Genomic DNA, 223949 nt, shown 5'->3' on the forward strand with positions numbered 1-223949 from the left:
CCGTCGATGTCGAGGCCGAGGCTGCTGCCGGGGGCGAACGCCACCGGGCCGAGCACGGTGAGCGTGCCGGGGGAGTTGCCCGGCCGCAGGGCGCCCGCGACCGTGACCGGGGCCGCGACGGTGCCGATGCCGCGCAGGGTGCCGGCGGCCGCGACCGTGACCGGCGAGGTCCAGAGGCCGTTGAGGGAGAGCGTGCCGGCCTGGACGGTGGTCGGGCCGGAGAAGAGACCGGAGCCGGTGAGCAGGAGCGTGCCGGGGCCGGCCTTGGTCAGGCTGGTCGGGCTCGCGGTCTCCAGGATGGCGCCGGCATAGGTCGAGGCGGCCGCACTGGAGACCGTGAGGGCGCCGTTGCCCAGGACGGCGGAGGCCGGGCCGGCGAGGTCGGTGAGCGTGAGGGCGGTGCCGCCGAGGTCGAGGGCGCCGGTGTTGGTCAGGCCGGTGAGCCCGGCGAGCGGGCCGGTGATCTGCACGAGGCCGGCGTTGGTGAGCATGCCGTTGAACTGCCCGGACAGGCGGGCGACGCCGGTGTTGGTCAGGTCGGCGGTGAGGGTGCCGTCGCTGGCGACGAGGCCGGCGTTGCTGAGGCCGCCGGAGGCGGTGAGGCTGGCGCTCTGGGCAACGGCGACGAGGCCGGCATTGGCGAGGGGGCCGGCGAGGCTGTAGCTGCCGCCCGTGGTGACGGCGAGCGTCGCGCCGGCGGCGTTGGCGAAGGGGCCGGTGCCGGCCACGGATCCAGAGACGGCGAGCAGGCCGGCATTGTTGGCGATGGGCCCGTCGATGCGGCCAGCGCTGGCGAGCACGGTGCCGGCATTGGTCAGGCCGCCGCTGATCATGCCGCTGGTGGACAGCGTGCCGGTGTTCGCGACGCCGCCGCCGATGGCGCCGGCGTTGCTCAGGACGCCGCTGTTGGTCGCGCCGCCGGCGATGGTGCCGGTGTTGAGGGCGGTGCCGGTGTTGCTCAGTCCGCCCGCGAGAGTGCCGGCGTTGACCAGGCTGCCGGTGTTGGCCGCGCCGCCGGTGATGGAGCCACTGTTGAGCGTGGTTCCTGCGTTGTTCAGCCCACCCGCGAGAGTGCCGACGTTAACTAGGCTGCCGGTGTTGGTCGCGCCGCCGCCGATGATGCCGGTGTTCAGGGCCAGACCGGCATTGGCGAGGCCGCCCGCGACGGTGCCGCTGTTGGCCAGGACGCCGAGATTGGCGACGCTGCCGGAGACGAGCCCGGCATTGAGGAAGCTCGCCGCCGAGCCGACGAGGACCGGCGCGGTGAGGCTGCCGGTGGCGGTCAGAGCCAGGGTACCGGCGCTGATGACGGTGCCGGCCGTGAATGTGTTGGAAGCCGATAGGATTGCGGTGCCAAGTCCAGTCTTGACGAGGGTGCCCGACTGACTACCGTCGGCAATCGAGCCCGCGAAGGTGGCGTTGCCGAGGTCGATCTGCAGGGCACCGAGGCCGGTGAGTGTGAGCGGGCGTGCGGTGGTAAAGCCATCGGTGAGGACCTCAAGGGTGCCGCCGCCGAGGATCAGACCGGTGCCGGCGGCGCCGAGGTTGGCGTCGCGGGAGACCGCGAGGGTACCGCCATAGACCGCGGTACCGCCTGCATAGGTGTTGGTCCCAGCGAGTTCGAGGGTGCCTAGGCCAGCCTTGATCAGACCGCCGGGCCCAAAAATGTCGCCGCCGAGGCTCGCGACATCGAACGGGTTCAGCGCCGTAGTACTCATTAGGAACACGGGAAGCCCGGTTCTGAACTGCGATGCCAAGCTTAGGCTGCCCTGCAGCGCGATCATCGGCTTCGCAAGGAGGTCAGCGCTCTCAGGCAAGATGCGCTGATAGCCTGCGAAGCCGCTGTCAGCGTCATAGATGAGATTAAAACCCCGTAGGATCGTGATCGTTGTATTAATATACGTTGCGCCCGTGTCGTTTGTCGATCTGCCCTCGGCATAAACGGGGCCAACCGGGGCGAGCGGATTGTCCGTGTCGCCGACCCTAAAGCTGTACAATGCAACCGGTGGGCTCGAGTGGCCCGGTATGTAAACGGTTACGAGAGTTCCATTCGGCATATTCTCGCCGCGCTTGATGCTACTGCCTTCTGGGATCTTAACGTAGGCGGTGTAAACGCCGGTGTCGGGCAAGATTGTCCCAGAGCCGATGGCGCCTCCCGCTCGTAGGTCGCCCGGCGTCATCTGCCACTCGATTGCGTTCCCTGACTGCGGTCCGGCCGCCAATCTCACAAATGTAGTTCCCTGCGTGTTAGCAGCGGTTAGGCCTAGCTCAATGCCATTCTGCGTAACAACATAACCACGTACGAGCTTAGATGCGTCACCGTTAGCGATCCAGTCAATATTGAGTAAGGGGTTGGCGTCGGGCGTTCCGTTTGGAAAGCCGGCTGCCTCACGCCCAAAGCCAACACCAAACATCTGAGTGGTGATCCGACCGGTCACCGGGGCGCCTTTATGGATTTCAGATGTTACTCTAAGGATCGGAACAATCGCTGACGCAAGTTTATTATTTTTGTCGTAGAAATTGACGGTCATCTCGTAAAGATCACCGTATAAATATCGGTCGCTGCTGCTATAGTTGATCATGCCTGGGCCAATCGAATTTTGACCAGGAGCAGGTTGCCAAACTGTCGAGTCCTTGCCGATAGCGATTCCGGTCGATCCTGTATCGAGCTGAAAAGGACTGGTTGTTGTGCTAGATCCAAAGCTGAGACTTATGGTGGCGCCCTGACCGTTGTCTGCAAAGACAATGGGGGAAGCAAATGGGATCGAGATGCTGGTTGATTTGTCTGAATAGAGACTCCAGGCTGCACCCTCGGCGCGAGCGGTCGCAGCCGGCGTCGAAAATGCGATCCCGGCAAGCAGCGCCGCGCGACAACGGTCAGGTACAGTAATAATCATCAATCAAGTCTTTTTAATCCGAATTCTGACTTCGCAGAAAAAATTCAGAAACGTTAATAATCCGTAAACGTGCTCGTTTTGCTGTATCAACGGCATGCATTTTGATAGAGGTTCATATGGTCTTTGGCATCGACGGGCTGATACATGGTATAGCCATAGTGGCTGCGTCAGGTGGCCGTCAGCCTGCATTATTTTTGGCTTTTCGAGGCGATTTCCTTTTGGAGTCCTCATTGCCCCGGGGCTTGCGGTCATACCTCTCCATTTCGATCACTCTTTTGTCTGGCGCCCCATCTGCGCGCCGGGCACGCCCAGCCTAATTGCCTTCGCGAGCGCCGAGCGCTTTGCGGCGTAGCCGGCGGCGACCATGGGATAGTCGTCAGGCAGGCCCAAGCGCGTGCGGTAGTCCTTCGGGGTCAGACCGTGAGACGTCAGATGCCGCTTCAGCGTCTTGTACGGCTTGCCGTCGATGAAGCTGATCAGCGCGTCGGGCTTCATCGACTTGCGGATCTCGGTGGCCGTCAGGCGAAAGCCCTCGGGGTTGGCCGCCGCCGCGGCCGGCGCCAGGTCCTGGAGCGCGACGAGGCCGTCGCGGACTGTGCGCATCAGCCCGGGCAGCGCATCTGCGGTCACGGCCTGCCGGCTGACGTAGGCCGCCACGATGCCAGCGGTGAGGCTGAGGAGGTCGTCGGGGGAATCGGACATGGGGCGCTCCTGATCAGAGGGTCGATTGCGCGGACCGAGCGGATGAGGAGCGGCCACGATCAGGCCGCGGAGGTTGCCGTGAGCGGCAGCGGGCTCCCGAAGCGCCAGCCGTCCTGGCCGCCCATGTGGATGGGGGTCATCATCGGTCCGCCGAGGCGCCGGTAGTGTACGGCCCACGCTTCCCGTCCGGGCGAGTCGTCGCGGACGAAGACGCGGCTGTGCGGCGCCCCGGGCTGGGCAGCGGGGCGAAGTCGGTCTGGCGCAACCACGTCTGCGACGCGAAGGCGTAGCCCAGCTTGCGCTGAGCGTGTGCCGCGTAGGCCCGTGCCGCGGCGATCGCCGCGAGTTGCTCGGATTCGGACAGCGCCTCGAAGAGGGCACGGGCATCCCGGGCCCGGGTCCCGACGAGGCCATCCGGCCAGACCGCGACGAGATGCTCGAATCGTACGGCGACCGGATCGAGCTGGCCGCCGGCGGCTGGTCTTCCGCCGGTCCGTGACACTGCAACTCCGAAGCTACCGCTGTCGCTGTCAAGTATTTTGAATACGGGCTCCTTGCCGCTGCTGTGAGAGAGATGCTCTTCAGCGCGGAGACCGAATGAGGCGCCGCAGCTGACGTGCTCTGAAGCACCTAAGCTTTCTGAGGTCGGAGATATGTACTCCCGGAGCGAACCGGCGAAATCAACCGGATCGCCCCAGATCAAATTAGATCTGTTCAATGCGCCATCTGTTAACGAAAGCAGCAAGCCATGAAGTCCATTGTTGTTGCCGCAGCCCTTTCGATCGCCTCGATCGGCGCAGCAAATGCGGGACCTATTATCGCCCTGGATAAGGAACTCACAACCTCCGATCAGCCCCTCGTGTCCAACGTCGCTTGGCTCAGCCGCTACGGCAAACTCTGCTATCACGGCACGAGGTGGATCCCCGCTTGCCATGCTACCAATCGGCCGGTTGGCTACATGAGAGGTCACTGGAACGCGACCCGTACTCGCTTCATTCCGGGGCGTTACTATTGAGGCTCCGGAAACCAAGTGATCCAACCTGCGCCTCATGTGAGGCGCGGTCCGGCCATGTGGCAATTGCAGCAATCGCAGCTCGTGCTTCGAGATCGCAAATTCTGCACGATCAACACACCTCAACATTACGGCCCGAAATCTGTGGTTTTTTGCAGTATTACAGTCAGATCAGGTAGCAGTATGAGCAAGGCCGCTCTTCGCACCCTTGCCGGTGCATTTGCTGGCGCAGTGGCCAGCGTGACTTTCGTGCCCATGGCCCTTGCAGCGCCAAGTGCGCCCGCCGCTGAGACATGTGACTCGGACGACCCAACCTCATGCCTGAGCCGCCATGGCGAAGCGGCTGGGAATATGTTGTTTAAGGCTTACGCCGACGCATCCAAAAAGGTCGCTCCGATGTGCTTAGAGGTGATCGGCCCGGCTATCGGCGATTGCTTGGAGCGTACTCGACGAGTCGCGGACAAGGAGCTCAATGAGACCTACGCCCGTGCGATGAAGTCGATAGGCAGCGACGATGACGCGGCCCGCAAATGGCGCGAAAGACTCAAGCTCGCACAACAGGCTTGGCTTCGATTTCGGGATGCCGACTGCGGCGATGTCATATCATTCGAGTGGATGGACGGTACAGGCGCCGGTCCAGCGGGATCAGCCTGTCTGGTCGCGCATACCATAGAGCGAGCAGCAGAACTTAAGCGGCGCTACGACCGCGAATAGATTTGTGACGCGGACTTTGGGCCCCTCCTGGCCTTAAGGTCCCCGTTTCTCGCCCTCGATGAATTTAGTTTGAGATTGATATACACCCGCGCCGGATGAATTGGCGAATACGCTAAGGCAGCACCCGCAGAATATAAAGGCGTCGACGATGAAGGCTCTCGCTCTCTCTATTGTTTTATCTGCCGGATTTCTTAGCGCGGCATACGCTGCGCCGAATGATACGGCGCCATCAGCCTCGAAAGAACCGCCGCCCTTGGCCTGTATGGATGACAATACAATAGACGCCTGTCTGAACCGTCATGGTGAGGATGCAGCGAAGGCGCTGTCGAAGGCCTACGTAGATGTTGCGGGCAAACTCGATGCTGCCTGTTCTGAGGTAATCAGCCCAGGGATGACCGCCTGCCTGGGTCGAGCCCAGGAAATCGCAGATAAGAAATTGAACGCGGCTTACGCACGCGCCATGAAGGCGATCAGCAGCGAGGATAACGGTAAGAAGTGGCAGGAGGAGCTCAGACTTGCTCAACAGACTTGGATGCGCTTCCGCGATGCCGACTGCGGCGATCTCATCACCGATGAGTGGCATGGCGGTACAGGGACTTATCCAGCTATCGCCACCTGCTTACTCGGGCATACGGAAGCGCGAACCGCGGAGCTTAAGCGGCGCTATGACCGCTGGTAAACGCTAGCGTTCTTCTCCCGGTGATAGCTCTAGTGGTTTGAGTTAAAAGAGGTTTGACAGTTTAGTCGGGTGGGCGGATCGTTAGGTGCTTCCTGATGGAGGTGCGCCATGTTGCGTGGCTCAAAGGCCGTCTCTCTCGATCTCAGCGAGCAGGAGCAAGGTGAGATCCAGCGCCTGCTGCGGCGACACGAGACCGGGCAGGCGCTGGTTTCGCGCCTGCGTATCATCCTGGCCTGTTGTTGTTGCCCCCTAAAGACCGGACAGGGTCTCCTTGGTTGATCGGGTGATGAACTCGCGCGGCGAGCGGTAGCCCAGCGCGCGATGAGGATGAAGGTCGTTATAGTGCGCCAGCCAGACAGGAAGCTGGCGCAGCACGCTCTCGGCGTCCGGTAGTACCGAGACACGCACGTAGTCGCGTTTCAAGGTTCGCACGAACGCCTCGGCCATGCCGTTGCTCTGCGGGCTCTCCAGCGGCGTCGTTTTTGGCACCAAACCAAGGTCGCGGGCGAAGCGGCGCGTGTCGCGGGCTACGTAGCAACTGCCGTTGTCAGTCAGCCACTCGATCAGGCTCGGCAATTGGTTGACCGGCCCGAAGCGGTGTTCGACGGCGGCCACCATCAGGTCGCGGACGTCCTCGCCCGTGATGCCCGCCGTGGTCGCCACGTAGCTCATTGCCTCCCGATCGTAGCAGTCGAGCGCGAAGGCGACCCGCACACGCTCACCGTTCTCTGCCGCGATCTCCAGCCCGTCCGAGCAGCGGGCATGCCACCCGGTCGGAGACCGGGCGGGGACCCGCCCAGCGCGTGTTGCGCACGGCCACCGCCACCTTGCCCTCGTGGCGGCGCGTCTCGGCTCCGCCCGCATGTCGCTGGAGCAGGAGGCCGTGCACCTTCATGACCCGGTAGACCCGCTTGGCGTTCGGCGCAGGCCGCCCATCCCGCTCGGCCTGCCGGCGCAGAAGGGCATGGACGCGCCGATAGCCGTAGGTCGGCAGATCGGCGATGAGCGCCTGGATCGCGCCGAGCAACGCGGCGTCGGGTTCAGGCGGACGGCCCCGTCGGCGCATGGGCTTCCGGACGGTGGAGGCCTGCCTGGACGAGGCGAGGTGCGGGCGCGACACGCTCAATGCTGCGGCCACCGCGCTCACCGGCCGCCCCCGGCCACGAGGTCACGCGCGAGGTCAACTTTTTGGGGGCGGCGACCCGCTCCATCGCCTCGCGCAGGATCTCGGTCTCGAGCGTCTTCTTGCCCAGGAGCCGCTGCAGCTCACGGATCTGTGGCTCAGGCATCACGAAGCTCAGAGGCTGGCACCACCTCTTCACCGGCACCGGCGGCCGTGAACGCGCCGCGCTCCATCAGCCGACGCCACGTGAACAGCTGGTTGGCGTTCAGCCCGTGGCGGGGGGCGACGAGCGAGACGGACTGACCGGGCAGATAGGTCTCCTCGACGAGGCGCGCCTTCTCCTTTGTAGTCCAGTGCCGCCGGCGCTGGACGGAGGTGGTCCTGCAAGCGTTCCCCGGTCTTCAGGTCTCGGACCGAGGTCCTGAATATCCCGTCCTTGAGCACGATGCGCATCCGGCAGGCTCGTCCGTCCGAGGCCTTCCCTTCGTGGACTAGAACGTAGGCCTCTGCCCGGAAGACGGCGTAGAGGCTGCAGAAATGACGGTTGCCCCACGCCGTCCTCATACGGACATAGGCCTCCCCGCGGCCGTAGGGCACGATCTCCAGCGTGCTCTCGACGGCGCGAATCGCTCCGGATCGGTCACGGGCGACCGGCCAGCCCGAGGGCGCCGGCCCGACCCACCTGTCGCGGCGCCCCCCTCTCGCCTTCGCCCCCCGCCATCGCGTAGGTCCAATCGTGCCCACCGCCACGCTCGACCCCGCCGACCGCCCATGCTCCCACAGTACCGCTGGCTCTGGGCCCTGACCCTTCTCCTCGCCTCCGGCGGGGCGGGCCTCCTCTACAACCTGCTCTTCGTCGGCGGGGCCTCGATGCTCGCCGGCCTGGTCTACGCCCTGGCGGTGGGCGGGACGGTGCTGGCTTTCGTGCCCGGCCTGGCACTGTCGGGCGTCCAGACGCGGCTACGCCGCCTGCCGGCGCTGGTCTACATGCTGGCCGCCGAACTGCTCTACGTGGTGCTGATCACGCTCGGCTGCGCGCTCGGCGGCCTGGTCGTCTGGACCTTCGGCCTCACCGACGACAGCCTGTCCACGGCGGTGCGGATCACGCCACGGTTCCTCGCCTACTCGCTGGCCGTGTCGGCCCTGCTGGTCTTCGTCATGCGAATGCGCGACCTGATCGGCGGCGAGGTGTTCGTGAACTTCATGATCGGCCGCTATCACAAGCCGGTGCAGGAGGAGCGGATCTTCCTGTTCCTCGACGTGGTCGGCTCCACGGCCTTCGCGGAGACCCACGGCGACCTGCGTGCCCAGGAGTATCTCAGCACCGTGTTCGCGACGCTCGCCGAGCCGGTGCGGCGCAACGCCGGCTCCACGGACGACTTCATCGGCGACCTCGCGATGATCACGTGGCCGATGAAGCGCGGCCTCAAGGACGCGCGCTGCGTGACCTGCGTGTTCGCGGTGCTCGACCGGATCGAGGCCGACGCCGCGGCCTGGCAAGCCCGGTTCGGGACGGTCCCGCGGCTCCGGGCGGCGCTGCACGGCGGTCCGGTGGTCACGGCCGAAGTCGGGGTCGACCGCCACAAGATCGCGTATTTCGGCGACGCCGTGAACGTGACGGCGCGGATCGAGGCCCTGTGCCGCCCGCTGGGTGTCGACATCCTGATCTCGCAGGATCTCCTCGACCGGCTGGACCGGCTGCCCGACGGCGTCCGCGCCCGCGCGCTGGGGACGCACGCCCTGCGCGGCCGCGGCGCGCCCCTGGCGGTCGCCACCCTCGAGCGCGGCGCGGCGCCGGACCGGCTGATCCCGGAGCAGAGGCCGGCGCCGCCGGTGCTGGACCGCGCCGAGGCCGTCGCGGAACCGCGCTAGGCTCCCCATCTCGGCCGCGTGTCGGTCGCGTCTCAGCGGCGGCGGACCCAGCGCTCCCACCAGCGCTCCCACCCGTGCTCCCAGAGGCGCCGGCCTCGCGCGCTCGCCGCGCGCCACGGGGCTGCGGCCGGGCCGGCCCAGTCGGAGGTTGCCCCGAGCGCCGCCGGCAGGGTGGCGATGAGCGCCGCCGGCCCCTCGATGTCCCAGCCGATCACGCAGCAGCCGCAGCCGGTGCTGCGCACGCGGGTGAGCCGGCCGGCATGGGCCAGCATCCAGCGCTCGGCGGCGGCGACGTCGTCCCAGTCGCCCACGTCCACGCACAGGGAGGCGCGGGCGTGGCCCGGGGCCGGCGGCCCCTCGGGCTCCGGGTCGACCCGCCCGTAGAGGGCACGCAGGGCGTCGGAATCCGGTCCGGCGTCGCCGGCGCTCACGGCGCGCCCATCTCGGCCAGCTGCCGCTTGGCGAAGGTGCAGGCCGCGAAGTCCGGGTTGATCGCGCAGGCCATGTCGAACGCCGCCCGGGCCCGGGACGCCTCGGCGGCGACGCCCTCGCCGAGGCGATAGGCTTGGCCGAGCATGGCGCAGCCCCAGGCGCCGCGCCGGTCGCAATCGAGGCGGAAGCTCCGGGCGAGGCAGGCATCCGTGTCGGCGCGCGGCGCGTCGCGGAAGGGATCCTCCGCGTAGCCGCCGTTCCGGATCCCGGCCGCCCGGTTGGTGCAGCCCGCCGGGAACCCGCCCGCGCAGGCGAGGGCGTAGAGCCGCTCCTTGTCGAGGATGTCGGCGACGTCGAGGGAGTGGTGCTCCAGGGCGAGGGCGAGATCGAAGCAGGCCGGCGCGTTCGACCACCGGGTGCAGAGCGCGTAGCAGGAAGCGGGCTCGCGCGCGCAGCGGCGCTCGGTGGGCCGGCGGGGCGCGAACGCCCACCGCCAGAGCGGGCGCTCCCGCGCGAAGGTGTCGGCCGGGCAGGTGCCGAAGCTGCGCAGCAAGGCCGGGTCCTGCCGCAGCGGCGCCGCGATCTCCGCAGCCTCGGCCTTGTTGAAGACGGGTGCGGCGGGCGCCTCGTCGGCCCGGGACGCCCCCGGTCCGAGCGAGAGGACCGGGGCCAGGGCGAAGAGCGCGGCGAGGCTGGTCCGGAGGTGCCCGGCCGGGAGGCTCCGGGCCGGGCTCATCGGCGCCGTCGCCAGCGGCGCAGCAGGCGTCGCAGGCCGAGGAGCAGGGCCACCGCGAGGACCAGAAGCCCGAGCGCCGGGTGCAGCAGGGCGGCCGCCTGGAACAGGACGAAGATCCCCAGGACGACCTTCCAGGGCTTCATCGGGGCGTCGTCGGGCTCGGCGCCCGCGTCCGGCGCGGCCTCCGCGCGGGAGGCCGGTTCCGGGGCGCCGAGGCGCGGGCGCCCCGAGGCCGGCACGCCGCTGCGGCCCGGCATCGGCGCGGCCGCGCGGGCCGCGATCTCGGCCGCCTCCCGGGCGGCGGCCGCCTCGGCCTCGGCCAGGATCGGGTCCGGCTCGGGCGCGGGGCGGGGGGCCGGCACCCACCAGCGGGCGAGGGGCACCTCGCCCCGCGCGGACCGGGCGCGGAAGTCCGGCTGCCGGGGCGCCGTCGCCGGGGCCGAATGGCGGTCCGCGAGGGCGCGGGCCTGCGCGACAAGCGGCGCGCCTGTCTCCGGCGTGACCATCCGGACGAACTGGGCGAAGCCGACCGCGGCGCGGAGCACGCCCGCCTCGCCGGCCGCGCCCCAGCGGCGCCCGGCCGGCCCGTGCCGCTCGAGCCCGTGCAGGAGGGCGCGGAAGCGGCGCAGGGTCTCGCGGGGCACGCCGACCCGCTCGTTGACGGTGAGCCCGGTCACCTCCTGGTGCCGGCCGCGGCGCATCACGCGGGTCTTGTCCGGATGGACGGTGAAGCCCTCCCCGGCAACGATGGCGTGGACGTATTTGAGCAGCGCGCCGACCTTCCCGGCGGCCTCGCCGGAGGCCGAGAAGGTCAGGTCGTCGGCGTAGCGCGTGTAGGTGAAACCGAGGCTGCCGGCGAGGCCGGCGAGCCGGGCGTCGAGCCGGGTGCAGACGAGGTTGGTGAGCGCGGGGCTCGTCGGCGCGCCCTGCGGCAGCCGGCGGGGCCCACGGGCGGCGTAGAGGCGGGCGCCGTCGATCTCGACCGCGTCCACGTCCGGCTCGGTGCAGAGCAGCGCCAGCACGGTCGCCACCGGCTCGGCGTAGCCCAGGCCCCGGAACTTCCCCTTGATCCGCCGGTAGTCGAGGCTCGGGAAGAAGTCCTTGAGGTCGAGATTGACCACGACGTCCCGCCTGACATGGGCGGCGGCGTTGGTGACGATCGAGCGGCCGGGCACGAAGCCGTGGGCCGCCGCGTGCACGGGGACGCGGGCGAGGAGCGCGTCGAGGATCCAGTACTGCGCCCGCTTCAGGCGCGGCATCGGCGCCGAGATGCGGCGCAGGCCGCCCGCCTTCTTGGGGATGGTGAAGTGCCGGTAATGGCTCACCGCGCTGAGCGCCCGGTCGTAGGCGAGGAAGCGCAGCTCGCCGAGGCCGATCCCCATGGCCTCGGCCAGCGCCTTCGGGCTCGCCAAGGGCGGGAGACCGGGGGCGGGCCCCCGCCCCGGAGCGTCCGCGTGCGCGAGGCCGGCCGAGACGCCGTCGCCGAGATGGAGGATCTCCGCCTCCCGGCGCGCGTGCCATGCCTGCGCCCGCGCGTGGCGGTCGCGGGCGTTGCGCAGCCGCGTCTCGCGCCGCCGCTCCAGCGCCGCCTTCTTGCGGCGGCGATGCATCTCCTTGAGGGCGGCCTCCGGGTCGCGCCACGCCGCCTCCCGCCGGTGCAGGTCGGCGAGGGCGCGGGCGATCTCGCCGCGGCGGCGGATCAGGTCGTCCGGCGGGTTGGGTTGCGCTTCCCCGTCCGGCCAGAAGCCGAGCCGGATCATCTCCTCGAGGATGACCTCGTCCTTCGAGCTCTCGCGGATCCGGTCGTAGAGCTGCTGGCGGGTCAGGCTGCCGGGCTGCTGGCTCATCGGCGACCTCCGGCGCAGGCAGGAGGCGTGACGGGGGACGTCGGCCGGGATGCCTTCGTCAAGTCTCGGGACTGGCCCGGTCCACTCGACGCCGGCACGACCACCGGTGCGCGTTTGGGTTCAGCGAACCCAAACCGCGAACGCGCACCGGTGGTCAGTGCCGGCCCAGTGAAGAGCGGGCCAGTGACGCTTTGCCGGGCAGGGTGCAGGGACGGCGAATCGCCGCCCGAAATGCAAGGTCCGCCCCGGCCGACGCCCCTCGTCGCGGGGAGGATAGGCCAGGCGCGCGGGCGCATCAATCGGGTCCGTCTCACGCCTGCCACCGCACCGGCTTGCCCTCGACCTGGGCGTGGACGAGGCGGCGCACGGCCAGCATGTGCTCGCAGGGGCCCCGGGTCAGCCGGTTGTGGGTGTAGAACCCGCACTGGCAGCTGCCGCCGACCATGCGGTCGTCGGAATCGAGCTCCACCGCGGGCGTCAGGCTCCGGCCGTCGTCCAGCACGGTCCCGCTCAGGCGCCGCCTGTCGCCGGCCTGCTCGACGGGCCCGAGGGTGACCAGTCCGGCCGCCAGGAACCGGTCGGCCTTGGCCTCCTGCTCGGAGGCGAAGCGCAGGGCGCCCGGCGCCAGCGGCTCCCGGGTCAGCTCCCGCAGGCGGTAGACCCGCTTGTCGAGGTCGAACATGGCGCGGCCCGCCTGCACGTAGCCGCCGAGCGCCGCCTCCACGGTCGACCGGTCGAGGCCGGTCTCGGCGGCGAGTTGCCCGGTGTCGGCGGCGTGATGGCGCCGGAGCGCCGCGAAGACCCGGGCGGCGGTGTCGGCGTCGACGTCGGCCCGGGGCGCGAGCAGGTCGAACTGCCCGGCCCGGGACCAGTCGTTGGCGGTCCAGCCCGACAGGCCGAGCGTGAAGCGCAGGCCGCCGAAATCCACCACCGCGAAGGCGGGGAGCCCGGTGCCGAGGAGGTGCAGCCGCACCGACCGGGCGAGCGGCAGGGTCCGGGCCAGGATCGCGAGCCGCCGCCGGCCCCACAGGCGGATCTCCGCGGCCGCGCCCCCGCGGTAGATCGAGCGCCGGAAGGTCAGCCGCTCGTTCCAGGGCTCGATCAGCACGCTGACCGGCCGGCCGGGCTCGAGCAGGAACCGCAGGGAGCGCGGGCCGTGGCGCTCCCGGCGCGCGGCGAGGCGGGTCAGGATCGCGTGCATGTCGACCGGGTGCAGGTCCACCACGTGGGCAGGCTGCGCCATGGCGCTCGACACCTGCAGGAAGCCCCGCATCCAGGAATCGGGCAGGTCGATCTTGTCCTCGCGATAGGCGGCCTCGCCGGAGGTCTGGACCGCGAAGCCGGTCGGGTCGATCGCCAGCTCGGTGTCGCGGTAGCTGCGGATCTTCTGGAACTCGTCGTAGAGGGCGTGGCTGTAGTCGATGTTGGTCGTGCCGCAGGCCATGTCGCCGATGCGCGCGAACGTGTCGTGGTCGCAGGACAGGCGCCCGTAGCTCGATTCGTCGAGGCTGAACGCCTCGAAGAAGATCTCGTCCGGATGGACCGTGATGACCGGGTCGAGCACGATCCAGGCGTCGAGGTTCTCCCGGTAGAGATAGTCGAAGTACCGCTTCCGCGCGTCGTAGAACGACCGCATCACCGCGTCGGAGCGGGCCGCGATGTCCCGGGACTCGGCGCGCAGCGCCTCGATCTCGGCGCGCAGGCTGTCCTTCTCGGCGAGGGCCTCGGCCAGGAGTTCCTGCTCGTGGGCCTGGAGCCACGCGAAGTAGGCGGTGCGGTCCTTCGGCTTGAAGCGCAGGTCCGACACGACGACGTGGTGCAGGGCGGAGATCGCCTCCCGGAACGGCAGGTGCCGCGCCACCGTCCCGGCGAAGTAGGTCGGCTCGCGCAGGGTGTCGGGGACGAAGCCGAGCCGGGTCGCGTCCGCGTCCGAGACGGCCCGGCTCTCGCCGAGGTAGCGATGGACGAAGTTCATCGGGCCTCTTCCGAGACGGAGACGGGTCCCCGCGCCTCCGGCGGGCGCCGGACGAGGGGCACGGCGAGATCGGGATGCGCGTCGGCGACGTCGCGCAGGGCCAGGATCGCGGCGCTGCGGTCCCGGGCCGTGCCACTCAGGGTCAGGTCGGCGAAGAGCGGCAGCAGCGCCTCGGCGCGGGCGCGGCTGCGCAGGGCCTCGGCCCGGAGGAAGGCGGCCATCCGGTCCTTGGCGACCCGGCCGCGCAGCACCTGCAGCATCACGATGCGGGCGAGGGGGATCAGCCGCGCGAAGGCCGCCTCGCTCGCCACGGCCTGCTCGGTGAGGAGTTCGGTGAGCAGGAGGTGCATCGACGGGGCGGGGTGTTCCAGGAGGCGCAGGACCTGCGCCTCCGCGTCCTCGGGCCGGAGCCGGCTGCGCAGGAGGTGGCGGGCGAGGGCCAGGACCTCCGGCTTGACGCTGTCGGTGACGACGGCGAGCGCCTCGGGCGTCCAGGCGGTCTCCGGCCACGCGTCGAACAGGCCGCGGGCGAAGGCGAGGGTGTCGGGCCAGTCGCTCTCGACCAGGAGGACGGCCTCGGCCGCCGCGGCCTGGAACCGGGCCGGGTCGGCCGCGAAGGCCGCCATCGCCCAGTCCCGCACCGATCGGTAGGGGTGGCCGCCGAGGCGGGCGATCTGGCGGACACTGAGGGCCTCGGCGCGCCGGTCGGGCAGGAGGGCGGCGCCGAGGCGGCGGGCGCCGTCCGCGCGCGCCTGCAGCAGGCGCCACAGGGTGCCGTCGTCGAGGGCGGCGCATTCCCCAGGCAGGGCCTCGCGCAGCAGGGCCACGGTGTCGGCGGCGTAGGCGTCGTCGGGCGCCGCGCGGAACAGGCTGCCGATCAGCTCCCGGGCGAGGCGGGGAGCGAGGCCCGGATCCGCCGCCGCGAGGCGCGCCACAAGGGGCCGGGCAGCCCGCCGGACGGCGCTGTCGGGCCCGCTGGCGAAGGCGACGATCCGGTCCGCGTAGAGCCCGAGCCGCGCGTCGTCGAGGCGCGCCAGCAGGACGAGGGCGGCGATCCGGATGTCCTCGGATTCCGCGCCGATCAGCGCGTCCCAGCTCTCCGGCGGCAGGCCGGCGGCCCCGGCCTCGGACTGCGCCAGGAGGGCGAGGCCGGCGGACCGGACCGCGGCGGACGGGTGGGCGATCAGGGCGGCGGCGGTCTCGGACGCGACCGGCAGGTCGCGGTCCGGCCACAGGAAGGGCAGGGCGGCGCGCAGACCCCGGATCGCGGCCGTCGCGGCCGCGTCGGGCTCCGGCGGCATCGCCCGCAGCCACGCCACCAGCCGCGCCACCAGGGGCGCCGCGAGCCCGGTGGGCAGCGCCCGCGCCCCGGCGAGGCCGGGGAGGGCCGCCTGGACGTCCGGCTCCGGGCTCGTGAGCAGCGCGGCGGCGAGGTCGGGATCCGACCAGACGATCGGCGCCCCCGCCTCGAGGCGCCGCAGGGCCAGCGCCCGCGCCTCCGGCTCCGGGCTCGCGAGCAGCGCCGCCACCAGGGCGGCGAGTTCGGCAGGCTCGGCGATCCCGGCGGCGAGACGCGCCTGGGCGGTCCGGAACGCGAAGGTCCGCACGGCGTCGTGCGGGGCGGCCAGCAGGCGCCCGATCTCGCTGGCCGTCAGGGCCGCGCAGGCCCGCGGGTCCGCGCGCAGCACCCGCAGGCCCAGCCGCGCCACCGGCTCGATCCGCCCCTCCGCGGCGAGGCGGAGCGCCAGGTCCGGCCGGGCGCTCCAGAGGTCGGGGAAGGCCTCGTCGCGCCGGTCGGGATCGACGGCGCCGGTCTCCAGGAAGGTCAGCGATCCCGTCCGCGGCCGGGCCTCCGGGGCGTGACGGTACAGGAGCTGGCTCGCGGTCCAGTTGCGGGCGAGCGGCCCCCGTGCCCGGGCCTGCCGGCCCCAGGTCCCGTCCGGCTGCCGCCCCCAGGCGGTCCAGCGCGCCGGCGGGTCGAGGTCCTCCGGCCCGAGCGCCAGCAGGAAGCCCGAAGCCAGCGACGCGAAGGCCGGGTCCCCGACGGCGCCGCGCTTGCGCAGGGCGCGCCAGATCCGCCGCTTCATGTAGGCGCGGGTGGCGGTGGACAGGCCGAGCCGCGCCTCCGGCCCCTGGCGCGCCGCGTCTACCGCGACGTAGCGCCGGAGGTCGGGGACGTAGGCGTGGCTCCGGCCGGCTTGGTACATCGCCTGCGCGGTCTCGAAGCGCTGGGCGGTCGCGCCGAACAGGGCGGCGTCGTCGGCCATCTCGGCGTGCTTGAAGAGGCGCCGCAGGCCGATCAGGTAGGGCGGCCGCGCCGGCAGCCGGAGCAGGGCGGCGCAGAGCGTCGCGTGCAAGCCGGGCGCCGCCTGCGCCCGGCGGCAGAGCGCCACCAGGGCCGGCCCGACCCGGCCCGGATCGTGCCGGGCAAGGCCGTCCAGCGCCCCGCACAACCCGTCGACGTCGCCCGCCTCGGCCGGCCGGGCGACCATGCCGGGCAGGTCCGGCTCGGCCTCCGGCGGCCGGTAGGGCCCGGTGAGCGGGGCGGTGAGTGCGAAGCGGGCGAGGTCGCGGACCACGCTGCCGGGCGCCTCGGCGGCGATCGCCGCGAGCGCCGGACCGGCCTGTGCGCCCGCCGCCCGGGCGAGCGCCCAGACCAGGGCGTAGCTCGCCCGCGCCGGGCCGAGGCCCTGCGCCAGGGCGATCAGGTCCGGGGTGGTCGCGGCCAGCCGCAACTCGCCGATGCGCCAGAGCAGGCGGTCGCGGTCACGCTCGGCCCAGCTCTCGCGCAGGCAGGCGGAGAGCCGCGCCCGCAGCACGCCATCGCGCCCGTCGGGCGTCGCCTCGGGTGCGGCGGTCTCCGGGCCGTCGACCCGCCGGTAACCGCCGTTGATCTTGGAGACGACCACGCTGTCGAACACCCGGGCGGCCGCCTCGGCGGTCACGGGCTGGGGCGTCTTGGAGCCCTCGCGCAGGGTCGCGCCGCGCCGGCCGTAACGCGTGTTGACGAAGTAGCGCTCGGGCGTCCCGAGGGCCTCGTTCTCGATCAGGTCGACGTCGTAGACCTTGTCGGAGGTGGCGTCCCGCAGGTGGAGGCGCGCCGCGCGGATGACCCTCATGCCACCGCGCCGGCCCGCGCGGCCGGGCAGGGATGCGTCGCGCGCGCGCGACGGTCGACGGGTCCTCGCATCCGGGCTCCTCGCGAAACGACCGGGACGGGCCGGCCGGCGAATCGCGGCGCCCGAAGCCGCGGCAACCTGCCCCAGCGGGACCGAGGGGGCAACCGCGCGCGCACGATTCCGTGATCGGGCCTCATCAGGCCTCTTCCGGCCCGGGATCGTCGCGCATAGCGGCGACCCAGAGGGCGGCCCGGGCGAAGGGCTCGGACTGCGCGCCCGGAGCCGCCAGGGTGGCGGAGAGGAAGGCGGAGAGCCGCGCGGCGGTGGCCGGATAGCCGGTCGCGGCGAGGCGTGCGACTAGGTCGGCCCCGCCGGCGCGGGCGCTGGCCGCGAAGGCCCGCCGCCCCGCATGGAGGGCGCTCGCCAGGAGCGCGGCCGCCTCGTCGAGGAGCGTGGCCGGCCCCAGGTCCGGCGCCGGCGGGATCGGGTGGCCGGCGCCGTCGGGGGCGGCGAGGTCGGGCACGACGAGCCGGTCGACCGACACCGACCAGGGATCGCAGACCAGGGCGCCGTCCGCGATCCGCACCGGGCCGGCGACCTGCCGCACGGGTCCCCAGCGCCCCGCGCAGGCGCCCGCGAGGGCGTCCAGGGCGTGCGGCGCGGCGGGGTCGTAGGCGCGGGCGAGATGCAGCGTGCCGCCCGCCCCCGGCAGCGCGACGGCGGCCTGCCACATCTGGGCGCCGGGCGCCCAGGCCTGTCCCAGGACCACCTCGACGGGGAAGACGTGGAAGGCCTCCAGCCGGTCGCGCGGGCGCAGGAAGACGGGCGGCCGGTCGGCGAGGCGGCGCAGGATCGACGGGACGTCCCGCGCCGCCAGGGGGGCCGGCAGGGCCACCAGGGCGTCCCGCGGCAGCAGCGCCGTGCGGCCCCGCGCGCCCTGGCCGAGGGCGAGGAGCCCGTCGGCCCGGCGCCGCGCGACGCTGGTCAGGATCTGGCCCTGGCCGGTGCCCGAGACGGACAGGCCCGGGCTCAGGAGGCGCCCGGGCAGGCCGGCCGCGATATCCGCCTCGGCCTCGCCCGGCGCGAACGCGCGCTCCAGCGCCAAGAGCGCGCCGGTATCGGTGTCGGCCAGCGCCACCCGGGCGGTGGCGCCGCGCCCGCGGGCGAGGAGCCGGGCGCCCAGGGAGACGAGGCGGGTCTTGCCCATGGCGGTCTCGTAGGGCTGGCCGAGGCCGAGGGCGGCCTCCCCGCCCCGGACGCGGCCGAGGAGCTCCGTGGCGAGCGCCAGGACGACGGCCGCGTCGTAGGCGGCGTGGCGCCCGGCATAGGCCGCGACCTGCCCGTCGAGATCCGCCTCCGCCAGCAGGAGCTGCGTGGCGCCCCACCTCTCGGCCGCCCGCCGGAGCCGGACGAGGGCCGCGCCGTGCGCCTCCGGTCCGGACACGACCCCGGCCTCCAGCAGGCCGGCGACCACCCGGTCGGCGGCCTCCGCGAGGTCCGTCTCCGCCGGCTTCGCCTCCGCTCCGGCCAGGGCCGCGCCGCCCAGGCGGATCTCGGCGGCGCCCGCGGCCTCCCGGAAGGCGCGGATCGCCAGGGCGACGTGGGCGCAGCCGCCCCCGGCCGCGCAGTCGCAGCGGGCGTAGCCGACAGCGTCGGGCACGAGGAAGCGCACGGTCGCGGTCGGGAGCCGCGCGGCCGGGACGGCGCCCCGCTCCAGCCCGACCGTGATCCCACCCGCCAGGAGGCGCCGCAGCTCCGCCGCCGCCGCGCCGCCGAGCCCCGCCTCGAAGGCCGCGCCGTCGAGGGTGCCGGGATCCCAGGCGACCGGCGCCGCGGCCGGCACCGCCGCACCCTCGGGATCTCCATCGCCGGCCCCATCGCCGGTCCCGTCGGCCGGCCCGTCCGCGACCGGGGCGGCCCGGTAGGCGACGACGAGGGCGACCCGGTGCCGGCACATCCCGCTCGCCGGGCAGGTGCAGCTGGCCTCGCCGGGAGGCCGGCCGGGGCCGAGCCGCGTGACCGTGCCGTCGGCGAAGCGCGCCTCGACGGTGCCGTCCCCGGCCTCCGCGAGGTCCGGCCCCTGGCCGGCGGCCACCTCGCGCAGCGCCCGCTTCACCAGCCCGGCATTAGCGAGCTGGATCAGGCCGTCATCCGTGAGCGCGCGGAGGTCGGGGCGGGCCATCGGCGCCGCTCAGGCCCGGATCGCGGCGGCGAGCCAGCCGGCGAGCTCGCCGGGCGTCATCGCGCCGATCTCGGCGCCGGCCGCTACGAGCCGCTGGGCCATCGCCCGGTCGTAGGCGGGCCGCGCCTCCGAATCGAGGGCCGCGAGGCCCAGCACGCGGGTCCGCTGGCCGGAGAGCGCCCGCACCTGCTCGACCAGGGCGGCCTCGCTCGCGCCCTCGTAGAAGTCGGAGACCAGGACCACGATCGCCCGCTCCGGCGCGGTGATCAGGCCGGCCGCGTAGCGCACGGCGCCCCCGATATCGGTGCCGCCGCCGAGCTGGACCTTCATGAGCAGCTCGCAGGCGTCGTCGCAGTCGCGGGTCAGGTCCACCACCGCCGTGTCGAAGGCGACCAAGTGGGTGCGGATGCCGGGGAGCTTCCACAGGCAGGCGGCCATCACCGAGGCGTGGATCACCGAATCGAGCATCGACCCGCTCTGGTCGACGAGCAGGATCACCTGCCAGGGCCGCATCTGCCGCCGGTTCCGGGCGAAGAAGTGCAGCCGCTCGACGGTGATCCGCCGGCTCTCGGGATCGTAGTGGCGCAGGTTGTCGCGGATCGTCCGGTTCAGGTCGAGGTCGCGGGCGCCGGGCAGGCGGGTGTGGCGCCGCCGGTCGAGCACCCCCGAGAACGCCACCGCGAGGTCCCGCGCCAGCCGCTCCATCAGCTGCCGCACCACCTCCTGCACGAGCCTGCGGGCCATCACCAGCACGTCGGGCGCCATCAGGTGCTTGGTGCGCAGGACCGCCTTCAGCAGCGTCTCGTTCGGCTCGACCCGGGACAACACCTCGGGGTTCGTGACCACGTCGTCGATGGCGTAGAGCTCGATCGCGTCGCGCTCCAGCCGCTCGATCGTCTCGCGGGGGAAGAGCGTGTGGACCGCGTTGATCCAGCCCGGCACCGTCAGGGTCGAGCCCTCGCGGCCGCCCTGGCGGCGCTCCCCCCGCGACGCGCCCTCGGCGTCGCGGCCGTAGAGCCAGTCGAGCGCCTGATCCATGGCGGCCGCATCGCCCGAGAGGGCGCAGCCGGCCCCCGCGCAGGCGGAATCCGCCGCCTCGCCCAGGATGAGCCGCCAGCGCGTGACCGGGTCGAGGCTCACCGCAGCCGCGTCCCGGCGAGGAGGCTCGGTCCGCGCAGGAGCTCGCTCGCCGTCACCGGCGCGAGCTCGCCGAAGGTGCGCTGGCCCGGATCCGACCGGCTGCTCCAGGGCGAGCCGAGGGTCAGGTCGCCGAGGGTCTGCTCCCGGTCCTCGAACTCCACCGCGCCGGTGAACAGGCCCTCCGAGAAAGTCAGCGACGCCTGGCCGGCCGCGCCGCCCGGGAAGGTCACGGCGCGCTCGATCCACCACACCACCCCGGCATCCTGGGGCGCCCCGAGGGGCCAGCCCCGGGCGGCCATGCCGCGCAGGCGGTTGGCCTCCACGACGGTCCCGGCGAAGCGGCTCGTGGTCGATGCGGCGGCCTCGGCCTCCGTGAAGGCGTAGGTCTCGCGGGCGAGCTGCGGGAAGGGCTGGACGATCTCGTAGTCGCCGAACAGCGCCCCCCAGGCCGCCAGCGCCCCGGCGTCGAGTTGCAGGGGATGGACGAGGCCGATCAGGCCCGGGGCCGCCCCGGTCAGGTCGAGGTCGAGCGGCGCGTCGTCGGCATCCGTGAAGGTCAGGTCCTCGGCCACCCGGAAGGTCAGGCCCGGACCGGTCCGCGGGTCGGCATCCGCGAAGGTGGCCCAGACGAGGCGCTGGGCGAGGTGGCGCACGAGCGGGTGCGCGGCGAAGCAGGGGCCGAACACCGTCGGCTGGACCCGGCGGGCGCCGGCGAGCATCGCCTCCAGGCGGGCCACCTGCAGGCTCGCCACGGCCCGCGCGTCCTTCTTCAGGGCGCCCCAGCGGGCCACCGCCGCCGCGGCCTTCCCGGCCTCGTCGGCCTTGGCGGGCTTGGGCAGGTCCTTGAGCCTCTGGCCGGCGGCGTCCCGGACCCAGGGCTTGAGGGTCTCGTCGAACCCGACCCGGAACCCGCGGGGGCCGAAATCGAGGTCGAGGCCGCCGCGCTCGTCGAGGTCGAGGTCGGGGGCGAGCCGGTCGGCCAGCTCCTCGGGGGTGAGGCCGCGGGCCTCGGCGAGCTGGGCGATCTTCTGCCGGGCCTTCTCCTGGAGCCCCTTGAACTTCAGCTTCTCGGCGATGCCGTTGAGGTTCATCAGCGCGACGTCGGTGCCGATGTCGACCAGCACGTCGAGTCCGGTGACCGCGCGGGCGTGGGCGGCCTCGCCGGGCCAGCGGCGGATCAGGCGGGTCAGGTCGCGGGCGGTGGCGTCGGTACCGAACCAGCCCAGCGCGCGCAGGGCCCAGCCGTCCTTGGAGGGCGTCCCGGCGGCGATCCAGGCGGAGAACAGGTCCCACGCGAAGGCCGCGAGGCTCGCCTCGGTGCAGACCTCGCGGACCATCGGCACGCCGGCGTAGACGGCGTCCGGGTTGGTGAAGGACAGCATCTCGCACAGGGTAAGGATCGCCGCGTCCGGCAGGGCGGTCCCGTCCCGCAGACGCGGCCGGGTCAGCATGGACGGCACGACCCAGGCGGGCGGCTTGCCGACCTTGGCGGGGACGCGGGCGAGGGGATCGCGGTCGAGCACCTGCGCGACCGCCTCGGTCACGTCCGGTGCCTGGTCCGCGTAGCGCGCGACCACGGAAGCGATGATGGCGCGGCCGTCCGCCTGGTCCTGAGCCAGCACGCGCAGGGCGTGCTCGCCGGCGTCGCGCAGCGCCCCGGGCCGGCCCACGGCGTCGGGCAAGAGGCGGGTGAGGGCGGTCTCGGGATGGCGGCGCAGCCAGGCCAGGGCCGGCTCGCGGGCCTTCTTGAGCTTCGTGAGGGCGCGGGCGGCGGGCCCGGCGAGGCGGGCATCGTCCACCGCCAGGACCGCCGGCAGGAGCCCGACCGGATCGGCCTCGACCAGCCCGACGAGGCCCGGCATCGCCCGCTCGCCGAACCGCGACAGCATCGCCCACACGATCTCCGGCCACTGCGAGACGTGGAAGCATCCCGCGACGACGCGCGACTGGGCCCAGAGGGCGAGCGCCAGGGGCTCGGGCTGCCGCTCCAGGCTGCCGACCAGCTGGCGATAGGGCGAGTTCGCCCAGTAATGGCAGGCCTCGTCGATCTGGGCGACGCGGCCGGCGACCCAGGCGATCAGGGCCGGCGGATCGTCGCGCGGCGGCTCGGAGAGCGGGGGCGGGATCCGGCTCCAGCCCTGCGTTGGATGGGAAAGCTCGGCGGCCGCCACGAAGGCCCGCAGCGCCTCCGGGCCGTCGAGGGTGACGGCGTTCCGCGCGCGCCAGTAGCTCGGCGCGACCTCGGGCACTGCGTGGGCGAACGGCGTCGGCAGCGGCGCGAGGGCGAGGACGAGGTCGTCCCGGGTCCGGGCCTTGGCCCGCCAGGGCGGGTCGCGCAGCACCCGCGGCCAGGCGGCGGGCTCCGCGAGGGGCACCGCGCGGGCTTCCGCCAGGGCGTCGAGGATGCCGGCCCCGCGCCCGCCCGACGCCGCGAGCCAGCCGCGGACCCGGTCGAGCCCGTGGGCGTCGAGCGCCCGGTTCACCCGGGCGCGCAGGGCGGGCTCGGACCGGCCGCCCGCGAGGGCCGCGAGGCAGCGGGGCAGGATCGCGGCGGGATCGGCCTCCAGCGCCGCGTCGAGGGCGGCCGCGACGGGCTTCTCGTGGAGGTGGGGCAGCAGGGCCGGGAGCGCCCCGGCCTCGCCCGTCGACAGGATCGCCAGGGCGACCGTGCGACGCTGCTCGTCAAGGGCGTAGTGCAGCAGCCAGTCGAGGGCCGGCAGGGCCGGCTGCCCGGCGGCGCGGGCCACCGCCAGCAGGGTCGCGGCCGCCTCGGCCGCGTCGAGGGCGCAGTAGACGAAGTAGAGGTGGTAGCTGCGCTTGGCGCGCCAGCGCGCGACCGCTTCCGGCGGCGCGTCAGCCAGCAGCGGCAGGTAGGCCGTATCGGCCGTGACGTCTATCCCCGCCGACGCGGCGGCCTCGACCACCGCGACGGGCTGGAGCGGGTGCGGGGCGGCCCGGTCGTCGGCCAGGATGAACGCGAAGGCGCAGGCCGCCGGCCAGTCGTGGTCCTCGGCGATCCGGGCGTTCAGGAGCGCGACCGCGGCGTCGTAATCGGCCTCCGGGGCGTGCACGAGGGCGGCCCGCAGGGCGAGGTGGAGCGGCTCGGCCCAGGACAGGCGCTGGTAGGCGCGAGGCGTCTTCGGGGTCGGGCGGCGGCGATCGGCCAGCCGGGCGACGGTCTCCGTCCCGCCCTCGGCCACGGCGTAGCGCAGGACCGCCTCCAGTGCCCCTCGAAGGACGGCGTCGCCGGTGGCGGCCCGGGACGGATTCCCCTGTCGGCGCGCCTCCGCGGCGTCGACGATCGCGTCCAGCCAGGCGGCAAGGCCGTCCCGGTCCGGCGGCGCTCCGGCGAGGCGCGCGGCCTCGGCATCGCCGAGCGCGGCCGCCAACGGCGCCGCGATCGCCCGCCAGGCCTCCGCCGCGTCCGGGCGCGGACCGGGGCACAGGCGGGTCGGCAGCGGCACCGCCGCGAAGACCGCGGCCGGGGCGGGGGGCGGGACGTGCTCCGGCGGAGCCTCGGCCGGCGGCGGGGCGGCCGCCGGCTCCGCGGCTCGCTCCGCGGCTGGCTCGACAAGCGTCTCGCCGACCGGCCCGGACGCCTGCACCGGGGCGGGCTTCCGGGCGGCGGCGGTCGGTGCCGGGGCGGGCGCCGGGGCGGGCGCCGCGCCGTCGGCGCGGACGTAGCCCTTGGCGGTCTTCTCGCGGACGAGCTTGTCCTTCTCCTTCACGGCCGCGGCCGCGTCGGCGCAGGTCTTGTCCTTGCTCTGGCCCTGGGTGCCGAGGCGCCCGAAGCGGACGGTGAGCGTCGGGCCGGAGACGCCGACCTCCCAGAACTTGGCCGCGCTGCCCTCGACCAGCTCGTAGCGTTCCATGGCCTGTCTCCCTCTCACGCGTCGCCGGCGGCGGCGAGCAGGCTCGGCGTCCGCAGGACCTCGCTCGCGGTCACCGGGTCGAGGTCGCCGAACCGGTGGGCCGCCGCGGCGCGCCAGCCGGTGTCGGACAGGGTCAGGGTCCGCAGCGTCTGGATCCCGTCGCCCTCCGGGCCGGGCCGGTGCCAGAACCCGTCCTCGAATCGGAGGACCGCGACGAGGCGGGTGCCGTCGGGCAGCGCGACCGGACGCTGCACCGCATGGACGTGCTCGCTCCCCGTGTCGGTCGACCAGCCCTGGGGCCGCAGCCCCCGCAGGCGGCGGCCGCCCACCCGGACCCCGTCGAAGCGGTGGGTCTCGGCGGCGCCCCGCTCGGCCTCGGTGAACGCGAAGGTCTCGCGGGCGATCTGTGGGAACGGCTGGGCGATCTCGTAATCGGCGAACAGGCCGCTCCAGGCGGTCCGTTCCTCCGGGTCGAGGTGGAGGGGGTGGGCGAGGCCGACCACACCCTCGGCCGCCGCGACGTCGAGGGCGAGGGCGTCGTCCGCGGCGTCGGTCGGCGAGAGATCCTCCGCGAGGCGGAAGACGTGCCCCGGCGGCGTCGCGGGCGCGGCGTCCGGGTAGAGGCCCCAGACGAGCCGCCCGGCGAGGTGGCGGATCAGCGGGTGGGCGGCGAAGAACGGCCAGAACACCCCGGGGGCGACGCGGCGCTGGGACGCCAGCATGGCCTCGAGCCGGGTGATCTGCAGGCCGGCCGCGGCCTCCGCGTCCTTGCGCAGGGCCGCCCAGTGCCGGGACGCCGCCTTGGCGGATTCGGGATCGTCCGCCTTGGTCGGGCGGGGTAGGGCGGCGAGCCGCCGGCCCTCGGCGTCGCGCAGGACAGGCTTCAGGGTCTCGTCGAAGCCGACCCGGAACCGGCGCTCCCCGAAGGACAGGTCGAGCCCGCCGCGCGCGTCGAGGCCGAGATCGGGGGAGAGCCGGTCGGCGAGGTCGACCTCGTCGAGGCCGCGGGCCTCGGCGGCGTCGACGATGGCGGCGCGGGCGGCCTCGCGCAGCTGCAGCAGCGGGCTCTTCTCGGCGATGGCGCTGAGGTTCATCAGCGCCACGTCGGTGCCGATCCCGGCGAGCACGGCGATGCCGGCCTTGCCACGCGGCTTGAGGCTGGCCTGCCCCCAGGCGCGGATCTGCCGGGTGAGGTCGCGGGCGGCGTGGTCGCCCCCGATCAGGGCGAGCGCCAGCATCGCCCACTCTCCCGTCGCCTTGGCGCCGGCGGCGATCCAGGACTGGAACAGCGCGACCGCGAAGGCGTCGAGGCTCTCCGGCGTGCAGGCGGCGCGGACCTGCGCGACGCCCGCGTAGGGCGCGAGCGGGTCGGAGAAGGCGAGCATCTCGCACAGGGCGGCGACGGCGGCGTCGGGCAGGGCGCCGCCGCTCCGCAGGACCGGGCGGGTCAGGGCGGCGGGGACCACCCAGTCGGGGAGCTTCGGCGGCTTGGACGGCACCTGCTCCAGCGGGTCGCTGTCGACGCCGGCGGCCACCGCTTCGGGCACGCCGGGATCCCGCTCCGCGTAGGCCGCGACGGCGGCGTCGAGGGCGGCGCGCCCCGCGGGTTCGGCGGCGAGGAAGCGCAGGGCCGCGTCGGCCGCGTCGCGGTCCGGGCCGGCGGGCCCGAGGGTCTCTGGCAGGAGCCGCAGCGCGGCGGTGCGGGGATGGGCGCGCAGCCACGCCGCCGCGGCCGGCCGGAGCTTGCGGGTGCGGTGGAAGGCCCGGGCGGCGACCGGGGCGAGGTCGGCGGCGTCCACCGGCTCGACCTCCGGCAGGAGCTGCGCCGGATCCGCCGCGACGAGGCGGACGAGGCCGGGCACGGCCCGCGCGCCGAAGCGCGACAGCATCACCGCGATGGTGCGCCGCCACGCGACGTAGTGGGCGCGCTGCGGCCCGGTCTTCTCCCACAGCATCAGCGCCAGGGGCTCGGGCTGCCACCCGACCATCCGGAACCAGGGCCCGTAGTTGAAGTAGAAGAAGCCGGTGAACGCGTCGCGGTCCAGGTCGAGCCGGCGGTCGAGCCAGGCCAGGGCGGTGACCGGATCCGCGTCGGCGGCGGGCACGGGCTCGGCCGGCGGCGGGATCGGCATGTCGTAGAGGGCCTCCGCCTCGGTGGCGCGGATCCGCGCCGCGAGGTCCGTCATGGACTCCACCAGCGTCCCGGCCTCGAAGTAGAAGGTGCTGCGGTCGAGGGCCTCGTCGGGGTCGAAGCCGTGCGCGAAGGGCGTCGGGATCGGCGCCACCGCCCGTTCCGACCGGGCGCGCGCGGTCCCGCGCCGCCGCCAGGGCGGGTCCCGGAGCACCGGGGGCAGGGCCTCCGGCGCCGCCTGCGGCGCGCTTCCGGCGGCGAGCAGCCGGTCCAGGCGCCCCGCGCCCCGGCCGCCCTCGGCCGCCGCCCAGGCGCGGGCGGTCTCGTGCCCGTGGCGCGCGGCGAGGGTCACGGCCCTGGGGCCGTAGGCGGGCTCCCCCTTGCCCTGGAGCGCGCCCAGATAGGCCCGCAGCATCCAGTCGGGGAAGGCCGCGTCGGCGGCGTCGAGGGCGTCGCGGACCAGCTTGGTGCCCACGAAGGGCAGGAGCGCGTCGAGGGCGTCGGCGGCGCGGGTCTCCAGCAGGGCCCGGGCGACGATCGTGCGCTCGGGGCCGACCGCCCCCTCCAGCAGCCAGACGAGGCCGGGGGTGGCCGGCTCGCCGGCCGCGTCGGCGACGGCGATCACCGTCGCGGCGGCCTCCTCGGCCCCGACATCGCAGGTCGCCAGCGTCGCCCGGTGATACGGCGCGGCGTACCAGGGCGCGGCCTGCGCGGGCGGCAGGTCGACGATCAGCGGCAGCGCGACGTGGGAATTGCCGTAGGCCTTGGGATCGGGCGGGTCGCAGCGCGCCAGCACCGCGCGGGCGGAGAGGGCGTGGTCGGCGCCGGGCCGGTCGTCCGCGAAGATCACCGCGAGCCAGCGGGCGAGGGTGGGCTCCGGGTCCGAAGCGGCGAGCCGAAGGGCCGCGTCCAGGGCCTCCGCGTACGCCGCCTCGGGGGCGGCGACCAGGGCCGCCCGGAGACCCAAGGTGGTGGGGATGTCCCAGGCCGAGACCGGGAGCGAGCCGTAGCGGCCGGAGGGACGGGGCCGCAGCCGGTCGAGCAGGGCTACGAGCGTCCCCCCGGTGCCGGAGCGGGCCACGAGCCAGCGGGCGAGATGCGTGAACGCCGCCCGGGCCGCCGGCCCCTGCGGTCCGGGCTTGGCGCCCCAGGGGCGCTGGCTCAGCGCCGGGCAGGCCGCCTCGAGTTGCTCCAGCCAGGCGCGGACCTCGTCCGGGTCGAGGGCCGGCGGCGCCCCGTTGAGCCGGGCGGCGAGGGCCTCGGCCGGCGCGCGCGCCTCGTCCGGGGCGGCCTCCAGCAGCGAGCGGATCCGCGCCGCGAAGGCGGCCCAGTCGGCGGCGGCGTCGAGGGGCGCGCCGGGCCGGCTGCGGGTGGGCAGGGGCGTACCGGTGAAGATCGGGACGCGGCGCGCCTCCGCGCCGGCGGCGGGGGCGGGCGACGTCCCGGCGGCCCCGGTCTCGGCGGACCGGACCTCGGCGGATCGGGCCTCGGCGGATCGGGCCTCGGCGACCTGAGCTTCGGCCGCCGGGGATGCGGCGGCGTTGCCCGTCGCCGCGGCGCCCGCTCCGGAGGCCGGATCTGGTCCGGCCCGCGCGGCCTCACCCGCCGGGCGATAGCCCTTGCCGGTCTTCTCCCGTACCAGCCGGTCGAGTTCGACCTGGGCCGCCTGCGCGCTCGGAAAGCTCTTCGTCTTGGACTGCCCCTGCGTGCCGATCCGGCCGAATCTCACGATGAGAACGCTGTCCTCGGCTCCGGCCTCCCAGAACTTCGCCGATGTTCCCGCTGTCAGCTCGTAACGCTGCATGCAGTCCTCTCCCCGTGGCGCGGCGGTAAAATTTTCCTTGTCGCGGCTCAGGTCAACCCGTGGCGGGCGAGCCGCGCGGCGACCCGCGCCTCGCGGGCCAGGGCCTCGGCCTGATCGGCCGGGCGGGCGCGCTGGCGCATCCAGGCCAGGGCCTCGACCTCGGCCCGGGCCTCGCCGAGGCCGCTCCGGCGCAGGATCGCGACGGCGATGCGCTCGCGCTCCCGGGGCGGGAACCACGCGAAGGCCATCCGCAGGGACGGCAGCGCGCGCAGGAAGTCGTCGTCGCCCCAGGCGGCCACCAGACCCTCGACGGAGGCGAGGGTCGCGTCGGCGGCGATCTCCTCGCGGGCGAGGGCGAACAGGCCGGCGAGGAAGTCGCCGAGCGTCGCGGGCAGGCCGAAGCGGCGCAGCCAGGCCAGGGCGGCCTCCGGGTCCGATCCGGCCGCGCCGCAGGCGACCCGGAAGCCGAGCGCCGCCCCCGCGAGGGCCGGCGGCGTCTCCGGATCGGCGAGTCGGCGGCCGAGCATGGCGGAGAACGGGGCGCGCAGGTCGTCGAGGCCCGGGATCTCCGCGCCGACCTCGCGGAACAGGTCGCGGCAGGCGAGGACCAGCGGGATCGCGCCGAGCCCCGCGCGGGGGTCCCGGACGGCCTCGACGACGAAGAGCGCCCGGGCCGCCAGGACGGCGCAGAGGCGGGCCAGGGCCGGCCGCGCCGGCGCGAAGGCGTCGCCGAACCGGTACAGCCGCACGATCCCGGCCCCGGCGGCGCCCAGGGCGGCAGCGTCGTGCGCCGCCGCGATGCCCGCGCTCAGGCGGGCGAGCAGTTCGCCCTCCAGGGTGAGGCCGGCGAACAGCGCGTCGGACAGGGCTCCGGCGAGAATTCCGAGGGAATCGGGCGCCGCCTCGACCCGGGCGGTGATCCGGGCGGAGGCGGCCATCTCCAGAGTCCCGCCCCAGAGCGAGGCCTCGATCAGGGCGCCGAGCCAGTGCGGGTGGCGCACGAGCGTGAAGCGCTCCCGCGGCAGGCCGGGCCCGGCGCGGTCCGGGCCCTCGCGGGCGATCCCCGGCAACCCGAGCAGGACCAGCCGGTGGAGCAGGTTCGCCCGCGCCCGGTCACCGGGCTCGGCCCAGTCGAGGTCGACGCTGCGGCGGGCCAGCCCCGGCTCCAGGTCGGCGGCGCGCAGGCGCTCGGCGACGTCGGCCACGAGGGGCGGCTGCCGGGTGCCGGGGGCGAGGCGTCCCTCGCGCGGGCCGGTGAGCGCCCGCAGCATCGCGGCGAGCGCCGGGTGGCCGGGCGCGGCGCGGCCGGCCGCCCAGGCGGGCGGGCGGTCGAGGGCGTCCTTCACCAGGGCCGCGAGGGCCGCGTCGATCAGGTCGGCGCGCAGGATCGCGGGATGGGCGCGCAGCCGGGCGAGGGCCTCGGCGTGGACCCGCCAGGCGACGCGGTCGGCGGTGGAGACGACCTGCCCGGCCTCGCGCAGGGCCGCGGTGATCGCCGTCATCGCCCAGTCGGCCGCGGGGGCGAGGCCCGACTCGGCCACGCGCTCGTAGTAGCCCGGCGCCGGCATGCCGGCCGCGTAGCCCGAGAACCGGTCGAGCCGGAGATAGGCGTAGGGCACCACGTAGCTGCCGGTGCGCAGGTCCGGCTCCGGCGGCGCCGGCTCGGGCCGGGTCCCGTCCGCGCGCGCGGCGTGGCGCCGGACGGCGTCCGCGTGCCAGCCGCCGCAGACGAGGACGACCGGCCGGTCGCCGGCCGCCCGCAGGGCGTGGGCCGCGTAGGCGCCCATGAAGCGCTCGCGGGCCTCCTCGGCGGGATCGTCCGTGCCGGGCGGGCGCAGCAGGGCGAAGTAGCGGTCGAGCCGGGCCGGCAGCTCCGCCTCGGGCGCCGCCTCGGCGAGGACGTCCCAGAGGGCATCCTGGTCGGCGACGCCGAGGGCGGCGGCCAGCGCCCGCTCGGCCGCCTCGGCACGCGCCCCGTGCGGGTCGGCGTAGCGGTTGGCGCGGCGCCCGAAGGCCGGGTCCCAGGCCGGCAGGTCGCAGAACAGCGTCTCGGCACCCACCGCCCGGCCCGCCTCCAGGGCCTGCCATTCCGGCGAGAAGGCGCAGAACGGCGTGTAGGAGGCGGCGCTGCCCGCCGCGTCGGCCCGGAACGAGAAGATCGCCACCGGCAGGTCGTGACCGAGGGCGAGGTCGGGCAGGTGCGGGTTGAAGTCGACCGGCCCCTCGATCAGCACGCAGGCTGGCCGCAGCGCCGCGATCGTGCGCCGGACGAGCCCGGCGCAGGCCGGGGAATGGTGGCGCACGCCGATGACGGTCAGGCGGCCGGGATCCGGCGCGGGACCGCTCGTTGCGGGGTTCATTGCGGGGTGAGGAGGTGCCGCGCCGCGTAGAACTCCCGCCACGCTGCGCCGGAGCGGCGGCTGACGCGCTGGTCGAGGTAGCGGCGCAGGCGGGCGAGGTCCTCGGCGTCGTCCTTGGCGGCGGTGCCGGCGAGGCAGGCGACGATGTCCTCCGGCCGGCCGGCATCGCCGCGCAGGAAATGGCCCTTCACGCCGATGGCGTGGGCGACGCTGACCGCCTCCGCGGTGCTCATCACGGACGAGAGCCGCTCCATGCCGGTGCCCTCGGTGTCCACGGCCTCGCGCAGCTCCCGGAAGCAGGTCACGAGGAGTTCGAGCACCTCCGGATCCGGGGCGCGGGGCACGCCGGAGCGGGCCAGCAGGGCGGTGGCCTCGCGCTGCACCAGGGCGAGCTCGGCGTCGAGATCGGCGATCGGGAAGACGGTCTCGAAGCCGAACCGGCGCTTGAGGGCCGCCGACATCTCGTTGACGCCCCGGTCGCGGGTATTGGCCGTGGCGATCAGGTTGAACCCCTCCCGGGCGTAGACCATCCCGTCCGCGCCGGTGAGTTCGGGCACCGCGAGCACCCGGTCGGACAGGACCGAGAGCAGGCTGTCCTGCACCTCCAGCGGGCAGCGGGTCAGCTCCTCGAAGCGGACGATCCGCCCCTCGCTGAGGCCGGTATGGAGGGCGCCCGGCACCAGGGCGCGCGGGCTCGGCCCCTCGGCGACGAGCAGCGCGTAGTTCCAGCCGTAGCGGATCTGGTCCTCGGTCAGCGACGCGCCACCCTGGATCGTCAGGGTCGAGCGCCCGCTGATCGCGGCCGCGAGGAGTTCCGAGAGCAGGCTCTTGGCGGTCCCGGGCTCGCCGATCAGCAGCAGGGCGCGGGAGGTCGCCAGGGTGACCATGGCCCGCTCCACGAGCGCCGGGGCGCAGACCACCTTGGCGGGCGTCGCGCCGTCGCCGCAGATGAAGCGCCGGACGGCCTGGAGCGAGAGCTGCCAGCCCGGCGGCCGCGGCGCCGGATCCTCGGCGCGCAGGCGCGCGAGTTCCGCGGCGTGGACGTCCTCGGCCGGGGGTCTCTGACGCGCCTCGCGATCACCGCCCGCCCGCACCGCCTTCGCCATGCACCCGTCCCCTGCCGTCGCGCCGACCCTGTCGGCGACTCCTGCGATCGGCAGAGCATGCCCCGGCACGCGCGGGTTTCTCAAGCGTCTCCGCGCATCTCCAAGCATCGGCCACCGGGCCGGGGATCCGGCACCGCCCGGGGCGCGACGGATCGGGCGTAGTCCCGAAGAAAGCCTACATCGACACCAAGCACAGCATCAGGATCGCGATCTCGAAGACGATCCAGCTGCCGAAGACGACGACCAGCTCCCAGTCGGTTCTCTCTCTGGTCTTGGCCAAAGCGTACATGTTCGACCTCCTCGCGGAGCCCGATAGGCCGCAAGCGAATTCAGTCACCACGATGGAATGCAACGCGTCCGAATATTCGAACAGATTCTGCGACGGAATGCAATTGTGCCGGGCGGCTCAATTCCGTACATAAATCAATACATTGCCTCGCGGGACGGGCTCGCGCCCCGTCTTCGATGCAGAAATATCGCATCGCAGCAAGTATTGTCCCGCAACCCCGGCGCCCGCGCCGGTCCGGTCGCGGCGGCGTGAACGGGATCCGGCCGGCCGCGTTGCCCCGGTACGCCCGGAGAGGCGGCCTGGGGAAACGCTTGCAGGATTCGCACATGAAGACGCTGATCAGCCTGACCGTCGCCGGCCTCCTGGCGACAGGCGCGGCCGCCACGGCCGCGGAGAATACCGGGACCCGCATGCAGGGTTCGCCCAACGCGGCCGGCTACACGGGCCAGGGCGCGACGGGCCAGGGCGCGACGGGCAAAGGCGAGACGACGGGCACGACGACCGGATCTCCGGGCTCGGAGATGCCGAAGCAGGACGGCCGGATGAAGGGGCCGCCGAACGCGGCCGGATTCCAGCCCGGCGGCAGCGATGGCGGCTCGGCCGGAGCCTCCGGCCGTCGCTGATCCGGCCCTGCCCGGGGCCGCTGCCCGGCGGTCTCCAGGCCGGGGACCCGGCGTCGTGATTGATGCCGAGGCCCCGGCCGCGATAGGCCTGGACGGCGGCCGGACGGGCCGCGCAACCCGGAAGGTCCCATGAAACACGGCGCGCGCAACGACATCCCCGCCACGGTGACGGCGATCAAGCGCGGGGACGTGATGGCCCAGGTCGAGGTGGAACTGGTCGGCACCGCCTACCGCATGGCCTCGGTCATGACGGTCGACTCGCTGGAGGAGCTGGGCCTCAAGGAAGGCGACACCGTCCACGTGCTCGCCAAGGCGGTGAACGTGCTGCTGGTGAAGCCGTAGCGGCCTGCGCGGCCGGCATACCGCCGTCATCCCGTTGTCATCCCGTCGTCATCCGGCCGGCCTAGGGCGGCGCCTCCCGCCCACCCGACCGGCTGCGCTCACCCGATGGATTGGTTCGACCTGCCCGAAGACCCCCAGCCGCCGTCGGCCGCCGACGAGAGCCGGATGCGGCTCTACATCGCCGTGGGGCTGATCGGCATCGGCGCCCTCGGCATGGTCGGCGGGATGCTGCACATCCTCCCCGCCTGACGACCGTCCCGCCCGGCGACGGGCGCGGCCGCGGCGCGGGCGCCGTCAGGCGGCGCGATCCGCCACCGGCTCCGCCGTGGGCGCGGCGCGGTCGGCCGGACCGGCGCGCCCGAACCGCGCGTAGAGCGCCGGCAGCACCACCAGGGTCAGCAGGGTCGCGCTGATCAGGCCGCCGATCACCACGGTCGCCAGCGGCCGCTGCACCTCGGCCCCGGTGCCGGTGGCGAGCGCCATCGGCACGAAACCCAGGGAGGCGACCAGCGCGGTCATCGCCACCGGCCGCAGCCGGGTGAGGGCGCCCTCGCGGATCGCCGCCCGCAGCGGCCGGCCCGCGGCGACGAGCTGCTTGATGAAGGTCAGCATCACGAGGCCGTTGAGCACCGCCACCCCCGAGAGCGCGATGAACCCGACCGCGGCCGGCACCGAGAGCGGCATCCCCCGCAGCCACAGGGCCGCGATGCCGCCGGTGAGCGCCAGCGGCACCGCGCTGAACACCAGGAGCGCGTCACGCGCGCTGCCCAGCGCCGAGGTGAGCAGCAGGAAGATCAGGAAGAAGCACACCGGCACCACCACGGTGAGCCGCGCCTGAGCCGAGGCGAGGTTCTCGAACTGGCCGCCCCAGGTGACGTACGAGCCCGCCGGCAGGGTCACCTGCGCGGCGACCTTCGCCTGCGCCTCCGCCACCAGCGAGCCGATGTCGCGCCCGCGGACATTGGCGGTGACCACGACCCGGCGCCGGCCGTTCTCGCGGCTGATCTGGTTCGGCCCCTCGCTCACCGAGAACTGCGCCACCTGCCGCAGGAGCACGGAGGCGGCCTTGCCGTTCGCGCCCGGGGGCAGGGGGACCGGCAGGTTCTCCAGGGCCTCCCGGTCCTCGCGGACCTGATCGGTCAGGCGCACGACGATCGGCACGCGCCGGTCGCCCTCGAACACGACCCCGGCGTCCCGGCCCCCCATGGCGGCGCCGATCACGTCCTGGATCGCCCCGGTGCTGAGGCCGAGCCGGGCCGCCTCGGTCCGGTCGATCCTGATCTCGAAGACCGGCAGGCCGGTGATCTGCTCGACCTTCACGTCGTCGGCGCCCGGGATCCCGCGCAGGATCGCGGCGATCCTGTTGGCGATCTCCAGCATCGGCTCGAAGGCGTCGCCGAACACCTTCACGGCGAGGTCGCCCCGTGTCCCGGCGAGCAGCTCGTTGAAGCGCAGCTGGATCGGCTGGGAGAACTCGTAGACGTTGCCGGCGAGCTCGCTCAAGGACGCCTCGATCCGCTCCTGCAGTTCGGCCTTCGACAGGCCCGGGTCGGGCCAGTCCGCCTGCGGCTTGAGCATCACGAAGGTGTCGGAGGAATTCGGCGGCATCGGGTCGGTGGCGACCTCGGCGGTACCGGTCTTCGAGAACACGTAGGCGACCTGCGGGAACTTGGCGATCGCCCGCTCCACCTTGAGCTGCATCGCCTGCGACTGGGTGAGAGAGGTGGACGGGATCCGTGTGGCGTTGAGGGCGATGCTCTTCTCGTCGAGCTGCGGGATGAACTCGGTCCCGAGCCGGGTGGCGAGCAGCCCTGCGCCCGCGAGGAGGAGCAGCGCCGCCCCGACGAACGGGGCGGGCGCCCGGATCGCCGCCGCGAGGACGGGCCGGTAGAGCGCCTTCAGGCCCCGGACGAGAGGGTTCTCGGCCTCGGTGACCCGGCCGGTCAGCGCGATGGCGATCAGGGCCGGCACGAAGGTCAGCGACAGCACGAAGGCCGCCGCCAGGGCGAGGATGACGGTCAGCGCCATCGGCTGGAACATCTTGCCCTCGACCCCCGTGAAGGTCAGGAGCGGGACGTAGACCAGCATGATGATCGCCTGCCCGTAGAGGGACGGCGCGATCATCTCCTCGGCCGAGTCCCGCACCGTCTCCAGGCGCTCCTCCAGCACGAGCGGCCGCCCGAGGGCGTGCTGCCGCTCGGCGAGGTGGCGCAGCGCGTTCTCGGTGATGATCACCGCCCCGTCGACGATGAGCCCGAAATCCAGCGCCCCGAGGCTCATCAGGTTCGCCGAGATCCTCCCCTCGACCATGCCGGTCACGGTCATCAGCATGGCGGCCGGGATGACCAGCGCGGCGATCAGCGCCGCCCGGATGTTGCCGAGCAGCAGGAACAGGACGACGATCACGAGGGCCGCGCCCTCGGCGAGGTTCCTGCCCACCGTGCGGATCGTGGCCTCGACGAGCTGCGTCCGGTCGAGGACGGTCTGGACGACGATGCCGGGGGGCAGGGCCCGCCGGATCTGGTCCATGCGGGCATCGACGGCGGCCGCCACCGTGCGGCTGTTCTCGCCGATCCGCATCAGGGCGGTGCCGATGACGGTCTCCTGCCCGTTCTCGCTCGCCGAGCCGGTGCGCAGGTCGCGCCCGATCCGCACCGTGGCGACGTCGCGGATCCGCACCGGCACGCCGCCGCGGCTCGCCACGACGACGTCGGCGATCGCCTCCGGGCTCTCCAGGCGGCCGGCGGCGCGCACGACGTAGCTCTCGCCGTTATCCTCCAGGTAGCGGGCGCCCTGGTTGGCGTTGTTGGCCTGGAGCGCCCGGGCGACGTCCGCGAAGGACAGGTCGAGGGCGGTGAGCTTCGTGGGGTCCGGCTGGACGTGGTACTGCTTCTCGAAGCCGCCGATCCCGTCGACGCCGGCGACGCCCGGGACGGACTTGATCTGCGGCCGCACGATCCAGTCCTGCACCGTGCGCAGGTAGGCGACCTGCTCCAGTTCCGTCCTGAGCGCCTGGCCCTCCGGGGTCCGGTAGCTCCCGTCCGGCTGCCAGCCCGGCCGGCCCGCCGGCACGGCCGCGCGCTCAGGCAGCGGCGCGTACTGGACCGACCACATGTAGATCTCGCCGAGCCCCGTGGAGATCGGGCCCATCCGCGGCTCGACCCCGGAGGGCAGGTCCTCCCGCACCTGGGCGATACGCTCGGCGACCTGCTGGCGGGCGAAGTAGATGTCGAGGGACTCGGCGAAGACCGCGGTGATCTGCGAGAAGCCGTTGCGCGAGAGCGAGCGGGTGTACTCGAGGCCCTTGATGCCCGCGAGCGCCGTCTCGACCGGGTAGGTGACCTGCCGCTCGACGTCGGCCGGCGACAGGGACGGGGCCAGGGTGTTGATCTGGACCTGGTTGTTGGTGATGTCGGGCACGGCGTCGATGGGCAGCCGCGTGAGCGCGGCGGCGCCGAAGGCCGAGGCCAGCAGCACGAGGAGCAGCACCAGCCAGCGCTGGCGGACCGAGACGGCGAGGATGCGGCTGATCATCGTCCGTCTCCTCAGTGGGCGTGGCCGGCGTCGGCCTTGCCGAGCTCGGCCTTCAGCAGGAACGCGTTGCCGACCGCGATCTCGGCGCCGGGCTCGAGCCCGGCGGTGACCTCGTAGGCCTCGTCGTCGGAGCGGCCGAGGGTGACCGGCCGCTTCTCGAACCCCTCGGCCGTGCGCGCGAAGACGACGCTCCGGCCCTCGACGGTCTGGACCGCCGCCTTGGGGATCCGGACCGGGACCGAATCCTGCGCGATCTCGACCTCGGCGGTCACGAAGGTGCCGGGCCGCCACGCGAAGTCGGGGTTCGGCAGGGCGACCACCACCCGGGCCGAGCGCGTGTCGGGGTTGAGGAAGGGGCTGACGAAGATCACGCGGCCCTCCGCCCGGCGCTCCGTCTCGCCCGTCCGGCCGGGCGTGACCGTCACGCGGGCGCCTTCCCGGACCTGGGCGAGGTCCACGGTCGGCACCGACAGCTCGATCCAGACCGTGGAGAGGTCCGCCACCGTGTAGAGGTCGGCCGGATCGCCCTCCTTGCCGACCGCCGTGCCGACATCGACCTTGCGCTCGACGATGCGGCCGGCGAGCGGCGACCGCAGGGGATAGCGGCGCAGCGTCGACTGGTTCGGCGTCGCCTCGTCGCGCTTCTGGGCGGCCGCCACCTCGGCGGCGTCGAGGCCGAGCGCCGACAGCTTCTGGCGGGCGAGGTCGACCCGGAGCCGGTTCTCCAGATAGGCGGCCCGGGCGGTCTCGAACGCGGCCTCGGAGGCGCTGCGCGAGGCGAGCAGCTTCTGCTGGCGCTCGAAGTTGATCGTCTGCAGCTCGGCCTGGACCTGGGCGGTGAGGTACTCGCTCTTGGCGTCGGCGACCTCGCGGCTGTCGAGGATGGCGACGACCTCGTTCGCCTGCACGGCGTCGCCGAGGCGCTTGCGCATCTCGGCCACGGTCCCGACCACCCGGGCCGGGACCCGGGCGATCCGGTCGGTGTCGGGCGTGATCGTGCCGGGGACGAGGAGGTGGCGCGCCAGCGTGCCGCCCTCCACTCTGCGCGTGACGATGTCCTGGCCGGCGACCTGATCGGGCCGCATCCGGATCGTGCCCGCCTCGTGAGGCTCGTCGGCGCCGTGCGCGTCGCCGTGCTCGTTGCCGTGCGCGTGGTCGTGGTCGTGGCCGGCGTGATCGTCGCCCGCGTGCGGGTCGGGCGCGGCTTTGGGCCGGTCCGGTGCGGCCGCCGCGTAGCGCTGATCGTGGTCGTCGGCCGGGGCTCGGGCGAGCCCGACGGACGCGAGGGTCTGCCGGAGACGGTCGGGCAGGGTCGGGGCGCCGGGGGCGGCGGCGCCGAGGGCGAAGCCGGCGGCCAGGAGTGCCGCGGCGGCGGCCACGGACAGGATGATGCGCATGGGGAAGCTGCTCGGCCGGGAGGGCGGGGTGCCGCGCGCGGCGGTCCCGGAGGGTCCCGTTCAGGTGTCGCGTGGGGGTGAACCCGGAGCCGGTTCGGCAGCCGGGCGGAGCGCCGCCCGCGGGCGGCGTCAGCTCACGCGCGCGGAGGCCGCGGCAGGCGGTCGGGACTGACGGAGGGGCGGCCCTGGGCGAGGGCGCCCGGCAGCACCCGGCCCGGAGCGGCCGGAGGCGCGATCTCGGTCGCCTCCAGGCGGGCCGCCTGATGGCAGCCGCAATGGAGGTGCTCCGAGAGGCCGGGATCGACGGTCGCGGGCGCCGCCGGCGCGTCGAGGGCCGGGTCCTGGCCCCGGTCGTGGTGGCCGCCCGCGTGGAAGGCGAGATCCGCCGCGAGGCCGACGCCCGGAGCGGCGACGGTCAGCGCCAGGACGAGCGCGAGCGCGCGGGCGGCGAGCGCCCACCAGCCCCGCGCCCCGGCCGGGCGCCTATGCCGAACCCCGAAGGTCATCGCGGCCCTTATGATCCATCCGAGGCCGGGGGCACAAGGTCCGGGGTGCCGGCCCCGGACCCCTCAGGCCGCCAGCTTGAGGACCCACTGGTAGAAGTCGGCCCAGGTCTCGGCCTGGGCCGGCGGCTCCGCGGCCGGGGACCGGTCGGGCTCGGCCGCGGCCCGGTCGCGGACGTCCCGGGGGGCGCAGCCGAACTCCGCGCGGAAGGCCTGGGTGAAATGCGCGGGGCTCTCGAAGCGCCAGCGATACGCCACCTCGGAGATGCGGGCGAAGCGCCCGTCGCCGGTGGCGAGGTCGCGGTAGGCGCGGGCGAGCCGGCGCTGCCGGACGTAGCCGGAGACCCCCCCGAGGGGGACGAACAGCCGGTAGAGGGCGCTCCGCGAGACGCCGAACCGCCGCCCGATCGTCTCGGCGGACAGGTCCGCGGAGGCCAGCTCGGCCTCGATGAAGCGCCGGATCGCGACGAGCAGAGGCGCCCGCTCGGGCGGCTGCGTGCCCCCTCCGTCCTCCGGCAGGCCCAGGGTCGCCGCGCCGAGCAGCGCGGCGGTGGCCTCGGCCGCCGCCGCGGCCTCCGGCTCCGAGAACCCGGTCGCGTGCGCGCTCAGGGAGTGCAGGTGGTCGCTGAGCATCCGGCCGAACGGGGTCGCGCCCCGGATCACCGAGCCGTGCAGGGCGTCGAGGCCGCTCTGCCGGGATCCGAAGAGCGGGCGCGGCAGCACCACCGTGATGGCTTCGTAGTCCGTGGAGGCGGCGGAGAGCGGCTGCGACAGGTCGAACAGGCAGATGTCGCCGGGGGCGCAGTCCCGCTCCCGGCCGCCGATCGTGACCCGGGACTGCCCGGAGACGCGCATGTGGGCGACGATGTGGTCGACGCCCATCCGGGCGGTCAGGGCCCGCGCGCGCACGAACCGGAGCCCGGAGGCGCGGGCGCTGCAGACGATCGCGGTGCCGAGGTGACGGACCCGGGACTGCCCGCGGAAATCGGGTAGGTCCTCCCGGCGGATCGTGAAATCCCAGAACGGCGCGACGGCGTCGCGCCAGTCGTCGGCCTGACGATGACCCGGGCTCTCGCCCCTGAGCTGCAGGATCGGTTTCGGTCGCATCGCCCGTGTTAGTCCTGACCGGGCGCGGCCCGGTCACGCCGACAATATGGCGATTCTGTCTGCCCAGAAAAGTGGCACTCCGTTCCAATCACCGGACTCCGCGCCGTGCCCCGTCCCGGCGCGGTCGGCGAGAGGCCGGCAAGGGGCCGGCAAGGGGCCGGCAGGGGGCCGTGAAACAGAACGTCCCGCAGGCCGGGTGGCCGCGGGACGGTGAGTTGCACGGTTGTGAGGATCGAGGGCTTCGACCCTTATGGTTAACCGGCGGTTACCGGCCGCTCGGGGCCGCGCCGCTGCCGGTGGCGCCGTTGCCGGTGCTGTTGTCGCCCGCGGGGGCGCCGGGAGACGAGGTGTTGCCGTTGGGCGTGCTCTGCGCGGCGGCCATCCCGGCGCTGCCGGCAACGAGGGCGAGGGCGAGCAGGGCGGACTGAACGGTGCGGCTGGTCATGGCTCTCCTTGGATCCCGAGCGGGGTCTCGACGCGGGTCGTCGCCGTGCCGGCTTGTGCCGGCGTCGGCTGGAGAACCGCACCCCGGCGGCGCCCGTTCCCGCCGGGGCCGGGCCGGCGCGAATCGGCCGCAGCCGCCCGCGGCCGCGCGTCGGGAACACCCGCGAATCCCGCGAGCTTGTCCGAGGGTCGAGACCGGGAGCGTGGCGTGAAGGTGTTCCGGATCATGCAGGCGGCCACGGGCGCGATTCTCTGGAGCGGCGCGGCGCTCGATCCCCTGGCGGCCCTCGACGCGATGGCGCGCGCCGCCGGCTTCCGCGACCGCACGCGGATCCCGAACCACCTGCGGGCCGGCGGCCTCCACGTCGAGGAACTGCAGGCCTGATCCCGCCGCGCCGGCGGATGAGTCCGGAGGGAGACCATGACCAAGCTGTTCATCGCGCAGGTGTGCGACGCGGGCGGCGAGCGGCCGCTCGTGACGGTCCGGGCTGAGGCCGAGGGCGAGGCGCGCCTGTTCCTGGCGGCCGCCTATCCGGACGCCGAGATCGCCCACGTCGCCGAGCCCGGCGACTGGACGAGCGACGCCGATACCGGATCCCGGGCCGGGGACATCCGCGAGCATCCCGGCGTCGCGTGGCAGGCCCCGTCCAGCCTGGCGGACTGAGGCGCGTCCGCCGGGCCGCGGTGCCCGTCCCGGCCGCCGGGGCCGGTGCGCACCGGGAGAACTTGGGGAGAACCTGGGAATAGCCTGGGGAGAATCCGGCGGTGCCGACAATTCAAGCGATCCCGTTCACGCGTCCCTAGGGCTCCGCACCGACGGTGGTGCATGCGTTCCGCCGATCCGACACCGCGCCTGTTCGCGGCCGCGGCCGCCCTCACCGGCACCGGGATCCTGATGTGCCGGACCGAGCCGTCCTGGGACGGGATCCTGATCGGCCTGTTCTGCCTCGGGCTCTGGGCCCTCGGCACCTTCGGCACCCTCGCGGCACGGCCTGGCCGACCGGTGCGTTCCGCGCCGCGGATGCGGCCCATCGTGCTGGAGGCGGTCGTCGTCGAGACGCCCCGGTTCCCGCCGGAGCTGCTGCCCGCGCCCCGGCCCCCCGCGGCCCGGGACCGTGCCCTGGCGGGCCCCTCCCGCCTGCCGGAGCTCCCGTCGCACCGGCAGCGCGTGGTCGAGCGCTACACCCGCAGGCGCGGTTGAGCGCGGTGAGGTGGCCGACCACACCGCGAGGGCGTCGCGACGGCCGACCGGCGCGACGCCCTCGTGGGCGATCCGGAGACGATCCCGGACGCCGACGACGCGGTGGGCGAGGCGGCCTGACGGAGCCAGGACGGCGTCCGACCGCCGGGCGATGCCCGTCCGCGCGGGATGTTGGGGGCGAGCGCGAGAGGCACCGCGCGGGATCGCCCGCGGGCCGGACCGATCTGGTATGGATCGCGCTCGACGCGTCGTACCGAGAGAGGCCGGCGCCCGGGATCCTGCTGCGCCACGCCCGTTCCGGCGGCGCGCGGGCCCCGTGACCGGACGGGAGATCGCCACATGGCCACGCCCGAGACCCAGGCGCCCTACCGGCTGCAGTGCATGATCCACCGGGAAAGCGCCGGCGGCATCATCATCCACGACGAGCAGATTCCCGGGCCCCTCGTGGAGGCGGCGGTCGCCGCCGCCAAGGCCCGCTTCGCGGAGCTGCGCGCCGGCCGCGCGGGCTCGGCGGCCCTGCGGGATTCCGCCGGGCGGGTGGTCTGGTCGGCCCGGCAGGACGCCGCGACGCCCGGCACCGGGGGATCGGCAGCCCGGTAGGCTTCGGACCGACGCGCCGTCAGGTGAGGTGGCGCGGCTCCAGATCGATCACGGGGCCGCCCACGTCGAAGAACTCGTCCTCGTACGGGAGCGCCTCGTCCAGCTCCTCGGCCTCGCGCCGCCCGAACGGGATGACCGCGGACAGGATCCCGAGGCAGAGCGCGCCGGCGACGAAGGCAATCAGGATCGCGATGCTCATGACGGAACACTCGGGCGTCGCCGGCGGCGGAGTCGGGCCACCGCGAGACTAAGGCCCGGCTCGCGCACGCCGCAACCGAAATCACCGCCCGTTCGCTCCGGATCGCCCAGCCCGCACGGCGGGCGCGGCCGCAGCGCGCGGCACGGGCTCGCCCCGCGATCTCCGGAAGACCGGGAGGCCGCCCCCGGTCGCGGAGCGCGTCCGGGCGATCCGGGACGGGCCTCACCGCGGCGTCGAAACCTGATCCTGCTGCCGGTCGACCGCGTCGCGGACGCCGCGGCCGGCCATGAGGATCTCGGTCATGAACGCCGCGATCGCCGCCACGGTGCAGACCAGCGCCGCTCCGAAGCAGGCGAACAGGACGGACGCGGTCGCCGCGTCGCGCAGCGCGCCGACGAACAGCGTGAGCACGGCCAGACCGATCAGGCCGCCCGCCAGCGAGGCCAGGACCACCGCCACGTCCAGCACGAAGGAGCGCCGCCGCAGGAAGGTCAGCCGGCGGGCGAGGCGGCCGGCCTCGGCTTCCGTCGCCCGGGCGGCCTCCGCCGAGAGGCTGTCGACCTTGTCGGAGATCCGGCCGAGGCGGGTCGAGAACACGTTGAGCAGCGTCGCCAGCGCCGAGAGCAGGAAGGCGGGCGCGAGCGCCACCTGGATGATGTGGGCGATGCTGTCGGGCTCGGTCGCGCTGAGGGAGAAGCCGAACATCGGCGGGCTACGCGGGCGGACGCGTCGCGCCCCGCCTCCGCCGGCCGCCGGGACGGACGGCGGCGCGGCTCCGGACCGGGCGGATCACCACAGGAGGCCCTCCGCCTGCAGCCCGGCCACGAGCAGGCACAGCGCCGAGAGGAACGCCACCGCGAGATACGGGGCCGGCGTGTCGGTCATCGAGGCCTCCCGGCCGGCGCGGGGCCGGCATCCCCGATCCCGGTCCGGGCCCGGAGGGCCGGCATCGAAGGCAGCGCTACGGGGTGCATGCGCGTCTCCTGAAATCTCCACCGACGACGAGGCCGGCAGATAGGGCCTGCGGCGCGCCGGAAAAGCCGCGGCCGCCGCGCCGCCCCGGCGCGGCGGCGCCTTCTCCACAGGCCGGGAGACCGGCGCCGCGCCGCCGCCGATCCCCCGCGAGATCTGCCGGTTCCGAGGAGATCGATCCGGCCGCGGCCGCGCGCCAAGACCCGGCGATGCGCGATCAAGACTCGGGCCAGTCGGGCGGCCGGTTTCATCTGTGCAGATCCGCGGCCGGACGCGCGAGTGGTGCCCGCACAGCGGCGCGATGGCGTCCGAAAGCCCCGCAATACGGGACGGGATCGCGCGAGATCTGCGGCGCCATCCGCACCCGCGCGCCCGGGGATGCGCGGGCACCACCCGTAAATTAATGTTAACCGCTCGCGGGATCGCGATCGGGCTTGCGGGCCGCCGACCGGTAGGATTTATTAAACCTCGAAGCTTCCTGGTTGGTCCTGGGAACGTTCACCGACAAACTGAAGCCCCGTCCGCTCGAGCGCGACGGGGCATTTTGTTTCTGGAAACATTCGGATACCGAAGTTCTTCTCGGGCTAGACCAGTCGATTTCGCGATGTGCTCCAGCGCACCCGGCTGTTTCGGGGTCAAAGACCCGATTCCGAGCTGTTGCAGCGATGCACTATCGCCCAGGCACGTCCTGGCGTTCTGTCCGCCCCGCACACATCCCGCCCAACGGGAGACAGAGGACCAGATGATCAAGAAGCTTCTGCTCGCGAGCGCCGCCACGGCTCTCCTGACCGGCGCCGCCTCGGCCGCCGACCTGCCGCGCCGCGCCGCCCCGCCGCCGGTGTTCACCCCCGTCCCGGTCTTCACCTGGACCGGCGCCTACTTCGGTATCAACGCCGGCTACGCCTTCGACGCCAGCAGCAACAACACCAACAGCTTCGGCGTGCCCGCCCCCTACGGCAACGGCACCACCGCCTTCTTCAGCCAGCGCAACCAGGAAGGCTTCACCGGCGGTGGTCAGATCGGCTACAACTTCCAGTTCACCCCCGGCTCCGGCATCGTCGTCGGTGTCGAGGCCGACGCCCAGTACCTCGACTTCGGCCGCAGCCGGAACAACGCCTTCCTCGTCGGTCCGCTGGCCCCCGGCTACTACGTCACCGACCCGCGCGGCCTCTCCAGCCTCGACTTCTTCGGCACCGTCCGCGGCCGCATCGGCTACGCCTTCGACCGCGTCCTCGTGTACGGCACCGGCGGCTTCGCCTACGGCTCGGGCAGCGCCGACCGCTCCTTCGGCGGCTTCGCCGGCAACGACAGCTTCCGCACCGGCTACGCGGTCGGCGGCGGCATCGAGTACGCCCTGCCCACCGACTCGTTCCTGAACTTCTTCCGTTCGAACGCCGTGACGCTCAAGGTCGAAGGCCTGTACGTCAACCTCGACCGCAACACCCGCAACCAGGGTGCGTTCGTCATCAACGCCGCCAACAACTTCCCGGTGGTGTACAACAACATCGGCCGCCGCGACGACGAGTTCGCCGTCATCCGCGCCGGCCTGAACTACAAGTTCGGCTCGTACTAAGATCCACCCGCGATAGCGCCCCCCGCGCCGCGGGGGGCTGCGTCCCGCTCACTGGGACGGCGCGCGGGCCTCTGGACAGGCCGCATCCCCTCTCGACCTGAGCATCCCCAGCCCGATCAAACTGGCCGCTTGAGCCGAGGAGCGTCCCGGGAGCCATTCCCGGGACGTCTTGCGTCGGGGGCGAGGGCCCGCCGCGGCGCGCCTCAGGCGTGGACCGCGTGCTCGAGCTGCGCCTTCGACATCCGCGACCGGCCGGGCACGTTCTGCGCCCGGGCCTTGCGCATCAGCGCGGCCTTGGTCGTCTCCGCCTTGCCGGACGCGTTGGCGGCAGACTTACCGGTCGTCTTGCCTTTTCCGGACGCCTTAGTGGACTTGCCGTCCTCGCGCGCCGCGGCGGCCTTCTCGGCGGCGGCCTTCGGCTGCTTCGAGAACTGCTTGCCCTTCCGGGTATCGGCGCGCTTCTTGGCCGTGCTGGCGGCGTATTCCGTGTCGGTCAGGCTCTCGCGGGCCTTCTTGGGCAGGTAGCGCTCGCCGGTCTTGCCGCTCTCTTTGCCAGACTTCGTGCCCCACTCCTCGTCGGTCCATTGCTGGAGATGGTTGTCGGCCGACTTCTTGCCGGCGTAGCCGCCGCCCTCCTTCTTGTATTCGGCGGTCGCGATCTGCGCCTTGCGCGCCGACCACTGGCCGGGCTTCCCGCCCTTCTCGGACTTCGTGACCTGCGTCTTGACCTTGTCCCACAGTTTCGGGTCGGTCTTCTTGGCGGTTCCTGACATCGGCGCCTCGTGAAAAAGATTTGGCAGACAACACGGGCCCCGCGGCCGTGTTCCTGCGGCGCGTTCGCCCGACCCGCACCCTCCCGCATCTCCACCCGCGCAGCGTCCGCCGTCGTGGCCGGGGCCGCCGGATACGCCGGCCGCCTGACGGGTTGGCCCTCAGGGGATCAGGCCCATCGCGAGGGATGCAGCATGGCGGACACGCCGGACGACACCCAGGCCGAGCGGATGCCGCACGGCGAGCCGGAGCGCGTGGGCCTGGCCGACAGCCCCCGCGACACCGCAACCGGCACGGTCAGGCCGCAGGACGGCCCGATGGAGCGGGCCGGCACCGAGAAGGAGGAGGCGCGCCAGGGCGGGACCAGCCTCGGCGCGGAGCGCGGCCGGCCGGGCGGAGGCCGGGGCTGAGCGCCGCCATCGAGACAGCACGCGAGAGAGGAAGACGCAGCATGCAGATCCGGCACAAGCCCCTGCGCGAGCAGGTGATCGTCATCACCGGCGCCACCAGCGGGATCGGCCTCGCCACGGCCCGGGCGGCCGCCCGCCGCGGCGCCCGCGTCGTGCTGGCGGCCCGGAACGGCGCCGCCCTCGACGACATCGTCCGCGACATCCAGGAGCGCGGCGGCGAGGCCCGGGCCGTCGTGATCGACGTGTCCCGCCGCGAGGATGTCGAGGCGCTGGCCGCAGAGACCGTGCGCGCCTACGGCGGCTTCGACACCTGGGTCAACAATGCCGGTCTCTCGATCTTCGGCCGCCTCGAGGAGGTTTCGGACGAAGACCATCGCCGGCTGTTCGACGTCAATTTCTGGGGGATCGTCTACGGCTCGACGGTGGCGCTGCAGCACCTGAAGCGGACCGGCGGCGCGCTGATCAACCTGGGCTCCGTCGCCTCCGACCTCGCCTTGCCGATCCAGGGCATGTACTCCGCCTCCAAGCACGCGATCAAAGGCTTCACGGACGCGCTCCGGATGGAGCTCCAAGAGGAGGGCGCCCCGGTCTCGGTGACGCTCATCAAGCCGGCCTCGATCGACACGCCGTTCCCGGAGCATGCCCGGAACTACATGGCGCAGGCGCCCAAGCTGCCGCCGCCGGTCTACGACCCTGCCGACGTCGCCGACGCGATCCTGTACGCCGCGGAGCACGGGCCCCGCGACCTCTACGTCGGCGGCGGCGGCAAGCTGATGAGCGCGCTGCGCAAGCGGGTCCCCGCGGCGACCGACTGGATGGGCGCCCAGGTGATGTCGCGGAGCCAGACGGCGGGCGCGGCCGGCAAGCGGCGGGACGGCGCCCTCCACGCGGCCGGCCGCGACGGGGCCGTGCGGGGCGGCTCGCCCCACCACGTCATGCGCAGCGCCTACACCCGGGCCTCGATCAACCCGGTCCTGACCGGGATCCTGCTGGCGGGGGCCACCGCGGCCGCGGCCTCGCTGCTCGGCCGCGCCGACCGCCGCTAGAGCCCCGCCGCGGCGCCCGCCCCCGCGCGGGCGCCGGCCGGACTGTTTGTTTCTAGACGATGATGGCGGAGGTCAGCCGACATTCAGGCCCGATGACCATTCTGACCAAGTCTTGCGCCGGGCCGAACCGGCGCGGAACCGAACAGAAGGTCTGATGATGATGCACGTGAAGATGATCGCGGCCGCCGCGGCTGTCGTCGGCGGTCTCGGCCTGGCCTCCGCCGGCGCGGCGCCCCTGGCGCCCGCCGGCGCCGATACGCTCACCGGCCCCGCCGCGGTCAGCACCGTGGCGTTCGGCTGCGGCCCTGGCTGGGCGCCCGGCCCGTACGGGCGCTGCCGGCCGATCTACCGGCGGCCGCGCTTCTACGGCCCGCGCTGCTTCTTCCGTCCGACCCCGTGGGGACCGCGGCGCGTCTGCCGCTAAGGTCGCGCAGGCACGCGTCCCGACGCGCGGGTCCGGCGCCGAACCGTGGCCCGACCCGCGGGTTGATCCAGGGGCAGGTCTCGTCTCCGAGGAGGCGGGGCCTGCCCCTTTCCCGTTGGCGGTGATGCGGGCCGGCGGCGCCGGGGATGCCACGACCGGGACCGCGGACGGTCCCGCTCCGGTTGGACATGGCCATGGCCCAGGATCAGAGCGGCGGCGCGAACCCCTCGGCGGCGGAACGGGCGGCGGCCGAGCGCGTCGCTCGCAAGCGCCTCGGTCCGGACGGCTGCCCGGAACCGGCACCCGACCGGCGATCGCCGTCCGGACAGGACCGCGGGAGCGAGGCCGCGGCGCCGGACCGCCGGGCGCCTCCGGGGCGGCCGGTCGCGACGCGCCACCGGCCCGAGAGGCTTCCCGAGTAGCGCCCCGAGTAGCGCCCCGAGTAGCGCCCCGAGTAGCGCCCCGAACATTCGCGTGCCCGGACGCGGGAATAAAGCCCGCCGCCGCCCGGTTCCCGATTGTGTGGCACAAGGCTGCAGGCAGGAGCACGAGGGCAGGGACCCCATGGCTTCGCAGGCTCTCGACGGGGCGGGCCCGGCCCGGCCGCCGACATGACGACCCTGGCGCGCGCGCGCTTCAGTCAGCTCGTTCTCCCGCGCCTGGACGAGGGCTACCGGCTCGCGCACTGGCTAACCGGCAACGCCACCGACGCCGAGGACGTGATGCAGGAGGCGTGTCTGCGCGCCTACCGGGCGATCGAGGGGTTCGCCGAGGGCAATGCCCGGGCGTGGTTCCTGACCATCGTCCGCAACACCGGCTATTCCTGGCTGCAGCGGCACCGGCCGCGGGCGGTGGTCTTCGCCGACGACCTCGCCCCCGAGGCCCGCGCCGAGCTGGAGATCGGGGGCGCCCTGACCGAGGTCCCGGAGACGCCCGAGGCGACCCTCATCGCCCGCGACGACGCGGGGCAGCTCGCCCGGGCGGTCGAGGCCCTGCCGGTGGCCTTCCGCGAGGCGCTGGTCCTGCGCGAGTACCACGGCCTCAGCTACCGGGAGATCGCCACGGTGACGGGGGTCCCGATCGGGACCGTGATGTCGCGCCTCGGCCGCGCGCGGCAGCACCTGCTTGCACGGCTCGCGAAGGACGGGCGATGACCGACGACGAGACCCTCCTGCTCCTCAGCGCCTACGCGGACGGCGAGCTGTCGCCCGGCGAAGTCCTGGCCATGGAGCGCCGTCTTGCGGCGGATCCCGACGCGCGGGCCCTGGCGGAGCGCCTCCGCGACCTCTCGGCCACCCTGCGCGGGCCCCTCGCGGGGCCGCCCGCCCCGGAATCCCTGCGGGCGCGCGTGATCGAGCAGATCGGCTTCACCGACCCGCCCCCGTCGCGCGGCCGCCTCGGAGGCCCGCTCGGGACCCGGCTCGGGTCCTGGGTCGGGACCTGGGTCGAGGCCTGGCTCGAATCCTGGCGCAGATCCCGGCAGGCGCTGGCCGCGACGCTGCTCGTCGGCCTCGTCGGCGGGGCCGCGCTCGGCGGCGGGATCGCCTATCTCGACCGCCCCGACGGCGCCCCGGATACCGGCGCGGCCGTGCTCGCCGGCCATCTCCGCGGCCTCGCGGCGCCCCAGCCCTTCGACGTCGCCTCCTCGGACCGGCACGTGGTGAAGCCCTGGTTCAACGGCCGGACCCCCCTCGCGCCCGAGGCCCCCGACCTGTCCGACAAGGGCTTCCCGCTGGTCGGCGGCCGGGTCGACATCGTCGGCGGAACCCCCGTGCCGACCCTGGTCTATCGCCGTGACAGGCACGTCATCAGCGTCACGGTGGTCCCCGCCGCCGACGGCCCCGGCGCCGGCGAGGAGCGGCGCGACGGGTCCACGATCGAGCGCTGGCGCCTCGGCGACCTCACCTACTGGGCGGTCTCGGACCTCAACCGGCGCGACCTGCGCGCCTTCGCCGACCTGTTTCAGTCCCGGACCGGGGGCCCGCCGGGATGAGGCGGGAATAAGGGACGCCAGTTTCGGGTTATTACTGATATCGTGATGTCGATCCGGCGAGGATCCCAGCGTGATCAGTCAATCCCACCTGCACACCCGCAGAGCCGAAACGATATCCGGGATCGGCTCCGCCCAGGAGCGGCGGGTTCAGGCCGGCGGCACCCCGGTCTTCCCGGACCCGACCCTCGTGGAGGCGGCGCTCCATCTCCTGGCGGAGCATCTCGAGCAGGGGCTGGCGGTGACCGACCGGTACGGGCGGGCCCATTTCCTGAACCGCGCGGCGCAGGCCTTCGTCGCGCGCGGACTCCTGTGCCTGGAGCACGGCGGCCTGCGCGGCGCGACGCCCGAGGACAGCGCGGCGCTGCGCCGGGTCATCGCCCGCTGCGCCGCGGGCCATCGCGGCGGCTCGGTGCGATTGGAGGGCGCGGGCGGGACGCTCCTGGTCGCCGCCTCGGCGATTCCCGGGACGCTCGGCCCGATCGGCGAGGGCGCGGTTCTCCTGCGTCTCACTGACCCCGGGACCCCGCGCCTGCCGGATCCCGGCATTCTCCAGGACCAGTTCGGCTTCACGCCCGCGGAGGCGGCCCTGGCCGTCGACATCCTGGCCGGGAACGACCTCGCGGCGAGCGCGACGCGCCGCCGGATCACCCGGAACACGGCGCGCGTGCACCTGCGCCACCTGTTCGAGAAGACGGGGACGCGCCGCCAGGCCGAGCTGGTGCGCCTGCTCCTGCTCTGCCCGCAGCCGATCGCGGACGCCTAGCGCGCTCCGGCAAAAATATTCGCGCCGCGCGCCACCCTTAATCCGAACGGAGGATGCGCATAGTCCGCATTAAAGCGACGCTGATCCGGCCGATCGTGGACAAACCACGGATCTTTCGGCGCAACGGAGGCTGGATCATGATCCTCTCGTTCCTGAAATCTGTCCGGAAGAGCCGCATCGCGGCGCGAAATATTCGCATTCTCTCGGCCCTCGACGACGAGATGCTGAGCGACATCGGCCTCGACAGGCGCACACTCCGCACGTTCTGCGAGAACGGCTGCGCGCACGTGCCGCCGCCGCCGAGCCAGGCCGAGACGCCCCGGGCCCTGATGATACCCGGTGGGCTCGGGATCGCCTTCCGCTGAACGCCCGCCGCACCGCCCGCTGCACCGCCTCGGGCCCGGCCGGACCGCTCAGATCTCGACGCAGATCTTGCCGAAGTGGCGGTTGCTCTCTTGGTGGCGGAACGCCGCGACGAGGTCGTCGAGGGGGAAGCGGCGGTCGATGACCGGCCGCAGCCCGCAGGCGTCGATGCCGCGGATCATCTCGATCTGATGGCGCCGGCTGCCGACCAGCACACCCTGCAGCCGGATCTGCTTCAGGAGCGCCGGCACCAGCGGCAGCTCGCCCGCGACCCCCGAGAGGATGCCGATCACCGAGACGTGGCCGGCGACCCGCGCGGCGGCCATGGACTGCTCCAGCGTCGCCGGGCCGCCGACGTCGAGGACGTGGTCGACACCGCGCCCGTCGGTCAGGCGCCGGGCGGTCTCGCCCCAGGCCGGGTTGGTGCGGTAGTTGATGACGTGGTCGGCGCCGAGACCGCGCAGGCGCTCCAGCTTGGCGTCGCTGGAGGAGGTGGCGATCACCGTGGCCCCCGCCGCCTTGGCAAATTGCAGGCCGAACAGCGACACGCCGCCGGTGCCCTGCACCAGCACCACGTCGCCGCTCTTCAGGCCGGCATCGGCGTGCAGCGCCCGCCACGCGGTGAGCGCGGCGGTGGTCAGCGTCGCCGCCTCGGCGTGGTCCCAGCCCCGCGGGGCGCGGGTGAAGGCGGTGGCGGGCGCGGTGACGCCCCCGCGGGCGTAGCCGTCGACCCCGTCGCCCGGCACGGTGGCGAAGCCCTCGACGCGCGGCGCGCCCTCCAGCCAGGTCGGGAAGAACGTGCTGACCACCCGGTCGCCCACGGCGAACTCGGTCACGCCCGGCCCCACGGCCTCGACCTCTCCGGCCCCGTCGGACATCGGGATGCGCGGCTCGCTCGGGCCCCACATCCCGCTGACCACCGCGTAGTCGTGGTAGTTGAGGGAGCTCGCCCGCAGGCGGACGGTGATCGCGCCGGGCCCGGGCTCCGGCACGGGCCGCTCGCCGAAGGTCACCGCGTCGAAGCCGCCGCCGGGCTGGACGATCACGGCCCGGGCTGTCGATCCAGTCATGGTGCACCTGTCGCTCCGCGGCCTCGGCCGCCGGGAGGCGGACACTGGCAGGCCCGGCGCGCCGCGTCGAGACGACGGGGCCGGGCCGTCCGCCGCGGGGCGGGGAGGGCGGCCCGCGCCGCGCGCCCGCAACCCCGTCCCGCCCGCGCCGCCCTTGCCGCTGCGCCGCGCCGGCGCCAAGGTCGCGGATCGCATCCCGTCCGTGGAGGGAGGACAGACCGTGTCGACCGAGCGCGTCGTTCTGACCGAAAGCATAGCGCCGACAGCGTCCAGGATCTTCACCCAGGCCGGGATCGGCGCCATCCGGCAGCTGTCGCGCGCGGTCAGCCCCGGGGACGCCGGCGAACTGGCCGACGTCACCGTCCTCGGCATCCGCTCGCGCACGCAGGTCACCGCCGCGCTTCTCGACGCCCTGCCCGACCTCGCCGCCATCGGCTGCTTCAGCGTCGGGACCAACCAGGTCGACCTCGAGACGGCGCGCGCCCGCGGCCTGCCCGTGTTCAACGCGCCGTTCTCGAACACGCGCAGCGTCGCCGAACTGACGATCGGCGAGATCGTGATGCTGCTCCGGCGCATCGTGCCGCGCTCGGTCGCAGCCCATGAAGGCGGCTGGGACAAGTCGGCCACCGGCGCCTTCGAGGTGCGCGGCAAGACGCTCGGCATCGTCGGTTACGGCAATATCGGCGCGCAGCTCTCGAACCTCGCCGAGGCGATGGGCATGCGCGTCATCTTCTACGACCTCACCGACAAGCTGCGCCACGGGAACACCGAGCCGGCCGAGAGCTTCGAGGCCCTGCTCGCCTTGAGCGATGTGGTCAGCCTGCACGTCCCGGAGACGCCGCTGACCCACGGGCTGATGGGCGCGGAGCGGATCCGCGCGATGAAGCCGGGCGCCTACCTGATCAACAACAGTCGCGGCACGGTCGTGGACCTGGACGCCCTGGCGGCGGCTCTGCGCGACGGTCACCTCGCCGGGGCCGCGATCGACGTCTTCCCGGTGGAGCCGACCTCCAACGCCGAGCGCTTCGTCTCGCCCCTGCAGGGGCTGCCGAACGTGATCCTCACCCCCCATGTCGGCGGCTCGACCGAGGAGGCCCAGGACCGCATCGGCGCGGAGGTGGCCCGCAAGCTGGTCGACTACGTCCAGACCGGCTCGACGCTCGGCGCCGTGAACTTCCCGCAGGTCCAGCTGCCGCCGCGCCTGTCGGGCGCGCGGTTCCTCCACGTGCACCGGAACGTGCCCGGCGTGCTCGGGCAGATCAACGCGATCTTCTCGGGCCGGTCGCTCAACATCGACGCGCAGTACCTGCAGACGGACGGCGAGTTCGGCTACGTCGTGGTGGACGCGTCCGTGCCGCCGGGCGAGGCGGACGCGGTGCTCCGCGCGCTGCGGGCCATCGACGGCACGGTGCGGACGCGGCATCTCCGGCCGGCGGCGTAGGGGTTCCGCGCCGCGCCGGACGTCGGCGGCAGGACGCGACCGGCCCCCTCTCCTGCACAGGAGAGGGGGCCGGCGCGCGATCCTGGACGCGCGGATCGTCACGCCCGCAGGCAAGGGTTCAGCGCGGACACGACGCCCCGCGTCCGCCGGCCGGCGACGCGCCGGTCACGGTCGCGGCAGGGTGTGCAGCGCCCGCAGGAAGGCGTCGACCTCCGCGCGGGTGTTGTAGAAGGCCAGCGAGGCCCGCACCGACTGGTCGACCCCGAACCGGCGCAGGGCCGGCAGGGCGCAGTGATGGCCCGAGCGCACCGCGATGCCGTGCGCGTCGAGGTGGTGGGCCACCGCCGCGTTCGTCTGCCCCTCGATCACGAAGGACATCACGCTCGCCTTCTCCCGGGCCGTGCCGATCAGGCGCAGGCCCTTCACGTCGGCGAGCCCACCCTGCGCATACGCCAGGAGATCGTGCTCGTAGGCGGCGATCGCCGGCATGCCGATGCCCGCGAGGTAGTCGAGCGCCGCTCCGAGACCGACCGCCCCGGCGATGTCGGGCGTGCCCGCCTCGAACTTCTCGGGCGCGCCCTTGTAGACGGTCTTCGCGAAGGTGACGTCCTCGATCATGTGGCCGCCGCCCTGCCAGGGCGGCATCGCCTCTAGCAGGTGGGTCTTGCCGTAGAGCGCGCCGATGCCCGTCGGCCCGAACACCTTGTGGCCGGAGAAGACCAGGAAGTCCGCGTCGAGGGACTGCACGTCCAGCGGCATGTGCGGCGCGGATTGCGCCGCGTCGACCAGCACCGGCACCCCGTAGGCGTGGGCGAGCTGGATGATCTCCCGCACCGGGTTCACGGTGCCGAGGGCGTTGGCCACCTGCGTCACCGAGACGATCTTGGTCCGGCCGGAGAGCAACGCCGCGTACTGCTCGAAGATGATCTCGCCCCGATCGTTGACCGGGATCACCCGGAGCGTCGCCCCGGTCTGCTGCGCCAGCAGCTGCCAGGGCACGATGTTGGCGTGGTGCTCGATGGTCGAGACGATGATCTCGTCGCCCGGGCCGACATTGGCCCGGCCGTACGAGTTCGCCACGAGGTTGATCGCCTCCGTGGTGCCCCGCAGGAAGACGATGTCGTCCTTCGACGGCGCGTTGAGGAAGCGGCGCACCGCCGCGCGGCCGCCCTCGAACAGGTCGGTGGCGCGCGCCGCCAGGGTGTGGGCGGCCCGGTGGATGTTCGAGTTGTGCCGGGCGTAGAACTCCGAGGTCGCGTCGATCACCCCTTGCGGCTTGTGGGTGGTGGCGGCGTTGTCGAGCCAGACCAGCGGGTGGCCGTTGACGCTCTGGTGCAGGGCCGGGAAGTCCCGGCGGACATGCTCCACGTCGAAGGGCGCCGCCACCGGGCTCGACCCCTGCGCGGCCAAGCGCGGCGCCGGGCCCGGGTCGCAGGCCGGCTCCACCCGGGGGCTCGCCGGCGCCCTGCGGGCCGGCCCGGGGCCGAGGTTCAGGAAGTAGTAGTCGGACGGCGGTGCCTCGGGCGCCCGGGACAGATGGCCGGTCCGGGCGAAGCGCTCCTGCGCCGCATCGCGGCCGACTTTCGACGGATCGGCCGGTACGAGAGCCGGGGCGAGGGCGTGCGCGAAGGCGTTGGCGCGGGGATGGTCCGCGGCGATCTGCCGGTGCAGCTCCGGACCACCGGGCAGGGCGGCCGCCAGCGCCGGGGCACCGGCGAAGGAGAAGTCCGGCAGGGCGGAGCGCGGGCTCGCCGGGTGGACCGGCGGGATCGCCCCGACATCGGCGAGGGCCGGGCTCGCGGGTGCGAGGTTCGGCACGGTCGGGCCGGAGAGGCCCGGCAGGCCGACCGGCTGCGCCCCGAAGGAGCGCGCCGCCAGCGCGGAGGCGTCGGGCGGCAGGCCGGCGGGCTGGCCGCCCGCTGGGGCGGAAGGGACGCCCGGGGGCGCACTCGGCAGCGGCGCGCCGCCCGGGCCCTGGGGCAGGCTCTCGAGGGCCTGCGGGACCTGGGGGCCGGCGGGGAGCGCCGGCGCGAAGGGCCGGCTCGCGGCCTGACCCTGGCCGTAGATCTCCCGGGCGAGGCGTCCGACGAGATCCGCGTGGGCCAGCTCGCCCGGGCTCGCCCCGGGCAGCCCGAGGGCGACAGCCTCAGGCGTAGTCATGGTAGTTGCCCAGCAGCACGTTATCGAGGCGGGCGATCGCGTCCTCGACCAGCACGGCGGCCGAGAAGTAGCGGGTCACGAGGTGCGAGGCGATCGAGTGGTCGTTGGTGCCCATGTAGCGCACCGACAGGCCGGGCTCGATCTCGCCGGTCACGCCCGATTTCTGCAGGCCGACCACGCCCTGCTCGCCCTCGCCGACGCGCAGCAGCAGGATCGAGGTGGTCTCGGCCCCGGTCACCGGGTCGAGGTCGATCGGCAGCTTGTCGCTCGGCACCAGCGGCACGCCGCGCCACGTGATGAACGGCGCGCCGAACAGGTGGACGACGACCGGCGGCACGCCGCGGCGGGTCGCCTCCCGGCCGAAGGCCGCGATGGCGCGGGGATGGGCCACGAAGAAGGCGGGCTTCTTCCAGACCAGGGTCAGCAGCTCGTCGAGGTCGTCCGGGGTGGGCGGGCCGCCGCGGGTGGGGATGCGCTGGCGCGGGCCGACCTCGCCGAGAAGGCCGAACTGCGCGTTGTTCAGGAGCTCCCACTCCTCGCGCTCCTTCACGGCGTCGACCGTGAGGCGGATCTGCTCGCGGAGCTGGTCGATCTCGTTGGAGTAGAGATCGGTGACGCGGGTATGGGTGTTGAGGATCGTCTGGATGGTCGAGAGGTGGTACTCGCGCGGATCGACCTCGTAGTCCACGAAGGTCGTCGGCAGGCGCGGCTCGCCGGTATGGACCGCCAGCAGCTCGATCCCCTGCTCGCCGTAGGAGTTGGTGTGACCTTTGAGGCGGTCGCGCTCCTCGCGGTACTGCGCGATCTTGGCGCGGATCTCCTCGCTCTCCACCGCGGCGGCGTCGAGGGTCAGGAGGGTCACGGCCGACAGGGCCTTCACGGCCGGGGCGGGCGCGCGCTCACCGGCGAGGCCCGCATCGCCGAAATAGTCGCCCTTCGTGGCGAGCCCCTGGCGCAGGCGACCCTTGTAGGGGCCCGACAGGGTCAGCTCGACGGTGCCGTCGGCCACCACCGTGAGGCTGCGGCCGGCGGAGCCCTCCTCGTGGATCACCGTTCCGGCCTTGTGCCGGCTCTCGGTGAACTTGGCCGCCAGCGCCGCCAGCTCGGCATCGCCCAGCCGGCTGAACAGCGGCACGGCCCGCAGGGAGGCGGGACGGATCACCTTGCCGTCCCCCTTGTCCTCGGCGACGAGATCGATCCGGCCGGGGCGGGCCAGTACGACGGCGCGGCGGTTGACGCGGTAGACCCCGCCCGCCACGTCCACGAAGGGCAGGAGCCGGAGCAGCCAGCGCGGCGTGTTGGCCGCGTTCTGGACCGCGGTGACGGTCGCCGTCGCAAGATTGCGTGCCGCCGTGGCGCTCACGCTCAGACCCGGTCCGCTCATCGTTCGTCCTCACTCCATCCAGGATTTCAGGCGCGCCGCGCCGATCCGCGCGGCGGCGGTGCGCCCCGCAGCCTGTGCGGGGCGGACGCAAGTCGTTCCGATCAGAACGCGACGACGATCGCGACTTGAGCGGCCGCACCGTCAATCAAATCATGTATTCTCTAGCAGTCCGACAGCCATCGTCGAACGCTCGGCCGGGCCGACTTCATCGTTGTTCCGGTAATGTCTGGATAAAGTCTGATTCGCCCAAGGGTCAACGGAATGATGTCCCCATTTTTCGTCGATTCGTAGAAATGGATCCCGTGGTATGCACGACGAACAGGACACGACCGTCCTCAGACAGGCAGGTCAGAGAACTTAATTCTACAGATTCGCGCCCGGCGGCGGCGCCCGGACGACTTTGTTGTCAGGAAAAATCTTTCGCGCGTCTCAGATGCCGTCCCCGTAGCCGAAGGACTGGTCCATGCTGAGCGCCGGCTCCTCGTCGACGGGCAGGCGCGAGACGACCCGGGCCGGCACGCCCGCCACGGTCGTGTGGGGCGGCACGTCCTGCAGCACCACCGCGGCGGCCGCGACCTTGGCGCCCGCCCCGACGCGGATGTTGCCCAGCACCTTGGCGCCGACGCTGAGCAGCACTCCGCGCTCGATCTTGGGATGCCGGTCGCCGCTCTCCTTTCCGTTGCCCCCGAGCGTCACCGACTGGAGGATCGAGACGTCGTCGGCGATCACCGTGGTCTCGCCGATCACCACGCCGGTGGCGTGGTCGATGAACACCCCCGAGCCGATCCTGGCCGCCGGGTGGATGTCGCAGCCGAACACCTCGGAGATCCGGCTCTGGACGTGCAGCGCCAGGGTCGCCCGGCCCCGGTGCCAGAGCCAGTGGCCGACCCGGTACGCCTCGAGCGCGGCGAGTCCCTTGTAGAACAGGAACGGGTCGAGGTAGCGGCGGCAGGTCGGGTCGCGCTCGCGGATCGCCACGAGGTCGCGCACCGCGTGGGCGCCGGCCTGCGGGTCGGCCTCGAAGGCCGAGAGGCACAGGTCGCGCATCGACAGGCGTGCGAGGTCGCCGTCCCCGAGCCGGTGGGCGAGGCGGTAGGCGAGGGCCTGGGCCAGCGAGCGCTGGTCGAGGATCGTCGCCTGGATGATCCCCGCATAGAGGGGCTCCTCGATCAGGGCCGCCTCGGCCTCGGCGCGCAGGGCGGCCCAGACTTCGGCCTCCGCGGTGCTGCGGCTCGTGATGCGCAGGGGCGGCTGGACCACGGCCATCGTGGCGCCCGCGGCGGGCAGGGCAGCGTGATGCATCGGTCGTCGCCGATCACGGCAGGGGGCGGAACGGGTCGGGCCGGCCGCGCTCCAGGGCGTCGTGCCCCTGGACCGTCACGCCCACATTGGCCGGGGCGTCGCCCCGCATCATCGTCCCCGAGGCCATGGTGTCGTCTCCCTCGAATCGGTCGCGGTGGCGGCCCGATTCCGCCGCCGGCGGCGCCGGCGAGAAGTCTCTTCCGGATGCCCCGGTCCGGCGGAGAAGGTTTCGACCGCACGAGCGCGTTGTCGGAGCATTGTTTCGCTAAGTCATTGTTAAAGCATGATATTCAGGCATCGCGCCGGCTTTGGCAAGTCCCGGGAGCCGGCCGTCGCCGACCGGCATCGGCGATCGATCGCGGCCGCGATCCGGGCATATCTCCGCCGACCCCGTGCTTCTGCTCCGGCTCGCGGCTTCGACGAACAACCTGCGCTGCAAGTCCTCGCCAATTTGGCAGCACATTCTCGGGCCCAGCGTCTACATTGACGGTGTCGACATACAGTCGATGCGGAGCCCAACGGAGGTTTGCCGTGATCACCAGCAAGGAACGGTTCGCCCGGATGACTGCGCCGTGTCTGCCGTGTTGCCGCCTCCAAGAGGAGGAGAGCGCACGACATCAGACACGCGAGGCGACCACCGATGCTGACCTATGACACGACCCGGAACACCCGTCCCGACCTGAGCCCCGAACCGGCCGCCGCCCTCGGCCGGGCCCTGTCCCGGAGCGTCCGCTCCCATCCCTCCCACGAACGCGCCGCCCTCGCGAGCGCCCTCGACGACGGCCTGATGCCCGACGAGGTCGCGCAGATCCTCGCCGGCCGCCCGGTGGCCGAGGCCTTCCCGATCCGCTGGGGCGAGAGCCCGGAAGCCTACGCGTCCCGGGCCGTGTCCGAGATGTTCGTCGCCTACCTCCAGTAGGCGCGTCGCTGCCGGCCGCGCCGGCCTCTCCGACCACGAACGATGGAAACCTGCCATGTCGGTCTTCCCCCGCGGGTGGAGGCGCCGGACGGGGACGGCCGCCTGCGCGCTCGCCCTGGCGCTCGCTGCCGCCGGCCCGGCCGCGGCCGGACACCCGCCGAAGGGCCGCGGCGCGGCCGGCGTGCCGGACGTCCCGGCCCGGCTCACGGTCGGGCCGGGCGGACGGGACCTGAGGCTCGCGGGCGATCTCGCTGCGGGGGTCGCCGCGCGGGTCCGGGCCATCCTCGCCGCGCACCCGCGGATCGCCCGGATCCATCTCACGAGCGACGGCGGCCTCGTAGAGGAGGGGGCGGCGATCGGGGCGCTCGTGGCGGCCCGCGGCCTCGCCACCTACGTCCCCGACGCCTGCGCCTCGGCCTGCACGCTGATCTTCGTCCGCGGCCGGACGCGCTACCTCGCGGCCGGCGGGCGGCTCGGCTTCCACGCCCCCTACGAGATCGGGGCGCAGGGCCGGATGCGCCCGGTGGATTCCGCGCCGGAGCGGGCGGCCTACCGGGCCGCCGGCCTGCCGGCGGCCTTCGTGACGCGGGCGCTGGCGGTGCCCCCGGCCGGGATCTGGATCCCGACGGACGGGGAGCTGCGCGCGGCCGGCATCGTCACCGAGGTCGTCGGACCGGACCGCTTCCCCGATTCCACTCTGGACGCGGATCCGAGCGCGGCCGGGGCGCGGGCCGCGATCCTGCGGAACCTGCCGATCCTGCGCCAAGCCGAGGCGGCGGGGCTCGACCCGATCGCCCGGTGGTACCGGGACGGCTACGCCGCCGGCCGGCCGGAGGCGGAGGCCGCCGCGGGGTTGAGGCGGATGGCCGCCGGCTACCTGCAGCGGCGCTTCCGGGCGGCCGACGACGCCGTCGTCCGCGCCCTGGGCCAGCGGATCCTGGCGACGCTGGAGCGGGCCGGCGCGGGGGACGCGGCGGCCTGCGGCCTCCTCGCGGCCGGCGACCTCGTGGCGCTCGACGCGCGGCTGCGGGCCGAGCGGCCCGCGTCGCACGGGCTCGCCCCGCTCCTCGCCCGGACACGGGCCGCGCGGCCGGACGGGGCGGCCGCGCCCGCCGCGGACCCGGGCACCGCGCGGTCGATGGCCGCAGCGGCGGCCCCCTCGGACGACTGCGCCGCCCGAATCGCCGCGACGCGGCGCGCCCTCGACCTTCCGGCCCGCGAATCGGCCGCCGCGCTGCGGGCCCTGTTCCTCGCGGAGCCGCAGCGGATCCTGGCGAGCCGCGACGGGCCGTAGCGGCCCGCCGACCCTCGACACGCCGCGCCGGCGCCTATCTTCGCACCCGCGGCACGCCCCGGACGGGCGCCGGCCGCGGGGAGACAGGGGTTCGACGGATGCCGGATTATCGCCTGCGCGGGGCGGTCCGTGGCGAGGATGGCGAGATCGGCGCGCCGCGCGTCGACGAGGTGCTCACGGCCGCGGACGCGAAGGAGGCGGTGCGCCTCGCCAACAGCCGCTCGCTGACGATCGAGGACGACGCGGTGAACGCCCTGTGGCTGGTCGACGCCCACGGTACCCTGCTCTGGTCCCTGCGCCGGGCCGACCGGGACTCCTGACGCGAGGCCTGACGCGGGCCGGCACCGTCAGCCCGATGCGCGGCGGCCCGTCTCCGGCAGCGCGGCGGCCCCGGCATCGTCGGCGCCCCCGAGATACAGGGACCGGACGTCGTCCCGCGCCCGCAGGGACGCGGCGGTGCCGGCCAGCGCGCTGCGCCCGTTCTCCAGCACCACGGCGTGGTGGGCGTGGCGCAGGGCGAGGCGGACGTTCTGCTCGGCCACCAGCAGGGTCAGACCCTCGGCGCGGTTCAGGCCGGCGAGCACCCGGTAGATCTCCTCGACCACGCGGGGGGCGAGCCCCATCGACGGCTCGTCGAGGACGAGCAGCCGGGGCCGCCCCATCAGCGCCCGGCCGATCGCCGCCATCTGCTGCTCGCCGCCCGAGAGCAGGCCGGCGGCGACGCCCCGCTTCGCGGCGAGCCGCGGGAACAGGCCGTAGACCCGGTCCAGATCGGCGCGCACGCCGCCGCGGCCCGTACCGCGCCCGAGCCCGCCCGCCACGAGGTTCTCCTGGACGCTCAGGCTCCGGAAGCAGTGGCGCCCCTCCAGCACGCCCACGAGCCCGGCGCGGACGAGGACGTCGGTCCGGGTCCGCGTCACGTCGCGCCCGTCATAGGCGAGGCGCCCGGCCGTGACCCGGCCGCGCAGGGCCGGCAGCAGGTTCGACACCGCCCGCAGCAGGGTCGTCTTGCCGGCGCCGTTGGTGCCGACCAGGGCGACGATCTCCCCCGCCCGGACCGCGAGGTCGACGCCGTGCAGGGCGTGCACCGCCCCGCCGTAGACAACCTCCAGGGCCTCGACCTGCAGGAGGGGCGGCGCGGTGCTCACCGGGCGCTCACCGGGCCGCCGCGGCGGCCTGCTTGCCGGCCGCGTCCGCGGCCTCCTCGGCCGCGCAGTCGCGCGGGGTGATGCCGCGCTCCTTGGCGTAGGCGGTCGCGGAGGCCTCGATGATCGGGCGCAGGCTCGCCCAGTCGGGGGCGATCCAGTCGGACACCACGGTCCACTTCGCCCCGTCCCATTGCTGGAAGGTGACGCGGCCCTCGCCCTCGTGGTTGGCGCAGGTGACGTTGATCGAGTGGAACAGGCCCTTGGCGCCGAGCGCCGCCACCCGGGCCTCGTCGAGGCGCAGATGCTCGAAGCCCCAGCGCACCTCGTCGCCGGTGAGCGTTCGCTGGCCGAACCGCGCTTGCGCGATCCGCACCGCCTCGACGTTGAGGATGCCGTTCAGCACCCCGAGATTGTGGTAGACGCTGCCGATCCGCTTCCGGTCGGCGAGGTTGCCGTTGCCGGCCGCGTAGACCCTGCCGACGACCTCCTGGATCACCGGGTAGGCGGTGCCCGAGGCCTGGGTCGTGATGGCGACGTAGCCCTTGGCGGCGTCACCCGCCGGGATCACGTCCTCCTCCGAGTTCGACCAGACATTGCCGACGATGCGGTCGGCCGGGAAGCCGGTCTTCTGGGCGGTCTTCAGGGCCACCGGGTTCATCACGCCCCAGCCGCGCAGCACCACGAAGTCGGGCCGCAGGCGCCGGATCGTGAGCCACTGCGACTGCTGCTCGTTGCCGGGATGGGGCACCTCGATCTGCGCGACGGTGAAGCCGTAGCGCTCGGCGAGCCGCGCGTAGATCGGGATCGTCTCCTTGCCGTAGGGCGAGCCGTGGTAGAGCACCGCGACGGTCTTGCCCTTCAGCTTGTCGAGGCCGCCCGCGCGGGTGCCGAGATACTGGATGATGCCGCTCGTCTCGCTGTAGGGGTTGAGCAGCAGCGGGAACACGTAGGGGAAGACGCGCCCGTCGGTGGAGTCGGTGCGGCCGTGGTTGATCGTGATCAGCGGCACCTTGTCGGCGGTGATGCGGTCGATCATCGCGTAGGCGATGCCCACCGAGAGCGGGTTCCAGGCGGCGATGCCGGGCCGGGACTTCAGCCGCTCGTAGACCTCGACGCCGCGCTCGACCTCGTACTGGGTCTCGCCCTCGCTCCAGGTGAGCTTGACGCCGTTCACCCCGCCGTCGCGGGCGTTGATCAGGTTGAGATAGTCGATGAAGCCCCCGAAGAAGCCGGTCCCACCGGCCGCGTAGGGGCCGACCCGGTAGCTCTGGAGCGGGAAATACTGCTCGTCGGCCCAAGCGGCCCGGGGGGCCGCGCCGGCGAGCGCGACGGTGCCGGCGAGGAGCGCGGCGCGGAGACGGGTCGTCAGGGGCATGGTCGTCCTGGGGTTGGTCGGGCGGGGAGGGGATCAGGCAGCGCGGCGGCCGAGGCGGCGGCCCGCCCGGTCGAGGAGGACGGCGAGGCCGGCGGGCTCGCGGATCAGCACGGCGACGATCAGGGCGCCGAGCACGACGCGCTGGACCATCTCCAGGGTGCCGGAATCGAACCCGTCACCGAGCAGCGCCGCGCCGAGGCGCGACAGGAGCAGGGGCAGCACCACGATGAAGCCCGCGCCCAGGAAGGCGCCGCGCAGGGTGCCGAGGCCGCCGATGATGACGATGAACAGGATCTGGAAGGAGCGGTCGAGGTTGAACCCCGCCGGCTCGACGGTGCGCAGATACGCGAAGGCCCACAGCGCCCCGGCGATCCCGATCACGAAGGACGAGGCCGCGAAGGCCAGGAGCTTGGTCCGGGCGACCCGCACGCCCACGAGGCGGGCGGCGGTCTCGTTGTCGCGGATCGCCACGAGGTTCCGGCCCGTGGGCGAGGTCACGAGCCTCCACGCGACGAAAGTCAGCAGCGTGACCACCGTGAGCGTGACCAGGTAGCGGCCGCACGGGTCGTCGAAGGACAGGCCGGCCACCACCAGCCGGGGGGCGGTGACGATGCCCGAGGGGCTGTCGTCGGAGATCCAGCCGATCCGGTTCAGCGCCCAGGCCACGAAGAACTGCACGGCGAGCGTCGAGACCGCGAGGTAGAAGCCCCGCAGGCGCAGGGCCGGCAGCCCCGCCACCAGCCCGGCGAGTGCCGCCACGAGGCCGGCGAGCAGGAGCGCTGCCGGGAGCGGCAGGCCGGGCAGGCGCAGCGACAGGTTGAAGGCCGCGTAGGCCCCGACCGCCATGAAGGCGGCCGAGCCCAGGGAGAGCAGCCCGGCATAGCCGGTGAGCAGGTTGAGCCCGAGGCCGGCCAGCGCCAGGGCCAGGAACGGCGTCAGCAGCGCCTCGAACAGGTAGCTCGTTCCGGTGAGCGGTACGATCCCGTAGGCGAGGACCAGCAGGGCGCCGAGGCCGAGGGTCCCGGCGGGCAGGTGCAGGCGCGGCACGGCGCGGGGGAGGGCCACCACGGCGGCTCAGACCCGCTCGACGGCGCGCAGGCCGAGCAGGCCCGACGGCCGGACCAGCAGGAAGCCCAGGGCCGCCACGTAGGCGATCCAGCCCTCGATGCCGCCGCCGATGACCGGCCCGAGATAGACCTCGGACAGCTTCTCCGCCGCGCCGACGATCAGCCCGGCCAGGATCGCCCCGGCGACGGAGTCGAAGCCGCCGAGCACGAGCACCGGCAGCGCCTTCAGCACCACCAGCGACAGCGAGAACTGCACGCCGAGCCGCGCCCCCCAGAGCAGCCCCGCCACCAGCGCGACGATCCCGGCGGCGATCCAGACCGCCGACCAGATCCGGGGCAGGCGCAGGCCGGTGTTGAGGGCGGCGAGCGGATCGTCCGCCACCGCCCGGAAGGCGAGGCCGGTGCGGGTGTAGCGGAAGAAGGCGGCGAGGACCGCCACCATCAGGCCCGCCACCGCGGCGGCGAACAGGTCGAACCGGCTGACCAGCACGCCGCCGAGATCGATCGGCGTGTCGTCGATGCCGAGGTCGAGCCCGTGGACCTGGGTGCCCCAGGCGAGTTGGGCCGCGCCCTCGATCACGTAGGCGACGCCCAGCGTCGCCATGAACAGGGTGATGGGCGGCTGGTTGACGAGCGGCCGCAGCACCAGGCGCTCCACGCCGAGACCGACCACCACCATCGCGGCGAGCGTCGCGGCCAGGGCCGCCGGGACGGGCAGGCCGCGCTCGGTCAGGCTCACGAAGGTGAGGGCGGCGAACAGCACCATCGCGCCCTGCGCGAAGTTGAGCACGCCCGAGGTCTTGTAGATCAGCACGAAGCCGATCGCCACGAGAGCGTACATGACGCCCGACAGGAGGCCGCCGACGACGACCTCGATCAGGAAGGCGAGATCCGGGCTCATGCGGCGGCCGCGTCCCCGTCTTCGGCCGCGTCTCCATCCGCGTCTCCATCCGCGGCGGGATCAGCGGCGGCATCCGCCTCCCCGTCCGCGAGCCCCAGATAGGCCGCGATGACCGCCGGGTCCGCCCGCACCTCCGCGGGCGCGCCGGTGGCGATGCGGCGGCCGTGATCGAGCACGGTCACCCGGTCGGAGAGGCGCATGACGACGCCGATATCGTGCTCGATCAGGACGATCGCGGCCCCGGACCGATCCCGCGCCGCCCGGATGAAGCCGGTCATCTCGGCCTTCTCGGTCGCCGTCATGCCGGCCATCGGCTCGTCGAGGAGCAGGAGCCGCGGCCCGGCCACCAGGGCCCGGCCGAGCTCGACCCGCTTCTGGAGCCCGTAGGGGAGGCTGCCGGCGGGGCGGTCGGCCACCGCCGCGAGGCCGAGGCGTCCGATCACCGCCTCGGCGGCGGCGCGGTGCGCGCGCGCCTCCCGCCGGGCGGAGGGCAGGCCCAGGATCTGGGCCGCGGGCCCGGCGCGCCGCGCGGCCGAGAGCCCCGCGAGGACGTTGTCGCGCACGCTCAGGCCCGCGAACAGGGCGAGATTCTGGAAGGTCCGGGCGACGCCCAGCGCGGCGAGCCGCCCGGCCGGCACCCGGGCGAAGCTCTCCGCGCCGAGCCGCACCCGCCCGGCCCGCGGTGCGTAGAGGCCGGTGATCGCGTTGATCAGCGAGGATTTGCCGGCGCCGTTCGGCCCGATCACGGCGTGGATCTCGCCGGCCCCGACCGCGAGGTCGATCTCCGCGAAGGCGACGGTGCCGCCGAAGGCGAGGGACAGCCCCTCGACCGACAGGACCGCGTCCGCCCGGTCCCGGTGCGGGCCGCCGCCGGGGCCTGCCGCCGGGCGGGGGGCGGGCCGGGGGAGGGGGCCTCGCCCGTCCCGGACCGGGCGGACGAGGCGCAGCGCAGGCTGCATGGGCAGGAATCCGTCCACGATAGGCCGTCCGCTGCGGCGCGAACCGGCGGAACCCGTTGAGAGAAGGCGAGAAACAGGACGACGACGTGTCCCGAGCCGATATTCCGGCATTCCCGCCCGTCAAATCGTGCTCCGCCGGGTCCACGAAGTCAAAAGCACAGTCTTTTCAATTTCGACACGACGCGCGAACATTCTCCCTCAGGGAGAGGTCGGCGCGGGATCACTGCCCTAGTCCTGACGACGGGCCGCCCGAACCGCCGATATCTTGCCGCCTCGCGACGGTGACGGGCCCGGATCCGGGCGATTCGGCCGGGTGGGGCGGGCGGAAAGACACCTTACGGTAGCACAAACTAATCTGCGTAAGTATTCATGGCTTGAAACAAAATGTAGGTTCGCGCCCCCACGCCGTCGTGGAGACGCCGCCATGCCAAACCCGCTCGTGCACAAGCTAAATTGCTATGTCGGGCTCTCCGAAGACGACCGGATGTGCTTGGCCGACACCATGAGCCCGAGCCGCATGGTCGCCGCGCGCACCGACATCATCCACGAGGGCGACGATCCGCGCGCGATCAACGTGATCCTCGAGGGCTGGGCCTGCCGGTACCGGCAGTTCGCCAACGGGCGCCGCCAGATCGTCTCGCTCCTGCTCCCGGGCGACCCGTGCGACCCGCACATCTTCCTCCTCGACGAGATGGATCACGCGATCGGCGCGATCACGCCCGTGCTCCTCGGCCAGATCTCCGGCCCCGCGATGCGGGACGTGACCGCCCGCAGCCCGCGGCTCGACATGGCCTTCCATCGCGAGGCCCTGGCCACCGCGGCGATCCAGCGCGAGTGGACGGTCAGCCTCGGCAGCCGCACCGGGATCGAGCGCCTCGCCCACCTGTTCTGCGAGGTGCACGCGCGCCTGGCGGCCATCGGCCTGAGCGACGGGAATACCTGCGCGATGCCGATGACGCAGAACGATCTCGGCGACGCGATGGGGCAGACCAGCGTGCACATCAACCGCACGCTCCAGGAACTGCGCGGCATGGGGCTGATCACCCTGCGCAGCCGGCGCCTGACGATCCACGATCCGACCGCGCTCGCCCGGCTCGCGCATTTCGACACCGCGTACCTCCATCTCACCGAGGCCGGCCACGCCGCCGCGCGCTGAACCCTGCCCGCCCCGCGGTGATTGAGCCAGGTTGAACACATCCGGAGTGGCCCGGCATGACAGACCCTCGCGATCCGGCGGAGCGACTCGCGGCCCTCGAGGCCGACAACGCGCGCCTGCGCCGGCTGCTCGACGCGGCGGGGCTCCCGGACGGCCTGCGCCACGGCATGCGCAACACGATGGCGATGATGCGCACCGTCATGCACCGCTCCGCCGAGAGCGCCGCGGATGTCGAGAGCTACGTGGCGCATCTCGACGGCCGGTTCGGGGCGATCATGCGCGTGCAGGCCGCCACGGACGCGTTCGGCGACGCGGACCTGCACACGCTGATCTCGGACGAGCTGATGTTCCACCTCGCCCGCGAGGGCGAGCAGGCCAGCCTCGCGGGCCCGCGGGTGCGCCTCCGCCCCAAGGCCGCCCAGGTCGTCGCGCTGGCCCTGCACGAACTGGCGAGCAACGCGGTGGAGCACGGATCCCTGGCGCTCCCCCAGGGCCGGATCCGCGCCGCGTGGCGGGTGACGGACGCGGAGGCCGGACCGCCCGTCCTCAGCCTCGACTGGGCCGAGACCGGCGGCAGCGGTGTCCAGGCCTCCGGACGGCGCGGCTTCGGCACGGACGTGCTGACGGAGATGCTGGCCTACGATCTCGGCGCGGCGGTCGACCTGCGCTACGAGCCGGACGGGCTGCGCTGCGCGATCCGCGTGCCGCTCACGGCCCAGATCGGGCGCCGCGTGGCCGAGGATCCCGAGACGGACTGGGACGGCGACGGCCGGTGAGCCTCACGACCCGGACGCCGCCCGCACCTGCCCGGTCATCTGCGGCAGCGCGCCGAGCGCCTCCACGGGCGGGTTCGGGCCGGGCAGGAGCAGGTAGTCGGGCGTGAACCCGGAAAACTCCCGCAGACGCTCGAGATTCGGCACGCGCACGCTCTTGCGCCCGCTCTCGATCAGGCCGGCCCTGCGCAGATCGGAGAGGACGCGCGAGAGGTGGACGTTCGAGAGCCCCGCCGTGTCGGCCAGTTCGGACTGCGCCAGCGGCAGGCGGTAATCGGGCTCCAGGCCGAGGCCGACGGCGTTCAGGCGCGCGAAGAGCTCGCAGATGATGTGGGCGACCTGCCTGTCGGCGGACCGGCGCCCCACCCCGACGAGCCATTCCTGCAGGACGGCCTCGTCGACCAGGATCGACCACCAGAGGGCGCGGTAGATGTTGGGCCGGAGGGCGGCGAGTTCCTTGATCGTCCGGTAGGGGACCGAGGCGACGGTGCAGGGCGTCAGCGTCGCTACGGAGTGGATCGCCCGGTTGAGCAGGGACGCGTGCAGGTCGCAGCCGTCGCCGGGCACGAGGTAGGCGAGGATCGAGCGCCCCCCGTCGGGCACCAGCTTGTAGCGGCAGGCGAACCCGTCGAGGATCACGTAGGCGGCGTCGGGCCGCACGCCTTCCGAGACCAGGTCGCGGCCCGCCTCGACCTGCGCGACATCGCTGGTCGCCGCTGCCAGGGCGGCCACGTCGCCCTCGTCCAGGTTCGCGCGCAGGGCCAGCTTCCGAAGGAAGGGGTTCAAGGGATCTCCCGGACATCCTGCCCCGCGCGCGGAGCTGCCTCTGCGTAAACGCGTGACGGCTTATCCTTACTCCGCGAACGCATCAAATGATCGCCACGCCCGGATGCGGCTCTCGGCGCGATCGGACCGGGGCCGCCTCCCGGCATCGGCCGCGAAGGTCGCGACAAGTCGCGCTGGGGTCGCGCCGCGTCGTGCCCGTCGGGGCATGGGGCCGGGTCGGCGTATCAGGAGAGCGACAGCGTGCGCAGGACGATGCCGTTCGCGTCGTGGATCTCCATCCGCCAGCCCGCCGCGGCGTCCGGCAGCTCGCCGGCCTTCCGGAACTCCTCGATCAGCACCAGCGCCTCCGCCTCGGCGTGCGCGACCGACGCGGCGAGGACGCCGGTCTCGTCCTCGATCGTCTCGCCGTCGCTCCTCAGGCGGAAATAGTAGCGCTCTGCCATGACAGCCTTCAGCCCAGGACCCCCTCCCGCCCCGGCGGACGGGCGCCGCCCGCCCCGCGGGCTGAGGTAAGTGGCATCGATCCGCATCCGTTCAACGTGCCGGCGAGATTGCGGTCGCCGGTGCCCATCGCTTGGTCCGCCCGCCCCCCGGCGTGCCCCCCGACGCCGCAGGACGCGGCACGGCGTTGCCGCTCCGGCGGGCGAAACGCCGTCCTTCTGGGCGCCGGCGCGCCCCGAGCAGCCTCCCAGCGCGCCATGCCTAAATAATTGGCACACGATTTGCGAAGCCCGCCCCGTCGCGAGGAAGACGACGCAGGGGACCGCCATGAAGGCATTTGGAACTTGGGCCTCGGCCGCCGCGCTGGCCGCCGGGCTGGCGATGGGCACGCTGGGAGCGGGCGCCGCCCGGGCGCAGGAGACCATCAAGGTCGGGATCCTGCACTCGCTGTCGGGCACGATGGCGATCTCGGAGACCACCCTCAAGGACGCGATGCTGATGCTCATCGCCGAGCAGAACGCCAAGGGCGGCGTGCTGGGCAAGAAGCTGGAGCCGGTGGTGGTCGATCCGGCCTCGAACTGGCCGCTCTTCGCCGAGAAGGCCCGCGAGCTGATCAGCAAGGACAAGGTCGCGGCCGTGTTCGGCTGCTGGACCAGCGTGTCGCGCAAGTCCGTGCTGCCGGTGTTCAAGGAGCTCGACAACATCCTGTTCTACCCCGTCCAGTACGAGGGCGAGGAGAGCGAGCGGAACGTGTTCTACACCGGCGCCGCCCCGAACCAGCAGGCGATCCCGGCGGTCGACTACCTGATGTCGGAGGATGGCGGCGGCGCCAAGCGCTGGGTGCTCGAGGGGACCGACTACGTCTACCCGCGCACCACCAACAAGATCCTCGAAGCCTACCTCAAGTCCAAGGGGGTCAAGGACGAGGACATCATGATCAACTACACGCCGTTCGGCTTCTCGGACTGGCAGACGGAGGTCTCGAAGATCAAGGCGTTCGGCTCGGCCGGCAAGAAGACCGCCGTGGTCTCGACCATCAACGGCGACGCCAACGTGCCGTTCTACAAGGAGCTCGGCAACCAGGGCATCAAGGCCACCGACATCCCGGTCGTCGCCTTCTCGGTGGGCGACGAAGAACTAAAAAAAAACGACGCCAAGCCGCTGGTCGGCCACCTCGCGGCCTGGAACTACTTCGAGTCGATCAAGACGCCGGAGAACGAGGCCTTCATCAAGAAGTGGCAGGCGTTCAAGAAGAACCCCAAGGCCGTCACCAACGACCCGATGGAGGCCCACTATATCGGCTTCAACATGTGGGTGAAGGCGGTCGAGAAGGCCGGCACCACCGACCCCGACAAGGTGATCGACGCGCTGCCGGGCATCGAGCAGAAGAACCTCACCGGCGGCACCGCGAAGATGCTGCCGAACCACCACATCACCAAGCCGGTCTTCATCGGCGAGATCGAGGCGAACGGCCAGTTCAACGTGGTGTGGAAGACCGAGGGCCTGATCCCCGGCGAGGCGTGGTCGAAGCAGCTCGAGGGCTCGAAGGACCTCGAGGCCGACTGGGTCAAGCTCAAGTGCGGCAACTACAACACCAAGACCAAGTCCTGCGGCGGCGCGTAAGCCGCCTTATCCCCTCCCCAGGCGATCCCGGGCCTGCCCGGGATGCGCTCAAGCTTGCGGGGAGGGGTAGGGGTGGGGGTGGTGCAGGAGGCACCGCCACGCTCGATCCTGAACCACCCCCACCTCCGGCTCCTCCCCGCAAGGGGGAGGAGAGTTCCGCTGCGCCAGAAGTGCCATGCTCCGTCTCCTGCCCCTCCTCGTCCTGCTGCTCTGCGCCCCGGCGCTCGCCCAGGCGCCCGATCCCTACGGCCAGCTCGCCGGCGACGGCTACGCCGAGATCGAGGCCGGCGTCTCCGGCCTCGCCGCCTCTGGCGACCCGCGCGCCGACGCGATCCTCTCGGCCCTGTCGGACGGCCGCCTGCTGCTGGGCCCGGACAAGTCGCTGCTCATCCGGCAGGGCGGCGCCGTCGTGGACGCGAGGACAGGCGCCCCGGCCGCCGACAGCCCCGACCTCAAGCCGGTGCGGGCCAACAACCGCGTCCGCCGGGCGATCGAGGCCGCCCGCGGGCAGCTCGACCTCGCGAGCCCCGACCCGGCCCGGCGCCGGGCCGCCGCCGACGCGGTGTTCAAGGCGCGGGACGCGGCCGCGCTGCCGGCCCTCGACGCGGCGCTCGCCCGCGAGACCAGTCCGGGCGTCCGGCAGGCGCTCACCGAGGCCCGCGCCGCCGTGCTGCTCGCGAGGCCCGGCACCGCGGAACCCGACCGGATTGCCGCGATTCCAGCCATCCAGGCCCGGGGCGATGGCGACGCGATGGGCATCCTGCGCGGTCTCGCGGCGGATCCGAGCGAGGCCGTGCGCGCCGCCGCCGCCCGCGGCATCGCGGCGATCGAGACGCGGCTCGCGATAATCGGCGCCCTCCAGAACGTCTGGTACGGCATCTCGCTCGGCTCGGTCCTGCTGCTCGCCGCCATCGGGCTCGCCATCACCTTCGGGGTGATGGGCGTGATCAACATGGCCCACGGCGAGATGGTGATGCTCGGCGCCTACACGACCTACCTCGTGCAGGAGCTGATCCGCACCAAGGCGCCCGTCCTGTTCGGCTGGTCGCTGGCGATCAGCATCCCCTGCGCGTTCCTGGTCGCCGGCCTCGTCGGGGTGCTGATCGAGCGGTTCATCATCCGCTTCCTGTACGGGCGCCCGCTGGAGACGCTGCTCGCCACCTTCGGGGTCAGCCTCGCGCTGCAGCAGGGCGTGCGCTCGATCTTCGGCCCGACCAACCGCGAGGTCGGCGCCCCCGCCTTCATGAGCGGCGCCTTCGACTTCTACGGCCTGTCGATCACCTGGGGCCGGATGTGGATCATCGTGTTCGCGTTCGCCGTGTTCCTGGGCCTCCTGTTCGTGCTGCGGAAGACGTCCTTCGGCCTGAAGACCCGGGCGGTCACCCAGAACCGCCGCATGGCCGCCGCGATGGGCATCCGCACCCCCTACGTCGACGCCCTGACCTTCGGGCTCGGCTCCGGCATCGCGGGGATCGCGGGCGTCGCCCTCTCGCAGATCGACAACGTGTCGCCCAATCTCGGCCAGGGCTACATCATCGACTCGTTCCTCGTGGTGGTGTTCGGCGGCGTCGGCAACCTCTGGGGGACGCTGGTGGCGGCGCTGACGCTCGGCGTCGTGAACAAGCTCGCCGAGCCGTATATCGGCGCGGTGCTCGCCAAGATCGGCCTCCTGATCTTCATCATCCTGTTCATACAGAAGCGCCCGCGCGGCCTGTTCGCGCTCAAGGGCCGGGCGGTGGAATCGTGAGCCCCATGCCGCCTCGCACCCCCCTCATCGACTTGAAGGGCTGGATCTTCCTCGCCGTCCTGGCCGCCTTCTGCCTCGCCGTGCCGGTGCTGAATCTCGCGGTGCCGGAGGGCTCCGGCCTGCACCTGCCGACCTACCTCGTCTCGCTCTTCGGAAAATACCTCGCCTACGCGCTGCTCGCGGTCAGCCTCGACCTCGTCTGGGGCTATTGCGGCATCCTCTCGCTCGGCCACGGGGCGTTCTTCGCCCTCGGCGGCTACGCGATGGGCATGTACCTGATGCGCCAGATCGGCGCCCGGGGCGTCTACGGCAACCCGGTCCTGCCCGACTTCATGGTGTTCCTGAACTACAAGGCGCTGCCCTGGTACTGGTACGGCTTCGACCACTTCGCCTTCGCGGCCCTGATGGTGCTGCTGGTGCCGGGCCTGCTGGCCTTCGTGTTCGGCTGGCTCGCCTTCCGGTCGCGGGTGACCGGCGTCTACCTGTCGATCATCACCCAGGCGCTGACCTACGCGCTGATGCTCGCCTTCTTCCGCAACGACATGGGGCTGGGCGGCAACAACGGGCTGACCGATTTCAAGGATCTCCTGGGCGTCTCCGTCCAGTCCCAGAATTTCCGCGTCGGCATCTTCGTGGCCACCGGAATCGCGCTGGCTTTGGGCTACCTGATCGCCCGGGTCATGACGGTCTCGGCCTACGGCAAGATCCTGATCGCCGTGCGCGACGCCGAGAGCCGCACGCGCTTCCTCGGCTACCGGCCGGAGCACTTCAAGACGCTGGCCTTCACGGTCTCGGCCATGATGGCGGGCGTCGCCGGCGCCCTCTACGTGCCGCAGGTCGGCATCATCAACCCGGGGGAGTTCGCGCCCACCAACTCCATCGAGACGGTCATCTGGGTGGCGGTGGGCGGTCGCGGCACGCTGGTCGGCGCGGCGCTCGGCGCCGTGCTGGTCAACTACGCCAAGACCGTGCTCACCGGCGCGATGCCGGACGCGTGGCTGTTCGCGCTCGGCGGCCTGTTCGTGTTCGTGACGCTGTTCCTGCCGCGCGGCCTCGTCGGCACCGCGATCGAGCGGTTCGGCTCCCGGCGCGCCGCCGCCAAGCTGCCGCCGGAGCCCGCCATCGCCCCGAAACTCGCCGAAGAAGGGCAGGGCTCGTGAGCACCGACCTCCTCGAACCGCCGGATGCCGCTGCCCGCGGCCCCGCCAACCGGAAGCGCGAGACGGACGCGCTCCTCTACCTCGACGACCTGCGGGTGACCTTCGACGGCTACAAGGCCCTGCGCGGCCTGTCGCTGACGCTGGCCCGCGGCGAGTTGCGGGCGATCATCGGCCCGAACGGCGCCGGCAAGACCACCATGATGGACTGCATCACCGGCAAGACGCGGCCGGACAGCGGCATCGCGCTGTTCGACGGCACCCACGATCTGCTCAGGAGCGACGAGCCGGCGATCGCCGACCTCGGCATCGGCCGCAAGTTCCAGAAGCCCACCGTGTTCGAGAGCCACACGGTCGCCGACAACATCCTGCTCGCCCTCAAGGGGCCCCGCGCCGCCTTCGCGTCCCTGTTCGGCTGGCGCAACCGGGTGGAGGCCGCGCGGATCGATTCCCTGCTGGAGACCGTCGGCCTGCTGGCCCACCGGGGCCGCCCGGCGGCCGATCTCAGCCACGGCCAGAAGCAGTGGCTGGAGATCGGCATGCTGCTCGCGCAGGACCCCAAGCTCCTGCTGGTCGACGAGCCGGTGGCCGGCATGACCGACGCCGAGACCGCCGAGACCGCCCGCCTGCTGCGCCGCATCGCCGGCGAGCACGCCGTGCTGGTGGTCGAGCACGACATGCACTTCGTCCGGGACCTCGGCTGCCGGGTCACCTGCCTGCACGAGGGCGCGGTGCTGGCCGAGGGCTCGATCGACGCCGTCTCGGCCGACCCGCGGGTCGTCGAGGTGTATCTGGGACGATGACCATGCTCTCCGTCGACGGCATCGACCTCTATTACGGCGCCGCGCAGGCGCTCCGCGGCGTCTCGCTGACGGCCGAGGCCGGGCGGGTCACCACGGTCCTGGGCCGCAACGGCGTCGGCAAGACCTCGCTGCTGCGGGCGATCGTCGGCCAGCAGCCGGTGCGCTCCGGCGCGATCCGTCTCGACGGCCGCCCGATCCAGGGCCTCGCGCCCTACGACCGGGCGCGCGCCGGGATCGCCTTCGTGCCCCAGGGCCGCGAGATCTTCCCGCTGCTCACCGTCAAGGAGAACCTGGAGACCGGCTTCGCGCCGCTCAGGCGCCGCGACCGCCATATCCCGGGGGAGATCTACGACCTGTTCCCGGTGCTCAAGGACATGCTGCACCGGCGCGGCGGCGACCTCTCGGGCGGCCAGCAGCAGCAACTCGCCATCGGCCGGGCGCTGGTGACGCGGCCGAAGCTCCTCGTGCTCGACGAGCCCACCGAGGGGATCCAGCCCTCGATCATCAAGGATATCGGCCGGGCGATCACCTACCTGCGCGGCAAGGGCGAGATGGGGATCGTGCTGGTCGAGCAGTATTTCGAGTGGGCCCGGGACCTCTGCGACTCCTACGCGGTGATGGATCGCGGGCAGGTGGTGCTGGCCGGCCCCCGGGCCGGGCTGGTCGAGGCCGACGTGCTCCGCTGGATGTCCGTCTAGCGGGCCCGCCGCACGTCCCGCCGCACGTCCCGCCGGCGCCGGGCCCGGGAATACCGCACTTCGATCCGGATATCGGGACGGATAATCAACAATCGGAGCGCGGCTGGGGCCGACATCGACCGCCAAATCTGTGCACACGGCCCCGGTTGGCCAATGTTAAAACACAATTCAGGTCCGCCATGGGGCACAACCACGGGGGGCCCATGACGATCCTGGATCCGATCACCGGCGAGCTGGTCACCATCGCCGTTCCGCGGCCGCGGCCGCAGGCCGGCCCGCGCTGACGGGCGGCGCGCTGTCATGACGAACGCGACCGATCGAAGGGCCGGCCGCCGCGGCGTCCGCGGCGGCCGTGCCCAGGTCCGGACGGTGCCGCCGGGCCTGCTGCTGGCCGGCGGCGTGGGGGCGAACGCCCCGCTGACGGCCGTCGACCTGATCGCCCAGGCCCGCGCGGCCCGGCGGGAGGCCGAGGCCCGCGACGGCGCGGACCGCGCGGAGCAGGGCTGACGCGGCGACCGGGGCCGCCGAGCCGGCCGCCCGCCTCTTGAGATCACCCGCGCGGGATGGTCAGAAGGCCGGCAGTCTCGCGGCAGCCGGCGGGTGGGTCATGAAGTTCGGCGTCCTGATCCTGGCCGGCGCCTGCGGCGTCCTCGTCGGGATCGTCATCGGATACGTCGCGGGAACGCGACTCAGCCAGGCCTTCGCGCAATTGCCGGTGACGGACCGCTCTCCCGCTGCGCAGGCGCTCCGGATCGTGGACCGCATCGCGACCGAGCACGGCCTCGCGCGGGACGCGCTGCTCCGGGCGATGCTCGACCAGCAGGGCGGCCGGACGGGGACCGCGCGTCCCGGCGAGGAGCCGGGCAGGGAGCCGGGCAGGGCCCCGGGCGAACCGGCCCGGTAGGGCGCCGACCGCGCCTCACGCGGCCGGCGCCGGCCGGGGGCGCAGCCGGAGGCTCGCGGCGGTGAGCACGGAGCGCAGCTCGGCCGGCCGGACCGGTTTCGAGAGGATCGGGATGTCCGGCGCCCCCAGATCCTCGCGCACGCGCGCCTCGTCGTGGCCGCTCATCACCACCGCCGGCAGCGGGCGGCCGGCGAGCCTCCGGACCGCCGCGATGCAGTCCGTCCCCGTGACGCCGTTCCCGAGCTCGAAATCGGTGATGAGGAGGTCGATCTCCGGCACGGCGTCGGGGATCCCGGTCTCGGGCCGGACGCGGCAGCCCCATTTCTCCAGCAGGCTGGCGGTCGCCTGCAGCACGGCAGCGTCGTCCTCCACCAGCAGCACGCGCAGGCCGCCGATCGTCGCCGGCGGGTCGAGCCGGGCGGGGAGGGCCGCGGGCTGCGGGGCCCGGGCGAGGGGCAGGTCACCGATCGTCACGCAGGTCCCGCGCCCCGGCACCGAGCGCAGCGTCACCGTCAGGTCCAGGAGCGCGCCGAGCCGCCGGACGATCGGCAGGCCGAGGCCCACCCCCTCGACGTCCCGGTCGCCGCGGCGGCGGACTTGGTAGAACTCGTCGAAGACCCGCTCCTGATGCGCGACCGGGATCCCGGGGCCGCGATCGTAGACCTGGATGGCGAGCTGGTCGCCCCGCCGGCGGCAGGCGATCAGGATCGGCCGGCCGGGCGCGTACTTGATCGCGTTGTTGACGATGTTCTGGACCATGGTCGTGAGCAGGGCCCGGTCGGTGCGCACCACGACCGCGCAGGCGCGGCTGCGCAGGGCCGTCCCGGCGATCTGGGCGGCCTCGGAGTTCTGGCGCCGGACATCCTCGAGGATGTCGTTGATCGCGACGGGCTCGGGCCGGGGCTCCACCCGTCCGCTGTCGAGGGTCGAGATGTCCAGGAGCGACTTGAACAGGCGCGAGACGCTCTGCAGCGACCGGTCGATGTTCTCGACCATCTGCAGCTCCTCCGGCCCCAGCCGGGCGCCGCGCAGGCAGGCGGTGAACAGGCTGATGGCGTGGATCGGCTGGCGCAGATCGTGGCTCGCCTGCGCCAGGAAGCGCGACTTGGACAGGCTCGCCTCCTGCTCGCGCTCGTAGGCGCCGCGCAGGCGCTCCAGCAGGCTGTAGATGTAGGTCGGCACGAGGACGGTGATGGCCGTCAGCGTCAGGACGAGGAACGGGTTCGCGCGCCAGTACGCGTTGAAGTACGTGGTGACCGCGATCGAGACCAGGGCCGCCGCCGTGGACGCCTTCAGGGCGGTGACGCCGTAGCGCAGGCCGTTGCCGACGATCAGCCGGATGACGATCGCGTAGAGCGGCAGGAACGGCGCGCCGCCCACCGCCATCGTGTAGGTCATCCCGCCGAGGTCGAGGAGGAAGGTGACGACGCGGCGCGGCGTGTTGCTGCCGGGGTTGCGGCTGATCCAGCCGTACAGCGCCACGGCGAAGACCCAGTGGCACGTCACCAGATAGGCGACGAACCGGGCCTCCGGCGGGGCGATCCCGCCGTAGATCTGGGGCAGGAGATACAGGCAGGCGAGGCCGATGACGACGGCCCGGATCAGCGCCTGCGCCTTCTCGTTGTCGTAAGCCTCGTCCCGCCGGCGCCGCGACCCGAACATCGTCGGCTCAGGCCCGGCCGGCCGCGACGCCGAGACCGAGGCCGGGCACCCGCTCCGCCGGGACGGATCCCGCGGCGTCCGCCCTGAATCGCGCCGTGCCGGCCCCGGTCTCCCGCTGTCGCTTCATCGTGCAGTCGCCCTGCCGCGTCGCCGCCCGGGATCCGGGCAACGGCGCGCCGCCGTCGCCGATCGCGGACAGATCTGACAAGTCTACCTGAAGGTGATCGACGCCACCAGACGCGGCGGGAGCCCGCGATGTGGCGGCGCGGACGAGTCTTCGGTGCTAGAACCGCTTATTCAGTCTCCGCTACAATGGTCCTCGTGCTGCAGCGAGACGTTCCTGCGGAAAATATGCGGCAGATTATTTTTTACTTCACTGCAGGTCTGATCTCGTCGACCGGCCGCGCGCACGGTCGCGGGCGCCGTCAGCGGTAGGTGCCGGCGCCCGGATCGAATCGATAGACCCGGGCATCCCGGTCCGTGGCCGGACGCAGCGCCCCGTCCGCGCCCAGCACGGTGCCGCTCAGGGCGACTCGGACCGGGGGCCACGCGGCGGGATCGCGCGGATCCTCCGGCAGGATCTCGAGCCGTCCCGTGCTCGATCCCAGCCGGCAGGGATCCTCCGCGCAGCCGGCCGTCTCGTCGGCGCCCGCCGCGACCTCGCCCGCGAGCGTCCAGTGCGCCGGCGCGTCGCGGAACTGGAGGAGGAGGTACGAGAAGCCCTGCGATCCGGCCGTCCCGTAGACCGTGAGGCGCAGGCCCATCAGGAGGCGGCCCCGGCTCAGCGGCCTGAACACGGCGCCGAGCCGCTCGTCCACCTCTGGGGCGCCGCCGTTGCGGTTCCCGGTCCCGATCCGGCCGGACAGGACCTGCACGTCTTCGAGGCGCCAGCGCATATCCTTGAGGACGTAGGTGGCGGCCGCGACGCTCAGCTGGTCGGGCGCCGCGGCGTCCGCGCCCAAGGCCGGCATCGTGACGAAGCCGGTGAACCGGCTCCCGGTCTCGGTGGAGAACATCGCGGCGGTCCAGAATTCCGCCGTGCGGCCGTCCTTCATCCGGCAGGTCTCGGCCTCCTTGTCGGCGGGCCGCCCGCAGATCGCCGCCAGCACCGTGGCGCGGGGCAACATGGCGAGGTCGGGATCGGCCGCGGCGGGCGCGGCAGCCAGTCCGGCAGCCAGTCCGGCCGCCAGCACCGGCAGCACCGCCAGGGCCGGGCCCGTCAGAAAACGCCCGCGGGCTGCGCGCCCGTCTCCCCGTCCCGCCCCTCTCATGCGCCGGGCTCTGCCACGGAGCCCGGCACCGGGCCATTCGGACAGGTGTACGATCGGCCCCTCCGCACGGTCCGCCTCCTCAATCGCCGACGCCGGCCGTGGCGGCCTTCGCGGCCGCGGCGGACCGGGAGGTGACGTCGAGGGCGCGCAGGAGCGCCGAGACGTGGATGCGGACGGTGAAGGGGGAGATCTCCAGTTCCCGGGCGATCTCCTTGTTGGTGCGTCCCAGGGCGACGAGGCGCAGCACGTCGCGCTGGCGCTGCGTCAGGGGCGGGAGCGGGCCGCGCGGCGCGGCGAGACCCGAGACCGGGCTGCGCCGGATCACGAACTCGCCGTCGCGGATCGCCGCGATCGCCTGGGCGATCTCCGCGGCGGGCAGCGCCTTGCCGATGAAGCCGTCGGCACCCTCGGCCATGACGGTCCGGATCAGGCCCTCGTCCTCGATCATCGACACGACGATGATCGAGGCCCGCTCGAACTCGACGCGCAGCGCGCCGATGGAGTGGCGGGGATCGAGGCCGGGGAACAGGAGGTCGAGGAGGAACGCCCGCGGGGGCGCCCCGGCGCGGGCCATCGCCAGGACCTGCTCCATGGTGGCGGCCTCCCGGACCAGGGCCTGCGGGTAGAGCCGCTCCGCGATGCGCCGCATGCCCTCGCGGAACAGCGGGTGATCGTCGGCAACGATCAGGGTCTCTCGCGCGGAGCCGTTCATGCCACTCCCGGTCGCAGCATCGGAATCTATCCCCATGACGTCGCGGCGCGGAGCCATGCCGAGGAAAATCCCCGGCGTGTCAAGGCTGCGACGATAGGTCATATACACTAGTAGACCGGTTTTTTCCGCCTGCCTAGAAGTCGGCCGGTCATGGTGACAGGCATCGGCCCGCTAATTTCTTCGAATCTTTCCAAAAAGAGCGAGGCTGCAGGTCATGTCGTGCGCGCCGACGCGACGCACGAATTACGTCGTTCCATGTTCGGGGGCCCGCTGGATGTCGGAAGTCGAACACCAGAATGCTGAGCGGCAGGCTCAGGATAGGCTTTCCGAGCCCCGCGCGGCCCCGAGCGCCCCGCCCGCCGCCAAGCCGGGCCTCTCGCCGAGCCTCATCGCGATCGTGGGCGGCCTGGTGGCGGCCGGCGCCGTCGCGGGCGTGCTGCTCTCGGGCGGCGGCGAGACCGCCGGGACGGCCGCGCGCCCGGCCCTGACGCTGGTCAAGGCGGGCGAGATCGACAAGGCCGCCGAGACTCTGCCCTCCGACGAGAAGGACAAGATCGTCGCGGAGGCCAAGGCCTGCCGAGCCCCGCTGGGCCAGATGCGCCTGTCGAAGATGGCGGCCGATGCCGGCGGCGTGGTGCGCATCCGGGCCGGGAACTACCTGTCCCCCGCCTTCAACGTCGCCGACGGCCCGATCAACATCGCGGTCCCGTTCCCGGCGCCCTACGAGACCGGCAAGGGCGAGATCACCATCGAGGGCGCCGCCAAGGACGTCTTCGTCGAGCTGACGCCGGGCCTGAAGATCGACACGACCGGCGGCGTCCAGCGGATCCCCGTGATCTGGAATACCAGCAAGCCCTGCGGAGGCTGACGGATGTCGAAATCCGCCATCCTCCCCTTCGTCGTCTCCGGGCTGGTGGTCGCGGTCCTCACCCCGCTCCTGCTGAGCACCGATTACGGCCCGGTCGCTTGGTGGAACGCCGCCGGGCCGGAGCTGCGCTGGAAGGCGGCGATCGGGATCGCCGTCGCCCTGCTGGCGGCTCTGGGCCTCGCCGCGACCGCGACGGCCGCGCGGAAGGCGGAGGCCGGCCTCGGGCAGCCGGCCGGCGGCCTGCTGGCCCTGCCGCGCCTGATCGTGGCGCCGCGCCGGGTCGTGGAGACCCGGTCCCCCGAGGCCGTGATCGCGAATCTCGAGGCTATGGTCGGGCTCGCGCCGGTCAAGCGCGAGGTCAACGCCCTGATCGCGCGGCTGGAGCTGGAGCAGCGGCGGCGCGCCGAGGGCCTGCCGGTGGCGGCGATCAGCCAGCACATGGTGTTCACCGGGCCGCCCGGCGTCGGCAAGACCGAGGTGGCGCGGGCGATCGGCGAGATCTACCGGTCCCTCGAAGTGCTGCGCCGCGGGCATCTCGTGGAGGTCGACCGCGCGGCCCTGGTGGCGGGTTATGTCGGCCAGACCGCGGCCAGGACCCTCGAGAAGTGCCACGAGGCCCTCGACGGCATCCTGTTCATCGACGAGGCCTACACCCTGGCCGCCGGCGGCGGGGGCGGGAGCGACTTCGGCAAGGAGGCGATCGACACCCTCCTCAAGTTCATGGAGGACAACCGCGACCGGATCATCGTGATCGTCGCCGGCTACACCAACGACATGCGCCGGTTCATCGACACCAATCCCGGTCTCGCCGGCCGGTTCACCAAGACCGTCGAGTTCCCGCCCTACAGCCCGAAGGATCTCTGCGAGATCCTGAAGCGCATGGCGGCCCGGCAGCAATTCACGCTCCCCGAGGGGTTCGAGGCGGCGCTGACCCCCTGGCTCGCGCAGCGGTCCCGTGCCGACGACTGGTCGAACGCCCGCGAGATGCGCACCCTCCTGGAGAAGGCCCGCGAGGCCCAGGCCGCCCGGGTCGCCCTGCAGGGCGGCGACCTGCGCCGCCTGGAGATCGTCGATCTGCTCCGCGCCACCGGCGAGGACGCCTGAGGGCGGCCCGAGGGGCCACGCGCGCCCAGCACCCAGGCCATCACCAGGGCCAGCACCAGGGCCAGCACCAAGGTTCGCCACGTCCATGGAACGCCTCGACAAGCATCCGGTCGCGCTCTTCGCGGTCATCGTGCTGGGTGCCACCGGCCTGCTGGTCGCCCTGCGGCCGGACGTGCTCGGGTCGCTCGCCGCGACGCCGTCGGCGCTGCTGCGCCACGGCCTGATCCTCGGGGGCCTCGTCGGCGGCCTGCTCGCGGCGAGCTACATCCCGGCGCGGATCGAGGCGACGCGGCGCGCCCTGGACCGGGCCCGGGCGAGCCGCAAGATCCGCCCGATCCGCTTCGTCGACGACGGCGCGGCCGCGGAGAAGAAGGACCTCCTGGCCACCGCGCTCGCGACCCTCGACGGCATGGTCGGGCTCGACCCCGTGAAGCTGGAGGTGAAGGGCGTCATCGCCCGGATGCAGGTGGAGCAGCAGCGCCGCGCCCAGAACCTGCCGGTGGCGGCCATGAGCCAGCACATGGTGTTCACCGGCCCCCCCGGCGTCGGCAAGACCGAGGTGGCGCGGGTCCTCGGCAACGTCTTCAAGGCGCTGAAAGTGCTGCGCAAGGGCCACCTCGTGGAGGTCGACCGGGCCGGGCTGGTGGCGGGCTACGCCGGCCAGACCGCGATCAAGACCCTGGAGCGCTGCAAGGAGGCCCTCGACGGCATCCTGTTCATCGACGAGGCCTACGCGCTGGCTCCCGGCGGCGGGAGCGGCGGCGAGTTCGGCAAGGAGGCGATCGACACCCTCCTCAAGTTCATGGAGGACAACCGCGACCGGATCATCGTGATCGTCGCCGGCTACACCAACGACATGCGCCGGTTCATCGACGCGAATCCCGGCCTCGCCAGCCGGTTCACCAAGACCGTCGAGTTCCCGCCCTACAGCCCGCCGGAGCTCGCCGAGATCCTGAAGCGCATGGCCGCGGGCCAGGGCTTCGTCATGCCGGAGGGGTTCGAGAAGGACCTCGCCGCCTATGTCGGGGCCCGGTCGAAGGCCGAGGACTGGGCCAACGCCCGCGAGATGCGCACGGTCCTGGAGAAGGCCCGCCAGGCGCAGGCGCTGCGCCTCGCCGCCAGCCCCGGCGGCGACATCAACCGGCTCGAACCCGCCGACATCGCCGCGGCCCTCGGCCGCCAGGCCGGCGGCACGGTCGACATGGACGCGGCCCGGAAGGTCATGGCCCGCCTCGACGCGATGATCGGGCTCGCGCCGGTCAAGGAGCAGGTGAAGACCGTGGCGGCGCGGGTGCTGGTCGATGCCCGGCGCCGCGCCGAGGGCATCGAGGTCGGCGCGGTGAGCCAGCACATGGTGTTCACCGGGCCCCCCGGCGTCGGCAAGACCGAGGTGGCGCGCATCATGGGCGACATCTTCCGGACGCTCGGCGTCCTGCGGAAGGGGCACGTGGTCGAGGTCGACCGGGCCGGGCTGGTGGCAGGCTACGTCGGCCAGACCGCGGCCAAGACTCTGGAGCGCTGCCGCGAGGCCCTCGACGGCATCCTGTTCATCGACGAGGCCTACACGCTGGCCGAGGGCGGCGGGGGCGGCAGCGACTTCGGCAAGGAGGCGATCGACACCCTCCTCAAGTTCATGGAGGACAACCGCGACCGGATCATCGTGATCGTCGCCGGCTACACCGGCGACATGGCCCGGTTCATCGACACGAATCCCGGCCTCGCCGGCCGTTTCACCAAGACCGTCGCGTTCCCGGCCTACGACCCGTACGACCTCGTCGAGATCCTGCGCCTGATGGCGTCGCGGCAATCGTTCCGGCTGCCGCCGCGCTTCGAGACCCTGCTGATCCCGTGGGTCGAGCAGCGCGCGCAGCGGCACGACTGGGCGAATGCCCGCGAGATGCGCACGCTCCTGGAGCGCCTGCGCGAGGCCCAGGCGATGCGCCTCGCCAGCGATCCCCTGGGCGATTACGGCCAGTTCGAGCTCGTGGATGTCGAGCGGGCGCTCGGCGGCGGGGCCCCGCGCCCCGCCGCCCTGTCGTGACGGCCCGGGAGCCGTCGCAGCCATGAGCATCGCCCGCGAGGACTGGCTGCGCGCGCACGCGGCCCTCTGGTACGACGATCGCCGCTACCGCCTGGCCTGGCTCGCCCTGCCGCAGGCCGTGACCTGCGCGGTGGCGGGCCTGTGCATGGCGCTGGCCGCGCAGGGTGTCTGGGGTCTGCCGGCCACCGCCTCGAAGGCGCGGCTCGCCGAGCTGAGCGCCCTGCGCGACCGGGCCGGCAAGGACGGCGACCGCAAGGCGTTCGACGCGCTGACCGCCGCGGCCACCCAGGGCCAGATCGACGCCGCGACCAAGCTCGGGACGCTCTACGACCCCCTGACCGCCGCCTACTTCCCGAACAAGCCCGCGCCGAACGATTTCGTCCGGGCGGCCGCCCTCTACGGACCGGGCGCCACGATCGGCGATCTCCTGGCGGTCACGCGCCTCGCGGACGTGCTGCTCGACCCGGCCAACCCCAACCGCGACCTCCGGCGCGGCTGCCGCCTGGCCCAGACCTGGATCGACGCCCCCGAGACGCTCGAGCGTACGATCACCGGCGAGGAGCGGCTGACCGTCAAGCTCGCCACCTGCTACGTCGAGCCCGAGAGCGGCCTGCCGCAGGACCCGGTGCGGGCCGGGGGGCTGGTGACCGCGGTGCTGTGGCGCCGCCACCGGCCGACGATGGACGCCTTCATCAACAATCTCGGGCAGCAGAACCCCGCCCTGGTGTCGGGCATCCAGCGCCACCTGGCCGAGCAGCGCCGCTACATCGGCCCGGTGGACGGGCGGCCCAATCCCGGGATCATCACGGCCCTCCAGGTGGAGGCGGGGATCACCAACACGGTCGCGACCCCGCGGCCCGAGCCGCGGCGGGTGACGCCCAAGGGCCCGGATCCGGAGGTGCTGGCCCTCCAGGCCGCCGCCCGGACCGGCGACCGGCGGAAGATGGCCGACCTGAAGAGCCGCGCCGAGGCCGGGGACGCGGACGCGCTCACCGCCTACGCGCGCCTGTTCAACCCGGTGATGAACAAGGGCGACGTCTTCGCGCCGGACGCGCAGGTCGCCGTCGCCGCCTACGAGCGCGCCGCGGCCGCCGGCAACGGCATGGCGGCCGGCGAGGCGGCGGTGCTGTACGATTCCGGCTACGGCAACGTCGCCAAGGATCCCGGGAAGGCGGCGGCCCTCGCCCTGCGGGGCGTCGACCTCAAGGACGACCAGATCACCTTCTGGCTGCTGTTCCCGGAGGCGGGCAACTGGAGCGACGGGTTCTGGGGCGCGATCCAGGCCGCGCTGACCGCCCGCGGCTTCTACACGCTCCCGGTCGAGAACAAGCGCAATGCCGCGGTCATCACGGCCCTGCGCGCCTACATGAAAGCCAAGTCATGAGCGGCGCCACGATCGGGACCGACCGGCTCCGGGCGCACGCGACGCTCTGGTACGCGGACGCGCGCTACCGCCTCGCCTGGCTGGTCCTGCCCCAGGCCGCGGTCGCCCTCCTGGCCGGCCTCGCCCTGGCGCTGCTGAAGCCCGCGGGCGAGTGGGGCAAGCCCGCCGACAGCAAGGAGAACGAGAAGCTCTATCTCGACCTGCTCGACAAGGCCGGCAAGGACGGCGACCGGGCCGCCTTCGAGAAGCTGCGGACGGCCGCCGAGGCCGGCGACGTCAGCGCCCGCTCGTTCATGGGCGCCCTCTACAATCCCGAATGGGCCGCGGTCTACGCCAAGAACCCGGTCAAGCCCGACGCCGCCAAGGCGCTGACCTACTACCAGAAGCCCGCCGACCTCGGCTTCCCCGGGGCCCAGCGCGGCATGACCGAGCTCCTGCTCGACCCCGCCCGCGGCCAGCACGATCTCAAGCGGGGCTGCCGCTACGGGCTGGCCTTCCAGGCGAACCCGGTCGCGGCCCGGAACAACTACCTCGATTCCTGGTCGACGCTCTACTGGATCGCCGGCTGCTACACCGATGCCGGGAGCGGCGTCCCGCGGGATCCGCAGAAGGCCGCCGACCTCTACATGAACACGGTGGCGGCCAAGCTGTCGCGGGCGGTCACCACCTTCACGGACGAGCTCGGCCGCCAGCCCCCCGACCTCGTGGCGGCGATCCAGCGCGACCTCGCCAAGCGCGGCTTCTACACCGGGCCGGCCGACGGGACGGCGACGCCGCAGACGCGCGCGGCCGTGCAGGCCCTGGCCGGCCGGGGTGCCGGCCCGCAGGGCAACGCGGGAGCTGGCAGTGCGGGGGCAGGCAACCCCGGAGCCGGCAACACCGGCGCCGCGAAGCCCGCCGGCCCGCCGCCTCCGGCACCGCCCGCGGCAACGCCGAGCGTCGAGGACCTCATCGCGCTGTCGAAGAGCGCGGTCTCCAACGCCGCCGACGCGGCGAAGCTCCGGGGCCTGGCGGAGAGCGGCGTCCCGGTGGCGCAGTACCTCTACGCCGCGATGCACCTGTCCCCGGCCAACCGGGAGCAGCGGGTCACCGCGCCGGACGGCCCCCTGGCGGCCCGGTATCTCGAGCGCCTCGCGGTCGAGCGCTCCTTCGCCCCCGCGGCAGCCTCGGCGGCCTTCCTGTACGATCTCGGCGGCGCCGGCCTGCAGCGGGACCCCGCGAAGGCCGCCGACCTGACGATCCGCGCCCTCGAGCTCAAGTCCACCGAGATCCTGCAGAATCTCGAGCAGGACCAGTGGGGCGCCGGCTTCTGGGCCGCCCTCCAGCAACGCCTCGCCGACCGGAATCTCTACCAGGGCCGCGTCGTCGACCAGCGCAACGACCGGACCATCCAGGCGGCGCGCCGCCTCCTCGGCAATCCATAGGAGACGGCCATCATGGGTCCCCGCCGCAAGGATCCCGCGCGGTTCCCGGTTCCCCGGGCCGGAAACCGCATCGGCCATCGCATTGCCCGCCGCGCCGCCGCCCTGATGGCGGGCCTGCTGGCCGGCCTCCTCCTGCCCGCCGCCGCGCAGGCGCAGATCAAGGTCCGCAAGGCCGACTGCTTCTTCGCGGCCGACGGCAGGACCGTCATCGACGGGGTCTGCGAGTTCCTGACCGACGCGCGCAGCTACGGCGTGGGCGGGTTCCGCCTCGCCACCTATACCAACGGCTACCTGCGCGACGGCGTGGTCGTGTCGGTGACGGCGCCCGGCCAGGGCACGGCGACCTGGAACCGGGAGCCCGGCGGCAAGCCCGAGGACGGCCCCGCCGACGGCGTCACCGCGGAGGGCGCCTGCTGGACCGGGTCCCGGAGCCGGATCTGCGCCTGGAAGGTCGGCGAGGGCCGCCCCGGCTTCGGCGGCGCCCCCGCGGCGGCGCCCGAGGCCGGCGCTCCGCGGGCCGCCGACTGCTACCTCGAGGTCGCAGGCGATGTCCGCCTCGACGGGGCCTGCCAGTTCCGGTCGGAGACCGGGCAGACCGGTGCCCGCGGCTTCGAGATCCGCTCCTACGCCGCGGGCAAGCTCGACGTCGTGGCGCAGCTCGTCCGCGACCCGCAGAACCCGCTGAAGGCCACGGCCTTCTGGAACGGGTCGTCCGGGGGCCTGCGCGCCGCCGAGGCCCTCGGCGCCCTGTCGCCGAGCGGCCCCTGCTGGGACAATGACGGCGCCCGTCTCTGCGTCTGGCAGCCCGGCCAGCCCCGCGGCGGCTGGGACCGGCGGGCCGAGGCCCGGGCTCCGGCCCCGCCCGAGACGCCGCCGTCGCCGCCACCGGCACAGGCGCCGGCACAAGCGCCGTCACAGGCGCCGCCTCCGCCGCGCGACGGCGCGGAGGGGCGCGATCCGCCGCCGGGCACCTTCCTGAAGCTGTCCTTCAAGGGCCGCTGCGAGTCCCTGATGATGGACGGGGAGGACCTCACCGCGACCTGCGCCCCGGAGGCGGTGAACACCTCCGTCGTCGGCAGCCCGAAGGCCGGGTTCATCTTCGGCACCACCGACGGCAAGGCCATGGCGTTCATGGCCTCGACCAAGGGCTTCGTCGAGGGCGGCACCCTGCACCAGCCCGTCGACGAGCTGATGTACGCCGAGCGCGACCAGTCCACCTTCAAGGTCAAGGGCACCTGCGAGATGCCCAACCCGATGGGCGGCCCGGTGGTCATCACCTGCAACGCCCAGTCGGCGAACAGCACCTACGCGGTCCGGTTCCGCACCGACGGCGGCAAGCCGGTCCTGACGCGCGGCGACGCGAAGTGAGGCTCTCGCCGCGGACCGGAACCGCCCGGCCCGCGAACTTGAGGAGGATCCCATGGCACGACGCGTTACGACGGGAGGGGCCGGCGGCACCGGGATCCTCGTCGGCCTCCTGGGGCTCTGCCTCGCGGGACCGGCGCTCGCGGGATCCACGAGCGTGACCGCGCGGCCAGGGGAGCGGGTCCGCCTCGACGGCTACGCCACCCACGAGACCCGACCGGGCTGCCCGTCCGTTCCGGCGGCCGCGATCGAGCTGGTCACGACCCCGCGCGGCGGCCGCATCGAGCAGCGGCGCGAGTTCCTGGTCCTCGGCCAGAACATCGACGGCACCCCGTCGCGGGACGGCTGCCAGGACGTCGAGCGGGACGCGCGGACGCTCTACTACACGGCCCGGCCCGACTTCGCCGGCCACGACACGGTGTCGGTGATCGTCACGTTCGTCACCGGCGAGGAGGCCACCTACACCTACAGGATCACGGTGCCCGAGGGCGAGGGCCGGCGGGCGCCGGCAGTGTCCCAGGCACCCGCCCCCCGCGACGCGGGCCTCGCGCGGCCGGCCCCGGCGGCGCGCGCCGCTCCCGCCGAGCGGGCGACTCCGGCCGCGACTCCGGCTGCGACTCCGGCTCCGGCGCCCCGGGAGGCCAGCACCGGCGACTTCCTGCGCGACGCGGTCCGGGGCGCGGTCCCGGCCACCCGGCCGGCGCCGGCCGCGCCGCCCCCGAAGGCCGCCGAGGCCGCGGCGCCCGTGTCCGGCACGCCCGCGCCGCCGCCGCCGCAGCAGCTGGCACCGCCGCGCCCGCCCGCCGCGCCGCAGCTCTGACGCAGCTCCGACACAGCTCCGACGCGGCGCGGACGGCCGGACCGGCCGCCCGCACCCCCACCGCCAAGCCGAGGACGAGTCCCGTGCATCAGCGCCTCCCGAACGCCCCCCGATCCGCGGCACCGAACCGACCGCGTCGGCGCGCCGGCGCCGGCGTCCTCGCCCCCGGATCGGCGCTCTGCCTGCCGCTCTGCATTTCGCTCTGCCTCGCCCTGCCGGCCCGGGCGGAGGTGGAGAACAAGACCGCGCGCGCCGGCCAGCGGATCTTCCTCCAGGGCTTCACCTACTACTTCGCCACGCAGGGATGCCGCTCGCGCGCGGCCACGATCGAGCTCGTCAGGCCGCCGCGCGGCGGGCGCATCGAGCAGCGGCGCGAGTTCCGGATCCTCAGCGGCAAGGTCGACGAGACCGGGGCGCAGATCCGGCAGCCGGACGGCTGCGAGGACGCCAAGAAGGATTCGATGTCGCTCTACTACACGGCGCGGCCCGACTTCTCCGGACTCGACACCCTGTCGATCGACGTCACCTTCGGGGATGGGTCCACGGTGCCGTACACGTTCCGGATCACCGTGCCGCCGGGCGAGCCCCGCCGGGCCCCGGCGGTGTCGCAGGCGACCGTCCCGCGCGCGGGCGACGCTAGGCAGGCCGCGCCGGCGGCCCGGGCCATGCCGGCTCCGGCGCCCCGGGAGGCCGGCACCAGCACCGGCGACTTCCTGCGCGACACGGTCCGCGGCTCGGTCGCGGCCCCGCGGCCGGCACCGGTCGCGGAGCCTCCGAAGTCCGAGGCGGCCGCGGCGGACGCGCCGCCTCGGACCGAGCCTCCGCCGCCACGCGCGATGGCGCCGGCGCCGCGCCCCCGGCCAGCGGCCACGCCGCAGCTCTGAGACCCTGCGGGGCCGGCCGGTGCAGGCCGACCTTCCGCACCCGTACGAATCCACGCCTGCCAGGGCCCCCGCTGCACAGGTCCGGCAAGTCACCAGCAGAGTCACCAGCAGAGCGAAGTGAGAGGCACCCCATGGGATCGATGCGGAACGCGTTCGTCTACGCGGCCATCCTGTCGACGCTCGCGCTCCCGGCGGCCGCGGCGGAGACGTGCCGCGACCATTACCGGAGCGAGGGGACGCCGATGCTCCAGGCCATCACCTACAAGACGTGGATGATCTTCCCCTCGGTCAGCCCCAGGGCCGCGTTCGACCGGGTGACGCGGGCGGTCCTGGCCGAGGGGTTCGTGGGCGTGCACGTGGAGAAGGCGCTCGGCACCCTGACGGCCCAACAGGAGACATCCGGTTCGGGGCGACCGCAGACGCTGCGGGTCGTCGTGCGCAAGGCCGGGGCGGGCAGCCGGGTCGACGCCCTGTTCATGGTGCAGGCCGGCCAGATCGGTCAGGACGTCGACCAGAACCTGTGCCGCATCGTCGATGCCGCGGCGCAGTAGGCCCCCGATGTCGACCGGCTCCAGGCACGCGGCCCAGAGGCGAGGTTCCGATGCGCAGTCCGGTGCGAGCTTCGGGGCGATGCTCAGTGCGGGGCCGGCCGTGACGCGTCTCCCGGCGGCCACCCTCGCCGCAACCCTCGCCGCGACCCTCGCCGCAACCCTCCTGGCGCCGTCATCGGCCCGCGCGATCGACTGCCGGAAGGCGGCCAGCCCGCTCAAGCGCATGATCTGCGCCGACCCGGCGCTCCGGAAGGCGGACGCCGCGCTGGGTGCGGCCTATTCCGGCCTCCTGCACAGCACGGACGACGCCGAGATCCGCGCGATGCTGATCGCCAGCCAGAAGCGCTGGGTGGCGGCCCGGGACACGTGGCTCGGCGACCTGGACGCGACCGACGCGCGCGCCGTCGTGCTGGAGGCGATCCGGGCACGGACCGAGGACCTGTCCGGCCGCTCGAAGAGCGATCCGGCCCGACCGCACTGGATCGCGGCGGCGCTGCGGCAGCGGGCCTTCGCGGCGCGGTTCACCGGCGGCCCCTTCGCGGGGTTCGACGCGGCGTGCGACTTCCTCCCCATCGGGCGGGACCGGGTCTACGGGTGCTTCGGCAGCCGGCGCTACCAGAACGGCGACCGGGTCTGCACGCTGTCCGACGACTGGGCGAGCGGCCACACCTCCGAGACGCGCACGGTCGCGCGGGTCGTCGACGGCGCCGCGCGCACGGTCGCGACCTGCACGATCGGCGGGGGCGACGACGCGGAATGCCCGGGTCCCGACAACGCCGACGGCCGCTGGGCACGGCCTGCCGCCCCGGCCGCCGCCGGCGCGGCAGCGGCACCCGCGGGCCCTCGGCCCGTCCTCGACGTCGAGCTGGCCCCGGACGCCGATGCCGAGACCTGGCTCTCGGCCTGCCTGACCGACCCCGCCTATCCGCCGCCCGACCCGGTTCCGGCGGCCCGGTCGGCCCCGGGACCGACCCCGCCCGCGCCTGCGGGCGCCCCGAGCAGCCGGTGACGATGGGACCGCACGCCCCCGCGCCTGATCCGGCCCCTGCGCCGGCCCGGGGCCGCCGGCACGCTCTCGGTGACTACGACGGGCGACGGCGAACTGCCCGAGGTCCACGAATACGGAGTCGCGTGCCGATGAGACGGATCCTGCGGGCGCTGCCGCTGATCGCCGTGACGGGCTTGGCCGCGACCGCCGCGGTCGCGGCCCCCATTCCCCCCTGCGCAGCCGACGCCGAGCGGCAGGCCCTCAAGCTGCTGCGCTTCCACAGCGACGGCGACGCGCGGGCCACGGTCGATCCCGCGTCCGTCCGGTCCGTCGGCACCGTCGCGTCCCTGGTCGGGACGCGGCGCTTCCAGGTGATCGAGGTGGAGGGCAGCATCTACAAGGGCGCGTATCGGATCCGGCTGATCTACGCGCCGATGCCCGGGAGCTGCGTGCTGATGGGGCAGGAGATCCTCGAGCGCTCCGATCCCTACTGAGCACCGGCCCGCGGCCGGCCCTCCGGCCGCCCCGCGGGCGCTGTCCTCAGCGCACGCCGAGGCAGCCGGTCCCGGGCGCCGGCAGGACCAGCCAGGCACCGCCCGCGTAGAGGCGCCGGACCGCGCCCGGCGCGGCGGGCCGGAGCACCAGGTACGCGCGGCCGGACGAGACCAGGGCCCCGTCGTCGGCGGCCGCCAGGGCGGCGGGGTTCCCGAGCGCCACCACGGTCTCCGGCTGGACCGCGAGGGCGGTCAGCGCGGTCACGCCGAGCCCCCCGGCGAGCGCCGCCGCGACGGCGCCGACCGGCAGGCCGCGCCGCGGGCGCCGATCAGTAATCGTAGGCATGCTCGAACCGGCCCCCCGCGGCCTCCACGGCGCGGATCTGCGCGACGAGCTGCTCCACCGCGGTGTCGTAGCCGACGCGCTGCCAGCCCGGCTCGGACTGGATCGGCATCGCGAACAGCGGCTCGGCCCCGGCGAGGGTGACCGTCCGGCCCGGCGGCAGGAGGACGGTGGTGAGGATCCGGTGGTTGCCGGCGATCTCCAGGACGGTCCGGCCCCGCGCGCCGAGGCCCCGGACGATCTCCGTGAAGGCCCGGTAGCGCGGCGTCTCCATCAGGGCGGCCGGGCCGCCGTCGCCAGCCGGGACGGGGCCGAGGAGGGTGATGCGCGGGTCGGCGGCCGCGTCGCCGGCATCGAGCCCCGCCACGACGCTGCGGATCGTCAGGCCGGCCGGGTCCATCCCGGCGAGCCACGCGATCCCCTGGGCGTAGGCCCATTTCACCCCGTATTGCAGCGTGAGCGCGCCGCGCCGCTCGACCGCCCGCAGGGACGGCGTGAACGGGACCTCGTGCCAGAGCCGGGACAGCTCCGCGTCGAACGGGTAGCGGTACCAGGGGGTCTGGCGCAGGAACGCGGCGTAATCCGCGAGCAGCCGGGCGTTGAACCGGTCCTCGTCGGTCGGTTCGGGCCCCCGCCACCGCGCGGTCAGCGCCCCGAGGGTGCGCTCGTAGGCGCCCTGGATCAGCATCTCGGCCGTGAAGCTCAGGCCGATCACGTAGTTGGTGACTTTCTGGCCCGCGGTGACGTCGCCGGTGCGCCCGGCCGCCCGGGTCGCTCCGCACAGGCTCGTCCAGAAGCCCGTCGTCGCCGCCCAGTAGTCGAAGGCCGATTCCGAGGCGGAACGCGTCACCCCGGCGAGGTCCGCGTAGGCGTGGACGATGTCCCATTCGGGGAAGGTGAGGTAGCTGTCGCCGGCCGCGCGCTTGTAGCCCTCGGGGGCGATCCCGAAGCGCGAGCCGCCCGCCGAACGCCCCGGCCCGGCGGGATCGGGCCTGACCGTGCAGCCCCCCTCGATCGCCGCGACGGGCAGGGCGCAGGCGAGGGCCAGAACGGCGAGGCCGGCGACCGCCCAGCGGACGACCCGTCGCCGGCGGCGGGGGGGCCGGGGGCTCACGCGGCGACCCCGGCCGCGGTCCGGGCGCGCCACGGCCACCAGCCTAGCACGACGCCGGCGAGGCCGAGGCTCAGGTGCGGGCCGTTGGACAGGAGCGGGCTGTCCTGGAAGCCCTTCAGGAACAGCGACAGGTCGAGGAAGCTCGACCCGGTGAGCACGCCGACGACGCCGTCGAGGAGGTAGATCGCCCCGAAGGCCCGCAGGAAGGTCACGGCGGCGGAGCGCGACCACAGGCCGGCGGCGAGCGCCCACAGGCCGGAGGCGAGGTGGAGCGCGTCCTTGTAGACGTCGAGCCGGAACAGGCCGAAGACGCGGCCCTCCGCGTCCCGGAAGGCCGGGACGTAGTCGGTGGCGGCGGCGAACAGCAGGATGGCCGCGAAGGCGAGGGCGGCCACCTGCGGGGGCGTGGGTCTCATGGGCGTCTCCTGAGTCGGCACGCGCGGCCCGCGCGAGGCGGATCCGTGCCGGGGCGCGGTCAGGCCATGTAGGTCGACCACAGGGCGTTCCGGAACAGCAGCCCCGGATCGTAGCGGCGCTTGGCGGCCACGAAGGCGTCGAGCCTGGGATAGGCCCGGGCCATCTGGTCGCGCCGGGCGTGCAGGCGGTAGGGCAGGTAATAGGCCCCGCCGATCGCCACGACGCGCTCGATCAGGGCCTCGGTCATGCGCATCATCGCGGCCTCGTCGCCGGGGGTGAGGCCCTGCGAGAACGACATCACCGCGCCGATCCGCGGGCCCGGCGCGTAGGCCAGCGCCGAGTCCGGGTCCGCCGCCACGTAGCGCAGGGTGACGTTGAGGCAGTCGCAGCCCGAGCGCGGGATGGTCTCGCGGCAGGCGGCGAGGAACGCGTCGAAGCGCTCGGGCGGGACGAAGTACTCGTGCAGGATGTCGGTGCGGCTGCGGTCGCGCGAGGCGAGGTTGGCCACCGGCTCGTTCATCAGGCTGTTGCGGGTGGCGAGGCCGGGATCGAGCGTCGGGTTGAGCCGGGTCTCGGCGATCCAGCGGGCGCGCTTGCCGAACTCGCTGCCGACCTGGGCGCGGTAGATCTCCCGCGAGACCGCCGAGAACGCCCCCTGGGCGGCCGCCGCGGGCAGCACCTGCGGCGGGTGCTCGGCCTCCGCGTAGGTGACGAGGATCGCCTCGTCGAAGAAGCCGGCCTGCGCGACCGAGAGCCGGCCGTAGGCCATCCGCAGGCGCGCGTCGCGCGCCACCGCCGCCGCGAAGGCCGGCGCGAAATCCGCGGCCGGCATCACCGCGAAGGTCGGCGTGAGGAGGCGGTTCGGCACCATCTCGACCACAAGGTCGACCACGATCCCGAACAGGCCGTATCCGCCCATCGCCAGCCCGAACAGCTCGGCGTTCTCCTCGCGGGAGCAGGTCACGAGGCTGCCGTCGGCCAGGACGAGGCGGAGGGCGCGGACGGTGGAGCCGAACGGGCCGTGCGGCGCGGGCCAGCCGTGGGCGTTGACGCAGAAGGTCGAGCCGACCCCGAAATCGCTGTTCGACTGCATGACCGTCGGCGAGTAGCCGATCCGGTCGAGCTGCCGGATGACCTGCGACCAGCGCGCGCCGGCCCCGACCCGGTAGAGGCCGGCGGCTGTGTCGGGCTCAATTGGGCCGCCCTCCAGGGTCACGGCCGTCCCGTCGCGGGCGAGGCTCTGGGCGCCCATGGAATGGCGGGCGACGCCGACGGCGACCGGCCGGCCGGCGGCGGCGGCATCCCGGATCTCGGCGCGCACGGCCTCGATCAGGGCATCGGTCGACCCCGTCGGGAGCAGGGCGTGGCGCGTCACCGGGGTCGGGTTGAGGCCGCTCGCGTCGTTGAGGATGATCCGCGGCGCGGCCCGGGCCGCCCGCGGCAGCAGCGCGGCCGCCGCCGCGGCGCCGCCGCCCGCGAGGATCCCGCGCCTGCTCGGTCCTGTCCCGGCCATGCCCACCCTCGATTCGCGCCGGCGGGGCGACCGGCTCGCCCCGCCGGCCAACCCTGCGACGGGTTCGGATCCGGCGGCGTGAGATCACGCACGGAGCGCGGTGCGCCGCCGGCCGGGACGGTGCCACGCCGCCCCCGGCGCGGTCGAGCGTCCGCGCTCCGGCCGTCGGCGCCGCGCGCCGATCCGTCCTCAACCGCGATTCCTCGACGGGTCGCGGATCGCGACGTTGACAGGCGTCCGGGGCCACGGCACGGCGGCGGAGGACCCGCTTGGCCGGAGCCCACGATCGCCGAGGAGGGAGATCCGCCATGCCGTCAGGCGCTTCGAACCGGACGGCAGGGGAGGCCCCGCGGCCGGAGCGGGAGCCGGTCCTGCTGCAGGATCCGCACGCCGTCCGCGAGCCGCGCGAGAACAACCTCGAGCGCGCGATCGGCCACGCGGTGCGCGAGCGCCGGAAGCGGCTCGGCATCACCTCGGCGGACCTCGCCGCGACGACCGGCCTGTCGCCCGGCATGCTGTCGAAGATCGAGAACGGCAACATCTCGCCGTCCCTGACGACGCTGCAGCTGCTCGCCCAGGCGCTCGGCATGCCGATCACCGGCTTCTTCCGCGGCTACGAGGAGGTCCGCAACGCGGTCTTCGTCAAGGCCGGGGAGGGGATCGAGCTGGAGCGGCGCGGCACGCGGGCCGGGCACCAGTACAACCTGCTCGGGCACATCCACGAGAACACCAGCGGCGTGACGGTCGAGCCGTATCTGATCACGCTCACGACCGATTCGGACGTATTCCCGACCTTCCAGCACCCCGGCCTGGAGTTCCTCTACATGCTGGAGGGCGAAGTGCTGTACCGGCACGGGGACCGGCACTTCCACATGCAGCCCGGCGACAGCCTGTTCTTCGACGCCGATGCCCCGCACGGGCCGGCGGAGCTGCTCGTGCTGCCGGCCCGCTACCTCTCGGTGATCGCGTATCCACAGTCGGGCCGCACAGGCTGACGGGCCGCGTTGTTCTCAGGAAGAAATCTTATTTCTTGAGGGTTGATTTCCGCCGCGCAGGCCGCCTATGCTCCGGGCGAACCCGCGACGGAGGTGGTGCCATGTGCGGCATCGTCGGATTGTTCCTGAAGGACCCCGCCCTGGAGCCGCAGCTCGGCGCGCTGCTCGCCGACATGCTCGTCACCATGACGGATCGGGGGCCGGACTCGGCCGGCCTCGCGATCTACCGGCCGCCGGCCCTCGGCCTGTCGAAGATCACCGTGCAGTCGGCACGCCCGGAGGCGGATTTTCCCGCCCTGGAGCAGCGCCTCGCGGAGGCCTCCGGCGGCTCGGCGCGGGCGGCGGTGAAGAGCTCGCACGCGGTCATCACCGTGGCGTCCGACCGCCTCGCCGCGACGCGCGACGCCCTGAAGGGCCTCGCGCCCGATCTGCGCGTGATGGGCGCGGGCGAGAGCGTGGAGATCTACAAGGAGGTCGGCCTGCCGAAGGACGTGGTGGCGCGCTTCGGCATCGCCGGAATGTCGGGCACCCACGGCATCGGCCACACCCGGATGGCGACGGAATCGGCCGTGACCACGATGGGCGCGCACCCGTTCTCGACGGGCGCCGACCAGTGCCTCGTGCATAACGGCTCGCTGTCGAACCACAACAACCTGCGCCGGAGCCTCGCCCGGGACGGTATGGCCTTCGAGACGGAGAACGATTCCGAGGTCGCGGCGGCCTATCTCACCACCGCCATGGCGCGGGGCCGGGACCTCGGCGCGGCGCTCGCGGGGGCGCTCACGGATCTCGACGGGTTCTTCACCTTCGTGGTCGGCACCAAGTCCGGCTTCGGGGTGCTGCGCGACCCGATCGCCTGCAAGCCGGCGATCATGGCCGAGACCGAGCGCTACGTCGCCTTCGGCTCGGAATACCGAGCGCTCGTCGGCCTGCCGGGGATCGAATCCGCCCGCGTCTGGGAGCCCGAGCCGGCGACCGTCTACTTCTGGGATCAGCGGCGGGCCGCCTGAGCCGCCCCCGCAGCCTTCTCGTCACGGATCTCGTCACGGATCTCGCCCATGCCCGTCTTCGATCTGGCGGCGACGCCCCTGCGCGCCCTGAACCAAGCCCTCCACGGCGTCGCTCCGGGCGCCAACGACACCGAATTCGAGGTGCTGAACCCGCGGGGCCAGCACGCGGTGGCGGTCGGGATCGACGGGCCCGTCACCGTCACGGTGCGGGGCTCGGTCGGCTACTACTGCGCCGGCATGAACGACGGCGGCACCGTCACGGTGCAGGGCTCGGCGGGCCCCGGCGTCGCCGAGAACATGATGTCCGGCACCGTCGTGATCGAGGGCGACGCCTCGCAATATGCCGGCGCCACCGGGCGCGGCGGCCTCCTCGTCATCAAGGGCAACGCGGCCTCGCGCTGCGGCATCTCCATGAAGGGCATCGACATCGTCGTGCACGGCTCGATCGGCCACATGTCGGCCTTCATGGGCCAGTCCGGATCCCTCGTGGTCCTGGGCGATGCCGGCGAGGCGCTGGGCGACTCGCTCTACGAGGCGAAGCTGTTCGTCCGCGGCAGTGTGAAGAGCCTCGGGGCCGACTGCATCGAGAAGCCGATGCGCCCCGAGCACCGCGCGCACCTCGCGGCCCTGCTGGACCGCGCCGGGGTCGCGGACGTCCGGCCGGAAGAGTTCCGGCGCTACGGCTCGGCCCGCAAACTCTACAGCTTCAACATCGACAACGCCGACGCCTACTGAGAGCGCGCCGCCGGAGTGGATACCGGTTCGGCGCGAGCGAGCGCGTCGAATCAAGGACTTAAAGCCGCTCCCGATCGGGAGCGGCTCAAGCGGGAGACCGGGCATGACCTACCAGAACCCGCCGATGCCGCCGCGCAAGTCGGCGACCTTCGACGACCACACCCTGGCGGAGATCCGCCGGGCGGCGGCCACCGGCATCTACGACATCCGCGGCGGCGGCACGAAGCGCAAGCTCCCGCATCTCGACGACCTGCTGTTCCTCGGCGCCTCGATGTCCCGCTATCCCCTGGAGGGCTACCGGGAGACCTGCGGGACCGGCGTCACCCTCGGCACGCGATTTGCCAAGAAACCGATCGCGTTGAAGATCCCGATCACCATCGCCGGCATGAGCTTCGGATCCCTGTCCGCTAACGCCAAGGAGGCGCTCGGCCGCGGCGCGAGCCTGGCCGGCACCTCCACCACCACCGGCGACGGCGGCATGACCGACGAGGAGCGCGGCCATTCCGACATCCTCGTCTACCAGTACCTGCCCTCCCGCTACGGCATGAACCCGCGCGACCTCCGGCGCGCCGACGCCATCGAGGTGGTGGTCGGCCAGGGCGCGAAGCCCGGTGGCGGCGGCATGCTGCTCGGCCAGAAGATCTCCGACCGGGTCGCCGCGATGCGCGACCTGCCCAAGGGCATCGACCAGCGCTCCGCCTGCCGCCATCCGGACTGGACCGGCCCCGACGACCTCGAGATCAAGATCGGCGAACTGCGCGAGATCACCGACTGGGAGAAGCCGATCTACGTGAAGGTCGGCGGCGCCCGGCCTTATTACGACACCGCGCTCGCCGCGAAGGCCGGCGCCGACGTCGTCGTCCTCGACGGCATGCAGGGCGGCACGGCGGCGACCCAGGACGTGTTCATCGAGCATGTCGGCCAGCCGACGCTGGCCTGCATCCGGCCCGCCGTGCAGGCGCTGCAGGATCTCGGCCTGCACCGGGAGGTGCAGCTCGTGATCTCGGGCGGCATCCGCTCGGGCGCGGACGTCGCCAAGGCGATCGCGCTGGGGGCCGACGCGGTCTCGATCGGCACCGCGGCGCTCGTCGCCATCGGCGACAACGACCCGGCCTACGAGGAGGAGTACCGCAAGCTCGGCACCACCTCGGGCGCCTACGACGACTGGCACGAGGGCCGCGACCCCGCGGGCATCACCACGCAGGACCCCGAGCTGGCGGCCCGCCTCGACCCGGTCCGCGCCGGCCGGAAGCTCGCCAACTACCTGAAGGTCATGACCCTGGAGGCGCAGACGATCGCCCGCGCCTGCGGCCACAACCACCTGCACAATCTGGAGCCCGAGGATCTCGTGGCGCTGACGCTCGAGGCCGCCGCCATGGCCCGCGTGCCGCTGGCCGGGACCGACTGGTACCCGGGCAAAGCGGGCTTCTAGGGCCCTTCAAACCCCGCCGGTCGCGCCGGAACGGGGCGCGGCCGGCCCCCACCCGATCCGCGCTCAGGGGGCTGCCGTGACGACCGACCTTTCCGCCTACGCCGCCGAGCACGGCGTGAAGTACTTCATGATCTCCTACACGGACCTGTTCGGCTGCCAGCGCGCCAAGCTGGTGCCCGCGCAGGCGATCGGCGCCATGCAGCGCGACGGCGCGGGCTTCGCGGGCTTCGCCACCTGGCTCGACCTCACGCCGGCCCATCCCGACCTGTTCGCGATGCCGGACGCCGCCTCGGTGATCCGCCTGCCCTGGAAGCCGGACGTCGCCTGGGTGGCGGCCGACTGCACCATGGCGGACGCGCCGGTCGACCAGGCGCCCCGGGTGGTGCTGAAGCAGCTGGTGGCGCGGGCCGCCGCCGAGGGTCTGCGGGTCAAGACCGGCGTCGAGGCCGAGTTCTTCCTGCTGAGCGCGGACGGATCGGCGATCTCGGATCACCACGATCGGGCGGAGAAGTCCTGCTACGACCAGCAGGCGCTGATGCGCCGCTACGACGTGATCGCCGAGATCTGCGACCACATGCTGGCTCTGGGCTGGAAGCCCTACCAGAACGACCACGAGGACGCGAACGGCCAGTTCGAGATGAACTGGGAGTACGACGACGCGCTGGCCACCGCCGACAAGCACGCCTTCTTCAAGTTCATGGTCCGCTCGGTCGCCGAGCGGCACGGCCTGCGGGCGACCTTCATGCCGAAGCCGTTCCCGGGGCTGACCGGCAACGGCTGCCACTGCCACGTCTCGGTGTGGAACAATGCCGGCACCGTGAACGCCTTCGCGGATCCCGAGATGCCGTTCGGCCTCTCGACCCGGGGCCGGCACTTCCTCGGCGGGATCATGCGGCACGCGCCCGCGCTCGCCGCGATCACCAACCCGACGGTCAATTCCTACAAGCGCATCAACGCGCCCCGCACGATCTCGGGCGCGACCTGGGCGCCGAACGCCGTGACCTGGACCGGCAACAACCGAACCCACATGGTGCGCGTGCCCGGGCCGGGCCGGTTCGAGCTGCGCCTGCCCGACGGGGCGGCCAATCCGTACCTGCTCCAGGCGGCGATCCTGGCGGCGGGCCTGGACGGCCTGGCGTCGGCGGCCGATCCCGGGCCGCACAGCGACGTCGACATGTACCGCGACGGCCACGCCGTCACCGGCGCGCCGCGCCTGCCGCTCAACCTGCTGGACGCCCTGCGCGCCTTCGAGGCCGACGAGGCCCTGCGGGACAATCTGGGCGGCGCGTTCTCCGTCGCCTACCTCAAGTTGAAGCAGAATGAGTGGGACAGCTACTGCGCCCATTTCACCGCCTGGGAGCGCGAGACCACGCTCGATGTCTGAGCCGGTGCTGCCGGTGACGCGCCGAACGGCGGACCGGCTCTTGCAAGGCCCAGTTCAATCCTGGCCACGGGGAGCGGGACGCGGACCGACATGCGTGTGATCCATCGTATCCTGGGCAGCCGGCAGGACGCCGAGATGGCGCATCGCCTGCACCACCTCGCGCATCGCGGCGCGGTGGACGTGCTCGTCGTGTCGAGCACCGACGTCGCCCGGCGGCGGATCCGCGCGACCACTCAGTCCGGCGAGGAGATCGCCCTCGCCCTGCCGCGGGACGAGCCGCTCTTCGACGGGGCCGTGCTGGCGCTGGACGCGGACCGCGCCCTCGTCGCCCGGGTCGGCTCCGAGCGCTGGCTCCGCCTCGTCCCGGACAGCCAGGCCGCCGCCCTCGAGCTCGGCTACCACGCCGGCAACCTCCACTGGCGGGTCCGCTTCGCCGACGGCGCCCTCCTGGTGGCGATGGACGGACCGGCCGACGCGTACCTCGTCCGCCTCGGCGCCCTCGTCACCGACCGGCAGGTGACCCACACCATCCTCGACGAGGCGGCGCCGTGCTGAGCCGGCTCCTGTCCCTCCAGCAGGCCGACGCCGCCTTCCCGAGCGGGAGCTTCGCCTTCTCCAACGGGATCGAGGGACTCGTCGCGGGCGACCCGGCCTTCGACACGGGGAGCCTGACGCGGACGCTCACGGCTCTCGTGCGCTTCCGGTGGGCGGAGAGCGACCGCGTCGCCCTGATCCTCGCCCACCGCGCCGGCCCCGATCCGGCCCGGCTCGGCCGCATCGACGCCGCCGTGGAGGCGGCCACCCTCGTCGAGGCGATGCGCACCGGCAGCCGGCGCAACGGCGCCTCCCTGCTGACCACCCACGCGCGGCTCGCGACGCCCGGTGCCGGGGACATCCGCGCCGCGATCCGGTCCGGGCTCATGCTGGGGCACCTCGCCACCGTGCAGGGCGCCCTGTGGCGGGGGCTGGGCCTGTCGGAAGCGGAGGCGGCGGCCGTCGCCGGCTACCAGCTCGTCTCCGGCCTGGTCTCGGCCACGGTCCGGCTCGGTCAGGTGGGCGCCATCCAGGGCCAGCAGGCCCTCCAGACGGTGCTGCCGCTCGTTGCGGAGATCGCCGAGCGGCCCGTGACCGAGGACCCCGACGGCGCGATCGTCCTCACGGGCTTCACGCCGCTGATCGAGGTCGCCGCGATGCGGCACGCGCGCGCCGACCTGCGCCTGTTCGCCAACTAGGGAGCGGGTGATGTTGCTCACGCCCACCGAGCTGGAACGGCTCACGATCTTCACCGCGGCCGAGCTCGCCCGCAAGCGCCGGGCCCGCGGCCTCAAGCTCAACTACCCGGAGGCGGTGGCGCTCATCACCGACGAGATCCTAGAGGGCGCGCGCGACGGGCGCAGCGTCGCCGACCTCATCGGCTGGGGCTCCACGATCCTGTCGACCGAGGACGTGATGCCGGGCATCGCCGCCATGCTGCCGATCCTGCAGGTCGAGGGCGTCTTCCCGGACGGCACCAAGCTCGTCACGGTCCACGAGCCGGTCCGCGCCCGGGCGGGCGCCCCCGCCGACACCCTGGAGCCCGGCGCGATCCTGCCGGCCGACGGCGCGATCGAGCTCGCCGCGGGCCGCCCGCGGGTCACCCTCGACGTCGTCAACACCGGCGACCGCCCGGTCCAGATCGGCTCGCACTACCACTTCTTCGAGGTGAACCGGGCGCTCGATTTCGACCGGGCGGCGGCCCTGGGCTACCGCCTCGACATCCCGGCCGGGACGGCGATCCGCTTCGAGCCGGGCCAGCGCAAGACCGTGACGCTGGTCGGCTTCGGCGGCGCCCGGGAGCTGACCGGGCTCAACGACCTGACGCAGGGGACCCTGCCCGACGACGCGGCGCGGGCGGCGGCCCTCGCCCGCGCCAAGGCCCGCGGCTTCAAGGGCGCCTAGGGAGAGTGCCATGGTGACGATCCCGCGCCGCGACTACGCCGCCCTCTACGGGCCGACCACCGGGGACGGAGTGCGGCTCGCCGACACCTCCCTGGTGGCGGTCGTCGAGCACGACCACGCCGTCTACGGGGACGAGTGCCTGCACGGCGGCGGCAAGACCCTGCGCGACGGGATCGGGATGGCGCCCGGGGTGACCGCCGCGCAGGGCGCGCTCGACTTCCTCCTCTGCAACGTCGTGGTGATCGACCCCGTCCTCGGCATCCAGAAGGGCGATCTCGGCATCAAGGACGGGCGGATCGTGGCGCTCGGCAAGGCCGGCAACCCGGCGATCATGGACGGCGTCGACCCGCGCCTGATCGTGTCGGCCGGGACGACGGTGCGCGACTGCGAGGGCCTGATCGCGACGCCCGGGGCCATCGACGTGCACGTGCACTTCGATTCCGCCGGCCTGCCGGACCACGCGATCGCCTCCGGCGTCACGACCCTGCTCGGCGGCTCGCTCGGGCCGATCACCGTCGGCATCGATTCCGGCGGCCCGTTCAACACCGGCCGCATGCTCCAGGCCGCCGAGGCCTGGCCGGTGAATTTCGGCTTCCTCGGGCGCGGCAACACCCACCGGCCGGCCGCCCTGAAGGAGCAGCTGGAGACCGGCGTCCTCGGCCTCAAGATCCACGAGGACTGGGGCGCGATGCCGGCGGCGATCGACGCCTGCCTGGGCTTCGCCGACGCCTACGACTTCCAGGTCCAGCTCCACACCGACACGCTGAACGAGTCGGGCTTCGTAGAGGACACGCTGGCGGCGATCGGCGGCCGCACCATCCACATGTACCACACGGAGGGGGCCGGGGGCGGCCACGCGCCGGACATCATCCGGGTCGCCGGGCTGCCGCACTGCCTGCCCTCGTCAACGAACCCGACCAACCCCTACACGGTCAACACCTTCGACGAGCACCTCGACATGACGATGGTGTGCCACCACCTCAACCCGGCTCTGCCGGAGGACGTGGCCTTCGCGGAGAGCCGCATCCGCGCCCAGACCATCGCGGCCGAGGACGTGCTCCACGACATCGGGGCGATCGCGATGCTCGGCTCCGACAGCCAGGGCATGGGCCGGATCCACGAGGTCGTCTGCCGGACCTGGCAGCTCGCCTCGAAGATGAAGGACCAGCGCGGCCCGCTCCCCGAGGAGAGGCCGGGCTTCGGCGACAATGCCCGGATCAGGCGCTACATCGCCAAGTACACGATCAACGCCGCGCGCACCTTCGGCATCCAGGAGCATGTCGGCTCGCTGGAGCCCGGCAAGATGGCCGACATCGTGGTCTGGCGGCCGGCCTTCTTCGGGATCAAGCCGGAGCTCGTGATCAAGGGCGGCTTCATCGCCTGGGGCGCGATGGGCGATTCCGCCGCCTCGCTGATGACCTGCGAGCCGGTGCTGATGCGCCCGCAATGGGGCGCCTTCGGGCGCGCCAAGCAGGCGCTCTCGGCCTGCTTCGTCCATCCCCTGGCGATCGAGGCCGATCTCGGCGGCCGGCTCGGCCTGCGCAAGGCGCTCCTGCCCGCCCGCGGGACCCGCACGCTGACGAAGGCCGACATGCTCTGGAACGACGCCTGCCCGGAGATCCGCGTCGACCCGCAGACCTTCGACGTCTTCGTCGACGGCGTGCTCGCCACCTGCGAGCCGGCCCGGACCCTGCCGCTCGCCCAGCGCTACATGCTGCGCTGAGCGCCGCCGAACCCCGCCACCCCTCTCACGGCCCCGCTCCCCATGACCGACGTGACTCCCGCGAACGCCGCCCGGATCGGGATCGGCGGCCCGGTCGGATCCGGCAAGACCGCGCTGATCGAGCGGCTGATCCCCGTGCTGCGGGCGCGGGGCGTCGATCTCGCGGTGATCACGAACGATCTCGTCACCAAGGAGGACGCCGAGCGGCTGCGCCGCTCCGGGCTGATCGATCCGCGCCGCGTCGAGGCTGTGGAGGCCGGGGCCTGCCCGCACACGGTGATCCGGGAGGACCCGACCCTCAACATCGCCGCGGGCGACGCGCTGGAGGCGCGCTTCCCGGGCCTGCAGCTGCTCGTCTTCGAATCCGGCGGCGACAACCTCGCCTCGACCTTCTCCCTCGACCTCGTGGACTGGTGGATCTTCGTGATCGACGTGGCCGGCGGCGACGACATCCCGCGCAAGCGCGGCCCGGGCGTGCTGCGCTGCGACCTCCTCGTGATCAACAAGATCGACCTCGCGCCGCATGTCGGCGTCGACCTCGACGGGATGCTCGCGGAGGCCGCGCGGGTCCGAAGCGGCAGGCCGGTCCTCGCCACGAACGCGCGCGCGGGCCTCGGCATCGACGCGGTGGCGGATGCCATCGGCCGGGCCGTCCTGTTCGCGCCCTAGCCGTGCCCGACGACGTCCAGACCGGCCGCCGCGCGACGGCCCGCCTCGGCTTCGTGCGCGGCGGCGGGACCAGCGTGCTCGCCGACCAGCACGTGCCGTACCCGTTCCACATCACGAGGCCGTTCCGCCTGTATCCGCAGCGGCCGGAGCTGATCACGCTGTACCTGCAATCGGCTTCCGGCGGCCTCTACCGCGGCGACCGTCTCGGCCTCGACATCGCGATGGGTCCGGGCTCGGCGGCGCACGTCACCACCCAGGCCGCCACGGTCGTCCATCGCAGCGCCGACCAGCCGGCCCGCCAGGACACGCGGATCCGCGTCGGCGCCGATGCCTTCCTCCACTGCGTGCCCGATCCCCTGATCCTGTTCCCCGGCGCCGCCCTCTCGGCCTCGACCCGGGTCACGCTCGAGCCCGGGGCCCGTGCCGTCGTCTCCGAGAGCATTGCGTGTCACGACCCGGAGGGCCGCGGCAGGCCGTTCGAGCACGTCGAGCTCGCCCTCGGCATCGAGACGGCGGCGGGGGCCGTCCTGGTCCGCGAGCGGGCGCGCATCGCCGGCGCCGAATTCCGCGATCCGGCCTCGCCGCTCGGCCCGTGGCGGGCCTACGGCGCCCTCGTCATCCTCGGTCCGGCCCCGTGCCTGCCGGATCCCGGGGACGTCCAGGCCGCGGCCGACCGCACCGGCTGCCGGGCCGGGCTCAGCCCGCTGCCGAACGCGGCCGGGCTCGGCCTCCGGCTCCTCGCGCCCGACGGCGGCACCCTGGCGGCGGGGCTGGAGGCGGCCGCCGGTCGCGCCTTCGCGGCGCTGACCGGGCTCGCCCCGGCCCGCCGCCGCAAATAGGAAGCCGGCGCCCGGGAGCGCCGCCGCCGATATGGGCAGGCTGCCGATGTTTTCATCTTGCGAAATTTTTTTTCTTTTGAAGAAATGTACCGAAGGAGACGATCCCGTGCGTGACGGCTGATCCGGTGCGGACGGGGCGGCCCACCTTCTCGAACGATCTGAAGGATTTGCCCCCCATGGCGACAGACGATCCCGCGCACTTCACCCTCCGCCGGCGCCTGCTGCTCGGGCTGGCGGCGGCCCCGCTCGCGGCATCGCTGCCGCGCGTCGCGGCGGCCGCCGAGGCCGGCGCTCTGGCAGTGACCGACAGCGAGGTGACGGTCGGCATCCTGCACTCGATCACCGGCACCATGGCGATCTCGGAGACCGGGCCGAGCCAGGGCGAGAAGCTGGCGATCCAGCAGATCAACGACGCCGGCGGCGTGCTCGGACGCAAGATCAAGATCATCCAGGAGGACGGCGCCTCCGACTGGCCGACCTTCGCCGAGAAGGCCAAGAAGCTCCTCGTCAACGACCATTGCGCCGCCGTGTTCGGCTGCTTCACCTCGGCCTCGCGCAAGGCGGTGCTGCCGGTCTTCGAGCAGTACAACGGCCTGCTGTACTACCCGACCTTCTACGAGGGCCTGGAGCAGTCCAAGAACGTCTTCTACACCGGCCAGGAGGCCACCCAGCAGATCCTCGCCGGCCTCGACTGGGTCCACAAGGAGAAGGGCGGCGACAGCTTCTACTTCATCGGCTCGGACTACATCTGGCCGCGCACCTCCAACAAGATCGCCCGCCGGCACATCGAGACCGTGCTCAAGGGCAAGGTCGTCGGCGAGGAGTACTTCCCCCTCGGCCACACGCAGTTCAACTCGGTCATCAACAAGATCAAGCTCACCAAGCCCAAGGTGATCTTCGCCACGATCGTGGGCGGCTCGAACGTGGCGTTCTACAAGCAGCTCAAGGCGGCCGGCATCGACCTCTCGAAGCAGGTGCTGATGACGCTCTCGGTGACCGAGGACGAGGTCGACGGCATCGGCGGCGAGAACATCGCCGGGGCCTACTCGTGCATGAAGTACTTCGAGTCGATCCAGAACGAGAACAACAAGGCGTTCGTGGCCGCATTCAAGAAGATGTGGGGCGAGAAGACGGTCATCGGCGACGTGACGCAGGCGGCCTATCTCGGCCCGTTCCTGTGGAAGATGGCCTGCGAGAAGGCCGGCACCTTCGACGTCGACAAGGTCGTGGCGGCCTCGCCCGGCCTAGAATTCAAGGGGGCGCCGGAAGGCTACGTGAAGATCGACGAGAACCACCATCTCTGGTCGAAGACGCGGGTCGGCCGGGCCAAGCCCGACGGCCAGTTCGAGATCGTCTACACCAGTCCCGAGTTGATCAAGCCCGATCCCTTCCCGAAAGGGTATCAGTAGGCCAGGCTGACGGCAGCGAGGATATCGGTGGCCGGCCGGGTCCAGATGACGGGCTCGGCGTGTCGGTCGTACCCGGCGATGCTGCGTTTGATCGCCGCCTGCGGGTCGACGACGCCGATGACGGGGCCGCGCCGCGTGTCCGTCGTCGGAAGATCTGGGACGCCTTGAGGCGCCCAGGGACGCAGGCTGTGGTCCAGCCGGGTTGGCCTGCCGCCGCCACGCCTCGATCTCGCTCCTCGCGGCGGCCGACGACGAGAACCAGTTTGCGTTCAGGCACTCGTCCCGCGGGCGGCCATTGAACGAGTCGACCAGCGCGATTGTGCCGGTCCGCGCTCAGGCCGGCGTGACAGCCGTCGTCCCACGTCGGGAGATGTGCACGTTGCGGTAGAGGGTCAGAGCGCCCACGATCGAGAACAGGGCCGCACAAGCGAGCCAGAGGCCTGGCATGGCTCGATTCCCCGTTGCGTGGATCAGATAGGTACAGATCGCCGGGGTGAAGCCGCCGAAAATTGCCTGTGCGAGACTGTAGGCCAGGGAGAAGCCTGTGGCGCGAACCTCGGCCGGCATGATCTCGGTCAGCGTGACGACCATCACCCCCTGGTAGCCGCCATACAGGAACGACATCCACATGAGGGCGGCCAGCAAGCGGCCGAAGGACGGGTCTGTCACGAGCCACGCCATGACCGGGTAAGCCGTGAGACCGATCAACACCGAGAAGGTCAGGAGCACCGGAAGCCGCCCGACCCGGTCCGACACCGCCCCCATAACGGGCACCCAGACGAAGTTCGCCACGCCGACGCAGACGGTGACCACGAAGCTGTCATGCGCACTCAGGCCAAGAACCTGACGCGCGTAGGTCGGGGTATAGGCCGTGATCATGTAGAAGAAGACGCTCGTCAGTGTGACGAGCAGCACCGCCTTGAGCACGATCGCCCAGTTCTGGAGAAGTGACCGGTAGATCTCGCCGAGGGTTACGCGGCGATGCTTCGCCCGCTGCGCAAAATCCTCGCTCTCCTGCATCGAGCGCCGGATCCAGAACAGGACGGGGATGATCAGGCAGCCGATCAGGAACGGAATGCGCCATCCCCAGGCGAGCATCTGCTCCTCCGTCAGGAAGCCGCGCAGGGTCACGCCGATAACGGCGGCGAAGACCACGGCGACCTGCTGGCTCGCCGATTGCCAGCTCACGTAGAAGCCGCGATTCCCCGGCGTCGCGATCTCCGACAGATAGACCGAGACGCCGCCGGATTCGGCGCCGGCGGAGAACCCCTGCAGCAATCGGCCGATCAGGACGAGAATGGGAGCGGCGATGCCAATCGATGCGTAGGTCGGCGTGAACGTGATGAGCGCGACGCCCACCGACATGATGGCAAGGCTCATGACCAGCCCGGCTCGCCGGCCGTGGCGATCGATATAGGCGCCGAGCACGATGGCGCCGAGCGGACGCATCAAGAAGCCGATCCCGAAGGTGGCCAACGACAGCATCAACGAGACGTACTCGTTGTCGTTGGGAAAGACGGCCTTTGCCACCGCAGCGGCGTAGAAGCCGTAGACCATAAAATCGAACATTTCGAGGAAATTGCCGCTCACTACGCGGAAGACATCCTTCTTCGAGGGCGGTCGCTGCGCCGAAGCGTCCATAGTTTCTCTCCCGTCAATGAAACGGCCTTCTCTTCGGAAGGCTGCCGCCGGCCTGAGAACGACGCGATCTGTTCTATTATTTGGAACGGTGTCTCATGAATTGGCATGCTATGAAGGCCGTCGCTTGTAGTCAATGGAAAACCTGCAGAACTCGTGACTACGCGCCAGATATTCGAGGCGCCAGGCATCTTATTGCAGCTCGTTTGTGAGACTGCACTTGACGAGCCGCGACCGACAAAGCTAGCCTCTGTCAGAACGCTGTTTCGAATGTTGGAACGATGGACAGCACGCTTCTCAAGGGATTGATGCTCCTAGAGCACTTGGCCGGTAGCGAGACGCCCCGGGGCGTCAGCGAATTGGCGCGCGCGCTCAACCTCACGAAGAGCAATGTGCATCGCACGCTCCAGACACTGGTGGCCGCCGGCTACGTACGCGCCCAGACCGGTGGCACCTACGCCTGCACCTTGAAGCTCTTCGAACTCGCCAGTCCCGTTGTGGCGCGGATCGACGTCCGGCAGGTCGCCGAGCCCTTCATGCGGACTCTGGCCGATCAAACCCATGAGACCATCCACCTGTCGCTGCTCGACAGGGCGGACGTCATCTACCTGCACAAGATCGAGAGCCCCCAGCCGGTTCGCGCCTATTCGTCGATCGGTGGCCGCGCTCCAGCCTATTGTGTGGCGTCCGGCAAGGCGCTGCTCGCTTATCAGGAGGAGGCGCTGGCCCACCTGCCGGAGACGCTCCAGGTCCACACGCCGCGCACGATCGCGACCCTCGACCTCCTGCGGCGGGAACTCGAGCAGGTCCGGATTCAGGGTTTCGCGATCAATCGCGGGGAGTGGCGTGAGGGCGTGTGCGGGCTTGCCGCGATCGTCCACGATGCCATGGGCCGTCCCGTCGCGGCGATCGGTATCTCCGGGCCGGCCGATCGCCTGAATCCCACGGCGCTCCGCCGCTTCAGCGACGCGGTCGTCGACGCAGCGCGCAGCCTGTCGCGGGCCCTCGGCTACAACCCCATCACCATCTCATCCCCGACCGCGCCGCGGCATGCCCGAGGCTCAGCGCCCCCGCGTGCCCAGGCGGCGGTTGCTTGATCGAGGAGTAGGCCCATGCGACCGCTGTCCGGTATCCGTGTGATCGAGTTCTGCAGTGTCGCGGCCGGGCCATTTTGCGCCATGCTGCTCGCCGACATGGGGGCCGACGTCATCAAGGTCGAGAACCCGGACGGCGGCGACACGATGCGGGCTTGGCCGCCCCTCAACGAGGGCTTCAGCGAGAACTTCGCGTCGCTCAACCGCAACAAGCGCTCCGTGACGCTGGATCTGAAGGATTCGACCGACAAGGTACGTGCCCAGGATCTGATTCGCTCCGCCGACGTGGTGCTGGAGAACAACCGCCCCGGCGTGATGAAGCGGCTCGGCCTCGACTACGCGAGCGTCAGCGCCGGGCAGCCCGGCCTCGTCTACTGCTCTATCTCAGCCTTCGGTCAGGAGGGGCCGCGCTCCGCCGAGGCCGGATTCGACCTGACGCTCCAGGCGATGAGCGGCGTGATGAGCGTCACGGGCGAACCCGGCGCGCCGCCGGTAAAGTGCGGCGTACCGATCTCGGATTTCGGCACCGGCCTCTACGCGGCCTATGCCATCGCGGCGGCGCTGCTCCAGGTGCGGGCGGGCGGGACCGGCGTGCACATCGACGCCTCGATGTTCGGGTCGTCACTGGCGATGGGCGCGCTCCAGACCAGCGAGTATTTCGGTAGCGGCCGCGACCCGAAGCGGTTGGGTTCGGCCCACCCGCGCAACGCGCCCTATCAGGCTTTCCGCGCCAAGGACGGGTACTTTGCCATGGCGGCGGGCAACAACGCGCTCTATCGCGCCGCCTGTGCAGCAATCGGGCGCGACGACCTCGCCGCGGATCCGCGCTTTGCCTCGACCGCCCTGCGGGCGCAGAACCAAGGGGATCTCCTCGCGATCTTGGAGCGCGACTTCGCCGACCTCACCTGTGCCGATCTGCTGTCCCGGTTCCGCGCCGCGGGCGTGCCCTGCGCGCCGATCAACGGCTACGCCGACGCGCTGGCCGACCCGCAGGTCACGCACATGGGCTGGGTCCAGCCGCTGAGCCTGCCGTCCGGAGCCGAGACGCGCACCTTCGTGTCGCCGCTCAAGTTCTCGGGCGAGGGCTTCCCGATCTACCGGGAGCCGCCGGCGCTCGGCCAGCACAACGCCGAGTTGTTCGGCGACGCCGCGCCGGCCCGCGTGCGGACGGCTTGAGGGCGGCGCCATGGACGAACTCCTGAAAGAGCGCAGCGGCGACACGCTGAACCTGACGCTCAACCGCCCGGACAAGATGAACGCTCTGTCGGCCGACCTAGTCGACGCACTCCTCGACGCCGTGGCGGCGGCGGGCGGCGATGGGACCCGGCTCCTCGTGCTCAAGGGCGCGGGCCGGAACTTCAGCGCCGGGTTCGATTTCGGCGGTTACGAGGCTCAGTCGGAAGGCGACCTCCTGCTCCGTTTCGTGCGGATCGAGCAGCTTCTCCAGGCGCTGGCCCACGCGCCCTTCGACACACTGGCGCTCGCGCACGGGCGCAATTTCGGCGCCGGGGTCGACGTGGTCTGCGCCTGTGGCCGGCGGGTCGGCGATCCAGCCGCCACCTTCCGCATGCCCGGCCTGTCCTTCGGGCTGGTGCTCGGCACACGGCGCTACGCCGAGCGGGTCGGCGGCTCCAAGGCGCGGCTCGTCCTGCAGGAGGGGCGAGTCTTCGACGCCCCGGAGGCCCTGGCCGACGGGTTCCTCACCGCCGTCGCGGCGGCCGAATCCTGGCCCAGAGCGATCGCGGCAGCCTCGGAGGCGGCGACGCGCCTGTCTCCCTGGGCCGGGGCGGCCCTCAACCGCGCCGCCGCCCGCGACACCCGCGCGGACGACCTCGCCGACCTCGTCGCCTCGGCCGCGCGCCCGGGCTTGAAGGACCGCATCCGCGCCTACCGCGCGGCCTGACACGTTTCCGACCGGAGGAGGCCCCGTGAGCGCCGGAACCCAGAAGATCATCCCCCTCGCGGACCTCGCCGCCCGGGTGCCGGACGGCAGCTCCCTGGCGCTCGGCGGCAGCTTCCTGCACCGCGGCCCCTTCGCGTTCGTGCGCGAGCTGATCCGCCAGGGCCGCCGCGACCTCGAGGTCGTCAAGCAGTCACCCGGCTACGACATCGACATCCTCTGCCGCGCCGGTGTCCTGTCGCGGGCCAGGGCCGGGATCGTCGCCATGGAGGGCAATTTCGGCCTCGCACCCTGGTACCGCCGGGCGATCGAGTCCGGCGCCGTCCGCCTGGAGGAGCATGCCTGCGCCAGCCTGACCGCGGGCCTGCGGGCGGCGGCCTTCGGCGTGCCGTTCATGCCCTGCGGCGGCATCCACGGCTCAGACTTGGCCGCCCTCAACGGCTGGACGACGATCGAGGACCCCTACGGCAGCGGCGAGGCGGTCTACGCCATCCCGCGCATCCAGCCGGACTTCGCGGTGATCCAGGCCAACGAGGTCAGCGAGTCGGGGGACGTGCGCGTCTTCGGGACCTCGCACTGGGACCGGATCATGAGCCGCTCGGCCAAGCGCGTGCTCGTGGTGGCCGAGCGGGTCGCCCCGGACGCCTCCTTCAGCGAGCAGCCCGAGCTGACGCTGGTGCCCCACTTCCTCGTCGAGGCGGTGAGCATCGTGCCGAACGGGGCGTGGCCCGGCTCGCTCTGGCCGGATTACGAGATCGATTACCCGGCCGTGGAAGCCTACATGGCCGATGCCCCGGGCGTGCTCGCCGACCACCTCGCCGCCGGTCCCGAGGCGCGGGAGGCCGCCCATGTCTGAGGCTGCGTCCAACGTGACCGGGTCTTGGTCGGGCTTCTCCTACATCGTCACCAACCTCGCCCGGTTCGTGCGGCCGAACGAGATCACCTTCAGCGGCGTGAACTCGGCCCTGCCGATGCTGGCCTGCCTGCTCGCCAAGCGGGCTTATCCCTTCGCGTTCACCTACATCAACGTCGCCGGCGGGGTCGATCCGAACCCGTCGAAGGTGCCGATCTCATCCTCCGACCCGGTGCTCGCGGAGGGCTCGCGGGCGATCTTCGCCAACGAGGATTTCTACGATCTCTGCACTCGCGGGCTGATGGACCTGTGCTTCCTGGGTGCCGCCCAGGTCGACGGACTCGGCCGCACGAACGTCTCTTGCATCGGCGACTGGCACGCCCCGCGGGTGCGGCTGCCGGGCGGCGGCGGCGGCGCCGTGATGCTGCCCACGGCCCGCCGGGCGGTCACGTGGCGTACGGAACATTCCCGCCGCACCCTCGTCGAAACCCTCGACTTCGTCACCGCGGCCGGCGGTATGCACGGCGTGGTCACGCCGATCGCCGTCTTCACCAAGCGCGAGGGCCGGCTCGTGCTGGCCTCCTGGCATCCGGAGGCGAGCCTCGACGAGGTCCGGGACCGCACCGGCTTCGCATTCTCGGCGGACTGTGCCGCCCCGACGCCCCCGCCGACCTCGGAGGAGCGGGCGGCGCTGACCGCCCTCGACCCAGAGGGCCGGTTCGAGGCCGATGCGGGCATCCGCCTGCGCTAGGGCGCGGGGCAGACAGACGGGACAGGAGATCGCCGCCATGAGCGCTGCCATGCCGGACTCGATCAGCGCGCGGCTGCGCGCGGCCATCGCGGATCATGCGGGGGCGGGCCGCACGGCGCTCTCGGGCTCCGACGTCGTATCCTATGCCGACCTCGGCGCGCGGATCGACGCTGCCGCGGGCGCGGTCCGAGACTGGGGTATCGCGAAGGGTGACCGTGTCGGACTGATCGCGCCCAAGAGTGCGGCGGCCATCGCGGCCTACTTCGGGGCCATGCAGGCCGGCGCCTGCGTCTGCTTCCTGGAGCCGGGGCTCGCGCCGGAGGTGGTGGCCGAGCAGGCGGCGCTCGTCGGCATGCGGCATCTCATCGTCGCCCAGGTCGACGCCTCGCCCGTCGCTCTGACCGGCCTGGACGTCCGCGCACTGGACAGCCTCGCCGACGGCGCGGCCTTCGCGGCCGAGGTCAGCCTGCGGGATGAGGCCATGCTGCTTTTCACCTCGGGGAGCACCGGCCGGCCGAAGGGCGTGCTGCTGCGCCACGAAGGCCTGATCTGCAACGCCGCGGGCGTGCTCCGTCACACCGGTACGGGGCCTGCGGACCGGCTCCTCCACGTCATGCCACTTCATCACACGAACGGCATCAACAACCAGTTGATCGTGCCCCTCCTGGCCGGAGCCGAGATCGTGCTGATGGAGCGCTTCCAGGCCGAGGCCGCCCTCGACCGCCTGCGATCTGGCGGCATCACCTACATGACCGGCGTGCCGACAATCTACGCGCGGATGCTGCCCCTGCTGCGCCCCGGGGAGCGCTTCCCGGGCCTGCGCTTCCTGCGCTGCGGCTCGGCGCCGATCACCCCGACCCTGCACCGGCAGATCGAGGAGGCCTTCGGCGTGCCGCTCCTCGTCTCCTACGGCCTGTCGGAGGCGACCTGCACCTCGACCATGAACCCGCCGGGCCGGCGTCGCATCGGCACGATCGGGACCGTGCTCGCGGGCCAGAATGTGGACCTGTTCGATCCGGCCACGGATCGCCCGGTCGAGGCCGGCCGGGAAGGGGAGATCCGCATCTCCGGCCCGGCCCTGATGGCCGGCTATCTCGGCAGCGCGGACCAGCCGATCGTGGACAGCTGGCTGCGCACGGGCGACCTCGGCCGCTTCGACGCCGACGGGTTCCTCGCCATCACCGGGCGCATCAAGGACGTGATCATCCGCGGCGGCGAGAACATCTCGCCCGCGCTGATCGAGCGGCAGCTCGCCGCCCATCCGGCCATCCGCGATTGCTGCGTGGTCGGCGCCCCCGACGCGGATCTCGGCGAGGTGCCGGTGGCCTTCGTGGTGCTGCGGGAGGGCGAGGGCCTCGACGAGCCGGGGCTCAAGGATTTCGTGCGCGGCCACCTCGCGCGGATCTACGTGCCGGCGCAGATTCGCAAGCTCGACGTGCTGCCGGTCAACGGCGTCGGCAAGACCGACCGCAAGGCGCTGCGCGGCTTGCTGGCCGCCCGAGGGACCGGCGCCGCGGCCGGGTGAGCGCTGCCCGTCAGTCCGGCGCACCCGCGCTGGGCAGCGACAGGACCAGGGCCGCGGCGACCAGGAGCGCCGCCGCGGCCGCGAGGGACGGGGCGGTAAAGCCTCCGGTCGCGTCGGCCAGCACGCCCGCCGCAACGGGCCCGATGACCTGCCCGGTGCCGAACGCCGCCATCATCACCGCGACGATGCGCTGACGATCCCCGGCATGCAGACGCCGCGCGCCGTCGATGCCGAGCGACGTCAGGGCGACGAACGTCCCGCCGAGGGCGAAGGCCGCGTAGAGGATGCCGGACACCTGGGCCGTCAGGACGCTCACCATCACCCCCGACGCCTCGACGAGGCACGCGAGGGCGAAGCTGGTTCGGAAGCCCAGGCGCCGCTCGACCCAGCCCCAGGCCGCGACGGAGGGCGCCGCCGCGAGACCGACGCAGAGCCAGACATAGGCTTCGGCCGCCGCGAGCTGCGGCAGCGTCCGCACGATCGCGACCAGGAAGGTGGCGGTGATCACGTAGCCGAAGCCGAACAGGCCGTAGGCGATCACCAGCCGGGCGATCGACGGGGCGACCGCGGTCGCCGGAGGCGACCGGGACGCGGCCAGCTGGGGCCCCCGGAGCAGCCAGAGGATCGGTCCGGCCAGCGCCAGGGCCAGCACCCCGCTGATCACCCAGAGGGCGCGCCACGCGCACCCCGATTCATGTGCGACGGACACCACCGCCGCCGACAGCGCGATCCCGCTTCCGACGCCCGCGTAGTGGAGCGAGGCCAGGTCGGAGCGCCCGGTCCGCGCCAGCCGGTCCATCACCAGGGTCGTGGCGAGGACGAAGCCGAGGGCGCTCGCCGCACCGCCGACGAAGCGCAGGGTAACGAACGCGGCGAGCGTCGAGCATCCGCCCATGGCGACGAGCGTGGCGACGCAGGTCGCCAGGGCGCCGGCGAGCCAGAACTTGCGGCCCCGGAGCAGGAGCGGGTGCGCCGAGGCCAGGGCGCCGGCGAGGTAGCCCGCAAAGTTGGCGGAGCCGATCAGGCCGGTCTGAGCCCGGCTGAGGCCGAGCCCCTCGGCCATGACGGGCAGGATCGGCGTGTAGACAAAGCGGCCGATGCCGATCGCAACGGCGAGGGCGAGGAAGCCGGCGGCGAGGGCCGGGAGCGGCAGCCGCCCCCCCGCTCCCCCCGCGACCGAGACGGGCGCGGGGGAACCGCTCACCGGGACCGGTCGCTGCAGTTCACGCCCGCAGACCCGCCTGCTTCATCATCGGGATGACGGTCTCGCCGAAATACGCGAGGTCCGGCAAGTAGTCGAAGAAGTTGACCTGGACGCCGTCGCAGCCGGCGGCCTGCAGCTTCAAGAAGCCCTCGACGATCTGCTCGGGCGTGCCGACGAGGTGTACGTTCCCGCCGATCACCCACTGGGCGCGGCTGTGACCGCGCCACGATTTGGTGTCCCCGCCCGCGAAGGTCTGCACAAAGTTGTCGGCCGCGACCGGGTCCTCGTGCTCAAGGATGCGGCGGTAGGCCTCCTGCGCCTCCCTCTCGGTCGGGCGGCAGATCACGTGGGGGTTGATGATCGTCTTGACCTTCCGGCCATAGGAGGCGGCGAGGTCCTTGATCCGGGCGTTGACCGGCGGCAGGGTCTCGTAGGCCTTGGCGGGATCGGCGCCGCCGGGGCTCGTGATGAAGATCAGGTCCGAGTGCTTGGCCGCGTAGGCCAGCCCGGCGCCAGACGAGGCCGCGTTGACCAGGAAGGGCCGGCGCGTCCCCGGGCGCGGCGCCAGGAAGGCCTTCTCGGTCTTCCACCAGCGCCCCTCGAAGGTCAGGTTCTCGTCCTCGGCCCAGAGGCGTTCGAGGAGCGTCGTGAACTCGTCGGCCATGTCGTAGCGCAGGTCGTGCTCGATCATGTCGAGGCCGAACATGCGGTACTCGCTCGGCTTGTAACCCGTGACGACGTTCACGCCCCAGCGGCCGCCGCTGATGTGGTCGAGGGCAGCCCCGAACTTGGCGAGGTGCAGGGGGTGCCAGGCGTACAGGATGTGCACCGTGTTGATGAGGACGATCCGCTTCGTCATCGCCGCGAGCGCGGTGTTGACGATGATCGGGTCGAGCTCGTGCTCGCGGAAGCGCATCTCGCCGCCGTAGCCGCCCTTGCTCATCCACTGGGCGAGGCCGAAGGCGAGGTCGAAGCCGAGATCCTCGGCCTGCCGCGTACACTGGGCGAGGTAGTCGAAGGTCCACGAGGTCGAGCGCGGGGCCCGCGACGGGCTCCAGGCGCCCTCCTGCATCGGCAGGAACAGGCCGAGGATGAGCTTGTTCGGCGCGAGGCGCTCCAGCGGCGAGGCCGGCGCGTCGTTGGCGTGCGGCGTGAGGGGATTCTGGGTGAGCATGCTCGTCACCTTCACGGTTCGGGTGGGTGGTCGGGCGGACGTCAGGAGAGCGTAGGCTTCGCACGGGACGCGACGAGGGGCGGGCCCGCACCCGGATCGGGCGCGCGCGGCGCGACCGAGATGTAGTCCTCCTTCGAGCGGTCCTTGAGCAGCGCCGCCGAGATCAGGCTGATTGCCGCGATAATCGCGAGGTAGCAGCTGATCGCCGTGGAGGTGCCGTAGGTGTGCATCAGCCACGTCGCGATGATCGGCGCCGGCCCGCCCGAGGTCAGGGATGCGAGCTGGTAGCCGATCGAGGCGCCGCTGTAGCGCACGCTCGGCGGGAAACTCTCGGCGATGAACGCGGCCTGTGGCCCGTACTGCATGTCGTGGACGACGAGGGAGACGACCACCGTCAGGGCGATCACAGCCGGGATCGCGCTGTTGATCAGCCAGTAATAGGGGAAGGCGAAGACCAGCATCGTAAAGGCGCCGATCAGGTACATCCGCTTCCGGCCGATGACGTCCGACAGGTAGCCGAACAGCGGCGTCGTGATCAGCGACGTGGCGGCGGCCGCCAGCACGCAGTTGAACAGGAACGACCGGTCGAGCTTCAGCACGCTGGTGCCGTAGGAGAGCAGGTAGGTGGTGAAGAGTACGAACGGCGCCTGCTGCCCGGTGCGGATCAAACAGGTGAGCAGGATGTCCTTCCAGTACAGCCGCACGGCGTCGAGGACCGGCGCCTTGGCGACCTGCTTCTTGGCCTTCATCTCCTCAAAGACGGGCGTCTCCAGCACGCCCAGGCGGATGTAGAGGCCGACGGCGATCAGGACGGCGCTCAGCAAGAAGGGGATGCGCCAGCCGATCGTCTCGAACCACTCGGGCGGGCCGGCATGGGTGACGATGTTGAGGACGAGGACGGCCAGCAGCATGCCCAGCGGCGAGCCGAACTGCGGCCAACTCCCGGCCAAGCCGCGCCGCTTGTTGAACTGCCCCCACTCGGTCGCGACCGCGATCGCCCCGCCCCACTCGCCGCCGACGCCGACGCCCTGCAGGATCCGCAGGGTGGTCAGGGCGACCGCGCCCCAGATTCCGATCGACTCGTAGGTCGGGATGAGACCGATGAGGACGGTGCTCACCCCCATCAGCATCAGCGTGACCACCAAGGTCGCCTTCCGGCCGATCCGGTCGCCGAAGTGCCCGAAGATCGCCGCCCCGAAAGGGCGCGCCACAAAGCCGAGGAAGAAGGTCGAGAAAGAGAGAAGCGTCGCGGCAAACGGATCATGCGACGGGAAGTAAAGTTTTCCAAAGACGAGCGCGGCAACGAGACCGTAGAGGTAAAAATCGTACCATTCGATCATCGTGCCGATCGTGGCGGCGATCACGGCACGACGCGCGTGCTTCGCCTGCCCAGGATCCAAGCCGGGCCGGCTGTCTGCTGCAGAAGCCATCGTTTCCACCCTTATTTGGCAAGTCGAGCGATTGCGCTCTTTTCTTCTTGATACAGATCTTCCGAATGCGCGCTTTTCGGGTACAAGCTCCTCTCAGGCGGGCTTCCGCTGGCGCTGCGGACCGACTGCGTTGGGAGCGGGTCGGGTTGCCATCAAGCGTACTGCAGGGCCATGTCCTCCAGCCGGCAGAAGCGACCCGCGTGGTATAAGAGCGGGGACTTGCTTGAGACCTCGCAAGTCACGATCCGCCCAACGAAGATCGTGTGCGTACCGAAATCCGTCTCTTGCTCTACGGCGCATTCGAGCGTGGCGTCGGCGTCGCAGATCAACGGACAACCGGTCTGACCGATCCGATAGTCGATGGCGGCGAATGGATCCGATTTCTTGGCAGCGAAGTGCCCCGCCAGATCCTCCTGGTCGCTCGACAGCACGTTGACCGCGAAGGTGCCGGATCGGCTGATCACCGGATGCGAGCGGTTCGACCTATTGACGATGACGAGCAGGCTCGGCGGATCGGCCGAGACGCTGCAGACGGCCGTGGCGGTCATGCCGTTCATCACCGTCCCATCGACGGAGGTAATGACGTTCACTGAGGCTGCAAACCGTCGCATCACCGATTTGAACTGGTCTGCCGATATGCTCTGGGATGGGATCATCACAACGCATCCTTCCTGCGGCCGCGACGTGCGCAGCATTCGGCCGGTCCCGTGGTCCGTGCAGCGAACCGGGCGGGTGGTGCATGGTGTTCCTTGACCGGCGGTCATGTCTGGAAACCGCACGATAGCGCCGGCATGATACGAGAAAAGCGAATTCTTCCGCAGGCGGACGTTCGAAAACTTCGAACCGTTGAGTCAGCGTTGACGCTTGATCGATATCCTGCAGGACTGAAGTCGGGTCATAAGCCTAATCCGGTTTGTCCCGTGCCCCTCCGGATTGGCGGCCTCCACCTCGAGTTCCCTACGCAATCACACGGTCATCAGGGCTCCTCGGTCGTGAACATCAAACAGCTCGAGACCTTCCTCGAGATCGCGCGATGCGGGAGCTTCACGGCCGCCGCGGACCGGCTGAACGCAACGCCTTCGACCATCTCGGCACGCATCCAGGAACTGGAGCAGGACCTGGGGGTCTTGCTCTTCGATCGCTCGCAACGCCGGGTTCGGCTGACCGCCAAGGGTCGGGAACTTCAGGTCTACGCTGAACGCGCCATCACGGCCTGCGGCGAGATCCGAACACGGATCGGCAGCGGCGACGCCCTGTCCGGCCTCGTCCGGCTCGGCGTGGCCGAAATGGTCGCGGTGACGTGGCTCCCGCATTTCGTGGATCTCATCCATCGATCCTATCCGCGCCTGACCTTGGAACTGCAGGTCGCCCTTACGGCCGACCTCCAGACTCTCCTGGCGAACGGCGAGATCGACATGGCGCTGATGCCGGGCACGCGCTTCGACCCGCACCTTGCCACGCGCTCGCTCGGACGGGTGCGGTTTGCCTGGATGGCCGGCTGCGCCCTCGACCTTCCAGACCGGACCATCGAGCCCTCGGACTTCCAAGCGATCCGCATTCTGTCGCTCGGCAAGAACAGCTTCCATCATCGAACCGTCGAGCACTGGCTCAGCAAGCGGGGCGATGCGCCGCGCGTCGTTGATCTCTGCAACAGCATGGGTGCCGTGGCCTCCCTGACGCAGGCCAGCGTGGGCGTGAGCCTTCTCCCGGTCCAATGCTATCGAGCGGAGATCGCGTCAGGTGCCCTGCGGGTCCTGAAGACCTGCCCGGAAGGACCGCTGGTGCAATTCTTCTCCGTCTACGCAGAGGACGCTACGACATCCATTTCGAGCCTACTCGCTGAACTCGCCGCGGCGTCGAGTACCTTCGCGGATGACCCGGACTAGAGCCGGCTTTGACCCGATTGCATCAGGCCAGCGGCTCTGGGTCGTTATTGCACCACGCATTTTTGCGACGGTCCCTGATCCGCTCCGACGGATTGCGCTCCACTGCCGGTGAATCCGTGCTGCTCAGGATTGGGCGGGTCGGCTCTCGAGCCGGGAGGGCGCTCGCGCGAATCGGCTCACCGCGGCCTGAGAGCGCGGACAAGACCGTCGTGCGGACGGCCCCGCGCCCAGCCTAGCAGTCTACGGGCGGGCCCTGATGGTCGGCCGACGTCGCCTCCGCGTGGATCAGCGTGAGCGTACTGACCATCGCCCGGCTCGCCTTGCCGGTCGCGCCCGACGGCAGCGTGTCGCTGAAGACGATCACGTCCGGCACCTTATAACGTTCGAGATGGGCCGACGCCCAGCGCCTGAGTTCGTCCGCCGATAGCGCGAGGTTCGGCTTCAACACGACGACCGCGTGGATCGCTTCGCCGAGACGCGGGTCGGGCACGCCGGCGCACAGGGCCGCTGCGATGTCCGGATGCGCGCACAGGGCGTTCTCGATCTCCAGGGGCGCGATCTTGTTGCCGCCCCGCGCGATGATCTCCTTCGAGCGCCCGACGAGCTCGACCTGACCGTCCTGGCGCAGGCGCGCGAGATCCCCTGTCCGAAAGTGATCCGCCTCCAGCGCGGAACGCTTGAGCTCGGCACCGTCGAGATAGCCGAGCATGCCGCAGGCAGTTCGGATCCGCAGCTCGCCGGTCTCGCCCAGAGCGGCGAGCGCGCCGTCGTCCCGGACGATGCGGAACGACACGCCCTCGGTTGGCATGCCGATCGACCCAGCCTCCGAGACGTCCCGCGGCCGGTGACAAAAGTCGCAGGAGCCAGTCTCGGTCGAGCCATAGAGGTCGACGAGCTCGGCCTTCGGCCATCCGCCGCGGACTGCTTGCGTCAGCGACGGGCTGAGCGCCTCGCCGCCGGTCAGCACCGCCCGCAGACGGGGGGCCGGCGGGACACCGTCGGCCAGCAGGGCTCGCAGCATGGTCGGCACAGCGGCCAACACCGTCCCCTCCGCGGCGAGCAGGCCCTCGAGCGTCGCGGGCGTGAACTTCGGGACGAGGACGAGTCTCGCCTCAGAGCGGATCGCCAGGAGGCTCGCCCAGATCCCGAAGATGAAGGTCAGCTGGAGCGGCACCGCGACGACGTCGTCCGGGCGAAAGCCCAGCAGCCGGTCGAGGATCGCGAGCTTGCGCGCCAGGGCATCGTGTCCGAGAACCACGCCCTTCGGCACGCCGGTGCTGCCCGAGGTGAAGACCACGAGGGCGGCCCCGTCCAGGAGCGGCCGCACCGGCGGCGCATCCTCCGCGATCTTCTCCAAGCTGAGCCCGTCGGCCCGGAAGCGGGCACGCGTCGCCCGCTCGACCGCCGCGCGGGTGAGCGGTGCAGCGGCTCGGTGAACGGGCACCGCGACCGCGCCCGCCCGCCAGAGGCCGAGCAGCGTCCCGAGATCGAGCGCCCGGTTGCCGATGGTGAGGTGCACCGGCTCGTGCGGGCGCATGCCTGCCGCACGCAGCCGACCGGCGACCAGATCCGCGTGTGCACCGAGGTCGCGCCCCGTCATCCCGGGGCCGGAACTCTCGTCCACCCGGCTGCCTGGGCGGCCGAGCCCAGCGCCCAGGAGTTCCGCCAGCGCCCCGGTCACGATCCGGCTCCCGGGAAGCGGCTGTCGCGCCAGGCCAGTGCCGCCTTGAGGCCTTGCGACCGGGCGATGTCCATGAAGGCCCGCTTGTCCGGCGAGCCTTCGCCCTCGATCAGCAGGTCGATGTCGAGGGCCGTCTCCAGGGCCTCCAGCATGCCGCGCGCCTCGATCGACCGGTTGAGGGCCCGTTTCGTCTCCTTGACGAGGTTCGGGTCGATCGCCGCGATGTGCCGGGCAAGGCGCAGCGCGCTCGCGTCGAGCTCGGCAATCGGCACGACTCGGTTGACCATTCCGATCTCGTAGGCGCGCCGCGCCGGAATGCGGTCCTCGCCCGTGAGGATGATCTCCTTGGCGATCTTCGGGCCGACGATCCAGGGCAGGATCATCACCACGATACCGGCCCCGAACTTCAGCTCCGGCTCGCCGAAGAAGGCATCCTCGGCCGCCACGGTCACGTCGCAGGCCAACGCCAACTCGCAGGCGCCCGCGAGGCAGGGACCACGCACCGCCGCGATGGTCGGCTTCGGGCAGTGCCAGAAGCGCATCGGCACATCGAAATCCTTGCGCAGGATCGGGCGCCACTGGCTCACGCCTTCAGGGCGCAGCGCCATCTGATCCTTGAGATCGAAGCCCGACGAGAAGGCCGTGCCGGCCCCGCGCACGATCACGGCGCGCACCGCATCGTCGGCCTCGGCCGCGTCCATCGCCTGCGCGAGTTCGTCGAGCATGGTCGCGCTGATCGCGTTGGTGCGCTCCGGGCGGTTCAGGGTGATGCGTGCCACCGGCGCGAGCGTCTCGTAGGTGATCGTCTTGAAGGCCACGGGTGGCTTTCTCCTCGCTGTCACTTGCGTCCTCCCGCCAGCCGCTTGGCCTCGGGTAGGCGCCGCAGCCGCAGCATCGAAGCGAGACCCAGGAACGGCCCCACGGCCAGCAGCGCGAAGGCGAAGCGCCAGCCGAGGAATGTCCCGGCGAAGGCGATGAGCTGGATACTGACGAGCGTCAGGAGAAAGCCGAGGCAGGTCTGCACGGTGAGCATCGTGCCGATCAGCCTGCGGTCGCTCAGCTCGCTCACCGCCGCCGAGAACTGCGCCGAATCGGCGATCACCGCGACGCCCCAGAGCACGCCCACCGCCAGCACCGCCCAGGCAGGGCCGCCGAACAGGAAACCCACCGCGATGGCACAGCAGCCGCTGGCCAGCATCGAGGCGCCGGTGACCAGAGTGCGCCCGAGTCGATCGGCCGCCCAGCCGCCCAGCATCGCGCCGAACGCCCCGGCCGCCACCACCGCGAAGGCGGCCAGTTCCGGCGGGAACGGCGGCGCGTTGCCGTAACGCTCACGGAAGCTCGCCGCCATGAAGGCACCGATCCAGGCCCACATCGCGTAGAGCTCCCACATGTGGCCGAGATAGCCGAGATTGGCCAAGCGCACGCCGCGATTGCGCCACGCCTCCAGGGCGTTCTCCAAGCGCAGGGGCGGGGCCTCTGACCGGATCGGCCCGAGTTGCACGAAGCGGATCAGGGCCGCCGAGAGGAGGGCGCCCAACGCCGCACCGAGCACCGGCAGATGCCAGTCGAGCTGGCCGAGGGCCGCGACGAGGTGGGGCAGCGCCGAGCCGAGGGTGAGCGCGCCCACCAGAAGGCCGATCAGCAGCCCCAGGTCACCCACCGCCCAGGTCGCGGCGATCTTCATGCCGACCGGGTAGACGCCGGCCATGCAGGCCCCCGTCACGAAGCGCAGCAGCGGCACCATCGGCGAGGTCGGCGCGAAGGCCAGCATCAGGAGGTTGGCGAGACCGGCCGCGACGGCGCAGCCGCAGAACAGCCGGCGCAGGTCGAACCGGTCGGCCAGCCCCAGCAGCGCGCTGACCAGGGTGCCGGCGACGAACCCGGCCTGCACGCTGTTGGTGAGCAGGGCCTCCTGGAACGGGCTCAGCGTCCACTGCGTGCGGATCGCGCCGATCGAGGCGGTGGTGGCGAACCACGTCGCCATAGCCGCCACCTCGCTCAGGAGCAGCAGCCCGATCGCCATCCGCTTTGCGCTGATGGTCGCGCTGTCGGCCGCGTCAGGACGTGCCATGGCTAGGCTGCCTCACTTCGCGGCCGTATGGGCTACGAGGGGGCAGCCGCCGTCGGCCATGGGCCGGAACGCCTGGTCGCCGGGGATGGTGTCGACGAGCTTGTAGTAGTCGTACGGCCCCTTCGACTCGGACGGGTCCTTGACCTGGAACAGGTAGAGGTCGTGGATGGTGCGCCCGTCCGCGCGGATCGAGCCGTGGCCGAACAGCGGATCGTTTGTCGGCATCGCCTTCATCTGCGCGACGATGTCGGTGCCGCGATGCGCCTTGTCCTTGTCGAGGGCGGCGATCGCCTTCATCCAGTGGAGCATCGCCGCGTAGGTGCCGGCCTGGTTCATCGTCGGGTAACGGCCACCGTTGCGTGCCGCGAACCGCTTCGCCCAGGTCCGGGTGCCGTCATTGAGGTCCCAGTAGAACGCCTCGGTCAGAGTCAGGCCGTGGGCGACCTTCAGGCCGACTGAGTGGATGTCCGAGATGAAGGCGAGGAGCGCGACGAGCTTCTGGCCGCCGTCGGTGAGGCCGAACTCCGAGGCCTGCTTGATGGCGTTGATCGTGTCGCCGCCGGAATTGGCGAGCGCGACCACCTGCGCACCGCTGCCCTGGGCCTGGAGCAGGTAGGAGGAGAAGTCGGTGCTCTGGAACGGAGCCAGGACGTGTCCGAGGGACTTGCCGCCCGCCTTCGTCACGGCCTCGGTGGCGTCGCGCTCCAGAGCGTGACCGAACGCGTAATCCGTCGTGAGGAAGTACCAGGACTTTCCGCCCTGCTTGATCACGGCGCGCGCCGTGCTGTTGCCGAGAGCCCAGGTGTCGTAGGTCCAATGGACGTTGGTCCGGGTGCAGTTCTTCCCGGTCAGATCCGAGGACCCGGCGCTCGCGATCAGGAATGCCTTGTCCTTCTCGCTCGCGATGTTCGACACGGCCAGGGCGACCGAAGAGGTCGGTACGTCGACGATCGCGTCGACCTGGTCGACGTCGAACCAGCGTCGCACGATGGCCGCGCCGATATCGGGCTTGTTCTGATGGTCGGCCGAGAGAACCTCGACGCGGAAGCCTCTCACGTCCGGCTTGAAGTCCTCGACGGCCATGCGCGCGGCCTCGACGGAGCCCGGCCCCGCGATGTCGGCGTAGAGCCCGGACTGATCATTCAGCACGCCGATACGGAAGGTCGGCAGCGGGTCGGCCTGCACGGCGGACAGGCCGCCAAACAGGATCGCCAGCGCGAATACACCCTTCATGGTCTTTCCTCCATCGGTATGAACGGACTGTGTTTGTTTTTGTCAGTCCGGCGGCAGTGCCGCGATCAGTATTAAGCCATCACACCCAAGTCTTCCCTGTATGATTTCCGTCTGTTCCGCAGTTGAACGGCGGCGAGAGGCGGCGAGAACGCCTAGCGATGCACGTCAACGACGACGCGGCCGCGCACCCGGCCCGACATCAGGCGTTCCGCGGTGGCCACAGCCTCTGTCAGGCCGATCTCCTCCGTGATCGCCTCGAGCTTGACCGGATCGAGGTCGTGGACCAGCCTGTTCCAGGCCTCGATCCGCTCAGGCCGCGGGCACATCACGCTGTCGATCCCGAGCAGGCTGACGCCGCGCAGGATGAAGGGGGCCACGCTCGCAGGCAGGTCCATCCCCTGAGCCAGACCGCAAGCCGTTACGACGCCCCGGTACTTCATGGCGGCGCAGACGTTCGCCAGCGTGTGGCTACCGACCACATCGACGGCCCCGGCCCAGCGCTCCCGGGCGAGCGGCCTGCCCGGATCCGAGAATGTCGCCCGATCCAGCACCTCCGCTGCGCCGAGGCGGCGCAGGTAATCGGCCTCCTCGGGACGGCCGCTCACCGCCACGACCGTGTAGCCGAGGCGCGACAGGAGAGCGACCGCCGTGCTGCCGACGCCACCGGCCGCGCCGGTGACGACGACCTCGCCCTTGTCGGGGGTGACGCCGTGGCGCTCGAGGGCGATCACGCACAGCATCGCCGTGTAACCGGCAGTGCCGATCGCCATCGCCTGCCGTGGCGTGAGCGCCTCCGGCAATGGCACCAGCCAGTCGCCCTTGAGCCGTGCGACCTGCGCCAGCCCACCCCAATGGGTCTCGCCGACGCCCCAGCCGTTGAGGACGACGCGGTCGCCGGCCTTGTAGTCGTGATGCCGGGATTCGCGGACGGTGCCGGCGATGTCGATGCCCGGCACCATCGGAAATTTGCGCACGACCGGGCCTTTCCCGGTGATCGCGAGCCCGTCCTTGTAGTTCAACGTCGAGTAGGCGACATCCACGGTGACGTCGCCCTCGGGGAGCTGCGCCTCGTCGATCTCACGTAGGCCGGCGCGGTAGCCCGCCTCATCCTTCTCGATCAGGATTGCCTTGAACATTCGGGGCACTCCATGGGGCGCTCAGCGCGTAAGACAGGTCAGGAATAGGGTGGCGAAGAGGTCGAGAGGCTCGGGGCTGCGCTCGAGCTTGGCGCGCAGGACCGCGCCTTCCCAGCCGATCCAGAAAAACGCCGCCAGCGCAGCGCAATCGGCATCCGCGGCGATCTGGCCGGCTGCCTGGGCGTCCCGGAGACAGCGCTCCGTCCGCGCCTGCCAGTCGAGGAGGACGCCATGCAGACGGTCCCGAAAAAGCTCGGGCAGGGCGCTCATCTCCTGCCCGAGATTGCCGACGACACAGCCGCGACGGAACTCGTAGCGTGCCATGCCGGCCTTCGCGTCGGCGACGAAGTTCCTGATGCGCTCGATCGGGGTCGTACTCTCATCGAGCAACCAGCGGTCGAGCTTGCGCGCGAAGTAGGCTGCGTACGCCTCGATCAGTTCGGCGCCGAAGACGTCCTTGCTCGCGAAATAGTGATAGAACGAACCTTTCGGCACACCCGCGGTGCGCAGGACCTCTTCGAGGCCGGTTGCCGAGTAGCCCTTCTCCGATAGCAGCGCAACGCCCACCCGGATCAAGGCCGCCCGCGACGTGCCGTAGGCCGGCTCAGGCCTAGGTGGCCGACCCCTCTTGCGCGCGGTGACAACCGAGACCGAATCGGACTGCATGAATTAGAAATAGACCGGTTGATTATTAAATGCAACGAGCCTGGGCGATCCTGTCAGACCGCGTTCCGCGCGCAGCTCTCAGGAGGACGAGCTGCGACGCGCCGAGATCCTGTCTTTCTGATCCAGTGGCGAAGGGTCGGTGCCGTCTCCCGATGCCGCAGGGCGAACGCACCGGTGCGCAAGGGGCGGTTGTCGGGGCCGAGCTTAGCTAGAGCTCGCCGGTCGTGGATGAGGCCGTTTGTGCGTGGAATCGAAGAGGCGAGGGCGCTCTACTTTCAAATCCTTGCGCTGGCGAGGCCGAGCTGCCGGCAGGCCGGGCCGGTCAGCACGGGACCCTCGGGGGCGATGAATAGGCCGGTCGTCGTGCGTCCGATTTCTTGGTGCCGCGGATGAGGCGGCAGCGCGGGGTCGTGGCCGGCTCCACTGTTCTTCGTTTCGATGCAGAAGATGGCACGGGCGCCGGTTGGGGCGGTGCCACGGATGACGACGAAGGCGGTGCGATCGGCAGTGAAGCGCGGGTCGCCGCGGCCGAGACGGAGTTCCCGGGATGGGTTGATGGATGAACAGCCGCCACCACGCGGCACCGGCAGTGCCGCAGAATGGGCATAAGCGGGGGAGCGGCACCGGCTGCACGGCAAGCGAGGCTCGGCGGCGGCGGGGGTGCCGTGGGAGCGGCGGCGGCCCTGTCCGAGGTCCGGGCGTGGGTCGAGTGGGGTTGGGTGCAATGGCGACCGGTGAGACACGCGCTCGACATGCGCAGCCGTGCGTCAAAGCGCCGTTCTGTCACCTGGGTTGGGACGCGCTGCTGCCGGACCTTGGCCTTGAGCTAGGAAGTTGATCGACGATTTCGCGCCCGTCACGGCCATTCGGTGGCGTCAGCCGGCATCTCCGAAGCAGACATCAGCATAGATCGGCTCACCGGTCGCCATTGCACCTGCAGTGAGCCCCCCACAGCAGGAGCGCAACTGCAGCCATCGGCCAACGCAGTTGCCGTGAACGGGGAGGCGCATCTGACTAGGAGCGAGGTCACCCAATTTGTCTGGGAAGTTCAGCGATTTGTGCAACTGGTGCCGCGAAAATAAGCGTCGAAGCGCTTGCGGGTGATCGAAAAAATTCTCAGACTGTCCGGCAGTGAGAATTTTTGATCGGCTCGAGCGTCGTGGCGTTGGAACCCAAGGAACTTTCTGTCGCGCAACGGATCGCGCACGCGTTTCCGGCGCTCAGCTCCGCTCACCGAGAGGTCGCCCGCTTCGTCCTTGATCATCCGTTGCGCGCCGCGACTCTGCCCGTGAATGAGCTTGCAGACTTGGTTGGCGTCTCCGTCGCCACCGCTAATCGGTTTGCCCGCGCCGTGGGCTACGAGGGCTACGCAAAGTTCCGCGCGGCCCTCGTCCTCGGCTATGAGAAGGCGCTCGCACCGGTCGAGAAGCTGCGCGGCAGCCGAGATCAGCCCGCGACCGCGTCCGGCATCCTCGACGGAGCCTTGGCCGACATCGTCCGCAACATCGAGGCGACGCGGCGTGGGCTCGACGGCCAGACCTGTGCGCAGGCCGTCGAGGCGATCCGCCGGGCCCGACGGGTCTACGTCGTGGGCCTGGGCAGCAGCAGCTGGCCGGCCGGCATCCTGGCGCGCAACCTCGACGTCAACCGCGAGGACGTCCATCTGCTGGCGACACTGGAGGGGCCCGGCTTCGCCGCCCGGAGCCTGCGCCGGCTGACGACCGACGACCTCGTCATCGCGCTCGCAACCCCGCGGTACTTCGCCGACACGGTGCGGCTGGCCGAGATCGCACGGAAGCACGGCGCCGCGGTCCTGGCGCTGACTGACGGACCGCACTCACCCCTCGTCGCCACCGCTACGGTCGCGCTCTACGCGCAGACCGACTGCCACTACTTCGCCGCCTCGGATGCCAGCCTGACGGCCCTCGTGGAGGCCCTGGCGAGCGCCTTCGCCCACGCCACCGAGGATCTCGTCCCGGCCGCGACGCGCGTGACGGAAGCGGTGCTGCCCTGGCTCGACCGCGACTACGCCGCCTGGCCGCCGCAGGGCGGAGCCGACGACCTGCCCGACACCCCGCCTCCGGGAGCCGTTCCATGAGCGACCACCGCCCCGTACTCGTGATCCACGGCGGTGCCGGGACGATCGCGTCGGGCCAGGCCGATCCCGGCGAGGCGCGCTACCACGCGGCCCTCGCCGGAATCCTGGCGGCCGGAGCGGCCTGCCTCGCCGACGGCGGGAGCGCCCTCGACGCCGTGAGTGTCGCCGTCGACCTCCTGGAGGAGTGCCCGCTCTTCAATGCCGGCCACGGCGCCGTCTTCACCAGCGCCGAGACCCACGAACTCGACGCCGCGATCATGGACGGCGCCACCCTGCGGGCCGGCGCTGTCGCGGGCGTCTCGCGGGTGCGCCGGCCTGGCCGCGCCGCCCGCGCGCTGATGGAGGCCGGCGAGCACGTCCTTATGGCTGGTGCCGGCGCCGAGACCTTCGCGCGCCGGCACGGCCTTGAGATGGTCGAGCCCGATTTTTTCTCGACAGAGGCCCGCCGCGACCAGCTTCGCCGGGCGTTGGCCGCCGGGCAAGTCGCCCTCGACCACGACACGGCGTCGGGGCCCCTCGACGAGACCCGCAAGTTCGGCACGGTGGGCGCCGTCGCCCTCGACCGGGACGGCCACCTCGCCGCCCTGACCTCGACCGGCGGCATGACCAACAAGCGTCCCGGCCGGATCGGCGACTCGCCGCTGATCGGCGCGGGCACCTACGCGGACGACAGGACCGCCGCGGTCTCCTGCACCGGCACGGGGGAGGCCTTCATCCGCGTCGCGGCGGCGCACGATGTCTGCGCGCGCATGGCCTACGGGGGCCAGGACCTCGAGGTGGCAGCCCGGGCGGTTGTCGAGGAGCACCTGCCGACTGTCGGCGGCCGCGGCGGGCTGATCGCCGTCGATGCGCGCGGCCGGGTCGCAATGCCGTTCAACACCGAGGGCATGTATCGCGGCCTCGTCCGCTCCGGCGAGGCGCCGGCCACCGCGATCTTCGGCGAGACCCGCCGCGTCCCCGCACCAGCGCGCTGAGATCCGCCATGCCGACCATCGCAGCCGGGACCGCCTCTCCTGCCGCTCTGCCCGACGGACGGGTCGTCTCCGTCACCGGCCTTACCGTCCGCTTTGCGAACTCCGAGCGGGTCGTGGAGGCGGTCCGCGACCTCGCGTTCCACGTCGACGCCGGCGAGACCCTGGCGATCGTCGGCGAGTCCGGGTCCGGCAAGTCCGTGACCTCGCTCAGCCTGATGCGCCTCGTCGAGCACGGCGGCGGCCGGATCGCGGCCGGGCAGATGCTGTTCCGGCGCGGCTCGGGCGAGGTGCTCGATCTCGCCGCCGCCCCGAACGCCAAGATGCGGGCGATCCGTGGCGCCGAGATCGCGATGATCTTCCAGGAGCCGATGACCTCCCTGAACCCGGTCTTCACCGCCGGGGACCAGATCGCGGAATCGATCCGCGTCCACCAGGGGAAGAGCGCCTCAGCCTCCCGGGCCGAGGCCCTGCGGATGCTCGACCTCGTGCGCATCCCCGAGGCGCGCAACGTCCTCACGCGCTACCCGCACCAGCTCTCCGGCGGCATGCGCCAGCGCGTGATGATCGCCATGGCCCTGTCCTGCAAGCCGCAGTTGCTCATCGCCGATGAGCCGACCACGGCCCTCGACGTCACGATCCAGGCGCAGATCCTCGAACTGATCCGCAGCCTCCAGGCCGAGATGAAGATGGGCGTCGTCTTCATCACTCACGACATGGGCGTCGTGGCCGAGATCGCCGACCGCGTGCTGGTCATGTACCGCGGCGACAAGGTGGAGGAGGGGGCGGCGCCCGCGCTCTTCACCGCGCCGCGCCACGCCTACACCCGGGCGCTGCTCGCCGCCGTTCCCCGTCTCGGCGCCATGGCGGGCAGCGACCTGCCGCGGAAGTTCGACCTGCTGCGGGCCGAGGCCCGGGAACACCCGGCGGGGCAGGGTGCGTCCGCCCCGGTCGACGAATCCCACGACACCGTGCGCACCGGCGCCGGGCCGATCCTGCGGGTGCGCGACCTCGTCACCCGGTTCGACATCCGCGGCGGCCTGCTCAACCGCGTGCGCCGCCGCGTCCACGCGGTGGAGCGCGTCAGCTTCGATCTCCATCCCGGCGAGACCCTGGCCCTCGTCGGCGAATCCGGCTGCGGCAAGTCGACGACCGGCCGCTCGCTCCTGCGCCTCGTGGAGAGCCAGAGCGGCCTGATCGAGTTCGACGGCGGCAACATCCGCGACCTGCCCCCCGGGCAGTTGCGCGGCCTGCGGCGCAACATCCAGTTCATCTTCCAGGACCCCTACGCCTCCCTCGATCCCCGCCTGACCGTCGGCTTCTCGATCATGGAGCCGCTGCTGGTCCACGGGATCGCGACGCGCCGGGAGGCCGAGGCGCGGGTGGCGTGGCTGCTCGAGCGCGTCGGGCTGACCCCCGACCAGGCCCAGCGCTACCCGCACGAGTTCTCGGGCGGCCAACGGCAGCGCATCGCCATCGCCCGGGCCCTCGCCCTGAACCCGAAGGTCATCGTCGCGGACGAGGCGGTGTCGGCCCTCGACGTGTCGATCCAGGCGCAGATCGTGAACCTGATGCTCGACCTCCAGCGGGAGTTCGGCCTCGCCTACCTTTTCATCAGCCACGACATGGCGGTGGTCGAGCGGATCAGCCACCGCGTCGCGGTGATGTATCTCGGCCAGATCGTCGAGATCGGCCCGCGCCGGGCGATCTTCGAGAACCCGCAGCACCCCTACACCCGCAAGCTGATGGCGGCGGTTCCGGTCGCCGACCCGGCCCGCCGGCACCTGCGCGCCCGCCGGCTCCTGACCGACGAGATCCCGAGCCCGGTCCGGGCGCTTGGCGACGAGCCGCAGGTCGCGCCCCTCGTCGAGATCGGCCCCGGCCACCTCGTCGCCCGCCACACGGTCGGCGGCCTTGCCGCCTGACACCGCCTATCCCCGCCAGCAGGATCGTCCCATGCCCCGAGGTCTGACCATGTTCGAGCGCTTCCTCCTCGCCGCCGGCCTGCTCGCCGTGGCGGCCGCGCCCGCCGCCGCCGCGGGCGACCCGATCCTGGCGATCAGCGGCCAGCCCGAGACCCTCGACCCGTACAACACCAACACGACGCTCACGACCGCCGTCACCAAGTCGTTCTACGAGGGCCTCTTCGGCTTCGACAAGGATCTCAAGGTCCGCAACGTCCTGGCCGAGAGCTACGAGACCTCGCCCGACGGCCTCGTCTACACGTTCAAGCTGCGCGAGGGCGTCAAATTCCACGACGGCACGACGTTCGACGCCGCTGCGGTGAAGGCCAACCTCGACCGCGTCCTCAACCCGGAGAACCACCTCGCGCGGTACAACCAGTTCAACCGCATCAAGACGATCGAGGTGCTCTCGCCCACGAGCCTGCGCATCACCCTGAAGGAGCCCTTCGGGCCGTTCATCAACTCGCTGGCCCACGCCTCGGCGGCGATCATCTCGCCCACGGCCCTGAAGAAATACGGGAAGGACATCGCCTTCCACCCGGTCGGCACCGGGCCGTTCACCTTCGTCGACTGGAAGCAGACTGACTACGTCAAGGGCGCGAAGTTCGCCGATTACTGGCAGACCGGCCTCCCGAAGGTCGACACCATCACGTGGAAGCCGGTGCCCGAGAACGGCACCCGCGCCGCCATGCTGCAGACCGGCGAGGCCGACTTCGCCTTCCCGCTGCCTTACGAGCAGGCCAAGATGCTCGAAGCCAGCAAGAAGCTGAAGATCGAGGTCCACGCCTCGATCATCGAGCGGTATCTCAGCATGAACGTGCTGCAGAAGCCGTTCGACGACCTGCGCGTCCGCCAGGCGATCAACTACGCGATCAACAAGGAGGCGTTGGCCAAGGTCGCCTTCTCGGGCTACGCCTTCCCGGCGCAGGGCATCGTCCCGCAGGGCGTGCGCTACGCCCACAAGATGGATCCCTGGCCCTACGACCCGGCCAAGGCGCGCCAGCTCCTCAAGGAGGCCGGCTACGCCAACGGCTTCGAGGCGACCCTCTGGAGCGCCTACACCACCACCACCGCCCAGAAGGCGATCCAGTTCCTCCAGCAGCAGCTCGGCCAGGTCGGCATCAAGGTGCAGACCCTTGCCCTGGAGCCCGGCCAGCGCACCGAGTGGGTGCAGACCGCCCCCGATCCGAAGACCGCCCGCGTCCGCCTCTACTATGCCGGCTGGTCGTCCTCGACCGGTGAGGCAGACTGGGGCCTGCGGCCGCTGCTCGCGACGGAGGCGTGGCCGCCCAAGCTCAACAACACCGCCTACTACAGCAACGCCGAGTTCGACGCCCTCCTCGCCAAGGCGCTGGTCTCGACGAACGACGCGGAGCGCGCCGAGCTCTACGCCAAGGCGCAGGAGATCGTGATGAAGGACGCCCCCTGGGCGCCGCTCGTCACCGAGCAGAACCTCTACGCGACCTCCGCGCGGCTCTCCGGCGTCTACGTCATGCCCGACGGCAACATCGATTCCGGCGAGATCGCCGTCGCTCCCTAGCCGCCGCCAGCGGACCCCGCGCCGGGCGGCCCGGACGATGGCCGGCCCGGCGCGGACGTCCCGCGCGATCGCTTCACGCAAACCCCGGATCGCGGGCGCGAGCCTATGCTGACCTTCCTGCTCAAGCGGCTCCTCGGGCTGCTGCCGACGCTGCTGATCGTCTCGGTCCTCGTCTTCCTGTTCGTCCACCTGCTTCCCGGCGATCCGGCGCGGCTGGCGGCCGGGCAGGATGCCGACGCCCAGACGGTGGCCCTGGTGCGCACAGAGCTCGGCCTCGACCGGCCCCTGCCGGAACAGTTCGTGCGCTACTTCGCCAACCTCGCCCGCGGCGATCTCGGCGTCTCGATCCGCACCCGCCGCCCGGTCTCGACCGAAATCGGCGAGCGCTTCCTGCCGACCCTCCTGCTCACCCTCACCAGCATGGCCTGGGCGGTCGCCTTCGGGCTGATCATCGGCATCGTCTCGGCGGTCTACCGCAACGAATGGCCCGACCGGTTCGGGATGACGCTCGCCGTGTCCGGCATCTCGTTCCCCGCCTTCGCACTCGGCATCCTCCTGATGCAGATCTTCTCGGTCGAGCTCGGCTGGCTGCCGACCGTCGGCGCCGACACGTGGCGGCACTACGTGCTGCCGTCGCTGACGCTCGGCGCGGCCGTGGCCGCCGTGATGGCCCGCTTCACCCGCGCGGCCTTCGTGGAGGTCATCGGCGAGGATTTCGTGCGCACCGCCCGCGCCAAGGGGCTCAAGGAGCGCGTCGTGATCGCCAAGCACTGCCTGCGCAACGCCCTGATCCCGGTCGTGACCATGATGGGCCTGCAGTTCGGCTTCCTGCTCGGCGGCTCGATCGTCGTCGAGGCGGTGTTCAACTGGCCCGGCATGGGCCGCCTGCTCGTCGATGCCGTGAACCAGCGCGACTACCCGGTGATCCAGGCCCTGGTCCTGCTGTTCTCGCTGGAGTTCATCCTGATCAACCTGGTCGTGGACGTGCTCTACGGCCTCATCAACCCGACCATCCGCTACAGGTGAGCCGGCCGTGACCGATATCCTCGTCCCCGCCGCCCCCACCGTCGCGCCCGTCCCCACCGGCATCCGGACGCCGTGGTCGGAATTCTGGCGCAAGTTCCGGCGCCAGCGCGTCGCCGTCCTCGCCCTGGGCTTCATCGGCCTGCTGGTCGTGGTCGCCGTGCTGGCGCCGTGGATCGTGCCCTACGACCCGGTCAACGACTTCGACTACGACCGGATCAACGAGGGCCCGTCGCTCGCGCACTGGCTCGGCGTCGATCCCCTCGGGCGCGACATCCTGAGCCGCATCGTCGAGGGCGCGCGGATCTCCCTGGCGACCGGCTTCCTCTCGGTCGCCGTCGGCGGGCTCGTCGGGACCGTGCTCGGTCTCCTGGCGGGCTACTACGGCGGCTGGTGGGACCGGATCGTCATGCGCATGTCCGACGTGCTGTTCGCCTTCCCGGGCATCCTGCTGGCGCTCGGCGTCGTCGCCATCCTGGGCTCGGGGCTCGTCAACGTCGTGGTGGCGGTGTCGGTCTTCAGCGTCCCGGCCTTCGCGCGCCTCGTGCGCGGCACGACCCTGGTCCTGAAGAACAGCACCTACATCGAGGCCGCGCGGAGCATCGGCGCTCCGGACCGGACGATCATCCTGCGCCACATCCTGCCGGGCACGATCTCGGGCATCGTGGTCTACTTCACCATGCGGCTGGGCACCTCGATCATCACGGCCGCGAGCCTGTCCTTCCTCGGCATGGGCGCGCAGCCGCCGACGCCCGAATGGGGCGCCATGCTGAACGAGGCCCGCGCCGACATGGTCTCGGCACCGCACGTCGCGCTGTTCCCGAGCCTCGCGATCTTCTTCACGGTGCTGGCCTTCAATCTCCTCGGGGACGGCCTCCGGGACGCCCTCGACCCGAAGATCGACCGCCTGTGACGCCGGCCGCCCCCCCGCGCCCCGCGCCCCGCGTCGGCCGCCTGCCGCGGGGTCCGCGCGACGCCATCACCGACGTCCCGGGCGTGACGGTCGGCCATTGCACGCTGGCCGAGGGCGACGTTCAGACTGGCGTTACAGTCGTGCGGCCGCACGGCGGCGATCCCTACCGGGACCGCGTTCCGGCGGCCGGCGTCGTGCTGAACGGCTTCGGCAAGTCCGTCGGCCTGATGCAGGTCGAGGAACTCGGTGTGCTGGAGACGCCGATCGCCCTGACCAACACCTTCGCGGTGCCGGCGGTGGTCGCCGCCCAGATCCGCGCCGCGATCGCCGACAATCCGGAAATTGGGCGCGCGCTGCCGACGCTCAACCCGCTCGTCTTCGAGTGCAACGACGGCTACCTCAACGACCTTCAGCGGATGGCGGTTGAGGCGTCCCATTATCGCGACGCCTTGGACGCGGCGGGCGCCGCCGTCGCGGAAGGGTCGGTCGGGGCCGGGCGCGGGATGTCGAGCTTCGGGCTCAAGGGCGGCATCGGCACCGCCTCCCGGCGGGTCCGCGCGCGCGCGGGGGGCCGGTTCACGCTGGGCTCGCTCGTCCTGTCGAATTTCGGCAAGCCGTCCCAGATCCGGGTCCGCGGCGTGCCGCTCGCCGCTCAGCTCCGGGCGGCCGCCGGGGAGCCGGAATCCGGCACCGAACCGCCGGAGAAGGGCTCGATCATCATGATCGTCGCCACCGACGCGCCCCTCGACGCGCGTCAGCTCCGCCGCCTCGCCCTGCGGGCCGGGGCAGGGCTCGCCCGGACCGGCTCGGTGTTCGGCCACGGCAGCGGCGATATCGCGCTCGCCTTCTCGACCGCCTACACGGTGCCGCAGGATCCTGGCCGCCCGATGCCGGCGCCCGCCCTGCTGCACGACGCGGAGCTCGACCCGCTGTTCGAGGCCGCCGCGGACGGGATCGAGCAAGCGATCGTCCACGCCCTTTGGCGGGCCGAGGCGGTCACGGGCCGCGACGGCCACCGGCGGGACGCCCTGACCGATCTCCTGCCCAGCTGGGCCGATATCCTCGGAGCCTGAGCGATGCGCGTCCCGATCTCGACGAATATCGAGGGCGTCGCCGGGATCTATCACCGCGTCCAGACGACACCGGGCAAACCCGAATACGAGCGCGCGGCTGCTGATGACCGCTCTCGAGGCCGACGTGAACGTTGCGAGGCAGCCGGGTTGGGCCGGTATTAGCCCGTCCGCGTGTCCGGGCCCGCTTCTTCGAAGCGGATTTTACAGCAGCTCAACTTGCGCATTCCAGTTTCACCACAACCCGCACTCGGTCATTAGCCAAGAAGCAGACCTTCGGTGCTGCGCGCTGCCCCATCAGAGAGCCAGCGCCTTGTCGAATTTAACCTTTTTTTACCTGCACATCGCTCGCGACATTAGTATAGCTCTGGGCTGAGAACCTCGAGCCGGTGTATCGTTATGAACCATCAAAGCAACGACGGGCATGGCGGACACATTCGCCGTGAAGTCCTTCAGGTTGCCGGTGCCGCTGCAGCCGTGGGCCTTCTCGGAGCAACTACTGCCTCCGCGCAGACTGGGCGACTGGGCGGACGTGACGATGGTCCACTCGGCGCGCGCCTGCAAGGCGTGCAGCATTTCGGCGTCACGGTCCAGAACATGGACCGTGCTTTCGCCTTCTACACCGAGGTACTCGGCGGCATCGAGGTCATGCGGGACGGCGATTTCAAGGGGGAGCCGGTCCATTTCACGCTGATGGCCGATCAAGAGATCGTTGCCCGCGAGCGCCGCGTCGATCCTCGCACCATCGGCGTCCCGGACCTGAAAGGTGGCTCCCAGCGGCTCGATGTCCGCTTCGTCCAGTTCGAGAACGTCGTCATCGAACTCCTGCAGTATCGCGACGCCACGCAGCCGATGGGCGGCGGCGACAGCTGGGCTGAGCCGCGCGACCACATGAGCCCGGCCTACCCGCGCTCGATGCACATCTGCTTCTACGTCCGCGATGACGTGAACTTCGACAAGTTCATCGCCGATCTGGAGGCCGAGTGCGCCCGCCGCGGCATGACGCAGGTCAGGGCGAACCGCACCGTACCCGTGCACTCCGAGGAGCAGCGCCGCGCGGCGCCGAGGGATACCAATACGATCAAGATCCACGAGGGTCCGTCGAACGGCTGGTCGATCATCTACTGCAAGGGGCCCGAGGGCGAGCAGCTCGAATTCGTCCAAGTGCTCGGTCCCGTAAAAAAGACGTTCGCTGACGCTGCCGAGGCGCGCCGGGCGGCGACGAACCGGGGCTGAGGTGAGGTGGCCGAAGAGGGGAGAAGAGAGCCTGATTTCGGCGCTTCGGCCGTGCGGATCGGCCATCGCGCCAGGTTGGATCGACGAGGAAGGGATACCCGATGAGTCCTCCCAGCCCACATGAGGTCGATCAACGGGCGGTCGATGAGCACGCTCCGGAGGCATCCGGTTCGCTTTCCCTCTCGCTCACGGTCAACGGCGAACGGCGGCGTCTCGATCTCGACAGCCGCGTGACGCTGCTCGACGCCCTGCGCGAGCACCTGCACCTCACGGGCACCAAGAAGGGGTGCGACCACGGCCATTGCGGTGCCTGCACGGTGCTGGTGAACGGGATTCGCATCAACGCATGCCTCAGCCTCGCGGCTATGCACGACGGGGACGAGGTGACGACGATCGAGGGATTGGGCCGGCCGGACTGGCTTCATCCCATGCAGGCGGCGTTCATCGCGCACGACGCCTTCCAGTGCGGCTACTGCACGCCGGGCCAGATCTGCTCTGCGGTGGCTGTCCTCGCCGAGATCAGGGCGGGCGTGCCGAGCCACGCCACCGGCGACCTCATGGCACCGATGACGCTGGACAATGGCGAACTGCGCGAGCGCATGAGCGGCAACATCTGCCGATGCGGCGCCTACTCCAACATCGCCGATGCCGTGGCGGACGTCGCGGGGAGGCCCTGATGCGGCCCTTCAGCTACGAGCGCGCCGCGAGCGCCGAAGCGGCCGTGGCGGCCGTCGCCGCCCGGCCAGGCGCCCGGTTCATCGCGGGCGGTACGAACCTGCTCGACCTGATGAAGTTCCAGATCGAGGCGCCGGCCCATCTCGTCGACATCCGGCATCTGCCCCTGAAGGCCATCGAGGATCTGCCGGACGGCGGTCTGCGCATCGGTGCGCTCGCCACCAACACCGAGGTTGCCGCCCACCCGCGCGTGAAGCGCGATTACGGCGTCCTCGCGCGGGCGATCGTGGCCGGCGCCACGGGGCAGCTGCGCAACAAGGCGACGACCGCCGGCAACCTGCTGCAGCGCAATCGCTGCCCGTACTTCTACGAGACGTCCCTGCCGTGCAACAAGCGCCAGCCGGGCGCTGGCTGCTCGGCCCTCGGGGGCGTCACCCGCTCGCTCGCCGTCGTGGGCACGAGCCCGCATTGCATCGCTCAGAACCCGGGCGACATGGCCGTGGCGCTGCGTGTCCTCGACGCCACCGTCGAGACCGTCAGGCCCGACGGGTCGCAGCGCCGGATCGCGATCGGCGATTTTCATCTGCTGCCGGGCGACCGGCCGGAGATCGAGCACCCGCTCGAACCGGGCGAGCTCGTCACCGCCGTGACGCTCCCGCGACCGCCGGGCGGGACGCAACACTATCACAAGGTCCGCGACCGGGCCTCCTACGCCTTCGCGATCGTGTCAGTCGCAGTCGTCTTGCACAAGGACGGGACGGGGCGGGTCGCATTCGGCGGCGTCGCACCGCGACCGTGGCGGGTGGAGGATGCGGAGGCGCTCCTGCCGGGTGGGCCGGCAGCCGTCGTCACGGCGGCCTTCCAGGGCGCGACGCCCACGGCCGGGAACGCCTTCAAGATCCCGCTCGCCGAGCGCGCGCTCGCACTGGTGCTGAGCGAAGGGAGGGTGTGACATGCGGTTCGACACGCCTGCCGGGCAGAACCCCATCGACGGTCAGACCATCGTCGGGCAGCCCCATCGGCGCGTCGACGGCGCACTGAAGGTCACCGGGACGGCGCCTTACGCCTACGAGCGGCACGATGCGGCGACCGATCCTGCCTATGGCTGGATCGTCGGCGCCACGATCGCCCGCGGTCGGGTGACGCGGATCGACGCCGCGGCCGCACGAAGGGCTTCGGGCGTCCTCGCGATCCTGACGACGCTCGAGTACGACGCCGCCCCGCCGGGGTTCCGGACGACCCTCCGCCTGTTCGGCGGCGCCGAGGTGCGCCACTATCATCAAGCCGTCGCGCTCGTCGTGGCAGAGACCTTCGAGGAGGCTCGCGCGGCCGCCCTCCTCGTCCACGTCGACTACGAAGCCGAGCCGGCGCGCTGCGATTTGGCGGCGGAGGCTGGCAAGGCCGAGCCGATCGCGGATCGCGACAATCCGGACTACCCCGTGGTCGATCGGATCGGGGCGTTCGAGGCGGCGTTAGCCGACGCTCCCGTGACCCTGGACGAAATCTACACCACCCCCGACCAGACTCATGCGATGATGGAGCCGCACGCCACCACGGCCGCGTGGCGCGACGGCAAGCTGACGATCTGGACCTCGGCGCAGGTCGTCTCCTGGCACCGCAACAGCCTCGCGCAGGCGCTTGGCATCGCGAAGGAGGATCTGCGGCTGGACGCGCCGTTCATCGGCGGCGGGTTCGGATCGAAGCTCATCATGCGGAGCGACGCGCTCCTCTCGGCCCTCGGCGCCAGGGCCGTGGGACGCCCGTGCAAGGTCGCGCTGCAGCGTCCGCTGATCGCGAATAACGGCACGCGCCGCGCCGGCACGATCCAGCGCATCCGTCTCGGTGCGACTCATGACGGGCGGCTCACAGCGATCGGCCACCACAGCCTCAACGGAAATCTGTCCGGCGCCTACGCGGAGGCGGCGATCGCACCGACGCGGCTCATCTACGCGGCCCCGAACCGCGAGCTGTCCATGAGGCTCGCGACCCTCGATCTCGCCGAGGGCAACGACATGCGGGCTCCGGGTGAGGCCCCCGGCCTGATGGCGCTCGAGATCGCGATGGACGAGATGGCCGAGAAGCTAGGCATCGATCCCGTCGCCTTCCGGATTCGGAACGATACGCAGGTCGATCCGCGCAAGCCGCACCGGCAGTTCTCGGAGCGGCACCTGATCGAGTGCCTCCAACTCGGCGCGGACCGCTTCGGCTGGGCCCGCCGCAACCCGGTGCCCGGCGCTGTGGGCGATGGGTGCTGGCTCGTCGGCATGGGCATGGCGGCGGGCTTTCGCCAGAACCTTCTGATGCCGTCCGGGGCCCGCGTCCGGCTCGAGCAGGATGGCCGGCTGTCGGTCGAGACCGACATGACCGATATCGGGACCGGCAGCTACACCATCCTCGCCCAGACGGCTGCCGAGATGATGGGTGTGCCGATCGAGGCCGTGACGGTGCGGCTCGGCGATTCGGACTACCCCGAAGCCGCCGGGTCCGGCGGACAGTTCGGCGCGAACAACGCCACGTCCGGGCTCTACGCCGCTTGCGTGGCGCTGCGGGCGAGCGTCGCGGCGCGGCTCGGCTTCAATGCCGAGGACGTGGCGTTCGCGGACGGGAGGGTCACGGCGGGCAGTCGGAGCGTACCTCTCCGCGACGCCGTTGAGACCGGACCACTGACCGCCGAGGACCGGATCACCTACGGCGACCTCGACAAGGAGTTCGTCCAAGCCACCTTCGGGGCGCATTTCGCCGAAGTCGCCGTGAACCGGTTCACCGGGGAGATGCGCGTCCGCCGCATGCTCGCGGTCATCGATGCCGGCCGGGTGCTCAATCCGCTCACGGCGCGAAGCCAGGTGATCGGCGCCATGACGATGGGGGTGGGGTCGGCGCTCATGGAGGCGCTCGTCGTCGACACGCGCCACGGCTTCTTCATCAACCACGACCTCGGCGGCTACGAGGTGCCGGTCCATGCCGACATCCCGCACCTCGACGTCGTCTTCCTCGACCATCCGGACCCGGTCTCGTCCCCGATGAAGGCCAAGGGCATCGGCGAGATCGGCTTGTGCGGGGCGGCCGCGGCGGTGGCGAACGCCGTCTACAACGCCACCGGCATCCGCGTCCGCGACTATCCCATCACCCTCGACAAGCTGCTCGACCGGCTGCCGCGCGCGGCCTGATTCTTCACCTGCGGAGAGAGAGATGGCCTATCATCCCGTTCCCGTGACGCATGTCGGCCTGACCGTCACCGACATCCGGGCAGCGACCGAGTGGTACACCAAGGCCTTCAGCTGCCGGCACATCATCGGGCCCCTGCACGTCAGGCACGACGGCTCGCATATCGGCGAGGTGTTCAAGGGGATCTTCGGTGATCGGTTCGAGGAGGGATACGTGTCCCACCTCGCCACCGCGAACGGGGTGGGGATCGAACTCTTCGAGTTCGTCACACCGAAGTCGGAAGCCGTCGACGACAACTTCCGCTACTGGAAGACCGGCGTCTTCCACTTCTGCTTGGTCGACCCCGACGTCGAGGGCCTCGCGCGGCGGATCGCCGAGATGGGCGGCAAGCAGCGCTCGAAGGTCTGGACACTGTTCGAGGGAGAGCCGTTCAAGGCGGTCTACTGCGAGGATCCCTGGGGCAACCTGATCGAGATCTACTCGCACTCGACGGAGCTCATGTACGCCAACCGGAGCGCGACGGCCGCCCGGGCGGAGTGAGAGGCGAGACTTGCAAACGCAGCGGTCGGATTCCCAATGCCGGGCAACGCGCGCGTCTGCAACCTGTGAGGCAAGGAGAGATCCCGCACATGCCGACGACCGCAGATCGTGATCTGTTTTCTCCAACGAAGATCGGTGCCATCGACGTCGCCAACCGCGTCGCCATGGCACCGCTCACGCGCTCGCGTGCCGGCATGGACGGCGTCCATTCGGATCTCGCCGTCGCGTATTACCGGCAGCGCGCCTCGGCCGGCCTCATCATCACCGAGGCGACCAATATCTCACGGCAGGGCCGGGGCTATGCCTTCACGCCGGGCATCTACACGGAGGTGCAGGCCGAGGCATGGTCGCGTGTGACCTCGGCCGTGCACGAGGCAGGCGGCCGGATCGTCTGCCAGCTCTGGCATGTCGGGCGCATGTCGCATGTCAGCTTGCAGGAGAATGGCGAGGCGCCCGTCTCGGCCTCGGCGATCCAGGCCGGCGAACTGGTCTTCCTCGAGAGCCGCACCCAGGCGCCCCCCTCCATGCCGCGCGCGCTGCGGACCGACGAGATTCCCGGTCTGATCGGCGATTACCGGCACGCTGCGTCCCTCGCCAAGCAGGCGGGCTTCGACGGGATCGAGGTGCATTCCGCGAACTGCTACCTGCTCGATCAATTCATCCGCGACAGCACGAACCGGAGGACAGATCGCTACGGCGGCTCCGTCGAGAACCGCACGCGGCTTGCCGTTGAGGTCGTAGAGGCGGTGGCGGAGGTGTGGGGTGCCGACCGCGTCGGCCTGAGGCTCTCGCCGATGACGCGGGCTGTCGGTGATACCCCGCTCGACAGCGACCCGCAGGCAACCTACGGCTATCTCGCTCGGAGGCTTGGGGAGCTGGGACTGGCCTATCTCCACTGCGTCGAGGGGCAGACGCGCGGGCCGAACGGGTCGTCCGCGTTCGACTACAAGGCGCTGCACGCCGCTTTCGGTGGGGCCTACATCGCCAATAACGGCTACGACCGGCAGCTCGCCATCGAGGCGATCGCCTCCGGCTACGCCGACATGATCGCCTTCGGTCGCTCCTTCATCGGGAATCCCGATTTGGTCGAGCGGCTGCGCCGCAACGCCCCTCTCGCGGAGGCCGATCAGGCGACGTTCTATGGCGGGGGAGCCGAGGGTTATACCGATTATCCGACCTTGGACGTTTCAGGGAACGCATAAAGGAGGGAGCCTGTTGAGCGCCGATCCGCTGCCCTCGCCGCACATCGGCTCATGGGCGGCGGCGTCAGGCCAGGGAGACCGGCCGGCCCGCATCGCTGCCAAGTCCCCCCCGACCAGCACGGCGCGCCCGCGCAGCCCTGAGATCGGGCGTGTTGAGCCCTTCGTCGAAGCCGCCGAGGACGGCGGCGAGGGCTGCCGGGCCACCATACCGGTCATCCAGCGCGGCGAGGCTCGTCGCGGCCCGTAGGCGCCATATCGCCGCTCCCTGGCTGCCGGCCAGATCGATCGCTTGCAGGAAGTGCCGCGCCGCGTCCGCCTTGCCGGAGACGCCGGTGGAGGCGAGGAGGATCTCGCCCTTGATGCGCAGCAGTTCCGGCTGGCACCAGAGTTCGCCGCCGTGCTCGGAGGCGGCGAGCGCGTCGTCGATGCGAGCGAGCGCGTCCGGAAGGTGGCCATGCGCCGCGAGGCCGGACGCCAGCGAGCCGAGATAGGCCGGACGCCGCATCCGGAAGCCGATCTCCCCCATCTCGACGAGGGCATCCTCGAGGCGGTGCAGCCCGCCCGCATCGCCCCGGCTGAGGCTCACGATCGCTTCGAGGCAATCGGCGATGACCTGCCAGATGCGCATGGCGTGACGCGCGACGTGGTCCCCGAGGCGGGTGAGGCCGCGCTCGGCTTCGTCGAGATCGCCGCCATGGAGCGCAATCGGGATCACCGTGTGCGCCAAGGCATTCGTAAGGGCGAAGGCCTGGCCGTTGGCTTCGGCCTCGACGAGCGCGCGCCGCGCCGCCGCGACGGCGTGATCCGGCCGTCCCTGGAGCCACAGGACGTTCGCGAGGGTGCCACGTGCCGCGATCAAGCCGTGATCCTCCAGCCGCCGGCCGGGACTGTCACGGCGGGCCGCACGGGCCAGCAGGCGCTCCGCTGCCTCGCGAGCCTCGTCGAGACGGCCGAGATAGCGGAGCGCGGTGGCGGCGGGCCTGTCGACGGCCGCGCCGGCCGCGCGATCGCCGCTGGCGGCCGCCAGCGTCCTGATGCGCTCCGTCAGGTCGAATGAGGCGCCGTGGTCCCCGACCCAGGTCTGGAAGTCGCACAAGCCCCAGAGCGCCCGCAACTGGCCATCGCGGTCGGACAGCCGTTCGGCGCGGGCGAGCGCCCCGCTCCACAACTCCGCGATCCGCGCCGTCGGACCCTCGACCTGCAGCAGGGCCGCAGCGAGCGACGCCCGCAGCGTGATCTCGTACCGGTCTTCCGGACCGTCGGCGGGGGCGGCCGACGCGAGCGCCCACTCGCTCGCCTCGATCCGTTCCTGGAGCAGCGCGAGCGTGTCCCACACCACGAGCGCCTCGGCTGCCAGCGTTCGACCGAGGACGGGATCGCGCCGTTCGGTCAGGCACCAGTCGAGTGCGGCGCGGACGTTTTGGACGAGCGCGACCAACTCCTCGCGCGGGTCGGATGCCGCCTTCGCGCTCCTGCGCGCCGAGACGTCGCGACATTGCGCGACACAAAACTCCGCGTGCCGCCGACGGACCGCATCATCCTCGCCACTCTCGGCGAGGCGCTGCAATCCGTAGGCCCGCGTCGTGTCGAGAAGCTGGTACCGGGCCGACCACCCAGGAATAGCGACAATCAGCGACTTGGCGACGAGATCGGCCAAGTGGCCGATGCACGCATGCTCGGCCTCCCCAGCAGAACGGCCGACCGCGAGCGCGGCGTCGAGCGGGAAGACGCCGTGAAAGACGGACAGCCTTCGAAACAGGGTCTGCTCTCCCTGCGACAGCAGTCCGTAGCTCCAGTCCAAGGTCGCGGTCAGGCCACGGTGCCGGGGATGACCTGCCCGTCGGCCGTCGTCCAGAAGGTCCAGGCGCTCGTTCAGCAGACGGAGGAGGCCGCGAAGTCCAAACGCCCCGACCCGCGTCGCGGCAAGTTCCAGCGCCAGCGGCAACCCGTCGAGGCGGCGACAGATCTCGACGACGGCCCACGCGTCGTCGTCCTCGAGGCTGAAGTCTGGAGCAGCGGCCGAGGCGCGCGCGACGAACAGCGCCACGGCCGGGAAAGTCAGAACATCCTTCGCGTTGAGCGTCCCGAACGCTGTCGGAGCCGGCAGGGGTTGGAGGCGATGCACGGTCTCGTGCGCCATCCGGAGCGGCTCCCGGCTCGTGGCCAATACGTGAGTTCCGGGCGCGGCGGTCGCGAGCATGGTGGCCAGCCGGGCCGCCTGATCGAGGGCGTTCTCACAACAATCGAGGACGAGCAGGCACTGCCGATCCGCCAGGGCAGTCGCCAGTGCAGCCTGTGGATCGTCTGCATGGATTGCGATGCGCATTTCCTGAGCGAACGCGCTCGCGAGATAGCGGTCGCTGTCGATGACGCACAGATCGACCATCCAGACCCCGTCCGGGAACTGCTCGACGAGGGCGTGTCCCACCGTCACGGCCAGGCTGGTTTTGCCGACGCCGCCGAGACCCGTGATCGTGACCAGCGGTCGCTGCAGCACCGTCGTGGCGATCGCCGCGAGATCCTCGGATCGGCCGAGCAGGTCCGTCGGTCTCGGAAGGTTATGGCGCCGCGCTGCTGCCGAGATCGGCCAGGACATGACGTCGACGGGCGCGACGAAGCGGTACCCTTGTCCGCTCACCGTCGCGATGAAGCGCTTCTCCGGTTCCGCTCCTTCGAGTGCGCGCCGGATCGCCGCGATGTTGACCTTCAAATTGGACTCATCAACCGTCGTTCGCGGCCATGCGCGCTTGTGGAGATCCGCCTTGCTTACGACCTGACCTGCGCGTTCGACGAGCGCGGTCAGAATTTCCAAAGGTCGTCCCCCGAGCCTTACGACTTTTTCGGCTCGCCAAAGCCGCTGCTCGGACGGGCTCAATACGAAATCGTCGAAGATGTAGCGAACGGCTCTGCCTTCCCGCGTATCCATGCAGCTGTCGCTATCGCACTCCTGTTCGATCCCGGAGAGATGGTCTTGCTACGCTGTCGGTTGCAGCACCGCTAGCATGTCGTGGAGGCCTCAGCCATTCGTCCGGTCTGCTCATGCGGAAGCGTTGGGGTGGATGCCTCCGGCAATGGTCTTGCAAAATCTTCACTCCGGCTGATCGATGCCGGCAGGTGGCATCCACATCGACGTATCAGGAAAGAGCTTTCGGCGATCAGGGTGACTGGCATGGATCGCCAGGAGCCCGTCCGATTTCCCGGCGAATGAGTTCAGAAGCGGCCGTTCCGCTTACGGCCAAGTCCAGCCCCACTGGTCTGTACCTCGGATGACCAAGGGTGGGTGGTTTCCTATCCTTCCGCTTTCGGGTGCAGAGAATAAAAGAGCGGACGTCCGGGGTCGAGCAAAAGCTGGCCGTAAACAGGTCGTCCGCTTCAAGGCTTGGGAAAAGTGAGAGCGGACGTTCGGCTCCATTTAGGAGAAACAAGGCAAGTTACCCAAATATTTTGACGAGAAGGCCTGGTTTCATCTAGAGCGTTTTCGGTTTAATCTGAATTATATCCCACAGCGGCGAAGAAATTGGCGCATTCATCGGGCGTGATGGTGTCGATGAGCCAGCCGATGGCGGCCCATAGCCCTTCGACCGTGCGCTCAGCCGCCTTGCGCAGGAACGCCTTGAGCTTGGAGAAGGCCATCTCAATCGGGTTGAAGTCCGGCAGTAGGGCGACAGGAACAGCAGCCGTACGCCCGCCGTTTCGATCGCTGCGCGGCCGGCCGGCCTCTTGTGGCTGCCGAGGTTGTCCATGACGACGACGTCTCCGAGGGCGAGTTCGGGCACGAGCACACGCGCGACGTAAGTCTGGAAGGCGTCGCGGTTGATCGGTCCGTCCAGCACGAACGGCGCGGCGATCCCGGACAGGCGCAGGCCCGCGACGAAGGTCGTGGTCTTCCAATGGTCGTGCGGCACCGGAGAGCGCAGCCGCTCGCCGCGCGGGCAGCGTCCGCGGGTTCCCGCCATGTTGGTCGAGGTCGAGGTCTCGTCGAGGAACACGACGCGGGCGGGGTCGAGGTCGGGCTGGCCCTCGAACCCACGCCTCGCGGGCCGCCTTCACGTCCGGGCGGTCCTGCCCCGCGGCGTGGGCTGTCATTTTTGTAGGTCAAGCCGCGCGCATCGAGGAAGGCCCACAGAGTGCTGAGCCCGACCGTGAGGTCGCGCTCGTCCTTCAGGCGAGCGCGCATCTCCTCCAGGGTGATGTCGGTCCTCTCGGGGATCAGACCTCGCAGGTAGGCCTCGTGCGGGTCGAGCTTGGAGCGGCGCGCCCGCCCCGGGGACGGGGAGCCACCGTCCCGGTCGTCGTCAGTGCAGCCATCCAGCGGATCGCCGTGGCCACGCCGACCCCGAAGCGCGGCCGCCTGTCGACGCTACGTCGTCCCGGCCGCGTCGACGATGCGTTCGCCGAGGTCCTGGCTGGAGGGTCGGCCCATGTCTCGCTCCTTGTCTGGAGCTCGTCATGAATCAGCGTCACACCGCCGCATGAACCCGACACACCCGATGCAGCTCAGACCGAAAACGCTCTAGCTCTGCCTCCTCGTTTTCAGTGTTGTGCTGCTTGGAAGCGGCCACCATCGTGGCGTCGACGATCTGCCCGCCCAACGCCAGGACACCGGCTTGCCGCAGGGCCGTATCGTAGGCCGCGAACAGCACCTCGATCGCAGGCCGACCCGCGATCTCGGCCCGGGAAAGCGCCTCGCGGAAGGTCCAGATCGTGTTGGCGTCCGGCACCGGATCGGACAGCCCCGGCCCGAGGAAGCGCATGAACGAGAGCCGACCCTTGATCAGGAACTTGGGTCATGCTCGTCCGACAGCGAGTGGCTGGCCCGAAAGACCAGCACCTTGAACATGAACACGAGGTCGAACGGTGGGCGACCGCCCTTCGAATCGTCCGAGCGCGGCACGGCGCGGCACGGGCGAGGTCGTCCCGGAACAGCTCGCAACCGACGGTGTGGCTCAACCGCTCCAGCGCGCCTCACTCGAGCTCGATGACGTTCCGGGAGGACGGCTGGGCACTGCGCAGGGATGGCCCGCGGTTGCTGAGGAAATCGCCCGGTGGCGCGGTCGCGGGCTTCGCGGCGGGCGCGCCGCGCACGGACTGCGCCGGCTGTTCGGGGCGGTCGATCAAGGCCGGGTTCGCGACCGGCTGCAGCGGCGTGACGACGCGCCCCTCCGCCTGATCGAGGCAGCGCCGCAGGGCGCCGGGATCGGGCAACAGCGTGCAGTCGTTCACCGAGAGCGGGCTTGGCTGGGCGGGGGCCGCCGTCGCGCCCGCCGCGAGGAGCGCGAGCGCGCCGAAGGCGGTTCGCACCGCGCGTCCCCGCGTTAGCGGTCCGGGGCTCATGGCTGCGCCTGCCGGATCCGCGGATTGACCTGTCGGACCTCGATCTCGCTCGGCTCCGACGGCAGCAGCTTGCGCGGGGCGGCTGTCCCGCTGCGGGCGGCCTGCTGCTGCGCCTGGGGCGACACCGGTTGCGGCGCCGGCGCGCTGGCCCGGCCCTGCTGCGCCGGCTGCGCGGGCGCGTCCGCCTTGTCGAGCCGGCCGAGCCGCACCCGCACGTACTCGACCGACCGCTTGGCCGCGTCGAACCCGCATTCGTATGTCACCCGCACCCACTCCTTGGCGGGACTGAGGAAGCGGATGGAGTCGCCGCGGTAGCGGACCACGGTGGCGCCGCCCTCGGGCGCCTCGGCCTGCTGGAAGATCTTGGCGAAGGGCCGGGAGACCCACTCGAAATCCGTCGGCGCCTGCGCCTCGATCCGCGGCGCGCAGATCTGCGAGGCGAGCTCGTTGTTGGCGCGCACGCAGGTGGCGTCGCAGCCCGGAGCGGCGGGGGCGGGCTGCCCCGTCCCGGGATTGGCAGTGTTGGCCTGCATCGGCGCCGCCTGCGCGGGTGCCGGCTGGGCCGGTGCCGGTTGCGGCGTGGGAGCCGCCGCAGATTGTGCCCCGGCCGACAGGATCCCGGCCGACCATACGGTCGCGGCGGCGAGCAGGATCTGCACGCGCGATGGCCCGCGCTGCCTCATCGTAGCCTCCCAATCAACACTCGGCGCAGACGGTTTCCGCCTTGCGCAGACATCGACCGCTCCGTCGCCCTTGAATCCGCGGGCTCACGCCCGAGGAATCGCGACGCCGACGACCATTCAGAACGGTCTTGCTTGCTCAATAGAATACCACTTTCGGCGATGACTGATGTGTCCAATTTAACACGCATATAGCGGCCCGCGAATCGGACGGCGAAAACTGCCTAATCCGACCCGGGACACCGATTCCCGAGATCGTTAACGCGCCGTCTTAAATGATTGAGAGATTTCAGTTTTATCCGCGCCGTTTGACAGACCACGTCGCGATTTCGTCGTCTGACATCTGATGAAAAATTCCGACAATTGTATTTTTTGTCTCAACCGGCGCTTGACACTCGTCTTCGGCTTATGGATACGCTTAACAAGCCGTTAAAGCGCCACGAAGACAGAGCGACTGCGATGGCATAGATTGTGTTCAAAAGAGCACATAAAATACAAGAGGGAGTGTATCTATGATCAAATCAGTTTTTCTGGCTTCCGTCGCCGTCGTCAGCCTGACCGCTTTCGCGACCGGTGCCTCGGCGCAGTCCAATACCGCACCCATCCTTGGTGCTGGCACCACGGCGAATGAGACCATCGTTCTTCAGCGCGGCGATCGCAACAAGGCAACTGTCGATCAAACGCAGGGCACGAATGCCAAGGCCGGGTTCCTCAACAACAATATTGATCTTACCGCGACAAATCTCACCGACTCTAATGGCAATATGGCGCTAGATCAAGCGAACACTGTTGTACAGTATGGCTACGATAATGTCCTGTCCATCACTCAGGGCGGAAATAACAATCAGATTCTCACGACAAGCGGTAATTTGTCTCGCTCTGATTTCTCGCTCGACGCCACAAAAGGCTCTTTTTCGGCAGGCAACAACAACGTGGTATCCGTTACGCAGAACGGGACAGACGGCAGGGCCCAGTTCCAGCAAAACGGCAGTTTTAACAATGCGACGATCATCGCCGACGTCGGCTCCAATACTACTTACGCCGGCATTTTTCAGAAAGGTAGCTCAAATATCTCGCAGATCAATCAGTACGGCACGAGCTCCAACGTAACTGCTACCGTTACCCAGCGGGGCGACAGGAACCAGGGATACATTGAACAGGCCGGTCTTCAGACTAGCGCAGACATTGTTCAGGATGGCTACGACAATTTTTCCCGGATTCGGCAGTATTCCACAAGCAGTAATGCTATTGCCTCCGTTCGACAGAATGGTAGTGGCAATTATGGCTATGTCGAACAATATGGCAGCTCGCTCTTCGCGGGAATCGTCCAGGAAGGAAACAGCAACTACTCGTTGATCAATCAGTATGGCAGCAGCATAAACGCTTATGCAGCAGTCCGGCAGGTCGGTAACAGCAACACTGGAAATATCGATCAAAGCGGGACCACCAACTACGCGGCGATCCTTCAGGTTGGCGATAGCAACAACACCTATATTTCGCAGAGCGGCAATGGTGTTGGCGCATTTGGCTACCAGAATGGCAATAATAACGGCGGCTCGATCACTCAGGGTGGCGCGTACTATTCCAATGCTGGTTTCGCCCAGTTCGGCAGTGGCAACAATGTCACGATCCGGCAGCGCTGAATATCCGTACTAGTGTCCATCTAAACTATGACTTTGACGGAAGGGGCGCTCTGAAGAGCGCTCCTTCCCATAGCTAGACCCAATAAGCAATCCAACTCCGGGCGCGGTATCGATCATGCCCAGCTTTACCATTGATCCTCCGATCCTCTGTCGCGTAGTCGAAGCTCGATCGGCCGACTTTGCGCGGTTGTCTCTGCGCATTGACGCTCCCCCTGGGACCGCAGGCCATTACAATCTGATCGTACGCAAGGCCGACTCAGCCGGCACCACCACCATGCAGCAGGGCGGCGACTTCGACCTCGCTGAGAGCTTTACCCGCGAGGTCGGCAAGCTTACTGTCAGCGTCCGGCCGGACGGCCAGCTGAGCGTTGAAGCCTCAGTGCAGGTAGGCGGCCGCAAGATCAGCTGCGCCTACGACAACACGCAGAATCTGTGACTCTGCGGCCCCTCACCTAAATGGGTGACGTGTCGTACTACGTCTTTTTCTAATGAGGCAAAGAAATGAGTCTCCATTGACATAGCGGCACATGGAAGGCAGCCGCGACGGCCTATTCCGCCCAACCGTGTGTCCAATTCACCACATATCAGATGTCGTCGCATGTGGATAAGCACGGATACTATACAACCACAGGGATCACTGATTTAAGGTAGTCCAAAAGGGGCTAGGGAGGCAGATGATGTGCCGTACGCGTCGCAGCCGCGCTGCAGGTCGAGCGCTGCTCGTCGTCGTCCCGCTCGCCGTCGCGAGTGTAGCCGGCTCCGCGGCGGCGCAGGACCGCGTCGCGATCGAGCAGATCCAGGCGGCCGCCCAGCGCGCCGCCGGCGCTCCGGGGCGGGGGATCCAGGAGAGCGACTACATCCTCGGCAACCAGTCCGGCATCCTGCTGCTCAACCCGAGCGGCCCGCCCCAGTCGGCGCAGGCCAACCAGGCCCGGGCCCTGCAGATCGGATCGGGCAATACGGGAACGATCGACATGTCGGGCTACGCGAACGTGGCGGTCCAGAACGTGATCGGCTCGCGCAATACGGTGACCCAGCAGCAGGCCGGATCCTACAACCAGTCGACCGTATCAGTCTTCGGCCAGTCCAACACGATTGGGACCCAGCAGGACGGCAGCGGCGCGGCGGCGACCATCACGGTCCGCGGCGACAACAACGCCATCTCGGCGCAGCAGCAGGGGACCAACCCCACGCCGATCAGCATCACGCGGGTCGGCAACGGCCCCAGCGTCTCGGTCACCCAGAGGTAGTCCCATGCGCCAGTCCCGTCTCCTCGGGCCGCTCGTCTGCGGCTGGGCTCTCCTCGCCGTCGCGGGCGCGCAGGCCGGCAGCCTCGTCTACCAGCCGGTCAACCCGTCCTTCGGGGGAAGTCCGCTGAACGGCTCCTGGCTGCAGGCCCAGGCCGCGGCCCAGAACGACGCGCAGCGGTCGGCCCAGCGCGACCAGCAGCTGTTCTCGGCCAACCAGAGCGCCGCCAACACCAAGACTCCGGGCCAGATCTTCGCCCAGCAATTGCAGACGCAGATCTACAGCTCACTGGCCAACCAGATCACCCAGGCGCTCTTCGGCGAGAACGCCCAGCAGAGCGGTAGCTACAGCTTCGGCGGGTCGCAGGTGACCTTCCAGCGCCTGGGCAGCAACATCCAGCTCCAGATCTTCGACGGCCAGTCGACCACCACCATCGTCGTCCCGGCGACCGCGGCCGTGGGCGGCGGCTCGACCACCGCGACGCCGCTCTCGGGCGCGCCCTGAGCGCGGCGCGCAGCGATGGTTGCCGAGCATCGATCCCGGAGCCGGCTCCGCCCTCCTCCGTCGCCCGCCCCGGCGGGCGCGCGGGAGGCCGGAGCGCCGAAGCGGAACGGAGACGGGGTGGCCCGTGTATAGCATTCTGAAGAGCCTGGCCGCCGCCGCGCTGCTCTGCGCGGGCTTGGCCGCCTGCGCCCCGTGGGAGCGCGAGCTGCTCGCGCAGGCGCCCGTGGTCACGCCGCCTTCCCCCACCGATCTCAATCTCGAGACGCTGCCGCCGCCGACCCGCAAGATCGACATCGCGATCTACAATTTCCCGGACCTGACCGGCCAGAATAAGCCGAACGACAACATCGCCGAGTATTCCCGCGCCGTCACCCAGGGCGGCGGCGCCTTCGTGGTCGACGCGCTGCGGCGCGCCGGGCGGGGCCAGTGGTTCTCGGTGGTCGAGCGCACCGGCCTCGCCAACCTGCTGCAGGAGCGGCAGCTGATCCGGGCGACCCGCCAGGAATTCGAGGGCACGGACGCGAAGCCGCTGCCGCCGATCCGCTTCGCGGGCCTGATCGTCGAGGGCGGCATCATCGGCTACGACGCCAACACGGTCACGGGCGGCGCCGGCGCCAACCTCCTGGGTATCGGCGGCGACACCAAGTACCGGCGCGACGAGGTGACGGTGGCGATGCGCATCGTCTCCGTGCAGAGCGGCGAGGTGCTCAACAGCGTCACGGTGACGAAGACGATCTACTCGGTCGCCCTCAACGCCAACGCCTACCGCTACGTCGCGGTGGCCAAGCTGCTCCAGGTCGAGGCGGGCGTGACCCGGAACGAGCCGACCCAGATGGCAGTGCGCGAGGCGATCGACCTCGCCGTCTACGCGACGATCATTGAGGGCAGCCGCAAGAAGCTGTGGCGCTTCCGCGACCCGGTGCTCGGCACCCGTCTCGTCGACGAGTATCTCGCTCGCGATCGGCCGACGCCCCTTGAGGTTCCGGGACCGACGGTGGCGGCGGGGCCGCTGGTGGTGAAGTCCTGATCGGCCATGAGCCTGCCCGTCGCACCGACGCACATGTTCGGCCGCCGCCGGAGGGGCGTGCGAGGCACGCTGGCCTTCTGCCTCGTCGTGTCCGGCGCCCTGACGCCGGTGATCGCCTCGCGAGCCTCCAGCACGGTCCGGAGCCCGGCGGTCCCGGAGGTCGCCGCCCTCACGCCCTTCGCGCCGATCGCGGCGCCGCCGCCGCTCGGACTGCCGGACGGGCACGCGGACGGACCGGCGTCACCGATCATCGCGCCGGTGAACGCCGACCTGATGGTTCTGGGCCGCGGCGCGTTCCGGCCGATCGAGGCGACCGCCCTGTTGTTCCCGCAGGCCGGAGACGGGATGCACGCCCTGATCACCGCCGCGGCCGCCGCCAACGGCCTGCCCGGCGACTTCTTCCTGCGCCTGCTGCGCCAGGAGAGCGGCCTCAATCCCAACGCCGTGAGCCCGGTGGGGGCGCTCGGCATCGCCCAGTTCATGCCGGGAACCGCCGCGGAGCGCGGCGTGCGCAACCCGTTCGATCCGCTGGAGGCAATCCCGAAATCAGCCGAGCTGCTGCGGGAACACAGGGTGCGCTTCGGCAATCTCGGATTGGCCGCGGCGGCCTACAATGCCGGGCCGCAGCGGGTGCGCAGTTGGCTCGAGGGTCGCTCGGGCATGCCCACCGAGACGCGCGACTACGTGGTCCGGATCACCGGCCGCACCGTCGAGGAATGGGCGGCAGAGAGCGGCCGGTCCTTCCTGAGCGCCCCGTCGCTCTTCTCGAACCCTCGCGGTTTCGGCCCGGTCGCCGGCTGGGCCGCCGATCCGACGGCGCGCCCTTCGCCCGTGTTCGAGGCGAGACCGGTCACGCGCAGCATGGCGGCTGCGAGCGACCGGTCAGCTAAGCGGGGGGCTAGGCGCCTGTCGGCTCAGTCGCAGCAACCGCGATCCGAGCAGGCCCTCTGTGCGGTCCTGAACGGCCAGGGACGCACCTGTCTGGTCCAGGCGGTCTACTGAGGCGGCGCCAGCTGCTCGACCTGGACGGCCTGGGCCGGCGTGGCCGGCCGGCGACTCTGCCGAAGCTTGCGCCGCTTCCCGCGCCGGGACACGCCGGTCGCCGGGATCGGGCCCGCCGCGTCGAGCAGGGATTGGTCGATCACGGGCGGCTGCTGGAAGGCCGCGGGCCGCGGGCCGGGTGCGAGGCGCTGGCCTTCGTAGAGCTCGATGCAATCGCGGAGCGCCGTCGGATCGCGGATGAAGGTACAGTCGTTGACGTTCGGGACGGGGGCACCTTGTGCCAGGACGCCCGTGGCGCACCAGAAGGATGCGACGCCGAGCACGACCACCCTCAATCTCGATCCCGGCATGACGAACCTCGCGGGCGTGCAGGCGAGGCGCCGCACCGGCCCGAACCCACATTCATTGACACCTAACAGAACAATGGCTCGATCAACCAGTTCCGAACTGCTGATTTCCGCCATAGAACCGCGCATCAAATCAAATTTCGAGGTTTCTGCCGACGATCTGCGCCGGGCCGATGCCGTCTCATCCTGCTCGGTGCATCGCCGGCATATGTGCAGAGCGCCCTCGATCGCGCCGCCCTGAGCGCGAGTTCGGAATGGGCTGACAGCCGCAGAGTGAACGACTAGTGCGCCCCGCTGATGACGGAGCCCTCGGCCGTTACGCCGCAGCAGATAGAACGGAACCGATGTTGACCCGAGCGGTTAGGCGCGGCGACCGTACGGACCCAAGGAGAAGGATCCGTTCGTCCGGAACAGCTCGGAGTGACGAGGTATGGCGGGGCATTCCTGCCAATTATCTCGGATGATTTTAGACCGTTTTAGATCAACGGCTTGGCCCATCATCCCGGATAGTCTTCCACTACTATCGCCGACGATTCGTCAGCTTCCGTCCAGAGTTCCTGTTACCCTTTGCGTGACAGCCGTTCGGCCACACGCTCAAGCTCTTCGTGCAAATCCTCGGTCCACAGATGACCGCATCGCGCCGTCATCTGATGCTTGGCATGGCGTAGGATCCGGCTGAGGCCGTAGAGATCCCCACCGTCCTGCACGAACCAACTGGCGAAGCTGTGCCGCAGGTCATGGAAGCGGAAGTACTCGATCCCACCCGGCGGCAGGCTCCTCCGAACGCCTTCTTCAGGTCATCCACCCGCGATCCATCCGACTTTCAGAACAGGCAGGTGGAACGGGGGCGGCCACGTCCACGCTGATGCCCTGCGGAGACGTGCACGATGGCACCAGAGCGAAGCGGTGAGAGGTTGCCCGCTCTCGGCTCACCGGATGGTAAACTGTTGTGTCTGATCGGGGTAGATAGAAGGCCGTCCGCCTTTTCTGGCGCTCCTTCCCGGAAGCGGACCGGCGGCTTTCGGCCAGATTTCGCCTCAACCGATAACTGTCACTCGCAAAACCGGGCATTCGGCTTCGCACTCGTCACGGCCATTCGGCGATCAGCGCCGGTATTCCAGAAGCGGACATCGTCTCGCGGTGGATGATGGTCTTCAGATGTACGCGAAGCATCGTTGAAGGTGTCGAGCAGAGGCGTGTGGCTGGGAGGATGCGCGTCGATCCGCTCGGAGAACAGCGTCAGGCCAGCGCAGCGGCCACGGCTCGGTGCTCGGTTCCGATCCAGCTGACGGCGGCCGGGATCTGCGGGAAGTCGGTTCGATGGCAGGAGAGGTCACGCTTTTGGCTCCGAGAGCCTTGGCGCCTTCGGGTCGCAGACGTCGACCTGTCCGAGCGCCGGATGGCTGCTGCCGACGGTCGCTCACGCCCTCCCTTGAGGCCTCCCCCGCTTTGGGGATACTGGATACATAATCTCGTTCGGGAGAGGGGTCAGATGGCACGACTGAACGTCAACGGCGTCGTGCGTGAGGTCGATGCCGAGCCTGACACCCCGCTCCTCTGGGTCATCCGCGAGCAGATCGGGTTGACCGGCACCAAGTACGGTTGCGGCATCGCCCAATGCGGTGCCTGCACCGTGCATATCGACGGGGCGGCCGTCCGCTCCTGCTCCGTGCCGCTCTCGGCGATCGAGGCGGGGCAGAAGATCGTCACGATCGAGGGGCTAGCGCCGGATGCCCGCCATCCGGTCCAGCAAGCCTGGGCCGAGCTCGACGTGCCGCAATGCGGCTTCTGCCAGCCCGGGATGATCATGGCTTCGGCGGCGCTGCTGGCGCAGAACGCGCGTCCGAGCGAGGAGCAGATCCGCCAGGAGATCACCAACATCTGCCGCTGCGGCACCTACAACCGTGTGCTCGCCGGCATCAAGATCGCCGCCGAGCGCGGCCAGTCCGGCTGACGGGGGACGAGCAGATGAGCCTCGAATCCAAGGCCTCCCCGAAGGCTGCCCGCCCCAGCCGCCGCACGCTGCTCGCCGGCGCCGGTCTCTTCACCCTCGGCTTCCACATCCCGTTCCCCGCACGGGCTGCAACCCTCGACGCGGCGCCCACCGCGCCGGAGGTCAATGCCTGGGTCGTGGTGAAGCCGGACGAGACCGTGGTCATTCGCATCGCCCGTTCAGAGATGGGCCAGGGCACGCTCACCGGCCTCGCGCAACTCGTCGCCGAGGAGCTCGACTGCGACTGGGCCAGGGTCACCACCGAGTATCCGAGCCCGGGCCAGAACCTCGCCCGCAAGCGCGTCTGGGGTGATTACTCGACCGGCGGCAGCCGCGGCGTGCGCGATTCTCACGAATACGTGCGAAGAGGCGGCGCCGCCGCCCGCACGATGCTCGTTGCCGCCGCCGCGAAGGGCTGGGGCGTACCCGCCGCCGAGTGCCGCGTCGAGCGGGGCGTGATCACCCACGGCCCCTCCGGCCGCAGCATCACTTACGGCGCCGTCGCCGCGGAGGCGGCCAGGATCGAGCCGCCGAAGGACGTGGTGCTCAAGGATCCGAAGGACTGGACCATCGCCGGCAAGCCGCTGAAGCGGCTCGACACCCTGCCCAAGCTCGACGGCAGCCAGGTCTACGGGATCGATCTCAAGCTGCCCGGCCTGCTCAACGCCGCGATCCGCGACTGTCCGGTGACCGGCGGCAGCGTGAGGAGCTTCGACGCCGCGGCTGTGTCGGGCATGCCCGGTGTCCGGAGAGTGCTCCAGGTCGGCGACAGCGCGGTCGCGGTGGTGGCCGACACGTTCTGGCGCGCCAAGACAGCCCTCGACGCCCTTCCGGTCGTCTGGGACGAGGGACCGAACGCGCAGGTTTCCAGCGAGACCATCGCGGCGACCCTGCGCGAGGGACTCGACGCCGAGCAGGCCTTCGTCGGCAACAAGGCCGGCGATGTGGCCGGCGCCCTCAAGGGCGCCGCCAAGGTGGTGGAGGCCGTCTACGGCGTACCGTTCCAGAATCACGCCACGATGGAGCCGATGAATGCCACCGCGCTCTGGACGCCGGAGCGCTGCGAGGTCTGGACGCCGACGCAGAACGGCGAGGCGGCTCTGGCCGCGACCGCCGACGCCGCCGGGCTGCCGGCCACGTCGTGCGAGGTCTACAAGATCCATCTCGGCGGCGGCTTCGGCCGGCGCGGCGCCACGCACGACTGGGTGCGTCAGGCGGTGCTCATCGCTAGGGAGATGCCGGGCACGCCGGTCAAGCTGATCTGGACCCGCGAGGAGGACATGACGCATGGCCGGTACCACCCGGTCACGCAGTGCCGGATGCGCGCCGCCCTCGACGGGGACGGCAACCTGACCGGCCTGCACATGCGCATCTCCGGCCAGTCGATCCTGGCCTCGGTCGCCCCCCAGCGCATGGTCGAGGGCCGCGACCCAGTCACCTTCCAGGGTCTCAACCCCGGAGGTCCGGAGGCCGCGATCGGCTACACGATCCCCAACATCCTGGTCGATCACGCGATGCGCAACCCGCACATCCTGCCGGGCTTCTGGCGGGGCGTGAACCTGAACCCGAACGCCATCTATCTCGAATGCTTCATGGACGAGCTGGCCCACGCCGCCGGTCAGGATCCGCTCGCCTTCCGGCTGAAGCTGATGGACAACCACCCGAAGCACCGGGCCGTGCTGCAGGCGGTGGCCGAGCGGATCGGATGGGCCAGCAAGCCGCCCGAGGGGGTCTACCGCGGCATCTGCCAGACGATGGGGTTCGGGAGCTACGTCGCGGGCGCGGCCGAGGTCTCGGTCTCCGACCGGGGCGAGCTGAAGATCCACCGTATCGTGGCGGCGACCGACCCCGGCCACGCGGTCAACCCGCAGCAGATCGACGCGCAGGTGGCGGGCTCCTTCGTCTACGGTCTCTCGGCCGCGCTGTACGGCGCCTGCACGGTGAAGGACGGGCGCATCGAGCAGACGAACTTCGACAGCTATCCCGTGATGCGGATGGACGCGATGCCGGCGGTCGAGGCCATCCTGATGCCGTCCGGCGGTTTCTGGGGCGGCGTCGGCGAGCCGACGATCGCGGTCGCCGCGCCGGCCGTGCTCAACGCGATCTTCGCTGCGACCGGCAAGCGCGTCCGCCAGCTTCCGCTGAAGGACACGGATCTCCGCCGGGCATGAGGGCGATGACGCCGGCGCTCGCGCTGCTCGCCGCCCTCGCCGGGGGAACGGGCGCGTGCGCCGCCGAGATGCGGCCGCCGCCCGGCGCCTCGTCCTGCACCGGATGCCACGCCGAGGGCTCCGCGATGGGCGTGCTCGCGGGGCGGCCGGAAGCCGAGATCGTCGGCGCCCTCGAGGCCTTCCGGACCGGCGCGCGCCCGGCGACGCTCATGAACCGCATCGCCAAGGGCTTCGGCGCGCAGGAGAGCCAGGCCATCGCCGCCTGGTTCGCGGCGCAGGGATCGCGGTGATGCGCGCTCCTTCTCCGACCCGCCGCGCCCTGATCGGCGGAGCCGCGGCCGCCGCGCTGGCGCGCCCGGCCCTCGGTGGCACAGCGCCGCGCGTCGTGGTCGTGGGCGCCGGGTTCGGGGGTGCCACGGCGGCGCGCTGCCTCGCCGCGGGCGGCGTCGACGTGACCCTGGTCGAGGCGGCCGAGCGCTATGTCGCCTGCACGGGCAGCAACGCGGTCGTCGTTGGCCTGCGCGGGATCGAGGCCCAGACCTTCGGCTACGAGGCCCTCGGCCGGGCTCGGCTCCGCTTCGTGCGCGGAACGGCGGATGCGGTCGACCCTGTGGCGCGCCGGGTGACGCTCGGCGACGGCACAGTCCTGCCCTACGACCGCATGGTGCTCTCGCCGGGCATCGCGCTGCGCTTCGACGCCGTGCCGGGCTACGACGCGAAGGCCGCCGAGGCGATGCCCCATGCCTGGAAGGCCGGGGCGCAGACGGTGCTCCTCGCCCGCCAGCTCGAGGCCATGCCGGAGGGCGGCACGGTGGTCCTCTCGGCACCCGCCAACCCGTATCGCTGCCCGCCCGGCCCCTACGAGCGCGCGAGCCTGATCGCGCATTTCCTGAAGACCCGGAAGCCGAAGGCGAAGCTCGTCCTGCTCGACGCCAAGGACACGTTCTCGAAGCAGAAACTGTTCGAGGCGGCCTGGGCGAAGCTGTACCCGGACGTGCTCGAATACGTGCCGCTCGCCTCGGGCGGTGCGGTCACGGAGGTCGACGCCGCCGCGATGGTCGTTCGCACGGACTTCGCCGAGTACAAGGCCGATGTGGCGTGCATCATCCCGCCCCAGCGCGCCGGCCCCATCGCGGCGCAGGCCGGCTGCGCCGACCGCAGCGGCTGGTGCCCGATCGATCCGGTGACCTTCGAATCGCGCCTCGTGCCGGGCATCCATGTCATCGGCGACGCGGCGATCGCAGGGGCGATGCCGAAATCCGCCTTCTCGGCGAACGCGCAGGCCAAAGTCTGCGCGCAGGCGGTGATCGACCTGATGGCCGGACGGGAGCCCGAGAGCCCGAGGCTCATCAACACCTGCTGGAGCCTCGTCGCACCGGGCAACGGCATCTCGATCGCGGGCGTCTTCCGCCCGACCGACGGCCTCCTGGCGGACGTTCCGGGAGCCGGCGGTATCAGCCCCCTCGACGCGCCCGACGCGGTGCGCGCGCAGGAGGCGGCCTACGGCGAGAGCTGGTACCGGACGATCACCCGGGACGTGTTCGGATGAGGGAAGGCCGCGTGGCCGCCATGCTCGTGCTGGCAGTCGCCGCCCCGCCGGCGCAGGCCGGGGAGGGCCTGGTCCCCACCGCGATCGTCGGCGACGCCATCCCCGAGAGCCTGACCGGCGCGCCGGGCGATGCCGCGCGCGGCCGGGCCATCGTCGTGGACCGGACCCGCGGGCTCTGCCTTCTCTGCCATACCGGGCCCTTCCCGGAGGAGCGGTTCCAGGGCAACCTCGCCCCGGATCTCGCGGGCGTCGGCGGGCGGCTGGGCTCGGGGCAGCTGCGCCTGCGGCTGGTGGACGGACGGGTCTTGAACCCTGAGACGATCATGCCACCGTACTATAGCCTGACAGGGCTCACCCGCGTGGGGCGGCCGTGGCAGGGGCGGCCGATCCTGAGCGCGGCCGAGATCGAGGATGTCGTCGCCTTCCTGGCGACGCTGCGCGAGGCGGGTCCCGAGGAAGGTCGATGAGCAGGCACAGGAGACGGAGCGCGCGTTCGATGGACCGGCGCGGCGTGCTCGCCGGGGCTGTCGGCACCGCGCTCGCCGTCGCGCTGCGCCCCGCCGCCGCGGCGACGCTCCCGCGCACGGAAACGACGGAATCCGCCATCCGACGCTTCGCGGGTGACAACCCGATCCGACCGGGCCGGGTGACCCTCGACCTGCCGCCGCTCGTGGAGAACGGCAACACGGTGCCGCTCACCGTCGCCGTCGAGAGCGCGATGACGCCCGAGGATCACGTGCGCCGGATCGGGGTGTTCAACGAGAGGAACCCGCAGCCGAACGTCGTGACGGTCCACCTGCGGCCGGGCGCCGGCCGCGCGCAGGTCTCGACACGCATCCGGCTCGCCGACACGCAGCGCATCACCGCCATCGCCGAGATGAGCGACGGGACCTACTGGTCGGCGAGCGCCGATGCCATCGTGACCCTCGCCGCCTGCCTGGAGGGCTGACCCCGATGGCCCGCACGCTGATCAACCTGCCGAAGACCGCCGAGCCCGGCGACACGATCACGATCAGGACCCTGATCTCGCACCCGATGGAGACGGGCTTCCGCCCCGGTGCCGATGGCCGGATCCTGCCGCGCAACATCGTGACGGACTTCGTCTGCCGCTTCGAGGACGAGGAGATCTTCCGGGCCGAGCTGTTTCCCGCTTCGGCGGCCAACCCCTACCTGACCTTCACCTGGGTCGCGACGCGCAGCGGCCGCTTCAGCTTCACGTGGCGCGGCGATGGCGGCTTCGATCAGACCGAATCCGCGGCGATCACCGTGGCCTGAGTCTCCGCCGTGCCGCGCCGCTCGGGCTCCCCGCTGCAGACGGCGCTCGTGGCGCTGCTCCTCTCCAGCCCTCTCGCGCGGTCGGAGCCGGTCCCGCCGGCCGAGCGACGCTCGGGCTTCGACCAGATGAGCCCCGAGATCCAGGCGATGCAGCGGGACGACGGGGCCAATCCCGGCATGCTCGCGGTCGCGGACGGGGAGGACCTCTGGGCGAAGGCGCCCATCTCCGGGGGACTCGCCTGCGCCGGCTGCCACGGCGAGGCCTCGTCCACGATGCGGGGCGTCGCGGCACGCTATCCCGCTTGGGACGCGCGGACGGGCAGGCCCATCGACCTCCAGTCTCGCGTCAACGCGTGCCGCCGCGAGCATCAGGGCTCCGAGGCCCTCGCCTACGAGAGCCCCGACCTGCTGGCGCTCACGGCCTTCGTCGCCGCGCAGTCCCGCGGGCTGCCGATCGCTCCGCCGGACGATCCCCGGCTCGAGCCCGCGCGGGCGGCGGGTCGCGCGCTGTTCGAGACGCGCCAGGGCCAGCTCGGCCTGTCCTGCGCCATCTGCCACGACGACCATCGGGGTCACCGCCTCGGCGCAGCGATGATCCCGCAGGGACACCCGACCGGCTACCCGCTCTACCGCCTCGAATGGCAAGGTCTCGGATCGCTGCAACGGCGCCTGCGCAACTGCCTCACCGGCATGCGCGCCGAGCCCTTCGGGTACGGCGCGCCGGACTATGTTGCGCTCGAACTCTACCTCGCGACGCGCGCCGCGCCGCTGCCGCTGGAGACGCCGGCCGTGCGCCCCTGATCGAGCGCGGACTGGCCACCGCTCGACGCCGCGCGCACCTCGTCGACCGCCGCGGTGACCCGCCGGACGGCCGAAGCGCGAACGCCTCAGCCACAGGTCGATCCACGACTGTGGCTCCAGCGGTCGAGCCAGCGCCGCGCTTCCGCGGATTCGGCCCCGCGCCTACATACCCGGTATGCCGATCCTCCTGGCGCTCGGCGCCGCCCTGCTGTTCGGTCTCGTGTTCGGCCCCCAGTGGTGGGTGCGCCGGGTGATGCGGCAACACGCCACCGAGCGGCCGGACCTGCCCGGGACCGGCGGCGAGCTTGCCCGCCATCTGCTCGACCTGGCACGGCTCGAGCATGTTCCCGTCGAGATCGCGCAGGCCGACCACTACGATCCGGTCGCGAACGTCGTGCGCCTGTCACCGGAGAACCATGAGGGCCGCTCCATCACGGCGGTCGCGGTGGCGGCACATGAGGTCTCCCACGCGCTCCAGCACGCGGCGGGGGACCGGCTGCTCGCGGCGCGGGTGACCTTCGCGCCGGTCGTGCAGGGCTTCGAGCTTGCCGCAGGCTTGGTGATGATGACCGCGCCCATCATGCTCGCCGTCGTCAAATCCCCCGCCCTGCTCACCCTGCAAGTCGGGTTCGGCATCGCGCTCCTCAGCGTTCGCCTCGTGTTTCACCTCTTGACGCTGCCCGTCGAGCTCGATGCGAGCTACCGGCGGGCTCTGCCCATCCTGGAAACGGGCCGCTTCCTCGACGCTGACGACATGCGTGGCGCCCGCACCGTACTGCGCGCCGCAGCCCTCACCTACGTGGCCTCGTCCCTCGTGTCGCTCGTGAACATCGCCCGCTTCCGGCGATTCCTCCGGTTCTGAGACCTACCAAACGCGCGTCCGTTCCTGCTCTGCTCGGCCGCGAGCGGGTTGCCTTCGATCAGCCAGCCTCTGTCACCACCGAACGACCGCTCGAACGTCTCGGAGGGGTGGCTTTGAGACGGTCTGGTCGCGGCCGAAGCTGCCGTGAAGCCGAACAAGCGTCGGAACCGCGCGTGGAACAGAGCTGCCGCGTCACGGCGCGCCCCGCGGAACGGAGACACTCGGCCCCGATCCGCGGCGTTCTCGAGCGCCTCACCTCACGCGGCGGCCGCGGCGAGCGTGCTCCGAAGCAGTTCATCGAGTTCGCCAGCGACGCGGTCGACCTGCGGATTCGCGAACTGGCCGAAGGTGCTGACCGGGCGGTCGTACTCGAAGGCGACGCCACCCTCGGCATCCTCACGCAGAAGCACCCGGATCGGCGCGTACAAGGCGGCAGAAACGGCGTGCCGGGTCATCGACGCGGCCGTCAGCGGGTTGCCGATGTCGTACTGGACGACCTTGCGGCTCAACCCGGCGGTGCGCAGCACATCGCCATGGTCTCGGGAGCCGAAGATCGAGAGCGGCGCCTGCCGTTCGAGGAGGTCGCGCGCCTCGTCCACTCGTCCAGCCTTCAGGAGCTTGGCGTAATCGAGGTCGATGACGGGCACCGAAGCCTCCAAGGCGGATCGGACCGCCTCGAAAGACTTGGCCGAGGAAAGGGTGACGTGCTCGACCGCGATTTCGGTCGACGCGAAGTGGTCGGACATGATCTGATCTCCTGACTTCATGCAGCGGGCGGCTCGCCGGGCGGGCCTCGACTGCCCGTCCTCGGCCTGTCCGCGTGCTCGCTCAGTTCATGGCCTCAAGCGACCCGAGCTTGACCGTGTTCGTGTTGGCCTCGACCGCAACAGGCGCGTCGGGCAGCCACCGGACGACGCCCGCGGTCGCGAAGCCCCCCTGCTTGAGGACCTGCGCGGCATGCGTCGCGACGTCTCGGCTCCGATAGGCCACGGTGATGGTGGCGGGCGCCTTGAAGGGCTCGACGGAGGCGATGGCCGGCCGAGCCTCCTGCCAGCGCGTGAGGGCCGGTACGAGGAGACCACCCTGCGCACGGACGTCGGCGGCGCTCAGCGCGAGACCCGGCGTATGGTGGGCCGCGCCGATGACGGCGGGGACGGAGAAGGCCCCGTGCGCGGCGGTGTCGAGGGTCACCTCCGACGCGGCGGCCGGCAGGAGAGACGCCACGGTCATCGTCAGGGCGGCGGTGAGGGTGATGGTACGGTGGGTCATCTCTCGATCCTCTCGGTGTGACGGGGTGGCCCGTCTTTCGATGAGGAGGAGATGCGGCCGGGGAGCGCATTCATCAAACAGATGCGGTTGATACCCGGTATCTACGCCGTAAATGATGGTTCGGTTTTCGACGGCCGCGACGGCGCGGCCGATGCGGCTCGGAAGCCTGATGGTCTCGCTCGGTCGGATGCCGCATTGTCCGGTCGCCGAGACCATGGTCGAGAGCCACCGGCGGACCTGACCATGACGATCAAGCACCGTGACCTCGCGGGCATCGACCTGAACTTGGTCGTGGCGCTGGACGCACTCCTGACCGAGAGCAGCGTCACGCGCGCTGCCGCGAAGGTCGGCATCACGCAATCCGCCATGAGCAGCAGCCTTGCCCGCCTGCGCAGGCTCCTCGGCGACGAGCTCCTGACGCGCACGCCGGACGGCATGCGCCCGACACCGCGGTCGCTCGCCCTCGTCGAGCCGGTCCGCGCCGCCCTGCGCCAATTCCAGGGCATCGTCCTCCGGGAGGACGACTTTGCCCCCTCGCAGGTCGAGCGGTCCTTCACGCTCGCCATCCCCGGCAGCGTCGAGGTACGTCTCATCCCGCGCCTGCTCGCGTTCCTCGCCTGCGAGGCGCCCGGCATCCGCCTGCACCTGGTCGGCCTCGATTACGGGAGCGTGCTGGGGGACCTCGACGCCGACAGGATCGACCTGGCCGTCGGCATGATCTCCGAGGGCCAGGTCCACCACAAGGTGCGGCCGCTCTATCGCTTCGGCTTCCTGAGCCTGTTCAATCCCCGGCTGCTCGGCGTGAGCGGTCCGCTCTCGCTCGACGACTTCGTCCGCTTCCCGCACATCCTGACGTACCTGACCGGCGTCGGCCCGGGGGTGGTGGACGAGGCGCTCGCGAAGGTGGGCCGGACGCGGAGGCTGGCGGCGACGACGCCGCGCTTCGCCACCGTGCCGTTTCACGTGCAGGCCGCGCCCGTGATCGCCACGATGGCCGACGAGCTGGCCACGACCTTCGCGACCCAACTCGGCCTGGCGACGAGCCCTGTGCCGGTGCCGACCGAGGAGATCGTCATCTCCATGCTGTGGCACGCCTCCTATGACCGCGATCCCGCCCATCGCTGGCTGCGGGAGGTCATGGTTCGCCTGGGACGGGAGGCCGGTAGCGCCCGCGAAGACGCGGTGTAGCTCGTAGCCTCACGCCTCTCGGTCACTGAGCCACCTTTCCGTTTGGGTGCCCCTGGAGGCAGCAAAGGCATCGACGACCCGGACAGGGTTGTCCTCGGCGATCCGATCTTCGAGATAAGGCGGGAACAGCGTCGTCTGATCGCGCTCGGCGCCGACAACGAACCGTTCCATGCCGCCCCCCGGGCGTGCCGGACAGAGCTACCACCATCGAGGTTTCGACACAGCCAGGGTCGCTACCGGAACGGCGGCATGGAGTGGTCTAGAGACGATCTGCTTCTACCACAGATTGGGCCATCCTGCTGGTTCGGCGTCGGGAGCCGATCAACGCGTTGCTTCTCCAGCGCAGTAGAAGGCTCGGGGATTCTCCGAAGATGGTCCGGTCTGTGCTTGCCCCTGCTGGCCACCCGATCGTGCCGGTCCCTGTCGTCGCTGGACGCGGACAGACGACGGGATCGCCCCAGTGGAAGGGCGGCGCCCCCTCTTGTTCCACCCCGGTCCCCCCATGCCCGAATGCCTCGTCTTCCGCGTGCCCGCGCAGCATCCCGCCGACGTCTCCGAGGTGATGGGCCTCGTCGGCTCCGGGGCGGTGGACGCGACCGAGATCGTCGCGATCTTCGGCAAGACCGAGGGCAACGGCTGCGTGAATGACTTCACCCGGCAGCTCGCGGTGATGGCCCTGGAGACGGCGCTCGCCACCGCCCTCGGCTGTACGGCGGCGGAGGTCGGAGCGCGGGTCGCCCTCGTCATGTCCGGCGGCACCGAAGGCGGGCTGTCGCCGCACTTCCTCGTCCTCGCCCGGCGTGAAGGCCCCGCGGTGCCGGAGGGCAAGGCGCTCGCCATCGGCACGGCCTTCACCCAGGAGTTCCGCGCGGAGGAGATCGGCCGGATGGCGCAGGTCGAGGCGACTGCGGCGGCGGTCGGCCGGGCCATGGCAGAGGCGGGGCTCACCGATCCCGCGGACGTGCATTTCGTGCAGGTGAAGTGCCCGCTCCTGACGAGCGCTCGGATCGCCGAGGCGGCCGCCCGGGGCCACGGCGTCGCCACACACGACACCTACGCCTCAATGGGCTTATCCCGCGGCGCCTCGGCGCTCGGCATCGCGCTCGCCCTCGGAGAGGTCGACCGCGAACATCTCGCGGATTCCGCCATCGGCACCCGACGCGATCTCTTCTCCGGCCGCGCCAGTTGCTCGGCGGGGATCGAGCTGATGCGCAACGAGATCATCGTGCTCGGCAACGCCCAGGGCTGGACCGGCCCGCTCTCCATCGCCCACCGGGTCATGGACGACGGCATCGACCTGTCCGCGATTCGGCGGGTGCTCACCGACCTCGGCTTCCTGGAGGCGGGGCAGTTGCCGCCTCCTGAGGCGGAGCGCGTGATCGCCCTGCTCGCCAAAGCGGAGCCCTCCCATGACGGCCTGATCCGGGGACGGCGCCACATCATGAACGACGACAGCGATATCAACGCCACCCGGCACGCCCGCGCCCTGGTCGGCGGCGTGGCCGCCGCGGCGATCGGCCGGACGGACCTCTTCGTCTCCGGCGGCGCTGAGCATCAGGGGCCGGATGGCGGCGGCCCGGTAGCGGTCATCGCCCGCGTGAGGGACTGAAGCCGGGGGCGGGGAAGCAGAAGTGCGTCCGCATTGCCGAGAGTCAGGGACAAAGCCGTTCGACCGGTGCCCTGCACCGGCCCTCTGCAACCGCCCGTTGGTGAAAATCAGGCTGCGAGAGTGGGCGCAAGGCCGCAACAGCGAAATCGGCCTGCGCATCCAAGGGCGATGAAGAACAGGCCAAGCCACGGGGACACGGCAGGAGCCATTTCGCCGCGAATTTTTCCCAAGAGAAGCTAGGCAGGCCGCCAGATGCAGCCAAGCGCTTGATTTTGTTGGCGCGCCCTACGGGAATCGAACCCGTGTTTTCGCCGTGAAAGGGCCGCCACGAGACAAAGCGGACAGAGGCGCACACTCCATTCCCCTCTGTGCACTCGCTTTTTTTGTCTCCCGTTATCATAGTTGGTCTCACCGTCTGTGTGAGACGATCTGTGAGACCGATCGATGGCAAAGCCTAGCAGCTTCGATAGTGTCGCTAAGCGGGTCCGGCTTCCGTCGGCCAAGAACCCACGCTGGCAGGGTGTTTCGGGAGGCCGAGGCGGCGTCAGCCTAGGCTACCGCAAGCCAGCGCGAGGACCGGGTACCTGGATCGTCAAGCTGGTGATTGATGGGAACCGCGTCGAGCAACGCCTCGCCCAAGCTGACGATCCTGGCTCGGATCCGGATGCGCTCTCGTACCCCGCTGCCGTGACGGCAGCCATCGACTGGGCGCGCGCTCAGGTACGTCGTCTCGACGGCGAAGGGGAGGGGGACGATGCCGAGGTCCCGAGTGTGCGCACGGCGGTCGAGGCCTATGTCTCCGCTCGCTCAGAGCGTGCCCGCACAGCGGGGAAGGACGCCGAGAAGCGCCTCGGAAAGCACGTCCTCTCCGATCAAGCCTTCGCCGAGACTCAGTTGGCAAAGCTCAGCGCGAGCACCATCCGGACTTGGCGACAGCGCCTGTCGAGCGAGTTGCAAGCCACGACCGTCAACCGGCTGCTGAATGATCTTCGCGCCGCGCTTAACGCAGCTGCGGAACACCACCGCCGTGTGCTGCCGGCGACGCTCGCTGCCGAGATCCGTGCCGGCACGAAAGCGAACTCAGCGGGGTCGAGCGCGCGCAAGCAGGTCCTGCCCGATACTGAAATCCGCCGCCTCGTCGATGCGGCCTTCGCTGTTGACGAAACCGGTGATTTCGGGCGGCTCGTTCTGGTCATGGCAGCCACGGGGGCTCGCCACTCTCAGGTCGCCAGGATCACTGTGGGCGACGTGCAGGTCGCGCGTGGTCGGATCATGGTGCCACCCTCGAACAAGGGTCGCGCCGGTAAGCGCCCGACGCCGATTGCCGTGCCGGTCGGAGCCGACGTGATCGAGCGGCTCCAGGTCGCCCTTACCGGCCGACGCGGACACGAGCCGCTCCTGCTCCATTGGAGGCATCGACAAGTCGGACCGGTGACTTGGGAACGGGTCGATCGGGAAGCTTGGGCCACAGCCTCAGCGGCGCTGCGCCTATGGGATAAAGCTCGAACCCGCGCAGAGGCGCCTCCTGGGACAGTCATGCTGTGCCTGCGACACAGCTCGATCGTACGAGCACTGAGCGCCGGCGTACCAGTGAGACTCGTCGCGGCGTTGCACGACACAAGCGTGCAGATGATCGAGGACCACTACTCCGCCTACATCGTCGAGGCGACGGAGGAGATCGCCCGTCGAGCCGTCACTCCCTTGGCGCCGAGCGCAGTCGCTACGCTGAAGCCTGTCGACGGAGCTGCAGCATGAGTAGGCCGCGGAAGAGCGTGAAGACCAAGCGCACCGCGAACGGAAAGATCCTCGGTCGACGCGTAGGTCGCTCACACGTCCCGCCGCAGCCACCGATCGAGGCAGAGCCGATCCGATGGAAGCTCTATTTCAAACGTCTTCGGGAGCCAAAGCTCGTAATCGATCCCGTCAGCGGTGAGGAGGTTCGGCCCTGCGGGCCGCCGAGCCCCGTCTACGAGTGGCGCGAGGTAAAGAGGGGCCGGCCACCCGTGAAGGACGGCGTTGCCCTGCTGCGCATCATCCAGGCCATCCAAAGCGAGAATAAGCCCGGGACGGCGCGCCTCGCCGCAGAGCAAACACCCCACCGCGAGGAGCTTTCGGTCAAGCGCGAGCGAACGCGAACGCGCAGGGAGATGCGACGGCGTGCGGAGGAAAATCCATGACTGGAGTCTTTGGCTTTTTTGGCTGACCGAACAGTGACTTAGGCCGCTCGATTTTTTGTCGGCGCCTCGTGTCTCTGTCTGCCGCGTATGATCATGTCGTCCGACAGATCAGACATGGCACGCATCATGATTAGCAAGGCGAAGAGATCCGCGGAGCGTTCCGACGCCATCCCGTGGCAGAAGCGGCCGCACCTGCGCATGGACGTCGCCGCCGACGTCACGGGTCTATCCCGCACGACGATCTACCGACTGGCGTCAGAAGGCCGACTGCAACTGAAACGGCTGGCTGGCCGGGTTGTCGTCGAGACCGCCGGGGTTCTGACCCTCGTTGCAAATGCTGAGCCGTGGAGACCGGGAAACCGCGGCGCGGCGGCCCGTGCCAAGCGTTCTGAAGCAGCCAGAGCAGCGCTTCGTTGAGGCACCGAGTGATCCGCACAAGTCTGCCATTATAGACCGCCGGTGGATCCAGCGTGCGCCCACTGCTGTGACCCGACGAAGGTTACCGGTCCACCGCCACGTATCCCCCATGCCGAGGCGCGAGCGTCGGCCAATATAAGCTCTTCGGGATTTCAACATGGACGCGACCACCCCTGAGGGCGGCAGTGGCGATCGGCCAACGATTACCACTGGGGCATTCGTGCCCACTGTCGATGCTTCGGCCCTAGCGCCAAACTTGTCCCTACCGCGATGGGACACAGAAGTAGCAGTCGACTTTATCATTGCTCTGATCGGCTCAGGACTCATCGCGGTCGCGGCGATCGATCCGGAGACCGGCGGCTGCCATGGGGCCACCTTTGCGTTGCCATCACAGCGTGACGCGCTGAGCCAATGGCTCGAGGCACGCCAAGGTAGGTACAACCTATACTACACGCTGAACGAACCGGTCCCACCGGAGCAGCAGCAGGGTAAGAACGGCCGGGTGTGCAAGGCCGACATTGTGCGCATCCGCGGCGTGGCGATCGACTGCGATCCAGTTTTCAATCCGAACGCCGATGACGGCGGCCTGACCGAAGAGCGCTTGAGGCTGTTCGCCCAGGCGGTCGAATGGCGCAAGCGTGACGCTGTCAGTGCCGCCATCGATAGCGGCGGGGGGTACCAGGGCGTGTGGTTGCTGCGGGAACCGCTGCCGGCGACCCCGGAGGTTGTTCTGGCCGTCGAGGCGCAGGCGCGCGGCCTGGCGCACCTCAACGACGGCGACAACACCCACGATGTCTCACACCTGTTCCGCCTTCCCGGGACGATAAATCTGCCGAATGCGAAGAAGCTGGCGCGCAAGCGCGTGCCGGCCTTGGTGCAGGGCAAGGTGTTCGACGATCCGCGACGCCTGCACACACTCAAAGATCTCGCGATCCTGGCGCCGCCGATCCTCACGCGGGAAGCCGCCGAGGCGCGGCGCGACTTCGATCTCTCGGCGGCTTGGGAAGCTCTTGGTGATCCGGAAAAGCTGGATCCCGGGCTGATCGCGCGCCTGACAGCCGCGCGTGCGGTGCGGCCGTACTTCGATAGGTGCTTAGCAGAGGAGAACACGGTACAAAGCGACCGCTCGAAGCGCGACTTCGCAGTGGCCGCAGCCGTCATCCGCGCCGGTTTCTTGGTGCCTCCCGAGATCGCTGCGATCGTAGCAGCATACTCACCCGAGAAATTCCAAGCGGAGGCCGAAGCCCGCGGCGATGGGCGGGCGGAGTACTATCTGCGCCGGACGGTCGCTAACGCCCTGGCGCAGGTCAAGCCGGACACCCAGTCGCTCGGGCGTACCAAGCCGGACGCACAGCCGAGCGACTTCTTCGAGATGATCGAGGACAGCGCGACTGAGCCGACGGAAGCGATCGAGGACCCGGTAGACCTGTTCGGCGACGACGATCCGGCCGATCTGTCGACACCACCCTCCGGTAGCCTGCCGGACGTGATCGAGATGTACGCGCGCACGGAGGCAGACCGTATTGGCGTACCGATGATGTTCGCTGCAGCTGCTGCCGTGACGGTGGCGGGCGGCGCACTCGGCAACGCCTTACAGATCCAGCCGCGGCGCCATGATCCAACCTACACCGAGCCTGCAGCGCTTTGGACCGTGCTGGTAGGGCCACCAGGATGTGCAAAATCCCCTACGATCAGCAGCGCATTGACGCCTCTCAGAGCGGTCGACAAACAGCTCATGGAGGTGAGTGAGCACGAGCATCGGGCTTACGAGGCCAGGAAGGCCGCAAGCAAGAAGGATAAGACGACGCCGATCGGTCCGCCTCCGCTCTGGCGCCGCACCATGATCGACGATGTGACACCCGAACAGCAGATCCGCCTACATCAGCAAAACCCGCGAGGCCTGATGCGCGCGGTGGACGAGTACGTCTCGTTTCTGAATTTCGGCGCGTATAAGCGCAACGGCGACGGGGACCGCGGCCGTGCGCTGCAGTTCTTCGATGGCGGAAGCATCATCCTCGACCGCGTCTCGGAAGCCAAACCGATACGCGCCGACTCCGCCTTAATGGGTCTGTTGTCATCGTCACAGCCCGATCGGATCGGACCTCTGTTCCGGAACCTCGGCGTCGACGGATTGGGGCAGCGCACACTCTTCGTGCTCTGGGACGGCGTAGAGCGCCGTTTCGTCGATCGCGCTCCCGACCTCGGCGCCCTAGCCGAGTACGCGAGCGCAATTCAGGCCCTAGCGGCGATCGACAAAATGTCCGGCGGCACCGTTCGGCTGTCGGACGCGGCGCACGTGGTCATGGATCGAGTAGATGCCCTCATTCGGCGGCAAGCCCATCTCCCGGGCGCATCCGCCGCCTGGGAAGGCCATATCTCGAAGTGGGGCAAACTCCTACCTCGGATCACCCTCATCTTCCACGCGCTGGAGACTTGGAGCCTCGCCGGTCGCGTGCCCGTCGACGCGGAAGTCACGGCCAACACGATGCGCAAAGCGGGCCGGTTCGCCCTATTTCTGCTCAAGCACGCTTGGCACTTCTACCGGGTCAATTCCGAGCCGCAGGAGCGCACGACGGCAGCGCGCTGGATCGCAGGCTGGATCCTCGCGCATCCGGAGAAGGAGCGCTTCACCCCACGCGACATCGAACGGGCTTACCGGGAGCTGCGCAAGGACCGGCCGGCGATCGTCGCGGCGATGCGTGATTTGGAGGAAGCGGCCTGGATTGAGGTATCGCGGCCAGCGTCTCCGGGGTCAAACGGTCCCGGCGAATGGAGGGTCAATCCGGACGTTCATCGGCGGTTCGCCGAGCGGGCCGTCCGTGAGAAAGCGGAACGCACCGCAAAGCGAGCGAAGATCGAGGCCGCCGTCCAAGCGCAACGGAGCCTGCCGGACGATGTCTAGTCCACACTTGGGATCATTCTCTGGCGCAATGAGGGGCGAGGTGTCGACATTGTCGCTTGCGTGCGCGAGCTACCAATTCCCCAGAGACATATATAAATACAAACATCCTACCCACTTCGTCTACCAACCGTCTCGGTCATTCTCGTGGCGCGCGAGCGACAATGTCGACACGGTCGCTACCGACATCAGGGGGTGTGGAAGCTCCAGCTCGTTACCGCATGGAGTCCTATCATGAAACGGCGTCCGGCTTCCGGGCGCACACCCGGCAAACCGCACCTATGGCGCCAGTCGGCCGAGTTCCGCGCCATCGCGGACGCGGCGATCCGACGGTTCAACGCCGAGCGTCACTTGCACCCGATCTGCGGTGCGAAAGCGAAGTCGACCGGCGAGCCGTGTCGGCAGACACCGGCCAAAGGCCGCAACCGCTGCCGCTTCCATGGTGGCGCCACCCCGCGGGGCGACGGACCTGCCGGCTGGCATACGCCTGGCTTTCCGAACGGTATCCCAACCGGCAAGCCGCGCAGTGATGCGCTCAAGGCGCGCAAACGCTGGAAGCGGCGTGCCGAGATCGCGGCCATGACGGCGGAGGAGCTGGCACGGTTGGAGGCATGGCGACACACCCATAAGCCAGGCAGCAGGAGCGATCGGGTTTACAGGCATCACGCTCGCGAGGCTCGGCGATGGCTCGAAACCATCATGAGCGAGGCGCCCTCTGCGCCGTCACCGGATCGAGCCGAGCTAGATATGCTCAGAGCAAGACTTCGTATCCGCTTAAAGCAGCTCGAAGCCGAGATAGGACCACTTACTGGCGGGATATTCGATTGAAATGTCAATGGCCCGACGAGCTTGACCGACTATCACAGACAAGTATCGGGCGAATTATCTGGATCGCGGCCGGACAATGATAATAAGATTTTTCGTATTCAGCTACTAAGCTTATGAAGTTCCCCACGGCGCAACATCAGAGCGCTCTCATTTGGGCGGCACTGCTGCGTTCCTAATAATCATCTGCATCCAATCGCCCAAAATAAATTTACCGAGACATATTGTTGCTCTAGCTTCGTCCCTAAATCTTGTACTCTTTCTCAACGTGTGTCGGCCATCCACCCAGTGGATGTAGTAATATCCACTTTTGTGCTGCTTCAAAGTCGGTATCATCGTCGCATAATCCCTGACCTATGTAGTATATGACGCCGATCACGTCGCAATCAATAGCTCGTTCGCAAAAATATTTTGCCATACACCATGTCTGATATTTGTCGCTACCATCAGACAGATCAGACAAACCAGATGCAAGTCGGTCAGAACCTATCGGCAAACTTCACGGATTGCTACGATGCGGATGCGTCAGCTCAAGGCGACTCCGTAACCTCCTCACAGCGGTCGGCGTCCACGCACCGCGCCCGCTGAGCGTTGGCACGTTCTCGGCCGTCAGCGCCTTCGCCATGGCGTGCAGCGATCCCGCGCGGTCGGGATCGAGGCGATCGAGGATCGGCAGCAGCGCCTGAGCACGCGCTTCGGCGTTCTGTTTGAGTGAGGCACGCGCTTTGGCGGTGTCCGCGGCCGTGCCAGCCCGTCCCCTGAAGCCACCGAGCTGCTGACCTCGCGCCTTGGCGGCGGCTAGGGCTGCTTTCGTGCGAGCTGAGATCATCCGACGCTCCTCCTCGGCGACCACCGCCATGATCCCGACGGTCATGCGGTTTGCCGAAGGCATGTCGCAGGCGAGGAAGTCGACGCCAGCTTTGTGCAGCCCTAGAAGGAAATGCGCATCTCGAGCGAGGCGATCGAGCTTGGCCACCACAAGGATCGCTCGATGCGCGCGGCAAAGCGCCAGGGCACGGGCTAGTTCCGGTCGGTCGCCTTTGGCGCCACTCTCGACCTCAACAATTTCTGCAATCAGCGTCCAAGCGCCGCCGTTGAGATAATCGGTGACGGCCGCACGCTGGGCCTCGAGCCCAAGGCCGGATCGGCCCTGGCGATCGGTACTGACACGCAAGTAGGAGATGAAGCGGCTCTGCGCCATCGAGTCGTGCTGTATCATTCTGTGCAACGGACATTGCTTAGAATGATACGATGCGGCTCGATGTCAACGATGCTTGAATGAGCATTGCGGCGTCATCGATCGTCCTACCCCAGGAACGCCCCCGGCCCCCGGGTACACCCTCGTGGCGATCTGCCGGCGGTTGCTAGACGCCTGGACAAAATTGCAATCGCTGGAATGTTTCGGACAAATTGTCCGAGCCATTGCATGCATCCTCAGGACCGCACTCGACTAGTCCGCTCTGAAGCTGATACGCCGGAAGAGCTGACGGTCTCCTACCGACCCTACCCGGCCGCCCGGACCGCCGTCGGCGCTTCTCCAGAGCGGCCGTTCGTCAGCCCGCCGGCAACTTCGGCTTGGGATGACAATCGGACCGTGATCCTTGATCCAAAGGCAGGTGCTGAAAAGCGCCGTCTGTGGCGGTATCAGGTTCGTTCAGACGGGATGGGAGCAGAGGCGATCGCCTCCTGGCCGTTTGCATTCATCCCACGAAACTTTCTCTCCGATGGCCTCGTAAGGGCCCGCGCTGCCCCGTTCATCGGGGTTCGGACTGAAGGAAACACGATGCTCACTCAGAACACCGGCCGCCGCACGGCCCAGGCGCTCGCCCTGACCCTCGCGCTCGGCCTCGGAGCCAGCGGCGCGGCCTACGCCAAGAACCCGATGGTCGGCGGCGCGCCGATGTACGCCCAGAAGACCATCGTCGAGAACGCGGTCAACTCGAAGGATCACACCACCCTGGTCGCCGCCGTGAAGGCCGCGGGCCTGGTCGATACGCTGAACGGTCCGGGCCCGTTCACGGTGTTCGCGCCGACCAATGCCGCCTTTGCCAAGCTGCCGCCGGGCACGGTGGAGAGCCTCGTGCAGCCGCAGAACAAGGCGACGCTGACGAAGATCCTGACCTACCACGTGGTCCCGGGTGTCTACACCGCCAAGGACCTGATGGCGCTGGCCAAGAAGGGTGGTGGACAGGGCGTGCTGACCACCGTCGAGGGCGAGCCGCTCGCCGTCGAGGTGCAGGGCAAGAAGGTTCTCGTCACCGACCAGAAGGGCAACACCGCCACGGTGACCATCCCGAACGTCATGCAGTCGAACGGCGTCATCCACGTCATCAACGCCGTGCTGATGCCGTAACGCGCAGTGCCCGCGGCCCGTGAGGGCTGCGGGCTTCGACAGTGCGTGGCCTTTCAGATCGCGCGAGCGCCGGCAGACGTGCCCGCCGCGCCCGGTCATTCGGCGATGAGCTTGCCGGTGTAGATCACCGGACCCGTGGGTTGGCCACTCGGTGAGCCTCCGGGCGGCTCGACCGAGACCGCGATTACCCCGTCCGGTGCGGTGTCCTGCGGTAGCCTCACCTGACTTGGCGCCGCTCCGACCAGGCCGAGCGGCTTTGCCCCTCCTGCGCCGACGTACCACAATTCCAGACTCCGCCCGGCGGGCGCGTCGGCACCGACGGGCCTGACTTCTGCGAGGCCGGTCTGCGTGTCGACACGCACGATCAGCGCCGGCAGCGCCCCGCCTCCCTGCACGACAGCCAGATAGCGCCCTCCCGCCGGGGTTCGTGAGGGGCCGACTGCCACGAACAGCGCGAGGCTCGCGGCGAGCAGGCCTGACCCTGCCGCGGCGATCCGCCAGCGCCTCACCTGCCGCCGCAGGTGGCGAAGTTCACCTCGCGCTACGTCGGTAGCGTCTGGCAGCGCGCGCAGCAGCGCTTCGCGGACCCGCGGCGGCGGCGCCACGGGTGGCACGGCCTCCATCAGCGGCGCCAGGCGCCGCTCCCACTCGCGGATGCGGCTGGCCGTGCCGGGGTCTCGGTTCGCCTCGCGCTCCAGCGCCGCCCGCTCCCGCGCGTCGAGTGTCCCGAGGGCGTACTCGGCCGCGCGCATGTCATGCTCGGACGTCGGGTCCATGCCGGGCTGGCCGCTGCCGCTCACGAGACAGCCTCCAGGCAGGACTTGAGGCCTGCGAGTGACCGGTGCAGCCAAGTCTTGATGGTGTTGACCGGCCGGTCGAAGTGCCGCGCCAACTCCTCCCGAGATTGCCCTTCGCAATAGGCCAGCACGACGCAGTCCCGGTGCTTGGGGTCGAGACGGCCGAGGCAGGCCAGGAGGGCGTTCCGGTCCATGAAATCTGCCGCCCCATCGTGCGGATCGATCAGCCGCGCCACCCAATCCTCGCCGGTGTCCAATTCCGGGCCCTGATGCTCGACCTTCCGCCTTACGCTGTCGATGGCGCGATTGCGGGCGACGGTGCAGAGCCACGGCAGCGGCGGCCCGGCCTCGGGCTTGTAGCTGCCCGCGGCCTGCCAGATGCGCATGTAGACGTCCTGAAGCACGTCCTCGGCCAAGCCTCGGTCACGCTGGATACGCAGGATCAGGCCGTAAAGTTTCGGGCTCGTGAGATCGTAGAGTTCGGCCAGCCGTTTTGCCTCTCCCCGGGCGATACCAGCGAGCAGTCGGCGCAGCGTGGCGTCGTCGGCCAAGTTGGCTCCCTACAAACTCCCAGGCGCCTTCTATCGGACGCCCAACCGGATGCTACTTTAACCCAAACTGCCTGGCCGTGACGATCCCTCACGCGCGATAGCCCCGCTGAGCGGGCCTCGAAGTGGCCGCTTTCAAAATCCTCGGAGCGGCGGCTGCGGAGATGTCGCTGAGGGCGGGATGCGGAGGTTGACCGATCCCTCGCAAAGGGACGTTCCGCATGCGACCCAACCCAGCCGTCGCTGTGAGGAAGCAGAGCTCCATAAAGCAGCCGTCCGGTGCGTGCATCAGCACCGGACGGCTGCTGGTCTGGGAAAGCGGTGTTCGGTCGACCAGCTTTGAGCGCCGGGGCTCGCATATGCCGAAGCTGACGTCAGACGGCTTCAGGCGCTGCGGGCCTGGTCCGGATGACGCCCTTCCGCAAACTCCTCGACGATCTTGGCGCAGAACGCCGGCAGGTCCTTCGGGTTGCGGCTGGTGACGAGGCCCTTGTCGACCACTACCTCCGCGTCGACCCATTCCCCACCCGCGTTGCGGATGTCGGTCTTCACGGTCGGGAACGACGTCAGCTTACGCCCCTTCACGACGTCGGCCTCCACCAACGTCCAGGGCCCGTGGCAGATGACGCCAACTGGCTTGGCTTGCTGGAAGAAGTCCCGGACGAAGCCGACCACAGCCTCGCTGCCCCGGAGCTTGTCGGCCCCCACGCTGCCGCCGGGGATGACGAGACCGTCAAAATCTGAGGCGGATACGCCGTCGATGACCTTGTCGACCGGATACTTCCCAGCCGGGTCGAGGTCGTTGTTGACCGTCTCCGCCTCGCCCGCCTCAAGCCCGACCACCGTGACGGTCGCGCCGGCCGCGAGCAGTGCGTCGCGGGGCTTGGTGAACTCCGGCTCCTCCGTCCCCCGGGGGGCGATCAGGATGGCGATGGTCTTGCCCTGAAGCGACATGGGTCGTTCCTCTCTGCGTGATGTGGGAAGGAGTTGGCTTAGGCCGGGATGCTCTCGGGCGAGGCGGTGTTCTCGGCGGTTACGCCGTTCTCCCGATGGCGGAAGTCGCTCAGCGCCCGGTAGACCTGAAGACGTGCCCGCATCACCGAACCCAGCGGCTGGTGCGCCGCCAGGCTGTGCGCGGGGCGGAAGGTCATCACCTCGTCGAAGTAGCGAACACGCTCGGTGGAGTAGGCGTCCTGCCGGGGCAGGTGCAGCGTCGCCACCGTGCGGTACGGGCTGATCGCGACCGGCCAGTCGATCGAAGCGTCCTCGATGGGCTGGCGCTCAGCATCGGCCCAGAGCTGCGCCTTTAGGTCGTAGACCACCTCGTTGTCGCGGAAGAAGGCCGCCGCCGCGTGGCGGAAACCATCCTCGTCACCGTGCGGATCAAGGCGCCATTCGGCGAGGTCTCGTTGAGCAGGCGAAGCCGGGACCGCCCCGAGTTTGGCGACGTAGTCGCCAAACCGCATCGGGGCCTGACTGAAGTAGCTGTCGGCGAGCGGGTGGCTGTAGGGATGGCCGAGGAAATCGGCCATGGCGCTCTCGGTACCGAACGCGTGCAGCACTCTGTTGAGGTTGCGAGCCGTGGCCGCGACGGCGCTCTTCACGCCCTCCGGAAGGCCAGTCGATTTCCCGATGACCGTGCCGTCGCGCAGGAAGCCCGCCGCGGTCCCCGACGGGAAGGTCGTGCCCGTGGCGAGCACGAAGTCCTGAGTGTCGACGTCGTGCCCGGGGAGCTTCTCGCCCGGCACTCCAAAGACCTTGATCGACATGCCGCGGTGGGTCGACACACGGTCGCCCAGGATCTCCCCGGGCCCTTGCGCGAAGCGTACGGCCACCTTGTGCGTCCCAGGCTTGGCGAACAGGCCTTGCGCGAGTTCCGGGGGCAGGTTCTCCGGAACGACCAGCTCCCCGACGATGCAGGCCGAGCTCTTGGCGTGGCTCGCGCGTACCGCGCGGTGCTCGCGCTTCTCCACGACCTGCGACTGCTGGGTCATCCCCTGGATGATGCCGTCGATGGACTTCTGCTCGTCCGGCGCGGGCGTCTCGATATTGGGGGCGTAGCGAAGGTAGGTCATCGGCGTATCCTCGACGTGTCGTCCGCCTGCGGGGTGATTTCACGAAGGCTGGGATCGTGACGCGGGGTCGGAAGGCCGCCGGATCGCGGCCGCGCCTGGGCAGAGAGAAAGACCGCACCGCCGACAAGCCGCGCCGGCCCCCTGCCGTTCCACATCTTGTTCATGGGCGATTGAATGCCGCACAACCCGGAACGTCGTCGGGTGAGCGGGTGTTCTGTCCAGGCCGCCAGCGGGAGACAGACCTTGCGATCACCGGTGCGATACACTCCCGACGTCGAGGCGGTGCTGCCGGACGAAGGGCAGACCATCGAGCAGCTCAACCAGACCTTCGATAAGATCCTGAACCGGGTTGCGGAGCATTCGGGCCATGCCGTGCGCTCGGTCCACGCGAAGTCGCATGGCATCCTCGAAGGGGCTCTGACGATCGATGCGGGCCTGCCCCCCGAGCTGGCCCAAGGACTGTTCGCCACTCCCGGCCAGCATAAGGTCTACATGCGGTTGTCGACCAACGCCGGCGACATCCTTCCCGATGCGGTCTCCCTGCCCCGTGGCCTCGCCCTCAAGGTGCTGGATGTCGAGGGCGAGCGCCTGCCGGATGCGGAGGGGACGACCCAGAACTTCATCATGGTCAATGGCAAAGTGTTCCAGGCACCGAATGCCGAGAAGTTTCTGGGCAGCCTCAAGCTGTTGGCCGGCACTACGGACCGCGCCGAGGGGCTGAAGGTCGCCGCCTCCACAGTCCTGCGCGGCGTCAACAAGGCCCTGCACGCGGTGGGCATCGACAGCCCGACCATCGGCTCTCTGGGCGGTGCGCCCAATGTCGACCCGCTTGGCGAGACCTACTACAGCCTGACCCCGTTCCGGTACGGCGATTACATCGCCAAGTTCTCGCTGGCCCCCGTCGCGCCAGCTCTGACCGCCCTGACCGGCACCGAGATCGATGCTTCCAGCCGCCCGAACGCCATCCGCGAGACCGTCCAATCCGAGATGACCGGCATCGCCGGCGAGTGGGAATTCCGCGTGCAGCTCTGTCGCGACCTCAAACACCAGCCGGTCGAGGACCCGACGGTCGAGTGGAAGGAGGACGAGGCACCGTTCCAGCGGGTCGGGATTGTCCGGGTTCAACCGCAGGACAGTTGGGATCCTGCACGGGTCCAGGCCGTGGACGAGGAGATGCGGTTCAGCGTGTGGACCGGCCTTGCGGCGCACCGGCCTCTCGGCAACATCAACCGCGCCCGCAACGCCCCCTATCGGCATTCGGCCGAGTTCCGCGAGCGGTTCAACCGCTGCCCGATCCACGAGCCAGGTGCGGTGCGCTGAAGCGACATCCTGAAGATGCAACGGCTGCGGATCTTAGCTCGGGCGCAACGGCGATGTCTGCTTCATCGCTAATCCGCTCGAAAGCGGACGGGCAGGAATCCACCCATCTGAGACGCTCACGCAGGCGATCTGCGGCGGCTGATGGCCGAAAACTGCCGGTCCGCTTCGGAGACGGGCCACTGAAAAAGCGGACGATCTCTCGATCCATGACAGTCGTCACGATAGCTGTCGGCACTTCTCCGAACCGGCCCTTGGTTGGCAGTCCTGCGGCTTCAGATCGAGGTGATTTCGAAAGTCGTCACCACAGCTGACTGTCACCGAATGACCGATCTTCCTTGTCGACAAAGATCATGTTGATCATGATGACGTCAGGCCAGACCTGCCCGTCATCAGATGATTTGAGGCGCTCAGGAGCGGAGGCTCTGGTCCACTTGGGGAAAGAGATTAGGCAGCCTGTGCGTGATGGCGCAAGCGGCGATCCGTGGGGGTCTGGCGCTTGATCCGCGCCCGCTCACACAGCTGGCCTTGCCGCGGCCGGAGTGGACGTCTGCAGGCGTAAGATCGCCCAGGTTCTCGTGAGCGGGGGCATAATTGTAGAGCTCGACAAAGGCGGCAACCCTCGCCTCCAGCTCGCCGGGCAGATAGGCGTGTTCGAGCAGGATGCCGTTCTTGAGCGTCTGACGCCAGCGCTCGATCTCGTCCTGCGGGTCACTCTGATCGCCTGGCTGTCGCGTATTCGCTCAATTCAACCGAGTTGCTCGCAAATGCGGCACACGCGGTGCCCAAGCGCCAAGCGAGATTCGGTCGCCGCTCGCTCCGGTCTAGACAAGGATTGCAGAATGGGCCTTTGGTCCGCCCATCTCCGCGATCGGCGTGCCAAAACGGACGAGCCGCGCGTGTCCTTCCTCGGTCGCCTCGTAGGCCTTGTCGCCGAGCACCAAAAGCTGCGCGCCACCAATGCGTCCGCTATCCTGACGCGTCCGCCGAGAGGGTCGTAACAGGTTATTGCCTCCCGCAACGCCGGACTGACCCTTTGGCGCGAGGGTTCATCGTCATGGGAACGAGAGACCGGATTGGTTGCCGTGTGCCGCGTCGATGATGTCGTCCATGACCAATTGGCTCAGCGCGCAGATGAAGGACGACAGCCGGTATCCGTCGTGGCGCGACAGCGCGTTGTCGAAGGCGCGCACGTTCCAGAACGGATCGTTCGCTAGCGTGACCGGGGCGATGCCGGTCAACGGCAGCCCGTGCTGGAAGCGCACCGCAGGCGACCCTTGACCCTCGATCCCGGCCTCCGGCGGTGCCAAGTCCTGGCTGTCCCACCCGAGACCACCTTCCTTCACCCGCCGTCGACGCGCGCGGATCAACCAGCCGTTCGCGCGCGGGCAGTCGATGTCCGCGTCGGCCAGTGTCGCGTAGGCATGGTGCCGCTCCGAGCCGGTAGCCGCCAAGCCGAGCATCTCGTGGGTCGTGCCGAACGGTGCACCCGAGGGCCGCGCGTCGGCGAGCACGCCGGCGGCAGGTCGCGGCGGGTCGAGGTTACCGATCGTGTGCGACTCCTCCGGCAGGCTGATCTGGAACGGAAAGGTCGCGGCCAGGACCGACAGGGTCCGCAAGGGTAACGTGAGAACGCTGTCGAGGAGATCCGCCTCGCGTGGGACCGCGCAACTCATGCCGCGGGGTGGCCTATGCTCAATGCGCGCGGCCGCTCGTTCGAGAAAGCCCGCGGCGGGCCGGAAGTCGAACTTGAAGGTCGGGAACAGGTCGTGGGTCGCCCAATCGTAGTCCACGCCGGCGTTGAACATCGCGTCGGTGCCGGCGAGCCGCTGCCGGATGCGTGCCCGGGCGTCCTGGAAGCCGTCGTCGACGTCGAGGCCAATCCAGGCGCAATCGCCCGGCCGCAGCCCGCCCGCTGGGAAGGCGAGCGCCGCCGTGACCGACATTACCACCGGGCGCTGGTCCATCGGGAACAGGCCGCTGTCATGCGCCACATCCCCGGGCGTGGCGCCCGGGTCGGTAGGCGTCGCGACGCGCTCCCACACGGCGCGTTGGACCGCCGTCCACTTACTCGCTTCGGCGGCCGGGTTGATGAGCACCACGAGGTCGCCTAGCACCGGCGGCATCGCCTCGCCGAACCGGTGGCGCCGCACGGCCTTGAGGAGCTCGTCCTTGAGGCCAGTCGCCAGCATGTTGCCGCCGAGGCTGTGGCCGGCCACGACGAGCTTGTTGTGCCGGTCGGCCCCGTCGGGGCCCGGCCGCCTCAACGCCGCCTCTAGAGTGCGCAGAGCTGATATGGCCGCGGGGGCGACCGCCTCGCTCACGGGTTTGCGGTCGAACAAGGTCGCAGCCGCGGAGAGCTCGCCGAAGAAGCCACCGAGCGCCGCCCCGAACCTGTCGCGCAGGCCGCGCTCGTCGACCCGGGCGCCGCGCCAGCCTACGTAGACCGCGGTGACGTCCATCCCGCAGACGGCGGGATCGCTCCGACAACGGTCGCGCAGGAAGCGGGCGGCGTGCGCCGCGTAGAAGCGCAGGTCCGCGACGTTGGTGTCGCCGACCTGGGCATCGTGGCGCCAGCCGTGGACGAAGGCGATGACGTAGTGACGGCCGGTGGCCAGGTGCTGCGTCAGAGCGTCGAGCTGCGTGATGACCGGCTTGAGCCCCGTCGCTGACGCGCCGCGGGCGTGCATCTCGCCCTCCATCGCGTGGCGCAGCATGGCGCTGTCGATGGCGACGTCGCTGCCGCCGGCGCGCGACACGAGGGCGTAGGGCTCGCCGTCCTCCTTGAACTCCAGGAAGCCGAGCGTGTACTCCAGCGGCCGCTCGCCGCGAGCGGACGATATGACGTGGCGCTGCAGGGCGCACCGTAGTCGCGTCCGCCAGCGCCGGTCGTCGCGGAGCGCGCCCTCGTCGTTGGTCGGGTCGCGCCAGCCGTCGCCGTCGAGCATGGACGACATCGGGGCGCCGCGGCCGACCTCGCTGAGGACGGTCCAGCCGGTCCGAAGGCCCTCGCTGCACTCCGGGACGGCCGGATCGAGGTCGCGGTAGGCGCGAGCTTGCGGCGTCGAGAGCACGCCGTAGTTCAGGAACAGGATGCCCAGGGCGAGCAGTGCAGTGGCGATAACGCCGAGCCTGAGCCCGCGGACAAGACGTCCCGTCACTCGCCATGCTCCGCGCAGGACCACACCCAGGCGCCCGACAGGTTTCGCGACGTTCCGGTCGCGCTTCGGGCGGGCTCTCATCGGTGCGAGCGCCGTTGCAGGTGATCCTCAAGGATTTCGAGCGCCGCACCGCTGCCGCGCCGGCCGAGGCCGAGGCGCAGACGGTCCGCCGGGACCGGCGCCAACGACGAACGCCACAACACTGAAGGCAATACGAGCAGCCCTACCTCTGACGCGACCGCCCGCGCGAACGCGGCCGCGCCCTCCCGCCCGCGGAAACGGGGAAAGGCGAAGGCCAGATTCCTCGGTTCGTCCTGCTCGAACCGTTCCGGATGGCGATCGAGCAGGGCGCGCAGTCGGCGATGGTTGCCGCGACCTGTCGCGCGGGCGCGCCCGGTGATGCGCGGCTCGGCCCGCAACGCGATATGCGCGAGGACCTCGCTCGGGCCGGCGAGGCAGCTCGACAACAGGCTCTTGATGGCTAGGACGCGTTCGAGCACGGCGCGGTCTCGGCAGGCAACCCAGCCGACGCGCAGGCCCGGCAGCCCGAAACCCTTCGAAAGCCCGTTAATCGAGATTCCGCGCTCGTACACGTCGACGACTGGCGGGATGGCACCCTCCGGGTTGGCGTCCGTCTGGCGATAGACCTCGTCATTGACAAGCCAGAGCCCGTGCCGGCGGCAGAGGTCGATCAAGCCAGCCAGGGTCGTCCGGTCCATGGTCGCACCTGTCGGGCTGTTAGGGAAGTTCACCAGCACCAGCCGCGTGTTCGGCCGGATCACGCTGGCGAGGTGGTCCAGGTCGAGCGCCCAATGCCGGTCCGAATTCAGGGCGACCCCATCCGCCGCGCATAAACTCGTCACGACGAGCTCGGACGGTTGGTAGATCGGCACCACCACCACCGCATGGTCGCCCGGGCCGAGCAACGCGCGCAGAACGCAGGCCACCGCTTCCTGTGCGCCGGCACTGACGAGCACGTCATGATGTTTCAGGCCGACGTACCGCTCGGCGACCGCGGCGCGTAACCAGGAGGCGCCGCGCGGGTCGGCGTAGCCGAGGTCCGCGTTCCGCCAGCGCTTCATGTCCTCCGGACCGGCAAGACGCAGCAGCGCGGCGAGTGAGAGCGACTGCGAGTCCGACGCGGCGAGGTCGTGGTGCGCGCATGTCGACCAACGGGCCAGATATGCCGCCAGCGCGAAGGACCGCCCGGGCGTGGGCCCGCGTCTCGGCGATCTGAGGAGGGCGCCGTCCTCTCGTGTGTCGCCTGCCCAACCGCCCGGTGCATGGTAAGCGTCGAACGCCATGGCCTTACGATCTCGGGGCCGGGCTAGCGGCGACGCGCAGGTAGGTCGCCCCGATCCGCGTGGTCGCCCGAAGCGTCCCGCCGAGCGAGCCCGCGACCTTCGAGGATCCGCCGAGACGGCGGCGGTAGGGCATCGGCACCTCGCGGATGCGCAGGCCCGCGCGGGCGGCCTGCATCTGCATCTCGATGTTCCAGCCGTAGGTCAGCTCGCGCAGGTCGAGGGCCTTCAGCGCGGCGCGGTCGATGGCGCGGAAGGCGCACATGTCGGTGTAGCGGACGCCGTAGCGCAGGCCGATGCCGAGGCCGGCGAGGCGGCCGGCTAGGACTTGGTGCCAGAGCATCGACCCGGGCTCGCGGCTCCCCAGGGTGCGCGAGGCGAGGACGAGGTCTTGGCTGCCGGCGAGCACCGGCGCGGCGATCCGCTCGATCAGGTCTCCGCGGTCCGCGCCGTCGCCGTCGAGGTAGACGATCGCGCGCGAGGCCGGGTCGGCCGCGGCCGCCCCGAGGGCGCAGGCCCGGCCGTAGCCGCGCCCGGCTTCGATCACCCGGGCGCCCGCGGCCCGCGCGACGGCCTGCGTCCCGTCGGTCGAGCCGCTGTCGGCGACGATGATGTCGGCCGCGTAGGCCGGCGGGATCTCGCGGATCACCGCGCCGATCGCCTCGGCCTCGTTCAGGGTCGGGATGACGATGCTGACCGGGTGCATCGCTCAGAGGCTCCAGCGCAAGCCGCAGTTCCCGCACGGGGCGGGCGGCGCGTCGGAGAGGAGTGACGTGCGGAAGTCGCGATAGGCCTCGCCGTTCCAGATCTCCCGGAGCGTGGCCTGCGTGGCGTCGCCCAACGTGTAGTTGGAATAGCCGCGCACCGAGAACGGAGCGATGCAGCAGGGCAGCGCCCGTCCGTGGGCGGTGAAGTACATCAGGGACCAGGGTCGCCGACAGGTGGCCCAGGCACGGTCGTCCTGCCGCTTCAGGCTGATTCCGGGCTCGGTCGCGCCCGAGGCGTCGAGCGTCACCCCCAGCGAGCGGCCCAGGGCCTCGGCCTCGGCGATCGCCGCGTTCTCCTCGGCCCGCGCGCTCTCGAACAGCGACAGGTCGGCGCGGGCCATGCCGTATCCGGCCTCGTCGAAGACGAGGCGCTGCAGGTGAACCTCGGTCACGCCCATCTCGGCGGCGAGCCGCACGAAGGCCGGGAGCTGGTCCACGGTCTCCCTGAGGCCCGTCAGCCAGAGCGAGACCCGGGGCGTCGTGGCGCCACTCGCCTTCTGGAACGCGACGAACTTGCCGATGTCGCGCACGATCCGGTCGAAGAAATCCTTGCCGCGCACCCTGCGGTAGGAGTCCCGGTCGGCGGCGTCGAGGGAGACGCGCAGTTCGTCGAGACCGGTGTCGATCAGCTCCCGGAAGCGCTTCGGCTGCATCAGGGTGCCGTTTGTGTTGAACAGGACGTAGGTGCCGCGATCCTTGAGGTAGCGGACCATCCGCGGCAGGTCCTTGACCAGCATCGGCTCGCCGACCCCGTGGAGCACGACCCGGGCGACGTTCGGCACCTGGTCGACAATCCGCGTGAACAGATCCCAGCTCATGTCGGCCGGGGGTTCCAGGATCTCGAAGGTGCGCGGGCAGGTCTCGCACAGCAGGTTGCAGCGGTTCGTGACCTCCAGATAGAGGCAGACCGGCGGCGCAATGGCCTGGGAGGCGCGGTCGGTACCGATCGCCTCGAAGTAGCGGCGCGGGTCCTTCAGGGCGGCTGAGGCCGTCATCGGGCGGTTCCTTCCGGAAGGGCGGCGAGGGGTGCGGTGCGGGCCTGCCACAGCGCGCGGGCGGCCAGGACGAGGGCCGGGACGAAGACCAGCGACGGCCAGAGGAAGCGGTCGTTGAGCGGATCGATCAGGAACAGGATCGGCGCCGCGCCGAGCCAGATCAGGGCCGGGGCCGGCGCGACCACCGCGGGCAGCGCCAGCCAGGGGTAATACCAAGCGTAGTGCGGGCTCGCCGCGCAGGTGGTGAGGGCTGCGAGGAGCCCGGCATCGCGGCACAGCGCGACCGCGTCGGGCGCGGGTGCCCGGTCGCGGCCGAAGGCAATCCGGAGCGCGAGCGCGGCGAGGGTCAGGCCGGCGCAGACCAGGTAGGTCCGCAGCAGGCCCGGGGGGCTGAGGCCGAGATGGCCGAGCCCGGCGAGCAGCCAGTAGCCCGCGCCGGTCTCGTACCCCTCCTCGACCCCGTAGCCCCCGGCGAAGCCGAGCACGTTCGCGCCGGCGCCGAGATAGGGCAGGTAGAGGACCGCGATCACGGCCGCCCCGAGGAGCATCGGCCGCCACAGCCGGCCACCGCGCACGAAGGCGGGCGCCACCGCGACGGGCAGCAGCTTCACCAGCGTCGCCGCGCCGAGGAGCGCGCCCGCGAGCCCGTACCGATGGCGGGTGCGGGCCAGCAGCGCCAGGCCGAGGAGGCCGATCGCCACGGCGTCGACGTGCCCGTCGCAGGCGAAGGACCACAGGGCGAGCGGGTTCCAGGCGTAGATCAGGATCCGGGCCGACGGCAGGCCGGCGCCGCGCAGGATCGCGAGCATCGCCAGCACGCCCAGGGCCTCGAAGCCCAGCATCGCGAGTTTCATCGCGGTGACGCCGTGCGAGACTTGGCCCACAGCGGCGAAGACCATCTGCGCCGCGGGCGGGTAGATCGTGCGGGCGTAATCCTTCCGGTTGATCAGCGGGTAGACCGCCGGATCGCGCAACTGTTCGAGTGCCGGATCGGCCGGGATGTAGCGGTAGGGGTTGATCCCGGCGGCCTGGACCTGCCCGTCCCAGACGTAGCGGTAGATGTCGCTCGACAGGAACGGCGGCGCCAGCAGCAGCGCGGCCCGCATCAGCACGGCGACGCCGAGGATCGTCCACAGGGCGGCGCGCGGCAGCCGTTCCCGCAGCACGAGGCGCACGGCGAGCAGGTAGAGCCCGAGGCCGACCACCACGACGCCGACGAAGACGTTGGCGCGGGTGACCGAGCCGACCGTGTCGGCGCCCGGCACGTGGATCGCGAGCGCGCCGACATTCACGACAAGCAGCGCGAGGCCGAGCGCCGCGAGCCGGCGCACGGGGCTGGCGAGAAGCCGGGTCATGCCGGCACGGCCTCCGATGTCTCCGCGAGCCGCGCCAGGGCCGCGCGCGTCGCCGGGGCGGCGTAGCCGGTCCTGTCGGCGCTGAGCCGCGCGAGCGAGGCCGCGTCGTCGACGTCGTACCAGGGCTCCAGCTCGACGAGGGCGAGGCCGATCTCGCGCGCCCGCGCGCGGGTCGCGGCCGCGACGGTGTCGGTGCTCCAGGCGATGTCGGCGAACAGGCGGGCATGGGCCTGCTTGAGGCCGAGGATGTAGTAGCCGCCGTCGTCGCAGGCGCCGAGCACGGCCCGGTCTCCCGGCGCGAGCAGGATCCGGGCGGCCTGGACGAGGCGGCGCGTCGGCAGAGTCGGGATGTCGGCGCTGAGCACGCAGGCCGCCGCATGGCCCTCCGCGAGCATGCCTCCGACGGCCTGCAGCAGGCAGCGGCCAAAGCCCTCGACCGCCGCCGGGGCCGGAATGTCGCCGTCCGCCAGGACGAGCCGTGTTCCGCATGCGAGGTGTGGGACCACCAACGCCTCGGCGCCGCGCGGCGCATAGGCCGCGTAGGCGGCGATCGGCGCGGCGCGCGCCGCCTCCAGCATGTTGGCAGTCGTGTCGCGCAGGAAGGCGGCGCTCAGGAGCGCGGCCTGGTCGGGACTCAGCGGCGGGCAGAGCCGCGTCTTGGAGCGGCCGCTGCGCGGCGCCTTGGCCATCACGCCGATCGCGCAGGTAGCGGACGATCCGGACGTCGATCTCGGTGCCATCTCCCAGACTCCTCCGTGATCAGTGGAAGGGCCGGACGATCCCGATGCGGAGCGTCTCATCCGGCGGAATTGCGGTGGCCGAGCCGGGCACGAAGGTCGGCAGCGCGCGCAGGCGCTCCGGCGTCAGGCCCATGAGGGCGACGTACTCGCCCAGCAGCGCCACCGCCTCGACCGGCACGGCCACGAGCCTGGATCCGAACCCGCTCCAGGCCACCGGCTGAAGCCCGAGCCGGTTCAGCCCGAGGACGCCGTCGAGGCGCACGATTACGGCGGCGCCGCCGTCGTCGCGGCGGACGAGGGCCGTCACGCGGCCGAGCACGGGCTGGGACTCCTCCGGCTGGAGCAGGAAGCGGCCGGGGAGATCGCCGGCGCGCACGGGCTGGGGGAACCGGTCGGCCGCGCGGCCCGCCATCTCGGGGGCGGTCATGCCGGGCTTCGGCATGTGGTCGGGGGTCGGCGAGGGACCGGCCGTCTGCGCCCGCCCCGGCCCGACGACGGTCAGGGTCAGCAGCGCGGCGCCCAAGGCGCACGGACATACGCGGGCGCTCATAGGCCGGCGAACCAGCTGAATCCGCGGCTCTCCCAGTAGCCGCCGGGATAGGTGTTGGTGACCTCGATGGCCGTGATCCATTTCGGGTTCTTGAAGCCGAGCTTGACCGCGGTGCGCAGGCGCAGCGGATACCCATAGGGGTCCGGCAGGTCCTGGCCGGCGTAGCGGGTGGCGAGCAGCGTCTGCGGGTGCAGCGCGCTGGCCATGTCGATGCTGCTCGGGTAGTCGTCCGCCGTCTTGAAGGCGACGTACTTGGCGGTGAGGTCGGCGCCGACCCGCTCGAGGAACGCGCGGAGCGGCACGCCCGACCACTGCCCGATATAGTCCCAGCCCTCCACGCAGACGTGGCGGATGATCATCTCCCGCTCGGGCAGTTCCGCGATCTGCTGGCGCGTCCAGGGTCGCTTGTCGGAGATTAGCCCGGCGAGCTCGAGCCGCCACGCCTCGCCGTCGATCGGCTTGACGTCCTCGACATCGTAGTAGGCGTTGAAGCGCGGCGGCTTGAGGACCTGCGAGGCGGGGTACTCGGGCGCGAGCTTGCGGGGATCGAACAGGGCGGCCTGGACGCCGTCGTTGAAGTCGGAGACCGCGCGCAGCGCCCGACCGACCGCGGTCGTATCGGTCACGTCGCAGCCGGTGAGCATGGTGAGCGCCCCCAGCGTCAGGCCGCCGCGCAGCAGACCGCGCCGCTCGATCTGCCGGACCAGAGGCTTATGGTCGTCGAGGATGCCGCGATCCGGCACCTTGAGGGGGCGGAAGGGCGACCTCATCGCGTCGCCTCCCGCGCCATGACAGGGGCGGCCGAACGGCGGACCGGACCGCCGGTCAGCATCGCCCACAGCGTGCGCGGCACGAGCAGGGCGAGCACGACGTGGATGGCGAGGAAGCCCGCCAGCACCGCCATGCCGGCGAAGTGGACGAAGCGCGCCCCCTGGAAGCCGCCCAGCAGCGCGACGAGGCCCGAGAACTGGACCGGCTTCCAGATGGCCAGGCCGCTGACGACCTGGCCGATGCCGGCCAGGATGGCGACGATGTAGAGGATCTTCTGGACGGCGTTGTAGGTCGTGAGGTCCTCGTGGGCGAGCTTGAGCCGCAGCGTGTCGCGGACCGTCTGCACGATGTCGCGCGGCCGGATCGGCAGGAGACGCTCGCGCAGACGCCCGGTCGCGACGCCGTAGACGAGATAGGCGCCGCCATTGGCAACCAGCAGCCACATGGCGGCGAAATGCCAGAGCAGGCTCTCGGCCGCCCAGGACCCGAGCCGGATCGCCTTGGGGAAGTACACGCCGTGGATGATGACGGAGTCGTCGTAGATGCCCCAGCCGGAGCCGATCAGCACCACCATCGCCGCGGCGTTCGCCCAGTGCATAACCCGCACCGGCCATGGGTGCAGGCGAGGGGCGGATATGATCGAGTTCACCCTCATGATAACGGCATCCCTCGTGTATTTACATCGAATATTTGGCTACTTTTGTGAGCCATGGGATCGATAAGATTCATCAAATGCCGACAAAATCGGTTTGCTTCATCTTGTTGGCGTCTGTAATCGATTGTCGACGCCGATCTTGATGCACTGACAGGAGCACGCAGAGGTCCGATGTCCTGCGATATTTTCTCACGTCTGTTCACGACCTTGTCCGTACAGGTCCATGCGTTCGCATTCTGTGAGATCCAGACCGGGTGGGAGCTGGCGAAGAACGGCATGGCCGACGCGATCCTGGTCCATTACGTTCTCGCGGGCTCCGGGATGATCGCGGTCGAAGGTCAGGAGCCTCAGAGCTTCGGACCGAATTGCATGGTGATCCCACCTCGTGGCATGCGGCACTCGATTGGTTTCGCTGGAGCCACCCGAACGGTTACGGCCGAAAACGCGCGCAGAACTCTTCCGGACGGCCTCATCGCATTGACCGCCGGCGATGGAAGTCGAGACATCTTGCTGGCCTGCGGTTCCATCTCGGCGCGGTATGCTGGCGCGCTCGGTCTTTTCGACCGGCTGCACGATGCGTTGATTGAGGATTTGTCCGACAGTGACAGATTACGTCACGCTTTCGCTTTCATGATTGAGGAGCTCGTCCAGCCAAGTCTCGGAACGCAGGAAGTGACGAGCGCACTCATGAAGCAGTGCCTCGCGATCCTGCTTCGGATCCATCTGAAGGAGAAAGGCGCTCGATCTCCGATCTTCGAAGCGCTGCGCGATCCGAGGCTCGTTCCGGCGATCGCGGCTGTCCTCGATGCGCCCGGGGCGCAGCATACGGTCGATAGCTTGGCTGCGCTCTGTGGAATGAGCCGTTCCGGTTTCGCCGAGCGCTTCTCCGCCACCTTCGGTGAAGGCCCGATCGAGTATCTGCAGCGGGCGCGTCTTCAATTGGCAGCCAAGCTGCTGGCGTCCTCGCCCATGCCCGTAAAGGTCATCTCCGAGAGCGTCGGTTACGCCAGCCGCAGTTACTTCTCGCACGCCTTCAAGGCCGCTTACGGGTGCGATCCAAGCGCCTACCGCGCTCAAGCCACGAGCGCGGCCCGATCGCTGGACCCACAGTCCGGCCTCGGGATCGATGTCGCTCGGCCGGACGCCGAATAATCTTGAGCACATAGGCTGGCGGGGTTCTTCCGGGTCGGACACGAGCACCAAGGGCATTGCCACCATCAACGTCGGACAGTCTTGTCAGGAATTCGCACCCGTGGAAGCCGTCCGGCGTGCGTTATCGTTCAAATCTGGTGCTGTGGCTCGGTCTCGCTGGTTCAAGAAAGCAGATCCGTCTATAGACGATCCTCGGACGTGATGATCCGGACCGCGGCGGGCGCGCTGCATTCGCGAAACGGCTTACAACCATTTGACGATGCGGGATTTCGAGATCCGCGCTCTTTGATATGCCCGGCGCTTCCGGAGGACTGCCGCTCATCAAGGCTGGAAGATCTCGGTATCAAGACCCGCCGCATCGCTCGATCATGCCCGGCGAGAGCGAGTCACGGGCGCTCGGCTTCTTTGGGCCGATGATCTGATCCGGTGAAATGACAGCCTACTAGACGAAGACGAACATCGAATGCTGCATGACGACCTTCTTGGCGGACGATCGAAGTCGGCCGACTGAATCCGTGCCGTCCCTGGACATCATGGCGCTTCGGGTGGCGAGGCGTGGGCATACGGCTCCAGGCCTGCCGCCGAGTCAGGAACAGAGTCGCACCGTAATTCCTGCAAGAAGCTGAAGACCAGAGATGTTGGCCTGCAGGCTGGATGTTCTGCCGCCCAGGATACGAAAGGACATGTCTTGCCATCGATCCTCGCGCCTGGCGCGCATAGCATCGCCGTGAACGGTATAGATCAACATTATCACGTCTCAGGCATCGGACCCTATTGCATCGTGCATGCCGGCGGCCCCGGCATCGAGGCCAGCTACTTGCGATTGCCTCTGCTCGAAGAGAACCTGACCATGGTGTATCTGGACCCGATCGGCACGGGATCGTCCGGACACGTCGCGACCCATCCCCTGGGGTACAGCGTAGACCGCTTCTCCGAACAGCTGCTCGCGTTCATCGACGCGGCCGGCATTGCCGATCCCTACCTGCTCGGCCACTCGCACGGTGCCTTCGTGGTGCTAGAGGCAGCGCTCAAGCGGCCGGAAGGACTCGCGGGCTTGATTCTGTATTCAGGCGCTGCCTACACGGGCGGCACCTTCATGGCCGATGCGAGCGCTGAGATCGCCGCCTTCGTGGCACGCCATGCGGGCACGACGGAAGCCGAAGCGGTCGAGAGGGCCTGGGCCTCGATTCCCTCCATCCGCACGGATGCGGCCTACACGGCGGCCTTGCGCGACCTCCTGCCGGCCTATGTCTCGGACTTCCGGCGCTGGACCGACAGCCTCGAGACCCTGCAACGCCGGCTCCGGGCGACCCTGCTGGTCGGCGATGGCCAAGCCTTCGACGTTCGCGACCGCCTTGCCACCCTGCAGGTTCCGGCGCTCGTCGTCACCGGAACCGACGACTTCATCCTCGGCCCACGCCACGCGGCGTTGCTGGCGGATCTGCTACCGCGGGCGCAGCTCAGGATCTTCGAGCAGAGCGGCCACTTCGCCCATATCGAGGAGGCCCGCGCGTTCGCGGAGGCGGTCCTTCGCTTCACCGGACGTCCAGACCGCGTGTTGGCCGGCGTATGACGGTCGTGCGCGCCTGAGGATCCCCGGCCTCGGGCGCTCCACCGAGGCGCTGCGGGCCCGCCTAGGGCAGCGGTACACCGGACAGCGTCGCGCACCGGTCCAGCAGAGCCTCCTGCAGCCCGACGCTCTGGGTGCCGGGCGCCGGCGATTTCTCGCGCTGGTGATAGAAGTACCGGCCCGTGACATGGGTGGCCGGGTCGTCCCCGACCGCCAGCCAAGCCTGGGTCACGGGCGCGGCGGCCATATCGTCCGGCGCACCGGGACCGCCCATACGGGTCGGTACCCAGCCCGGTTCGAGGGCGTTCGACCGCACCGCGGGCCAGCGTCGCGCCACGCCGAAAGCCAGCAGGACGTCCAAGAACTTCGTTTCCGCGTACGCTTGCGATCCGCTCCAGCGCCGGCTGGTCCATTGCAGGTCGTCCATGTCCGGGATCCCGCCCGGATGCATGCCCGAACTCAGGTAGACGAGGCGGTCGGGCTTCCCCATCAAGGCCGTGAGCACGTAGGGCGCCAGAACGTTGATCGCGAAGAGATGGCTCAGACCATCCTCGGTCACGATCCGGTGCGCCTCGCGATAGCCGATGCCGACATTATGGATGACGGCGTCGAAGCGCCCGATCGCGTTGGCCTGCTCGGCCACGGATCGCATGCCGGCGATGGTGACGACATCGCCGATGACGATCCGGGCCGCGTTCGGAAGCGCCCGTCGCGCAACCTCGCCGCGATCGGCGTTCCGCGCATGTAGCACGACCTCATGGCCCTCGGCGGACAGGCGCTGGCCCGCCATAAGCCCGAGGCCGTCCGACGATCCGGTGATGAGGATGCGGGTCATCGTCAGCCCTTCAACAATGCCTCGGCCAAGACCGGCCTCGGAGGGCGCCACAGCGGCACGGCTGCCCTTCCATCGTGCGTCGCGAATGCCGGCTTGGCAGCACCGCACCATGTGATGTCGGGTGGCCCCGCGCGGCAACTCCCCTCTGGTGGACACTGCCTGCCGCGGTGCGTGGGTGGCACATATCCGGTTCGCCTGGCGGGCAGCCGGTCACCAGGGAAGCGGATTGTTGAACCGGTCGACGTAGCGCAGCCCGGCCGAGCCGCGGTTCGCCGCGATCATATCGACCACGCGCGGGATGCTCTCCTCGACAGACAGAGTCGCGTCGCCGCCGCCCATCTCGGTCCGCACCCAGCCGGGGGCGACGAGGAGCAGGGCGTGCCCGTCCTCGGGGTGCTTTGCCGCATAGCCCTTCATGAGCATGTTGAGAGCGGCCTTGCTGGACGCGTAGAGCTGCCAGCCGCCGGTGGCGTTCGCGATGCTCCCCAGCTCGGAGCTCATGATCCCGATGGTGCCGCCGGCCGGCACCAGATCCCGCAACAGTTCGACCGCGCGCACGGGCGAGAATGCGTTGGTCAGCATCATGTCGAGAAAGTCGGTCTCGCGCGCGTCGACCGGGCTGGCCTCGATCGCGCGCGCGATGCCGGCATTGATGAACAGGACGTCGACGCGTCGACCGCTCAAGCGCTCGCGCAGCGCGCGGATCGAGCCCGCGTCGTTGATGTCGACCGGCTGGATCTCGAGGCTGTCGGGGAAGCGGTTCGCGAGCGTCGCGAGCTGGTCGGAGCGGCCGCGTGCCGTTGCGATCACGCGCCACCCGCGCCCAAGCCACTCCTCCGCGAGGGCGAGACCCAGTCCGCGCGACGCGCCGACGACGAGCGCCGTGGATTGCCCTGTCATGAGAGCCTCCTCTGAATTGCTTCGGCTCCATGTGGCGCAGCAGCGCGCGAGAAATTAGCGTCGTTCTGTCAGATCATTCCGGACGTGGAGTCATGGAACGATGCCGTACGATGGCCGGCTGCTGGCCGGCGTGACGATCCTGATGGCGGTGGTCGAGGCCGGGACGATGACCCGGGCCGCCGAGGCCCTCGGGCTCACCCAGTCGGGAGTGGGACGTGCCATCCAGCGTCTGGAGGCTCGCGTCGGCGTGCGCCTGCTCGATCGCACGACCCGGACCTTGCGGCTCACCGACGAGGGTCGACGCTTTTGGGAGCGGGTCGGCCCGCATCTCGACGGGATCGAGGCCGCAGCCCTGGAGGCTGCGGGCAGTGCTCAGACGGTGCGCGGCCGTCTGCGCGTGAATGTCGATCCGTTCTTCTCGCGCCTGGTCCTGTCGCGGGAACTGGCGCGCTTCCTCGCGATCCATCGCGAGTTGCGGCTCGAACTGATCATGCGCGACCAGATCGGCGATCTCGTCGCCGACGGGTTCGATATGGCGCTCCGGTTCGGGGATCCGCCGGTGGCGGGCTTCACCGCGCGCAAGCTGCTGGAGACGCGGATCCTGACGGTCGCGGCGCCGGCGTACTTGGCAGCGCATGGCCGCCCCGCGCACCCGCGCGACCTTCGCGAGCACGCCTGCATCGACTATCAGGATCCGTTGACGGGCCGTCCCTTCGCCTGGGAGTTCCGCCGGGGCGACGAGGTCGTGCCGGTGCGGCAGCCGGCACGCCTGATGGTGTCGGACGTCGAGACGATGATCGGCGCCTGTTGCGAGGGCGCGGGGATCGCGCAGGTCATGCAGCTCGGCAGCCGGAATATCGTAGCGAGCGGCAAGCTCATCGAGATCTTCCCGGATTGGCCCGACGAGACCTTCCCCCTGTACGCGATCTACCCGTCGCGCCAGCATCGCGCCGCCAAGGTGCGCGCCTTCACCGAATGGTGCCTGCAACTGGTCGGCGGCGACAACGAGCTCGATGCCATCGCGACCCGGTGAGCCGCGTCCGGGAGCTACAGCGCCGCCCGGCCGATCGAGGCACCGCCGTCGACGTAGAGCGTCTGCCCCGTCATGAACGCCGCCCCATCCGACATCAGGAACGCGATGGCTGCTGCGATCTCCTCCGGCTGTCCGAAGCGGCCCATCGGCACCCCGGCGAGGTAACGCGTCTCGCCCTCGCTGCCCGGCGGGTTGTTGGCCCGGAACAGCTCGGTCTCGGTCGGGCCCGGCGCGACTGCGTTGACGGTGATCCCGGTCGTGGCGAGCTCGAGCGCCCAGGAGCGTGTGAAGCTGACGAGCGCCGCCTTCGCGGCCGCATAGGCCGTGCGCTCGACGCTGCCGAGGACAGTCAGGCTGGCGATGTTGACCACCCGGCCCCAGCCGCGCTTGCGCATGCCCGGCAGGGTCGCCTGCACGGTTTGGACCGCCGGGTGGAGGTTGACACGTAGGACCTCGTCCAGCGCGGGGATCTCGACCGCCCCGAGCCGCTGCGGCCGGACCAGTCCGACATTGTTGACCACGCCGTCGAAGGCGAAGCGTCCGGTCAAGTCCGTGAGGACAGCGTCGGTGGCGTCGCCGTCGGCGAGGTCGACCGGCACGAGCGTGCCGGGGAAGCCGTCGAGACCGCGGCGCGCGAGGCCGACGACGTGGTGGCCCGCGTCGGCGAGACGGTGGGCCAGCGCCAGCCCGATGCCCTTGCTGGCGCCGGTTACGAGAACGGTTCGGGACATTCTGAAGCTCCTTCAGGCCGCGCAGCCGCCGACGCGGCCCGGGCGCCGTGTCTTGGTCAGGCGGGAACGGAGGCGGCGCGGCGGAGCGCCGGCAGCATGTCGTCGGGCTCGGGCCGGCGCGTGTAGTCCGGGTTCACCTCGGCGTAGAGGATCACGCCGTCCTGCCCGACGACGAAGCGCCCGGGCATCGGCAGGGTCCATCTCGGATCACCGTTGAACGCCGGCAGGTCGTTCTTCAGGCTCTTGTAGAGGTTGACGAGGTAATCGGGCAGCGCGAAGCGCAGGCCGAACGCGGCTGCGACGTCGTTGTGCGGGTCGGACAGGATCGGGAAGCCGAGCGCGTTCTGGCGGACCGATTTCCGGCTGTTGACCGCCGTCTGCGGCGAGAGGGCGACGAGGCTTGCGCCCAGGTGCTCGAATTGCGGCAGCGCTTCTTGAAGCGCCTGCAGCTCCATGTTGCAGTAGGGGCACCACACGCCGCGATAGAAGCTGATCACGAGCGGCCCGCGCTGCAGCAGGGTCGCCGACGAGACGGGCTGACCCTCCGGATCGTTGAGCCTGAAGGCCGGAGCCCGGTCGCCGGCCCTGAGGGCGCCGGCGGCCGCGCCGGAGGCGATCAGCTCCGCGGTGGCCCGGTGCATCGTCCGGATCACCGAGGGCGGGACGTTGAAGGGGAGCTTGCCGGCCTCGAAGTCGGCCTTGAACGCGTCGAGCTTGGATTGCAGGGTCATGGTGCGGCTTCCGGAGACATCATCGCAGCGGCGCGGTGAGGACGGCTGGAGTGATGCGCCTCCCCCGATAGACAGGGCAGGCGGCCCGGGGCGATAACGCTCATTCCAGGGAGGAATGGCGTGGACCGGTATCAGGCGATGGCCACCTTCGTACGGGTCGTCGAGTCCGGCTCCTTCTCGGGCGCCGCGCGGCTCCTGAACGTCGGCCAGCCTGCCGTCTCCAAGACGATCGCGCAGCTGGAGAACCGGCTTCAGGTCAGCCTGCTCGTCCGCTCGACCCATGGCCTGAGCCCCACCGAGGCAGGCCTGCGCTTCTACGAGCGGGCACGGGCCGCCATCGCCGAGGCGGACGAGGCCGAGCGCGCGGCCCGCGGCGCGGGAGCCGGGCTCTCGGGCCGGCTGCGCGTCTCGGCGGCGACCACCTTCGCGCGGCTCCACGTGGTGCCGATACTGCCGCGCTTTCTCGCCGAGCACCCGGACCTCGACATCGAGATCATCCTCGACGACCGGGTGATCGACCTCGTCAGCGAGGGGATCGACCTGTCGCTGCGCATGGGCGCCTTGCCGGACTCGACCGCCGTCGCACGCAAGCTCGCGACCGGGGCGCGCTCGGTCCTCGCCACCCCCGGCTATCTCGCCCGCGCGGGCGAGCCGCTCAGCCCGGCGGACCTCGCCGGGCACCAGGCGGTAATCTACAGCCAGCTGCCCGATGTCTGGTCCTTCACCCGGGCGGGGACCGAGGTCTCGGTCGCGGTGCAGGGCCGCGTGCGGGTCAGCGCGGCCGAGGGCCTGCGGGCTGCGGTCCTGGCCGATATCGGACTCACCGTCACGTCGGACTGGATGTTCGCTCCCGAGTTGGCGAGCGGCGCGGTGCGGCGGCTGCTGCAGGCCTGGACGCTGCCTCCGATCGATCTCTGGGCGGTCTTCCCCACCGGCCGCATGGCGAGCGCCAAGGCACGGCTCTTCGCAGGCTTCGTCGAGGCAGCCATGGCCGAAGCCCGGGTGACCCATTCCACGGCGGCATAAGCCTTATCGCTCCGCGCCGTCATCCGCCGCCGGACGGAGCTGTCTACCTCGTCCTCACGCCGACCGAACGGGGCCGGCCACTACGAGGACAGCACCCATGGCCCGTTTCGACGCCTACCGCGACGCCTTCCCCAATGCACGCCTGACCCGCAAGCCGAACGGCGTGCTGGAGGTCATGCTCCACACCGAAGGCGGCAAGCTCGTCTTCAACGGCCACACCCACGAGCAATTCGTCGACCTGTTCCACGCCATCGGCGAGGACCGCGACAACCGGGCGGTGATCCTGACCGGGACTGGCGACGCGTTCATGGACGCGATCAGCCCCGAGGGCTTCGATTTCTTCACGCCGCAGGGCTACGACAAGATCCTGCGGGAGGGCCGCAAGGTGCTGGGCAACATCCTCGACATCGAGGTGCCGATGATCACCGCGCTGAACGGCCCGGTCCTGCTGCACAGCGAGTACGCGCTGCTGACCGACATCGTGCTCGCGACGCCTGAGACGGTGTTCCAGGACAAGCCGCACTTCGAGTTCGGCATCGTCCCGGGCGACGGCATGCACATCCTGTGGCCCGAGGTGATCGGCTCGATCCGCGGGCGATACTTCCTGCTGACGCGGCAGGTCTTGGATGCCCAGACCGCCAAGGACTGGGGCGTAGTCAACGAGATCGTGCCGCGGGACCAGTTGCTGGCGCGGGCCCATGCGATCGCGGACGGCATCGCTGCTCTGCCGCCGCTCACCGGCCGCTATACGCGGATCGCGCTCACGCAGCGCCTGCGCCGGCTCGTCGAGGAGGGGACCGGCTACGGCCTCGCCCTGGAAGGCATCAGCGCCGCCGACGTGGCGCGGAACATGGCGGCGCAAGCCTGAGCGGTCAGCGCCCGACCTCACGGAGAGTCCCATGACCCAGATCCGCTACCGTACCGCCGACGTCGACGGGTTCACGATCTTCTACCGGGAGGCCGGAGACCCTGAGAAGCCGGCGCTTCTCCTGCTGCACGGCTTCCCCTCGTCCGGCCACATGTTCCGCGACCTGATCCCGCTCTTGGCGGACCGCTTCCACCTCGTCGCCCCCGACCTGCCGGGCTTCGGCCTATCGGAGTTCAAGCCGCGCGACGCCTTCACCTACAGCTTCGACGCGCTCGCGCAGGTCATCGGCCGCTTCACCGAGGTGATCGCGCTGGAGACCTACGCGCTCTATGTTTTCGATTACGGCGCGCCTACCGGCTTCCGGGTGGCCCTGGCGCATCCGGAGCGGGTGACGGCCATCGTCTCGCAGAACGGCAACGCCTACGAGGAGGGGCTTAGCAAGGGCTGGAACCCGATCCAGCGCTACTGGCGGGACCGGAGCGACGCCAACCGCCAGGCCCTGCGGGAGCTGCTCACGCCGGCCTCGATCCGCTGGCAATACGAGCACGGTGTGCCGGACACGTCGCTGGTCTCGCCCGACGGCAGTGCTCTCGACGCGTGGTACATCCAGCGCCCGGGGGTCGACGAGATCCAGCTCGACCTCTTCGGCGACTATGCTAGCAACGTGGCGCTCTATCCGGCCTTTCAGGCCTATTTCCGGGAGCATCGGCCGAAACTTCTGGCGATTTGGGGGAGAAACGATCCCTTCTTTCTGCCCGCCGGAGCGGAGGCGTTCCGGCGGGACCTGCCGGATGCGCAGGTGCGTTTTCTCGACACCGGGCACTTCGCCTTGGAGACGCATGCCGCGACTATTGCGGAGGCTATCGCGCGCTTCCTGCAGTCCTGAACCGAGAGGTTATCCAGGCCCTCACGCGAAGACGGACGCTGGGGGGCAGGAGCCGCGCCGCATCGTGCGAGCCCGGGTCCCCCCGCGCTCGTTCCCCCGACCGCAGCATCCGATCTCACCGTTGAAGGAGCTGGACCATGCCGACACGGACCATCCTGGCCGCCGCGACCGCCCTGACCGTCGGGCATGGGACGCTGCAGCCGCTTCCGTTGGTCTCGGCCACGACGACCTACCATCGGGCCGCGATCGACGGCGTGGGCATCTTCTACCGCGAGGCCGGCCCGCGGGACGCGCCTACGGTCCTGCTGCTGCACGGGTACCCGTCGTCGTCGCGGCAGTGGGACCCGCTGCTGCCGCTACTCGCCGACCGTTACCACCTGATCGCTCCCGACTAGCCGGGCTTCGGCCAGAGCGACGCGCCGTCTCCCGCGCAGTACACCTACACCTTCGACAATCTCGCGAAGACCACGGAGGCATTGATTAGCCATCTCGGCATCGAGCGATACACGCTGTTCATGCAGGATTACGGCGGCCCGGTTGGCTTCCGCATGGCGCTGGCTCACCCCGAACGGGTCAGCGCGCTGATCGTCCAGAATGCCAACGCCTACGTGGAAGGTCTCGGCCCGAAGTGGCAGGGCATCGCCCAATACTGGGCAGACCCGGCGGCCCATCCCGAGCAGGACGACGCCTTCACATCGCTTGAGGGAGCCACTCAGCGCCACTTTGGCACCAGCCCCAACAGCGAGCGGTACAACCCGGACACCTGGACGGACGAGTACGCCATCCTCGTTCGGCCGGGCGAGCGGGAGATCCAGGCGGCGCTGCTCTACGATTATCGCACCAACGTCGCGTCCTACCCGGCTTGGCAGGCCTGGATGCGCGGCCATCCGCTGCCGACGCTCGTGCTCTGGGGCCGCTACGACCCCTTCTTTATCGTGCCGGGCGCCGAGGCCTATCTGCGCGACACGCCGAAGGCGGAGCTGCACATCGTCGAGGCCGGGCATCTCGCGTTAGACGAGGCGGCGGACGATATTGCCCGCCTCACCCGCGACTTTCTCGGCCGCATCGAAACATCGGTACTACCATCATCGACCCACCGCTAAGCGCCGCCAGCATCGTCGAACGCTCGGTACTCGCATCGGCTGAGCTTTCGATCTGGCTTTGTAGGATGTCCGCTTCCAAGATACCGCCGAAGGCTGCCGGATGACCAAGATGGGCGCAAAGCCGAATGTCAGCTTCCTGACAAAATGGCTTGTTTCTTTCGATCCCCCGCAGCGGACTGGAGATCTCCGATCCGTTGGCGGGCGGGTTGGGACGCAAGCGTGGCGGCAGCATCGTCGTGCACTTCGAGGAGTTCGGCCATCAAGCCGACTGGCCCTCGAACATGGGTTTCCACGCTCAGATTGAGGTCACGAGCCCGGGCCTGAGCGGCCTTCGGGCCACGGCACTCAAGGTCTGCGGGTTGGGTGGCATGTCGATGGACCTCGGCATCAGCGAGTCAGAGGAGGGGACCTGTGCGACTGGAGTTGAGAGACTGTCGCCAGCGATACAAGGTGGAATCCTTCTATAAAAGGGTTCGATATCCGACACATTCTCTGAGGAACCCGCAAATATCTCTTGACGAACGCTCTTGTTGGCCGCGTTCCTTGCGCACCCATCGAGGAGTTGCAAATGGACGAGAGCGCCTCAATTTCTGCGTCGGAACAGACCGACTTTATTGAGCTCACCACCGAGATCGTCGCAGCTTACGTGTCGAACAACTCGGTGCGCTCGGCCGACCTTCCGGACCTCCTGGCCGAGGTCCATCGAGCTCTCGCTGGGCTCAAGGGTGCCTCGGTTTCCGTCGAGCCCAAGGTGGAGAAGGCGACGCCTTCGCAGATCAGGAAATCCATCACGCCGGACGCGCTGATCAGCTTCCTCGACGGCAAGCCGTACAAGACGCTCAAGCGTCACATAACCGGCGCCGGCCTGACCTTCGAGGAGTACCGCGAGCGCTTCGGCCTGCCGCGCGACTACCCGGCTACCGCAGCTAACTACTCGGCGATGCGCGCCGAGTTCGCTCGCAACGCAGGGCTAGGGACGCGGCCCCGTAATGCGGCTCCGAAGACCGCTGCCGCCGACGAGACGATTGCAGAAGCGTCCAAGGCCCGGGGCCGGAAGAAGGCGTCCGAGCCGGTGGCTGCGCCGGCCGAGAAGCCTGTTCGCAGCCGCAAGAAGGCTGCTATCGCCGCGGAGTGAAGCTGCCTGGCGCGGGAGCGGTGGGGAACCGCCGGCCCGCCTGCGGGTCTATCCAGCATCCCTGATGCGATGACCTCGAACCGCCCGGCTCCGGCCGCGGCGGTTTTTTCGTGCCGGTGGCCCGCGCCTTGCGACGCCCCGGCATTCCTCCCAGGATCCACTCAGCCCCGCCGGCGCCGCCGCGCGGGGCTTTTTTGTTCGTGGCGCTCGATCTGGCTCGGCTGCCCCGACACAGGCGGTCGGGGTTGCCGAGGCGGGTTGTCATCCAGGATTAGTTTAGGGGGCGATCCGGATGTGGCACGCGCGCCGCGAGCTCCCGGCCCACCTCGAAGAGCGCCATCCGAAGAAACGGGAGCGCGCTCTTGCCGCCATCCTGCTCGATCAGCGAATGGGCAAGGATGAGGTGATCGGCAACCAAATCTAACTTGGAACTAGGCGACGTATTGAGGTGCGGCGTAGGCGGCACGAACCGTTCAACGTTGCCATAGGCCCCGATCGTATCATCCGCCCCTTCAGCGATCTCAGTGATGGATCCGAGATAGCCGATGAAGCGGTGATCGCTCATCCCGAACGAGGGCACACCTCCCGCACCAACCCATCGAGGTGTGTTGGCTGGCCCAAGCAAGCGATACCGAATGCTGAATTCCGCGGCACTCGCGATCGCCATCTTGAAAGTCTCCACAACGACCGGGCGATCATCCGGATGGACGCGCTCGAGCCAGCCTCGTCCCATCGCGTCGCGGACTTGTTGACCGGTGAAGGCCACCCATTCGCCACTCGCGTAGACGCACTGCCCAGCCGCATCCGTGACGAAGATCATGAAGTGACGTCTCGCTACCTACAGGCGAACCAATCTACGTTGCAGCCAGGGTTGTGCAAGGGCCCACTCAACCCCAGGTAAGTCCCGCGTCCATGGTGGTAGCCACAACGAGGTAGCATCATGGTCGACGAAACGGAGACGGCCAGACTGCGCTTGTGCGAGCTCGCAGAGGTGCTCGGTGTCCCGGTGGATTATTTCTATCAGGAAACGCCGACCGCGAGGCCCGAGGACACCGTCGAATTGCTTCGGCTTTGGCACCGGCTGAAGACATCATCCGGGCGGCTCGCCGCGCTCGCGGCGGTGAACAAGATCCTCGACGAGGAGCGGTGAGCGCGTTCCGCCCCGATCGATCGCCCCCCAGCCCGGTAAGCAGATAGGGATGAGACCGAGCCAAAGCGGCGCAGACGAACTCAGACTTGCAAACCGTCCATAACACTCCCCGGCTTCGACCGGGGCGCCTTTTGTCGTTCCGCCCCCGACGACACCGCCGCGCGGGGCTTTTCGCCGGCTCGCGCTGACCCAGGTGAGTGTGGACAAGGCGCCATTGTGCGACGGTAGACCATCGCTGGCAGATTGCCTCGGGCGCTGGCGGCCGAGAGTGACGTGCGCTCCCGCCCACCAGTGGGGACTGGCATGTCGCGCCTCTTCTTTGATTTTCACGATGGGCAGTCGTTCCTGCGCGATCCTATAGGCTTCGAATGCAGTGATCGTGAAATGATACGGAATGAGGCTGTGCGAGCTTTGTCGCTTATGGCCAAAGAGATCATTCCCGATAAGGGGGAAACCCAAGCCTTTACGGTTGTCGTTCGCAATGCCGCCAACGCAACTGTCTACACAGCGACCGTCTCGTTCGCTGGCCTCTGGCTTGGAGAGCTCCCATTTCCTCCCGGCGAACAGGATCCTTTCGATTGAATCGGCGATCGGTGCCTCTCTGATCGCCTAGCCAAGTTGCGTCCCGGCAACAATCAGCGAACCGTCTGCGGCGCCTCGGGTTTGAGCCACAGGGGGATCCTGATTCCGGAGGCGTTAGTGTCGCGCTACTTCATCAGCACAGCCAACGGCCACGTGGTCGAGGACGACGAGGGCGTCGAGCTATCAAGCCGCGGGGCATTGCGCGCCATGCTTGGGAGGACGCTGACGGCGATCCTCCACGACGAATGCGCGATCGACGGGGCGACCGAGTGCAGCGCCCGAGCCTACGACGAACATGGCAAGCTCGTGATGCAGGCGCGGGCCAACATCGACATCGAGGATCATTAGGACGCTCGGCTCACACACTGGTAAGATCGGACGCTCCTCCGCCCCGTGAGCAGATCGGGGCGGGGTCGAGCGGGCAGAACCAAAGTGGATTGATCAGCCTCCACCGCCTCCTCCGCCGCCCGTCCCTGGTCCGCCGAGATTGCCGTCCTTATTCGGCGTGTTCCAGTGGATGATACCGTCACTTGGTGGCCGCAGTACCGTTGTCGACGGAAGAGGAGAGCCGAATTGGGGGGCTTCGATCCTCGCGTGAGGAGCCGCTCGACGAGTTCGCCCACGTTGTGCGTCAGCTGCAGTGCTCGCGCTGATCATGAGCGCCGCCATGAGCAATCTGATGAGCACGGCAACCATGATCGTCTCGCGTCGTGCAGAGTGCACCTACAGAAGGCAACCACCGCGCACGTCGCGTCAGGATAGTCGAGCTTCGGTCGATCGCAACCGCGCAGCATAGGGCGCTCGAGGTCCTCGCCGCCCATCCGCTCAGCCTCGCGCAGCTCGCCAACCAGCCGCCTTCGCCTCGTCCTCGCTGCAGAACATGCGCTCGCCGGAGCCCGTGTCGATTACGGTCCGATCGTAGTCCCGAGTGCCGGGCAGGTGGTAGATCTTGTCGCCCTTGCGCGAGATGTTGCCCTTGATCGCGCAGGCGGCCTGTGTGGGCGCCAGAGGCTTCTCCCTCTCCGGCCGGGTCTCAACGCCGCTGGCGCGCTTGGCGCGCCTCCAGTCTGATGGCGGATCGAAGGTGCCAGCCCAGAGCCCGCGCTTCAGCGCCCTCGCGGTGGTCTCGGCCTCGACGTAGTCGCGGGAGTAGCGCTGGTAGGCCGTGGCATAGCCCTGGCTCACCATCCAGGCGTTCAGGTCCTCGTCGCCCTTCCGACATACGGCGACGGTACGCCCGTACTGGTCAGTGTCGCGCGGCTCGCACGAGATGCTCGCCTCTCCGATCCGGTCCGCCAGAGCGAGCGCCGCCACCTGCCCGCAGCGGTAGGACTTCCCGGCAACGTCCTGGCACAGCTGCGCGCTCTCGGGCGCGTCGATGCCGTGCAGCCGGATGCGGGTCCCACGGATCACCACGGTGTCGCCGTCGGTGACGGAGGCTCGGCCTACGATTGGCTCGGCGGCCAGGGCAGGGCCGGTGAGTAGCAGGAGGGCGGCGACGGCTGTGCGCATCTTCGATCGATAGCGCATCCTGGCCATCCCGCTAACTCAAGAAGCAGCGCCAGCCCGTCCTGCGAACAAGGAGGGAACGCGCCATTGACACCTGGACGTTACAACACTATCGTTGTAACATGATTCCTGACCTAGTCACCTTGGCTGGCTCGCCATGGCCTGTCCTGCCTCCCGGCCTCCACGCAGCAAGCCTGCGTGAGATCGAAGCTAGGTTCGCAATCAACGTGGGGCGACGTCTGCAGTTCGGCGGCCTCATTGACGCCTTGCGGAATCTGCGCGCCGCCGGGTGCACGCGAGCGTTTCTTGACGGCAGCTTCGCCTCGGCCAAGCCCGCCCCCGGCGACTTCGATGCGTGTTGGGACCCAACCGGAGTAGATCTTGCTCGACTTGATCCGGTTCTGCTCACCTTCGACAATGACCGCGCCGCGCAGAAGGCGAAATTCAAAGGGGAATTCTTTCCCTCCTCCGTTCCGGCAGACCGGGCCGGCACCATTTTTATCGAGTTTTTCCAAGTTGATCGATTCACAGGAGCACCCAAGGGCCTCCTAGCGATTGACCTGACAGCAGACTCGATGCTTTGAATGACGGTGACACCATGATCTACAGCGACAAGCAGTATAGCATCTCTGCCGACCAGCTAGGCAAACTCCGCGACGCCTTGGCAGCAACGCAGGCCCGCGAGACAGATCAGGCTTGGATGAAAGACATTGAAGCTGCCGCAATCAAAAGCCAGATATCCAGCGTTGAAGCTGAGCTTACGCACTACGAACTGTTGAAGGCGGGCGAAATAACATTTGCCAAGTCGCACTCCCTTGAAAGCCTGCCTTCCGTTTTAGTGCAAGCGCGCATCGCCTCTGGGCTAAGTCAAACGGATCTAGCTGAAAAACTCGGAATGAAGCCCCAGCAGATCCAGCGCTATGAAGCCTCTGAGTATATGGGTGCAAGCCTCCATAGATTGGTTGAGGTTTCAAAAGCCCTAAATGTGCATACGACAGGCCTATTCGAGTCTGGAGAGACGTCAAAGGGTGCCATTTTCTCTTGGGATAAAGTAGACGACGTTGTCTGGAAGCAACTTCCAGCACGTGAAATGGCACGCAGAGGATGGTTTGATCTGCCACGAAAAGCCGACGTGCACGAACTCGCACGTGACTACTTCATGCGCGCTGCGGGACCACAATATGCTACCGCATATCATCGAAAGAAGATGCATGGTAGTTCTTCGCCGAATGAATATGCCCTTCTTGCTTGGCAAGCGCGCATCCTAGAGCGCGCTCGAAAGATAGTGGAGACGTCAAATCCACCGGAGTTCGAGCTAGACGACCGATGGCTACCAGATCTCGTAGCACTGACACGGCGCGCAGACGGCCCTAAGCAAGCTCAGGACTTACTTCTTTCAAAAGGAATCATCCTTATTATTGAGAAACATCTGTCCGGCACGTACCTGGATGGCGCGGCTATGCTGGATGAGAAAGATAGGCCGATTGTAGCGGTCACTTTGAGGTTCGATAGGCTCGATAATTTTTGGTTCGTTTTGTTCCATGAGCTCGGCCATGTGTTCCTACATCTACCGAAAGGACTTCGGTATGATTTTTTCGACGAACAAGAAACTTCCGGCGAAGATGTAGTTGAACGTGAAGCAGATAAATTTTCGCTAGACTGCTTGATACCAGAAGAAAAATGGGACGAGTGTCTTTCGCGCTTCGCTCTTTCCGAGGAAGCCGTACAGATTGATGCCAGAAATATCGGAATCGATCCCAGCATAATTGCTGGTCGAATCCGCAAAGAATTGAATGATTTTACAATATTATCAAATCTTGTGGGGCAAGGGCGAGTATCTAGTCAGTTCGAGGACGATAGCAATGAACTTGTTTGATGACAGTTATGTACCCTCTCTTCGCTGGCGTCAGGGGGAGTATCAAGCGCTTCTTCGCTTGGCGCCATCGATAAAAGACAGGGTGGTTCCTCTTATAACGATCCCGCCGGTGGAATTCGACTTCGAACTATGGAAACCAAAAAAATCGATCCATGAGCACGTTTATCCATTCGTCTCACGATATAAGTCTAAATGGGGACTGCGGCCAGCCTGGATCGCATTAGATCCGGAGATCGCTGCTGGCAGAATGAACGATGGCTCCCATATTTTCGATTTTATATTTGCCGGGCTTCGTCCCAAAAATCATCTGGCAGTCCCAGCAGTGCCTTTGGCAGCCGATGTCGCGACAATGGATGCAACCTCCCGTGCAGTCGCAAAGGACGGTCAAGGCGCTGCCGTTTTGCTGCGAATTGAAGACTTGATGATTGGCAATCCGCGCAAATCAATTGAGACTTTCGCGGCCAATTTGGACATGTCGTTGGACGAATTGGACGTTATAGTTGATTTGCGTGCGCCAAACTTCGAGCCGTACGCGGCTTTCGCAAAGGCACTTGTGGCGGCGCTTAAACGACTGGGTAATTTATACGAGGTGCGGACAATCGCACTGCTTGCAACGGCAATACCCGACTCGTTCGCGAATATCGCGAAGGGATCTGATGAGATCCCTCGCCATGACTGGCTATTCTTTAAAACTTTTATCGGGATGTTGCCCCCAGACATGCGCCGTCCTGTCTACGGAGACCACACGATAGTACATCCTGACTTCAAAGCAATGGATATGCGTAAAATTAAGGCGGCAGGTAAGATCATCTATACCACACCTGAGTCATGGGCTACCCGTAAGGGAGGCGCGTTTCGTGATGATCCTGCTCAAATGCACAATCACTGCAAACGGGTAATGGCTGAACCCCCATTTGCATTTCAAGGCGCGGCGTTTTCCTATGGTGACAAATACATCGCAGACTGTGCGGCTATGGTGGAAAGCCCCAGCAATCTATCACGATGGAAGGACGTCTGCATAAATCACCATATTACAATGGCGACTAATGATCTCGCCACCTTGTACGCGACGCCATAGAAAATTTGATCGCAGAGGCCAGCTCGCGAACAGGAATTTCATCCACTAATTTTCTGTATAAAACTTTTCTGGGGGCATTAAGCGCGGAAGAAGCTACTCCGCGAAGCTTCAAAATCTCTTGAGCCTCGCTTCTCCACAAGAGATGCGCAAACACGAAAGGGTCTAAGTTCGGATTGAGAGATGATCGTCGTCGTGTCTCAAACTTTATACCTCCACGCGGACCATCGACAATTTCTATTAGTCCGCACCAATCAGGTATTAGCGCAAAAGTTGCGGATACATGACGGGTAGCGACCACAAGAGTAAGCTTCTGGAGAGCTGAAGAGTAAATATCGAGCTGCATCGGGAGCCGATATAGCGTGTCATTCGCGCTTTTTATTTCATAACCGTGCAAGCTTCCATTAAATACGGCTAGATCAATTCTGCTGCGTGCGTGAGCCAAGCCAAGCTCATCAATAACAAGTACATCGTCCCTGCCGTGGTGCCGACGTCGGCACTTATTCTTAAGCGCAGCCCGGATGGATCCTTCGTTGCTGGACAGGGTGCAACGAGAGCGCAAGACGCCCTCGTCTCCGCTGGCGTCCAAGGCGATGTCAGGCCGTGTACGTTGGACGGAACGGCTGCGTGGACCGCGAACGTCATTGAGGCTTGTCATAGTGACGGTCCAGGTGGCTGTATCCGACGGTGATCTGTTCGAACCGGCAATTTAGAACAAAACACGAACTTTTCGAGGTGCCAGGCTGATAGCTTTCTGCAAAATGTCACGACCTGACTGCGCGGTGAAGCAGCGGCCAAGACACAGAGCGCTGTTATGGTGCGTGGGGTGGTCTGCTCCGCTGATCGGTGCGTTGCCGACGTTCCTGATCAGGCCGTCGGATCCTTGGACAGCCGCACGTCCGGCCCATCGCCGTTCTTCTGGATGGAGATGACGTTGACCGCTTCGAGAGCAGCCCGTAGCGACGCTATCGTATCAGCGCAGCCCCCGACAGGAACAGCGATGGATCCAGCCGCGCAATCGCTGAACATTCGTCAGCTCACGTGCTCGGCCGCTGATTCCTCGAACGATCGATCGGGCTCCGAAGCCAGTCCGGAATGGCGGTCGAGCGCGCGGTCGAGCGCCTTGCGATCCCAGCGATTTGTGCCCCTCATGGCTCGAGGCACGATTTCTTTCCGTACCTAGTCGTCGAAGGCCGACACCGAACCGCAGCCGCAGTACTCCGCGGCCTGCTATCAGCTCAGCCCTCGAGGCAACATGCCAAGGGGCAGCTTCGTCATGCCGGGCTCCGGTGCTCGCCTGCGTCGGACTTGCGGAGTCTGACGCCCGGCGCCTCGCCGTTCTCTTTGATGAAGATGTTCCGGCCGCCTCAAGGGCGACCTGCAAAGTGGTAGGCGCGGCAGGACTCGAACCTGCAACCAGACCGTTATGAGCGGTCGGCTCTAACCATTGAGCTACAGGCCCAAGCGCCCGCATAGCCACCTACGGCCTGCGGGCACAATCTGCGCCTTCTTAAGGGAAGCAGAGGAGTGGACGATCCTACTCAGCCGCCTCCGCTTTGCCACCATGCTCCTGATCGGCATCGCCCTCGTCCTCATCGTCCGAGGCGTCATTCGCCGCTACGGCCGCAGGAGTGCCGGCGCGGTAAGTGTCGCCCTGCCGCTCCAATTCACCGCTGTTAGCCATCACGCTGAGGTACGTGTTCAGGGTGCTGGCCGCCACGTCTGTCAGGCGCTCGCTGATCTCAGCGTGTGTCAGACCCTCAGAGCCAGCTTCCTCAAGGAGCGCCTTCAACCGCCCCTTGGCAGAGTTGGCGCGCGGTCCCCGGGGACCACGGCCCCCTCGAGGCCGGTCCTCACTCGCCGGCGCGCGACGGCGAGTCGACAGATCGTCGGCGGGCTCGTCCAGCGGTATGCCTTCCACGATAGATGCGAGTGACCGCTCAGCGAGGCGGAGTTTCGTCAGCTCGCCGCTCACGCGCTCGTACTCAGCCTCAAGGCTCTCGCGCTGGTGCCTTACGTTAGCCAAGGCCTTCGCGAGCGTGTCGTCATTTGCCATCGGCGACTCGACTTCTTCCTTCTTGGCGCTCGGGATCAGAGGCGCGGTTGCAAACCGTATCATTGCGCTCCCCTGGTTCTCGCGATGCTGAACGTGACGCCTGCCCGAAGCCTCTCAACGTCGTACGGCATGCAGTCACGCCCCGTTGATGCGATTTCCCGCTCACTTCGTTCCGTCGTGGCTCTGGGATCGCCCAGAAACGACAGCGGCATCGTGGTCGTGTGAAACTGCGAGGTTCCGCCACTGTCTGGCCGGCCACGCTAGCAGCGTCTTACTCGTCGACGCGCTCAGGCTGCACTCACACATGCTGTCGAGATCGGCTGTGTGAGACGCCAGTGTGAGCCGCGCTAGCAATTTCAGCTAAGTGCTTGATTTTGCTGGCGCGCCCTACGGGAATCGAACCCGTGTTTTCGCCGTGAAAGGGCGACGTCCTGGACCGCTAGACGAAGGGCGCTCTGGCTGGGCCGGGGTTCTATAGTCGGACCGGAGACGCCCGGCAACCGTCCAGGCGCGGCACAGGTGCCACAGGTCCCGAGTTTGCAGGTCCTGAGGTCACAGACCCTGACTCTGTCGGTCCTGCGTTTGACCGCGCGCCGGGTTGGGGCGATGGAGAGCCATGCCCCAGCCCACTCCTCGCATGACCCTCGTCCTCGGCGGGGCGCGGTCCGGCAAGAGCGCCTACGCGGAGGGGCTGATCGAAGCCTGCCCCGGCCCGTGGCTCTATCTCGCCACCGCCCAGGCCTTCGATGACGAGATGGTCGACCGCATCGCCCAGCACCGCGCGCGGCGCGGCGGCGCCTGGCGCACCCGCGACGTGCCGCTCGCCCTGCCGGAGGCGGTCGCCGAGGCCGAGGGACCGGTCTTGGTCGACTGCCTCACGCTCTGGCTCACCAACCTGATCCTGGCGGAGGCCGACGTGGCGGAGGCGACGGCGCGGCTCCTCGCCGCCTGCGCCGACGTCCCGGGCCCGCTCGTGCTGGTCGGCAACGAGGTCGGGCTCGGGATCGTCCCCGACAACGCCCTCGCCCGGCGATTCCGCGACGCCGCCGGCCGCCTCCACCAGCAGCTCGCCGCGCGGGCCGACCAGGTCGTCCTGACCGTGGCCGGCCTGCCGCTGGTCGTGAAGCCGCGAACCTCTGAGACAGGAGCCTCCGCATGAGCGACGACGCCGCGCGCCACCGCGAGAAGATGGAGAAGCGCAAGGCCGTCCAGGACGCCGAGGTCGCGGGCAAAACCCTCGAGAAGGGCCTGCTCCTCGTCCATACCGGCCCCGGCAAGGGCAAGAGCACGGCGGCTCTGGGACTGATGCTGCGGGCGCTCGGCCGCGGCTGGCGGGTCGGCATGGTGCAGTTCATCAAGGGCGGCTGGGACACCGGCGAGCGCCACGCCGTGGCGGCCTTCGGCGAGAGGGTCGTGTGGCACACCCTCGGGGAGGGCTTCACCTGGGAGACCCAGGACAAGGCGCGCGACATCGCCGCCTGCCGCCACGCCTGGGCAGTCGCCGAGGGGCTGATGGCCGACCCCACGATCCGCCTGCTCGTCCTCGACGAGCTCAACATCGCGCTGCGCTACGATTATCTCGACCTCGACGCGGTGCTGGCCGCCCTGCGCGCGCGCCGGCCGGACCTGCACGTCGTCGTCACCGGCCGCAACGCCAAGCCGGCCCTGATCGAGGCCGCCGACCTCGTCACCGAGATGGGCAGCGTCAAGCACCACTTCGCCGCCGGCGTGAAGGCGCAGGAAGGGATCGAGTTCTGAGCCCGCCGCGCGCGACGGCGCCCAGGAAGGCCCTGATGATCCAGGGCACCGGCTCCGATGTCGGCAAGTCCCTGATCGTGGCGGGGCTGGCGCGCGCCTTCACGGAGCGGGGCCTGAAGGTCCGGCCGTTCAAGCCGCAGAACATGTCGAACAACGCCGCCGTCACCGCCGACGGCGGCGAGATCGGCCGGGCGCAGGCGCTCCAGGCCCGAGCCGCCCGGGTGGCACCCTCCGTGCACATGAACCCGGTCCTGCTGAAGCCGCAGAGCGAGGTCGGCTCCCAGGTGGTCGTGCAGGGCCGGATGGTCGCCACCGTGAAGGCGCGCGACTACCAGGCCTGGAAGCCCCGGCTGATGTCCACCGTCCTCGACAGCTTCTCCCAGCTCGCGGACGAGGCCGACTTGGTTCTGGTCGAAGGCGCGGGCTCGGCGTCGGAAATAAACCTGCGCGCGGGCGACATCGCCAATATGGGCTTCGCCCGGGCCACCGACACGCCGGTGGTGCTGGTCGGCGACATCGACCGGGGCGGGGTGATCGCGAGCCTCGTCGGCACGAAGGCCGTGATCGACCCGGCGGACGCCGCGATGGTCGCCGGCTTCCTCGTCAACCGGTTCCGCGGCGATCCGAGCCTGTTCGCCGACGGGATGCGGCTGATCGCCGAGCGGACCGGCTGGCCGGCGCTCGGCCTCGTGCCGCACTTCCCCGACGCCGCGCGCCTGCCGGCCGAGGACGTGCTGGGCCTCGCCGGCTCGGACCCGCGCGGGGCCGGCTCCGTCACGGTGGCGGTGCCGGTGCTGCCGCGCATCGCCAATTTCGACGATCTCGACCCGCTGCGGGCGGAGCCGAACGTGTCGGTGGTGCTGGTCCGGCCCGGAACGCCGATCCCCGCCGAGGCCGCCCTCGTGCTGCTGCCGGGCTCCAAGACCACGATCGACGACCTGGAGGCTTTCCGCCGGGAGGGCTGGGACGTCGACCTGCGCGCCCATGTCCGCCGGGGCGGCCGGGTGCTCGGCCTGTGCGGCGGCTACCAGATGCTCGGAAAGAGCCTCGCCGACCCGCACGGGATCGAGGGGGCGCCGCGCACCGTGGAGGGCCTCGGGCTCCTCGCCGTCGACACCGTGATGTCGCCCGAGAAGCGCCTGGCCGCCGTCACCGGCACGAGCCTGCCCGACGGCGTGCCGTTCTCCGGCTACGAGATGCATATCGGCGCGACCGCGGGCCCCGACGCGGCCCGGCCGCTGCTGCGCCTCGCCGACGGGCGCCCGGACGGGGCGGTCTCGGCGGACGGGCGCGTGGCCGGGACCTACGTGCACGGCCTCTTCGCCGACGACGCCCAGCGGGCGGCGTGGCTCGCGCGCCTGGGCACCGTCTCGGCGGGCGCCGGCTACGAGGCCGGGGTCGAGGCGGCGCTGGACGGCCTCGCGCGACACATCGCGGCCCATGTCGACTGCGACCGCCTCCTGGCGCTTGCCCGGTAGGCGGGGCGCGGGCCAGGGATTACTCTGTGTTATGCCGGCCCCGCCACGAAGGGCCGCACGCCCCCGGAGGAACGCCCCATGCCGCCCACGCCGTCCCCCGCCGGGGAGGATCTCGCCGCGAGCACCGTCCGGACCGTGACCCTGCGGCTCATGCCGCTCCTCGGCCTGCTCTACCTGATCGCCTATATCGACCGGCAGAACGTCTCCTACGCCAAGCTGGAGATGGTCGGCAGCCTCGGCCTCTCCGAGACCGCCTACGGGCTCGGGGCCTCGCTGTTCTTCCTCGGCTACTTCCTGTTCGAGGTGCCGGCCAACGTCTTCCTGGAGCGGGTCGGCGCGCGGATCTGGTTCGCCCGGATCATGATCACCTGGGGGATCGTCACCGTCCTGCTGGGCTTCACCCAGGGCACGGCGATGTTCTACGGGCTGCGCTTCCTGCTCGGCGCCGCCGAGGCCGGCTTCTTCCCCGGCGTGCTGTTCGCGCTGACCCTGTGGTTCCCGCAAGCGCACCGGGCGCGGATGATCGGCTGGTTCATGATCGCCAGCGCCATCGCCAACGCGGTCGGTGCGGCGATCGGCGGCGCGCTGCTGGGCCTCGACGGGCTCCTCGGCCTCCAGGGCTGGCAGTGGGTGTTCCTGGCCACCGGCGCGCCGGCGATCCTCATGGCCGCGGTGGTGCTGTTCGTCCTGCCGGACGGCCCCGAGACCGCAACCTGGCTGTCGCAGGCCCAGCGCGACTGGCTCGCCCGCACGCTCCGGGCCGAGCGCGAGGACGGCGGCCACGTCGACCACGGCAACCCGTTCGCGGCGCTCCTCGACCGGCGGGTGCTGATGCTCGCCGGGGTCTACGTCTCCCTGCCGCTCGCCGCCTACGGCCTGGGCTACTGGCTCCCCACCGTGGTCAAGGGCTTCGGCGTCTCGAACCTCACCAACGGCTTCCTCAACATCATCCCGTGGCTCGCCACGGCCTTCGCCCTGTGGTGGGTGCCGCGCCACGCCGCCCGCACGGGGGCGCAGGGCAACGCCCTGACCTGGCACGTGGTCGGGCCGGCGCTGGTCGGGGCGGCGGGCCTCGCGCTCTCCGTCGTCCTGCCGGGCAACGCCGTGAAGTTCGCCTGCCTGTGCGTGGCCGCGGCCGGGACCTTCGCGGCTCAGCCGGTCTTCTGGTCGATGCCCGGGACGTTCCTGCGCGGTGCCTCGGCGGCCGCCGGGATCGCGGCGATCAATTCGGTCGGCAATCTCGGCGGCTTCGTCGCCCAGAACGCCGTGCCGTTCATCCGCGACCAGACCCAGAGCGACCTCGTGCCGATGCTGTTCCTGGCCGCCTGCCTCGCCGTGGGGGCCGGCCTCATGTTCGTGGTGCTCTCCGCCCTGCGCCGCGACGCGGCGCGGCGGGCGGTGCCGACGGCCACGAGACCGGCCTGAACACGGTCCGGATTCGTGCGTTATCCTTCCTCAGGCCGGCACGACCGGCAGGATGATGCAGACCCGCAAGCCCGCGGGCCATCGTCGAGGAGGGCACCGCGATGAGTCAGGGATTTCCGCTCATGATCCTCGCCTTCGGGACGCTCGGCGGCATCTGGTTCCTGGCCGCCGCGGCCCGGAAGCAGGTCGCCGACGCGAAGGGGAGCCCGGAGCGCTCCAGCGTGATCCACCACCACGGCGGCGAGCCGCGCCCGAACATGCAGGGCACCGAGCACTAGGAGAGCCGGGCACCGGGGCGGCCGCTCCCGCGGCGCAGCTGTCAGCCGGCGGCGATCCGCCGGCAATGGCCGAGGGCGGCGCCGATCAGGTTGTCGCTCGCCTCGGGCGTGCGGAACGCCGAGTGCGCCGACAGGGTGACGCTGGGCAGGTGCGCCAGCGGGTGATCCGCCGGCAGGGGCTCGACGGTGAACACGTCGAGCCCGGCCCGCGCCACGTGGCCGGTGCGCAGGGCCGCGACCAGGGCGTCCTCGTCGAGCACCGCCCCGCGGGCGGTGTTGATCAGCATCGCGCCGGGCTTCATCGCGGCGATCCGCGCGGCCGACAGGAAGCCGCGCGTCGCGTCGGTCAGGAGCAGGTGGAGCGAGACCACGTCGCTCTCGGCGAGCAGGCGGTCGAGCGGGACGAAGTCGACGCCGGGATGGGTCTTCGGGGTCCGGTTCCAGGCGAGCACCCGCATTCCCACGCCCCGGCAGAGGCGCGCCATCTCGGCCGCGATCCCGCCGAACCCGACGAGGCCGACGGTCTTGCTGGTGAGTTGGATCCCCTCGGTGCGCAGCCAGGATCCGGCGCGCATCGCCCGGTCCATCTCGGGCAGGCCGCGGGCGGCGGCCCACATCAGCGCGAAGGCGCACTCGGCGACCGCCGTGTCGCCGTAGCCCTTGATGGTGTGGACGGTGACGCCGAGGGCGTCCCGGAGCGCCTCCGGGTCCATGTAGCTGCGGGCGCCGGTGCCGAGGAACACGACGTGCTTCAGGCCCGCGCAGGCCCGGGCCACGTCGAGGGGGAGGGCGGTGTGGTCGATCACCGCGGTCTCGGCGCCGTCGAGGATCGCGGGCAGGTCCTGCGGCGCGATTCCGGGATCCGCGTGGATCGCGAAGGGCGGATCGTCCGGCCGCAGCAGCCGCCGGGCCACCGCCGCCAGGGTCTCGCTGGCATCCACGAACACGGCACGCATCGGCGTCTCCCTCATCCTGCCCCGTCCGGCCACGATGCGTCGTGTGCGCGGGCCGTGCCAAGGCCCGATCGGGAATTGCCGCCGTCTCTGCGAGCGGAGCGAAGCGATCCCGTCGGCGCCACGATCTCAGAGGTCGCGCGGCCCTGGCGCGCTTCGCTCCGCTCGCGAGGACGGCTCAGCCGGTGAGCGACAGGCAGAGCGCGAGGAGCGCCAGCACGAGCCCGCCCTGCAGCCAGCAGGCGGTGCGGTAGAGGGCCAGCGCCCGGGCGATGTCGTCGGCCGTGGCGGCGTCCCGGCCGTCGCCCATATGGGCGTCCGGGACGAGGGCGCCGTCGTAGACCCGCGGCCCCGCGAGCCGCAGGCCGAGCGCCCCCGCCATGGCGGATTCGGGCCAGCCGGCATTGGGCGAGCGGTGCCGGCGCGCGTCCCGGGCCATGGCCCGGAGCGCCCCGCGCGCGTCGGCGCCGCGCAGGGCCGCCGCCCCGGCGATCAGCAGGCCCGCGAGCCGGGAGGCCGGCAGGTTCACGCCGTCGTCGAGCCGGGCCGCCGCCCAGCCGAAGGCCTCGTAGCGCGGGCTGCGGTGGCCGATCATGCTGTCGGCGGTGTTGACCGCCTTGTAGACGGCGCCCCCCGGCAGGCCGAGGCAGCCGATCCAGAAGGCCGGCGCCACGATCCCGTCGGAGAAGTTCTCCGCTAGGCTCTCGATCGCGGCCCGGCAGACAGCCGCCTCGTCGAGGCGGTCGGGGTCGCGCCCCACGATCATCGCCACGGCCCGGCGCCCGGCCTCCAGGCCGCCCGCGCGCAGGGCCGTCTCCACGGCGGCGACGTGCTGGTGCAGGCTGCGCTGCGCCGGCAGGCTCGCGCCGAGCAGGCCGAGGAGGAGCAGAGCGGGGAGGGGGCCGGCGAGCCCCGCCAGCGCCGTGACGGCGAGGGCGGCCGAGCCGACCGCGGCGAGGAGCAGCGCCAGCGCGGCGCAGCCGGCGACCCGCCGCCGGCGCGCCGAGCCGCGGTTGAGGCCGCGCTCCAGGGCGGTGATCAGCCGGCCGATCCAGGTGACAGGGTGACCGGCCGCCCTGTAGAGCGCGTCGGGATAGCCGGCCGCCGCCTCGATCCCGAGGGCGACGGCGAGGACGGCGAGCGTGTCGGCGAACGTACCGGGCAGATGGACCATTCGGTGTGGAGCGTTCCCGCGCGTGAGGCCGCCCCGATCGCGCATGGCGGCGATCTCGGCGGGCTCCGACAAGCCTTTCCCGACGCGCCGGAGCCCTGGCTCGACCTCTCGACGGGGATCAACCCGGTCCCCTATCCCGTGCCCGCGCTGGAGGCCAGCGCCTGGGCGCGCCTGCCCGAGGCCGCCGAGGTCCGCGCGCTCCGGGAGGCCGCCGCCGCGGCCTACGGCGCGCCGGACGCCGACCACGTCGTGCCCGCGCCCGGCACGCAGGTCCTGATCGAGACCCTGCCCCGGCTCCTGGCCCCGACCCGGGTCGCGGTTCTCGGGCCGACCTACGCCGAGCACGCCGCCGCCTGGGCGCGGGCCGGGCACGCGGTGGCGGAGGTCTCGAGCGTCGACGCCCTCGGCGCGGCCCGGGTGGCGGTGATCGTCGATCCCAACAACCCGGACGGGCGGACTCATCCCCTGGCCGAGCGCCGGGCCCTCGCCGCGGCGCTCGGCCGGCGCGGCGGCCTGCTCGTCGCCGACGAGGCCTTCGCCGACCTCGAGCCGGTGGAGAGCCTGTGCCCGCACGTCTCCGCACCGGACTCGGGGCCCGGCACCGTGGTGCTGCGCTCCTTCGGCAAGACCTACGGGCTCGCCGGCCTGCGCCTCGGCTTCGCGGTCGCCGAGCCCGGCACGGCGGCCCGGATCGCCGCGGCGCTCGGACCCTGGGCGGTGTCGGGCCCGGCCCTGGCGATCGGGCGCGCGGCCCTGTCGGACGCGGGCTGGCGCGTCGAGGCCGCCCGGGCCCGGGCCGCGGATGCGGGCCGCCTCGACCGGATGATCGCCCGAGCCGGCGGCCGGGTCGTCGGCGGCACCTGCCTGTTCCGGACCGCCGATTTCCCCGACGGGCCGGACCTCTACCGGCGGCTGGCGGCGGCCGGCATCGCGGTGCGGCGCTTCGCCGGGCGCCCGGAGCGCCTGCGCTTCGGGCTTCCGCCCGACAGGGCGGGCTGGTGCCGGCTGTCGCGGGTGCTCAAGTAGGCCGAGCCCCCGGCGGGTGCGGGTCGCGGGCCGCCACGAGCACGGCCAGCGCCGAGAAGGCGAGGCCGACCGCGCAGACGCCCGGCCAGCCGACGAGCAGGAAGGCCTGCGAGCCGGCATAGGCGCCGACCGCACCGAACACGAACAGGGTCGTGAACAGCACGGTGTTGATGCGGCCCCGTGCGCCCGGGACCAGCGCGTAGGCCCGGGTCTGGTTGGCGATGAGCGCGCCGTTCATGCCGATGTCGATGAGCAGCACGCCGAGCGCCACCGCGGCGAGCGACCACGTGCCCCCCGCCCAGAGCACGACGAAGGACAGGGCGACCAGCAGGCTGCCGCCGAGGACGACGGGCTTCGCCCCGCGCCGGTCGGTGAAGCGGCCCGAGATCGGCGCCACGAAGGCGCCGCAGACGCCGATCACCCCGAACAGCCCGGCCCCGGCCGCGGTGAGGCCGAAGGGCGGCGCCTCGACCAGCAGGGCCAGGGTCGCCCAGAAGGCGTTGAAGCCCGCGAACAGCAGCGCCTGCGACAGGCTCGCCGTGCGCAGCACCGGCTGCGTGCGGGCGAGGTGCAGGATCGACAGCATCAGGGCGCGGTAGCGCAGCGGGTGCGTCTGCACCGTGTGGGGGAGGGTAGCCCGCGCGATGCCCGCCATGGCGAGCGCCAGCACGGACGCGACGAGGAAGACGGGCCGCCAGCCGAGATGCGCCCCCAGGAAGCCGCTCGCCGTGCGGGCGAGCAGGATGCCGGTGAGGAGCCCGGTCATGACCTGGCCAACGATCCGCCCGCGGCTCGCGTCCGGGGCGAGCTCGGCCGCGAACGGGACCGCCTGCTGGGCCGCGCAGGACAGCACGCCGACCACCAGATGGGCGAGCGCGAGGCAGGCGAGGTTCGGCGCGAGGCCCACGGCGAGCAGGGCCAGGGCGAGGCCGAGGCACTGCCCCACGATCAGGGCGCGGCGCGGCAGGGCGTCGCCGAGCGGCACGAGCCCGACGATGCCGAGCCCGTAGCCGACCAGGGCCGTGGTCGGCACCCACAGGGCGGCGCGGTCGCCGAACTCGGCCACGATCAGGCCGAGCAGCGGCTGGTTGTAGTAGATGTTGGCCACGGCCCCGCCGGCGATCAGCGTCAGGCCGAGCCGGGCCTTCGCGTCGAGGGGTGCGGTCACGGCCGGGTCGGGGGCAGGCGGGTGGGCCGCCGCGGGAGAGCCATGGTCGGGTCCGTGTCGGGAGGGCGATCGGAGCGGCGAGCGATACGGGCGGAGCGCGCCGCCGGGCAAGCTGCGGCGATGCATCCCTGCCGGGACGCCCCGCGCCCCTTCACCGGAGCCGGCGGCGCACCATATGCAACAGACGCAGCCGGCGCCGCCCCCATGCCAGCGGGCGCCGCGACCGATGCGCCGGGCGCCGGGCCTCGCGAGGTTTACGGACCGGACTACGAACGAGAGGGCGGTTTCGTTCCGTGCGAACGGCGCCGGGGCCGCCGCAGCAGGGAGTACGGGATGCCGAACTACCGCGTCGACTTCGCCAAGGAGATCCTCGGGGTGCCGTTCACGATCGGCTCGGTCGCGATCGCGCGGGCCCGCGATCCCGAGCGCGCCCGCCGTGCCGCGGAGCTGCGCTTCGCCCGCCAGCACGGCGTCGGCGACTGGCGCGAGCGGGCGGACCTCGCCACCGTGGCCGAGCGGCTCTGACGACCGTCCGGATCCGTCCCACCACCCCCGTCACACGATGGTCGTGCCGCGCCCGCACACGGGGAGCCCCGTGGGGAGCCCCGCGTCGGCGACCGGTCAAGCTCTGGTCGCGGCGGCCGCGGCGCCGTAGAATGGCGGGCGGATCGGGATGCCCGCCGGCGTCCGGATCCCGTTCCGTCCGCGCCCGACCGACGAGCCGGCGTCGCGGGACCGGACACGTCTCGAATCCGGGTCATCGGGGGTCAGTGCGAAGGTCATGGCGGCGATCTCCTTCTTCGGCGACCTGCTTCAGACCATCAGCGAGCGCGGCCGCGACCTGATCGGGATCGGGCGCGGCGACATCGGGCCCCGGGCGAGCGCCGGCGACCTCGTCAAGCTCTGCGAGGACCTGATCTCCCGGCGCGGCGAGGCCTCCGGGGTGGCGCTGGCCCGCCTGATCCTCGACCGCTACGCGAGCTTCGGCCAGGCGGAGCGCCACGCCTTCCTGCGGGCCATCGCCCTCGACTTCGACGCGGACCACGCCGCCGTCGACGAGGCCATCGCCGCCTACCGCGCCGCCCCCTCCCGCGCCCGCCTGGGCAGCCTGCACGAGGCCGCCGAGCCGCGCAGCCAGGAGCTGATTCGCCGCCTCAACCTCGCCCGCGGCGGCACGCTGAGCCTCGTACGGATGCGCGAGGACCTGTTCGACCTGCGCCGGGCCCTGCGCGCCGGCGACGAGGCCGACCCCGCCCTGATGGACGCCGTCGACAGCCTCGACTGCGACTTCGAGCACCTGTTCGCGTCGTGGTTCAACCGCGGCTTCCTCGTGCTGCGCCACATCGACTGGACGACGCCGGCGCACATCTTGGAGAAGATCATCCGCTACGAGGCGGTCCACGCCATCTCCGGCTGGGACGACCTGCGCGCCCGCATCGAGCCGCCGGACCGGCGCTGCTTCGCGTTCTTCCACCCGGCGCTCGCCGACGAGCCGCTGATCTTCGTCGAGGTGGCGCTCACCGACCAGATCGCCCCGGCGATCGCCCCGATCCTGTCGCAGGAGCGCAAGCCGCTGCAGCCGCAGGCGGCCACCACGGCGGTATTCTACTCGATCTCGAACTGCCAGAAGGGCCTCGCCGGCGTCACCTTCGGCAACTTCCTGATCAAGCAGGTGGTCGAGGACCTGACCCGCGAGGTCCCCACGCTCAAGACCTTCGTGACGCTCTCGCCGGTGCCGGGCTTCGCCGCGTGGCTGGCGCGGGAGCGCCGGGCCGACAGCCCACAGGGCCTGCTGCCCGAGGATGTCGAGACCCTGCGGGCGCTGGACGACCCGGCCTGGCCGGCCGACAAGGCCCGGGCCGAGACGGTGCGCCGGGCGCTGATCCCGGCCGCAGCCGCCTATTTCCTGCGCGCCAAGAACGAGCGCGGGCGCCCCCTCGACCCGGTCGCGCGGTTCCATCTCGGCAACGGCGCGCGCCTCGACCGGATCAACTTCCTGGGCGACACCTCCAAGAAGGGGCTGGCGCAGTCCCACGGGCTGATGGTCAACTACCTCTACGACCTCGCGGCCATCGAGCGGAACCACGAGACCTACGCCAATCTCGGCACCGTGGTGGCGGCCCCGGCGGTGACTCGGGAGCTGCGCGCCAAGCTGCCGCCGCCCCGGGCCGTCGTGCTCGCCGAGGCGTAGGCGTCGCGACTCACCGGACCGCGCGGACGACGCGCCGCCGGAAAGGGCTCGCCGAGGGGGCCTCCGGGCGGCTATGGGTGCGCGCGACCCATAGCCCGTGATAGCCCAGCCTCACGATGACGAACTACCTCTTCTCCCTGGTGCGGGACGGCGCCGCCGATCCCGCCAAGACCGTGATCGAGACGCCGGACGGGCGCCGCTACGCGTACGCGGACCTGATCGCCCGCTCCGGCGCCTACGCGGCGGCCCTGCAGGCGGCGGGCGTCGCGCCCGGCGACCGGGTGGCCGTGCAGGTCGAGAAGAGCCCCGAGGTGATCTTCCTGTATCTCGGCGCGGTCCGGGCCGGCGCCGTGTTCCTGCCGCTCAACACCGCCTACACCCCGGCGGAGATCGGCTACTTCCTGGGCGACGCCGAGCCGACCGTGTTCGTCTGCGACCCGGGCCGGCGCGACGCGCTCGCCGAGGCCGCCGCCGGCGTCCGGCAGGTCTGGACCCTCGACGCCGCAGGGGGCGGCAGCGCCGCGGAGGCCGCTGACCGGGCCGCCGATGCGGGCGCCGCCTTCGCGGACGTGCCCCGGGGTCCGGAGGATCTCGCGGCGATCCTCTACACCTCGGGCACGACCGGGCGCTCCAAGGGCGCCATGCTGACCCACGACAACCTCGCGTCGAATGCCCGGACGCTGGTCGCGTACTGGCGCTTCACCGCCGACGACGTGCTGATCCACGCCCTGCCGGTGTTCCACACCCACGGCCTGTTCGTGGCGACCAACACGGTGCTGGCGAGCGGCGGCTCCATGCTGTTCCTGCCCCGGCTCGACCCGAAGCTGATCCTGAGCCTGATGCCGCGGGCGACCGCCCTGATGGGCGTCCCGACCTTCTACACCCGGCTCCTCAAGGAGCCGGGCCTGACGCCGGAGGCGGCCCGGGGCATGCGCCTGTTCGTGTCGGGCTCGGCGCCGCTGCTCGCCGAGACGCACCG

At 70.6% G+C, this 223949-nt stretch carries 208 protein-coding genes, 3 tRNA genes and 6 pseudogenes (1 of these 217 running past the window's edge); 124 read left to right on the plus strand and 93 right to left on the minus strand.

Annotated elements, in window-relative coordinates:
- Both BM314_RS30485 and BM314_RS05890 read right to left on the minus strand, forming a co-directional pair.
- Positions 1-1718: autotransporter outer membrane beta-barrel domain-containing protein (locus BM314_RS30485; protein WP_170868043.1), on the minus strand; the 1718-nt coding region annotated here is incomplete at its 3' end.
- Between the two features lie 1446 nt (positions 1719-3164).
- Positions 3165-3599 carry a Ros/MucR family transcriptional regulator gene (locus BM314_RS05890; RefSeq protein WP_091977376.1) on the minus strand — a complete coding sequence of 145 codons (435 nt, stop codon included), beginning with the start codon at positions 3597-3599 and terminating at the stop codon, positions 3165-3167.
- Between the two features lie 346 nt (positions 3600-3945).
- Between BM314_RS05890 and BM314_RS30490 the strand changes: the two genes are divergently transcribed.
- The 3 genes from BM314_RS30490 to BM314_RS05900 all read left to right on the plus strand — a co-directional run bounded on the left by BM314_RS30490 (position 3946) and on the right by BM314_RS05900 (position 6004).
- Positions 3946-4098: a hypothetical protein gene (locus BM314_RS30490; protein WP_170868044.1), complete on the plus strand. Its 153-nt coding sequence runs from the start codon at positions 3946-3948 to the stop codon at positions 4096-4098.
- A 696-nt stretch (positions 4099-4794) separates the two neighbouring features.
- The gene (locus tag BM314_RS29925; protein ID WP_170868046.1) at positions 4795-5325 is read left to right on the plus strand and encodes a lysozyme inhibitor LprI family protein; all 531 of its coding nucleotides are present in this window, start codon (positions 4795-4797) and stop codon (positions 5323-5325) included.
- A 148-nt stretch (positions 5326-5473) separates the two neighbouring features.
- The gene (locus BM314_RS05900) at positions 5474-6004 is read left to right on the plus strand and encodes a lysozyme inhibitor LprI family protein (protein WP_139237803.1); all 531 of its coding nucleotides are present in this window, start codon (positions 5474-5476) and stop codon (positions 6002-6004) included.
- Positions 6005-6253: 249 nt separating this feature from the next.
- On the opposite strand, the pseudogene BM314_RS05905 reads toward BM314_RS05900, so the two are convergent.
- A pseudogene (locus tag BM314_RS05905) lies at positions 6254-7495 on the minus strand (IS3 family transposase); the annotation flags it as partial.
- Positions 7496-7898: 403 nt separating this feature from the next.
- On the opposite strand from BM314_RS05905, the gene BM314_RS05910 reads away from it, so the two are divergent.
- Positions 7899-8999 (plus strand): adenylate/guanylate cyclase domain-containing protein, encoded by a 1101-nt coding sequence (locus BM314_RS05910; RefSeq protein ID WP_091977381.1) that lies wholly within the window; start codon positions 7899-7901, stop codon positions 8997-8999.
- Positions 9000-9031: 32 nt separating this feature from the next.
- Here the strand turns inward: BM314_RS05910 and BM314_RS05915 are convergent, their stop codons facing one another.
- The 11 genes from BM314_RS05915 to BM314_RS05965 all read right to left on the minus strand — a co-directional run bounded on the left by BM314_RS05915 (position 9032) and on the right by BM314_RS05965 (position 31703).
- Entirely contained in the window at positions 9032-9430 is a 399-nt protein-coding gene (locus tag BM314_RS05915; RefSeq protein WP_091977383.1) for a hypothetical protein, read from the minus strand.
- A complete protein-coding gene (locus BM314_RS05920) occupies positions 9427-10167 on the minus strand; it encodes a hypothetical protein (RefSeq protein WP_091977385.1) in 741 nt (246 codons plus the stop codon). Before BM314_RS05920 ends, BM314_RS05915 begins: the two co-directional genes overlap by 4 nt.
- Positions 10164-12014, minus strand: a complete 1851-nt coding sequence (locus BM314_RS05925) for a reverse transcriptase family protein (RefSeq protein WP_091977386.1) — start codon at positions 12012-12014, stop codon at positions 10164-10166. Before BM314_RS05925 ends, BM314_RS05920 begins: the two co-directional genes overlap by 4 nt.
- Before the next feature lie 310 nt (positions 12015-12324).
- Positions 12325-13989, minus strand: a complete 1665-nt coding sequence (locus tag BM314_RS05930; protein WP_091977388.1) for a hypothetical protein — start codon at positions 13987-13989, stop codon at positions 12325-12327.
- Positions 13986-17108 carry a hypothetical protein gene (locus BM314_RS05935; protein ID WP_091977390.1) on the minus strand — a complete coding sequence of 1041 codons (3123 nt, stop codon included), beginning with the start codon at positions 17106-17108 and terminating at the stop codon, positions 13986-13988. Before BM314_RS05935 ends, BM314_RS05930 begins: the two co-directional genes overlap by 4 nt.
- Before the next feature lie 196 nt (positions 17109-17304).
- The gene (locus BM314_RS05940) at positions 17305-19290 is read right to left on the minus strand and encodes an SWIM zinc finger family protein (protein ID WP_091977391.1); all 1986 of its coding nucleotides are present in this window, start codon (positions 19288-19290) and stop codon (positions 17305-17307) included.
- Positions 19291-19299: 9 nt separating this feature from the next.
- Positions 19300-20430 carry a VWA domain-containing protein gene (locus BM314_RS05945; protein WP_091977394.1) on the minus strand — a complete coding sequence of 377 codons (1131 nt, stop codon included), beginning with the start codon at positions 20428-20430 and terminating at the stop codon, positions 19300-19302.
- Positions 20427-24302, minus strand: a complete 3876-nt coding sequence (locus BM314_RS05950) for a DUF4132 domain-containing protein (RefSeq protein ID WP_091977395.1) — start codon at positions 24300-24302, stop codon at positions 20427-20429. The genes BM314_RS05945 and BM314_RS05950 overlap by 4 nt, the downstream gene beginning before the upstream one ends.
- A gap of 14 nt (positions 24303-24316) precedes the next feature.
- The gene (locus BM314_RS05955; protein ID WP_091977397.1) at positions 24317-28237 is read right to left on the minus strand and encodes a DUF4132 domain-containing protein; all 3921 of its coding nucleotides are present in this window, start codon (positions 28235-28237) and stop codon (positions 24317-24319) included.
- A gap of 47 nt (positions 28238-28284) precedes the next feature.
- Positions 28285-30597 carry a DUF5682 family protein gene (locus tag BM314_RS05960; RefSeq protein WP_091977399.1) on the minus strand — a complete coding sequence of 771 codons (2313 nt, stop codon included), beginning with the start codon at positions 30595-30597 and terminating at the stop codon, positions 28285-28287.
- Positions 30594-31703: an ATP-binding protein gene (locus tag BM314_RS05965; protein ID WP_020095097.1), complete on the minus strand. Its 1110-nt coding sequence runs from the start codon at positions 31701-31703 to the stop codon at positions 30594-30596. The genes BM314_RS05960 and BM314_RS05965 overlap by 4 nt, the downstream gene beginning before the upstream one ends.
- Positions 31704-32318: 615 nt before the next feature.
- Between BM314_RS05965 and BM314_RS05970 the strand changes: the two genes are divergently transcribed.
- From BM314_RS05970 to BM314_RS30495, 3 genes are all read left to right on the plus strand, one after another.
- A complete protein-coding gene (locus BM314_RS05970; RefSeq protein ID WP_091977400.1) occupies positions 32319-32615 on the plus strand; it encodes a hypothetical protein in 297 nt (98 codons plus the stop codon).
- Between the two features lie 129 nt (positions 32616-32744).
- Positions 32745-32957, plus strand: coding sequence for a TOBE domain-containing protein (locus BM314_RS05975; protein WP_020095100.1), 213 nt, complete (start codon positions 32745-32747; stop codon positions 32955-32957).
- A 105-nt stretch (positions 32958-33062) separates the two neighbouring features.
- Positions 33063-33206: a hypothetical protein gene (locus BM314_RS30495; protein ID WP_020095101.1), complete on the plus strand. Its 144-nt coding sequence runs from the start codon at positions 33063-33065 to the stop codon at positions 33204-33206.
- Between the two features lie 45 nt (positions 33207-33251).
- On the opposite strand, the gene BM314_RS05980 is transcribed toward BM314_RS30495, so the two are convergent.
- The 5 genes from BM314_RS05980 to BM314_RS06000 form a co-directional block, all read right to left on the minus strand.
- The gene (locus BM314_RS05980) at positions 33252-36491 is read right to left on the minus strand and encodes an efflux RND transporter permease subunit (protein ID WP_091977402.1); all 3240 of its coding nucleotides are present in this window, start codon (positions 36489-36491) and stop codon (positions 33252-33254) included.
- 11 nt (positions 36492-36502) lie between these two features.
- Positions 36503-37888 (minus strand): efflux RND transporter periplasmic adaptor subunit, encoded by a 1386-nt coding sequence (locus tag BM314_RS05985; protein ID WP_091977404.1) that lies wholly within the window; start codon positions 37886-37888, stop codon positions 36503-36505.
- A 134-nt stretch (positions 37889-38022) separates the two neighbouring features.
- Positions 38023-38394, minus strand: a complete 372-nt coding sequence (locus tag BM314_RS05990; RefSeq protein ID WP_091977406.1) for a hypothetical protein — start codon at positions 38392-38394, stop codon at positions 38023-38025.
- A gap of 63 nt (positions 38395-38457) precedes the next feature.
- On the minus strand, positions 38458-39498 hold the full coding sequence (locus BM314_RS05995; RefSeq protein WP_020095105.1) for an AraC-like ligand-binding domain-containing protein: 1041 nt from the start codon (positions 39496-39498) through the stop codon (positions 38458-38460).
- Between the two features lie 265 nt (positions 39499-39763).
- On the minus strand, positions 39764-39943 hold the full coding sequence (locus tag BM314_RS06000) for a hypothetical protein (protein WP_020095106.1): 180 nt from the start codon (positions 39941-39943) through the stop codon (positions 39764-39766).
- Between the two features lie 207 nt (positions 39944-40150).
- Between BM314_RS06000 and BM314_RS30500 the strand changes: the two genes are divergently transcribed.
- From BM314_RS30500 to BM314_RS06015, 4 genes are all read left to right on the plus strand, one after another.
- Positions 40151-40327 (plus strand): hypothetical protein, encoded by a 177-nt coding sequence (locus BM314_RS30500; RefSeq protein WP_170868047.1) that lies wholly within the window; start codon positions 40151-40153, stop codon positions 40325-40327.
- A gap of 36 nt (positions 40328-40363) precedes the next feature.
- A complete protein-coding gene (locus tag BM314_RS06005; RefSeq protein WP_091681439.1) occupies positions 40364-40606 on the plus strand; it encodes a hypothetical protein in 243 nt (80 codons plus the stop codon).
- A 162-nt stretch (positions 40607-40768) separates the two neighbouring features.
- Complete coding sequence (locus tag BM314_RS06010; RefSeq protein WP_042671492.1) at positions 40769-41143, plus strand: hypothetical protein; 375 nt, start codon at positions 40769-40771, stop codon at positions 41141-41143.
- Between the two features lie 339 nt (positions 41144-41482).
- Positions 41483-41743, plus strand: a complete 261-nt coding sequence (locus BM314_RS06015) for a hypothetical protein (RefSeq protein WP_091681441.1) — start codon at positions 41483-41485, stop codon at positions 41741-41743.
- A gap of 19 nt (positions 41744-41762) precedes the next feature.
- Here the strand turns inward: BM314_RS06015 and BM314_RS06020 are convergent, their stop codons facing one another.
- Positions 41763-41942 carry a hypothetical protein gene (locus BM314_RS06020; protein WP_020095111.1) on the minus strand — a complete coding sequence of 60 codons (180 nt, stop codon included), beginning with the start codon at positions 41940-41942 and terminating at the stop codon, positions 41763-41765.
- Between the two features lie 222 nt (positions 41943-42164).
- Entirely contained in the window at positions 42165-42647 is a 483-nt protein-coding gene (locus tag BM314_RS06025) for a DUF2721 domain-containing protein (protein WP_020095112.1), read from the minus strand.
- Positions 42648-43656: 1009 nt separating this feature from the next.
- Here BM314_RS06025 and BM314_RS06030 point away from each other — a divergent pair.
- On the plus strand, positions 43657-44487 hold the full coding sequence (locus BM314_RS06030; protein WP_091977407.1) for an outer membrane protein: 831 nt from the start codon (positions 43657-43659) through the stop codon (positions 44485-44487).
- A 203-nt stretch (positions 44488-44690) separates the two neighbouring features.
- On the opposite strand, the gene BM314_RS06035 is transcribed toward BM314_RS06030, so the two are convergent.
- The gene (locus BM314_RS06035) at positions 44691-45260 is read right to left on the minus strand and encodes a hypothetical protein (RefSeq protein ID WP_091977409.1); all 570 of its coding nucleotides are present in this window, start codon (positions 45258-45260) and stop codon (positions 44691-44693) included.
- 192 nt (positions 45261-45452) lie between these two features.
- Between BM314_RS06035 and BM314_RS06040 the strand changes: the two genes are divergently transcribed.
- From BM314_RS06040 to BM314_RS06075, 7 genes are all read left to right on the plus strand, one after another.
- Complete coding sequence (locus tag BM314_RS06040; RefSeq protein WP_170868048.1) at positions 45453-45668, plus strand: hypothetical protein; 216 nt, start codon at positions 45453-45455, stop codon at positions 45666-45668.
- A 41-nt stretch (positions 45669-45709) separates the two neighbouring features.
- A complete protein-coding gene (locus BM314_RS06045; protein WP_091977411.1) occupies positions 45710-46714 on the plus strand; it encodes an SDR family oxidoreductase in 1005 nt (334 codons plus the stop codon).
- A gap of 157 nt (positions 46715-46871) precedes the next feature.
- The gene (locus BM314_RS06050; protein WP_026605238.1) at positions 46872-47138 is read left to right on the plus strand and encodes a GCG_CRPN prefix-to-repeats domain-containing protein; all 267 of its coding nucleotides are present in this window, start codon (positions 46872-46874) and stop codon (positions 47136-47138) included.
- Positions 47139-47749: 611 nt separating this feature from the next.
- Positions 47750-48292, plus strand: a complete 543-nt coding sequence (locus BM314_RS06060) for a sigma-70 family RNA polymerase sigma factor (RefSeq protein WP_020095120.1) — start codon at positions 47750-47752, stop codon at positions 48290-48292.
- On the plus strand, positions 48289-49131 hold the full coding sequence (locus BM314_RS06065; protein ID WP_091977414.1) for an anti-sigma factor family protein: 843 nt from the start codon (positions 48289-48291) through the stop codon (positions 49129-49131). The genes BM314_RS06060 and BM314_RS06065 overlap by 4 nt, the downstream gene beginning before the upstream one ends.
- Positions 49132-49201: 70 nt before the next feature.
- Positions 49202-49894: a helix-turn-helix transcriptional regulator gene (locus BM314_RS06070; RefSeq protein ID WP_091977416.1), complete on the plus strand. Its 693-nt coding sequence runs from the start codon at positions 49202-49204 to the stop codon at positions 49892-49894.
- Between the two features lie 137 nt (positions 49895-50031).
- Positions 50032-50259: a DUF1127 domain-containing protein gene (locus BM314_RS06075; RefSeq protein WP_091977418.1), complete on the plus strand. Its 228-nt coding sequence runs from the start codon at positions 50032-50034 to the stop codon at positions 50257-50259.
- Between the two features lie 48 nt (positions 50260-50307).
- Here the strand turns inward: BM314_RS06075 and BM314_RS06080 are convergent, their stop codons facing one another.
- Positions 50308-51327, minus strand: a complete 1020-nt coding sequence (locus BM314_RS06080; protein WP_091977420.1) for a zinc-dependent alcohol dehydrogenase family protein — start codon at positions 51325-51327, stop codon at positions 50308-50310.
- Between the two features lie 220 nt (positions 51328-51547).
- Here BM314_RS06080 and serA point away from each other — a divergent pair, with 220 nt between their 5' ends.
- Positions 51548-52768, plus strand: coding sequence for a phosphoglycerate dehydrogenase (serA, locus tag BM314_RS06085; protein ID WP_091977619.1), 1221 nt, complete (start codon positions 51548-51550; stop codon positions 52766-52768).
- Positions 52769-52933: 165 nt separating this feature from the next.
- Here serA and BM314_RS06090 read toward each other — a convergent pair whose 3' ends face one another.
- The 3 genes from BM314_RS06090 to cysE all read right to left on the minus strand — a co-directional run bounded on the left by BM314_RS06090 (position 52934) and on the right by cysE (position 57614).
- The gene (locus BM314_RS06090) at positions 52934-54928 is read right to left on the minus strand and encodes a family 2A encapsulin nanocompartment cargo protein cysteine desulfurase (RefSeq protein ID WP_091977422.1); all 1995 of its coding nucleotides are present in this window, start codon (positions 54926-54928) and stop codon (positions 52934-52936) included.
- Positions 54915-56312: a family 2B encapsulin nanocompartment shell protein gene (locus tag BM314_RS31250; RefSeq protein WP_091977424.1), complete on the minus strand. Its 1398-nt coding sequence runs from the start codon at positions 56310-56312 to the stop codon at positions 54915-54917. Before BM314_RS31250 ends, BM314_RS06090 begins: the two co-directional genes overlap by 14 nt.
- Before the next feature lie 429 nt (positions 56313-56741).
- Complete coding sequence (gene cysE, locus BM314_RS06100) at positions 56742-57614, minus strand: serine O-acetyltransferase (protein ID WP_020095129.1); 873 nt, start codon at positions 57612-57614, stop codon at positions 56742-56744.
- Between the two features lie 640 nt (positions 57615-58254).
- Here cysE and BM314_RS06105 point away from each other — a divergent pair.
- The 3 genes from BM314_RS06105 to BM314_RS06115 all read left to right on the plus strand — a co-directional run bounded on the left by BM314_RS06105 (position 58255) and on the right by BM314_RS06115 (position 60147).
- Positions 58255-58533 carry a hypothetical protein gene (locus BM314_RS06105; protein WP_020095131.1) on the plus strand — a complete coding sequence of 93 codons (279 nt, stop codon included), beginning with the start codon at positions 58255-58257 and terminating at the stop codon, positions 58531-58533.
- Positions 58534-58588: 55 nt separating this feature from the next.
- Positions 58589-59827 carry a hypothetical protein gene (locus BM314_RS06110; protein WP_091977426.1) on the plus strand — a complete coding sequence of 413 codons (1239 nt, stop codon included), beginning with the start codon at positions 58589-58591 and terminating at the stop codon, positions 59825-59827.
- 98 nt (positions 59828-59925) lie between these two features.
- Positions 59926-60147 carry a hypothetical protein gene (locus tag BM314_RS06115; protein WP_091681463.1) on the plus strand — a complete coding sequence of 74 codons (222 nt, stop codon included), beginning with the start codon at positions 59926-59928 and terminating at the stop codon, positions 60145-60147.
- A gap of 27 nt (positions 60148-60174) precedes the next feature.
- Here BM314_RS06115 and BM314_RS06120 read toward each other — a convergent pair whose 3' ends face one another.
- Genes BM314_RS06120 through BM314_RS06140 form a run of 5 tightly spaced genes read right to left on the minus strand, consistent with a single transcriptional unit; the run spans position 60175 to position 65277 of the window.
- On the minus strand, positions 60175-60975 hold the full coding sequence (locus BM314_RS06120) for an ABC transporter ATP-binding protein (protein ID WP_091977428.1): 801 nt from the start codon (positions 60973-60975) through the stop codon (positions 60175-60177).
- Positions 60976-60982: 7 nt separating this feature from the next.
- Positions 60983-62350: an ABC transporter substrate-binding protein gene (locus tag BM314_RS06125; RefSeq protein WP_091977430.1), complete on the minus strand. Its 1368-nt coding sequence runs from the start codon at positions 62348-62350 to the stop codon at positions 60983-60985.
- A gap of 33 nt (positions 62351-62383) precedes the next feature.
- Positions 62384-63397: a branched-chain amino acid ABC transporter permease gene (locus tag BM314_RS06130; protein WP_244539875.1), complete on the minus strand. Its 1014-nt coding sequence runs from the start codon at positions 63395-63397 to the stop codon at positions 62384-62386.
- Between the two features lie 27 nt (positions 63398-63424).
- Positions 63425-64318 carry a branched-chain amino acid ABC transporter permease gene (locus tag BM314_RS06135; RefSeq protein WP_091977433.1) on the minus strand — a complete coding sequence of 298 codons (894 nt, stop codon included), beginning with the start codon at positions 64316-64318 and terminating at the stop codon, positions 63425-63427.
- Positions 64315-65277 carry an ABC transporter ATP-binding protein gene (locus tag BM314_RS06140; RefSeq protein ID WP_091977434.1) on the minus strand — a complete coding sequence of 321 codons (963 nt, stop codon included), beginning with the start codon at positions 65275-65277 and terminating at the stop codon, positions 64315-64317. The genes BM314_RS06135 and BM314_RS06140 overlap by 4 nt, the downstream gene beginning before the upstream one ends.
- Before the next feature lie 424 nt (positions 65278-65701).
- On the opposite strand from BM314_RS06140, the gene BM314_RS06145 reads away from it, so the two are divergent.
- Together BM314_RS06145 and BM314_RS06150 are read left to right on the plus strand one after the other, a co-directional pair.
- Entirely contained in the window at positions 65702-66433 is a 732-nt protein-coding gene (locus tag BM314_RS06145) for a Crp/Fnr family transcriptional regulator (protein ID WP_091977436.1), read from the plus strand.
- Positions 66434-66489: 56 nt separating this feature from the next.
- Positions 66490-67209: an HWE histidine kinase domain-containing protein gene (locus BM314_RS06150; protein WP_042675139.1), complete on the plus strand. Its 720-nt coding sequence runs from the start codon at positions 66490-66492 to the stop codon at positions 67207-67209.
- Between the two features lie 3 nt (positions 67210-67212).
- On the opposite strand, the gene BM314_RS06155 is transcribed toward BM314_RS06150, so the two are convergent.
- Positions 67213-67992, minus strand: a complete 780-nt coding sequence (locus BM314_RS06155; protein ID WP_020095141.1) for a Crp/Fnr family transcriptional regulator — start codon at positions 67990-67992, stop codon at positions 67213-67215.
- A gap of 224 nt (positions 67993-68216) precedes the next feature.
- On the minus strand, positions 68217-68435 hold the full coding sequence (locus tag BM314_RS06160; protein WP_091977438.1) for a DUF6894 family protein: 219 nt from the start codon (positions 68433-68435) through the stop codon (positions 68217-68219).
- Positions 68436-68760: 325 nt separating this feature from the next.
- Here BM314_RS06160 and urtA (BM314_RS06165) point away from each other — a divergent pair, with 325 nt between their 5' ends.
- From urtA (BM314_RS06165) to BM314_RS06195, 7 genes are all read left to right on the plus strand, one after another.
- A complete protein-coding gene (gene urtA, locus BM314_RS06165) occupies positions 68761-70056 on the plus strand; it encodes an urea ABC transporter substrate-binding protein (RefSeq protein WP_091977440.1) in 1296 nt (431 codons plus the stop codon).
- 175 nt (positions 70057-70231) lie between these two features.
- On the plus strand, positions 70232-71803 hold the full coding sequence (gene urtB / locus BM314_RS06170; protein WP_091977441.1) for an urea ABC transporter permease subunit UrtB: 1572 nt from the start codon (positions 70232-70234) through the stop codon (positions 71801-71803).
- Between the two features lie 5 nt (positions 71804-71808).
- The gene (gene urtC, locus BM314_RS06175; protein ID WP_056530760.1) at positions 71809-72963 is read left to right on the plus strand and encodes an urea ABC transporter permease subunit UrtC; all 1155 of its coding nucleotides are present in this window, start codon (positions 71809-71811) and stop codon (positions 72961-72963) included.
- 89 nt (positions 72964-73052) lie between these two features.
- Complete coding sequence (gene urtD / locus BM314_RS06180) at positions 73053-73763, plus strand: urea ABC transporter ATP-binding protein UrtD (RefSeq protein ID WP_042675143.1); 711 nt, start codon at positions 73053-73055, stop codon at positions 73761-73763.
- A 2-nt stretch (positions 73764-73765) separates the two neighbouring features.
- Positions 73766-74461, plus strand: coding sequence for an urea ABC transporter ATP-binding subunit UrtE (gene urtE, locus BM314_RS06185; RefSeq protein WP_091977443.1), 696 nt, complete (start codon positions 73766-73768; stop codon positions 74459-74461).
- A 300-nt stretch (positions 74462-74761) separates the two neighbouring features.
- Positions 74762-74968 carry a hypothetical protein gene (locus BM314_RS06190; RefSeq protein ID WP_020095148.1) on the plus strand — a complete coding sequence of 69 codons (207 nt, stop codon included), beginning with the start codon at positions 74762-74764 and terminating at the stop codon, positions 74966-74968.
- A 100-nt stretch (positions 74969-75068) separates the two neighbouring features.
- Entirely contained in the window at positions 75069-75365 is a 297-nt protein-coding gene (locus tag BM314_RS06195) for a hypothetical protein (RefSeq protein WP_042675131.1), read from the plus strand.
- Positions 75366-75380: 15 nt separating this feature from the next.
- Here BM314_RS06195 and BM314_RS06200 read toward each other — a convergent pair whose 3' ends face one another.
- The 3 genes from BM314_RS06200 to BM314_RS06215 form a co-directional block, all read right to left on the minus strand.
- Positions 75381-77027, minus strand: a complete 1647-nt coding sequence (locus tag BM314_RS06200) for a hybrid sensor histidine kinase/response regulator (RefSeq protein ID WP_091977444.1) — start codon at positions 77025-77027, stop codon at positions 75381-75383.
- Between the two features lie 425 nt (positions 77028-77452).
- Positions 77453-78298, minus strand: coding sequence for a hypothetical protein (locus BM314_RS06210; protein WP_244539853.1), 846 nt, complete (start codon positions 78296-78298; stop codon positions 77453-77455).
- 79 nt (positions 78299-78377) lie between these two features.
- Entirely contained in the window at positions 78378-79010 is a 633-nt protein-coding gene (locus tag BM314_RS06215) for a LuxR C-terminal-related transcriptional regulator (protein ID WP_042671988.1), read from the minus strand.
- Between the two features lie 274 nt (positions 79011-79284).
- On the opposite strand from BM314_RS06215, the gene BM314_RS06220 reads away from it, so the two are divergent.
- The 11 genes from BM314_RS06220 to BM314_RS06270 all read left to right on the plus strand — a co-directional run bounded on the left by BM314_RS06220 (position 79285) and on the right by BM314_RS06270 (position 90933).
- On the plus strand, positions 79285-79878 hold the full coding sequence (locus tag BM314_RS06220; protein ID WP_042671987.1) for a hypothetical protein: 594 nt from the start codon (positions 79285-79287) through the stop codon (positions 79876-79878).
- Positions 79879-79881: 3 nt separating this feature from the next.
- The gene (locus BM314_RS06225; RefSeq protein ID WP_091977447.1) at positions 79882-80982 is read left to right on the plus strand and encodes an AAA family ATPase; all 1101 of its coding nucleotides are present in this window, start codon (positions 79882-79884) and stop codon (positions 80980-80982) included.
- Between the two features lie 85 nt (positions 80983-81067).
- Positions 81068-83023: an AAA family ATPase gene (locus BM314_RS06230; protein WP_091977449.1), complete on the plus strand. Its 1956-nt coding sequence runs from the start codon at positions 81068-81070 to the stop codon at positions 83021-83023.
- Positions 83024-83045: 22 nt separating this feature from the next.
- Complete coding sequence (locus BM314_RS06235) at positions 83046-84407, plus strand: hypothetical protein (protein ID WP_091977450.1); 1362 nt, start codon at positions 83046-83048, stop codon at positions 84405-84407.
- The gene (locus tag BM314_RS06240; RefSeq protein ID WP_091977452.1) at positions 84404-85831 is read left to right on the plus strand and encodes a peptidoglycan-binding protein; all 1428 of its coding nucleotides are present in this window, start codon (positions 84404-84406) and stop codon (positions 85829-85831) included. The genes BM314_RS06235 and BM314_RS06240 overlap by 4 nt, the downstream gene beginning before the upstream one ends.
- 12 nt (positions 85832-85843) lie before the next feature.
- Positions 85844-87199, plus strand: coding sequence for a hypothetical protein (locus BM314_RS06245; RefSeq protein ID WP_091977453.1), 1356 nt, complete (start codon positions 85844-85846; stop codon positions 87197-87199).
- A 52-nt stretch (positions 87200-87251) separates the two neighbouring features.
- Positions 87252-88016, plus strand: a complete 765-nt coding sequence (locus tag BM314_RS06250; protein WP_091977455.1) for a hypothetical protein — start codon at positions 87252-87254, stop codon at positions 88014-88016.
- Between the two features lie 83 nt (positions 88017-88099).
- On the plus strand, positions 88100-88900 hold the full coding sequence (locus BM314_RS06255) for a hypothetical protein (protein WP_091977456.1): 801 nt from the start codon (positions 88100-88102) through the stop codon (positions 88898-88900).
- Between the two features lie 131 nt (positions 88901-89031).
- A complete protein-coding gene (locus BM314_RS06260) occupies positions 89032-89451 on the plus strand; it encodes a hypothetical protein (RefSeq protein WP_091977458.1) in 420 nt (139 codons plus the stop codon).
- A gap of 100 nt (positions 89452-89551) precedes the next feature.
- Positions 89552-90460: a lysozyme inhibitor LprI family protein gene (locus BM314_RS06265; RefSeq protein ID WP_244539854.1), complete on the plus strand. Its 909-nt coding sequence runs from the start codon at positions 89552-89554 to the stop codon at positions 90458-90460.
- A 128-nt stretch (positions 90461-90588) separates the two neighbouring features.
- Complete coding sequence (locus tag BM314_RS06270; protein WP_020095162.1) at positions 90589-90933, plus strand: hypothetical protein; 345 nt, start codon at positions 90589-90591, stop codon at positions 90931-90933.
- Between the two features lie 46 nt (positions 90934-90979).
- Here BM314_RS06270 and BM314_RS06275 read toward each other — a convergent pair whose 3' ends face one another.
- The 4 genes from BM314_RS06275 to BM314_RS06290 are packed head-to-tail and all read right to left on the minus strand — an operon-like array spanning position 90980 to position 94320.
- Positions 90980-91279, minus strand: coding sequence for a hypothetical protein (locus BM314_RS06275; RefSeq protein WP_056530802.1), 300 nt, complete (start codon positions 91277-91279; stop codon positions 90980-90982).
- Positions 91263-92390 (minus strand): hypothetical protein, encoded by a 1128-nt coding sequence (locus tag BM314_RS06280; RefSeq protein ID WP_244539855.1) that lies wholly within the window; start codon positions 92388-92390, stop codon positions 91263-91265. Before BM314_RS06280 ends, BM314_RS06275 begins: the two co-directional genes overlap by 17 nt.
- Positions 92387-92806 carry a DUF4383 domain-containing protein gene (locus tag BM314_RS06285; protein ID WP_026605246.1) on the minus strand — a complete coding sequence of 140 codons (420 nt, stop codon included), beginning with the start codon at positions 92804-92806 and terminating at the stop codon, positions 92387-92389. Before BM314_RS06285 ends, BM314_RS06280 begins: the two co-directional genes overlap by 4 nt.
- Before the next feature lie 59 nt (positions 92807-92865).
- Positions 92866-94320, minus strand: a complete 1455-nt coding sequence (locus tag BM314_RS06290) for an FAD-binding oxidoreductase (RefSeq protein ID WP_091977463.1) — start codon at positions 94318-94320, stop codon at positions 92866-92868.
- A 308-nt stretch (positions 94321-94628) separates the two neighbouring features.
- Here BM314_RS06290 and BM314_RS06295 point away from each other — a divergent pair, with 308 nt between their 5' ends.
- The 12 genes from BM314_RS06295 to urtA (BM314_RS06350) all read left to right on the plus strand — a co-directional run bounded on the left by BM314_RS06295 (position 94629) and on the right by urtA (BM314_RS06350) (position 106454).
- Complete coding sequence (locus tag BM314_RS06295) at positions 94629-95315, plus strand: helix-turn-helix domain-containing protein (protein ID WP_020095167.1); 687 nt, start codon at positions 94629-94631, stop codon at positions 95313-95315.
- A gap of 101 nt (positions 95316-95416) precedes the next feature.
- Positions 95417-96325, plus strand: coding sequence for a class II glutamine amidotransferase (locus tag BM314_RS06300; protein ID WP_091977465.1), 909 nt, complete (start codon positions 95417-95419; stop codon positions 96323-96325).
- A gap of 48 nt (positions 96326-96373) precedes the next feature.
- Complete coding sequence (locus tag BM314_RS06305) at positions 96374-97060, plus strand: GltB/FmdC/FwdC-like GXGXG domain-containing protein (RefSeq protein ID WP_091977467.1); 687 nt, start codon at positions 96374-96376, stop codon at positions 97058-97060.
- Positions 97061-97163: 103 nt separating this feature from the next.
- A complete protein-coding gene (locus tag BM314_RS06310; RefSeq protein WP_091977468.1) occupies positions 97164-98492 on the plus strand; it encodes an FMN-binding glutamate synthase family protein in 1329 nt (442 codons plus the stop codon).
- Positions 98493-98568: 76 nt separating this feature from the next.
- A complete protein-coding gene (glnT, locus tag BM314_RS06315; protein WP_091977469.1) occupies positions 98569-99876 on the plus strand; it encodes a type III glutamate--ammonia ligase in 1308 nt (435 codons plus the stop codon).
- Between the two features lie 90 nt (positions 99877-99966).
- Positions 99967-100431 carry an urease accessory protein UreE gene (gene ureE / locus BM314_RS06320; RefSeq protein ID WP_056530822.1) on the plus strand — a complete coding sequence of 155 codons (465 nt, stop codon included), beginning with the start codon at positions 99967-99969 and terminating at the stop codon, positions 100429-100431.
- Positions 100425-101108: an urease accessory protein UreF gene (locus BM314_RS06325; protein WP_056530826.1), complete on the plus strand. Its 684-nt coding sequence runs from the start codon at positions 100425-100427 to the stop codon at positions 101106-101108. The genes ureE and BM314_RS06325 overlap by 7 nt, the downstream gene beginning before the upstream one ends.
- Before the next feature lie 10 nt (positions 101109-101118).
- Positions 101119-101814, plus strand: a complete 696-nt coding sequence (locus BM314_RS06330) for an urease subunit gamma (RefSeq protein ID WP_091977471.1) — start codon at positions 101119-101121, stop codon at positions 101812-101814.
- 10 nt (positions 101815-101824) lie between these two features.
- The gene (ureC, locus tag BM314_RS06335; RefSeq protein WP_020095175.1) at positions 101825-103537 is read left to right on the plus strand and encodes an urease subunit alpha; all 1713 of its coding nucleotides are present in this window, start codon (positions 101825-101827) and stop codon (positions 103535-103537) included.
- 42 nt (positions 103538-103579) lie between these two features.
- Positions 103580-104206, plus strand: coding sequence for an urease accessory protein UreG (gene ureG / locus BM314_RS06340; protein ID WP_091977473.1), 627 nt, complete (start codon positions 103580-103582; stop codon positions 104204-104206).
- Between the two features lie 2 nt (positions 104207-104208).
- Entirely contained in the window at positions 104209-105045 is an 837-nt protein-coding gene (locus BM314_RS06345) for an urease accessory protein UreD (protein WP_042675556.1), read from the plus strand.
- 176 nt (positions 105046-105221) lie between these two features.
- Positions 105222-106454 carry an urea ABC transporter substrate-binding protein gene (gene urtA, locus BM314_RS06350; RefSeq protein WP_091681517.1) on the plus strand — a complete coding sequence of 411 codons (1233 nt, stop codon included), beginning with the start codon at positions 105222-105224 and terminating at the stop codon, positions 106452-106454.
- 210 nt (positions 106455-106664) lie between these two features.
- Here the strand turns inward: urtA (BM314_RS06350) and BM314_RS06355 are convergent.
- A pseudogene (locus BM314_RS06355) lies at positions 106665-106769 on the minus strand (integrase core domain-containing protein); the annotation flags it as partial.
- Between the two features lie 18 nt (positions 106770-106787).
- Positions 106788-108095 carry an MFS transporter gene (locus BM314_RS06360; RefSeq protein ID WP_091977475.1) on the minus strand — a complete coding sequence of 436 codons (1308 nt, stop codon included), beginning with the start codon at positions 108093-108095 and terminating at the stop codon, positions 106788-106790.
- A gap of 278 nt (positions 108096-108373) precedes the next feature.
- Between BM314_RS06360 and BM314_RS06365 the strand changes: the two genes are divergently transcribed.
- The 6 genes from BM314_RS06365 to BM314_RS06390 are packed head-to-tail and all read left to right on the plus strand — an operon-like array spanning position 108374 to position 114215.
- A complete protein-coding gene (locus tag BM314_RS06365; protein ID WP_091977477.1) occupies positions 108374-109189 on the plus strand; it encodes an IclR family transcriptional regulator in 816 nt (271 codons plus the stop codon).
- 15 nt (positions 109190-109204) lie between these two features.
- Positions 109205-110362 carry a CaiB/BaiF CoA transferase family protein gene (locus BM314_RS06370; protein ID WP_091977478.1) on the plus strand — a complete coding sequence of 386 codons (1158 nt, stop codon included), beginning with the start codon at positions 109205-109207 and terminating at the stop codon, positions 110360-110362.
- A gap of 10 nt (positions 110363-110372) precedes the next feature.
- On the plus strand, positions 110373-111089 hold the full coding sequence (locus BM314_RS06375) for an enoyl-CoA hydratase/isomerase family protein (RefSeq protein ID WP_091977480.1): 717 nt from the start codon (positions 110373-110375) through the stop codon (positions 111087-111089).
- 25 nt (positions 111090-111114) lie between these two features.
- Complete coding sequence (locus BM314_RS06380; protein ID WP_091977481.1) at positions 111115-111942, plus strand: CoA transferase subunit A; 828 nt, start codon at positions 111115-111117, stop codon at positions 111940-111942.
- Complete coding sequence (locus tag BM314_RS06385) at positions 111935-112690, plus strand: CoA-transferase subunit beta (RefSeq protein ID WP_207904151.1); 756 nt, start codon at positions 111935-111937, stop codon at positions 112688-112690. Before BM314_RS06380 ends, BM314_RS06385 begins: the two co-directional genes overlap by 8 nt.
- 37 nt (positions 112691-112727) lie before the next feature.
- Complete coding sequence (locus tag BM314_RS06390; protein ID WP_244539856.1) at positions 112728-114215, plus strand: class I adenylate-forming enzyme family protein; 1488 nt, start codon at positions 112728-112730, stop codon at positions 114213-114215.
- A gap of 10 nt (positions 114216-114225) precedes the next feature.
- Here the strand turns inward: BM314_RS06390 and BM314_RS06395 are convergent, their stop codons facing one another.
- The 4 genes from BM314_RS06395 to BM314_RS06410 all read right to left on the minus strand — a co-directional run bounded on the left by BM314_RS06395 (position 114226) and on the right by BM314_RS06410 (position 118679).
- Positions 114226-115419 carry a YbfB/YjiJ family MFS transporter gene (locus BM314_RS06395; RefSeq protein ID WP_210187338.1) on the minus strand — a complete coding sequence of 398 codons (1194 nt, stop codon included), beginning with the start codon at positions 115417-115419 and terminating at the stop codon, positions 114226-114228.
- Positions 115420-115438: 19 nt separating this feature from the next.
- Entirely contained in the window at positions 115439-116593 is a 1155-nt protein-coding gene (locus BM314_RS06400) for an LLM class flavin-dependent oxidoreductase (RefSeq protein ID WP_091977623.1), read from the minus strand.
- 41 nt (positions 116594-116634) lie between these two features.
- Positions 116635-118023 (minus strand): MFS transporter, encoded by a 1389-nt coding sequence (locus BM314_RS06405; RefSeq protein WP_091977484.1) that lies wholly within the window; start codon positions 118021-118023, stop codon positions 116635-116637.
- Between the two features lie 152 nt (positions 118024-118175).
- Entirely contained in the window at positions 118176-118679 is a 504-nt protein-coding gene (locus tag BM314_RS06410; RefSeq protein ID WP_170868049.1) for a flavin reductase family protein, read from the minus strand.
- 336 nt (positions 118680-119015) lie between these two features.
- Here BM314_RS06410 and BM314_RS06415 point away from each other — a divergent pair, with 336 nt between their 5' ends.
- Positions 119016-119909, plus strand: coding sequence for a LysR family transcriptional regulator (locus BM314_RS06415; protein ID WP_170868050.1), 894 nt, complete (start codon positions 119016-119018; stop codon positions 119907-119909).
- Positions 119910-120141: 232 nt separating this feature from the next.
- Here BM314_RS06415 and BM314_RS06420 read toward each other — a convergent pair whose 3' ends face one another.
- From BM314_RS06420 to BM314_RS30505, 8 genes are all read right to left on the minus strand, one after another.
- Positions 120142-121590 carry a class I adenylate-forming enzyme family protein gene (locus tag BM314_RS06420; protein ID WP_244539857.1) on the minus strand — a complete coding sequence of 483 codons (1449 nt, stop codon included), beginning with the start codon at positions 121588-121590 and terminating at the stop codon, positions 120142-120144.
- Positions 121587-122408 (minus strand): enoyl-CoA hydratase-related protein, encoded by an 822-nt coding sequence (locus tag BM314_RS06425; protein WP_020096117.1) that lies wholly within the window; start codon positions 122406-122408, stop codon positions 121587-121589. The genes BM314_RS06420 and BM314_RS06425 overlap by 4 nt, the downstream gene beginning before the upstream one ends.
- A 20-nt stretch (positions 122409-122428) precedes the next feature.
- A complete protein-coding gene (locus tag BM314_RS06430; RefSeq protein WP_103985789.1) occupies positions 122429-123664 on the minus strand; it encodes an MFS transporter in 1236 nt (411 codons plus the stop codon).
- Between the two features lie 12 nt (positions 123665-123676).
- A complete protein-coding gene (locus BM314_RS06435; protein WP_020096119.1) occupies positions 123677-124897 on the minus strand; it encodes an ABC transporter substrate-binding protein in 1221 nt (406 codons plus the stop codon).
- Positions 124898-125049: 152 nt separating this feature from the next.
- The gene (locus tag BM314_RS06440) at positions 125050-126033 is read right to left on the minus strand and encodes an acrylyl-CoA reductase (NADPH) (protein ID WP_056530844.1); all 984 of its coding nucleotides are present in this window, start codon (positions 126031-126033) and stop codon (positions 125050-125052) included.
- A 21-nt stretch (positions 126034-126054) separates the two neighbouring features.
- The gene (locus tag BM314_RS06445; protein WP_026605400.1) at positions 126055-126699 is read right to left on the minus strand and encodes an acrylate utilization transcriptional regulator AcuR; all 645 of its coding nucleotides are present in this window, start codon (positions 126697-126699) and stop codon (positions 126055-126057) included.
- Positions 126700-126974: 275 nt separating this feature from the next.
- Entirely contained in the window at positions 126975-127442 is a 468-nt protein-coding gene (locus BM314_RS31355) for a hypothetical protein (RefSeq protein WP_348272730.1), read from the minus strand.
- 305 nt (positions 127443-127747) lie between these two features.
- Positions 127748-127963 (minus strand): hypothetical protein, encoded by a 216-nt coding sequence (locus BM314_RS30505; RefSeq protein WP_170868042.1) that lies wholly within the window; start codon positions 127961-127963, stop codon positions 127748-127750.
- Between BM314_RS30505 and BM314_RS06450 the strand changes: the two genes are divergently transcribed.
- The 14 genes from BM314_RS06450 (at position 127859) to BM314_RS06510 (ending at position 143096) form a co-directional block, all read left to right on the plus strand.
- Positions 127859-128797: a MurR/RpiR family transcriptional regulator gene (locus BM314_RS06450; RefSeq protein ID WP_026605401.1), complete on the plus strand. Its 939-nt coding sequence runs from the start codon at positions 127859-127861 to the stop codon at positions 128795-128797. The genes BM314_RS30505 and BM314_RS06450 overlap by 105 nt on opposite strands.
- Positions 128794-129771 carry an isoaspartyl peptidase/L-asparaginase family protein gene (locus tag BM314_RS06455; protein WP_020096123.1) on the plus strand — a complete coding sequence of 326 codons (978 nt, stop codon included), beginning with the start codon at positions 128794-128796 and terminating at the stop codon, positions 129769-129771. Before BM314_RS06450 ends, BM314_RS06455 begins: the two co-directional genes overlap by 4 nt.
- An 8-nt stretch (positions 129772-129779) precedes the next feature.
- Complete coding sequence (locus BM314_RS06460; protein ID WP_091977491.1) at positions 129780-131693, plus strand: dipeptide ABC transporter ATP-binding protein; 1914 nt, start codon at positions 129780-129782, stop codon at positions 131691-131693.
- A 31-nt stretch (positions 131694-131724) separates the two neighbouring features.
- A complete protein-coding gene (gene gsiB / locus BM314_RS06465; RefSeq protein WP_244539859.1) occupies positions 131725-133272 on the plus strand; it encodes a glutathione ABC transporter substrate-binding protein GsiB in 1548 nt (515 codons plus the stop codon).
- Between the two features lie 105 nt (positions 133273-133377).
- A complete protein-coding gene (gsiC, locus tag BM314_RS06470) occupies positions 133378-134298 on the plus strand; it encodes a glutathione ABC transporter permease GsiC (protein WP_056530854.1) in 921 nt (306 codons plus the stop codon).
- Positions 134299-134305: 7 nt separating this feature from the next.
- The gene (gsiD, locus tag BM314_RS06475) at positions 134306-135208 is read left to right on the plus strand and encodes a glutathione ABC transporter permease GsiD (protein WP_020096127.1); all 903 of its coding nucleotides are present in this window, start codon (positions 134306-134308) and stop codon (positions 135206-135208) included.
- A complete protein-coding gene (locus BM314_RS06480; RefSeq protein ID WP_091977494.1) occupies positions 135205-136281 on the plus strand; it encodes a DmpA family aminopeptidase in 1077 nt (358 codons plus the stop codon). Before gsiD ends, BM314_RS06480 begins: the two co-directional genes overlap by 4 nt.
- A gap of 3 nt (positions 136282-136284) precedes the next feature.
- On the plus strand, positions 136285-136443 hold the full coding sequence (locus tag BM314_RS30920) for a M55 family metallopeptidase (RefSeq protein WP_244435407.1): 159 nt from the start codon (positions 136285-136287) through the stop codon (positions 136441-136443).
- 234 nt (positions 136444-136677) lie between these two features.
- Entirely contained in the window at positions 136678-137514 is an 837-nt protein-coding gene (locus tag BM314_RS06485) for a VOC family protein (RefSeq protein ID WP_244539860.1), read from the plus strand.
- 101 nt (positions 137515-137615) lie between these two features.
- The gene (gene paoA, locus BM314_RS06490; RefSeq protein WP_091977499.1) at positions 137616-138191 is read left to right on the plus strand and encodes an aldehyde dehydrogenase iron-sulfur subunit PaoA; all 576 of its coding nucleotides are present in this window, start codon (positions 137616-137618) and stop codon (positions 138189-138191) included.
- The gene (locus BM314_RS06495; RefSeq protein ID WP_091977500.1) at positions 138191-139141 is read left to right on the plus strand and encodes an FAD binding domain-containing protein; all 951 of its coding nucleotides are present in this window, start codon (positions 138191-138193) and stop codon (positions 139139-139141) included. The genes paoA and BM314_RS06495 overlap by 1 nt, the downstream gene beginning before the upstream one ends.
- Before the next feature lies 1 nt (position 139142).
- Positions 139143-141356, plus strand: coding sequence for an aldehyde oxidoreductase molybdenum-binding subunit PaoC (paoC, locus tag BM314_RS06500; RefSeq protein WP_091977502.1), 2214 nt, complete (start codon positions 139143-139145; stop codon positions 141354-141356).
- A 22-nt stretch (positions 141357-141378) separates the two neighbouring features.
- Positions 141379-141894 (plus strand): VOC family protein, encoded by a 516-nt coding sequence (locus BM314_RS06505; RefSeq protein WP_020096133.1) that lies wholly within the window; start codon positions 141379-141381, stop codon positions 141892-141894.
- Between the two features lie 89 nt (positions 141895-141983).
- The gene (locus BM314_RS06510) at positions 141984-143096 is read left to right on the plus strand and encodes an alkene reductase (protein ID WP_091977504.1); all 1113 of its coding nucleotides are present in this window, start codon (positions 141984-141986) and stop codon (positions 143094-143096) included.
- A 64-nt stretch (positions 143097-143160) separates the two neighbouring features.
- Here the strand turns inward: BM314_RS06510 and BM314_RS06515 are convergent, their stop codons facing one another.
- From BM314_RS06515 to BM314_RS06535, 5 genes and pseudogenes are all read right to left on the minus strand, one after another.
- A complete protein-coding gene (locus tag BM314_RS06515; RefSeq protein WP_091977506.1) occupies positions 143161-146022 on the minus strand; it encodes an ATP-binding protein in 2862 nt (953 codons plus the stop codon).
- Positions 146023-146579: 557 nt separating this feature from the next.
- A pseudogene (locus BM314_RS06520) lies at positions 146580-147519 on the minus strand (IS630 family transposase).
- 91 nt (positions 147520-147610) lie between these two features.
- Positions 147611-148058: pseudogene (locus BM314_RS06525) on the minus strand (transposase); the annotation flags it as partial.
- Between the two features lie 3 nt (positions 148059-148061).
- On the minus strand, positions 148062-148397 hold the full coding sequence (locus BM314_RS06530; protein ID WP_020096501.1) for a hypothetical protein: 336 nt from the start codon (positions 148395-148397) through the stop codon (positions 148062-148064).
- Positions 148398-148426: 29 nt separating this feature from the next.
- Complete coding sequence (locus BM314_RS06535) at positions 148427-148963, minus strand: hypothetical protein (RefSeq protein ID WP_139237806.1); 537 nt, start codon at positions 148961-148963, stop codon at positions 148427-148429.
- A 659-nt stretch (positions 148964-149622) separates the two neighbouring features.
- On the opposite strand from BM314_RS06535, the gene BM314_RS06540 reads away from it, so the two are divergent.
- From BM314_RS06540 to BM314_RS06560, 6 genes are all read left to right on the plus strand, one after another.
- Entirely contained in the window at positions 149623-150753 is a 1131-nt protein-coding gene (locus BM314_RS06540; RefSeq protein WP_091977510.1) for a hypothetical protein, read from the plus strand.
- A 115-nt stretch (positions 150754-150868) separates the two neighbouring features.
- Positions 150869-151189 (plus strand): curli-like amyloid fiber formation chaperone CsgH, encoded by a 321-nt coding sequence (csgH, locus tag BM314_RS30095; protein WP_139237807.1) that lies wholly within the window; start codon positions 150869-150871, stop codon positions 151187-151189.
- Between the two features lie 241 nt (positions 151190-151430).
- Positions 151431-152003, plus strand: coding sequence for a hypothetical protein (locus BM314_RS06545; RefSeq protein WP_244539861.1), 573 nt, complete (start codon positions 151431-151433; stop codon positions 152001-152003).
- Positions 152004-152007: 4 nt separating this feature from the next.
- Complete coding sequence (locus BM314_RS06550; RefSeq protein ID WP_091977512.1) at positions 152008-152505, plus strand: curli assembly protein CsgF; 498 nt, start codon at positions 152008-152010, stop codon at positions 152503-152505.
- A gap of 124 nt (positions 152506-152629) precedes the next feature.
- Complete coding sequence (locus tag BM314_RS06555; RefSeq protein WP_091977513.1) at positions 152630-153532, plus strand: CsgG/HfaB family protein; 903 nt, start codon at positions 152630-152632, stop codon at positions 153530-153532.
- Between the two features lie 6 nt (positions 153533-153538).
- Complete coding sequence (locus BM314_RS06560; protein WP_091977515.1) at positions 153539-154534, plus strand: lytic transglycosylase domain-containing protein; 996 nt, start codon at positions 153539-153541, stop codon at positions 154532-154534.
- Here the strand turns inward: BM314_RS06560 and BM314_RS06565 are convergent.
- Positions 154528-154884 carry a hypothetical protein gene (locus BM314_RS06565; RefSeq protein ID WP_056531353.1) on the minus strand — a complete coding sequence of 119 codons (357 nt, stop codon included), beginning with the start codon at positions 154882-154884 and terminating at the stop codon, positions 154528-154530. The two genes, BM314_RS06560 and BM314_RS06565, sit on opposite strands and share 7 nt — an antisense overlap.
- Here BM314_RS06565 and BM314_RS30100 point away from each other — a divergent pair.
- Positions 154883-155122, plus strand: a complete 240-nt coding sequence (locus tag BM314_RS30100) for a hypothetical protein (protein ID WP_139237808.1) — start codon at positions 154883-154885, stop codon at positions 155120-155122. The genes BM314_RS06565 and BM314_RS30100 overlap by 2 nt on opposite strands.
- Before the next feature lie 319 nt (positions 155123-155441).
- Here BM314_RS30100 and BM314_RS30925 read toward each other — a convergent pair whose 3' ends face one another.
- The gene (locus BM314_RS30925; protein WP_244539863.1) at positions 155442-155588 is read right to left on the minus strand and encodes a hypothetical protein; all 147 of its coding nucleotides are present in this window, start codon (positions 155586-155588) and stop codon (positions 155442-155444) included.
- A gap of 785 nt (positions 155589-156373) precedes the next feature.
- Here BM314_RS30925 and BM314_RS06575 point away from each other — a divergent pair.
- From BM314_RS06575 to BM314_RS06615, 9 genes are all read left to right on the plus strand, one after another.
- The gene (locus tag BM314_RS06575) at positions 156374-156835 is read left to right on the plus strand and encodes a (2Fe-2S)-binding protein (protein ID WP_042675721.1); all 462 of its coding nucleotides are present in this window, start codon (positions 156374-156376) and stop codon (positions 156833-156835) included.
- Between the two features lie 14 nt (positions 156836-156849).
- Positions 156850-159045, plus strand: coding sequence for a xanthine dehydrogenase family protein molybdopterin-binding subunit (locus BM314_RS06580; protein ID WP_091977517.1), 2196 nt, complete (start codon positions 156850-156852; stop codon positions 159043-159045).
- On the plus strand, positions 159042-159335 hold the full coding sequence (locus BM314_RS06585) for a c-type cytochrome (protein ID WP_056531349.1): 294 nt from the start codon (positions 159042-159044) through the stop codon (positions 159333-159335). Before BM314_RS06580 ends, BM314_RS06585 begins: the two co-directional genes overlap by 4 nt.
- Positions 159335-160594: an NAD(P)/FAD-dependent oxidoreductase gene (locus tag BM314_RS06590; RefSeq protein ID WP_170868052.1), complete on the plus strand. Its 1260-nt coding sequence runs from the start codon at positions 159335-159337 to the stop codon at positions 160592-160594. Before BM314_RS06585 ends, BM314_RS06590 begins: the two co-directional genes overlap by 1 nt.
- Before the next feature lie 20 nt (positions 160595-160614).
- Complete coding sequence (gene soxX, locus BM314_RS06595; protein WP_234083010.1) at positions 160615-161061, plus strand: sulfur oxidation c-type cytochrome SoxX; 447 nt, start codon at positions 160615-160617, stop codon at positions 161059-161061.
- Positions 161062-161090: 29 nt separating this feature from the next.
- Positions 161091-161543, plus strand: coding sequence for a SoxY-related AACIE arm protein (locus tag BM314_RS06600; RefSeq protein ID WP_056531344.1), 453 nt, complete (start codon positions 161091-161093; stop codon positions 161541-161543).
- A 5-nt stretch (positions 161544-161548) separates the two neighbouring features.
- The gene (locus BM314_RS06605; protein ID WP_020095601.1) at positions 161549-161869 is read left to right on the plus strand and encodes a thiosulfate oxidation carrier complex protein SoxZ; all 321 of its coding nucleotides are present in this window, start codon (positions 161549-161551) and stop codon (positions 161867-161869) included.
- A gap of 54 nt (positions 161870-161923) precedes the next feature.
- Complete coding sequence (gene soxA / locus BM314_RS06610; protein ID WP_244526989.1) at positions 161924-162670, plus strand: sulfur oxidation c-type cytochrome SoxA; 747 nt, start codon at positions 161924-161926, stop codon at positions 162668-162670.
- A 175-nt stretch (positions 162671-162845) separates the two neighbouring features.
- Positions 162846-163532 carry a zinc metallopeptidase gene (locus BM314_RS06615; protein ID WP_091977519.1) on the plus strand — a complete coding sequence of 229 codons (687 nt, stop codon included), beginning with the start codon at positions 162846-162848 and terminating at the stop codon, positions 163530-163532.
- Positions 163533-163789: 257 nt separating this feature from the next.
- Here BM314_RS06615 and BM314_RS06620 read toward each other — a convergent pair whose 3' ends face one another.
- On the minus strand, positions 163790-164278 hold the full coding sequence (locus BM314_RS06620; RefSeq protein ID WP_091977520.1) for a DUF302 domain-containing protein: 489 nt from the start codon (positions 164276-164278) through the stop codon (positions 163790-163792).
- Between the two features lie 82 nt (positions 164279-164360).
- Positions 164361-164801, minus strand: a complete 441-nt coding sequence (locus tag BM314_RS06625) for a hypothetical protein (RefSeq protein WP_091977522.1) — start codon at positions 164799-164801, stop codon at positions 164361-164363.
- A gap of 243 nt (positions 164802-165044) precedes the next feature.
- On the opposite strand from BM314_RS06625, the gene BM314_RS06630 reads away from it, so the two are divergent.
- On the plus strand, positions 165045-165989 hold the full coding sequence (locus tag BM314_RS06630; protein WP_091977523.1) for a LysR family transcriptional regulator: 945 nt from the start codon (positions 165045-165047) through the stop codon (positions 165987-165989).
- Between the two features lie 9 nt (positions 165990-165998).
- Here BM314_RS06630 and BM314_RS30510 read toward each other — a convergent pair whose 3' ends face one another.
- Positions 165999-166160, minus strand: coding sequence for a hypothetical protein (locus BM314_RS30510; RefSeq protein WP_170868054.1), 162 nt, complete (start codon positions 166158-166160; stop codon positions 165999-166001).
- Positions 166161-166491: 331 nt separating this feature from the next.
- On the opposite strand from BM314_RS30510, the gene BM314_RS06635 reads away from it, so the two are divergent.
- Positions 166492-167598, plus strand: coding sequence for a cyanuric acid amidohydrolase (locus BM314_RS06635; protein ID WP_091977628.1), 1107 nt, complete (start codon positions 166492-166494; stop codon positions 167596-167598).
- A 276-nt stretch (positions 167599-167874) separates the two neighbouring features.
- Here BM314_RS06635 and BM314_RS30515 read toward each other — a convergent pair.
- Positions 167875-167976, minus strand: a tRNA-Ser gene (locus tag BM314_RS30515).
- 222 nt (positions 167977-168198) lie between these two features.
- Here BM314_RS30515 and BM314_RS06640 point away from each other — a divergent pair.
- From BM314_RS06640 to BM314_RS29935, 5 genes are all read left to right on the plus strand, one after another.
- Positions 168199-169353 carry a tyrosine-type recombinase/integrase gene (locus BM314_RS06640; RefSeq protein ID WP_244539864.1) on the plus strand — a complete coding sequence of 385 codons (1155 nt, stop codon included), beginning with the start codon at positions 168199-168201 and terminating at the stop codon, positions 169351-169353.
- A gap of 17 nt (positions 169354-169370) precedes the next feature.
- On the plus strand, positions 169371-169775 hold the full coding sequence (locus BM314_RS30105) for a hypothetical protein (RefSeq protein WP_139237809.1): 405 nt from the start codon (positions 169371-169373) through the stop codon (positions 169773-169775).
- A gap of 114 nt (positions 169776-169889) precedes the next feature.
- Positions 169890-170192 (plus strand): hypothetical protein, encoded by a 303-nt coding sequence (locus BM314_RS30110; protein ID WP_139237810.1) that lies wholly within the window; start codon positions 169890-169892, stop codon positions 170190-170192.
- Between the two features lie 157 nt (positions 170193-170349).
- Positions 170350-173094 (plus strand): DUF3987 domain-containing protein, encoded by a 2745-nt coding sequence (locus BM314_RS06650; protein WP_091977528.1) that lies wholly within the window; start codon positions 170350-170352, stop codon positions 173092-173094.
- A gap of 231 nt (positions 173095-173325) precedes the next feature.
- Positions 173326-173919, plus strand: a complete 594-nt coding sequence (locus tag BM314_RS29935) for an HGGxSTG domain-containing protein (protein WP_107353633.1) — start codon at positions 173326-173328, stop codon at positions 173917-173919.
- A gap of 496 nt (positions 173920-174415) precedes the next feature.
- Here BM314_RS29935 and BM314_RS06655 read toward each other — a convergent pair whose 3' ends face one another.
- Positions 174416-175117, minus strand: a complete 702-nt coding sequence (locus BM314_RS06655; protein WP_091977529.1) for a recombinase family protein — start codon at positions 175115-175117, stop codon at positions 174416-174418.
- A 582-nt stretch (positions 175118-175699) separates the two neighbouring features.
- Here BM314_RS06655 and BM314_RS06660 point away from each other — a divergent pair.
- A complete protein-coding gene (locus tag BM314_RS06660) occupies positions 175700-176269 on the plus strand; it encodes a fasciclin domain-containing protein (RefSeq protein ID WP_091977531.1) in 570 nt (189 codons plus the stop codon).
- A 95-nt stretch (positions 176270-176364) separates the two neighbouring features.
- On the opposite strand, the gene BM314_RS06665 is transcribed toward BM314_RS06660, so the two are convergent.
- The 4 genes from BM314_RS06665 to BM314_RS06680 all read right to left on the minus strand — a co-directional run bounded on the left by BM314_RS06665 (position 176365) and on the right by BM314_RS06680 (position 179689).
- Positions 176365-177069: an anti-sigma factor gene (locus BM314_RS06665; RefSeq protein WP_244539865.1), complete on the minus strand. Its 705-nt coding sequence runs from the start codon at positions 177067-177069 to the stop codon at positions 176365-176367.
- Positions 177066-177617: an RNA polymerase sigma factor gene (locus tag BM314_RS06670; RefSeq protein WP_091977532.1), complete on the minus strand. Its 552-nt coding sequence runs from the start codon at positions 177615-177617 to the stop codon at positions 177066-177068. Before BM314_RS06670 ends, BM314_RS06665 begins: the two co-directional genes overlap by 4 nt.
- A gap of 381 nt (positions 177618-177998) precedes the next feature.
- Positions 177999-178568: a type 1 glutamine amidotransferase domain-containing protein gene (locus tag BM314_RS06675; RefSeq protein WP_091977534.1), complete on the minus strand. Its 570-nt coding sequence runs from the start codon at positions 178566-178568 to the stop codon at positions 177999-178001.
- A 38-nt stretch (positions 178569-178606) separates the two neighbouring features.
- Positions 178607-179689, minus strand: a complete 1083-nt coding sequence (locus BM314_RS06680; protein ID WP_091977535.1) for a catalase family protein — start codon at positions 179687-179689, stop codon at positions 178607-178609.
- Between the two features lie 243 nt (positions 179690-179932).
- On the opposite strand from BM314_RS06680, the gene BM314_RS06685 reads away from it, so the two are divergent.
- Positions 179933-181009, plus strand: a complete 1077-nt coding sequence (locus tag BM314_RS06685; protein ID WP_170868055.1) for a catalase family protein — start codon at positions 179933-179935, stop codon at positions 181007-181009.
- A 444-nt stretch (positions 181010-181453) separates the two neighbouring features.
- On the opposite strand, the pseudogene BM314_RS06690 reads toward BM314_RS06685, so the two are convergent.
- From BM314_RS06690 to BM314_RS06735, 10 genes and pseudogenes are all read right to left on the minus strand, one after another.
- A pseudogene (locus BM314_RS06690) lies at positions 181454-181713 on the minus strand (IS3 family transposase); the annotation flags it as partial.
- Positions 181714-182061: 348 nt separating this feature from the next.
- The gene (locus BM314_RS30930) at positions 182062-184167 is read right to left on the minus strand and encodes a hypothetical protein (protein ID WP_244539866.1); all 2106 of its coding nucleotides are present in this window, start codon (positions 184165-184167) and stop codon (positions 182062-182064) included.
- 77 nt (positions 184168-184244) lie between these two features.
- Positions 184245-185471, minus strand: coding sequence for a pyridoxal phosphate-dependent aminotransferase (locus BM314_RS06700; protein WP_091977539.1), 1227 nt, complete (start codon positions 185469-185471; stop codon positions 184245-184247).
- A gap of 4 nt (positions 185472-185475) precedes the next feature.
- Positions 185476-186174, minus strand: coding sequence for a glycosyltransferase family 2 protein (locus BM314_RS06705; protein WP_091977541.1), 699 nt, complete (start codon positions 186172-186174; stop codon positions 185476-185478).
- Positions 186175-186177: 3 nt separating this feature from the next.
- Entirely contained in the window at positions 186178-187230 is a 1053-nt protein-coding gene (locus BM314_RS06710; RefSeq protein ID WP_091977543.1) for a radical SAM protein, read from the minus strand.
- Positions 187227-188585, minus strand: a complete 1359-nt coding sequence (locus tag BM314_RS06715) for an MptA/MptB family glycosyltransferase (protein ID WP_091977544.1) — start codon at positions 188583-188585, stop codon at positions 187227-187229. Before BM314_RS06715 ends, BM314_RS06710 begins: the two co-directional genes overlap by 4 nt.
- Complete coding sequence (locus BM314_RS06720; protein WP_091977546.1) at positions 188582-189325, minus strand: TIGR04282 family arsenosugar biosynthesis glycosyltransferase; 744 nt, start codon at positions 189323-189325, stop codon at positions 188582-188584. Before BM314_RS06720 ends, BM314_RS06715 begins: the two co-directional genes overlap by 4 nt.
- Before the next feature lie 19 nt (positions 189326-189344).
- Positions 189345-189848, minus strand: coding sequence for a hypothetical protein (locus BM314_RS06725; RefSeq protein ID WP_244539868.1), 504 nt, complete (start codon positions 189846-189848; stop codon positions 189345-189347).
- A gap of 23 nt (positions 189849-189871) precedes the next feature.
- Positions 189872-190645 carry a molybdopterin-dependent oxidoreductase gene (locus BM314_RS06730; protein WP_091977549.1) on the minus strand — a complete coding sequence of 258 codons (774 nt, stop codon included), beginning with the start codon at positions 190643-190645 and terminating at the stop codon, positions 189872-189874.
- A complete protein-coding gene (locus BM314_RS06735) occupies positions 190642-191301 on the minus strand; it encodes a cytochrome b/b6 domain-containing protein (protein ID WP_091977550.1) in 660 nt (219 codons plus the stop codon). The genes BM314_RS06730 and BM314_RS06735 overlap by 4 nt, the downstream gene beginning before the upstream one ends.
- Positions 191302-191472: 171 nt before the next feature.
- On the opposite strand from BM314_RS06735, the gene BM314_RS06740 reads away from it, so the two are divergent.
- The gene (locus tag BM314_RS06740) at positions 191473-192453 is read left to right on the plus strand and encodes an AraC family transcriptional regulator (RefSeq protein ID WP_091977552.1); all 981 of its coding nucleotides are present in this window, start codon (positions 191473-191475) and stop codon (positions 192451-192453) included.
- A gap of 688 nt (positions 192454-193141) precedes the next feature.
- Positions 193142-194026 carry an alpha/beta fold hydrolase gene (locus BM314_RS06745; protein ID WP_091977554.1) on the plus strand — a complete coding sequence of 295 codons (885 nt, stop codon included), beginning with the start codon at positions 193142-193144 and terminating at the stop codon, positions 194024-194026.
- Positions 194027-194087: 61 nt separating this feature from the next.
- Here the strand turns inward: BM314_RS06745 and BM314_RS06750 are convergent, their stop codons facing one another.
- Together BM314_RS06750 and BM314_RS06755 are read right to left on the minus strand one after the other, a co-directional pair.
- A complete protein-coding gene (locus tag BM314_RS06750; protein ID WP_091977556.1) occupies positions 194088-194858 on the minus strand; it encodes an SDR family NAD(P)-dependent oxidoreductase in 771 nt (256 codons plus the stop codon).
- Positions 194859-195068: 210 nt separating this feature from the next.
- Positions 195069-195758: an SDR family NAD(P)-dependent oxidoreductase gene (locus BM314_RS06755; protein ID WP_091977558.1), complete on the minus strand. Its 690-nt coding sequence runs from the start codon at positions 195756-195758 to the stop codon at positions 195069-195071.
- A gap of 100 nt (positions 195759-195858) precedes the next feature.
- On the opposite strand from BM314_RS06755, the gene BM314_RS06760 reads away from it, so the two are divergent.
- Positions 195859-196791, plus strand: a complete 933-nt coding sequence (locus BM314_RS06760) for a LysR family transcriptional regulator (RefSeq protein WP_091977559.1) — start codon at positions 195859-195861, stop codon at positions 196789-196791.
- Between the two features lie 14 nt (positions 196792-196805).
- On the opposite strand, the gene BM314_RS06765 is transcribed toward BM314_RS06760, so the two are convergent.
- Together BM314_RS06765 and BM314_RS06770 are read right to left on the minus strand one after the other, a co-directional pair.
- On the minus strand, positions 196806-197522 hold the full coding sequence (locus BM314_RS06765) for an SDR family oxidoreductase (RefSeq protein ID WP_091977560.1): 717 nt from the start codon (positions 197520-197522) through the stop codon (positions 196806-196808).
- Between the two features lie 56 nt (positions 197523-197578).
- Positions 197579-198253, minus strand: coding sequence for a peroxiredoxin-like family protein (locus BM314_RS06770; RefSeq protein WP_091977562.1), 675 nt, complete (start codon positions 198251-198253; stop codon positions 197579-197581).
- A 120-nt stretch (positions 198254-198373) separates the two neighbouring features.
- Between BM314_RS06770 and BM314_RS06775 the strand changes: the two genes are divergently transcribed.
- The 5 genes and pseudogenes from BM314_RS06775 (at position 198374) to BM314_RS06800 (ending at position 203271) form a co-directional block, all read left to right on the plus strand.
- On the plus strand, positions 198374-199279 hold the full coding sequence (locus BM314_RS06775) for a LysR family transcriptional regulator (RefSeq protein WP_091977563.1): 906 nt from the start codon (positions 198374-198376) through the stop codon (positions 199277-199279).
- Between the two features lie 97 nt (positions 199280-199376).
- Entirely contained in the window at positions 199377-200147 is a 771-nt protein-coding gene (locus BM314_RS06780) for an enoyl-CoA hydratase/isomerase family protein (protein WP_091977565.1), read from the plus strand.
- Between the two features lie 31 nt (positions 200148-200178).
- Positions 200179-201033 carry an alpha/beta fold hydrolase gene (locus tag BM314_RS06785; protein ID WP_091977567.1) on the plus strand — a complete coding sequence of 285 codons (855 nt, stop codon included), beginning with the start codon at positions 200179-200181 and terminating at the stop codon, positions 201031-201033.
- A gap of 137 nt (positions 201034-201170) precedes the next feature.
- Positions 201171-202136: pseudogene (locus tag BM314_RS06790) on the plus strand (alpha/beta hydrolase).
- A gap of 568 nt (positions 202137-202704) precedes the next feature.
- On the plus strand, positions 202705-203271 hold the full coding sequence (locus BM314_RS06800) for a Ros/MucR family transcriptional regulator (RefSeq protein WP_091977570.1): 567 nt from the start codon (positions 202705-202707) through the stop codon (positions 203269-203271).
- A gap of 271 nt (positions 203272-203542) precedes the next feature.
- Here the strand turns inward: BM314_RS06800 and BM314_RS06805 are convergent, their stop codons facing one another.
- Positions 203543-204091: a PAS domain-containing protein gene (locus BM314_RS06805; protein ID WP_091977572.1), complete on the minus strand. Its 549-nt coding sequence runs from the start codon at positions 204089-204091 to the stop codon at positions 203543-203545.
- A 120-nt stretch (positions 204092-204211) separates the two neighbouring features.
- On the opposite strand from BM314_RS06805, the gene BM314_RS06810 reads away from it, so the two are divergent.
- The 3 genes from BM314_RS06810 to BM314_RS06820 all read left to right on the plus strand — a co-directional run bounded on the left by BM314_RS06810 (position 204212) and on the right by BM314_RS06820 (position 205351).
- The gene (locus BM314_RS06810) at positions 204212-204421 is read left to right on the plus strand and encodes a hypothetical protein (RefSeq protein ID WP_091977574.1); all 210 of its coding nucleotides are present in this window, start codon (positions 204212-204214) and stop codon (positions 204419-204421) included.
- A 303-nt stretch (positions 204422-204724) separates the two neighbouring features.
- The gene (locus BM314_RS06815) at positions 204725-205003 is read left to right on the plus strand and encodes a DUF6894 family protein (protein ID WP_091977633.1); all 279 of its coding nucleotides are present in this window, start codon (positions 204725-204727) and stop codon (positions 205001-205003) included.
- Between the two features lie 117 nt (positions 205004-205120).
- Positions 205121-205351 carry a DUF6894 family protein gene (locus tag BM314_RS06820; protein ID WP_091977634.1) on the plus strand — a complete coding sequence of 77 codons (231 nt, stop codon included), beginning with the start codon at positions 205121-205123 and terminating at the stop codon, positions 205349-205351.
- Between the two features lie 477 nt (positions 205352-205828).
- Here BM314_RS06820 and BM314_RS06825 read toward each other — a convergent pair whose 3' ends face one another.
- A complete protein-coding gene (locus BM314_RS06825; RefSeq protein WP_244539871.1) occupies positions 205829-206533 on the minus strand; it encodes a thermonuclease family protein in 705 nt (234 codons plus the stop codon).
- 206 nt (positions 206534-206739) lie between these two features.
- On the opposite strand from BM314_RS06825, the gene BM314_RS30935 reads away from it, so the two are divergent.
- The 3 genes from BM314_RS30935 to BM314_RS06840 are packed head-to-tail and all read left to right on the plus strand — an operon-like array spanning position 206740 to position 209466.
- Positions 206740-207096: a DUF6932 family protein gene (locus BM314_RS30935; protein ID WP_244539872.1), complete on the plus strand. Its 357-nt coding sequence runs from the start codon at positions 206740-206742 to the stop codon at positions 207094-207096.
- 14 nt (positions 207097-207110) lie between these two features.
- Positions 207111-208388, plus strand: a complete 1278-nt coding sequence (locus tag BM314_RS06835; protein WP_091977578.1) for a helix-turn-helix domain-containing protein — start codon at positions 207111-207113, stop codon at positions 208386-208388.
- Positions 208375-209466, plus strand: a complete 1092-nt coding sequence (locus BM314_RS06840; protein WP_091977580.1) for a beta family protein — start codon at positions 208375-208377, stop codon at positions 209464-209466. Before BM314_RS06835 ends, BM314_RS06840 begins: the two co-directional genes overlap by 14 nt.
- On the opposite strand, the gene BM314_RS06845 is transcribed toward BM314_RS06840, so the two are convergent.
- The 4 genes from BM314_RS06845 to BM314_RS06865 form a co-directional block, all read right to left on the minus strand.
- A complete protein-coding gene (locus BM314_RS06845) occupies positions 209432-210121 on the minus strand; it encodes a sce7726 family protein (protein ID WP_139237811.1) in 690 nt (229 codons plus the stop codon). The genes BM314_RS06840 and BM314_RS06845 overlap by 35 nt on opposite strands.
- A gap of 728 nt (positions 210122-210849) precedes the next feature.
- Positions 210850-210925 (minus strand) — tRNA-Ile (locus BM314_RS06855).
- A 75-nt stretch (positions 210926-211000) separates the two neighbouring features.
- A complete protein-coding gene (locus BM314_RS06860; protein ID WP_091977639.1) occupies positions 211001-211519 on the minus strand; it encodes a hypothetical protein in 519 nt (172 codons plus the stop codon).
- 378 nt (positions 211520-211897) lie between these two features.
- Positions 211898-211973, minus strand: a tRNA-Glu gene (locus BM314_RS06865).
- A gap of 162 nt (positions 211974-212135) precedes the next feature.
- Here BM314_RS06865 and cobU point away from each other — a divergent pair.
- The 5 genes from cobU to BM314_RS30525 all read left to right on the plus strand — a co-directional run bounded on the left by cobU (position 212136) and on the right by BM314_RS30525 (position 216458).
- Entirely contained in the window at positions 212136-212678 is a 543-nt protein-coding gene (gene cobU / locus BM314_RS06870) for a bifunctional adenosylcobinamide kinase/adenosylcobinamide-phosphate guanylyltransferase (RefSeq protein WP_170868058.1), read from the plus strand.
- Positions 212675-213277, plus strand: a complete 603-nt coding sequence (gene cobO / locus BM314_RS06875; RefSeq protein WP_091977583.1) for a cob(I)yrinic acid a,c-diamide adenosyltransferase — start codon at positions 212675-212677, stop codon at positions 213275-213277. The genes cobU and cobO overlap by 4 nt, the downstream gene beginning before the upstream one ends.
- A gap of 35 nt (positions 213278-213312) precedes the next feature.
- Entirely contained in the window at positions 213313-214755 is a 1443-nt protein-coding gene (locus BM314_RS06880) for a cobyric acid synthase (protein ID WP_091977585.1), read from the plus strand.
- A gap of 78 nt (positions 214756-214833) precedes the next feature.
- Positions 214834-216180: an MFS transporter gene (locus BM314_RS06885; protein WP_091977586.1), complete on the plus strand. Its 1347-nt coding sequence runs from the start codon at positions 214834-214836 to the stop codon at positions 216178-216180.
- 101 nt (positions 216181-216281) lie between these two features.
- Positions 216282-216458, plus strand: coding sequence for a hypothetical protein (locus tag BM314_RS30525; protein ID WP_010687019.1), 177 nt, complete (start codon positions 216282-216284; stop codon positions 216456-216458).
- Positions 216459-216499: 41 nt separating this feature from the next.
- On the opposite strand, the gene BM314_RS06890 is transcribed toward BM314_RS30525, so the two are convergent.
- Complete coding sequence (locus BM314_RS06890; protein ID WP_091977588.1) at positions 216500-217414, minus strand: NAD(P)-dependent oxidoreductase; 915 nt, start codon at positions 217412-217414, stop codon at positions 216500-216502.
- Positions 217415-217589: 175 nt separating this feature from the next.
- Positions 217590-218585: an adenosylcobinamide-phosphate synthase CbiB gene (gene cbiB / locus BM314_RS06895; protein ID WP_091977590.1), complete on the minus strand. Its 996-nt coding sequence runs from the start codon at positions 218583-218585 to the stop codon at positions 217590-217592.
- Between cbiB and cobD the strand changes: the two genes are divergently transcribed.
- Positions 218577-219611, plus strand: a complete 1035-nt coding sequence (gene cobD / locus BM314_RS06900) for a threonine-phosphate decarboxylase CobD (RefSeq protein WP_051123785.1) — start codon at positions 218577-218579, stop codon at positions 219609-219611. The two genes, cbiB and cobD, sit on opposite strands and share 9 nt — an antisense overlap.
- Here cobD and BM314_RS06905 read toward each other — a convergent pair.
- Positions 219604-220779, minus strand: a complete 1176-nt coding sequence (locus tag BM314_RS06905) for an MFS transporter (RefSeq protein WP_091977592.1) — start codon at positions 220777-220779, stop codon at positions 219604-219606. The genes cobD and BM314_RS06905 overlap by 8 nt on opposite strands.
- A gap of 333 nt (positions 220780-221112) precedes the next feature.
- Here BM314_RS06905 and BM314_RS06910 point away from each other — a divergent pair, with 333 nt between their 5' ends.
- The 3 genes from BM314_RS06910 to BM314_RS06920 form a co-directional block, all read left to right on the plus strand.
- Positions 221113-221304 carry a hypothetical protein gene (locus BM314_RS06910; protein ID WP_012318462.1) on the plus strand — a complete coding sequence of 64 codons (192 nt, stop codon included), beginning with the start codon at positions 221113-221115 and terminating at the stop codon, positions 221302-221304.
- A 256-nt stretch (positions 221305-221560) separates the two neighbouring features.
- Positions 221561-222970, plus strand: a complete 1410-nt coding sequence (locus BM314_RS06915) for a malonyl-CoA decarboxylase (RefSeq protein WP_056524651.1) — start codon at positions 221561-221563, stop codon at positions 222968-222970.
- Positions 222971-223086: 116 nt separating this feature from the next.
- Positions 223087-223949, plus strand: the 5' portion of a protein-coding gene (locus tag BM314_RS06920) for a malonate--CoA ligase (protein ID WP_091977593.1). Its footprint extends 655 nt past the window's final position; the window shows 863 of its 1518 coding nt (coding positions 1-863); it begins with the start codon at positions 223087-223089; its stop codon lies beyond the right edge, outside the window.

The sequence above is a fragment of the Methylobacterium sp. 13MFTsu3.1M2 genome, assembly GCF_900112625.1.
Classification (GTDB): domain Bacteria; phylum Pseudomonadota; class Alphaproteobacteria; order Rhizobiales; family Beijerinckiaceae; genus Methylobacterium.

What these genes read in the sequence shown, in the direction of transcription:
- cobD (WP_051123785.1), top strand. Translation starts at nt 218,577, where the DNA reads ATGGACCATTCGGTGTGGAGCGTTCCCGCGCGTGAGGCCGCCCCGATC.
- BM314_RS06805 (WP_091977572.1), bottom strand. Translation starts at nt 204,091, where the DNA reads ATGATCTTCGTCACGGATGCGGCTGGGCAGTGCGTCTACGCGAGTGGC.
- BM314_RS06215 (WP_042671988.1), bottom strand. Translation starts at nt 79,010, where the DNA reads ATGAACGGCTCCGCGCGAGAGACCCTGATCGTTGCCGACGATCACCCG.
- BM314_RS06230 (WP_091977449.1), top strand. Translation starts at nt 81,068, where the DNA reads ATGGAACGCCTCGACAAGCATCCGGTCGCGCTCTTCGCGGTCATCGTG.
- BM314_RS06245 (WP_091977453.1), top strand. Translation starts at nt 85,844, where the DNA reads ATGGGTCCCCGCCGCAAGGATCCCGCGCGGTTCCCGGTTCCCCGGGCC.
- BM314_RS06720 (WP_091977546.1), bottom strand. Translation starts at nt 189,325, where the DNA reads ATGGCACCGAGATCGACGTCCGGATCGTCCGCTACCTGCGCGATCGGC.
- BM314_RS06565 (WP_056531353.1), bottom strand. Translation starts at nt 154,884, where the DNA reads ATGCCGGGATCGAGATTGAGGGTGGTCGTGCTCGGCGTCGCATCCTTC.
- BM314_RS06285 (WP_026605246.1), bottom strand. Translation starts at nt 92,806, where the DNA reads ATGAGACCCACGCCCCCGCAGGTGGCCGCCCTCGCCTTCGCGGCCATC.
- ureG (WP_091977473.1), top strand. Translation starts at nt 103,580, where the DNA reads ATGACCGACGTGACTCCCGCGAACGCCGCCCGGATCGGGATCGGCGGC.
- BM314_RS05930 (WP_091977388.1), bottom strand. Translation starts at nt 13,989, where the DNA reads ATGAACTTCGTCCATCGCTACCTCGGCGAGAGCCGGGCCGTCTCGGAC.
- BM314_RS06110 (WP_091977426.1), top strand. Translation starts at nt 58,589, where the DNA reads ATGTCGGTCTTCCCCCGCGGGTGGAGGCGCCGGACGGGGACGGCCGCC.
- cysE (WP_020095129.1), bottom strand. Translation starts at nt 57,614, where the DNA reads ATGCATCACGCTGCCCTGCCCGCCGCGGGCGCCACGATGGCCGTGGTC.
- BM314_RS06710 (WP_091977543.1), bottom strand. Translation starts at nt 187,230, where the DNA reads ATGACGGCCTCAGCCGCCCTGAAGGACCCGCGCCGCTACTTCGAGGCG.
- BM314_RS06580 (WP_091977517.1), top strand. Translation starts at nt 156,850, where the DNA reads ATGAGCCTCGAATCCAAGGCCTCCCCGAAGGCTGCCCGCCCCAGCCGC.
- urtE (WP_091977443.1), top strand. Translation starts at nt 73,766, where the DNA reads ATGCTCTCCGTCGACGGCATCGACCTCTATTACGGCGCCGCGCAGGCG.
- BM314_RS06400 (WP_091977623.1), bottom strand. Translation starts at nt 116,593, where the DNA reads ATGCTCACCCAGAATCCCCTCACGCCGCACGCCAACGACGCGCCGGCC.
- BM314_RS06760 (WP_091977559.1), top strand. Translation starts at nt 195,859, where the DNA reads ATGCCGTACGATGGCCGGCTGCTGGCCGGCGTGACGATCCTGATGGCG.
- BM314_RS06605 (WP_020095601.1), top strand. Translation starts at nt 161,549, where the DNA reads ATGGCCCGCACGCTGATCAACCTGCCGAAGACCGCCGAGCCCGGCGAC.
- BM314_RS05965 (WP_020095097.1), bottom strand. Translation starts at nt 31,703, where the DNA reads ATGGCGAAGGCGGTGCGGGCGGGCGGTGATCGCGAGGCGCGTCAGAGA.
- BM314_RS06210 (WP_244539853.1), bottom strand. Translation starts at nt 78,298, where the DNA reads ATGAGAGGGGCGGGACGGGGAGACGGGCGCGCAGCCCGCGGGCGTTTT.
- BM314_RS06740 (WP_091977552.1), top strand. Translation starts at nt 191,473, where the DNA reads ATGTCCTGCGATATTTTCTCACGTCTGTTCACGACCTTGTCCGTACAG.
- BM314_RS06045 (WP_091977411.1), top strand. Translation starts at nt 45,710, where the DNA reads ATGCAGATCCGGCACAAGCCCCTGCGCGAGCAGGTGATCGTCATCACC.
- BM314_RS06765 (WP_091977560.1), bottom strand. Translation starts at nt 197,522, where the DNA reads ATGTCCCGAACCGTTCTCGTAACCGGCGCCAGCAAGGGCATCGGGCTG.
- BM314_RS06115 (WP_091681463.1), top strand. Translation starts at nt 59,926, where the DNA reads ATGCCGGATTATCGCCTGCGCGGGGCGGTCCGTGGCGAGGATGGCGAG.
- BM314_RS05950 (WP_091977395.1), bottom strand. Translation starts at nt 24,302, where the DNA reads ATGGAACGCTACGAGCTGGTCGAGGGCAGCGCGGCCAAGTTCTGGGAG.
- BM314_RS06755 (WP_091977558.1), bottom strand. Translation starts at nt 195,758, where the DNA reads ATGACAGGGCAATCCACGGCGCTCGTCGTCGGCGCGTCGCGCGGACTG.
- BM314_RS06585 (WP_056531349.1), top strand. Translation starts at nt 159,042, where the DNA reads ATGAGGGCGATGACGCCGGCGCTCGCGCTGCTCGCCGCCCTCGCCGGG.
- BM314_RS30110 (WP_139237810.1), top strand. Translation starts at nt 169,890, where the DNA reads ATGGCACGCATCATGATTAGCAAGGCGAAGAGATCCGCGGAGCGTTCC.
- BM314_RS06600 (WP_056531344.1), top strand. Translation starts at nt 161,091, where the DNA reads ATGGACCGGCGCGGCGTGCTCGCCGGGGCTGTCGGCACCGCGCTCGCC.
- BM314_RS06860 (WP_091977639.1), bottom strand. Translation starts at nt 211,519, where the DNA reads ATGGCAAATGACGACACGCTCGCGAAGGCCTTGGCTAACGTAAGGCAC.
- BM314_RS06730 (WP_091977549.1), bottom strand. Translation starts at nt 190,645, where the DNA reads ATGAGGTCGCCCTTCCGCCCCCTCAAGGTGCCGGATCGCGGCATCCTC.
- BM314_RS06835 (WP_091977578.1), top strand. Translation starts at nt 207,111, where the DNA reads ATGATCTACAGCGACAAGCAGTATAGCATCTCTGCCGACCAGCTAGGC.
- BM314_RS06590 (WP_170868052.1), top strand. Translation starts at nt 159,335, where the DNA reads ATGCGCGCTCCTTCTCCGACCCGCCGCGCCCTGATCGGCGGAGCCGCG.
- BM314_RS06195 (WP_042675131.1), top strand. Translation starts at nt 75,069, where the DNA reads ATGAAGTTCGGCGTCCTGATCCTGGCCGGCGCCTGCGGCGTCCTCGTC.
- BM314_RS05985 (WP_091977404.1), bottom strand. Translation starts at nt 37,888, where the DNA reads ATGCGCATCATCCTGTCCGTGGCCGCCGCCGCGGCACTCCTGGCCGCC.
- BM314_RS06575 (WP_042675721.1), top strand. Translation starts at nt 156,374, where the DNA reads ATGGCACGACTGAACGTCAACGGCGTCGTGCGTGAGGTCGATGCCGAG.
- BM314_RS06625 (WP_091977522.1), bottom strand. Translation starts at nt 164,801, where the DNA reads ATGACCCACCGTACCATCACCCTCACCGCCGCCCTGACGATGACCGTG.
- BM314_RS06700 (WP_091977539.1), bottom strand. Translation starts at nt 185,471, where the DNA reads ATGGCGTTCGACGCTTACCATGCACCGGGCGGTTGGGCAGGCGACACA.
- BM314_RS06815 (WP_091977633.1), top strand. Translation starts at nt 204,725, where the DNA reads ATGTCGCGCCTCTTCTTTGATTTTCACGATGGGCAGTCGTTCCTGCGC.
- BM314_RS06125 (WP_091977430.1), bottom strand. Translation starts at nt 62,350, where the DNA reads ATGCCCCTGACGACCCGTCTCCGCGCCGCGCTCCTCGCCGGCACCGTC.
- BM314_RS06715 (WP_091977544.1), bottom strand. Translation starts at nt 188,585, where the DNA reads ATGACCCGGCTTCTCGCCAGCCCCGTGCGCCGGCTCGCGGCGCTCGGC.
- BM314_RS06510 (WP_091977504.1), top strand. Translation starts at nt 141,984, where the DNA reads ATGCCGACGACCGCAGATCGTGATCTGTTTTCTCCAACGAAGATCGGT.
- BM314_RS06635 (WP_091977628.1), top strand. Translation starts at nt 166,492, where the DNA reads ATGCCCGAATGCCTCGTCTTCCGCGTGCCCGCGCAGCATCCCGCCGAC.
- BM314_RS06240 (WP_091977452.1), top strand. Translation starts at nt 84,404, where the DNA reads ATGAGCGGCGCCACGATCGGGACCGACCGGCTCCGGGCGCACGCGACG.
- cobO (WP_091977583.1), top strand. Translation starts at nt 212,675, where the DNA reads ATGAGCGACGACGCCGCGCGCCACCGCGAGAAGATGGAGAAGCGCAAG.
- BM314_RS06840 (WP_091977580.1), top strand. Translation starts at nt 208,375, where the DNA reads ATGAACTTGTTTGATGACAGTTATGTACCCTCTCTTCGCTGGCGTCAG.
- BM314_RS06135 (WP_091977433.1), bottom strand. Translation starts at nt 64,318, where the DNA reads ATGAGCCCGGATCTCGCCTTCCTGATCGAGGTCGTCGTCGGCGGCCTC.
- BM314_RS06290 (WP_091977463.1), bottom strand. Translation starts at nt 94,320, where the DNA reads ATGGCCGGGACAGGACCGAGCAGGCGCGGGATCCTCGCGGGCGGCGGC.
- BM314_RS06260 (WP_091977458.1), top strand. Translation starts at nt 89,032, where the DNA reads ATGGGATCGATGCGGAACGCGTTCGTCTACGCGGCCATCCTGTCGACG.
- BM314_RS31250 (WP_091977424.1), bottom strand. Translation starts at nt 56,312, where the DNA reads ATGAGCGGACCGGGTCTGAGCGTGAGCGCCACGGCGGCACGCAATCTT.
- BM314_RS05960 (WP_091977399.1), bottom strand. Translation starts at nt 30,597, where the DNA reads ATGAACCCCGCAACGAGCGGTCCCGCGCCGGATCCCGGCCGCCTGACC.
- urtA (WP_091977440.1), top strand. Translation starts at nt 68,761, where the DNA reads ATGAAGGCATTTGGAACTTGGGCCTCGGCCGCCGCGCTGGCCGCCGGG.
- ureC (WP_020095175.1), top strand. Translation starts at nt 101,825, where the DNA reads ATGGTGACGATCCCGCGCCGCGACTACGCCGCCCTCTACGGGCCGACC.
- BM314_RS05980 (WP_091977402.1), bottom strand. Translation starts at nt 36,491, where the DNA reads ATGATCAGCCGCATCCTCGCCGTCTCGGTCCGCCAGCGCTGGCTGGTG.
- BM314_RS06550 (WP_091977512.1), top strand. Translation starts at nt 152,008, where the DNA reads ATGCGCCAGTCCCGTCTCCTCGGGCCGCTCGTCTGCGGCTGGGCTCTC.
- csgH (WP_139237807.1), top strand. Translation starts at nt 150,869, where the DNA reads ATGCCCAGCTTTACCATTGATCCTCCGATCCTCTGTCGCGTAGTCGAA.
- BM314_RS06000 (WP_020095106.1), bottom strand. Translation starts at nt 39,943, where the DNA reads ATGACCAGCCGCACCGTTCAGTCCGCCCTGCTCGCCCTCGCCCTCGTT.
- BM314_RS06445 (WP_026605400.1), bottom strand. Translation starts at nt 126,699, where the DNA reads ATGCAGTCCGATTCGGTCTCGGTTGTCACCGCGCGCAAGAGGGGTCGG.
- BM314_RS06890 (WP_091977588.1), bottom strand. Translation starts at nt 217,414, where the DNA reads ATGCGTGCCGTGTTCGTGGATGCCAGCGAGACCCTGGCGGCGGTGGCC.
- BM314_RS05940 (WP_091977391.1), bottom strand. Translation starts at nt 19,290, where the DNA reads ATGGCCCGCCCCGACCTCCGCGCGCTCACGGATGACGGCCTGATCCAG.
- BM314_RS06295 (WP_020095167.1), top strand. Translation starts at nt 94,629, where the DNA reads ATGCCGTCAGGCGCTTCGAACCGGACGGCAGGGGAGGCCCCGCGGCCG.
- BM314_RS06150 (WP_042675139.1), top strand. Translation starts at nt 66,490, where the DNA reads ATGACAGACCCTCGCGATCCGGCGGAGCGACTCGCGGCCCTCGAGGCC.
- BM314_RS06075 (WP_091977418.1), top strand. Translation starts at nt 50,032, where the DNA reads ATGATCCTCTCGTTCCTGAAATCTGTCCGGAAGAGCCGCATCGCGGCG.
- BM314_RS06080 (WP_091977420.1), bottom strand. Translation starts at nt 51,327, where the DNA reads ATGACTGGATCGACAGCCCGGGCCGTGATCGTCCAGCCCGGCGGCGGC.
- BM314_RS06330 (WP_091977471.1), top strand. Translation starts at nt 101,119, where the DNA reads ATGTTGCTCACGCCCACCGAGCTGGAACGGCTCACGATCTTCACCGCG.
- BM314_RS06365 (WP_091977477.1), top strand. Translation starts at nt 108,374, where the DNA reads ATGGACAGCACGCTTCTCAAGGGATTGATGCTCCTAGAGCACTTGGCC.
- BM314_RS30510 (WP_170868054.1), bottom strand. Translation starts at nt 166,160, where the DNA reads ATGGAACGGTTCGTTGTCGGCGCCGAGCGCGATCAGACGACGCTGTTC.
- BM314_RS30920 (WP_244435407.1), top strand. Translation starts at nt 136,285, where the DNA reads ATGCGCGTCCCGATCTCGACGAATATCGAGGGCGTCGCCGGGATCTAT.
- BM314_RS06035 (WP_091977409.1), bottom strand. Translation starts at nt 45,260, where the DNA reads ATGTCAGGAACCGCCAAGAAGACCGACCCGAAACTGTGGGACAAGGTC.
- BM314_RS05990 (WP_091977406.1), bottom strand. Translation starts at nt 38,394, where the DNA reads ATGACCTTCGGGGTTCGGCATAGGCGCCCGGCCGGGGCGCGGGGCTGG.
- BM314_RS06615 (WP_091977519.1), top strand. Translation starts at nt 162,846, where the DNA reads ATGCCGATCCTCCTGGCGCTCGGCGCCGCCCTGCTGTTCGGTCTCGTG.
- BM314_RS06515 (WP_091977506.1), bottom strand. Translation starts at nt 146,022, where the DNA reads ATGGATACGCGGGAAGGCAGAGCCGTTCGCTACATCTTCGACGATTTC.
- BM314_RS05920 (WP_091977385.1), bottom strand. Translation starts at nt 10,167, where the DNA reads ATGAGCCCGGCCCGGAGCCTCCCGGCCGGGCACCTCCGGACCAGCCTC.
- BM314_RS06090 (WP_091977422.1), bottom strand. Translation starts at nt 54,928, where the DNA reads ATGACTACGCCTGAGGCTGTCGCCCTCGGGCTGCCCGGGGCGAGCCCG.
- BM314_RS06225 (WP_091977447.1), top strand. Translation starts at nt 79,882, where the DNA reads ATGTCGAAATCCGCCATCCTCCCCTTCGTCGTCTCCGGGCTGGTGGTC.
- BM314_RS05995 (WP_020095105.1), bottom strand. Translation starts at nt 39,498, where the DNA reads ATGCGACCGAAACCGATCCTGCAGCTCAGGGGCGAGAGCCCGGGTCAT.
- BM314_RS06750 (WP_091977556.1), bottom strand. Translation starts at nt 194,858, where the DNA reads ATGACCCGCATCCTCATCACCGGATCGTCGGACGGCCTCGGGCTTATG.
- soxX (WP_234083010.1), top strand. Translation starts at nt 160,615, where the DNA reads ATGCTCGTGCTGGCAGTCGCCGCCCCGCCGGCGCAGGCCGGGGAGGGC.
- BM314_RS05900 (WP_139237803.1), top strand. Translation starts at nt 5,474, where the DNA reads ATGAAGGCTCTCGCTCTCTCTATTGTTTTATCTGCCGGATTTCTTAGC.
- BM314_RS30495 (WP_020095101.1), top strand. Translation starts at nt 33,063, where the DNA reads ATGGATTGGTTCGACCTGCCCGAAGACCCCCAGCCGCCGTCGGCCGCC.
- BM314_RS06880 (WP_091977585.1), top strand. Translation starts at nt 213,313, where the DNA reads ATGATCCAGGGCACCGGCTCCGATGTCGGCAAGTCCCTGATCGTGGCG.
- BM314_RS30505 (WP_170868042.1), bottom strand. Translation starts at nt 127,963, where the DNA reads ATGATCAAGGACGAAGCGGGCGACCTCTCGGTGAGCGGAGCTGAGCGC.
- BM314_RS06060 (WP_020095120.1), top strand. Translation starts at nt 47,750, where the DNA reads ATGACGACCCTGGCGCGCGCGCGCTTCAGTCAGCTCGTTCTCCCGCGC.
- cobU (WP_170868058.1), top strand. Translation starts at nt 212,136, where the DNA reads ATGCCCCAGCCCACTCCTCGCATGACCCTCGTCCTCGGCGGGGCGCGG.
- BM314_RS06405 (WP_091977484.1), bottom strand. Translation starts at nt 118,023, where the DNA reads ATGGCTTCTGCAGCAGACAGCCGGCCCGGCTTGGATCCTGGGCAGGCG.
- BM314_RS06455 (WP_020096123.1), top strand. Translation starts at nt 128,794, where the DNA reads ATGAGCGACCACCGCCCCGTACTCGTGATCCACGGCGGTGCCGGGACG.
- BM314_RS05935 (WP_091977390.1), bottom strand. Translation starts at nt 17,108, where the DNA reads ATGAGGGTCATCCGCGCGGCGCGCCTCCACCTGCGGGACGCCACCTCC.
- BM314_RS06910 (WP_012318462.1), top strand. Translation starts at nt 221,113, where the DNA reads ATGCCGAACTACCGCGTCGACTTCGCCAAGGAGATCCTCGGGGTGCCG.
- BM314_RS06140 (WP_091977434.1), bottom strand. Translation starts at nt 65,277, where the DNA reads ATGCAGCCTGCGCTGCGCCTCGTCCGCCCGGTCCGGGACGGGCGAGGC.
- BM314_RS06190 (WP_020095148.1), top strand. Translation starts at nt 74,762, where the DNA reads ATGACGAACGCGACCGATCGAAGGGCCGGCCGCCGCGGCGTCCGCGGC.
- BM314_RS06410 (WP_170868049.1), bottom strand. Translation starts at nt 118,679, where the DNA reads ATGATCCCATCCCAGAGCATATCGGCAGACCAGTTCAAATCGGTGATG.
- BM314_RS06825 (WP_244539871.1), bottom strand. Translation starts at nt 206,533, where the DNA reads ATGCGCTATCGATCGAAGATGCGCACAGCCGTCGCCGCCCTCCTGCTA.
- BM314_RS06435 (WP_020096119.1), bottom strand. Translation starts at nt 124,897, where the DNA reads ATGAAGGGTGTATTCGCGCTGGCGATCCTGTTTGGCGGCCTGTCCGCC.
- BM314_RS06620 (WP_091977520.1), bottom strand. Translation starts at nt 164,278, where the DNA reads ATGTCCGACCACTTCGCGTCGACCGAAATCGCGGTCGAGCACGTCACC.
- BM314_RS06785 (WP_091977567.1), top strand. Translation starts at nt 200,179, where the DNA reads ATGACCCAGATCCGCTACCGTACCGCCGACGTCGACGGGTTCACGATC.
- BM314_RS06040 (WP_170868048.1), top strand. Translation starts at nt 45,453, where the DNA reads ATGGCGGACACGCCGGACGACACCCAGGCCGAGCGGATGCCGCACGGC.
- BM314_RS06630 (WP_091977523.1), top strand. Translation starts at nt 165,045, where the DNA reads ATGACGATCAAGCACCGTGACCTCGCGGGCATCGACCTGAACTTGGTC.
- BM314_RS05955 (WP_091977397.1), bottom strand. Translation starts at nt 28,237, where the DNA reads ATGCAGCGTTACGAGCTGACAGCGGGAACATCGGCGAAGTTCTGGGAG.
- paoA (WP_091977499.1), top strand. Translation starts at nt 137,616, where the DNA reads ATGAGTCCTCCCAGCCCACATGAGGTCGATCAACGGGCGGTCGATGAG.
- BM314_RS06440 (WP_056530844.1), bottom strand. Translation starts at nt 126,033, where the DNA reads ATGTTCAAGGCAATCCTGATCGAGAAGGATGAGGCGGGCTACCGCGCC.
- BM314_RS06050 (WP_026605238.1), top strand. Translation starts at nt 46,872, where the DNA reads ATGATGCACGTGAAGATGATCGCGGCCGCCGCGGCTGTCGTCGGCGGT.
- BM314_RS06430 (WP_103985789.1), bottom strand. Translation starts at nt 123,664, where the DNA reads ATGGCACGTCCTGACGCGGCCGACAGCGCGACCATCAGCGCAAAGCGG.
- BM314_RS05975 (WP_020095100.1), top strand. Translation starts at nt 32,745, where the DNA reads ATGAAACACGGCGCGCGCAACGACATCCCCGCCACGGTGACGGCGATC.
- BM314_RS06485 (WP_244539860.1), top strand. Translation starts at nt 136,678, where the DNA reads ATGAACCATCAAAGCAACGACGGGCATGGCGGACACATTCGCCGTGAA.
- BM314_RS06780 (WP_091977565.1), top strand. Translation starts at nt 199,377, where the DNA reads ATGGCCCGTTTCGACGCCTACCGCGACGCCTTCCCCAATGCACGCCTG.
- BM314_RS06250 (WP_091977455.1), top strand. Translation starts at nt 87,252, where the DNA reads ATGGCACGACGCGTTACGACGGGAGGGGCCGGCGGCACCGGGATCCTC.
- BM314_RS06025 (WP_020095112.1), bottom strand. Translation starts at nt 42,647, where the DNA reads ATGTTCGGCTTCTCCCTCAGCGCGACCGAGCCCGACAGCATCGCCCAC.
- BM314_RS06385 (WP_207904151.1), top strand. Translation starts at nt 111,935, where the DNA reads ATGTCTGAGGCTGCGTCCAACGTGACCGGGTCTTGGTCGGGCTTCTCC.
- cbiB (WP_091977590.1), bottom strand. Translation starts at nt 218,585, where the DNA reads ATGGTCCATCTGCCCGGTACGTTCGCCGACACGCTCGCCGTCCTCGCC.
- BM314_RS06560 (WP_091977515.1), top strand. Translation starts at nt 153,539, where the DNA reads ATGAGCCTGCCCGTCGCACCGACGCACATGTTCGGCCGCCGCCGGAGG.
- BM314_RS06015 (WP_091681441.1), top strand. Translation starts at nt 41,483, where the DNA reads ATGGCCACGCCCGAGACCCAGGCGCCCTACCGGCTGCAGTGCATGATC.
- BM314_RS05925 (WP_091977386.1), bottom strand. Translation starts at nt 12,014, where the DNA reads ATGAGCCAGCAGCCCGGCAGCCTGACCCGCCAGCAGCTCTACGACCGG.
- BM314_RS06375 (WP_091977480.1), top strand. Translation starts at nt 110,373, where the DNA reads ATGGACGAACTCCTGAAAGAGCGCAGCGGCGACACGCTGAACCTGACG.
- BM314_RS06495 (WP_091977500.1), top strand. Translation starts at nt 138,191, where the DNA reads ATGCGGCCCTTCAGCTACGAGCGCGCCGCGAGCGCCGAAGCGGCCGTG.
- BM314_RS06660 (WP_091977531.1), top strand. Translation starts at nt 175,700, where the DNA reads ATGCTCACTCAGAACACCGGCCGCCGCACGGCCCAGGCGCTCGCCCTG.
- gsiB (WP_244539859.1), top strand. Translation starts at nt 131,725, where the DNA reads ATGCCCCGAGGTCTGACCATGTTCGAGCGCTTCCTCCTCGCCGCCGGC.
- BM314_RS06885 (WP_091977586.1), top strand. Translation starts at nt 214,834, where the DNA reads ATGCCGCCCACGCCGTCCCCCGCCGGGGAGGATCTCGCCGCGAGCACC.
- gsiC (WP_056530854.1), top strand. Translation starts at nt 133,378, where the DNA reads ATGCTGACCTTCCTGCTCAAGCGGCTCCTCGGGCTGCTGCCGACGCTG.
- BM314_RS06305 (WP_091977467.1), top strand. Translation starts at nt 96,374, where the DNA reads ATGCCCGTCTTCGATCTGGCGGCGACGCCCCTGCGCGCCCTGAACCAA.
- BM314_RS06020 (WP_020095111.1), bottom strand. Translation starts at nt 41,942, where the DNA reads ATGAGCATCGCGATCCTGATTGCCTTCGTCGCCGGCGCGCTCTGCCTC.
- BM314_RS06505 (WP_020096133.1), top strand. Translation starts at nt 141,379, where the DNA reads ATGGCCTATCATCCCGTTCCCGTGACGCATGTCGGCCTGACCGTCACC.
- BM314_RS06370 (WP_091977478.1), top strand. Translation starts at nt 109,205, where the DNA reads ATGCGACCGCTGTCCGGTATCCGTGTGATCGAGTTCTGCAGTGTCGCG.
- BM314_RS06200 (WP_091977444.1), bottom strand. Translation starts at nt 77,027, where the DNA reads ATGTTCGGGTCGCGGCGCCGGCGGGACGAGGCTTACGACAACGAGAAG.
- BM314_RS06675 (WP_091977534.1), bottom strand. Translation starts at nt 178,568, where the DNA reads ATGTCGCTTCAGGGCAAGACCATCGCCATCCTGATCGCCCCCCGGGGG.
- BM314_RS06540 (WP_091977510.1), top strand. Translation starts at nt 149,623, where the DNA reads ATGATCAAATCAGTTTTTCTGGCTTCCGTCGCCGTCGTCAGCCTGACC.
- BM314_RS06460 (WP_091977491.1), top strand. Translation starts at nt 129,780, where the DNA reads ATGCCGACCATCGCAGCCGGGACCGCCTCTCCTGCCGCTCTGCCCGAC.
- BM314_RS06545 (WP_244539861.1), top strand. Translation starts at nt 151,431, where the DNA reads ATGTGCCGTACGCGTCGCAGCCGCGCTGCAGGTCGAGCGCTGCTCGTC.
- BM314_RS06220 (WP_042671987.1), top strand. Translation starts at nt 79,285, where the DNA reads ATGTCGGAAGTCGAACACCAGAATGCTGAGCGGCAGGCTCAGGATAGG.
- BM314_RS06145 (WP_091977436.1), top strand. Translation starts at nt 65,702, where the DNA reads ATGCCAAACCCGCTCGTGCACAAGCTAAATTGCTATGTCGGGCTCTCC.
- BM314_RS06800 (WP_091977570.1), top strand. Translation starts at nt 202,705, where the DNA reads ATGGACGAGAGCGCCTCAATTTCTGCGTCGGAACAGACCGACTTTATT.
- BM314_RS06065 (WP_091977414.1), top strand. Translation starts at nt 48,289, where the DNA reads ATGACCGACGACGAGACCCTCCTGCTCCTCAGCGCCTACGCGGACGGC.
- BM314_RS06650 (WP_091977528.1), top strand. Translation starts at nt 170,350, where the DNA reads ATGGACGCGACCACCCCTGAGGGCGGCAGTGGCGATCGGCCAACGATT.
- BM314_RS06160 (WP_091977438.1), bottom strand. Translation starts at nt 68,435, where the DNA reads ATGGCAGAGCGCTACTATTTCCGCCTGAGGAGCGACGGCGAGACGATC.
- BM314_RS05910 (WP_091977381.1), top strand. Translation starts at nt 7,899, where the DNA reads ATGCTCCCACAGTACCGCTGGCTCTGGGCCCTGACCCTTCTCCTCGCC.
- BM314_RS06390 (WP_244539856.1), top strand. Translation starts at nt 112,728, where the DNA reads ATGAGCGCTGCCATGCCGGACTCGATCAGCGCGCGGCTGCGCGCGGCC.
- BM314_RS06300 (WP_091977465.1), top strand. Translation starts at nt 95,417, where the DNA reads ATGTGCGGCATCGTCGGATTGTTCCTGAAGGACCCCGCCCTGGAGCCG.
- BM314_RS29935 (WP_107353633.1), top strand. Translation starts at nt 173,326, where the DNA reads ATGAAACGGCGTCCGGCTTCCGGGCGCACACCCGGCAAACCGCACCTA.
- BM314_RS05970 (WP_091977400.1), top strand. Translation starts at nt 32,319, where the DNA reads ATGAAGACGCTGATCAGCCTGACCGTCGCCGGCCTCCTGGCGACAGGC.
- paoC (WP_091977502.1), top strand. Translation starts at nt 139,143, where the DNA reads ATGCGGTTCGACACGCCTGCCGGGCAGAACCCCATCGACGGTCAGACC.
- BM314_RS30100 (WP_139237808.1), top strand. Translation starts at nt 154,883, where the DNA reads ATGACGAACCTCGCGGGCGTGCAGGCGAGGCGCCGCACCGGCCCGAAC.
- ureE (WP_056530822.1), top strand. Translation starts at nt 99,967, where the DNA reads ATGCGTGTGATCCATCGTATCCTGGGCAGCCGGCAGGACGCCGAGATG.
- BM314_RS30525 (WP_010687019.1), top strand. Translation starts at nt 216,282, where the DNA reads ATGAGTCAGGGATTTCCGCTCATGATCCTCGCCTTCGGGACGCTCGGC.
- BM314_RS06030 (WP_091977407.1), top strand. Translation starts at nt 43,657, where the DNA reads ATGATCAAGAAGCTTCTGCTCGCGAGCGCCGCCACGGCTCTCCTGACC.
- BM314_RS06705 (WP_091977541.1), bottom strand. Translation starts at nt 186,174, where the DNA reads ATGCACCCGGTCAGCATCGTCATCCCGACCCTGAACGAGGCCGAGGCG.
- BM314_RS05890 (WP_091977376.1), bottom strand. Translation starts at nt 3,599, where the DNA reads ATGTCCGATTCCCCCGACGACCTCCTCAGCCTCACCGCTGGCATCGTG.
- BM314_RS06005 (WP_091681439.1), top strand. Translation starts at nt 40,364, where the DNA reads ATGACCAAGCTGTTCATCGCGCAGGTGTGCGACGCGGGCGGCGAGCGG.
- BM314_RS06360 (WP_091977475.1), bottom strand. Translation starts at nt 108,095, where the DNA reads ATGGACGCTTCGGCGCAGCGACCGCCCTCGAAGAAGGATGTCTTCCGC.
- urtA (WP_091681517.1), top strand. Translation starts at nt 105,222, where the DNA reads ATGGCGACAGACGATCCCGCGCACTTCACCCTCCGCCGGCGCCTGCTG.
- BM314_RS06535 (WP_139237806.1), bottom strand. Translation starts at nt 148,963, where the DNA reads ATGCAGGCCAACACTGCCAATCCCGGGACGGGGCAGCCCGCCCCCGCC.
- BM314_RS06655 (WP_091977529.1), bottom strand. Translation starts at nt 175,117, where the DNA reads ATGGCGCAGAGCCGCTTCATCTCCTACTTGCGTGTCAGTACCGATCGC.
- BM314_RS06105 (WP_020095131.1), top strand. Translation starts at nt 58,255, where the DNA reads ATGCTGACCTATGACACGACCCGGAACACCCGTCCCGACCTGAGCCCC.
- urtB (WP_091977441.1), top strand. Translation starts at nt 70,232, where the DNA reads ATGCTCCGTCTCCTGCCCCTCCTCGTCCTGCTGCTCTGCGCCCCGGCG.
- BM314_RS06680 (WP_091977535.1), bottom strand. Translation starts at nt 179,689, where the DNA reads ATGACCTACCTTCGCTACGCCCCCAATATCGAGACGCCCGCGCCGGAC.
- BM314_RS06810 (WP_091977574.1), top strand. Translation starts at nt 204,212, where the DNA reads ATGGTCGACGAAACGGAGACGGCCAGACTGCGCTTGTGCGAGCTCGCA.
- BM314_RS06915 (WP_056524651.1), top strand. Translation starts at nt 221,561, where the DNA reads ATGGCGGCGATCTCCTTCTTCGGCGACCTGCTTCAGACCATCAGCGAG.
- BM314_RS29925 (WP_170868046.1), top strand. Translation starts at nt 4,795, where the DNA reads ATGAGCAAGGCCGCTCTTCGCACCCTTGCCGGTGCATTTGCTGGCGCA.
- BM314_RS06310 (WP_091977468.1), top strand. Translation starts at nt 97,164, where the DNA reads ATGACCTACCAGAACCCGCCGATGCCGCCGCGCAAGTCGGCGACCTTC.
- urtC (WP_056530760.1), top strand. Translation starts at nt 71,809, where the DNA reads ATGCCGCCTCGCACCCCCCTCATCGACTTGAAGGGCTGGATCTTCCTC.
- BM314_RS06275 (WP_056530802.1), bottom strand. Translation starts at nt 91,279, where the DNA reads ATGCCTACGATTACTGATCGGCGCCCGCGGCGCGGCCTGCCGGTCGGC.
- BM314_RS06770 (WP_091977562.1), bottom strand. Translation starts at nt 198,253, where the DNA reads ATGACCCTGCAATCCAAGCTCGACGCGTTCAAGGCCGACTTCGAGGCC.
- BM314_RS06270 (WP_020095162.1), top strand. Translation starts at nt 90,589, where the DNA reads ATGAGACGGATCCTGCGGGCGCTGCCGCTGATCGCCGTGACGGGCTTG.
- BM314_RS06010 (WP_042671492.1), top strand. Translation starts at nt 40,769, where the DNA reads ATGCGTTCCGCCGATCCGACACCGCGCCTGTTCGCGGCCGCGGCCGCC.
- BM314_RS06845 (WP_139237811.1), bottom strand. Translation starts at nt 210,121, where the DNA reads ATGACAAGCCTCAATGACGTTCGCGGTCCACGCAGCCGTTCCGTCCAA.
- BM314_RS06735 (WP_091977550.1), bottom strand. Translation starts at nt 191,301, where the DNA reads ATGAGGGTGAACTCGATCATATCCGCCCCTCGCCTGCACCCATGGCCG.
- BM314_RS06235 (WP_091977450.1), top strand. Translation starts at nt 83,046, where the DNA reads ATGAGCATCGCCCGCGAGGACTGGCTGCGCGCGCACGCGGCCCTCTGG.